The sequence below is a fragment of the Pedomonas sp. V897 genome, assembly GCF_051304405.1.
Lineage (GTDB): Bacteria > Pseudomonadota > Alphaproteobacteria > Sphingomonadales > Sphingomonadaceae > Pedomonas.
On sequence record NZ_JBPPGG010000002.1, the window covers coordinates 227,220 to 456,167 of the forward strand.

Annotated in this window: 201 protein-coding genes, 4 tRNA genes, 1 other RNA gene, 1 pseudogene and 2 riboswitches (2 of these 209 running past the window's edge); of the genes and pseudogenes, 120 read left to right on the forward strand and 87 right to left on the reverse strand. The window is 67.5% G+C overall.

What is annotated here, in order from left to right:
• Together ACSJJU_RS07090 and ACSJJU_RS07095 are read right to left on the reverse strand one after the other, a co-directional pair.
• Positions 1–864, reverse strand: the 5' portion of a protein-coding gene (locus ACSJJU_RS07090) for a M20/M25/M40 family metallo-hydrolase (RefSeq protein WP_435914623.1). The gene continues 588 nt to the left of window position 1, outside the view; the window shows 864 of its 1,452 coding nt (coding positions 1–864); the start codon lies at positions 862–864; its stop codon lies off the left edge, out of view.
• An 83-nt stretch (positions 865–947) separates the two neighbouring features.
• Positions 948–2,276 (reverse strand): diguanylate cyclase, encoded by a 1,329-nt coding sequence (locus tag ACSJJU_RS07095; protein ID WP_435914624.1) that lies wholly within the window; start codon positions 2,274–2,276, stop codon positions 948–950.
• Positions 2,277–2,688: 412 nt separating this feature from the next.
• Here ACSJJU_RS07095 and ACSJJU_RS07100 point away from each other — a divergent pair.
• Positions 2,689–2,790: pseudogene (locus ACSJJU_RS07100) on the forward strand (IS5/IS1182 family transposase); the annotation flags it as partial.
• 113 nt (positions 2,791–2,903) lie between these two features.
• The gene (locus ACSJJU_RS07105) at positions 2,904–3,371 is read left to right on the forward strand and encodes an IS5 family transposase (RefSeq protein ID WP_435914625.1); all 468 of its coding nucleotides are present in this window, start codon (positions 2,904–2,906) and stop codon (positions 3,369–3,371) included.
• Between the two features lie 12 nt (positions 3,372–3,383).
• Here ACSJJU_RS07105 and ACSJJU_RS07110 read toward each other — a convergent pair whose 3' ends face one another.
• Entirely contained in the window at positions 3,384–3,701 is a 318-nt protein-coding gene (locus ACSJJU_RS07110) for a hypothetical protein (RefSeq protein ID WP_435914626.1), read from the reverse strand.
• A 120-nt stretch (positions 3,702–3,821) separates the two neighbouring features.
• Between ACSJJU_RS07110 and ettA the strand changes: the two genes are divergently transcribed.
• Positions 3,822–5,498 (forward strand): energy-dependent translational throttle protein EttA, encoded by a 1,677-nt coding sequence (gene ettA, locus ACSJJU_RS07115; RefSeq protein ID WP_435914627.1) that lies wholly within the window; start codon positions 3,822–3,824, stop codon positions 5,496–5,498.
• A 137-nt stretch (positions 5,499–5,635) separates the two neighbouring features.
• Here the strand turns inward: ettA and ACSJJU_RS07120 are convergent, their stop codons facing one another.
• From ACSJJU_RS07120 to ACSJJU_RS07140, 5 genes are all read right to left on the reverse strand, one after another.
• The gene (locus ACSJJU_RS07120; RefSeq protein WP_435914628.1) at positions 5,636–6,283 is read right to left on the reverse strand and encodes a TadE/TadG family type IV pilus assembly protein; all 648 of its coding nucleotides are present in this window, start codon (positions 6,281–6,283) and stop codon (positions 5,636–5,638) included.
• Positions 6,284–6,300: 17 nt separating this feature from the next.
• The gene (locus ACSJJU_RS07125; protein WP_435914629.1) at positions 6,301–6,882 is read right to left on the reverse strand and encodes a TadE/TadG family type IV pilus assembly protein; all 582 of its coding nucleotides are present in this window, start codon (positions 6,880–6,882) and stop codon (positions 6,301–6,303) included.
• A gap of 12 nt (positions 6,883–6,894) precedes the next feature.
• Positions 6,895–8,721, reverse strand: a complete 1,827-nt coding sequence (locus ACSJJU_RS07130) for a pilus assembly protein TadG-related protein (RefSeq protein WP_435914630.1) — start codon at positions 8,719–8,721, stop codon at positions 6,895–6,897.
• Positions 8,722–8,969: 248 nt separating this feature from the next.
• The gene (locus ACSJJU_RS07135; protein ID WP_435914631.1) at positions 8,970–9,950 is read right to left on the reverse strand and encodes an MlaA family lipoprotein; all 981 of its coding nucleotides are present in this window, start codon (positions 9,948–9,950) and stop codon (positions 8,970–8,972) included.
• A gap of 125 nt (positions 9,951–10,075) precedes the next feature.
• Positions 10,076–10,372 carry a chorismate mutase gene (locus tag ACSJJU_RS07140; RefSeq protein ID WP_435914632.1) on the reverse strand — a complete coding sequence of 99 codons (297 nt, stop codon included), beginning with the start codon at positions 10,370–10,372 and terminating at the stop codon, positions 10,076–10,078.
• 362 nt (positions 10,373–10,734) lie between these two features.
• Between ACSJJU_RS07140 and ACSJJU_RS07145 the strand changes: the two genes are divergently transcribed.
• From ACSJJU_RS07145 to ACSJJU_RS07175, 7 genes are all read left to right on the forward strand, one after another.
• On the forward strand, positions 10,735–11,754 hold the full coding sequence (locus ACSJJU_RS07145; protein ID WP_435914633.1) for a polyprenyl synthetase family protein: 1,020 nt from the start codon (positions 10,735–10,737) through the stop codon (positions 11,752–11,754).
• Between the two features lie 9 nt (positions 11,755–11,763).
• On the forward strand, positions 11,764–14,247 hold the full coding sequence (gene hrpB / locus ACSJJU_RS07150; RefSeq protein ID WP_435914634.1) for an ATP-dependent helicase HrpB: 2,484 nt from the start codon (positions 11,764–11,766) through the stop codon (positions 14,245–14,247).
• Between the two features lie 127 nt (positions 14,248–14,374).
• Positions 14,375–14,827, forward strand: a complete 453-nt coding sequence (locus tag ACSJJU_RS07155; protein ID WP_435914635.1) for a MaoC family dehydratase — start codon at positions 14,375–14,377, stop codon at positions 14,825–14,827.
• A 55-nt stretch (positions 14,828–14,882) separates the two neighbouring features.
• Positions 14,883–16,973 (forward strand): 3-hydroxyacyl-CoA dehydrogenase NAD-binding domain-containing protein, encoded by a 2,091-nt coding sequence (locus ACSJJU_RS07160; RefSeq protein ID WP_435914636.1) that lies wholly within the window; start codon positions 14,883–14,885, stop codon positions 16,971–16,973.
• A gap of 96 nt (positions 16,974–17,069) precedes the next feature.
• Positions 17,070–18,248 (forward strand): acetyl-CoA C-acyltransferase, encoded by a 1,179-nt coding sequence (locus tag ACSJJU_RS07165; RefSeq protein ID WP_435914637.1) that lies wholly within the window; start codon positions 17,070–17,072, stop codon positions 18,246–18,248.
• Between the two features lie 286 nt (positions 18,249–18,534).
• Positions 18,535–19,911 (forward strand): L-serine ammonia-lyase, encoded by a 1,377-nt coding sequence (locus ACSJJU_RS07170; protein WP_435914638.1) that lies wholly within the window; start codon positions 18,535–18,537, stop codon positions 19,909–19,911.
• A gap of 156 nt (positions 19,912–20,067) precedes the next feature.
• Positions 20,068–20,403 carry a hypothetical protein gene (locus tag ACSJJU_RS07175; RefSeq protein ID WP_435914640.1) on the forward strand — a complete coding sequence of 112 codons (336 nt, stop codon included), beginning with the start codon at positions 20,068–20,070 and terminating at the stop codon, positions 20,401–20,403.
• Between the two features lie 42 nt (positions 20,404–20,445).
• On the opposite strand, the gene ACSJJU_RS07180 is transcribed toward ACSJJU_RS07175, so the two are convergent.
• Positions 20,446–20,874 carry an Lrp/AsnC family transcriptional regulator gene (locus tag ACSJJU_RS07180; RefSeq protein WP_435914641.1) on the reverse strand — a complete coding sequence of 143 codons (429 nt, stop codon included), beginning with the start codon at positions 20,872–20,874 and terminating at the stop codon, positions 20,446–20,448.
• Between the two features lie 126 nt (positions 20,875–21,000).
• Here ACSJJU_RS07180 and ACSJJU_RS07185 point away from each other — a divergent pair, with 126 nt between their 5' ends.
• Positions 21,001–22,122 carry a saccharopine dehydrogenase NADP-binding domain-containing protein gene (locus tag ACSJJU_RS07185; RefSeq protein WP_435914643.1) on the forward strand — a complete coding sequence of 374 codons (1,122 nt, stop codon included), beginning with the start codon at positions 21,001–21,003 and terminating at the stop codon, positions 22,120–22,122.
• 162 nt (positions 22,123–22,284) lie between these two features.
• Here the strand turns inward: ACSJJU_RS07185 and ACSJJU_RS07190 are convergent, their stop codons facing one another.
• The 7 genes from ACSJJU_RS07190 to ACSJJU_RS07220 form a co-directional block, all read right to left on the reverse strand.
• Complete coding sequence (locus tag ACSJJU_RS07190) at positions 22,285–23,460, reverse strand: vWA domain-containing protein (RefSeq protein WP_435914644.1); 1,176 nt, start codon at positions 23,458–23,460, stop codon at positions 22,285–22,287.
• Between the two features lie 130 nt (positions 23,461–23,590).
• Positions 23,591–24,475, reverse strand: coding sequence for an AAA family ATPase (locus tag ACSJJU_RS07195; protein ID WP_435914645.1), 885 nt, complete (start codon positions 24,473–24,475; stop codon positions 23,591–23,593).
• A gap of 104 nt (positions 24,476–24,579) precedes the next feature.
• Entirely contained in the window at positions 24,580–25,422 is an 843-nt protein-coding gene (locus ACSJJU_RS07200; protein ID WP_435914646.1) for an AAA family ATPase, read from the reverse strand.
• A 104-nt stretch (positions 25,423–25,526) separates the two neighbouring features.
• On the reverse strand, positions 25,527–26,243 hold the full coding sequence (locus tag ACSJJU_RS07205) for a DUF6975 family protein (protein WP_435914647.1): 717 nt from the start codon (positions 26,241–26,243) through the stop codon (positions 25,527–25,529).
• A gap of 254 nt (positions 26,244–26,497) precedes the next feature.
• Positions 26,498–28,516, reverse strand: coding sequence for an RNA polymerase sigma factor RpoD (gene rpoD, locus ACSJJU_RS07210; protein WP_435914648.1), 2,019 nt, complete (start codon positions 28,514–28,516; stop codon positions 26,498–26,500).
• Between the two features lie 5 nt (positions 28,517–28,521).
• Positions 28,522–30,399, reverse strand: coding sequence for a DNA primase (dnaG, locus tag ACSJJU_RS07215; protein ID WP_435914649.1), 1,878 nt, complete (start codon positions 30,397–30,399; stop codon positions 28,522–28,524).
• 241 nt (positions 30,400–30,640) lie between these two features.
• Positions 30,641–31,096 (reverse strand): GatB/YqeY domain-containing protein, encoded by a 456-nt coding sequence (locus ACSJJU_RS07220; RefSeq protein WP_435914650.1) that lies wholly within the window; start codon positions 31,094–31,096, stop codon positions 30,641–30,643.
• Between the two features lie 219 nt (positions 31,097–31,315).
• On the opposite strand from ACSJJU_RS07220, the gene carA reads away from it, so the two are divergent.
• The 6 genes from carA (at position 31,316) to ACSJJU_RS07250 (ending at position 39,926) form a co-directional block, all read left to right on the forward strand.
• Positions 31,316–32,485, forward strand: a complete 1,170-nt coding sequence (carA, locus tag ACSJJU_RS07225) for a glutamine-hydrolyzing carbamoyl-phosphate synthase small subunit (RefSeq protein ID WP_435914651.1) — start codon at positions 31,316–31,318, stop codon at positions 32,483–32,485.
• Between the two features lie 281 nt (positions 32,486–32,766).
• Positions 32,767–35,997, forward strand: coding sequence for a carbamoyl-phosphate synthase large subunit (carB, locus tag ACSJJU_RS07230; RefSeq protein WP_435914652.1), 3,231 nt, complete (start codon positions 32,767–32,769; stop codon positions 35,995–35,997).
• Between the two features lie 117 nt (positions 35,998–36,114).
• Complete coding sequence (gene greA, locus ACSJJU_RS07235) at positions 36,115–36,594, forward strand: transcription elongation factor GreA (RefSeq protein WP_435914653.1); 480 nt, start codon at positions 36,115–36,117, stop codon at positions 36,592–36,594.
• Positions 36,595–36,797: 203 nt separating this feature from the next.
• On the forward strand, positions 36,798–38,915 hold the full coding sequence (locus ACSJJU_RS07240) for a methyl-accepting chemotaxis protein (RefSeq protein ID WP_435914654.1): 2,118 nt from the start codon (positions 36,798–36,800) through the stop codon (positions 38,913–38,915).
• 113 nt (positions 38,916–39,028) lie between these two features.
• Complete coding sequence (locus ACSJJU_RS07245; protein WP_435914655.1) at positions 39,029–39,679, forward strand: rhomboid family intramembrane serine protease; 651 nt, start codon at positions 39,029–39,031, stop codon at positions 39,677–39,679.
• A gap of 67 nt (positions 39,680–39,746) precedes the next feature.
• Positions 39,747–39,926: a hypothetical protein gene (locus ACSJJU_RS07250; RefSeq protein WP_435914656.1), complete on the forward strand. Its 180-nt coding sequence runs from the start codon at positions 39,747–39,749 to the stop codon at positions 39,924–39,926.
• A 162-nt stretch (positions 39,927–40,088) separates the two neighbouring features.
• Here the strand turns inward: ACSJJU_RS07250 and ACSJJU_RS07255 are convergent, their stop codons facing one another.
• From ACSJJU_RS07255 to ACSJJU_RS07270, 4 genes are all read right to left on the reverse strand, one after another.
• Positions 40,089–40,322, reverse strand: a complete 234-nt coding sequence (locus ACSJJU_RS07255) for a DUF4170 domain-containing protein (protein ID WP_435914657.1) — start codon at positions 40,320–40,322, stop codon at positions 40,089–40,091.
• A 121-nt stretch (positions 40,323–40,443) separates the two neighbouring features.
• The gene (dgcA, locus tag ACSJJU_RS07260; RefSeq protein ID WP_435914658.1) at positions 40,444–41,424 is read right to left on the reverse strand and encodes an N-acetyl-D-Glu racemase DgcA; all 981 of its coding nucleotides are present in this window, start codon (positions 41,422–41,424) and stop codon (positions 40,444–40,446) included.
• Positions 41,411–42,004, reverse strand: coding sequence for a gamma carbonic anhydrase family protein (locus ACSJJU_RS07265; protein WP_435914659.1), 594 nt, complete (start codon positions 42,002–42,004; stop codon positions 41,411–41,413). Before ACSJJU_RS07265 ends, dgcA begins: the two co-directional genes overlap by 14 nt.
• Positions 42,001–42,663, reverse strand: a complete 663-nt coding sequence (locus ACSJJU_RS07270; protein ID WP_435914660.1) for an MlaC/ttg2D family ABC transporter substrate-binding protein — start codon at positions 42,661–42,663, stop codon at positions 42,001–42,003. The genes ACSJJU_RS07265 and ACSJJU_RS07270 overlap by 4 nt, the downstream gene beginning before the upstream one ends.
• A gap of 382 nt (positions 42,664–43,045) precedes the next feature.
• Between ACSJJU_RS07270 and aqpZ the strand changes: the two genes are divergently transcribed.
• Both aqpZ and ACSJJU_RS07280 read left to right on the forward strand, forming a co-directional pair.
• Positions 43,046–43,765, forward strand: a complete 720-nt coding sequence (gene aqpZ, locus ACSJJU_RS07275) for an aquaporin Z (protein WP_435914661.1) — start codon at positions 43,046–43,048, stop codon at positions 43,763–43,765.
• Between the two features lie 221 nt (positions 43,766–43,986).
• Positions 43,987–45,120: a DUF2336 domain-containing protein gene (locus ACSJJU_RS07280; protein ID WP_435914662.1), complete on the forward strand. Its 1,134-nt coding sequence runs from the start codon at positions 43,987–43,989 to the stop codon at positions 45,118–45,120.
• Between the two features lie 76 nt (positions 45,121–45,196).
• Here the strand turns inward: ACSJJU_RS07280 and ACSJJU_RS07285 are convergent, their stop codons facing one another.
• Positions 45,197–47,551 (reverse strand): hypothetical protein, encoded by a 2,355-nt coding sequence (locus ACSJJU_RS07285; protein WP_435914663.1) that lies wholly within the window; start codon positions 47,549–47,551, stop codon positions 45,197–45,199.
• Positions 47,552–48,027: 476 nt separating this feature from the next.
• On the opposite strand from ACSJJU_RS07285, the gene ACSJJU_RS07290 reads away from it, so the two are divergent.
• The 14 genes from ACSJJU_RS07290 to ACSJJU_RS07355 all read left to right on the forward strand — a co-directional run bounded on the left by ACSJJU_RS07290 (position 48,028) and on the right by ACSJJU_RS07355 (position 66,984).
• The gene (locus ACSJJU_RS07290; RefSeq protein WP_435914664.1) at positions 48,028–48,576 is read left to right on the forward strand and encodes a response regulator; all 549 of its coding nucleotides are present in this window, start codon (positions 48,028–48,030) and stop codon (positions 48,574–48,576) included.
• Positions 48,569–49,090, forward strand: a complete 522-nt coding sequence (locus ACSJJU_RS07295; RefSeq protein ID WP_435914665.1) for an Hpt domain-containing protein — start codon at positions 48,569–48,571, stop codon at positions 49,088–49,090. Before ACSJJU_RS07290 ends, ACSJJU_RS07295 begins: the two co-directional genes overlap by 8 nt.
• A 99-nt stretch (positions 49,091–49,189) precedes the next feature.
• Complete coding sequence (locus ACSJJU_RS07300; protein WP_435914666.1) at positions 49,190–50,605, forward strand: hypothetical protein; 1,416 nt, start codon at positions 49,190–49,192, stop codon at positions 50,603–50,605.
• Between the two features lie 79 nt (positions 50,606–50,684).
• Positions 50,685–52,160: a capsule assembly Wzi family protein gene (locus ACSJJU_RS07305; protein WP_435914667.1), complete on the forward strand. Its 1,476-nt coding sequence runs from the start codon at positions 50,685–50,687 to the stop codon at positions 52,158–52,160.
• Positions 52,161–52,360: 200 nt separating this feature from the next.
• Positions 52,361–54,481, forward strand: a complete 2,121-nt coding sequence (flgK, locus tag ACSJJU_RS07310) for a flagellar hook-associated protein FlgK (RefSeq protein WP_435914668.1) — start codon at positions 52,361–52,363, stop codon at positions 54,479–54,481.
• 18 nt (positions 54,482–54,499) lie between these two features.
• Positions 54,500–55,420 (forward strand): flagellin, encoded by a 921-nt coding sequence (locus ACSJJU_RS07315; protein WP_435914669.1) that lies wholly within the window; start codon positions 54,500–54,502, stop codon positions 55,418–55,420.
• A 149-nt stretch (positions 55,421–55,569) separates the two neighbouring features.
• Complete coding sequence (locus ACSJJU_RS07320) at positions 55,570–56,502, forward strand: homoserine O-succinyltransferase (protein ID WP_435914670.1); 933 nt, start codon at positions 55,570–55,572, stop codon at positions 56,500–56,502.
• A gap of 204 nt (positions 56,503–56,706) precedes the next feature.
• Positions 56,707–57,801: a DUF2336 domain-containing protein gene (locus ACSJJU_RS07325; protein ID WP_435914671.1), complete on the forward strand. Its 1,095-nt coding sequence runs from the start codon at positions 56,707–56,709 to the stop codon at positions 57,799–57,801.
• Positions 57,788–59,428: a PAS domain-containing sensor histidine kinase gene (locus tag ACSJJU_RS07330; RefSeq protein WP_435914672.1), complete on the forward strand. Its 1,641-nt coding sequence runs from the start codon at positions 57,788–57,790 to the stop codon at positions 59,426–59,428. Before ACSJJU_RS07325 ends, ACSJJU_RS07330 begins: the two co-directional genes overlap by 14 nt.
• Positions 59,429–59,600: 172 nt before the next feature.
• Complete coding sequence (locus ACSJJU_RS07335) at positions 59,601–60,530, forward strand: ArsR/SmtB family transcription factor (protein WP_435914673.1); 930 nt, start codon at positions 59,601–59,603, stop codon at positions 60,528–60,530.
• 5 nt (positions 60,531–60,535) lie between these two features.
• Entirely contained in the window at positions 60,536–61,459 is a 924-nt protein-coding gene (gene metF / locus ACSJJU_RS07340) for a methylenetetrahydrofolate reductase (protein ID WP_435914674.1), read from the forward strand.
• On the forward strand, positions 61,456–62,502 hold the full coding sequence (locus ACSJJU_RS07345; protein WP_435914675.1) for a homocysteine S-methyltransferase family protein: 1,047 nt from the start codon (positions 61,456–61,458) through the stop codon (positions 62,500–62,502). The genes metF and ACSJJU_RS07345 overlap by 4 nt, the downstream gene beginning before the upstream one ends.
• Positions 62,503–62,575: 73 nt before the next feature.
• On the forward strand, positions 62,576–65,200 hold the full coding sequence (gene metH, locus ACSJJU_RS07350) for a methionine synthase (RefSeq protein ID WP_435914677.1): 2,625 nt from the start codon (positions 62,576–62,578) through the stop codon (positions 65,198–65,200).
• 158 nt (positions 65,201–65,358) lie between these two features.
• Positions 65,359–66,984, forward strand: coding sequence for a chondroitinase-B domain-containing protein (locus tag ACSJJU_RS07355; RefSeq protein ID WP_435914678.1), 1,626 nt, complete (start codon positions 65,359–65,361; stop codon positions 66,982–66,984).
• Positions 66,985–66,996: 12 nt separating this feature from the next.
• Here the strand turns inward: ACSJJU_RS07355 and ACSJJU_RS07360 are convergent, their stop codons facing one another.
• The 3 genes from ACSJJU_RS07360 to ACSJJU_RS07370 form a co-directional block, all read right to left on the reverse strand.
• On the reverse strand, positions 66,997–67,806 hold the full coding sequence (locus ACSJJU_RS07360) for an arginyltransferase (protein WP_435914679.1): 810 nt from the start codon (positions 67,804–67,806) through the stop codon (positions 66,997–66,999).
• A gap of 185 nt (positions 67,807–67,991) precedes the next feature.
• Complete coding sequence (locus ACSJJU_RS07365) at positions 67,992–68,912, reverse strand: flagellar motor protein MotB (RefSeq protein WP_435914680.1); 921 nt, start codon at positions 68,910–68,912, stop codon at positions 67,992–67,994.
• 60 nt (positions 68,913–68,972) lie between these two features.
• Entirely contained in the window at positions 68,973–70,226 is a 1,254-nt protein-coding gene (locus tag ACSJJU_RS07370; RefSeq protein WP_435914681.1) for a threonine ammonia-lyase, read from the reverse strand.
• 236 nt (positions 70,227–70,462) lie between these two features.
• On the opposite strand from ACSJJU_RS07370, the gene ACSJJU_RS07375 reads away from it, so the two are divergent.
• Both ACSJJU_RS07375 and ACSJJU_RS07380 read left to right on the forward strand, forming a co-directional pair.
• On the forward strand, positions 70,463–71,329 hold the full coding sequence (locus ACSJJU_RS07375) for an NAD(P)-dependent oxidoreductase (protein ID WP_435914682.1): 867 nt from the start codon (positions 70,463–70,465) through the stop codon (positions 71,327–71,329).
• A 67-nt stretch (positions 71,330–71,396) separates the two neighbouring features.
• Positions 71,397–73,061 carry an amidohydrolase gene (locus tag ACSJJU_RS07380; RefSeq protein WP_435914683.1) on the forward strand — a complete coding sequence of 555 codons (1,665 nt, stop codon included), beginning with the start codon at positions 71,397–71,399 and terminating at the stop codon, positions 73,059–73,061.
• Between the two features lie 150 nt (positions 73,062–73,211).
• Here ACSJJU_RS07380 and hemB read toward each other — a convergent pair whose 3' ends face one another.
• Positions 73,212–74,219, reverse strand: coding sequence for a porphobilinogen synthase (gene hemB, locus ACSJJU_RS07385; protein ID WP_435914684.1), 1,008 nt, complete (start codon positions 74,217–74,219; stop codon positions 73,212–73,214).
• A 150-nt stretch (positions 74,220–74,369) separates the two neighbouring features.
• Between hemB and murI the strand changes: the two genes are divergently transcribed.
• The 15 genes from murI (at position 74,370) to ACSJJU_RS07460 (ending at position 88,694) form a co-directional block, all read left to right on the forward strand.
• Entirely contained in the window at positions 74,370–75,164 is a 795-nt protein-coding gene (murI, locus tag ACSJJU_RS07390) for a glutamate racemase (protein WP_435914685.1), read from the forward strand.
• Between the two features lie 87 nt (positions 75,165–75,251).
• A complete protein-coding gene (locus ACSJJU_RS07395) occupies positions 75,252–76,304 on the forward strand; it encodes an enoyl-CoA hydratase/isomerase family protein (protein ID WP_435914686.1) in 1,053 nt (350 codons plus the stop codon).
• A 159-nt stretch (positions 76,305–76,463) separates the two neighbouring features.
• Positions 76,464–77,681 carry a 5-aminolevulinate synthase gene (hemA, locus tag ACSJJU_RS07400; RefSeq protein WP_435914687.1) on the forward strand — a complete coding sequence of 406 codons (1,218 nt, stop codon included), beginning with the start codon at positions 76,464–76,466 and terminating at the stop codon, positions 77,679–77,681.
• A gap of 155 nt (positions 77,682–77,836) precedes the next feature.
• Positions 77,837–78,097 (forward strand): DUF6898 family protein, encoded by a 261-nt coding sequence (locus ACSJJU_RS07405; protein ID WP_435914688.1) that lies wholly within the window; start codon positions 77,837–77,839, stop codon positions 78,095–78,097.
• A 293-nt stretch (positions 78,098–78,390) separates the two neighbouring features.
• The gene (rpiB, locus tag ACSJJU_RS07410) at positions 78,391–78,849 is read left to right on the forward strand and encodes a ribose 5-phosphate isomerase B (RefSeq protein WP_435914689.1); all 459 of its coding nucleotides are present in this window, start codon (positions 78,391–78,393) and stop codon (positions 78,847–78,849) included.
• Positions 78,850–78,852: 3 nt separating this feature from the next.
• On the forward strand, positions 78,853–80,166 hold the full coding sequence (glyA, locus tag ACSJJU_RS07415) for a serine hydroxymethyltransferase (protein WP_435914690.1): 1,314 nt from the start codon (positions 78,853–78,855) through the stop codon (positions 80,164–80,166).
• Between the two features lie 321 nt (positions 80,167–80,487).
• On the forward strand, positions 80,488–80,979 hold the full coding sequence (nrdR, locus tag ACSJJU_RS07420) for a transcriptional regulator NrdR (protein ID WP_435914691.1): 492 nt from the start codon (positions 80,488–80,490) through the stop codon (positions 80,977–80,979).
• 39 nt (positions 80,980–81,018) lie between these two features.
• On the forward strand, positions 81,019–82,044 hold the full coding sequence (gene ribD / locus ACSJJU_RS07425) for a bifunctional diaminohydroxyphosphoribosylaminopyrimidine deaminase/5-amino-6-(5-phosphoribosylamino)uracil reductase RibD (protein WP_435914692.1): 1,026 nt from the start codon (positions 81,019–81,021) through the stop codon (positions 82,042–82,044).
• A 12-nt stretch (positions 82,045–82,056) separates the two neighbouring features.
• Complete coding sequence (locus tag ACSJJU_RS07430; RefSeq protein ID WP_435914693.1) at positions 82,057–82,662, forward strand: riboflavin synthase; 606 nt, start codon at positions 82,057–82,059, stop codon at positions 82,660–82,662.
• Positions 82,656–83,783: a 3,4-dihydroxy-2-butanone-4-phosphate synthase gene (gene ribB / locus ACSJJU_RS07435; protein ID WP_435914694.1), complete on the forward strand. Its 1,128-nt coding sequence runs from the start codon at positions 82,656–82,658 to the stop codon at positions 83,781–83,783. Before ACSJJU_RS07430 ends, ribB begins: the two co-directional genes overlap by 7 nt.
• 80 nt (positions 83,784–83,863) lie before the next feature.
• The gene (ribH, locus tag ACSJJU_RS07440) at positions 83,864–84,301 is read left to right on the forward strand and encodes a 6,7-dimethyl-8-ribityllumazine synthase (protein WP_435914695.1); all 438 of its coding nucleotides are present in this window, start codon (positions 83,864–83,866) and stop codon (positions 84,299–84,301) included.
• 6 nt (positions 84,302–84,307) lie between these two features.
• Entirely contained in the window at positions 84,308–84,796 is a 489-nt protein-coding gene (nusB, locus tag ACSJJU_RS07445) for a transcription antitermination factor NusB (protein WP_435914696.1), read from the forward strand.
• Entirely contained in the window at positions 84,793–85,803 is a 1,011-nt protein-coding gene (gene thiL, locus ACSJJU_RS07450) for a thiamine-phosphate kinase (RefSeq protein ID WP_435914697.1), read from the forward strand. Before nusB ends, thiL begins: the two co-directional genes overlap by 4 nt.
• Positions 85,775–86,284, forward strand: a complete 510-nt coding sequence (locus ACSJJU_RS07455) for a flagellar basal body-associated FliL family protein (RefSeq protein ID WP_435914698.1) — start codon at positions 85,775–85,777, stop codon at positions 86,282–86,284. Before thiL ends, ACSJJU_RS07455 begins: the two co-directional genes overlap by 29 nt.
• Positions 86,285–86,567: 283 nt before the next feature.
• Entirely contained in the window at positions 86,568–88,694 is a 2,127-nt protein-coding gene (locus ACSJJU_RS07460; protein WP_435914699.1) for a sodium-translocating pyrophosphatase, read from the forward strand.
• A gap of 320 nt (positions 88,695–89,014) precedes the next feature.
• Here the strand turns inward: ACSJJU_RS07460 and ACSJJU_RS07465 are convergent, their stop codons facing one another.
• Entirely contained in the window at positions 89,015–89,521 is a 507-nt protein-coding gene (locus tag ACSJJU_RS07465; protein WP_435914701.1) for an N-acetyltransferase family protein, read from the reverse strand.
• Between the two features lie 224 nt (positions 89,522–89,745).
• A complete protein-coding gene (locus ACSJJU_RS07470; protein WP_435914703.1) occupies positions 89,746–90,630 on the reverse strand; it encodes a branched-chain amino acid aminotransferase in 885 nt (294 codons plus the stop codon).
• Between the two features lie 85 nt (positions 90,631–90,715).
• Here ACSJJU_RS07470 and ACSJJU_RS07475 point away from each other — a divergent pair, with 85 nt between their 5' ends.
• On the forward strand, positions 90,716–91,204 hold the full coding sequence (locus tag ACSJJU_RS07475) for a MarR family winged helix-turn-helix transcriptional regulator (RefSeq protein WP_435914704.1): 489 nt from the start codon (positions 90,716–90,718) through the stop codon (positions 91,202–91,204).
• A gap of 33 nt (positions 91,205–91,237) precedes the next feature.
• Here the strand turns inward: ACSJJU_RS07475 and ACSJJU_RS07480 are convergent, their stop codons facing one another.
• From ACSJJU_RS07480 to ACSJJU_RS07505, 6 genes are all read right to left on the reverse strand, one after another.
• Complete coding sequence (locus ACSJJU_RS07480) at positions 91,238–91,891, reverse strand: hypothetical protein (RefSeq protein WP_435914705.1); 654 nt, start codon at positions 91,889–91,891, stop codon at positions 91,238–91,240.
• Positions 91,888–92,721 carry a pyrroline-5-carboxylate reductase gene (gene proC / locus ACSJJU_RS07485; protein ID WP_435914706.1) on the reverse strand — a complete coding sequence of 278 codons (834 nt, stop codon included), beginning with the start codon at positions 92,719–92,721 and terminating at the stop codon, positions 91,888–91,890. Before proC ends, ACSJJU_RS07480 begins: the two co-directional genes overlap by 4 nt.
• 34 nt (positions 92,722–92,755) lie before the next feature.
• Entirely contained in the window at positions 92,756–93,265 is a 510-nt protein-coding gene (locus ACSJJU_RS07490) for a YbjN domain-containing protein (protein WP_435914707.1), read from the reverse strand.
• A 127-nt stretch (positions 93,266–93,392) separates the two neighbouring features.
• The gene (locus ACSJJU_RS07495; protein ID WP_435914709.1) at positions 93,393–93,698 is read right to left on the reverse strand and encodes an accessory factor UbiK family protein; all 306 of its coding nucleotides are present in this window, start codon (positions 93,696–93,698) and stop codon (positions 93,393–93,395) included.
• Positions 93,699–93,932: 234 nt separating this feature from the next.
• Positions 93,933–97,043: an efflux RND transporter permease subunit gene (locus ACSJJU_RS07500; RefSeq protein WP_435914710.1), complete on the reverse strand. Its 3,111-nt coding sequence runs from the start codon at positions 97,041–97,043 to the stop codon at positions 93,933–93,935.
• A gap of 4 nt (positions 97,044–97,047) precedes the next feature.
• Positions 97,048–98,004: an efflux RND transporter periplasmic adaptor subunit gene (locus ACSJJU_RS07505; protein WP_435914711.1), complete on the reverse strand. Its 957-nt coding sequence runs from the start codon at positions 98,002–98,004 to the stop codon at positions 97,048–97,050.
• 541 nt (positions 98,005–98,545) lie between these two features.
• On the opposite strand from ACSJJU_RS07505, the gene ACSJJU_RS07510 reads away from it, so the two are divergent.
• The 3 genes from ACSJJU_RS07510 to ACSJJU_RS07520 all read left to right on the forward strand — a co-directional run bounded on the left by ACSJJU_RS07510 (position 98,546) and on the right by ACSJJU_RS07520 (position 104,245).
• Positions 98,546–102,016, forward strand: coding sequence for an indolepyruvate ferredoxin oxidoreductase family protein (locus tag ACSJJU_RS07510; RefSeq protein WP_435914712.1), 3,471 nt, complete (start codon positions 98,546–98,548; stop codon positions 102,014–102,016).
• A gap of 200 nt (positions 102,017–102,216) precedes the next feature.
• Complete coding sequence (locus ACSJJU_RS07515; RefSeq protein ID WP_435915072.1) at positions 102,217–102,987, forward strand: enoyl-CoA hydratase/isomerase family protein; 771 nt, start codon at positions 102,217–102,219, stop codon at positions 102,985–102,987.
• Positions 102,988–103,006: 19 nt separating this feature from the next.
• Positions 103,007–104,245, forward strand: coding sequence for a CaiB/BaiF CoA transferase family protein (locus ACSJJU_RS07520; RefSeq protein ID WP_435914713.1), 1,239 nt, complete (start codon positions 103,007–103,009; stop codon positions 104,243–104,245).
• A 202-nt stretch (positions 104,246–104,447) separates the two neighbouring features.
• Here ACSJJU_RS07520 and ACSJJU_RS07525 read toward each other — a convergent pair whose 3' ends face one another.
• From ACSJJU_RS07525 to ACSJJU_RS07560, 8 genes are read right to left on the reverse strand one after another with little or no spacing between them, the layout of a single operon-like run.
• The gene (locus ACSJJU_RS07525) at positions 104,448–105,419 is read right to left on the reverse strand and encodes a type II secretion system F family protein (protein ID WP_435914714.1); all 972 of its coding nucleotides are present in this window, start codon (positions 105,417–105,419) and stop codon (positions 104,448–104,450) included.
• 12 nt (positions 105,420–105,431) lie between these two features.
• Positions 105,432–106,415: a type II secretion system F family protein gene (locus ACSJJU_RS07530; RefSeq protein ID WP_435914715.1), complete on the reverse strand. Its 984-nt coding sequence runs from the start codon at positions 106,413–106,415 to the stop codon at positions 105,432–105,434.
• Between the two features lie 28 nt (positions 106,416–106,443).
• Positions 106,444–108,141 carry a CpaF family protein gene (locus ACSJJU_RS07535; RefSeq protein WP_435914716.1) on the reverse strand — a complete coding sequence of 566 codons (1,698 nt, stop codon included), beginning with the start codon at positions 108,139–108,141 and terminating at the stop codon, positions 106,444–106,446.
• A gap of 20 nt (positions 108,142–108,161) precedes the next feature.
• The gene (locus ACSJJU_RS07540; RefSeq protein ID WP_435914717.1) at positions 108,162–109,430 is read right to left on the reverse strand and encodes a pilus assembly protein CpaE; all 1,269 of its coding nucleotides are present in this window, start codon (positions 109,428–109,430) and stop codon (positions 108,162–108,164) included.
• Positions 109,431–109,455: 25 nt separating this feature from the next.
• Complete coding sequence (locus tag ACSJJU_RS07545) at positions 109,456–110,136, reverse strand: CpaD family pilus assembly lipoprotein (protein WP_435914718.1); 681 nt, start codon at positions 110,134–110,136, stop codon at positions 109,456–109,458.
• Entirely contained in the window at positions 110,133–111,677 is a 1,545-nt protein-coding gene (locus ACSJJU_RS07550) for a type II and III secretion system protein family protein (protein WP_435914720.1), read from the reverse strand. The genes ACSJJU_RS07545 and ACSJJU_RS07550 overlap by 4 nt, the downstream gene beginning before the upstream one ends.
• A 1-nt stretch (position 111,678) precedes the next feature.
• Positions 111,679–112,572 carry a Flp pilus assembly protein CpaB gene (gene cpaB / locus ACSJJU_RS07555; protein ID WP_435914721.1) on the reverse strand — a complete coding sequence of 298 codons (894 nt, stop codon included), beginning with the start codon at positions 112,570–112,572 and terminating at the stop codon, positions 111,679–111,681.
• Positions 112,573–112,604: 32 nt separating this feature from the next.
• On the reverse strand, positions 112,605–113,087 hold the full coding sequence (locus ACSJJU_RS07560) for an A24 family peptidase (RefSeq protein ID WP_435914722.1): 483 nt from the start codon (positions 113,085–113,087) through the stop codon (positions 112,605–112,607).
• A gap of 49 nt (positions 113,088–113,136) precedes the next feature.
• On the opposite strand from ACSJJU_RS07560, the gene ACSJJU_RS07565 reads away from it, so the two are divergent.
• On the forward strand, positions 113,137–114,096 hold the full coding sequence (locus tag ACSJJU_RS07565; protein ID WP_435914723.1) for an alpha/beta fold hydrolase: 960 nt from the start codon (positions 113,137–113,139) through the stop codon (positions 114,094–114,096).
• Entirely contained in the window at positions 114,089–115,213 is a 1,125-nt protein-coding gene (locus ACSJJU_RS07570) for an NAD(P)/FAD-dependent oxidoreductase (RefSeq protein ID WP_435914724.1), read from the forward strand. Before ACSJJU_RS07565 ends, ACSJJU_RS07570 begins: the two co-directional genes overlap by 8 nt.
• Before the next feature lie 146 nt (positions 115,214–115,359).
• Here ACSJJU_RS07570 and mscL read toward each other — a convergent pair whose 3' ends face one another.
• From mscL to ispH, 4 genes are all read right to left on the reverse strand, one after another.
• Positions 115,360–115,797: a large conductance mechanosensitive channel protein MscL gene (gene mscL, locus ACSJJU_RS07575; protein ID WP_435914725.1), complete on the reverse strand. Its 438-nt coding sequence runs from the start codon at positions 115,795–115,797 to the stop codon at positions 115,360–115,362.
• Positions 115,798–115,891: 94 nt separating this feature from the next.
• Complete coding sequence (gene rnhA, locus ACSJJU_RS07580) at positions 115,892–116,344, reverse strand: ribonuclease HI (RefSeq protein WP_435914726.1); 453 nt, start codon at positions 116,342–116,344, stop codon at positions 115,892–115,894.
• Positions 116,341–117,306, reverse strand: a complete 966-nt coding sequence (gene thrB / locus ACSJJU_RS07585) for a homoserine kinase (protein WP_435914727.1) — start codon at positions 117,304–117,306, stop codon at positions 116,341–116,343. Before thrB ends, rnhA begins: the two co-directional genes overlap by 4 nt.
• A 47-nt stretch (positions 117,307–117,353) precedes the next feature.
• Positions 117,354–118,295 (reverse strand): 4-hydroxy-3-methylbut-2-enyl diphosphate reductase, encoded by a 942-nt coding sequence (ispH, locus tag ACSJJU_RS07590; protein WP_435914728.1) that lies wholly within the window; start codon positions 118,293–118,295, stop codon positions 117,354–117,356.
• A gap of 293 nt (positions 118,296–118,588) precedes the next feature.
• On the opposite strand from ispH, the gene ACSJJU_RS07595 reads away from it, so the two are divergent.
• From ACSJJU_RS07595 to gcvPB, 6 genes are all read left to right on the forward strand, one after another.
• Complete coding sequence (locus ACSJJU_RS07595; protein ID WP_435914729.1) at positions 118,589–118,924, forward strand: energy transducer TonB family protein; 336 nt, start codon at positions 118,589–118,591, stop codon at positions 118,922–118,924.
• Between the two features lie 127 nt (positions 118,925–119,051).
• Positions 119,052–119,744 carry a hypothetical protein gene (locus tag ACSJJU_RS07600; protein WP_435914730.1) on the forward strand — a complete coding sequence of 231 codons (693 nt, stop codon included), beginning with the start codon at positions 119,052–119,054 and terminating at the stop codon, positions 119,742–119,744.
• Between the two features lie 84 nt (positions 119,745–119,828).
• A riboswitch (glycine riboswitch) is annotated at positions 119,829–119,923 on the forward strand.
• A 171-nt stretch (positions 119,924–120,094) separates the two neighbouring features.
• Positions 120,095–121,228: a glycine cleavage system aminomethyltransferase GcvT gene (gene gcvT, locus ACSJJU_RS07605; RefSeq protein WP_435914731.1), complete on the forward strand. Its 1,134-nt coding sequence runs from the start codon at positions 120,095–120,097 to the stop codon at positions 121,226–121,228.
• Positions 121,229–121,248: 20 nt separating this feature from the next.
• Complete coding sequence (gene gcvH, locus ACSJJU_RS07610) at positions 121,249–121,623, forward strand: glycine cleavage system protein GcvH (RefSeq protein ID WP_435914732.1); 375 nt, start codon at positions 121,249–121,251, stop codon at positions 121,621–121,623.
• A gap of 22 nt (positions 121,624–121,645) precedes the next feature.
• The gene (gene gcvPA / locus ACSJJU_RS07615) at positions 121,646–123,016 is read left to right on the forward strand and encodes an aminomethyl-transferring glycine dehydrogenase subunit GcvPA (RefSeq protein ID WP_435914733.1); all 1,371 of its coding nucleotides are present in this window, start codon (positions 121,646–121,648) and stop codon (positions 123,014–123,016) included.
• Positions 123,010–124,572, forward strand: coding sequence for an aminomethyl-transferring glycine dehydrogenase subunit GcvPB (gene gcvPB, locus ACSJJU_RS07620; protein ID WP_435914734.1), 1,563 nt, complete (start codon positions 123,010–123,012; stop codon positions 124,570–124,572). Before gcvPA ends, gcvPB begins: the two co-directional genes overlap by 7 nt.
• A gap of 256 nt (positions 124,573–124,828) precedes the next feature.
• Here gcvPB and ACSJJU_RS07625 read toward each other — a convergent pair whose 3' ends face one another.
• The 4 genes from ACSJJU_RS07625 to ACSJJU_RS07640 all read right to left on the reverse strand — a co-directional run bounded on the left by ACSJJU_RS07625 (position 124,829) and on the right by ACSJJU_RS07640 (position 129,013).
• Positions 124,829–126,490, reverse strand: coding sequence for an FAD-dependent oxidoreductase (locus tag ACSJJU_RS07625; protein WP_435914735.1), 1,662 nt, complete (start codon positions 126,488–126,490; stop codon positions 124,829–124,831).
• Between the two features lie 58 nt (positions 126,491–126,548).
• Entirely contained in the window at positions 126,549–127,376 is an 828-nt protein-coding gene (locus tag ACSJJU_RS07630; RefSeq protein WP_435914737.1) for an anti-sigma factor family protein, read from the reverse strand.
• Positions 127,363–127,929, reverse strand: coding sequence for a sigma-70 family RNA polymerase sigma factor (locus ACSJJU_RS07635; RefSeq protein ID WP_435914738.1), 567 nt, complete (start codon positions 127,927–127,929; stop codon positions 127,363–127,365). Before ACSJJU_RS07635 ends, ACSJJU_RS07630 begins: the two co-directional genes overlap by 14 nt.
• Before the next feature lie 202 nt (positions 127,930–128,131).
• Positions 128,132–129,013, reverse strand: a complete 882-nt coding sequence (locus ACSJJU_RS07640; RefSeq protein ID WP_435914739.1) for an inositol monophosphatase family protein — start codon at positions 129,011–129,013, stop codon at positions 128,132–128,134.
• Between the two features lie 137 nt (positions 129,014–129,150).
• Here ACSJJU_RS07640 and msrA point away from each other — a divergent pair, with 137 nt between their 5' ends.
• Positions 129,151–129,687 carry a peptide-methionine (S)-S-oxide reductase MsrA gene (msrA, locus tag ACSJJU_RS07645; RefSeq protein ID WP_435914740.1) on the forward strand — a complete coding sequence of 179 codons (537 nt, stop codon included), beginning with the start codon at positions 129,151–129,153 and terminating at the stop codon, positions 129,685–129,687.
• A 76-nt stretch (positions 129,688–129,763) separates the two neighbouring features.
• On the opposite strand, the gene ACSJJU_RS07650 is transcribed toward msrA, so the two are convergent.
• Positions 129,764–129,982, reverse strand: coding sequence for a hypothetical protein (locus ACSJJU_RS07650; protein WP_435914741.1), 219 nt, complete (start codon positions 129,980–129,982; stop codon positions 129,764–129,766).
• A gap of 138 nt (positions 129,983–130,120) precedes the next feature.
• A complete protein-coding gene (locus ACSJJU_RS07655; protein WP_435914742.1) occupies positions 130,121–131,260 on the reverse strand; it encodes a pyridoxal phosphate-dependent aminotransferase in 1,140 nt (379 codons plus the stop codon).
• Between the two features lie 435 nt (positions 131,261–131,695).
• Between ACSJJU_RS07655 and dnaE the strand changes: the two genes are divergently transcribed.
• The 12 genes from dnaE to fabZ all read left to right on the forward strand — a co-directional run bounded on the left by dnaE (position 131,696) and on the right by fabZ (position 147,513).
• Positions 131,696–135,253, forward strand: coding sequence for a DNA polymerase III subunit alpha (dnaE, locus tag ACSJJU_RS07660; RefSeq protein ID WP_435915074.1), 3,558 nt, complete (start codon positions 131,696–131,698; stop codon positions 135,251–135,253).
• 1,067 nt (positions 135,254–136,320) lie between these two features.
• Entirely contained in the window at positions 136,321–137,088 is a 768-nt protein-coding gene (gene rpsB / locus ACSJJU_RS07665; RefSeq protein ID WP_435914743.1) for a 30S ribosomal protein S2, read from the forward strand.
• Between the two features lie 313 nt (positions 137,089–137,401).
• On the forward strand, positions 137,402–138,334 hold the full coding sequence (gene tsf, locus ACSJJU_RS07670) for a translation elongation factor Ts (protein WP_435914744.1): 933 nt from the start codon (positions 137,402–137,404) through the stop codon (positions 138,332–138,334).
• Between the two features lie 143 nt (positions 138,335–138,477).
• Entirely contained in the window at positions 138,478–139,203 is a 726-nt protein-coding gene (gene pyrH / locus ACSJJU_RS07675) for a UMP kinase (RefSeq protein ID WP_435914745.1), read from the forward strand.
• 17 nt (positions 139,204–139,220) lie between these two features.
• Positions 139,221–139,778, forward strand: coding sequence for a ribosome recycling factor (gene frr, locus ACSJJU_RS07680; RefSeq protein WP_435914747.1), 558 nt, complete (start codon positions 139,221–139,223; stop codon positions 139,776–139,778).
• A 10-nt stretch (positions 139,779–139,788) separates the two neighbouring features.
• A complete protein-coding gene (locus ACSJJU_RS07685) occupies positions 139,789–140,520 on the forward strand; it encodes an isoprenyl transferase (RefSeq protein WP_435914748.1) in 732 nt (243 codons plus the stop codon).
• Positions 140,521–140,526: 6 nt separating this feature from the next.
• Entirely contained in the window at positions 140,527–141,354 is an 828-nt protein-coding gene (locus ACSJJU_RS07690) for a phosphatidate cytidylyltransferase (RefSeq protein ID WP_435914749.1), read from the forward strand.
• Positions 141,351–142,592 carry a 1-deoxy-D-xylulose-5-phosphate reductoisomerase gene (locus tag ACSJJU_RS07695; protein WP_435914750.1) on the forward strand — a complete coding sequence of 414 codons (1,242 nt, stop codon included), beginning with the start codon at positions 141,351–141,353 and terminating at the stop codon, positions 142,590–142,592. Before ACSJJU_RS07690 ends, ACSJJU_RS07695 begins: the two co-directional genes overlap by 4 nt.
• A 5-nt stretch (positions 142,593–142,597) precedes the next feature.
• Complete coding sequence (rseP, locus tag ACSJJU_RS07700; protein ID WP_435914751.1) at positions 142,598–143,743, forward strand: RIP metalloprotease RseP; 1,146 nt, start codon at positions 142,598–142,600, stop codon at positions 143,741–143,743.
• 51 nt (positions 143,744–143,794) lie between these two features.
• The gene (bamA, locus tag ACSJJU_RS07705) at positions 143,795–146,383 is read left to right on the forward strand and encodes an outer membrane protein assembly factor BamA (protein ID WP_435914752.1); all 2,589 of its coding nucleotides are present in this window, start codon (positions 143,795–143,797) and stop codon (positions 146,381–146,383) included.
• Positions 146,384–146,399: 16 nt separating this feature from the next.
• Positions 146,400–146,993 carry an OmpH family outer membrane protein gene (locus ACSJJU_RS07710; protein ID WP_435914754.1) on the forward strand — a complete coding sequence of 198 codons (594 nt, stop codon included), beginning with the start codon at positions 146,400–146,402 and terminating at the stop codon, positions 146,991–146,993.
• 64 nt (positions 146,994–147,057) lie between these two features.
• Positions 147,058–147,513 carry a 3-hydroxyacyl-ACP dehydratase FabZ gene (gene fabZ / locus ACSJJU_RS07715; protein ID WP_435914756.1) on the forward strand — a complete coding sequence of 152 codons (456 nt, stop codon included), beginning with the start codon at positions 147,058–147,060 and terminating at the stop codon, positions 147,511–147,513.
• A gap of 114 nt (positions 147,514–147,627) precedes the next feature.
• Here the strand turns inward: fabZ and ACSJJU_RS07720 are convergent, their stop codons facing one another.
• The 6 genes from ACSJJU_RS07720 to gltX form a co-directional block, all read right to left on the reverse strand.
• Positions 147,628–148,944: a hypothetical protein gene (locus ACSJJU_RS07720; protein ID WP_435914757.1), complete on the reverse strand. Its 1,317-nt coding sequence runs from the start codon at positions 148,942–148,944 to the stop codon at positions 147,628–147,630.
• Positions 148,944–149,315 (reverse strand): SMR family transporter, encoded by a 372-nt coding sequence (locus ACSJJU_RS07725; protein ID WP_435914758.1) that lies wholly within the window; start codon positions 149,313–149,315, stop codon positions 148,944–148,946. Before ACSJJU_RS07725 ends, ACSJJU_RS07720 begins: the two co-directional genes overlap by 1 nt.
• A gap of 4 nt (positions 149,316–149,319) precedes the next feature.
• A complete protein-coding gene (locus ACSJJU_RS07730; RefSeq protein WP_435914759.1) occupies positions 149,320–150,843 on the reverse strand; it encodes a UbiA family prenyltransferase in 1,524 nt (507 codons plus the stop codon).
• 332 nt (positions 150,844–151,175) lie between these two features.
• A complete protein-coding gene (locus ACSJJU_RS07735) occupies positions 151,176–151,796 on the reverse strand; it encodes a glutathione S-transferase family protein (RefSeq protein WP_435914760.1) in 621 nt (206 codons plus the stop codon).
• 274 nt (positions 151,797–152,070) lie between these two features.
• Complete coding sequence (locus tag ACSJJU_RS07740; RefSeq protein ID WP_435914761.1) at positions 152,071–153,357, reverse strand: citrate synthase; 1,287 nt, start codon at positions 153,355–153,357, stop codon at positions 152,071–152,073.
• A gap of 39 nt (positions 153,358–153,396) precedes the next feature.
• Positions 153,397–154,830: a glutamate--tRNA ligase gene (gene gltX, locus ACSJJU_RS07745; RefSeq protein ID WP_435914762.1), complete on the reverse strand. Its 1,434-nt coding sequence runs from the start codon at positions 154,828–154,830 to the stop codon at positions 153,397–153,399.
• Between the two features lie 61 nt (positions 154,831–154,891).
• On the opposite strand from gltX, the gene ACSJJU_RS07750 reads away from it, so the two are divergent.
• Positions 154,892–157,093, forward strand: a complete 2,202-nt coding sequence (locus ACSJJU_RS07750) for a ComEC/Rec2 family competence protein (RefSeq protein WP_435914763.1) — start codon at positions 154,892–154,894, stop codon at positions 157,091–157,093.
• Positions 157,094–157,549: 456 nt separating this feature from the next.
• Here ACSJJU_RS07750 and lexA read toward each other — a convergent pair whose 3' ends face one another.
• The 6 genes from lexA to ACSJJU_RS07780 are packed head-to-tail and all read right to left on the reverse strand — an operon-like array spanning position 157,550 to position 162,463.
• A complete protein-coding gene (lexA, locus tag ACSJJU_RS07755) occupies positions 157,550–158,272 on the reverse strand; it encodes a transcriptional repressor LexA (RefSeq protein ID WP_435914764.1) in 723 nt (240 codons plus the stop codon).
• A 55-nt stretch (positions 158,273–158,327) separates the two neighbouring features.
• Positions 158,328–159,533, reverse strand: coding sequence for a molybdopterin molybdotransferase MoeA (locus ACSJJU_RS07760; RefSeq protein WP_435914766.1), 1,206 nt, complete (start codon positions 159,531–159,533; stop codon positions 158,328–158,330).
• Position 159,534: 1 nt separating this feature from the next.
• Complete coding sequence (gene moaC / locus ACSJJU_RS07765; protein WP_435914768.1) at positions 159,535–160,041, reverse strand: cyclic pyranopterin monophosphate synthase MoaC; 507 nt, start codon at positions 160,039–160,041, stop codon at positions 159,535–159,537.
• Positions 160,042–160,044: 3 nt separating this feature from the next.
• Positions 160,045–160,845 carry an indole-3-glycerol phosphate synthase TrpC gene (gene trpC / locus ACSJJU_RS07770; RefSeq protein WP_435914769.1) on the reverse strand — a complete coding sequence of 267 codons (801 nt, stop codon included), beginning with the start codon at positions 160,843–160,845 and terminating at the stop codon, positions 160,045–160,047.
• Positions 160,845–161,873, reverse strand: a complete 1,029-nt coding sequence (gene trpD / locus ACSJJU_RS07775) for an anthranilate phosphoribosyltransferase (RefSeq protein ID WP_435914772.1) — start codon at positions 161,871–161,873, stop codon at positions 160,845–160,847. The genes trpC and trpD overlap by 1 nt, the downstream gene beginning before the upstream one ends.
• Positions 161,870–162,463 (reverse strand): anthranilate synthase component II, encoded by a 594-nt coding sequence (locus ACSJJU_RS07780; RefSeq protein WP_435914774.1) that lies wholly within the window; start codon positions 162,461–162,463, stop codon positions 161,870–161,872. Before ACSJJU_RS07780 ends, trpD begins: the two co-directional genes overlap by 4 nt.
• Positions 162,464–162,862: 399 nt before the next feature.
• Between ACSJJU_RS07780 and ACSJJU_RS07785 the strand changes: the two genes are divergently transcribed.
• Positions 162,863–163,747, forward strand: a complete 885-nt coding sequence (locus tag ACSJJU_RS07785) for a divergent polysaccharide deacetylase family protein (RefSeq protein ID WP_435914775.1) — start codon at positions 162,863–162,865, stop codon at positions 163,745–163,747.
• Positions 163,748–164,030: 283 nt separating this feature from the next.
• Here ACSJJU_RS07785 and trpE read toward each other — a convergent pair whose 3' ends face one another.
• Positions 164,031–165,476, reverse strand: coding sequence for an anthranilate synthase component I (gene trpE, locus ACSJJU_RS07790; protein WP_435915076.1), 1,446 nt, complete (start codon positions 165,474–165,476; stop codon positions 164,031–164,033).
• 75 nt (positions 165,477–165,551) lie between these two features.
• On the reverse strand, positions 165,552–167,474 hold the full coding sequence (locus tag ACSJJU_RS07795; RefSeq protein WP_435914776.1) for a peptidyl-prolyl cis-trans isomerase: 1,923 nt from the start codon (positions 167,472–167,474) through the stop codon (positions 165,552–165,554).
• Between the two features lie 176 nt (positions 167,475–167,650).
• Between ACSJJU_RS07795 and tpiA the strand changes: the two genes are divergently transcribed.
• The 3 genes from tpiA to ACSJJU_RS07810 all read left to right on the forward strand — a co-directional run bounded on the left by tpiA (position 167,651) and on the right by ACSJJU_RS07810 (position 170,666).
• The gene (gene tpiA / locus ACSJJU_RS07800; RefSeq protein ID WP_435914778.1) at positions 167,651–168,445 is read left to right on the forward strand and encodes a triose-phosphate isomerase; all 795 of its coding nucleotides are present in this window, start codon (positions 167,651–167,653) and stop codon (positions 168,443–168,445) included.
• 107 nt (positions 168,446–168,552) lie between these two features.
• Positions 168,553–168,954 carry a preprotein translocase subunit SecG gene (gene secG, locus ACSJJU_RS07805; RefSeq protein ID WP_435914779.1) on the forward strand — a complete coding sequence of 134 codons (402 nt, stop codon included), beginning with the start codon at positions 168,553–168,555 and terminating at the stop codon, positions 168,952–168,954.
• A gap of 80 nt (positions 168,955–169,034) precedes the next feature.
• Positions 169,035–170,666, forward strand: a complete 1,632-nt coding sequence (locus ACSJJU_RS07810; protein WP_435914781.1) for a CTP synthase — start codon at positions 169,035–169,037, stop codon at positions 170,664–170,666.
• Between the two features lie 87 nt (positions 170,667–170,753).
• On the opposite strand, the gene ACSJJU_RS07815 is transcribed toward ACSJJU_RS07810, so the two are convergent.
• From ACSJJU_RS07815 to ACSJJU_RS07830, 4 genes are all read right to left on the reverse strand, one after another.
• Positions 170,754–171,623 (reverse strand): THxN family PEP-CTERM protein, encoded by an 870-nt coding sequence (locus ACSJJU_RS07815; RefSeq protein ID WP_435914783.1) that lies wholly within the window; start codon positions 171,621–171,623, stop codon positions 170,754–170,756.
• A 426-nt stretch (positions 171,624–172,049) separates the two neighbouring features.
• Positions 172,050–172,943 carry a THxN family PEP-CTERM protein gene (locus ACSJJU_RS07820; RefSeq protein WP_435914784.1) on the reverse strand — a complete coding sequence of 298 codons (894 nt, stop codon included), beginning with the start codon at positions 172,941–172,943 and terminating at the stop codon, positions 172,050–172,052.
• A 239-nt stretch (positions 172,944–173,182) separates the two neighbouring features.
• A complete protein-coding gene (locus tag ACSJJU_RS07825; protein ID WP_435914786.1) occupies positions 173,183–174,052 on the reverse strand; it encodes a THxN family PEP-CTERM protein in 870 nt (289 codons plus the stop codon).
• 238 nt (positions 174,053–174,290) lie between these two features.
• Positions 174,291–175,151 (reverse strand): THxN family PEP-CTERM protein, encoded by an 861-nt coding sequence (locus ACSJJU_RS07830; protein ID WP_435914787.1) that lies wholly within the window; start codon positions 175,149–175,151, stop codon positions 174,291–174,293.
• A gap of 315 nt (positions 175,152–175,466) precedes the next feature.
• Positions 175,467–175,571, forward strand: a riboswitch (yybP-ykoY riboswitch).
• 88 nt (positions 175,572–175,659) lie between these two features.
• Here ACSJJU_RS07830 and ACSJJU_RS07835 point away from each other — a divergent pair.
• Complete coding sequence (locus ACSJJU_RS07835) at positions 175,660–176,229, forward strand: TMEM165/GDT1 family protein (protein ID WP_435914788.1); 570 nt, start codon at positions 175,660–175,662, stop codon at positions 176,227–176,229.
• Between the two features lie 98 nt (positions 176,230–176,327).
• On the opposite strand, the gene ACSJJU_RS07840 is transcribed toward ACSJJU_RS07835, so the two are convergent.
• Together ACSJJU_RS07840 and ACSJJU_RS07845 are read right to left on the reverse strand one after the other, a co-directional pair.
• A tRNA-Pro gene (locus ACSJJU_RS07840) sits at positions 176,328–176,404 on the reverse strand.
• Positions 176,405–176,451: 47 nt separating this feature from the next.
• A complete protein-coding gene (locus ACSJJU_RS07845; RefSeq protein WP_435914790.1) occupies positions 176,452–177,993 on the reverse strand; it encodes a hypothetical protein in 1,542 nt (513 codons plus the stop codon).
• Positions 177,994–178,216: 223 nt separating this feature from the next.
• Between ACSJJU_RS07845 and ACSJJU_RS07850 the strand changes: the two genes are divergently transcribed.
• Positions 178,217–178,293, forward strand: a tRNA-Asp gene (locus tag ACSJJU_RS07850).
• Positions 178,294–178,468: 175 nt separating this feature from the next.
• Positions 178,469–178,545, forward strand: a tRNA-Asp gene (locus ACSJJU_RS07855).
• Positions 178,546–178,751: 206 nt separating this feature from the next.
• Here the strand turns inward: ACSJJU_RS07855 and ACSJJU_RS07860 are convergent.
• The 7 genes from ACSJJU_RS07860 to ACSJJU_RS07890 all read right to left on the reverse strand — a co-directional run bounded on the left by ACSJJU_RS07860 (position 178,752) and on the right by ACSJJU_RS07890 (position 181,312).
• Positions 178,752–179,078, reverse strand: coding sequence for a chorismate mutase (locus ACSJJU_RS07860; protein WP_435914792.1), 327 nt, complete (start codon positions 179,076–179,078; stop codon positions 178,752–178,754).
• Positions 179,068–179,289, reverse strand: coding sequence for a DUF2842 domain-containing protein (locus ACSJJU_RS07865; protein WP_435914793.1), 222 nt, complete (start codon positions 179,287–179,289; stop codon positions 179,068–179,070). The genes ACSJJU_RS07860 and ACSJJU_RS07865 overlap by 11 nt, the downstream gene beginning before the upstream one ends.
• Positions 179,286–179,744 carry an NUDIX hydrolase gene (locus ACSJJU_RS07870; RefSeq protein WP_435914794.1) on the reverse strand — a complete coding sequence of 153 codons (459 nt, stop codon included), beginning with the start codon at positions 179,742–179,744 and terminating at the stop codon, positions 179,286–179,288. The genes ACSJJU_RS07865 and ACSJJU_RS07870 overlap by 4 nt, the downstream gene beginning before the upstream one ends.
• 54 nt (positions 179,745–179,798) lie before the next feature.
• Positions 179,799–180,404, reverse strand: coding sequence for a 5-formyltetrahydrofolate cyclo-ligase (locus tag ACSJJU_RS07875; RefSeq protein ID WP_435914795.1), 606 nt, complete (start codon positions 180,402–180,404; stop codon positions 179,799–179,801).
• A 12-nt stretch (positions 180,405–180,416) separates the two neighbouring features.
• A non-coding RNA gene (gene ssrS, locus ACSJJU_RS07880) (6S RNA) lies at positions 180,417–180,573 on the reverse strand.
• 12 nt (positions 180,574–180,585) lie between these two features.
• On the reverse strand, positions 180,586–180,939 hold the full coding sequence (locus ACSJJU_RS07885; RefSeq protein WP_435914797.1) for a cell division protein ZapA: 354 nt from the start codon (positions 180,937–180,939) through the stop codon (positions 180,586–180,588).
• Between the two features lie 19 nt (positions 180,940–180,958).
• On the reverse strand, positions 180,959–181,312 hold the full coding sequence (locus ACSJJU_RS07890) for a hypothetical protein (protein WP_435914798.1): 354 nt from the start codon (positions 181,310–181,312) through the stop codon (positions 180,959–180,961).
• Positions 181,313–181,470: 158 nt separating this feature from the next.
• On the opposite strand from ACSJJU_RS07890, the gene tkt reads away from it, so the two are divergent.
• From tkt to ACSJJU_RS08020, 26 genes are all read left to right on the forward strand, one after another.
• Entirely contained in the window at positions 181,471–183,441 is a 1,971-nt protein-coding gene (tkt, locus tag ACSJJU_RS07895) for a transketolase (RefSeq protein WP_435914799.1), read from the forward strand.
• Positions 183,442–183,495: 54 nt separating this feature from the next.
• On the forward strand, positions 183,496–184,506 hold the full coding sequence (gene gap / locus ACSJJU_RS07900) for a type I glyceraldehyde-3-phosphate dehydrogenase (RefSeq protein WP_435914800.1): 1,011 nt from the start codon (positions 183,496–183,498) through the stop codon (positions 184,504–184,506).
• A 76-nt stretch (positions 184,507–184,582) separates the two neighbouring features.
• On the forward strand, positions 184,583–185,779 hold the full coding sequence (locus ACSJJU_RS07905; protein ID WP_435914801.1) for a phosphoglycerate kinase: 1,197 nt from the start codon (positions 184,583–184,585) through the stop codon (positions 185,777–185,779).
• A 100-nt stretch (positions 185,780–185,879) separates the two neighbouring features.
• A complete protein-coding gene (locus tag ACSJJU_RS07910) occupies positions 185,880–186,800 on the forward strand; it encodes a class I fructose-bisphosphate aldolase (RefSeq protein WP_435914802.1) in 921 nt (306 codons plus the stop codon).
• Between the two features lie 222 nt (positions 186,801–187,022).
• On the forward strand, positions 187,023–187,709 hold the full coding sequence (gene thiE / locus ACSJJU_RS07915; protein ID WP_435914803.1) for a thiamine phosphate synthase: 687 nt from the start codon (positions 187,023–187,025) through the stop codon (positions 187,707–187,709).
• A gap of 135 nt (positions 187,710–187,844) precedes the next feature.
• Positions 187,845–188,408 carry an elongation factor P gene (gene efp, locus ACSJJU_RS07920; RefSeq protein WP_435914804.1) on the forward strand — a complete coding sequence of 188 codons (564 nt, stop codon included), beginning with the start codon at positions 187,845–187,847 and terminating at the stop codon, positions 188,406–188,408.
• A gap of 114 nt (positions 188,409–188,522) precedes the next feature.
• A complete protein-coding gene (locus tag ACSJJU_RS07925) occupies positions 188,523–189,335 on the forward strand; it encodes an inositol monophosphatase family protein (protein ID WP_435914805.1) in 813 nt (270 codons plus the stop codon).
• A gap of 373 nt (positions 189,336–189,708) precedes the next feature.
• On the forward strand, positions 189,709–190,086 hold the full coding sequence (locus ACSJJU_RS07930) for an NADH-quinone oxidoreductase subunit A (protein ID WP_435914806.1): 378 nt from the start codon (positions 189,709–189,711) through the stop codon (positions 190,084–190,086).
• 26 nt (positions 190,087–190,112) lie between these two features.
• Positions 190,113–190,655: a NuoB/complex I 20 kDa subunit family protein gene (locus ACSJJU_RS07935; protein ID WP_435915077.1), complete on the forward strand. Its 543-nt coding sequence runs from the start codon at positions 190,113–190,115 to the stop codon at positions 190,653–190,655.
• Positions 190,652–191,299: an NADH-quinone oxidoreductase subunit C gene (locus ACSJJU_RS07940; RefSeq protein WP_435914807.1), complete on the forward strand. Its 648-nt coding sequence runs from the start codon at positions 190,652–190,654 to the stop codon at positions 191,297–191,299. The genes ACSJJU_RS07935 and ACSJJU_RS07940 overlap by 4 nt, the downstream gene beginning before the upstream one ends.
• Positions 191,300–191,303: 4 nt before the next feature.
• Complete coding sequence (locus tag ACSJJU_RS07945) at positions 191,304–192,482, forward strand: NADH-quinone oxidoreductase subunit D (protein WP_435914808.1); 1,179 nt, start codon at positions 191,304–191,306, stop codon at positions 192,480–192,482.
• Positions 192,482–193,111, forward strand: a complete 630-nt coding sequence (gene nuoE / locus ACSJJU_RS07950; RefSeq protein WP_435914809.1) for an NADH-quinone oxidoreductase subunit NuoE — start codon at positions 192,482–192,484, stop codon at positions 193,109–193,111. The genes ACSJJU_RS07945 and nuoE overlap by 1 nt, the downstream gene beginning before the upstream one ends.
• Before the next feature lie 182 nt (positions 193,112–193,293).
• Positions 193,294–194,586, forward strand: coding sequence for an NADH-quinone oxidoreductase subunit NuoF (nuoF, locus tag ACSJJU_RS07955; protein ID WP_435914810.1), 1,293 nt, complete (start codon positions 193,294–193,296; stop codon positions 194,584–194,586).
• A gap of 11 nt (positions 194,587–194,597) precedes the next feature.
• Positions 194,598–196,649, forward strand: a complete 2,052-nt coding sequence (nuoG, locus tag ACSJJU_RS07960; protein WP_435914811.1) for an NADH-quinone oxidoreductase subunit NuoG — start codon at positions 194,598–194,600, stop codon at positions 196,647–196,649.
• The gene (gene nuoH, locus ACSJJU_RS07965; RefSeq protein ID WP_435914813.1) at positions 196,642–197,691 is read left to right on the forward strand and encodes an NADH-quinone oxidoreductase subunit NuoH; all 1,050 of its coding nucleotides are present in this window, start codon (positions 196,642–196,644) and stop codon (positions 197,689–197,691) included. Before nuoG ends, nuoH begins: the two co-directional genes overlap by 8 nt.
• A 14-nt stretch (positions 197,692–197,705) precedes the next feature.
• Positions 197,706–198,191 carry an NADH-quinone oxidoreductase subunit NuoI gene (gene nuoI / locus ACSJJU_RS07970; RefSeq protein ID WP_435914814.1) on the forward strand — a complete coding sequence of 162 codons (486 nt, stop codon included), beginning with the start codon at positions 197,706–197,708 and terminating at the stop codon, positions 198,189–198,191.
• 122 nt (positions 198,192–198,313) lie between these two features.
• The gene (locus ACSJJU_RS07975) at positions 198,314–198,922 is read left to right on the forward strand and encodes an NADH-quinone oxidoreductase subunit J (protein WP_435914815.1); all 609 of its coding nucleotides are present in this window, start codon (positions 198,314–198,316) and stop codon (positions 198,920–198,922) included.
• 14 nt (positions 198,923–198,936) lie between these two features.
• A complete protein-coding gene (nuoK, locus tag ACSJJU_RS07980; RefSeq protein WP_435914816.1) occupies positions 198,937–199,242 on the forward strand; it encodes an NADH-quinone oxidoreductase subunit NuoK in 306 nt (101 codons plus the stop codon).
• A gap of 14 nt (positions 199,243–199,256) precedes the next feature.
• Positions 199,257–201,338, forward strand: a complete 2,082-nt coding sequence (gene nuoL / locus ACSJJU_RS07985; RefSeq protein ID WP_435914817.1) for an NADH-quinone oxidoreductase subunit L — start codon at positions 199,257–199,259, stop codon at positions 201,336–201,338.
• Positions 201,339–201,344: 6 nt separating this feature from the next.
• Positions 201,345–202,940: an NADH-quinone oxidoreductase subunit M gene (locus ACSJJU_RS07990; RefSeq protein ID WP_435914818.1), complete on the forward strand. Its 1,596-nt coding sequence runs from the start codon at positions 201,345–201,347 to the stop codon at positions 202,938–202,940.
• Positions 202,941–202,947: 7 nt separating this feature from the next.
• Positions 202,948–204,399, forward strand: coding sequence for an NADH-quinone oxidoreductase subunit NuoN (nuoN, locus tag ACSJJU_RS07995; RefSeq protein ID WP_435914819.1), 1,452 nt, complete (start codon positions 202,948–202,950; stop codon positions 204,397–204,399).
• Positions 204,392–205,117 carry a biotin--[acetyl-CoA-carboxylase] ligase gene (locus ACSJJU_RS08000; protein WP_435914820.1) on the forward strand — a complete coding sequence of 242 codons (726 nt, stop codon included), beginning with the start codon at positions 204,392–204,394 and terminating at the stop codon, positions 205,115–205,117. Before nuoN ends, ACSJJU_RS08000 begins: the two co-directional genes overlap by 8 nt.
• 4 nt (positions 205,118–205,121) lie before the next feature.
• A complete protein-coding gene (locus ACSJJU_RS08005) occupies positions 205,122–205,904 on the forward strand; it encodes a type III pantothenate kinase (RefSeq protein WP_435914821.1) in 783 nt (260 codons plus the stop codon).
• 2 nt (positions 205,905–205,906) lie between these two features.
• Positions 205,907–207,553, forward strand: coding sequence for a ribonuclease J (locus tag ACSJJU_RS08010; protein ID WP_435914822.1), 1,647 nt, complete (start codon positions 205,907–205,909; stop codon positions 207,551–207,553).
• A gap of 36 nt (positions 207,554–207,589) precedes the next feature.
• Positions 207,590–207,883: a DUF1467 family protein gene (locus ACSJJU_RS08015; RefSeq protein WP_435914823.1), complete on the forward strand. Its 294-nt coding sequence runs from the start codon at positions 207,590–207,592 to the stop codon at positions 207,881–207,883.
• A 276-nt stretch (positions 207,884–208,159) separates the two neighbouring features.
• The gene (locus ACSJJU_RS08020) at positions 208,160–208,567 is read left to right on the forward strand and encodes a hypothetical protein (protein ID WP_435914824.1); all 408 of its coding nucleotides are present in this window, start codon (positions 208,160–208,162) and stop codon (positions 208,565–208,567) included.
• Here ACSJJU_RS08020 and ACSJJU_RS08025 read toward each other — a convergent pair.
• Positions 208,552–209,757 (reverse strand): MFS transporter, encoded by a 1,206-nt coding sequence (locus tag ACSJJU_RS08025; protein ID WP_435914825.1) that lies wholly within the window; start codon positions 209,755–209,757, stop codon positions 208,552–208,554. The genes ACSJJU_RS08020 and ACSJJU_RS08025 overlap by 16 nt on opposite strands.
• A gap of 249 nt (positions 209,758–210,006) precedes the next feature.
• Between ACSJJU_RS08025 and proS the strand changes: the two genes are divergently transcribed.
• The 4 genes from proS to ACSJJU_RS08045 are packed head-to-tail and all read left to right on the forward strand — an operon-like array spanning position 210,007 to position 213,859.
• A complete protein-coding gene (gene proS, locus ACSJJU_RS08030) occupies positions 210,007–211,317 on the forward strand; it encodes a proline--tRNA ligase (RefSeq protein WP_435914826.1) in 1,311 nt (436 codons plus the stop codon).
• 13 nt (positions 211,318–211,330) lie between these two features.
• On the forward strand, positions 211,331–212,578 hold the full coding sequence (locus tag ACSJJU_RS08035) for a lipoprotein-releasing ABC transporter permease subunit (RefSeq protein ID WP_435914827.1): 1,248 nt from the start codon (positions 211,331–211,333) through the stop codon (positions 212,576–212,578).
• The gene (locus tag ACSJJU_RS08040) at positions 212,571–213,278 is read left to right on the forward strand and encodes an ABC transporter ATP-binding protein (RefSeq protein ID WP_435914828.1); all 708 of its coding nucleotides are present in this window, start codon (positions 212,571–212,573) and stop codon (positions 213,276–213,278) included. Before ACSJJU_RS08035 ends, ACSJJU_RS08040 begins: the two co-directional genes overlap by 8 nt.
• Positions 213,279–213,319: 41 nt before the next feature.
• The gene (locus ACSJJU_RS08045) at positions 213,320–213,859 is read left to right on the forward strand and encodes a phosphatase PAP2 family protein (protein WP_435914829.1); all 540 of its coding nucleotides are present in this window, start codon (positions 213,320–213,322) and stop codon (positions 213,857–213,859) included.
• A 252-nt stretch (positions 213,860–214,111) separates the two neighbouring features.
• Here the strand turns inward: ACSJJU_RS08045 and ACSJJU_RS08050 are convergent, their stop codons facing one another.
• Positions 214,112–215,440 (reverse strand): hypothetical protein, encoded by a 1,329-nt coding sequence (locus ACSJJU_RS08050; RefSeq protein WP_435914830.1) that lies wholly within the window; start codon positions 215,438–215,440, stop codon positions 214,112–214,114.
• A gap of 261 nt (positions 215,441–215,701) precedes the next feature.
• Here ACSJJU_RS08050 and ACSJJU_RS08055 point away from each other — a divergent pair, with 261 nt between their 5' ends.
• On the forward strand, positions 215,702–215,839 hold the full coding sequence (locus tag ACSJJU_RS08055) for a hypothetical protein (protein WP_435914831.1): 138 nt from the start codon (positions 215,702–215,704) through the stop codon (positions 215,837–215,839).
• Positions 215,840–215,889: 50 nt separating this feature from the next.
• Here the strand turns inward: ACSJJU_RS08055 and ACSJJU_RS08060 are convergent.
• A tRNA-Ala gene (locus tag ACSJJU_RS08060) sits at positions 215,890–215,965 on the reverse strand.
• Between the two features lie 297 nt (positions 215,966–216,262).
• The gene (gene trmFO / locus ACSJJU_RS08065) at positions 216,263–217,633 is read right to left on the reverse strand and encodes a methylenetetrahydrofolate--tRNA-(uracil(54)-C(5))-methyltransferase (FADH(2)-oxidizing) TrmFO (protein WP_435914833.1); all 1,371 of its coding nucleotides are present in this window, start codon (positions 217,631–217,633) and stop codon (positions 216,263–216,265) included.
• Positions 217,634–217,866: 233 nt separating this feature from the next.
• On the opposite strand from trmFO, the gene gyrA reads away from it, so the two are divergent.
• The gene (gene gyrA, locus ACSJJU_RS08070) at positions 217,867–220,536 is read left to right on the forward strand and encodes a DNA gyrase subunit A (protein ID WP_435915079.1); all 2,670 of its coding nucleotides are present in this window, start codon (positions 217,867–217,869) and stop codon (positions 220,534–220,536) included.
• An 85-nt stretch (positions 220,537–220,621) separates the two neighbouring features.
• Positions 220,622–220,900, forward strand: coding sequence for an ETC complex I subunit (locus ACSJJU_RS08075; protein ID WP_435914834.1), 279 nt, complete (start codon positions 220,622–220,624; stop codon positions 220,898–220,900).
• A 364-nt stretch (positions 220,901–221,264) separates the two neighbouring features.
• Here the strand turns inward: ACSJJU_RS08075 and ACSJJU_RS08080 are convergent, their stop codons facing one another.
• Together ACSJJU_RS08080 and ACSJJU_RS08085 are read right to left on the reverse strand one after the other, a co-directional pair.
• Positions 221,265–222,260: an NAD(P)H-dependent flavin oxidoreductase gene (locus tag ACSJJU_RS08080; RefSeq protein ID WP_435914836.1), complete on the reverse strand. Its 996-nt coding sequence runs from the start codon at positions 222,258–222,260 to the stop codon at positions 221,265–221,267.
• A 227-nt stretch (positions 222,261–222,487) separates the two neighbouring features.
• Positions 222,488–222,946, reverse strand: coding sequence for a cold-shock protein (locus ACSJJU_RS08085; RefSeq protein ID WP_435914838.1), 459 nt, complete (start codon positions 222,944–222,946; stop codon positions 222,488–222,490).
• Positions 222,947–223,270: 324 nt separating this feature from the next.
• On the opposite strand from ACSJJU_RS08085, the gene ACSJJU_RS08090 reads away from it, so the two are divergent.
• Positions 223,271–223,624, forward strand: coding sequence for a phage holin family protein (locus ACSJJU_RS08090; RefSeq protein WP_435914839.1), 354 nt, complete (start codon positions 223,271–223,273; stop codon positions 223,622–223,624).
• 25 nt (positions 223,625–223,649) lie between these two features.
• Entirely contained in the window at positions 223,650–224,000 is a 351-nt protein-coding gene (locus ACSJJU_RS08095) for a hypothetical protein (RefSeq protein WP_435914840.1), read from the forward strand.
• Between the two features lie 4 nt (positions 224,001–224,004).
• Here ACSJJU_RS08095 and ACSJJU_RS08100 read toward each other — a convergent pair whose 3' ends face one another.
• Positions 224,005–224,463 (reverse strand): YaiI/YqxD family protein, encoded by a 459-nt coding sequence (locus tag ACSJJU_RS08100; RefSeq protein WP_435914841.1) that lies wholly within the window; start codon positions 224,461–224,463, stop codon positions 224,005–224,007.
• Between the two features lie 217 nt (positions 224,464–224,680).
• Between ACSJJU_RS08100 and ACSJJU_RS08105 the strand changes: the two genes are divergently transcribed.
• Positions 224,681–225,139 (forward strand): acyl-CoA thioesterase, encoded by a 459-nt coding sequence (locus ACSJJU_RS08105; RefSeq protein ID WP_435914842.1) that lies wholly within the window; start codon positions 224,681–224,683, stop codon positions 225,137–225,139.
• A 94-nt stretch (positions 225,140–225,233) separates the two neighbouring features.
• Here the strand turns inward: ACSJJU_RS08105 and ACSJJU_RS08110 are convergent, their stop codons facing one another.
• Both ACSJJU_RS08110 and uvrB read right to left on the reverse strand, forming a co-directional pair.
• Entirely contained in the window at positions 225,234–225,602 is a 369-nt protein-coding gene (locus ACSJJU_RS08110; RefSeq protein ID WP_435914843.1) for a VOC family protein, read from the reverse strand.
• Positions 225,603–225,697: 95 nt separating this feature from the next.
• Positions 225,698–227,905: an excinuclease ABC subunit UvrB gene (uvrB, locus tag ACSJJU_RS08115; RefSeq protein WP_435914844.1), complete on the reverse strand. Its 2,208-nt coding sequence runs from the start codon at positions 227,903–227,905 to the stop codon at positions 225,698–225,700.
• A 227-nt stretch (positions 227,906–228,132) separates the two neighbouring features.
• Here uvrB and ACSJJU_RS08120 point away from each other — a divergent pair, with 227 nt between their 5' ends.
• Positions 228,133–228,948, forward strand: partial view of an amidohydrolase gene (locus ACSJJU_RS08120; RefSeq protein WP_435914846.1) — the 5' portion only. Its footprint extends 519 nt past the window's final position; only the first 816 of its 1,335 coding nucleotides appear in the window; the start codon lies at positions 228,133–228,135; its stop codon lies off the right edge, out of view.

Sequence of the window (228,948 nt, forward strand, 5' to 3'; positions counted from 1 at the left end):
ATGCGCGCCGATGAGGATGATCTCGTCCGGCTTCTCGCGCCCCTTCACCTCGGCGATGATGTTCTGGCTGGTCACGGTGCCCGGATGGCTGGGGGTGAGCTTCAGCTTCACCTTGACGGTGTGGCCCCGGGCCACAAGGCGCTCGATCTGCTCCGCATCGGGCGGGGAGATGGCCGCTGCCGGAATCTTCGGCGCGCCTTCCGCGTACACCTGCGAGCCGGTGTGGGGGAAGCGGTGGTCATGGGTGCCGAGCGAGCGCAGCAGATAGGCGACCGCGCCGCGCTTGGCGGCTTCGGACGCGCCGGCGCGGCGGATGAGACCGGCGGCGCCGTAGCCGCTGCCGTCCTGCGCGCGCACGGTCTTTTCGGTGACGAGCGCGATCTTGCCCTCAAGCGAGCCCTCCGGCGCTGCCAGCAGGTCGGCATAGCGCTTGAAGACCACCACCTCCGCCTCGATGCCCTCCGGCGGGGTGGCGACGCTGGTGCCGAGCGCGGTCACCACCAGCGGCTGGGGGGCGGGCCCGGTGATCTCGGCCTTTTCCTCACCGCGCAGCCAGCCGGTGATGGTGAAGCTCTCCTGCCGCACGGAGTCGAAGCCGAGCGCCTTGAGACGGGCGACGGCCCAGTCGGCGGCGCGCTTCTCGGCTTCGGTGCCCGCAAGGCGCGGGCCGATCTCGGTGGTCAGGTCGGTGACGATCTGCATGGGCAGGTCGCTGGCCAGCGCCTTGGCGGCAAGATCCGCCGCAATCGCATCGGGAGACCGGGTGGTCGCGGCCGGTGCGGCCACCGCAAGGCCGGTCGCAGGCAGCATCGGGGCGGCGCTGAGCAGCAGCGCGCCAAGCACGGAAACAATCGGTGTTTTCATGGATATCCCTCCGTTGCGGCACACGTTAGTGGGGACGGTGCCCCCATCGCAACGGGGTGAGCAAGAAAAATTCAATCGCCGGGTCAGAGCGCTTCCGCCAGCCGGGAGCAGACCCGGTTCCGGCCCTCCGCCTTGGCGCGGTAGAGCGCGGCGTCGGCCATGCCGAGGGACTGGGAGAGGCCCTTGGCGGGGGGGCGGCGATGATGGGTCAGCCCGATGCTGATGGTGACGGCGAGCGGCGCATCCCTGTCGATGTCGATGCGGAGGTCCTCGACGGCGCGGCGCACCCGCTCGGCCAGCGCCTCGGCGGCCAGCGGATCGGTCGCGTCCAGGGTGACGGCGAATTCCTCGCCGCCGAGACGGCCGAACAGGTCCGCCTTGCGCAGCTCCCCGGCAATGGCGGCAGTGACGGCGCGGATGACGACGTCGCCCGCCTGATGGCCGTACCGGTCGTTGATCTGCTTGAAGTGGTCGATGTCGATCATCAGCAGGGCAAAGCCGTGGTCGCCGGACAGGCTGTCGAGCACGGCGCGGGAGCGCGACAGAAAGGCATGGCGGCCAAGGATGCCGGTCAGGCTGTCCAGCGTCGCGGCGCGCTCCAGCTTGTCGAACAGCACGCGCTGGAGGGTCATGATGTTGGTGACGGTCAGCGGCCCCAGCACCAGCACGGCGATGCCGACGCGGAAGGAGGCCGTGCCGTCGAGAAAATCATAATGGTCGGAGGTCACCATGAACCCCGAGCCCTGCGCCTGGAGCATCACCACGCTGAACGCCAGCATGATGACGCTCATGGGGAACAGGCGGTAGGTCATGGAGCACCACAGCAGCGCGGGCACGGAAAAGGCGATGGCCCCCGGGCCGCCGACGACGATGGCGGCGGCAACCGAGGCGCAGAGCGATGCCAGCGGCGCCAGATGGCGGACAACCTCCTTCCACGGCCGGCGCAGGGGATCGGGGAGACCGCGGATCGTCTCCAGGTCCATGGTCAGGAGAACCGGCAGGAGGATGGTGTAGTTGATCAGCTCCGCCGTGAACCAGTAGACAAGACCGGTGAGGACGGAGCGGTCCAAGAGGCCGGGGGCGAGGCCGCAGCCGATGAGGGCCGCGCCGGTGGCGGCGCTGACGCAGATCAGGAAGAACCGCAGCATGGACATGGGGCGGCGCAGGCGGCGGTCCTCCTCGTCGAGAAGCTGGAAGCCGAGCCAGGCGCACGCCACGCCGCCCAGATTGGCAGCGGTCAGCCAGAGGTTGGTGGCCAGCGGGTCGCCGCTCAGGTTCCCGGCGAGGAGATAGCCCAGAAGCGCGCTCAGCCAGCCGGAGCGGCGGGCGAGTTCGGGCCAGGTGACGAACAGGCCAAGGAGGATGGCGTTCGCCGGCCAGACGACGGCGAGAAACCCCAGGGGGCGCGTCATGATGCCGATGAAGGAAGCGGCAAAGACGGCAAATCCCACCAGAAATAGGCGGACCGGCAGGCTCGGAGTCCAACGGGCTAGGCGGTGCAGGGAGTCGTCAGGCCTTTGGTCGCTGAACTCACTCCCGGTTCCTGACATGCGTTCGGTCACTCTGCACTCCCGCTCCGTGCGGCCAATGGCGCAGGCCTATGCCGAATATCGCCGGCAAATACCAGCAAGTTGGTAGAGTTTCTGGCGGGATTTTTGCTGATTTGGTAACTAGGGTCCGGACCCATAAACAGGATTCACATGGTTGCCGCGATGTGATTCACCTGCCTTTGGCGAGGAGGCACCATCGATGGCGGATTTCTTCTGGTTTTCAGATGAGCAGTGGGCGCGGATCGAGCCGCTCTTGCCGACCGATACGCGCGGGATGCCGAGGGTCGACGATCGGCGTGTGCTTTCCGGGATCGTCCATGCGCTGAAGAGCGGCGGGCGCTGGGGTGACTGCCCGGAGCACGTCTATGGGCCGAAGAAGACGCTCTACAACCGCTTCCGGCGCTGGGCCGAGCGAGGCGTGTGGGAGCGCATCTTTGCCGACCTTGCCGGGATGGATGGCGTACCCTCCAGGCTGTTCATCGACAGCTCGTGCATCAAGGTCCACCGCACCGCCGGCGGCGCAAAAGGGGGGCCTTGGCTCATGGTATCGGCATCACCAAAGGCGGCAGGAACACCAAGCTCCATGCGGTCTGCGATGAAAAGGGCCGTCCCCACGTCCTGCTCCTGACACCCGGCAACACCCACGATGCCAAGGTCGCCATGCTGGCGATCGATGCCGTCCCGCCGTCAGATTACCTGGTCGCCGACAAGGGCTACGACAGCAACGCCCTGCGCTCATGGCTGATCGAGCGCGGCACCACGCCGGTCATCCCGTCAAAGTCCAACCGCAAGGTCCCAATCGACCACGACCGCCAAATCTACCGGCAGCGCAACGTCGTCGAGCGCATGTTCTGCCGCTTCAAGGACTGGCGCCGCGTCGCCACCCGCTTCGATCGAAGCATCAAAACCTTCATGGCAACCATCGCCATCGCCGCCTTCGTCACATGGTGGCTCTAATGAGTCCGGACCCTAGTGTTGCAGTTGTGACGAACGTGAACGCGCCCGCAGGGGTTGTAACGTGTGCGCATCGTTCCGGGCTGGCTGCGTCTGCCACAGAAGGGCAAGGCCGATCAGAACGCCAAACCCTGCGCCGACCAGACCGAACAGGCCCACCAGCGCGGCCAGCGTCCAGAAGCCGCCGCCCAGCACCGCGTAGCCGAGGTCGGCGATGTTCTTGGCAAGGCAGATCACAAGCACGCTCCCGCCGCCAAGCGCGCCGCAGAGACTGCACAGCCACGGGATGGCAAGGCGGGCGGGAAGGCGGAGAGAGGGTGGGGAGGAGCGCATGCCGGGGGGTCTCCTTGCGCTCAGGTGTCCGACGGCCCCATGCCGCAGCCTCTCGGGTTGTTAAGTGGGGCGACGTTCGCTATCTGAACCCGACAACTGCCGCCAGACATCAGGACATCCATGAGCTATCAATACGTTTACGTCATGAAAAACCTGTCCAAGACCTACCCGGGCGGGAAGCAGGTCTTGAACAACATAACGCTCAGCTTCTTGCCTGGTGCCAAGATTGCCATCATCGGCGTCAACGGCGCGGGCAAGTCCACGCTCATGAAGATCATGGGCGGGCTGGATACGGAATTCACCGGCGAGGCCTGGGCTGCCGAGGGCGCGCGCGTGGGCTATCTGCCGCAGGAGCCGGAGCTTGATCCCACCAAGGATGTCCGTGGCAACGTGATGGACGGGGTGCGCGACATCGCGAACCTCATCGACCGCTACAACGAGATCGCGGCCAAGATGGGCGACCCCGGCCCGGACGATGATTTCGACGCGCTCATGACCGAGATGGGCGAGCTGCAGGAAAAGATCGACGCGGTGGACGGCTGGACGCTCGACAACCAGCTGGAAATCGCCATGGACGCGCTGCGCTGCCCGCCGCCGGATGCGGACGTGACCAAGCTGTCGGGCGGCGAGAAGCGCCGCGTGGCGCTGTGCCGCCTGCTGCTGGAAAAGCCGGACCTGCTGCTGCTGGACGAGCCGACCAACCACCTGGACGCGGAGTCCGTCGCGTGGCTGGAAAAGCACCTTCAGGAATACAAGGGCACGGTCATTCTCGTCACCCACGACCGCTACTTCCTCGACAATGTGGTGTCGTGGGTGCTCGAACTCGATCGCGGCCGGGGCATTCCGTTCGAGGGCAACTATTCGGCCTGGCTTGAAGCCAAGCAGAAGCGCCTGGCGCAGGAAGAGCGCGAGGAGGAGGCACGCCAGAAGGCCATCGCCGACGAGCTGGAGTGGATCCGCTCCAACCCGAAGGCGCGTCAGGCCAAGTCCAAGGCGCGTATCAAGGCGTTCGACGAACTGGTGAAGGCGCAGAACGACCGCGCGCCGGGCCGGGCGCAGATTCTCATCCAGACGCCGCAGCGCCTCGGCGACACGGTGATCGAGGTGCAGAACCTCTCCAAGTCGTTCGGCGACCGCGTGCTCATCGACAACCTGTCGTTCAGCCTGCCGCCGGGCGGCATCGTCGGCGTGATCGGCCCCAACGGCGCGGGCAAGACCACGCTGTTCCGCATGCTGCTGGGCCTCGAAAAGCCGGACAGCGGCACCATCCGCATCGGCGAGACGGTGCAGCTGGGCTACGTGGACCAGAGCCGCGATGCCCTCGACCCCAACAAGACGGTGTGGGAAGAGGTCTCGGGCGGGGCCGACGTGTTCTACTTCGGCAAGCACCAGATCTCGACGCGCGCCTATGTGGGGGCGTTCAACTTCCGCGGCCCCGACCAGCAGAAGAAGGTGGGCCTGCTCTCGGGCGGTGAGCGCAACCGCGTGCACATGGCCAAGATGCTGGCGCGGGGCGGCAACGTGCTGTTCCTCGACGAGCCCACCAACGACCTGGACGTGGAAACCCTGCGCGCGCTGGAAGAGGCGCTGGAGAATTTCGCCGGCTGCGCCGTGGTCATCAGCCACGACCGCTTCTTCCTCGACCGTCTGGCGACGCACATTCTCGCCTTCGAGGGTGACAGCCACGTGGAATGGTTCGAGGGCAACTTCCAGGCCTACGAGGAGGACCGCATCCGCCGCCTCGGCGTGGAGGCGGCCCGTCCGCACCGCATCACCTACAAGAAGCTGACCCGCTGACCGGGACCAGCGCACAAGCAGAAAAAAAGAGGGTCCGGGGAGCTGGCGCTTCCCGGACCTTTTTTCATGAGGTGGCTGACCAGTTTTTTTTGAGGACAGAACCGGGCGGCCCTTGCCGCGTCATGGCGCGGCGCTGATCAGATCTTCTGGCCCTTGGCGTTGTACTGGGTCACGTCCGTGCCGCATTTGGACTTGGGCGGGGTGTCGTCATCGGTGATGACGCCGAAGCTGAGCGAGCGCGGCATGTAGACGGCGACGTGCGAAATGATCGGCTCGTCGGAAAACAGCGCGTCGAACAGCAGGGGCTTGTATTCCATGGTCGCCTGCGCGACGACGGTAATCGCTTCGTCGGGAAGCTGGATGTTGCGCGGCAGCAGCACGTTCTTGTTGTTGGACGAGCCGATCTCGCTCGGAAAATCCACCCGCTTGCCGTCGCACCGCTGCCACAGGATGGTGTTGCCCACGTTCGGCCCGCCGCCGCGCACGGCGGTGATGTAGACCCGGCCGTTCTCCATGATGTCCAGCGGCTTCATCACCATGTTGGCGGAGAGGAACAGGTCGGAGATCTGGCCCTCCAGCACGCCGACGGGGGACTGGGCGGTCAGGTCCGCCAGCATGGTGGCGACGCGCGTCACCTTCATCCGCGCCAGGATGTAGTTGGCCATTTCCAGCCCGCCCGTGAACACGAGAATGAGCACGGGCGCGGCGAATGCCAGCTCGACGAAGCTGATGCCGCGCTGATCGCGCCTCAACCGGCGAAGCAATGTGCGAAGGGCGATCCTCATGGCGTTCGGCTGGCCTCTCAGTCCTCGCACTTGTAGGGCTCGTTGCGCGCGACGGTGCTGGCGGTGAGGGTCATGAAATCCTTGCCGCCCAGCAGCGGCATGTTGAGGAACAGGGTCGGCGCCTTGACCTCGGCGGTGTAGACGACCACGTCGCCCGGCCCGCCCAGATCGCCCACCTTGCCCCGGTCCTCGGACCATTTTCCGTCGCCATTGATATCCAGGTAGGAGTCGCCCGGATCGTAGCGTCCGTTGTTGTTGACATCGAGGGTGAGGGGCTCGGGCTTGCCGACCGAGCCGAAGCCGTCCGCGTAGGAGCGGGCCTCCACCTTCAGGGTGCTGCCGTCGATGTTGTACGGGGCCATGACGCGGCGGATTTCCGCCTCGATCATCTCGGCGCGGTTTTCCGCGCAGCCCACCGACTTGGTGATGGCCATGCGGGCGGCATCCCGGATCGCGCCATTGAGGCTCGCCTGTTTCAGCGCCTGGTAGCCGATGTCGAAACCGCCCAGCAGCAGCGCGACGAGCACGGGAAAGCCGAACGCGAATTCGACCGTGTAGCCGCCCCGTTCATCCCGCAGGAGGGCGCGCAGGACCGTCATGCCCATCCCCCCTTACTCCACCAGATGGAGCTGCACGAGATCGACGGCGATGGAGCGGAACGCGCCCTGCAAGGCGGCCGGATCGGCGGTGTCGAAGAAATAGCGCGGGCTCGTGGCGCAGGTGCGGTAGATCTCGCGCGTCGCCTGGTCATTGGAGTCGATCTTGAAGGCGATGGTGTAGACGCGGATGCCGTCCTGCCGCGCCGCCTCGCACACCTTCAGCAGACGCAGGGCCATCTGGCTTTCCGCTTCCTGATCCCGGTCGGGGAGCTTGCTGCTCAGCGCCTTCTGGTAGGGCGTGCGGTAGGCGGTGTAGTAGCCGTGGCTGATGTAGAGATCCTTGCCCTGGCTGTCGGTGCGCTTGCGCTGGCTGGCGGTGAGGTCAAGGCTGTCGCTGGTGTTGATGTAGTCGATGTTGCCGTCCGTCATCAAGATGATGGCCTCGACCTCGGGCTTGTTGCGCGGATTGTCCGGCACGATGCCGTTGAACAGATGGGGCGCGCGCAACATGCGGTAGGCCCAGGCCATGCCGAGGTTCGAGTGGGTGCCGTAGCCCGGATTGACGGCGTAGTTGTTTTCGTCGATCCACTTCTTCAGGTCCTGCGGCTTCGCGCCCCATTTGGGGAGCAGGGCCTGGGCGGGGCAATCCGCGTTCGGCGAGGGGTAGGTGTCGGCGCCCGGAATCCACAGCTTCGGTTGGGGCCATTGCAGCGAGACCTGCCCCTTGGAATTCTTGGTGGCGTAGGCCTGCCAGCTGTCGCGGGAGCGGGTGCGCGCCCGGATCTTGGTGGGATCGATGTTCTTGCTGGTGTCGAGGATGCTCTGGCCCGCAAGGCCGGTGCTGCCGTCGTACCAGGTCTTCATGACATCCTTCCAGATGCCGGTGTTGAGCTTGGTGTCCAGGTTGTAGAGGTTGTACGGCAGCAGGGGCGGCGAAAGCTGGGGCATGAACAGCGGCACGCCGCTCTCGCCCGGCGTGCGGGCGTGGGTGTCGTGCGCGCCCGCATCCATGACGGTCGACGGCGTGGAGATGTCCTGAATGGTGTAGGCGCTCTCGATGCAGCCCGCCCAGCCCAGCTTGTTGGAGGAGGAGGGCGGCGCGTCGGTGAAGGGCGGCATCCAGTGGACATACTCCTTCTTCAGATGCCAGCCGACGTTCACGGTCGTGGTGTAGGGGATCATGCCGATGGCGATGGAATCGTGGGCTTCCGGATCGCCCGCGTAGACCGTGTCGACAAACGTCTTGGCCGCCTGGCGCAGCGCCTGGATGCGGGTCATGCCGCTGCCGGCGCTGTTCTTCATGGAGCCGGTGTTGTCGAGAACGAGGATCGCCTCCAGCGCGTTGAACTTCTTGCCCGTCGCCACCTCCGCCTCGGCGGAGAGGGTGAAATAGGCGAGACTGTCCCCGAAGATGCGCAGGAAATGGGTGGGCATGCGCACCTGCGCCTCAAGCCGCAGGTTGACCGAATCCGAGAAGGCAGGGTCCGGCGCTTCCTCCGGCGAGATCACGAACCGGGTCTGGGTGGTGCCCATGTAGCCATCCGGGAAGTTGGCCCGGAAGTAGCGCTCGATTTCCTCGTTGCGCTTCTGGGTGTCGCCGGTCACCGTGCCGCCCGCCAGCACCGCGGCGTCCACCGCCGCCCGCAGCTGGGACTTCACCAGATAGGCCGAGCCCACGTCGACAGCGGCGCCGACCGCCCCCAGCAGGGGGATGAGGCCCGCCGCGATCATCGGCAGGGTGGTGCCGTGGCTGTCCGCCAGCAATCGGCGCAGCCGCGCCCGCCGGCGCTTGCAGGAAGGGACGTGCGTCAATGATCTGTCCGCCAGTCTGACACTCATGGCGACTCCTCGGCAACGGTGGGGGACCAAGGGCAGCGCAGCGCATGCCTGTCCAGACCATGCCGATGTGTACGGGAATCTTGTTAACGGTCAGCAAACAGGCACCGTTAAGAGGAAAGTGCTAGTTGTTAACCGTAAACGGCGCCATGCCGGGCGCTGGCCCGGTGTCAGGGGCGGGCCGGGGACTGTGCGGGGTGGGGAAGGTGCGGGCGCCCGGCCAGGCGGGCACCCGCGCGGATGTGAGGCCTCTAGAGGCTTGCCACCGGCTGCGCCGCCAGGGCGATGAGATCAACAGGCGCGTTGCCCTCGGGCCCGGGTTCGGTGGTTGCCGGATCGGTGTTCGCCGGCTCGGCAGCCGCGGGTTCGGTGGTCGCCGGATCAGTGGTTGCAGGCTCGGCAGAATCAGGCTCGGTGGTCCGGGATTCGGCCGGGGCGGGCGCACCGGCGGCCCCGCTCTGGAGAACGTCCGACGGCAGGGCGTTGTCCGCATCCTCGCCGAAGATATCGTCCTCGTCGGACGGCGCCTGGATCTCGCCGTCGGAAATCGCGAAGGCCCGGTTCTGGCGATAGGCCGAGCGGATGAACACATAGGGGTCGTCCGCCGTCTTGAGCAGCGGGTCAACCGTGTCGATGGCGTTGGAGCGGGTGTCGATGGCCTTGGCGGCGAAGGTGCCGTAGTAGGCCTTCTTGCCCAGTTCCTTCTCGATGACGATGCTGGCCGGATCGCCCAGGAACTGCACCACGTCGCCGATGAAGTCGCGCGGGTTGGACGGGCCGAGGAAGGGGAGAACCAGATAGGGCCCCTCCGGGATGCCCCACACGGCGAGCGTCTGGCCGAAGTCCTCGCGCTGTTCCTTGACGCCGAGCTTGGTCGCGGGGTCCGTGAGGCCCGCGATGCCGATGGTGGTGTTGATGATGAAGCGCCCGAGCGCGTTGGCGGCGACGCCCGGCTTGGCCTGCAGCAGCGCGTTGATGAAGGTGAACGGCTCGCGCAGGTTGTTGAAGAAGTTGGTCACGCCCTTGCGGACCGGCTTGGGCGTGATGGCGCGATAGCCCTTGGCGACCGGCTTCAGCAACACCCGGTCCACACCCATGTTGAACTCATGGACGGAGCGGTTGGTCTGCTCGAAAGGGTCATCATCGGCCGCGTGCACGGGGCCTGTGAACGAAACCGACAACGCGATCAGCGCCGTCGCGCCCATAAGCTGCTTGCGCCCGAGTGACATCATGGGGTTACCCTTTCGATACCAGCATCAATCAAAACCCCCGAATGAAACCCGGACAACGCAAAAACACCCGACAGGCGCCTTGGTGCGGGCCCCGGGGAGGAGGGGGAAACGCCGCTCAGATAGGTTCACGATTCCGGCTGTGCAACGGCACCCTGCAATCTTTCGTGGTGGCGGATCACCTCGTCGATGATAAACCGCAGGAATTTCTCGGAAAATTCCGGGTCGAGATTTGCATCCTGGGCCAGCCGGCGCAGACGCGCCACCTGCTGCGCCTCCCGGTTGGGGTCGGCCGGTGGCAGCCCCGCCTTGGCCTTGTAGGCGCCGACCTTCTGCGTGACCTTGAAGCGCTCGGCCAGCAGATAGACAAGGGCAGCATCAATGTTGTCGATACTTTCGCGGTAGGCTGCCAGCGTGTCGTCCATTGTGTGTTCCCTCGTTCCAGGCCAAGCCATAGTATGTCCGTATTGGCAGATGATCCTGACCATAATCTGAGCGTTTGCGGCGAATCGTCGCCTGACCGCCGGTTGGCCCTGACCATCTCCCAAGTGCTGTTTAAGGCGTTGTATCCATAAGAACCAGCATTGCCAGAGGAGATTCCGCCGTCAACGCCCGGAAGACCCCGCCGGGGGGGTGGCGGAGCGGGCCGGTGGCGCCGGATGAATCGCTCCGGAAGGGCCGTATTCTGGTATTTTGGCGGGTGCTAAGGCGGTTGCGATGCGGTTGTCGCGTGACTTCGGCGAAAAGCATGGCTACACGCTGCAGCTAGGATCAATGGAGTGACGGTGTGACAGCAAGCATCCAACCTTTGCGGGCCGACTACGCCAAGGCGCCCAGTATTGACCGGCTGATGGCGCTGGTCGGGCAGGATCTGGAAGCCGTCAACCAGATCATTGTGGAGCGTATGCAGAGCCCGGTGGCGATGATCCCGCAACTGGCGGGGCATCTGATCGCCTCGGGCGGCAAGCGGCTGCGCCCGATGCTGCTGCTGGCGGCTGCCAAGCTGCTGGGTTACGAAGGCACGCGGCATCACAAGCTGGCCGCCAGCGTTGAGTTCATTCACACGGCGACGCTGCTGCACGATGATGTGGTGGACGGTTCCAACCTGCGCCGTGGCCGCAAGACCGCGAACATCATCTGGGGCAACCAGCCCAGCGTTCTGGTGGGCGATTTCCTCTTTGGCCGGTCGTTCGAGCTGATGGTGGAGGACGGCTCGCTGCGCGTCCTGCAGATCCTCAGCCGCGTCGCCGCCATCATGGCCCAGGGCGAGGTCGACCAGCTCACCACCGCCCGGGATGTGGAGACCACCGAGGAGCGCTATCTCGGCGTCATCACGGCCAAGACGGCCGTGCTGTTCGCTGCCTCCTGCCAGGTGGCAGCCGCCATCATGGACTCGGACGCAGCGACGGAAGCCGCCATGGAAGCCTATGGCCGCTATCTCGGCATCGCCTTCCAGCTGGTGGACGACGCGCTCGACTACGCCTCCGACGCGGCCGTGATGGGCAAGTCGGTGGGCGACGATTTCCGCGAGGGCAAGGTGACGCTGCCCATGATCCTCGCCTACCAGCGCGGCACCGAGGAGGAGCGCGAGTTCTGGCGCCGCACCGTCGGCCGCCTGAAACAGGAGCCCGAGGATCTGAACCGGGCCATCGCCATCCTCAACCGGCATGGCGCGATCCGCGAGACGCTGGAGCGCGCCCGCCACTATGGCGACATGGCCAAGGACGCCCTGGCCGGGCTGCCGGACGGCGAGGCCAAGGACTGCCTGCTGGAGACCGTGGACTTCGCCATCGCGCGGGCCTTCTGACGAAAGGCGATGGTCGTCGCGTCCCGTCCGCAAGCGCCGGCGCTGCCGATCGATGCGGTTCTTCCCCGGCTGACGGAAGCGTTGCGCGCCGGGCCCAATGCGGTGCTCGTCGCCCCGCCGGGCGCGGGCAAGACCACGCGCGTGCCGCTGGTGCTGATGGACGAGCCGTGGGCAGCGGGGGGCAAGATCCTCGTGCTCAGCCCGCGCCGGCTCGCCGCCCGGGCCGCCGCCGCCCGCATGGCCGAGACGCTGGGCGAGGCGGTGGGGGCGACCGTCGGCTACCGGGTGCGGCTGGAATCGAAGGTCAGCGCCCGCACGCGCATCGAGGTGGTGACCGAGGGCGTGTTCACCCGCCTGGTGCAGGATAACCCCGAGCTGCCGGGCATCGCCGCCGTTCTGTTCGACGAATTCCACGAACGCTCGCTGGATGCGGATCTGGGCCTCGCCCTGGCGCTGGAGGCGCAGGGCGTGCTGCGGCCGGACGTGCGGCTGCTGCCCATGTCGGCAACGCTCGACGGGGCGCGGATCGCCACGCTTCTCGGCGACGCGCCGGTCATCCAGTCCGAGGGGCGCAGCTTCCCGGTCGAGACCCGCTATCTGGGGCGGGACCCGGCGCTGACCATCGAGGCCGAGACCGTGCGGGCCATCCGCGCGGCGCTGCGGGAGGAGCGGGGCAGCATCCTGGTGTTTCTCCCCGGCGCGGCCGAGATCAACCGGGTGGCCGCCCTGCTGCGCGAGGAAGGGGTGCCGGGCGATACGGACGTGCAGACGCTCTACGGTGCCATGGAGGCGGGGGCGCAGCGGGCCGCCATCGCCCCGGCGGAGGGCGGGCGGCGCAAGGTGGTGCTCGCCACCTCCATCGCCGAGACCAGCCTCACCATCGAGGGCGTGCGGGTGGTGATCGACTCCGGGCTTGCCCGCAAGCCGAAGTACGAGCCGGGCACGGGCCTCACCCGCCTTGTCACCGAGCGGGCCAGCCAGGCGGCCGTCGAGCAGCGCCGGGGCCGCGCGGGCCGTCTGGAGCCGGGCGTGTGCTGGCGGCTGTGGGAGGAGGGGCAGACCCGCGCCCTGCCGCCGTTCGACCGGCCCGAGATTCTGGAAGCGGACCTCTCCGGCCTTGCGCTCGACCTCGCCCTGTGGGGCGTGAGCGACCCGAACCAGCTGACATGGCTCGACCCGCCCCCGGCCGCCGCCTACGCCGAGGCGCGGGAGCTGCTGCGCGCGCTGGACGCCATCGACGACGCGGGCAAGGTGACGCCCCACGGGGCACGGCTCGCCAAACTGCCGCTTGCGCCGCGCCTTGCCCACATGGTGGTGGCCGCCGCCGAACAGGGGCTGGGCCTCCTGGCGGCGGAGATCGCCGTGCTGCTGGGCGAGCAGGGGCTGGGCGGAAACGACGCGGATCTGCGCCATCGCCTGTCCCGCTGGCGGCGGGAGGGCGGCAAGCGGGCCGAGCAGGCCCGCGCCATGGCCCGCCGCTGGGCCCGGCTCGCGGGCGCGGACGAGGCGGAATCGGACCCTGAGGAGGCGGGCCGGGTGCTGGCGCTGGCCTACCCGGACCGGGTGGCGCTGGCGCGCCCCGGCCAGCGGGGCAGCTTCGTGCTCGCCAACGGGCGCGGCGGCCAGCTCGACCCGGCGGACTCGCTGGCGGGCGAGCCGGGGCTGGCGGTGGCGGTTCTGACCGGCGCGGCGGACCGGGCGCGCATTCTTCTGGCCGCGCCGCTCGATCCGGCGCTGCTGCCGGACCTGTTCCCCGGCCATGTGACCGAAAGCGCGGACGTGCGCTTCGATGCGGCCAGCGGCGCCTTGCGCGCCCGGCAGGTGCGCCGGTTCGGCCGGCTGGTGCTGGGGGAGACGCCGCTGCCCAAGCCGTCGCCCGAGGCGGTGATGGAGGCCTGGCGCGGCGTGCTCCGGCGCGAGGGGCTGGGCCGCCTGCCGTGGACGGCGGCGCAGACGCGGCTGCGCGAGCGGGTCGCCTTCATGCGCGCGGCGGACCCGGAGGGGTGGCCGGACCTCTCGGACGAGGCGCTGATGGCGCAGTTTGACGACGGGCTCGGCCCCATGCTGGCGGGCAAGATGCGCCTGTCCGACATCACCCCGGAGGATCTGGACGGGGTGATCGCCGCTTTCCTGCCGTGGGACGCGAAGCGGCGTCTTGAGGATCTGGTGCCGGACCGGATGACGACGCCCGCCGGGACCAGCCACGCCATCGACTATGCGGCCCCGGGCGGGCCCGCGGTCGAGGTGCGGGTGCAGGAGCTGTTCGGCCTCTCCCGGCACCCGTGCGTCGCCGGGGGGCGCGTGCCGCTGACGCTGGTGCTGCTCTCGCCCGCGCACCGGCCGATCCAGACCACCCGCGACCTGCCCGGCTTCTGGCAGGGCTCGTGGGCGCAGGTGAAGGCGGAAATGAAGGGCCGTTACCCCAAGCACCCCTGGCCGGACGACCCGGCCGCCGCGCCGCCCACCACCCGCGCCAAACCGCGCGGCACCTAGCCGTTCGGAGAGGGGCGCGACGGAAGGAGGGCCACCCATCGCCTTTGTGGACTAGAGTCCGCCGCGCGGTATGGTCTCTGCCGGGACCGAGCCGCAAACAGGGCCGACGGACAGGAGGAGAGGAAGCGTGGCGCTGAAGGTGGCCGAGTTCAAAGCTCTTGAGGGGCAGGTGCTGGGCGTGACGGACTGGTTCCCGATCGACCAGCCGCTGATTGACCGCTTTGCGGAGGTGACGCAGGACTTCCAGTTCATCCATGTGGATGAAGCGCGGGCGCGGGAGACGCCGCTGGGCGGCACCATCGCCCACGGGATGCTCACCCTCTCGCTGCTGCCCCGGATGGCGGAGACGGTGGTGCCGCTGCCCGAAGGCCTCAAGATGGGGTTCAATTACGGCTTCGACCGGGTACGGTTCCTCAATCCGGTCAGAAGCGGCAAGCGGGTGCGGGGACGGTTCGCGCTGCGGTCGGTTGACGACAGCGAGGCAGACCGCCTGAAGCTCGTGCTCGACGTGACGGTCGAGATCGAAGGCGAGGAGAAGCCGGCGCTGGTCGCCGAGTGGTTGGCGCTCCACATGGTGTGAGGCGCCGCGCCCGGTGCGCCGGGGCGGCGGGATCAAAAAGAAAGGATGAACGGCAATGTCGGGACGGTTCGAGAAGCGTGGGCACGTGGGTGTCATTCTGGTGGACAATCCGCCCGTCAACGCCATCAGCCTGGGCGTGCGCCTGAGCATCCTTGACGGGCTGAAGCAGGCGGCGGCCGATGCGGACGTGAAGGCCGTGGTCATCGCCTGCGCCGGCCGCACCTTCATGGCGGGCGCGGACATCGCCGAGTTCAAGACCGGCCCGAAGGAGCCCTTCCTGCCGGAGGTGGTGGCCGAGCTGGACCGCTTCGGCAAGCCGCTGGTGGCCGCCATCCACGGCACGGCCTTCGGCGGCGGGCTGGAGATCGCGCTCGGCTGCAACTACCGGGTGGCGACGCGCGACGCCAAGGTGGGCCTGCCGGAGGTGAAGCTCGGCATCCTGCCCGGCGCGGGCGGCACCCAGCGGCTGCCGCGCCTCATCGGCGTCGAGAAGGCGCTGCCGGTCATCCTCTCGGGCGACCCGATCCTGGCACCGAAGGCGGCGGAGCTGGGCATCATCGACCGGATCGTCGAGGGCGACCTCCTGGAGGAGGCCATCGCCTTCGCCAGCGAGAAGGCCGCCAGCGGTGCCAGCCACCCGCGCGTCAGCGAGAAGACCATCGACCGCGCGGCCCTGCCCGAGACCTACTTCGAGGACATGCGCAAGCAGGTGGCAAAGGAAAAGCGCAACCTGTTCGCGCCGCAGCGGATCGTTGACGCGGTGGAGGCGGCGGCGACCCTCCCGTTCGCGGACGGCATGGCGAGGGAGCGGCAGCTGTTCCTGGCCTGCGCCGCCAACCCGCAGGCGCGGGCGCTCCAGCATGTGTTCTTCGCCGAGCGGCAGGTGGCCAAGATCCCCAACCTGCCGGAGGGGGTGACGCCGCGCCCGGTCCGCTCCGTCGCCGTGATCGGCGCGGGCACCATGGGCGGCGGTATCGCCATGAATTTCGCCAACGTGGGCATTCCCGTCACCCTCCTTGAGGTGAGCCAGGAAGGGCTGGAGCGGGGCCTCGGCGTCATCCGCAGGAATTACGAGCGCTCCGCCGCGCGCGGCAAGCTGACAGCGGCGCAGGTGGAGGAGCGCATGGGGCTGTTGCGGCCCACGCTCTCCTACGATGACCTGAAGGACGCGGACCTCATCATCGAGGCGGTGTTCGAGACGCTGGAGGTGAAGAAGCAGGTGTTCACCCAGCTGGACCGGGTGGCGAAGCCGGGGGCGATCCTTGCCTCCAACACCTCGTACCTCTCCATCGACACCATCGCCTCCTACACCTCCCGGCCGCAGGATGTGCTGGGGATGCACTTCTTCTCCCCCGCCAACGTGATGAAGCTGCTGGAGATCGTGCGCGGCGAGAAGACGGCGCCGGACGTGCTGGCCACCGCGCTGGCGGTCGCCAGGACCATCAGGAAGGTGGGCGTGGTGGCGGGCAACTGCCACGGCTTTATCGGTAACCGCATGTTGCAGGGCTATGGCCGCGAGGCGGGCCTTCTGGTGCTGGAGGGCGCGTCGCCCCAGCAGGTGGACAAGGTGCTCTACGACTTCGGTATGCCCATGGGCGTTCTGCAGATGGGCGATCTGGCGGGGCTCGACATCGGCTACCGCTCGCGCAAGGACCAGTCGCCGGACGCCTACGAGCCGAAGGCCGTGCGCATCGCCGACCGGCTCGTCGAGATGGGCCGCTGCGGCCAGAAAACCAACGGCGGCTACTACGACTATGAGCCGGGCGACCGCACGCCCAGGCCCTCGGCGGTGACCCAACAGGTGATCGACGAGGTGCGGGCCGAATACGGCATCACCCCGCGCGAAATCTCCGATCAGGAGATCATCGAGCGCTGCTTCCTCGCCATGGTCAACATCGGCTGCGAGGTGCTGCGCGAGGGCATCGCCTACCGGGCGAGCGACATCGATATCGTCTACCTCTACGGCTACGGCTTCCCCGCCTATCGCGGCGGCCCCATGTTCTGGGCGGAAAACGAGATCGGCCTCGCCAACGCGCTGGAGAAGATCCGGGGCTATGCCGAGACGGTGAGCGCGCGCTGGTGGAAGCCGTCGCCGCTGCTGGAGCAGCTGGTGGCGGATGGCAAGGGCTTCGCCAGCCTCGGCTGAGGAGCCCGGGCGCCGCGCCCGGCAAGTACTGCGTAAGCCTGTTCACCACGGATGAGGGGAGGGCGGCAGACCCCTGCCGCCCCGGGGAGGAGGATCATGCGGGAAGCAGTTATCGTCTCGACGGCGCGCACGCCCATCGGCAAGGCCTATCGCGGTGCGTTCAATGCGACGCCAGCGCCCACGCTCGCCAGCCATGCCATCGCGGCGGCGGTGCAGCGCGCGGGCATCGACGGGGCCGAGGTGGAGGACGTGATCCTGGGATGCGCGCTCCAGCAGGGCAGCCAGACGCCCAACATCGCCCGGCTGGCGCTGCTCCGCGCCGGGCTGCCCACCTCCGTGCCGGGCATGAGCATCGATCGCCAATGCGCCAGCGGCCTGATGGCGATCGCAACGGCCGCCAAGCAGATCGTCCACGACGGTATGCAGATCGCCATCGGCGGCGGGGTCGAGTCCATCTCCACGGTGCAGAACGACCGGTACCGGATCGAGCCGGACAAGAGCCTGGTCGAGCGGGTGCCCGCCATCTACATGCCGATGATCGACACCGCCGAGGTGGTGGCGAAGCGCTACGGCATCTCCCGCGAGGCGCAGGATGAATATGCCCTGCAAAGCCAGCAGCGCACTGCGCAGGCACAGGCGGAGGGCCGGTTCGATGACGAGATCATCCCCGTCTCCGCCACCATGGCCGTGGTGAACAAGGAGACCAAGGAGGTCTCCTTCAAGGACGTGACGCTGGCGAAGGACGAGGGCAACCGGCCGGACACGACGCTGGAGGGGCTCTCCAGCCTGCAACCGGTGCGCGGGCCGGACGGCTTCATCACCGCCGGCAACGCCAGCCAGCTCTCCGATGGTGCCTCGGCCTCCGTGCTGATGGAAGCGCGGGAGGCGGAGCGGCGCGGCCTGGAGCCGCTCGGCATCTATCGCGGCATGGCGGTTGCGGGCACCGAGCCGGACGAGATGGGGATCGGGCCGGTCTACGCCGTGCCCAAGCTGCTCCGGCAGCACGGCCTGACCGTCGGCGACATCGGCCTGTGGGAGCTGAACGAGGCCTTCGCCGTGCAGGTGATCTACTGCCGCGACCGCCTCGGCATCCCCGACGACCGGCTCAATGTGAGCGGCGGCGGCATTTCCATCGGCCATCCCTACGGCATGTCCGGCGCGCGGCTGACGGGCCATGCGCTCATCGAGGGCAAGCGGCGCGGCGCGAAATACGTGGTCGTCACCATGTGCATCGGTGGCGGCATGGGCGCGGCGGGCCTGTTCGAGGTGGTGTAACGCGGCATTTTTTCGGGGGGGCTGTTGCGCGTGCGGGAGGGGCGATGGCGCTCTCGCACGCCCCTTTCGATTGCCGTCTGTGCTCCCTGCGCGCAAGGGAAACAGGCGAGTCTCATTTCCCGTAAGTTCGTGTAATCAGGGTAGATTTTTCTCCCGGATGCGAAGGGCGGCCGGTGGCTGGAGGCCTCGGCGGCCCTTTTTAATTGCTGGTCGCGGCCCTACCTTGGGGCGGAGTCGCGCCGGGCAGAAAAACTCAGACGCCCGGCCCCGGGGAGAAAGCAGAGTTATGTTCCTGAGCCTGTTCGATGTGTTCAAGGTGGGCGTCGGGCCTTCCAGCTCCCACACGGTTGGCCCGATGCTGGCGGCGGCGCGCTTTGTCACCGGCTTCCGGGAGAGGGGCCTTCTGAACGCGGTCGAGCGGGTGCAGGTGGAACTGTTCGGGTCGCTGGCGCTCACCGGCCTCGGCCACGCCACGGACCGCGCCGTGCTGCTGGGGCTCGAGGGCAACCTGCCGCACGTGATCGACCCGGAGATCATCGAACCGGCGGTGGCGCGTATCCGCGCGGAGCAGCGGCTCCGGCTGGCGGGCGAGAAGCCCGTTCCCTTCGACCCCCGGGCGGATCTGGTGCTCGAATGCGAGGTGCGTCTGCCCTACCACGTCAACGGTATGCGCTTCACCGCATATGGCGCCGGAGGCCGCGAGGCGGCGCGGGAGATCTTCTATTCGGTGGGCGGCGGCTTCGTCGTCAGCGAGGAGGAGGCGGGGCGCAACGCGCTGATCGAGGACAGCGTGGCGGTGCCCTACCAGTTCGACACCGCCGCCGAACTTCTGGCGCTGGGCGAGCAGCACAACCTGGCCATTGCCGACCTGGTGATGGCCAACGAGATGGTCACGCGTTCCCGCGCCGAGGTGGAGGCGGGGATCGACGCCCTGTGGGCGACGATGGACGCCTGCATCTCCCGCGGCTGCCGGGAGGAGGGCGTGCTGCCGGGCGGGCTGAAGGTGCCGCGCCGCGCGCCCGCGCTGTACCGCAAGCTGCTGGAGCGGCAGGAGCGCTCGCTGCGCGATCCGATGACCGTGATGGACTGGGTGAACCTGTGGGCCATGGCGGTCAACGAGGAGAACGCGGCGGGCGGCCGGGTGGTGACCGCGCCGACCAATGGCGCGGCGGGCATCATCCCGGCGGTGCTGCGCTACTACGACCGGTTCTGCAACAGCACGCCGGAGGGCATCCGCATCTTCCTGCTGACGGCGGCGGCCATTGCGGCGCTGTTCAAGCGCAACGCCTCCATCTCCGGCGCGGAGGTGGGCTGCCAGGGGGAGGTGGGCGTTGCCTGCTCCATGGCGGCGGCGGGCCTGACGGCGGCGCTGGGCGGTACCAACGCCCAGATCGAAAACGCGGCCGAGATCGGCATGGAGCACAACCTCGGCCTTACCTGCGATCCGGTGGGCGGGCTGGTGCAGATCCCCTGCATCGAGCGCAACGCCATGGGCGCGATCAAGGCCATCGACGCCTCGCGCCTTGCCCTGCTGGGCGACGGCTCGCACGTGGTGCCGCTGGACAAGGTGATCGAGACAATGCGCCAGACCGGGCTCGACATGTCCGCCAAGTACAAGGAGACCTCCCAGGGCGGGCTTGCCGTCAACATGGCGGAGTGCTGAGGCCGGAACGGTTCACGGCGGCGGGCCGAAGCGTGGCGGGAGCGGGACGGACTCCCGGCCGGGCGGCACGCGCCGCCTCCGCGCCATGCTAGACTTCCCCCGGTGTTAGTTGCTTGCCCAAAGCCGGTGTCTCGACGGCCGGCGGGAGGAACCCTCATGGCGGACCGGAAGAACCGGCTTGTCTATTCCATCTGGTCCGAGGACGACCAGCAGATCAGCTTCGCATTCCCGCTTCACCCGCATACGGTCGCCCCGGAGCATGTGGGCGAGGTGCTGGACGTGCTGCTGGACACGCTCGATTGCGAGGTGGCGGAAATCGGCGCGACCAACGGCGACGTGCTTCAGGCCCTCGCCATGGCGCTGGCCTGCCGGGCCGCGGTGATGGAAGGATCGGTGGATACCAACACCGCCCTGGCGGACGATCTGGCGCAGGAAGCGCTCGCCGCCGCCCGCGCCAGCTTTGCCGCCGACAATCTGGACCGCAAGGGCTGAGCAACGGTTGAGAGGTGCAGGGCGGCGGCGGGCAGGGGCCCGTCAGCCGCGCTCGAACTTCCGGCTGAGAATGATGGACGACATGGTCTCGCGCACGCCTTCGAGCAGGCGGATCTGGTCGAGGGCCATGTCGAGGTCGTGCGTTGTCGGACCCGCCACAATGGCGATCAGATCGTAGGGGCCGCTGACCGAGAGCAGGCTGACCACGGCGCTGATGCGCTTCAGCCCGGCCTCGACGGCGGCCTGCTGTTGCGGCGCCACGCCGATCAGCACATGGGCGCGCACCCGCGTGTCCGCCGCGCCCAGCCGCGCCGAATATCCGGTGATGACGCCCGTCGCCTCCAGGCGGTCGATGCGGGCCTGAACCGTCGAGCGCGCAACCCCCAGCTTGCGCGCCAGCACCGCCGTCGGCAGGCGCGCGTTCTGCATCAAGAGCTCGATCAAGCGAGCGTCGAGTGAGTCTTCAGCCATAATGACGGGTATTTGAACAATCTGCCGACAAATGTCGAGCGTATTGTGCAGAGCGGCGCTCCACTTCGACTGTGCAGGGGCGTACCCTGCGCTATATTACGGGCAAAGAGAAGGGGTGGATATTCAATGCGTGATATACTGGTGATTGGCGCCGGCAACATTGGCGAGATGATCGCAGCCCTGTTGCTGCCGACGGGCGACTACCGCGTGACGGTGGCCGACCGCTCCGAACAGGCCCTGGCGCGGGTTGCGGACATGAACGGCCTGAACCGGATGGTGCTGGACGCCACCGACGATCAGGCGCTGGCCGATGCGCTGAAACACCGGTTCGCGGTGATCTCCGCCGCCCCGTACAACATTACCGCCCGGATCGCCCGCGCCGCCCATGCGGCGGGCGTGCACTATCTCGACCCGACCGAGGACGTGGCGTCCACCAAGCTGGTCAAGGAGATGAGCCGCTCCGCCGAGGCGGCGCTCATCCCCCAGTGCGGTCTGGCACCGGGCTTCATCGCCATCGTCGGCAAGCATCTGGCCGACACCTTCGACGAGCTGGACACCCTGCGCCTGCGCGTCGGTGCGCTGCCGCGTTTCCCGACCAACAGCCTGACCTACAACCTCACCTGGTCGACCGAGGGGGTCATCAACGAATATCTGGAGCCGTGCGAGGCCATCGTGAACGGCCGGCCGACGCTGCTCCCGGCGCTGGAGAACGTGGAGCAGTTCGTGCTCGACGGCGTGACCTTCGAGGCGTTCAACACCTCCGGCGGCCTTGGCACCCTGGGCGAGACCCTCGCGGGCAAGGTGCAGAACCTCAGCTACCAGACCATCCGCTACCCCGGCCACCGGGACATCATGCGGACCCTGATTCACGACCTGCGACTCGGCCAGCAGCGGGAGCTGTTCAAGCAGGTGCTGGAGAACGCCCTGCCGGCGACGGAGCAGGACATGGTGGTGGTGTTCGCGACCGCCACCGGCAAGCGCAACGGCCGCCTGATGCAGGAAAGCTACGCCAACCGCATCTATCCGCGCGAGATCGGCGGCAAGCAGTGGGCCGCCATTCAGGTGACGACGGCCAGCGCCATCTGCGCCGTGCTGGACATGCTGGCGGCGGGCGAGCTGCCGCAGAAGGGCTTCGTGCGGCAGGAGGACATTCCGCTGCCGGCGTTCCTGGCCAACCGCTTCGGGCGGGCCTACGCCATGGATCAGTCCCTGGAGCTGCGCAAAGCGCCGAGCCTGACGGCGGCCTGAGGGCACGCCGGGCAGGCCCGGTGATCCTCGGTGACTTCGTGAAGGCGGCTGGCCCTTGTGCCGGCCGCCTTTGTTTTTGATGCGGGAACTTAATAAAGGAAGGAGGTGCTGGGGACCGGGTCCCCTGCAACGCAGAGTCTTTCCCCGATCAAACCGCGTGGGTCAGCGCGTCAGCTCGCGCATGGCGCGGTCCAGCCCGTCGAGGGTGAGGGGGTACATGCGGTTCTCGAACAGGGTGCGGATCATGGTGGTGGACTGGCTGTAGTGCCAGTGCTTCTCCGGCGTCGGGTTGAGCCAGACCGTGTGCGGGTAGACGTTCAGCACCCGCTGGAGCCAGACCTGGCCCGCTTCCTCGTTCCAGTGCTCCACCGAGCCGCCGGGAATGGCGATCTCGTAGGGGCTCATGGCGGCGTCGCCCACGAAGATCACCTTGTAGTCGCTGGGGTATTTGTGGAGCACCTCCCAGGTGGGCGTGCGCTCGGCCCAGCGGCGGCGGTTGTCCTTCCACACGCCCTCGTAGAGGCAGTTGTGGAAGTAGAAGAATTCCAGGTGCTTGAACTCGGAGGTGGCGGCGGAGAACAGTTCCTCCATCACCTTGATGTAGGGGTCCATGGAGCCGCCCACGTCGAGGAACAGCAGCACCTTCACCGCGTTGTGCCGCTCCGGCCGCATCTTGAGGTCGAGGAAGCCGCGCTTGGCGGTGGCCTTGATGGTGCCGTCCAGATCCAGCTCGTCGGCCGCGCCTTCACGGGCGAAGCGGCGCAGGCGGCGCAGCGCCACCTTGATGTTGCGGGTACCCAGCTCCACCGAGGAGTCCAGGTTCCGGAACTCCCGCTTGTCCCACACCTTGATCGCCCGATTGTGGCGGTTGCGGTCCTGCCCGATGCGGACGCCCTCGGGATTGTAGCCGTAGGCGCCGAAGGGGGAGGTGCCGCCGGTGCCGATCCACTTGCTGCCGCCCTGATGCCGCTCCTTCTGCTCCTCGAGGCGCTTCTTCAGCGTCTCCATGATCTCCTCCCAGGAGCCGAGGGACTTGATCTTCTCCATCTCCTCGGGGCTGAGATAAAGCTCGGAGAGGGCGCGCAGCCATTCCTCGGGGATCTCCGCCGTGCCGGTGTCGATCACCGTCTCGATGCCGTTGAAGACCTTGCCGAAGACCTGATCGAAGCGGTCGAGCAGGGTCTCGTCCTTCACGTAGGTGGCGCGGGCCAGATAATAGAATTCCTCGACGCGCGGGCTGATGACGCCCGCCTTCAGCGCCTCCAGCAGCAACAGATGCTCCTTGAGGGAGGCCGGAATCCGGGCGTCGCGCAAGGCCGTGAGAAAATCGAGAAACATCTGCCGTCTCTTCCCCCAGTCGGGCCCGCCGCCGCGAGGCGCGGGCGCCTCCCTTCCATACGCCAGAAACGGCCGGGGCAGAACCCATGAGGAGAGGCAGGTTGCGCGCGCCCCGGGGCGGGCGCGCCGGTCAGGCGGGCGGGGGCCCGGCCAGTGCCGCCAGCGCCCGCTCCAGCACCTCCTCGGGCGTGCCGCTTGCGTCCAGCCGCTGCCAGAGGATGCGCCCGCGCACGTCCTCCGCCTGAAGGGCGACGATCGCGGCGGTGGCATCGGATGCATCCGGGGTTTCGACGGCCTGCGCCCGACGGTCGGCCCGCGCCATCATCACCTCGACCGGGGCGTCCAACCACAGGCCATGGAAGGGCACGCCCGCGGTCTCGGCGAGGCGCTGCATGGCGTTGCGCGAGGCCCGGCGCACGAAGGTGGCCTCGGTAATCACCACCAGCCCCTGTTTCAGGAGGGTCCGGGTGGTGCGCACCAGCCGCCGGTACACGGCGCGGCTGACGGCGGGCCGGTAGCCTTCCTCCCCCAGCCGCACCTCCGGCGGCAACCCGAACAGGCGCTTGCGGATACCGTCCGTGCGCAGCCAGACGCCGCCCGGCGGCGGCGCGAGGCGGACCGCAAGGGCGCGGGCGAGGGTGGACTTGCCTGCGCCCGAGACGCCGCCGATGGCGATCAGCCGGGGCGCGGGCGGCCGGTCGAGGATCTGCCGGGCGAGGCGCAGCGCGTCTTCCCTGGCCGGGTCTTCCGCGAACAGGCTCAGTGCCCGCAGCGCCACATGGAAGGGGATCAGCGAGGCGTTGTCATACGCCTGCCGGGATTCGAGCGCCCGGCTGAACACGGCACTGGCCAGATCCGGCCGGCCCGCCAGCAGGAGGTCGCACAGCCGGGCCGCGAGCTGGGCGTCCGGCCCGTCCGCCAGCGCGTCGGCGAGCCGGTTCGCGTCCGCCAGTGTGGTCACGGCGAGCGTGGTTGCGGCCGATGTGCCTGCGGCGGGCGAGGTGTCTGCAGCCATGGCGAGGCCTCCCGGCTGGGTCCTCAGGGAAGGCTGGTATCGCGGGGCCGCAAGGTCAAGGGCTCGCCCGGGGGGAGACGGTACAAATACCCCGGTCTGCCGCCCTATTCGCCGCGCCGCGCCATGAAGGCCAGCCGCTCGAACAGCATCACGTCCTGCTCGTTCTTGAGCAGCGCGCCATGCAGTGGCGGAATGAGCTTCTTGGTGTCGCGGCTGCGCAGCACGTCGGCGGGCAGATCCTCGTGCATCAGCAGCTTCAGCCAGTCCAGCAGCTCGGAGGTGGAGGGCTTCTTCTTCAGGCCCGGCATCTCGCGGATCTCGTAGAAGATGTTCAGCGCCTCGCGCACCAGATCCCGGCGGATGTCGGGGAAGTGCACGTCGATGATCGACTGCATGGTCTCCGGGTCGGGGAACTTGATGTAGTGGAAGAAGCAGCGGCGCAGGAAGGCGTCCGGCAACTCCTTCTCGTTGTTCGAGGTGATGATGACGATGGGGCGGTTGACCGCCTTCACCGTCTCGCCGGTCTCGTAGACGTGGAACTCCATCCGGTCGAGCTCCTGCAACAGGTCGTTGGGGAACTCGATGTCCGCCTTGTCGATTTCATCGATCAGCAGCACCGGGGTCTCGGGGGAGGTGAAGGCCTCCCACAGCTTGCCCTTGCGGATGTAGTTGGAAATGTCGTGCACCTTGGGGTCGCCGAGCTGGGAGTCGCGCAGGCGGCTGACCGCGTCGTACTCGTAGAGACCCTGCTGGGCCTTGGTGGTGGACTTCACGTGCCATTCGATGAGCGGCGCGTTGAACGCCTTGGCCACCTCGATGGCCAGGACCGTCTTGCCCGTGCCGGGCTCGCCCTTCACCAGCAGCGGGCGGCGCAGGGTGGCGGCGGCGTTGACGGCAACCTTCAGGTCGTCGGTGGCGACATAGTTCGACGTGCCGGTAAAGCGCATGGCTGCTGTCTTCCCCTTCCAGAAAACCACAAGTCAAAACCACAGGTCATCGGGCACCCTAATCGGCTCCCGGGGGATCGGCAATCTGGCGGAATGGCAGGGGACTAGATCTTCCGGCGCGACAGGCAACGCGCCCGCTCGGCCAGCATGGACCAGAAGGTGGCCTGAAGCGTGAGCGCCTGGCCGATGCCGAACAGCAGGCCGCGCCGCGCCGAGGGGTCTTCGGCGATGGTCGCCAGATACTCGGTCAGTGCCGGTGTGGGGGCGGGAGGCTGGTGCGCCATGATCTCCAGCCCCGGAATGGTGATGGCGGGCTGGCCGGACGGCGCGTTCTGGAGGACATGGCTGATGAGCCGCGTGACGCGCATCCACGACAGGCTGATGGCCGTGCCGGTGCCGAAGGCGCAGCCGTTGCGCTCGGAGGTGAGCAGGATTTCGAGGCGCCGGCGGTGAGTGAGGGCGTTCGCCTCCGACGTGGTGAGCCCGGCCCGCAGGCGGGTGGGGCCGACCGCCACCGCAAGCTGGCGGATGCAGTCCGCATGGAGAATGGAGTCACCGAACAGGGCGACGGCCAGGTCGGGCGCCGGCAGGTCCACCGGCAGGGTTTCCTGCAAGGCGCCGGCCACCTGCGTGGCCATGATCGGCCAGCCGTGGCTGGCGATGGCGAACAGGTGGGCAAAGTCGGCGAGGATGGCCGTCGCAAGCTCCCAGGGCACATCGCTCAGCTCGGCGAGATAGGCGGGGGACAGGGCGGGCTCGCGCTTCAGGCCCTCGAGCAGGTTGGCGGCGAAATCCGGGCCCGAGGCAGACTGCTGGGCCATGACGTTCCAATGGCTCTCGCTCCGGCGCGGATCGGCGCCGGCCGGCTGCAACGCGGCAGCGCTTGGTTCTTTCAGATCGTAGGCCATGTCGGCTGGGAAACTATCAGCCGAACATTAAGAGTCGTTTAACGACTGCCCGGAAACCAAGCAGAGTTCCGTTCCGGTAAAGTCACCAGTCAATTTCAAAGGTTAAAACGAAAGCGCCCCGGACACGGGGTCCGGGGCGCCTGGAACAGCCGGTTGGCGGCGTCCGCTCAGGTGTCGAGGAAGCTGCGCATCTTGCGCGAGCGCGACGGGTGCTTGAGCTTCCGCAGCGCCTTGGCCTCGATCTGACGGATACGCTCGCGGGTCACCGAGAACTGCTGGCCCACTTCCTCCAGCGTGTGATCGGTGTTCATGCCGATGCCGAAGCGCATGCGCAGCACGCGCTCCTCGCGGGGCGTGAGCGAGGCCAGCACGCGGGTCACGGTTTCCTTCAGGTTGCCGTGGATGGCGGCGTCCAGCGGAATGACCGCGTTCTTGTCCTCGATGAAATCGCCCAGGTGCGAATCCTCCTCGTCGCCGATCGGGGTTTCGAGCGAGATCGGCTCCTTGGCGATCTTCATCACCTTGCGCACCTTCTCCAGCGGCATGGAGAGACGCTCGGCCAGTTCCTCCGGCGTCGGCTCGCGGCCGATTTCGTGGAGAATCTGGCGGCTGGTGCGGACCAGCTTGTTGATCGTCTCGATCATGTGCACCGGGATGCGGATGGTGCGGGCCTGGTCCGCGATGGAGCGGGTGATGGCCTGCCGGATCCACCAGGTGGCGTAGGTGGAGAACTTGTAGCCGCGCCGGTACTCGAACTTGTCCACCGCCTTCATCAGGCCGATGTTGCCTTCCTGGATGAGGTCGAGGAACTGAAGGCCGCGGTTGGTGTACTTCTTGGCGATGGAGATGACGAGGCGCAGGTTGGCCTCCACCATCTCCTTCTTGGCGATGCGGGCTTCGCGCTCGCCCTTCTGCACCATGGTGACGATGCGGCGGAATTCCTCGATGTCCACGCCGGCGGCGTTGGCGATCTCGGCCACCTGCGCGCGCAGGTTCTCGATATTGGCGCGCTCGGCGGTGATGAAGTTGTCCCAGTTCTTGCCGAGCTTGGCGACGCGGTCGAGCCAGCCTTCCTCCAGCTCCTTGCCCAGATATTCGTCCAGGAAGGCCTGACGCGGAATGCGGTAGCGCTCGGCAAGGCGCAGCGCCTGACCGCCCAGCACCATCAGCCGCTTGTTGAGGGCATAAAGCTGCTCGACCAGCTGCTCGATCTTGCTGTTGTTGAACTGCACGCTCTCGACGAGCGCGGTCAGCTCCTCGCGCAGCTTCTGGTACTTCTTCTCGTTGGCCTGGCCGAAGTCCTCACCGCGGTGAATGGCCTCCAGCCGCTGCTCCTGCAGCTTGGCGAACTTCTTGTGGGCCGCGGTGATCTGGGCGAACTTCTCCAGCGCCTGGGGCTTGAGCACCTCTTCCATCGCGGCAAGCGACAGGGTGTTGTCCTCCTCCTCTTCCTCGAAGGAGGGGCGCTTGGCGCGGCGCTCGGTGAACTCGTCGTCGTCGGAGGATTCCTCCACGACATCGTCGTCGTCTTCCTTGTAGGCGACGGTCGGCAGGTCGGAGTCGCTGTCGGCGCCCTCAACCTGCGCCTCGCTCGGCCCCTTGGACAGCATGGCGTCGAGATCGAGGATCTCGCGCAGCAGCATCTGGCCGTTGTTCAGGGCCTCGGACCACTCGATGATCGCCTTGAAGGTGAGGGGGCTCTCGCACAGCCCGGCGATCATGGTGTCGCGGCCCGCCTCGATGCGCTTGGCGATGGCGATTTCGCCCTCGCGCGACAGCAGCTCGACCGCGCCCATTTCGCGCAGGTACATGCGCACCGGATCGTCCGTGCGGTCCAGCGCGGTTTCCTTCTTGGTGACGGCAGGCGCGTCGAGGGTGTCGTCGTCGCAATCGGCGACAGCGTCGATCTCCTGAACGGCGGGCTCCGCTTCCACGTCCTCGGGGTCATCGCCCTCGATGACGTTGATGCCCATCTCGTTCAGCATGGCCATGATGTCCTCGATCTGCTCGGAGGACATCTGTTCCTGCGGCAAGTTGGCGTTCAACTCATCGTAGGTAATGTAACCGCGCTCCTTGGCGCGCGCGATCATGCGCTTCACCGACGCTTCGTTCACGTCGATAAGCGGGGCATCACCGGTCTCTTCAGCAGTATCTTCGGTTGTTTCCGCTTCCTGGCGTTTCACCATGTTACTCAAGTCCTTAGTGCCGGCCCGCTGGCTGCCAGATCTAACAGCTCACGTTCGATTGTTGCACGTTCCTGCGCGATTCGCATCGGGCGGAGAAGGGTCTCGTTGTCATCCAGCTGAATGGCCGCATTCGCTTCAGCCAATTCCGCATCCAGCGCATAAAGTCGTGTTACGGCATGCAAGACATGGACGAAATCCGCTTCCGCCTGTTCCGGGTTCGTTTCCCCGCGTGAGAATGAATACTGTTTTTTCCGTGTCCGGAGTCCTGCAAGCACCCGCCCAAACCCATCTGCGGTTAATGTGTGGTCGAGTCGGGTCTTGTCAAGGTCAGGCACGCGAATCGATGCCTCGAGCATGTGCCCGACGAGCCGTGCCATTTCGGGGTCCACATAGGGGAACCGCTCGATTTCCTCGTGGTAACGATCGAGCCACTCGGGGTGTTCCAGCAAACCGAGAACGATTTCGTGTTCGGTGGAGGGGGGAATCTTGGGATTGCGGATCTGCTGGAGGCTGACCCGAGTCTCCTGCCGGACCGGCGGCGGGCCTGGCTGGAACCGGCCGCGGCCGCGCCAGCCGGCGGTGTTCTCCTGCGGGCGCTCGCGCCAGGTCTGCTGGGCGCCGCGTCCTGTTAACGTGTCGAAACGATTGAGGAATTCCCGACGGTAGAGGTCCTGCACGGTGCGGTCCGCAATGGCGGCGGCGCGGCCGAGTAGGCTCTGGCGCAGGGCGGCCCGGCCCTCGGGCGTGGTCAGCTGCGCCGTCTCCACTTCCGAGCGCCACAGCAGATCAACGAGCGGCTCGGCCTTGCCGGCGAGGGCGGTCAGCGCACCGGCCCCGCCGCCGCGCACCAGGTCGTCCGGGTCCTGTCCTTCGGGCAGGGTGACGAAGCGCAGGCTCCGGCCCGCCTCCAGGAGGGGCAGGGCGCGGTGGGCCGCGCGAATCGCCGCGCGTTGACCGGCCGAATCACCATCGAAGCAGAGAATCGGCTCGGGGGTGATTCGCCACAGGCGGCGCAGGTGCTCCTCGGTGAGGGCAGTGCCGAGCGGCGCGACCGCCGCGTCCAGCCCCGCCTGGGCGAGGGTGATGACGTCCATGTACCCCTCGACCACGAACAGGCTGCCCGTCTTGCGCGCGGGCGGCGCGGCGAGGTCGAGGTTGTAGAGGGTGCGGCCCTTGTCGAAGAGGGGCGTGTCGGGCGAGTTGAGGTACTTGGGCTGGCCCTCGCCGAGGATGCGCCCGCCAAAGGCGATGATTCGCCCGCGGCCATCGCGAATCGGGAATATCAGCCGGTTGCGGAACCGGTCGTAGGAGGCGCGCTCCTCGACGGCGATGAGGAGCCCGGCCTCGACCAGCAGGGCCTCGCTTGCCCCCTTGGCCAGCAGCGCGGTCTTGAGCGCGTCGCGCTTGTCCGGCGCGAAGCCGAGGCCGAAGCGGCGGACGGTCTCGGGCAGAAGGCCGCGCCGCTGGAGGTACTGCCGCGCCTCCGCCCCGGCGATGCCGTGCAGCTGCTCGGCAAACCACGCCTGCGCCGCCGCCATCACGTCCACCAGGCCCTTCAGCCGCTCCTGCTGGGCGCGGCTGGCCTGGGTCTCGCGCGGCATGGGCAGGCCCGCTTCGCCCGCCAGCTGCTCCACCGCCTCGGGAAAGGTGCGCCCCTCCGCCTCGCAGAGGAAGCGGATCACGTCCCCGTGCGCGCCGCAGCCGAAGCAGTGATAGAAGGCCTTCTCGTCATTGACGTAGAAGCTGGGCGTCTTTTCGTTGTGGAAGGGGCAGCACCCTTTCCACTCGCGGCCGGCGCGCTGCAGCTTCACCTTGCGCCCAACGACCGCGCTCACCGGAACCCGGGCGCGGATTTCATCGAGGAAGGCGGGCGAGATGGTCATGGAGCCACGATCCTAGAGCGGAACACGACCCAAGGGAAACGGTTCAACTCTCTCAATATTCACGGTCGATACCGGAATTCACGGTCGATGCCGGATTTGCGGCCGGCACCGGCCGAACCTTGGCGCCCGAAGGCGTCCGGCCCGGGGGAGGCCGCACGCCTGCCGCATCCCCGCCTGGCAGCATCTTCTCCTGAATGTGGGGAGAAGGGGTCATGCCGCAAGGGAAGGGGACGCCGACGGTTCAGCCCGCGAGGGCGGCCTTCACCATCGGTCCGGCCTTGCCCATGTCGATCTGACCGGCGTAACGTTCCTTGAGAGCGCCCATCACGCGCCCCATATCTTTCGGAGAGGAGGCGCCGAGTTCGGCGACCAGGGCACTGATTACCTTTTGGGCTTCTTCATCGGACATGGCCCGGGGCAGGAATCGCTCCAGAACGGCGATTTCACCCCGCTCCGCTTCGGCCAGTTCGGCCCGCCCGCCCTTTTCGTACATCTCCACCGACTCGCGGCGCTGCTTGACCATCTTGGTCAGAACGTCGATGACCAGAGCATCGTCGTTGGCGGGCGCCTCGCCGGTGCGCAGCTCGATATCCCGGTTCTTGATGGCGGCCTGCGCCATGCGGAGAGTGGCAACGGTCTGGGTATCCTTGGCCTTCATGGCCTCAACGAGCGCTTGCTTGATGGCATCGCGGATCATGCGAGCGGAGTCCTGACAATGTTGGGAAAAGCAGAGCATAGCGATGGTTGACCCGGTTTTCAACCAAAAACTTTTGGCTAAGCCTTTGATTATAAAGGGCAATTTTTATTTGTCCTTTTCCTTGACACAGGGGCTCCAGGTCAATAGAGACGCCGCAATTTGCCCGGACCCGGACGGTCGGGCGAACCCTGACAACGCTTTGAGTATGAGAGGTGCCCGGTGACTGTTCCTGCCGCTGCCAAACCCACCGACGCGCCCATTGGAGCCACTGCCGTTCTCGCCCTTGCCGATGGCACCCTGTTCTGGGGCCAGGGTTTCGGCGCGTCTGGCGAAAAGGTGGGCGAGGTATGCTTCAATACGGCGATGACCGGCTATCAGGAGATCATGACCGATCCCTCCTACGCCGGGCAGATCATCACCTTTACCTTCCCGCATATTGGTAACGTGGGTGCGAACCAGGAGGACGTGGAGGCGATCACGCCCTTCGCCCTTGGTTGCGTCATGCGCGAGCCGATCACGCCGGAGGCCAACTTCCGGGCCGAGCGCACCTTCGATGACTGGCTCAAGTCCTACGGCCTCATCGGCATCGCCGGCGTCGATACCCGGCGCCTGACCCGCTACATCCGCATCCACGGCGCGCCGAACGGCGTCATTGCCCACAACCCCGAGGGCAGGTTCGACGTGGAGGCGCTGATCGCCAAGGCCAGGGCCTGGCCGGGCCTCAAGGGCATGGATCTGGCCAAGGAAGTCTGGGCGCGCCAGACCTACCAGGCCGACGAGACCCTGTGGCAGCTCGGCAAGGGCTACGGCCGGCAGACCGCGCCGCGCAAGCACGTGGTTGCCATCGACTACGGCATCAAGCGCAACATCCTGCGCAACCTGGCGTCCACGGGCGCGAAGATCACGGTGGTGCCGGGCGACGCCACGTTCGAGGAGATCATGTCGCACAACCCGGACGGCGTGTTCCTCTCCAACGGTCCGGGCGACCCGGCGGCGACCGGCGAATACGCGGTGCCGGTGATCCGCAAGCTGCTGGAGACGGGCAAGCCCATGTTCGGCATCTGCCTCGGCCACCAGCTGCTGGGCATTGCCGCGGGCGGCGAGACCTTCAAGATGCACCAGGGCCATCGCGGCGCGAACCACCCGGTGAAGGATCTGGAGACCGGCAAGGTCGAGATCACGGTGATGAACCACGGTTTCGCGGTCGATCCCAAGTCGCTGCCGGAGAACGTGAAGCCGACGCACATCTCGCTGTTCGACGGCACGCTGTGCGGCCTGCGCTACCTGGACAAGCCGGTCTTCTCCGTGCAGCACCATCCCGAGGCTTCCCCCGGTCCGCAGGACAGCTTCTATCTGTTCCAGCGGTTCATGGACCTGATGGATCGCTGACGATGGACCGCGGCGGGACGTCCGGGAAGACCTTGCGGCGACGCGGGCAGGCGGCTGACGCCTGGTCGCGCGGCCGTGGGTCGGACATGGCCATGCCGGACCCCGCCGGACGGCGCCTCTGCCTTTTCAGCTACTACGCCGGGCTGCTCGGCGAGCACGCCACGCCTCAGCTCAGCCCCTCCCTTTCGCTGCAACCCGCGGCTACCCCCTCTCTGCGGCTGGTCCACAGCCGGCCGGAGGCGGGGGTGGACGGCGGCACCCAAGCAGGATCATAAACGGTTATGCCAAAACGTACCGACATCTCCTCCATCATGATCATCGGCGCCGGCCCCATCGTGATCGGCCAGGCGTGCGAATTCGACTACTCCGGCACGCAGGCGTGCAAGGCGCTGAAGGAGGAGGGGTATCGCATCATTCTGGTCAACTCCAACCCGGCGACGATCATGACCGACCCGGAGCTGGCGGACGCGACCTACATCGAGCCGATCACCCCCGAGATCGTGGCCCGCATCATCGAGAAGGAGCGCCCGGACGCGGTGCTGCCCACCATGGGCGGCCAGACCGCGCTCAACACGGCGCTGGCGCTCGCCCGCGACGGCACGCTGGAGAAGTTCGGCGTCGAGCTGATCGGCGCGGACGCGGAGGCGATCGACAAGGCGGAGGACCGCCAGAAGTTCCGCGACGCCATGGACAAGATCGGGCTGGAATCGGCGCGCTCGCGCATCGCGCACAGCCTTGAGGAAGCGCTGGAAGCCCTTGAATATGTTGGCCTTCCGGCCATCATCCGCCCGTCGTTCACCCTGGGCGGCACCGGCGGCGGCGTCGCCTACAACAAGGACGAGTTCATCCAGATCGTCACCGGCGGCCTTGAGGCCTCGCCCACCACCGAGGTGCTGATCGAGGAGTCGCTGCTCGGCTGGAAAGAATACGAGATGGAAGTCGTGCGCGACCGCAACGACAACGCCATCATCATCTGCTCCATCGAGAACATCGACCCGATGGGCATCCACACCGGTGACTCCATCACCGTCGCGCCGGCGCTGACGCTGACCGACAAGGAATACCAGATCATGCGCAACGCCTCGATCGCGGTGCTGCGCGAGATCGGCGTCGAGACCGGCGGCTCCAACGTGCAGTTCGCGGTCAACCCGCAGAACGGCCGCCTGGTGGTCATCGAGATGAACCCGCGCGTGTCGCGCTCCTCGGCGCTGGCGTCCAAGGCCACCGGCTTCCCCATCGCCAAGGTGGCGGCCAAGCTGGCCGTGGGCTACACGCTCGACGAGATCATGAACGACATCACCGGCGTGACCCCGGCGTCTTTCGAGCCGACCATCGACTACGTGGTCACCAAGATCCCGCGCTTCGCCTTCGAGAAGTTCAAGGGCACCGAGCCGCTGCTCACCACCGCCATGAAGTCGGTGGGCGAGGTGATGGCCATCGGCCGCTGCTTCAAGGAGTCGGTGCAGAAGGCCCTGCGCGGCCTCGAGACCGGCCTTGACGGCTTCAACGAGGTGGACATCGACGGCAACAGCCGCGAGGCGCTGGAGACGGCGCTGGCCCGCCCGACGCCCGATCGCCTGCTGGTGATCGCCCAGGCGCTGCGCGAGGGCTTCACCGTCGAGCAGATCAACGCCATTACCCACTACGAGCCCTGGTTCCTGCGCCAGATTGCCGAGATCGTCGAGGCGGAAGCCGAGGTGAAGGCGAAGGGCCTGCCGCAGGACCCGCAAGCCCTGCGCCGGCTGAAGGCCATGGGCTTCTCCGACCGCCGCCTCGCCAGGCTGACGGGCAGGACGGAGAGCGAAGTGGCCGCGCTGCGCCGCGCCCAGGGCGTGACCCCGGTGTTCAAGCGCATCGACACCTGCGCCGCCGAGTTCGAGGCCCAGACCCCGTACATGTACTCCACCTACGAGGCACCCGTGTTCGGGGAGCCGGAGTGCGAGGCCAACCCGACCGAGGCGCAGAAGATCGCCATTCTGGGCGGCGGCCCGAACCGCATCGGCCAGGGCATCGAGTTCGACTACTGCTGCTGCCACGCCTGCTTCGCGCTGACCGACGCCGGCTACGAGACCATCATGGTCAACTGCAACCCGGAGACGGTCTCCACCGACTACGACACCTCCGACCGCCTCTACTTCGAGCCGCTGACGCAGGAGGACGTGATCGAGCTGCTGCGGGTGGAGCAGAAGAAGGGCACCCTCAAGGGCGTGATCGTGCAGTTCGGCGGCCAGACGCCGCTCAAGCTCGCCCAAGCGCTGGAGGACGCGGGCATCCCCATTCTCGGCACCTCGCCGGACGCAATCGACCTGGCCGAGGACCGCGAGCGCTTCGCCGCCCTCGTCGAGGAGCTGGGTCTGCGCCAGCCGGCCAACGGCATCGCCCGCTCGCGTGAGGAGGCGATCCAGGTCGCCGAGCGCATCGGCTACCCGGTGCTGATCCGCCCGTCCTACGTGCTGGGCGGCCGCGCCATGGAGATCGTGGACTCGACGGCCCAGCTGGAGACCTACATCCGCGAGGCGGTGCAGGTGTCGGGCGACTCCCCGGTCCTGATCGACCAGTACCTGCGCGACGCCATCGAGGTGGACGTGGACGCGCTGGCCGACGGCACCGACGTGTTCGTGGCGGGCGTGATGCAGCACATCGAGGAGGCAGGCGTCCACTCGGGCGACTCGGCCTGCTCGCTGCCGCCCTACAGCCTGCCGCAGGAGATCGTGGCCGAGCTGAAGGAAGAGACCCGCAAGCTGGCCCTGGCCCTCAAGGTGCGCGGCCTGATGAACGTGCAGTATGCGGTGAAGGACGGCGTGATCTACCTCATCGAGGTGAACCCGCGCGCCTCGCGCACCGTGCCGTTCGTCGCCAAGACCATCGGCATGCCGATCGCCAAGATCGCGGCGCGCATCATGGCGGGCGAGAGCCTTGCGTCCTTCAACCTCCAGGACAAGCCGCTGAAGCACATCGCGGTGAAGGAAGCGGTGTTCCCGTTCACCCGCTTCCCCGGCGTCGACCCGGTGCTCGGCCCGGAGATGAAGTCGACGGGCGAGGTCATGGGCCTCGATACGGACTTCGGCCAGGCCTTTGCCAAGAGCCAGCTGGGCGCGGGCGTCAAGCTGCCGCTGGAGGGCACGGTGTTCGTGTCGGTGAAGGACCGCGACAAGCCCGCCATGGTGGAGCCGGTGCGCCAGCTTCTGGAGATGGGCTTCAAGGTCATCGCCACGGGTGGCACGGCCGCCTACCTGAAGGAACAGGGGCTCGACGTGGGCTACGTGAACAAGGTGGCCCAGGGCCGTCCGCACATCGTGGACGCGCTGAAGGACGGCAAGGTGCAGCTGGTGTTCAACACCACCGAAGGCGCGCAGGCGCTGAAGGACAGCCACTCCATCCGCACCACCACGCTCTACAGCAAGGTCCCGTATTTCACCACCGCAGCGGCCTCCGCCGCCGCCGTGAAATCAATCCAGGCTTTGCGTCAGCGTACCCTTGATGTGCAATCCCTCCAGTCCTACTATTCATAAGGACCGAAAGGGGGACCGGACGAGCCGGTCTTGAGGATTCGAGCGACGCCGCGGGCGGTGGGGATATGCCGCCCGCAGGTGTCTTTTTCTTTGTGTGAGCCATGAGGAGCGTGAAGGATGGCCACCCTTGAGAAATTCCCCATGCTGGCGGAAGGGTTTGAGGCGTTGCAGGCGGAACTGCATCGCCTGAAGACCGTGGAGCGACCGGCGATTGTCGAGGCGATCGAGGAAGCGCGCGCACACGGCGACCTTTCGGAAAACGCCGAATACCATGCGGCCAAGGAGCGGCAGGGTCAGGTTGAGGCCCACATCGCCGAACTCGAGGATCGCCTGAGCCGCGCTCAGGTGATCGATCCCACCCGCCTGTCCGGCGACAAGGTGGTGTTCGGCGCGACCGTTACGCTTCTGGACGAGGACGACAAGGAAGTGGTCTACCAGATCGTCGGCCCCTACGAGGCCGATATCAAGCTGGGCCGCATCTCCTATTCGTCGCCGCTGGGCAAGGCGCTGATCGGCCGCAAGGTCGGTGACGAGGTGGAAGTGGTCACGCCGTCGGGCGAGAAGTACTACGAGATTTCCAAGCTCGAATTCAAATGATCCGGCGTCGGAGGGGGCTGCGGCGCCCTCCCGGCATCAGGTGATACAGACGGGTCGCATCCCTCGCGGTGCGGCCCGTTTTTTTTGCGCGGAATGGCTAATGGGCCTTTCATAAATTATAAACCGGTCGCTACTAGATCATTGTTCCCCAGACAAAAGGCGGGGGTCAGGGGGACATGACTAGATCAAATGATCAAGTCGAAATGCGTGGACGCGGACTGAGCGCGGCCGTTGCCTGGCTGCGGGATCTGAGCGTCCCGCGCAAACTGTTCCTCACCTACAGCGTCATCGTCGCCGTGATCATCTGCCTTGCCGGCTTCACGGCCTACGCGAGTTTCTCCACCCGCCGGAACGTCGAGGAACTGGCAGGCCTGTCGGCCCGGACCGTCAAGCTCGGCACGGCGGAGCTGGAGGCGCTGATGGCGCTGGACCGCATCAAGCAATACGTCATCAGCCCGGATGCGGAGACCGCCGAGGAGGTGAGGGGCAAGCTGGAGCGCGCGCAGGCGGAGCTTCAGAACGTGGCCGAGACCCTCGCCCAGCTGGGGCAGGAGGAGCGGCTGCGCCAGACCGGGGAGCATCTGGCCGCCTTCCACGACGCCTTCGGCCGGATCGCCGCCAGCCAGGCGCAGATCCAGCAGGAAAGTCAGGCCAGCATCCAGACGCTGGGGCCGGCGATCGCGGACTCCCTGCGCACCATCATGACGGCCTCCTACCGCAGCGGCGACACCCGCGCCGCCTACTTCGCCGGCCGGGCGCTCGACCTCTACATGCAGATGCGCATCGACGTGAACCGCTTCCTCTCCGAGGGGCGGCGGGAGGATGCGGAGGCGGCGAAGCAGGACCTCCTCAACCTCGAGGATGCGCTCAACCAGCTGTTCGGCGTGCTGTCGTCCCGCTCGCTGGTGGCGCAGGCGGATCAGGTGATTGCCAACCTCGTCACCTACGACAAGAGCTTCGACGCGCTGGTGCGCCTGGTCGAGGCACGCAATGCGGATGTGAACAGGATCCTGACCGAGACCGGCCCGGCGTTCGAGCAGAGCACGGACGCCCTCCGCAACGCGCTGGTGGCGCGGCAGGAGGAGGCCGCGCAATCCACCATCGACCGGGTGGTGCTGATGCTGACCCAGTCCGCCCTCGCCAGCGTGGCGGGGATCGGCCTTGCAATTCTGGCGGCGCTGCTGGCGCTCAATTTCATCGTCAATCCCATCCGCGCCATGGCCGAGGCCATGCGGCGTCTGGCCAAGGGCGACCGCGCCATTGAACTGGGCGCCCTCAACCGCGGCGACGAGATCGGCGAGATGGCGCAGGCGGTGCAGGTGTTCAAGGACAACGCCATCGCCATGGAGCAGTTGCGGGCCGAGCAGGAAGCTCGCGAGGCAGCCCGGCGCGAGGCCGAAGAGCGGGAGCGGGCGGTGGAGGAAGAGCGCCGCCGGCAGCGGGAGCAGGAGCGGCTGGAGGCCGAGGCGGAGAAGCGGCGCGTGCTGGCCGAGATGGCGGACCACTTCGAGACCAGCGTGAAGCGGGTGGTGGAGGTGGTCTTCCAGACGGCGCGGCGCATCGAGGATGGGGCGCGGCTCGCCTCCGAGGCGGCGCAGAACAGCGTGATGGTTGCGGCCAACGTGGCGGCGACCTCGGAGCAGGCGAGCCAGAACGTGGCGACGGTGGCCGCCGCGACCGAGGAAATGTCCCTCTCGATCAACGAGGTCTCGTCGCAGATGGCCTCGTCCACCGCCATTGCCAAGCGGGCGGTGGAGCGGGCCCAGCGCACGGACGAGATCGTCGCGGGCCTCGCGGGCGACGCCCGCCGCATCGGCGAGGTGGTCGGGATCATTCAGAGCATTGCCGAGCAGACCAACCTGCTGGCTCTCAACGCCACCATCGAGGCGGCGCGCGCCGGCGAGGCCGGGCGCGGCTTTGCCGTCGTGGCGTCGGAGGTGAAGGCGCTGGCCAACCAGACCGCCCAGGCGACCGAGGAGATCGACCAGCAGATCCGCTCGATCCAGTCGGTGACCGGTGAGGCGGTGGACGCCATCCGCGAGATTCAGGACATCATCCGCGAGGTGAGCACCCTGTCCGCGAGCGTGGCCGGGGCGGTGGAGCAGCAGGCGGCGACCACCCTCGAGATCTCCCGCAACACCCAGCAGGCGGCTCTGGGCACGCAGGAGGTGGTGAGCAGCATCCTCCAGGTGCGCGAGGGCGTCGATTCGACCGGCGCGGCGGCGCAGGAGTCCCTCAAGGCAGCGGCCGATCTCAACCAGCAGGCCGCCATGCTGCGGGACGAGGTGGAGCGCTTCCTCGACCGCGTCCGCGCCGCCTGACCCGGCATTTCCCTGTTTCAGGCAGCCTCGGGGCCGGCGGGAAGGATATCCCGGAGACGGGGGATCCATCGGCCGGTCTTGAAGCGAGACGTGTACGGACATAGCTATAGGGGGTGACACCCGTTTCGACCTCGCTTCCCGCCGCGCCGGCAATCCGGTTTCTCATCCTGGCCTGCGTGATGATCGAATTGCTCCTCATCCTGATGCCGTCCGGCGTCAGCGAGGGGTTGATCGTCGCGCTGTCGCTGATCCCCGCCCGCCTGACGCTGACGCCGGGCGCGGGGGCGATCACGCTGGTCACCTCCCAGTTCCTCCACGCCGGGCTCGTCCACCTGCTGGCCAACATGATCTTTCTCTGGGCCATCGGCCGCCCGGTGGAGTGGGTCATCGGCACAGGGCGGGTGGTCGTGCTCTATCTGGTGACGGGCGTGGCCGGGGGGCTTGTCCAGACGCTGGCGGACCCCATGTCCACCATTCCCGTGGTCGGCGCGAGCGGGGCCATCTCTGGCCTCCTTGCCGTCTATGCCCTGCTGTTTTCCCGCAGCCGGGTCGCAACCCGCATGCTGGCGGGCTTCCGGGTGCCGGGGCAGGTGCTGCGCGTGCTGTGGTTCGCTGTCGCCTGGATCGGCATCCAGCTGATGGTGGCGATGGTGTTCAACACCGGCTCCCCCGGCGGCGTGGCCGTCTGGGCGCACATCGGCGGTTTTCTGGCCGGGCTGGTGCTGGCGGCGCCGTTCACGCGCCGCAGGCGGCCGGAGAGCTGAGGGGGTGTCAAACGCCTGTCACGGGATGCAGGCAGAATGTCCAACAACAAGAAAAGGGAGACTGGACATGAAGACAAACCGTTCGATCGATCAGGCTGGGCTGGGGCGCGTCGCCCGCCAGCTGCTCAAGACCATTCCGGCCCGCAGCCGCGACGAGGCGCGGCGGATTCTGGTGGGGCACATCGGCCCCTACGGCCCGTCGCCGAGGGTTGTCGAGATGGCGCTGGACCGCCATTTCGCACAGTGACGAGGCGGCCGGGAGAAGCGCTGACGGCATCAGCGCCGCGGCGTGCCGGTGCGTGAACCGGCCCGGAGCTTGCGAAGATCTGCCCGAGGCGGATCGACGCAAGCTCTTTTTGTTGGGCGCCGGTGCGCCCGGAGATTGTTCAGGCGCCGGTGCGCCCGGGTGTCACCCTTGGCTGGCCGGGACGTCCGGTTGCAGCAGCCGGTGCAGGTGGACAATCACGTACTTCATCTGGGCGTCGTCCACGGTGCGCTGGGCCGCGCCGCGCCAGGCCTTCTCGGCCGAGGCGTAGTCCGGGAAGATGCCGACGAAATCAACGGCGTTCAGGTCCTCGAATTCCAGGCCCTGCGGGTCTTTCACCCGCCCGCCAAACACCAGGTGCATCAGGTTCTTTGTCATTTACTCTGCTCCGTAGGTCTCGAGAACCGCCTGTTCTTTTGCAATCGGAGCGGCGTTCCGAGACTCAGGTTCCCGCATTTCAGGAAGCGCAATGTTGGCCCCGCTCGGGGCGCAAGGCGCTTCAACCCCAAAGACCGGTCCGGTCCGGGATGATCTGGCCGCGCTGATAGCACAATGAAGGGGTGCGGTCTGCATCCAGCAGCAACGGTCCGTCGAGATCCACGAACGTTGCATAGGGTGTGAGCAGCACCGCAGGCGCCATGGCCAGCGACGAGCCCACCATGCACCCCACCATGATGGTCATGTCATGGCTCCGGGCCCGCTCGAGGGTGTGGAGGGCCTCGGTCAGGCCGCCGGTCTTGTCCAGCTTGATGTTCACCGCGTCGTAGCGGTCGGCGAGCCGGTCGATGTCGGCGGCGGTGTGGCAGGACTCGTCGGCGCAGATGCTCACCGGATAGCGGCCGCGGGTCAGCACCTGATCGGCGGTCGCGGGCAGGGGCTGCTCGATCAGCACCACCCCCAGCTCGGCGCAGCGGGGCGCGAGCCGCTCCAGCGTGTCGAAGTCCCACCCCTCGTTGGCATCGACGATCAGCCGGGCGTGGGGCGCGGCCTCGCGCACGGCGCGCAGCCGGTTCAGATCCTGCTCGCCGCCCAGCTTGAGCTTGAGAAGGTCGGTGCCCGGGGCACGCCGGGCCGCCTCGGCCATGGCCTCGGGGGTGCCGAGGCTGAGGGTGTAGGCGGTGGTGACCGGCCGGGGTTCCTGCAGCCCCGCCAGCTCCCACACGGGCACGCCGTTCTGGCGGGCCTCCAGATCCCACAGGGCGCAGTCCACCGCGTTGCGGGCGGCACCGGCGGGCAGCAGGCGGCCGACTTCGGCGCGGGTGCAGCCGGCCTCCAGCCGGGGGCGGATGGCCTCGATCTGGGCGGCGACGCTCTCCAGCGTCTCGCCATAGCGGCCATAGGGCACGCTCTCGGCCCAGCCGGTTGCGGCCCCTTCAGTCAGGCGGACGGTGATGACCTCCGCCTTCGTCTTGCTGCCGCGCGAAATGGTGAAGGCGCCCCGGATGGGGAAGGTGTCCACCTGAACCTCAAGCCGGCGCATGGCTGCCCCGCTCCTGTTCCTCGAACTCCCGGTGAAGCCGCTCCAGCGTCTCCTCGACGAACCGCTCGAAGTCCGGCCCGTCCCAGGCGCGGTGCTCGCCCCGGGCGTAGGCAAGGGCGTTGCGGTGGTAGAGAAGGGCATTGAGCCGATTGGAAATCCAGCTGTTCTGCGTGCGGATCACCCGGGCGGGGGAGCCGACGACGATCGAATTGTCCGGGATGACCGTGCCGTCCTTCACGTAGCTGTGCTGGCCGATGATGCAGTTGTTGCCCACCCGGGCGCCGTCATAGACGGTGGCGTTGATGCCGATGAGGCAGTTGTCGCCAATGCGGCAGCCATGGAGCGTCGCATGGTGGGTGACGGAGCAGAAAGCCCCAACCTCCACGGGGAGATTGGGGCTGGTGTGGATCATCACGAAGTCCTGGATGTTCGTGTAGCGGCCGATGCGGATGTGCGCGGTCTCGGAGCGCATCACCACATAGGGCCAGACGGACGCGCCTTCGTCCAACGTCACGCGCCCGTAAAGCTGGGCGGTCGGGTGGACGAAGGCGGCATCCGCCAGATCGACCCGGCTGCTCATTTCTTCGTGCTGGCGGCGGCCGCCGGCGCGGGCGCGCCGGTCGTGCCCTTCATCTCGGCGATCAGGCCATCGAGGCCGCGCGCCTGGATCTTGGCGTTGAACTCGTCCCGCTGGGTGACGGCCATGCTGACGCCCTCAAGCGACAGGTCGATCACCTTGAGGCCGCGCCCCTCCACGTTGCGGACACGCCAGTCGGCATGGATCGGCTGCTGGACCTTGGGGCCGGTCACCACGGTGCGGACATAGATGTCGCCGCGCGGGGCCGGGGCGGTGCCGGTCACCTTGAGGGTGGAGTTGCCGTACTCGGTCAGCCGCGAGGAGTAGATGCGGATCACGTAGTCCGGGAACACGGCGTGGAAGGACTTGAGCTGCTCGGGCGTGGCGGTGCGGCGGGCAGCGCCCAGCACGCCGTTGCCGATGATGTCGAGGGCGAACCCTTTCTGAAGAAGCTGGCGGAACTGCTGGTCCCGCTGCGCCTGGGTCAGCGACTCGTTCCGCAGCACCGCGAACGCCTCGTCCGCAAGGGTCTGGATGAAGCTGGTGGCGGCACTGGCGCTCACCGCTTCCTGCGCCTGGGCTGCCGGGGCGATGACGCCGGTTCCGACGACCGAACCCAGGGCGAGGGCAGTGGCGAGGAACGCATGAAAACGAAGACGCATGGGTGCTCCTTTCCTCCTTCAGCGTCTGACGGGCGGACGGCCAGTCCTTACGCAGGCTGAAGCGACTAGTTAGTGCCTGGCCTCAGATCTGCCAAGCCTCAGGGGGGCACAATTGAGCACAGTCGCTTAATCCGGCCTGAACCGGTCAAAGTTCTGCCTGTTGGTTTTTCAAGGACTTTTCAGGCCCGGCCTGGTCGCGCGCCTGTCCGCAAGCCCGGTTTTCTTGTACCAGAGGGGTTGCTGACGGGGAGGAAAACAGTCCTGACAAGGTGATGAAACCATGTAATAGTCAGGCTGTTGCAGGCATGGCCTGCATGATGTTTCGGTCGTGTAGCTTCTGATTTCAACTTGAACATAAGGTGGTCTTGATAAGGGGGGGATCATGATTCCATTGCCCAAACGACTTATCGCCGAACTTCTGGGAACCTTCTGGCTTGTGCTTGGCGGCTGCGGCAGCGCCGTTTTTGCGGCCGCCGTGCCGGATCTCGGCATCGGCTATGCCGGTGTGGCTCTGGCCTTCGGTCTGACCGTCCTCACCATGGCCTATGGTCTTGGCCATATCTCCGGCGCGCACTTCAATCCGGCGGTCACGGTCGGCGTCTGGGTCGGCGGGCGGTTTCCGGCGGGGGAGATCATTCCCTACATCATCGCCCAGGTCATCGGCGCGGTGCTCGCTGCGCTGCTCATCTACTGGATCGCCAGCGGCCAGCCGGGGTACAGCCTGGCGCCCAACGGGCTGGCGGTGAACGGCTTCGGCGAGCTGTCCCCGCACGGCTACGGCCTTGGCTCCGCCCTGGTGACGGAGATCGTGATGACCTTCGGGTTCCTGATCGTCATCCTCGGGGTGACGGATGAACGCGCTCCGGCGCGCTTCGCCCCGCTTGCCATCGGCCTGGCACTCACCCTCATTCACCTCATCAGCATTCCGATCACCAACACCTCGGTCAATCCGGCCCGCAGCACGGGGCCGGCGTTGGTCGTGGGCGGTCTGGCGCTGCAGCAGGTGTGGCTGTTCTGGGTGGCGCCGATAGTTGGCGCCGCGCTGGCCGGGGTGGTCTATCGCCTTGCTTTCAGCGCGTCCGCACCGCGCAGCGAGGGCTGATCCGACGGACCGTGCGACGGGCGGTCAGGGGCCATCCGCTCCCTGGCCGCCCTTGATGTATGGCCTTGATGCACGGCCTTGATGCAGGGCCTTGGTACATGGACTTCCAAGGAGATGGAGAGGGCGCGCTTAACTCCCACTTAACCAGTAGTGCCTAACGATGAGGGTTGGAATGGGCGTTATGGCCAGTCCAAAGGGCTGGAACGTTCGGAGGTGAGATCTTGAGTGCCGGACATCAGCTTTCCGTGGAAGACGTTAGGAATCTCCTGTCGGACCCTTCCACCGAGAACCGGGCTCTGACCGCGAGCAAGGTTGCGACCGCGTTTTCCAGCGGGGGACTGAGCGAGCGGGAGCGGGAACTGGCGGAGGAAATCTTCCGCATCATGGCCCGGGACGTGGAGCAGAAGGTGCGGGCGGCGTTGTCCCAGAGCATCCGCCTCAGCCCCGACCTGCCCCATGACGTGGCGGTCACGCTCGCAAACGACATTGCCGCGGTGGCGCTGCCGATCATCGAGGCCAGCTCCGTGCTGACCGATGACGACCTGCTGTCCATCATCGAGTCCAAGCCTGCCGAGTACCAGGTGGCGGTGGCGGGCCGGGCCGTGGTCTCCGAGCGGGTGTCCGACGCGCTCGTCGATACCCGGAACGAGGACGTGGTCGCCCGCCTGGTGGCCAACAACGGCGCCCAGCTCAAGGAAGAGACGATGAACCGGGTGCTCGATGACTTCGGGCACATCAAGCGCATCTCCAATCCCATGGCCGAGCGCGCCGTGCTGCCGATGAAGGTGGCGGAGCGGCTGGTGACGCTGGTCTCCGAGAAGATCCGCGACCATCTGGTGACCCACCATGACCTGTCGCCGGACGTGGCGATGGACCTGCTGCTGGACAGCCGGGAGCGGGCGACGCTCAACCTTCTGGGCGGGGAAGCCGACACGCCGGACGTGTTCGAGCTGGTGGACCAGCTCCACGCCAACGGACGCCTCACCCCCACCATCATCATGCGCGCGCTGTGCATGGGCGACCTCTCCTTCTTCGAGGTGGCCATGGCCAAGCGGGCGGACATTCCGGTCGCCAACGCGCACCGGCTGATTCACGACCGGGGCGGCATGGGTCTGGCGCGCCTGTTCGAGCGCTGCGGCCTGCCGGCCCAGTCCCTGCCGGTGGCCAAGACGGCGCTGGCGGCCATCGAGGAGCTGACCCAGAATGCGGATGGCGACCGCCAGATGATCCGGGAAATGACCATCGAGCGGGTACTGACCCAGTTCGAGGAAAACATCGACCCGGAGAACCTGGACTATTTCATCGCCAAGATCGCCGGGCGCGGCGAGGGCGCGGCGGCCTCACGGCCCCACTGAGACGCGCGTTTCCGATGCAAAAGAAAAAGCCGGGCGCTGAGGGCCCGGCTTTTTTTTGGCGTGCGCGTGGTGCCGCTCAGCCGGTGAGGCGGTTGATGGACTGCGCCAGCATCACGTAGAGCTTGCCGAGGTCCGACGACAGCAGGGTGACGCTGAGGGCCTGCCCGTCGCGCTCGGCCATGGTGCGGCCGATCAGCTTCTCGAAATCCCGGATGTAGCGGCGCACCTGTTCGCGGAATTCCATGTCGCTGTCGAACAGGCGGGAGATCTGCGCCCGCTCGCTGCGGTCCGCCAGCTTGACCGCCCGGCGCACGAAGATGCTGCGGTCGCCCTTGAGGTAGGCCTGCCATTCGGTGTCCGAGACGTCCGTGCCCAGCATCTTGGCGATGTCGATGGCGGCGGAGTTCAGGCTCTCGATCAGGTGAGCCGCGGCGCGGGAGAGATCCTGCTCGGACATCTGGCCGAGGTAGGCGTCGGTCTCGGCAACCCGCTTCTCGATGGCCGACGCCAGCTCGTTGAGGCGCGTGACCTCGCTGTGCAGGTGGCCAACGGCGACCCGCGTCGCCTCGACACCGCGCCGGCTGGCGGCTTCCACCTCGGTCATGGTTTCGCGCAGGGGCTCGACCAGATCGTTGCGCACCGACTCGACGCTCATGCGCCGCAGGGTGGACTGGGCGGTCTGCACGATCTCGTCCGCCGCCGACTTGAGCGCCTCGCTGGCCTGAGCGGTCATGGCGCGGATGCGGCCGAGGGCCTCGACCAGCTGGGTCGAGCTCTGGATCGCGGTGGCCTGGGTGGCCTCCCGCGCGGCCGAGAGGGCGGGGGTCATGTCGGCGAGCGCCTTCGTCATGCTGTTCTGGAGCGCTTCCAGCTCCTCGCGCTGGCGGTCGAGCGTCGCGGACACATCGGCGAGGGTGTTCGACAGCGCCGCCGCGCCGCTGGAGACCGCCTGCATACCCCCGGCCACGGTGTTCGACTGTTCGGCCGCCTGGGCCACCGTGTTGCGGGCTTCGGACGCCTGTTCGATGGTGGCCGCCAGCGCCTGGGTGAGGCGGGCCGCCTCGCGCTGGGTCTCGACCAGAGCGTGCTGCATCTGGTCGGTCGCCGCCATGCCGTCGGAGAGGGCCTGGGGCAGCGTGCGGGCGTCGTCACCAAGGGCACGCAGCCGCTGCTGGAGACCGGAGACGCTTTCCTCCTGCGCGGTGAGGCCGGCTGCGATCTGACTCTCCACCTCGCTCCAGGCTTCGTGCAGCCGGGCGACATCCTCGGCGGCGCTCTGGCGCTGGGTGGCGAACTGGCTGAGCAGCTGGTTGATGCTGGCGCTGACGTGCTGGGTCTGGTGGGCCAGATCGTTCATGGCCTCGGCGGCAACGCCGCTGAGGCGGGAGCGCAGCGATTGCAGCGTGGCCTCCAGCGCCTCGGCCTGCTCTCCGGCCATGGTGCGGGTGGCCTCCGCAAGGTCATTCAGGCGGGTGGAGAGCGCATCCATGCTGGCGGCCACCTCGTCGCGGCTCGCGCTCAGCTGCTCGGAAATGGCGCGGCCCCGCGCGTCGAGCGTTTCGGCCTGGGTACCCAGCGCTTCGGTCGCGGACTGGATGCGCGGCAGGAATTCGGTGACGGCGGTCTCCGTGACCCGCAGGTTGGCTTGCAGGTCGCGCTGGCGCAGCAGCAGCTGGTTGACCGCGCGCGAGAGCGTCTCGGCCTGATCGTGGGTGGCCGCGCCCGTGGTCTGGAGCTTCTCCGCCAGCCCCTCGATGCGGCCCGCCAGCGGGTCGAGAACGGCGGGCAGGCCGGAGACCTGCTCGCTGGCCTTCTCGACGGACCCGGCGACGCGGCTGCTGGCGGCATCCAGCGCCTCGCTCGACGTGCCGAGCGCGGCGGCGCTGGCGGCGAGGCGCGTTTGCGCCGAGTCCGCAAGGGCGCTCAGGCGCTCGGCGGCGCCCATCAGGCGGCCGATCTGCTGTTCGATGCCCGAGGAGAGCCCGTCCGCCCGCTGCTCGGCAACGGCCAGCGCCCCGTCAAAAGCGGAAAAGCTCTCGTTGACGCGCTCCGCCGCCCGGCGCAGCCGCCGCTCGGCCGCAATGGCGTCGTGCAGCTGGACCCGCGAGGCCGGGGCCTGGGCGCGCACCACGAAGAACCCGGCCACCAGCCAGATGACCGAGAGCGGAGCGGTCGCGCCGGCGGCAAGGATCGCCAGCTCAAGGAGGCTCGGCTGGGCGCCGCCCCGGGTCTGGTACAGCAGGAGGACGGACGCGGCGACGCCGGCGAGCCAGACAATCGAAAGGACAAGCGCAATCCAGAGCGGTGCGCGGGGGCGCGCGCCGCCGTCCGCTTCGGCTTCGACGTCGGTCTCGGACATGAGGAATTCCATCTGATCGGCGTGGGTCGAAGGCTCGTCGGGAGCGGTCTGGCCGGCGGTCTCCGTCGCCATGGCCTCGCCATCCCCTTCTGCGTCAGCCGACGGCGGGATGGCGGTCTCGGATGCGGAATGGTTTCCGGCGACTCTGGGGCCAGACGCAGATTGGCGCACGAGCGGGTCACTCCCAAGGGTTGGCGTAGCGTTAGCGATTCACACGGCAGCGTCAATCGCCGGCCATGTGGTTTGTCACAGACCGACGGCCTTATCCAACACATCGGCCCATCTGCAAACAAGGTTTAAACCACACCGGTTTCACGACCAAGCCGGGATCCGGCGAGAGAACGCGCAAACGGCCGGTGGAACGCCGGTCTCCGGCGGGGCCGGGGCGAATGATCGTGGCAAAAAATCCGGTTTGAGGGCATGGAAAGCAAACGAACTGTTGGAATCGTTTAACAGGCTTTTTACGTTGCCAGACGGAATATTCCCGGGAAGCCCGGGGAGATGACGGTACGGAACAGGGAGCGGCGCCGCGCGCCGGTAAGTACAGGATGCCTTTGGACCTTCAGCGCTTGAGTGTCCTCGTCGTGGAGGACAGCCCGTTCATTCGGTCGCTGCTGATACAGTCGCTCAAGGTTCTGGGGGTCGGGCAGGTGCTGTGGGCGGAGCATGGCGGCAAGGCCATCGAGCTGATCCAGCAGGTCTACAGCGATCCGGTGCGGGCCGGAGCCATGAGCATCGACCTGATCCTCTCCAACTGGCAGATGTCACCCGTGGACGGGGCCATGCTGCTGCGCTGGGTACGCCGCCACAAGGACTCGCCGGACCGCTTCGTGCCGTTCCTGATGATCACCGCCTATTCGGACCGCGCCCGGGTGGAGGAAGCCCGCGATCTCGGCGCGCACGATGTGCTGACCAAGCCGTTTACCATCCGGACGCTGGGCGACAAGCTGACCAACCTCATCAACCGGAATCGCCAGTTCGTCCACACCAAGGACTATTTCGGCCCGGACCGACGCCGGCAGAACCTGCCGTTCGACGGCCCCGAGCGGCGTGTTCTCACCGACAAGAGCCCCGAGGTGGAGGTGATCCATGGCTGAGATGCGGGTATCGAACAAGCCGACGGTCAAGGTGCGCTTCTACCGGCTCCGCAACCGCCTCAAGGAGAAGGCGGTGGGACTGGGGCCGGGGGCGGACGAGGTCTATTACCTCGACGAGCAGGCGCTGGAGGCCGCCCAGCGCATTTTCGAGCAGATGGCCGAAGACTATCCGGACTGGGTGAACGGCCAGCTCAACACGCTCTACGAGCTGCACCGGCGCTGCGTCGACAGCCCGGAGCAGCGGCGCGCCCTGTTCGAGCAGATCACCGCGCTCGCCCACGACCTCAAGGGGCAGGGCGGCACCTTCGGCTATCCGCTGGTCACCGCCTTCGCCACCTCCCTCAACCGGTTCTCGGCGATCCGGCAGGACATCACCGACAACCACGTGGAGATCATCAAGGCCCACATCGACGCCATGCGCGCCGTAATCCGCGATCGCATCAAGGGCGACGGCGGCAAGATCGGCACGGCGCTGCAGCGGGGGCTGGAGCAGGTCATCGAGAAATACCGCTAGGGCGGTGCCGCCGGGCCTCTGGCGGCTGGTGCTGGCCGGAGAATGGCCGTAGAGAAGGCCGAGTCTCGAGATGATCGGCATCTCCAAATGAGGAGCGTCATGGCGCTTATCGGGCTGTTTTGCGCAAACCATCCCAATGCCGATGGCAACGGCGAACCCGCGGCCCTGCTGCGGGTGGGCGGCATCACGCTGCTGGAGCGGAACATCCGCCTCGCGCTGCGGGCGGGTGCGGTTCGCGTTGTCGTTCTGGCCGATGTGATGGGGCCGCAGCTCTCCGCCGAACTGGCGATGCTGCGCCGCCGCTATCCCATGCTGGATGTGGTGGGCGAGGCCGAGCATCTGGCGAGCCGGGTCGAGAACGCCGACCGGGTGCTGATGATCGAGGAGGGCTTCGTCGTTGACCCGCGCCTGGTGGCCGAGGCTGTCGCCTGCAGCGGCCGGGAGAGCGCGGCGGATGAGGCCGGAGCGAACACGCCCGACGCCGGAGCCGCGAGCGACCGTGGGCCGGAGGCCGTGATCTCGGTGTGGCTGGCCGGCCCTTCGGTGCCGGACCAGGCGGTGCGGCTGACCGCGCAGTATTTCTCCGCCGCCGTCAGCGTGCTGCCGGGGCAGATCGTGCGCCGGGTCGCCAAGGGGCTGGGGGATTGGGATTTCGAGCAGACGGTGCTGCGCGCGGCGATGGTGGACCTGCCGGTCCTCTATCTGGATGCGGCGCGCTGCGGCGGGTTCGACCCCTCGCTCGGGCGCGACCTGCCGCTGGTCTGGCATGCGGTGACGCGGCAGGAGATGGCGGCGAAGGTGGACATGAGCCTCGCGGGCCTCGCGGATGCCAGCCGGGCCGATGCGCCGACTCGCTGGATCTATGCGCCGCTTGCCCGCCTGGCCCTGCTGCACGGCGACCGGCTGCGCCTCGGCGCTGTTCCGGTGGCCTGGGGTGGGGCCGTGCTGGGGCTGCTGGCTGTCTGCGCCTTCGCGCTGGGCTGGCTGTGGGCCGGTGTCGCCTGCGCGATTCTCATGGGGTTCGCCTTCGAGATGGCGCACCGCATCGAGAAGCTCCGGCTCGACCCGGCCGTGCCGCGCCGGGTGCGCCAGATCACGCCGCGCCTCGCGGAGGCGGGCTGGTACGCGGGGCTGTGCGCCGCCTTCGTGGGCACGGAGGGGATGGCCGCCGTTGCCGTTGCCCTGTTGATGCTGGTGTGCCGCCTCTCCGCCGATCTGCACCGCCACTACTTCCGGCGGCTGTTCCAGTCCTCGCTGGAGGAGGGGGCCGGGCTGCCGCGCCTCATCGGGCTCGCGGGAAGCGGGCCGCAGACCAACATGTGGCTGCTGCTGCTGTGCGGCGTCGCCGGGGCGTGGTACGGCGGCTTCTGGGCGCTGGCGGGGTACAGCGCCGTCACCTATGCGCTCGTTCTTGCCGTTTTCATCCTGCGCCTGAAGCAACTGGTGCGGGGCCAGACGCCGCTCGGGAGCGGGCAGGAGGAGGGCGGGTCGTCCTCCGTCGGCAACAGCGGATAGACACAATCTGAATTTACTATATTTAGCCTGCTGCGAACCGAAGCGGGACTCGGGCGTCCTTGTCATGGGGGAGTGGAATATGCGTGTTTTGTTGACGACTCTGGCGCTTTCCGTGGTCAGCGCATCGGTACAGGCTTCCCCCTGGGCGGAAGCGGGCGACCGCCGCCTGCGGCAGGACGTCGAGCTGCTGGCCGATGCGGGCCTGCTGGGCGGCCCGATCAACAGCTGGCCGCTGCCCTGGGCGCAGATCCACGATGCCCTCTCCACCCTGAACAAGGACGAGCTGCCCCCGCATCTGGCCGCCGCCGCCGACCGGCTGGAGATCTACCTCGACCTCTCGCAGCACCGCACCGTCTACACCTTCGATGCCAGTGTGGCGAACGACCCCTCGCTGGTGCGCGACTTCGGCGATTCCGCCCGCGAGGATGCGGATGTGTCGGTGAAGGTGTCCCACGAGCTGGGCGGCACCACCATCAACTACGGCATCGGCTGGCGCCCCAGCCAGGTGGGCAAGGACTATCACTTCGAGAACGTCTACGTCGCCCAGCGCTTCGGCAACTGGGCGGGCTACATCGGCTATGTGGAGACCTGGTGGGGGCCGGGGCAGGAGAGCGGCCTCATCATGTCCAACAGCGCCCGGCCGTTCCCCAAGATCGGCCTGAAGCGCCTCTCGCCCGAGCCGTTCAAGCTGCCGGTGCTCAACCTGCTCGGCCCCTGGCGGTTCGAGACCTTCCTCGGCCGCCTGGAGAAGAACCGGGGCGACTACGAGCACCCGCTGCTCATGGCCATGCGCTTCTCGTTCAAGCCGGTGCAGGCGGTGGAGATCGGCTTCAACCGCACCATGCAGCTGTGCGGCCGGGACCGGCCCTGCGGCTTCGGCATCTGGAAGGACGCCATCTTTGCCATCGGCACCAACGACAACACCGGCACGCTGAACGAGCCAGGCAACCAGATCGCGGGCGCGGACATCCGCATCAGCGGGCGGCTGGGCTCGGTGACCGCCTCGGCCTACGGCGAGGTGATCGGCGAGGACGGCGACGGCGCGCTCATGATCGAGCAGCTGTCCTACACCGCCGGCGGCACGCTGACCGGCGGCCTGTCCAACGGCTCCATCTGGCGCGTGGGCGTCGAGTACAGCGATACCTATGCCACCTTCCTGACGGAAAAGCCGTCCGGGTGGGTTGGCAAGCACGCGCCGGGCTCCACCTACAACCACTTCATCTACCGCGACGGCTACACCTACTACGACCGTCCCATCGGCATGAGCCTTGATGGCGACACCCGCCTGTTCTCCGTGACCGGCTCGCTCACCGACAAGCGGAACCGCCGGTTCTACGGCGCGGTGCGCCGGGCCAACATCAACCTGACCGACACGCCCAAGTACCGCATCAGCCAGAACAACGAGAAGATGTGGATCGGCGAGGCGGGCGTCGAGTGGCCGACGCCCTGGGGCGATATCCGGGTGGAGGGCCGCCTCCAGACCGACGCGCCGAATACGCCGGGCCGCTCGCCCATGAAGGGCCAGATCGAGCTGGGCCTGCGCTCGCGGTTCTGATTTTTCGCCAGCCTGCCCGGAGTTGGCATCGCTTTTGCTCATTCCCTCCTGCAACTGTGAGGGAATGAGCGCAGCGCGATGTTCAGTCTGGCTGAAATCCTGAGATTTTCGGATACGGCAGGGTCTTGCGCGGCCTGCTCCCGGATCGGTCCGTCCCGGCAAAAGTTGCCGGTCGGCAAGGTTGAAGGGGGCATTGCCGCATGTCGCTGAGCAATATTCTGCAGGTGGCCTATTCAGGCATTTCCGCTTCGCAGGCGGCGCTGCGGTCTGTCACGAACAACATCGCCAACGTCAACACGCCGGGCTACAGCCGCCAGCAGGTGGTGATGGAAACCCACGCCTACGGCGGCGAGGTCGCGGGCGTGAAGATCGGCCAGATCCGCCGGGTGACGGACCAGTTCCTCGAAAAGGCGGTCTATTCGGCCAGCGGCGATACCGGCCGGTATTCGGTCATGCAGCAGTTCCATGACCGCCTTCAGGGCTTTATCGGCTCCTCCGATTCCAAGACCGGCATCGGCGCCCGGCTCGATTCCATCTTCGCGGCCATGGCCACGCTGGCGGGCGACGCGGCGGACACGGTCCGCCGTCAGGGCGCCATCGACAGCATCGCCCGCTTCACGGAGGAGGTGCAGTCCCTCTCCGGGCAGATCCAGGCGCTGCGGACCGACGCCAGCAACCAGGCGATGGACACGGTCAACACCATCAACGACCTGCTGGCGCGCATCCATGACCTGAACCCGCGCATCGTGCAGCTCAAGGTGACCAACGGCGATGCCAGCGCCCTGGAGGAGCAGCGGGCGCAGGCGCTGGCGGAGCTGTCCTCGCTGATCGACATCCGCACGGTCGATGCGGGGAACGGCGCGATCCATCTGGTCACCGCCAATGGCACGACGCTGCTGGACGACACGCTCTACAAGCTGGACTACCCGTCGCCCGGCGTGGTCTCGATCGAGACCAACTTCCCGCAGATCCGCCTTCTCGCGGTGCCCAAGGGCGGCGGCGCGCCCAAGGATACGGGCATGGTGCTGGACGGCAACCTGTCCTCGGGCCGTCTGAAGGGCCTTCTCGACCTGCGGGACAAGGAGCTGCCCGCCATCGCCGCCACGCTCGGCGAAATGGCGCGCGCCTTCGCCGACGAGATGAACGCCATTCACAACGCCCATTCGGCCGTGCCGGCGCCGCAGGTGCTGAGCGGGCGCCAGACAGGGCTCCTCGGCACCGATCCGCACGGGTTCACGGGCGTCTCCACCTTCGCGGTTGTGAACGAAAACGGCGTGGTGGTGGCGTCCCAGACCATCAACTTTGATACCCTGCCGGCCAATGCCACGATCAACGACGTGGTGGCGCTCATCAACGCCGGTCTTGGCGGGCAGGGCACGGCGACCTTCGTCAACGGCCAGCTCTCCATCAAATCGAACGTGGCGGGCGGGGGCGTGGTTGTGGCCGACGATCCGGCAAATCCCGCCAGCCGCGGCGGGCGCGGGTTCTCGCACTTCTTCGGCCTCAATGATCTGCTCGTCTCCGGGCAGAGCACCAATCCGGCAACCGGCGTGAAGGGCACCGATGCCCACGGCTTCGCGCCGGGCGGCTCGATGTACCTGGAGGTGCGCGACGCGAACAACCGGATCATCGGCAGCTATACGCTGAACGTGACCGGCACGTCGTTCGACGACCTGCTGGCGCAGCTCAACAGCCCGGCGGGCCTCGGCAACTACATGACCTTCTCGCTCGACGCGCAGGGGCAGCTGGTCTCCGCCCCCAAGCCGGGGTTTGCGGGTGCCGAGATCCACCTGGTGTCCGACACCACGTCGCGGGGCGGCACCGGCGTGTCGTTCAGCGCGTTCTTCGGCCTCGGCCACGCCAAGCAGGCGGCGTTCGCCAGCGATCTTGCCGTCCGCCCGGACATCCAGAGCAATCCCTCCCGTCTGGCGTTGGCCCGGTTCAATCCGGCGGCGGCCCCCGGCACCCCCGCGCTGGGCGAGGGGGACAATCACGGCGCCAACGCGCTGTTCGACCTCGGCAGCCGGAAGGTGGGCTTCGGCAAGGCGGGGGATCTCACCCCGGTTTCGACGACCCTGTCCCAGTACATGGGCTTCCTCCTGGGCGACGCGGCCCTGAAGGCCCAGCGCGCCGACGCCGGCACCGCCGACAGCACCGCGCTGCTGACGACGGTGGTGCAGCGGCGCGACGACTTCTCCGGCGTCAATCTGGACGAGGAGCTGAACAACATGATCGTGTTCCAGAACAGCTACAACGCGGCAGCGCGGCTGATGACGACGGCGAAGGAGATGTTCGACACGCTCCTTGCCATTCCGCAATAAACCTGACGGGAGCCTAGGATGACCCGGGTTGCAAGCTACTCCCACAACCAGTCCCTGTTGCAGGGGCTCCTGCGCAATCAGTCCGAGCTCTACAAGGTTCAGCAGCAGATCAACACCGGCAAGAAGGCCCAGGACTACCGGGGCCTTGCCTCGGAATCCTCGACCGTGGTCGCGGCCCGCGCGGCCTTCGCCCGCACCCAGGCCTACCAGAGCACGGCCAAGGAGGTGGGGCAGACCCTCGCCGTCGTCGATCTCCAGATCGGCTCGATGCTGGACAGCGCCCAGTCCGTGAAGGATGCCATTCTCGGCGCGCTGGCCCTGGGGGACGGGCAGGGCTTCATGAACAAGATCGAGGCCAGCTTCGGGATGATCGCCGCGTCGCTGAACACCAAGGTCGGCAACACCTACCTGTTTGCCGGGGCGCAGACCGACGCCAAGCCGTTTGTGGCGGGCAGCCTTGATGATCTGGTGGCCATGGCCTCGGCCGCGGATGCCTTCGCCAATGACCAGACCCGGACCTCGGCCCGGATCAGCGATACCCTCAACATGCAATACGGCGTGCTCGCCGATGAGGTGGCCGGGCCGATCATGGAGATCCTGCGGGCGATCAAGGAGTTCGACAACACCTTCGGACCGATCGATGGCCCGCTCACCCCCGACCAGGTGACCTTCCTCGAAAACCAGATCTCCGCGCTCGACGACGCGACCAAGACCATGCGCGGGGTGCAGGTGAGCAACGGCCTGCGTCAGGCGCAGGTGAAGGACGTGGCCACCAAGCTGGAGAAGCAGGAGCTCTACTTCGAGAGCTTCATCTCCGACATCGAGGACGTGGACATGGCCGAGGCCATCACCCGCTTCACCAACGATCAGGCGGCGCTGGAGGCCAGCTATCAGGTCATCAGCATGATCAGCCAGCTGAACCTGTCCAAGTTCCTGTAACGGCGGGTGGGCGGCCCGCCGCCGCCCCCGTCCGTCGTGGTAGAGGCAAGGGGATTCGCCGCACGGAAGGGTTGTGATTTCGGCCCGGCTCGCATAACGGTACTGCGTCTCTTCGGACAGTCGATGCGTCAGTAACTCTGGTTCGAGCCATGCCAATCAAGATTCCCGACGGCTCCCCCGCGGAAGCCGTTCTGCGCAGTGAAGGAGTGGAACTGATCCCGGAAGGCGTCGCCCTCCGGCAGGACATCCGCCCGTTGCGGATCTTGTTGCTCAACCTCATGCCCACCAAGATCGCAACCGAGGTGCAGATCGCGCGCCTGCTCAGCCACACGCCGCTCCAGGTGGAGCTGTCGCTGCTGACAACGGCCAGCTACACCCCGCGCAACACGCCGATCGAGCATTTGCAGGCCTTCTACCGCACGCTCGATGAAGTTCGGGCGGAGCGCTACGACGGCATGATCATCACCGGCGCGCCGGTCGAGACCATGGCCTACCCGGATGTGGCCTACTGGCCCGAGTTCCTCGACATCTTCGAGTGGTCCCGCACCAACGTGTTTCGCCGCTTCAGCATCTGCTGGGGCGCGCTGGCGGCGCTCTATGCGGGCTACGGCGTGGACAAGGAGCACTTCACCTGCAAGCTGTCCGGCGTCTACCCGCAGACCGTGCGGGCGCCGGAGGCGCGGCTGCTGCGCGGCTTCCCGGATGTCTTCCCGGCACCGGTGTCGCGCTGGAGCGGCGTGCGCCACGAGGACATCGCCGGCCACCCGTCGCTGCGCATTCTGGCGGATTCGCCCGTCACCGGCGCCTGCCTCGTGGAGGACGAGGGCAACGGCGACCTGTTCATGTTCAACCACCTCGAATACGACACGGATACGCTGAAGGGCGAGTATCTGCGCGATCTGGCGACGGACCCGAATACGCCGGTGCCCCACGGCTACTTCCCCGACGACGATCCGCAGCGTGAACCGGTGAACCAGTGGCGGCCCTTCGCCCACATGCTGTTCTGGAACTGGATCACGTGCCTCTACCGCGACACGCCGTTCGATCTCAGCGTGCTCAGCGAAGGCGCTGAACGGGCCTGACCCATTGCTACAGGCATGTCATGCGCCGCGCCGCAGGCAGGGTTGCCGCGGCGCAACGCTGAACCTTTGTCTGCTTAAAGCACTGGAATGATGCATTATATTTAGGCATGGTAATCTGGTATTAATTCTCGCCACGCTAACCAGTAGCGCATGGAGAGGAAAGCTGGCCAGCAAAGCATGACCGAGGAAGACGTCGAGAGGCTGTTGAGCTTGGCCGCGGATCGATCGAACGAGGCGCGCAAAGAGCTCTTCCATGCGATTGTCGACTTCTTCCTGCCGGAGAAGTATCGACTGACGGAGCATCAGCGGGCGCTGATGTCCGATGTGCTGGCCAAGCTGGTCAAGACCATCGAGATGGACGTGCGGCGCAACCTCGCCGAGATGCTGCTGCGCTCCGAAATCGATCTCCCCGAACTGGAGCGGATGCTGGCCAACGACGAGATCGAGGTGGCCCGTCCGCTGCTCGAGAACAGCAAGGTTCTGCGCGACGCCGACCTGATCGAGATCGTCAAGACCCGCAGCGACCAGCACCGCCTTGCCATCGCCATGCGCGATCATCTGAGCGAGACGGTGACCGACGCCCTCATCGCCCATGGCTCGACCGATGTCATCGAGGCCTTGATTCGCAACGAGGATGCGGTCCTCTCGCGCCGGGCGATGGAATATCTGGTGGCCGAGAGCCGCCGGCTTGACCGGTTCCAGGAGCCGCTGCTGTCGCGCTCGGACCTGCTGCCGGAGCTGGCCCACCGCATGTACTGGTGGGTGTCGGCCGCCCTCCGCCGCCGCATCCTTCTGGAATTCGACATCAGCGAGGAGATCCTCGACGCCGCCCTGCAATCGGCGACCCGTCAGGCGGTGGTCGAGGTGGACGAGAACCAGAGCCTCCAGTCGCGCGCGCACAAGCTGGCCCGACGCCTGAACGAGCTGGGCGAGCTGACCGACAACTTCCTCCTCCAGGTGTTGCGCCAGCAGCGCATCGCCGTGTTCCTCGCGGGCATCTGCGAGCGGGCGCAGATCGACAACCGGATGGGCTGGCACATCATCTCCGGCAAGAATCTGGAGAGCTTCATCGTGCTGGCGCGGGCCATCGACATGTCGCGGGACGTGATGGCCCACATCGTGCTCCTGCTGGGGAAGGTGAACAACCCGATGGCCATGCAGCGGCCGGAGGTCCTGACCACCATTCTCAAGCTCTACGACGAGCTGGAGCCCGCACGGGCGCAGCGGGTGCTGAAGCTGTGGCAGCGGGATGCCTCCTACGTGATGGCGATCGATGGGGTGCAGAATGGGGCGGTTTGAGCCCGGCCCCGGCGATGGGCCGCCCATCCTGGTCGTGCCGCCGCTGCGCTCGGCGCGACGGAACGCGGCGTCGAAAGGGGAGCAGCCGCGGACGTCGCCGCAGCCGGACGCGGCGGAAGACGCCGCGCCTGCCCTTGGTGACGCCGTGGTGTCGCTGCTGTTCCGGACCGACCAGAGCGGCCGGCTGATCGAGAGCAACGAGGCCTTCCGCCGCCTGAACGAGCAGTGCGGCGGCAGTGACGAGGCGGTGGCGATCCCCGGGTTTCAGGCGGCCGTCGAGACGGCGCTCATCTGGGGGAAGCCGGTCTCGCGGTCGCTGTCGGCGACGGTGGGCGGCGCGACCCGCCACTACTGGGCCAGTTTCGTGCCCCAGCGGAACGGCAGCGGGGCCGTCAACGGCATTGCCGGGGCGATGCAGGATGCAACGGAGCAGGTGAGCCGGGTGCAGGCGGCGGCCATGAACCAGGCCCGCTTCCGGGATTTTGCCCGCGCCTCCTCCGACTGGTTCTGGGAAATCGACGAGGACCAGCGCATCACGGCGCTCTCCGACCGGCTGACGGCGCTGATCGGCAAGCCGGTTGCCATGCTGGTCGGCAAGCCGTTCCAGTCGCTGGGCCGGCTGGAGGCCAACCTGGCGGGCGACATGCCCTTCGAGAAGGCGCAGACAACCCACGTGCCCTTCCGCAACCAGCTGATGGTGATGGAAGACGCCTCGGGCGACGCGGTGCTGTTCCACCTGGCGGGCGTGCCGGTGTTCGACGACGAGGGGTGCTTCCGGGGCTATCGCGGCGTCGGCATGGACGTGACGCGCACCTACCTCATGGAGGAGCAGACCCGCAGCGCCCATCGCAATCTTCAGGACGCGCTGGCGGAGCTGACCCGCAAGAACATGGCGCTGGACGTGGCCTCGGAGCAGGCCCGGGCGGCGCTGGAGGCCAAGAACGAATTCCTCGCCTCCATGAGCCACGAGCTGCGCACGCCGCTCAACGCCATCATCGGTTTTGCCGAGGCCATGCAGATGCAGGTGTTCGGCGAGCTTCAGCCGCACTACATCGCCTACGCCAACGATATCGTCACCGCAGGCTACCACCTGCTGGGGCTCATCAACGACGTGCTGGACGTGAGCGTCATCGAAAGCGGGGAGGTCACCCTCACGCAGGAGGAGATCAGCCTCGCCCCGCTTGTCGATCAGGCGCGCAGCCTCATCGTGCTGCGCGCCGAGGCCAAGTCCATCGATCTCAGCGCCGTCCGCTGCGACCCGTCGGTGCGCGTGGTGGCCGACGAGCGGCGCACCTTGCAGATTCTGGTCAACCTGCTCACCAACGCGGTCAAGTTCACGCCCGAGGGCGGGCGTATCGGGCTGGAAGTCAGCATCAGGCCCGGCGCAAAGCCCATGGTGGCCTTCACGGTCTGGGACACCGGCACGGGCATCGCGCCCGAGAACCACGAGCGGGTGTTCGAGAAATTCCAGCAATGTGCCGGGGGCGCCTACACCGGCAAGCCGGAGGGGACGGGGCTGGGGCTCCACATCTCCCGCCGTCTCGCCCGGCTCATGGGCGGCGACATCCTGCTGGACAGCGCCCTGGGCGAGGGGGCCCGCTTCACCGTACTGCTGCCCGCCGCCTGACGGTCCGGCCCCCGGTCGGACCCGGCAGGCCGGGGCCGGTATAATTTTATTCCAACATCGCTTTTGATTTGCGATCCTTCTTGCAAAGGATCATGCCTCTGGCGCGATTTCGTGTCCCGAGACGGTGATCTGTCTATTGACGATACATAAAGATATCTTTATGTCCGTATGCATGGATAACGCACTGACAGTTCTGAAGGCTTCCGCCGACCCCAGCCGCCTGCGCATTCTGGCGCTGCTGCACTATGGCGAGCTGGCGGTCAGCGATCTGACCCGAATCCTGCGGCAGAGCCAGCCGCGGGTGTCGCGCCATCTGAAGATCCTCGTCGATGCGGGGCTGGTGGAGCGGCACAAGGAAGGGGCGTGGGTGTTCTTCCGCCTCGCCGAGGGCGAGCTGGCCGATATCCTGCGCCGCATGCTCGACGTGCTGGTGCCCGCTGACGACCCGACGCTGTGCGGCGACCTGGCCCGGCTGAAGGACGTGCAGGCGGAGCGGGTGAGCCGCGCAAATGCCTATTTCGCCGATCATGCGCAGGAGTGGGACCAGGTGCGCTCCCTCTACATTTCCGAGCGGGAGGTGGAGGAGGCGATCATCCGTCACCTGCTGGCGCGGCCGGTGGAGAATCTGCTCGACATCGGCACCGGCACCGGCCGCATCCTTGAGGTGCTGGGGCCGCATGTGGTGCGCGCGGTCGGCATCGATACCAGCCAGGAAATGCTCAAGATCGCCCGCACGCGGCTGGAAGCGGCGGAGCTGCGCAACGTGCAGGTGCGCATGGGCGACATGTATGCGCTGAACGGTGCATCCATCTACGACGCGGTGGTGATCCACCAGGTGCTGCACTACGCGGAGGAGCCGCAGGCGGCGATTGCCGAAGCCGCGCGGGTGCTCCGCCCCGAAGGGCGGCTGCTGGTGGCGGACTTCGCCCCGCACGACAAGGAATTTCTGCGCGAGGAGCACGCCCACCGCCGCCTCGGTTTTTCCGACCGTCAGGTGATCGAGTGGATGGAGGCGGCCGGTCTCAGCGCGCGCGTCGTCGAGCATTTGCAGGGCAGCGAACTGACCGTGACGCTGTGGCTCGGCGAGAAGAACAAGGATTGAGGACCATGAACCCGCTGACCCCGAGCTTCCGCCCGCTGTTCGCCGATGTGCCCGGCGACATCGGAGTCTCCTTCGAATTCTTCCCGCCCAAGACGGAGAAGATGGAGGAGACGCTGTGGAACTCCATCAAGGCGCTGGAGCCGCTCGGGCCGCGCTTCGTCTCTGTCACCTATGGCGCGGGCGGCTCGACGCGCGAGCGCACCCACAACACCGTCACGCGCATCCTCAAGGAGACCTCGCTGACGCCCGCCGCGCACCTGACGTGCGTGGCCGCCAGCCGCGAGGAGGTGGACGCGGTGGCGCGCAGCTACTGGGAAAGCGGCGTGCGCCACATCGTGGCGCTGCGCGGCGACATGCCGACGGGCATCAGCACGCCCTTCGAGCCGCATCCGCAAGGCTACACCTGCGCGGCCGATCTGGTGGCGGGGCTGAAGAAAATCGCGCCCTTCGAGATCAGCGTGGGCGCGTACCCCGAGTGCCACCCGGATTCTCCCTCGCGCATCGCGGACATCGAAAACCTCAAGCGCAAGGTGGATGCGGGCGCGACCCGCTGCATCACCCAGTTCTTCTTCGATCCCGACACCTACCTGCGGTTTGTCGATCTGGCGCAGGCGGCGGGCATCACCGTGCCGGTGGTGCCGGGCATCCTGCCGGTCACCAATTTCGCCCAGCTGAAGCGCATGGCCGAGATGTGCGGCGCGAGCGTGCCGGACTGGATGGGCCGCCTGTTCGAGGGGCTGGATGACCGGCCGCAGACGCGCCAGCTGGTCGCCGCCACCATCGCGGCGGAATTGTGCGCGCGCCTTTATCAGCGCGGCGTGCGGAATTTTCACTTTTACACGTTGAACCGGGCTGAACTGACCGCCGCCATCTGTCACCTGCTGGGGGTGCGGCCAGGCTCAAGGCCGGATGTGGAGGTTGCGGCATGAACAGGGCGGAAAAAGCGGAACAGTTCCGGGAGGCGGCGCGCCGCCGCATCCTGGTGAAGGACGGGCCCTACGGCACGGCCATCCAGCGGCTGAAGCTGTCGGAAGCCGATTTTCGCGGCGGCCGTGATTTCGCGCGCGACCAGAAGGGCAACAACGATCTGCTGAACCTGACGCGCCCGGAGGACATCGCGGGCATCTGCCGCCAGTATCTGGAGGCGGGGGCGGATGTGCTCGCCACCAACACCTTCAACGCCAACCGCATCAGCCAGGCGGACTACGGGACGCAGGACCTGACCTACGATATCAACGTGGCGGCGGCGCGGCTCACCCGCGCGCTGGCGGACAGCCATGCAACGCCCGACAAGCCCCGTTTCGTGGCGGGCGCCATCGGCCCCACCAACAAGACCCTGTCCGTCTCGCCGGACGTGAACAATCCCGGCCACCGGGACGTGAGCTTCGACGAGATGAAGGACGTCTACCGCCAGCAGATCGAGGGGCTGCTCGACGGCGGCGTCGATTTCATCCTCGTCGAGACGGTGTTCGACACGCTCAACGCCAAGGCGGCGCTGGTGGCGGTTGACGAGGCGGCGGAAGCGCGCGGCGAGGCGGTGCCGGTCATGATCTCCATGACGCTGACGGATCTCTCCGGCCGCAATCTCTCCGGCCAGACCGTCGAGGCGTTCTGGCACGCGGTGCAGCACGCCCGGCCGCTGTCGATGGGCCTCAACTGCTCGTTCGGCGCGACCGAGCTGCGCCCCTATGTGACCGCGCTTTCGCGTATCGTCGATACGCTGCTGTGCGTCTATCCGAACGCCGGCCTGCCCAATGAAATGGGGGAGTACGACGAGCGGCCGGAGACCACCGGCACCCTGATCCGGGAGTGGGCCGAACATGGCCTCATCAATGTGGTGGGCGGCTGCTGCGGCACCACGCCCGCCCACATCGCCCGGATCGCGGAGGTGGTGGCGGCGCTGCCGCCGCGGCCGATCCCGCACCCGGAGCCGAAGCTGCGGCTCTCCGGCCTCGAGGCGTTCGCGGCCTGACGCGCGCCCTCGGGCGCGGCAGGGTGGTCCCGCCGCGCCATGACGTCCTCCCCAGTCTTGCGTGAATGACAACATGACAAACCAAGCCACTGCCACCTTCATCAACGTTGGCGAGCGGACCAACGTGACCGGCTCCGCCAGGTTCAAAAAGCTGATCATGGCGGGCGACTACACCGCCGCGCTCGACGTGGCGCGCCAGCAGGTGGAAGCGGGCGCGCAGATCATCGACATCAACATGGACGAGGGTCTGCTCGACGCCGAAAAGGCGATGGAGACCTTCCTCAAGCTGATCGCCGCCGAGCCGGATATCGCGCGCGTGCCGATCATGATCGACAGCTCCAAGTGGAGCGTCATCGAGACCGGTCTCAAGTGCGTCTCGGGCAAGGCGATCGTCAATTCCATCAGCCTCAAGGAAGGCGAGGAAGCGTTCCTGCGTCAGGCCCGGCTGGTGCGCCGCTACGGCGCGGCCATGGTGGTGATGGCGTTCGACGAGCAGGGGCAGGCGGACACCTGCGCGCGCAAGGTGGAAATCTGCGAGCGCGCCTACAGGCTGCTCACCGAAAAGGCGGGCGTGCCGCCCGAGGACATCATTTTCGACCCGAATATCTTCGCGGTCGCCACGGGCATCGAGGAGCACAACAACTACGCCGTCGATTTCATCGAGGCGTGCCGCCAGATCAAGGCCCGCTGCCCGCATGTGAAAATCTCGGGCGGCGTGTCGAATATTTCCTTCAGCTTCCGGGGCAACGAGCCGGTGCGCCGGGCGATGCACTCGGTGTTCCTCTACCACGCCATTCAGGCCGGCATGGACATGGGCATCGTCAACGCGGGCCAGCTCGACGTGTACGACGAAATTCCCGGGGAGCTGCGCGAGCGGGTGGAGGACGTGATCCTCAACCGCCGGCCGGACGCGACCGAGCGGCTTCTGGAAATCGCAGACAAATATCGCGAGAGCGGCGCGCAGGCGGAAACGCAGGAAGCGGAGTGGCGTTCGTGGCCGGTCGCCAAGCGGCTGGAATATGCGCTGGTCAAGGGCATCGACCAGTATGTGATCGACGATACGGAAGAAGCCCGCAAGCAGTTCGCCCGGCCGATCGAGGTGATCGAGGGTCCGCTGATGGCGGGCATGAACGTGGTGGGCGACCTGTTCGGCGCGGGCAAGATGTTTCTGCCGCAGGTGGTCAAGTCCGCCCGCGTGATGAAAAAGGCGGTGGCGCACCTCATTCCCTATATCGAGGCGGAGAAGTCCGAAGGCCAGCAGGCCAAGGGCCGCATCGTCATGGCGACGGTGAAGGGCGACGTGCACGATATCGGCAAGAACATCGTGGGCGTCGTGCTCCAGTGCAACAACTTCGAGGTCATCGACCTCGGCGTCATGGTGCCGTTCCAGACCATCCTGAAGGCGGCGAAGGAGCACAAGGCGGATATCATCGGCCTCTCCGGCCTCATCACCCCGTCGCTGGACGAGATGTGCACGGTGGCGGAGGAGCTGACGCGCGAGGGCATGACCCTGCCGCTGCTCATCGGCGGCGCGACCACCTCCAAGGTGCATACGGCGCTGAAAATCGCGCCGCGCTACGAGACCGGCCCGACCATCCATGTGCTGGACGCCAGCCGCTCCGTCGGCGTGGCAACAGCGCTGGTCTCGGACACCGGGCGCGAGGCCTTCCTCGCCGAAATCGCGGCGGAGTACGAAGAGATCCGTCGCAAGCGCGCGCGCAATCAGGAGTCCGAGCTGATCTCCATCGAGGCGGCGCGGGCGAACGGCGTGAAGATCGACTGGGAGGGCTATGTGCCGCCCCGGCCGTCGTTCATCGGCACCCGGGCGTTCGAGGACTATCCGCTCGAGGATCTGGTGGAGCGCATCGACTGGACGCCGTTCTTCCGCTCATGGGAGCTGGCGGGCACGTACCCGGCCATTCTCGACGACGCGGTGGTGGGCGAGAGCGCGCGCCAGCTTTTTGCCGACGCGCAGAAAATGCTGGAGCGGATCATCAGGGAGAAGTGGCTCACCGCCAAGGCGGTGATCGGCTTCTGGCCCGCCGCGCGCGATGGCGACGACGTGATCCTCTACGAGGACGAAAGCCGCACGAAGGAGCTGTCCCGCGTGCACTTCCTGCGCCAGCAGATCGCCAAGCGGGAAGGGCGGCCCAACATGTGCCTGGCCGATTTCGTCTCGCCCGGCGCGGACTATCTCGGCGGCTTCGCGGTGACGGCAGGTCACGGCATCGAGGAACATCTCGCCCGCTTCAAGGCCGCGCACGACGACTATTCGGATATTCTCCTCAAGGCGCTGGCGGACCGGCTCGCCGAGGCGCTGGCCGAGCGGATGCACGAGCGGGTGCGCCGCGAGTTCTGGGGATATGCGCCGGATGAAAACCTCAGCAACGAGGACATCATCCGCGAGAAATACCAGGGCATCCGCCCGGCGCCCGGCTATCCGGCCTGCCCGGACCACTCGGAGAAGCCCGAGCTGTTCCGCCTGCTGAACGCGGGGCAGCACGCGGGGATTCAGCTCACCGAGAGCTTCGCCATGGTGCCGACCGCGGCCGTCTCCGGCTACTACTTCTCCCACCCGCAGGCGCAGTACTTCGGCGTGGCGCGCGTCGGGCGCGATCAGGTGGAGGATTATGCCCGGCGGCGGGGCGTGTCTGTCGAGCAGGCGGAGCGCTGGCTGCGGCCCAGCCTTGGCTACTGATTGGCCCAAGGGCCTCGGCTACTGATTGGCCCAAGGGATTGACTGGGCCCGGCGAATGGCTGGGCCCGGCTATTGACAAGGCGCGGCGTCCTGCCCGTAACTTCTGCGGTGGCCGCAGGGCCTCGGCGAGCGGTTGTGGGGTGGGGGACCGAATGGGCATGACCGGACGAAAGGACGTCGCCTGGGGACGGCGTCTCGTGCGCTTGGCCGCCATCCTGACGGCGGTGATGGCGGCCGCGATCGGCGCGCTGGCGCTGTGGACGCAGTACCGGTTTCAGGAGCCGTTCCTGCGCACCTGGAGCCGCGCGCTCGGCCCCGAGCTGGAATGGCAGCGGGCCAAGTATCCCTCCATCGACTGGGCCTTTGCCGCGCCCGCCGCGCTGATGGGGCAGAGCGACAGCCGCCGCGTGTTCGAAATCCTCGCCCCGGCCGACGAACAGCCGCCGCTGGTCCTGTCCAGGGTGGTGGGGCCCCGGCTTCTCGATGAACCGCTGCCGGCGCGCTACACGGCGGAGGGTGTGCCCCTGCCGGCGATGGGCCCGGCGGATGTCAGCGACCCGTCCTCCGGCATCATCGAGCGCTGGCCCGCGCCGACGCCCGTTGTGGTCTCGACGACGCGGGAGCTGGGCGAGGCCATTCGCAACGCCCGCCCGGGCGATCACATCCTGTTGCAGCCGGGCAGCTACCTCTTCCGGGGCGGCGGCTTCGAGGTGCGCGCCAGCGGCACCCCCGACAAACCGATTTTCCTGCGCGCGGCGCGGCTGGGCGACGTGACCCTGCGGATCGGCACGACGCAGGGGTTCACCGTCTACGGCGGCTACTGGGTGTTCGAGAATCTGCTGTTCCAGGGCGTCTGCAACCAGGACGAAGACTGCGAGCACGCCCTGCACGTGGTGGCCAACGCCAGGGGCACGATCATCCGCAACAACGTGATGCGGAACTTCAACGCCGCCATCAAGGTGAACCTCGGGCGCAAGCGCACCCAGGCCCCGGACTTCGGCCTGATCGAGGGCAACCGCTTCAACAACGACCATCCCCGCAAGACCTACAGGCCGGTCACCCTGATCGACGTGGTGGGCGCGGACGGCTGGCGGATCACCTCCAACATCATCGCCGACTACGCCAAGGGCGTTGGCGACAACGTGAGCTATGCCGCCTTCATCAAGGGCGCCAGCCACGGCGGCGTGTTCGAGCGCAATCTGGTGATGTGCGAATGGCGGCACCGGGGCGGCATCCGCCTCGGCCTGTCGCTGGGCGGCGGCGGGACGGACACCTACGCCTGCCGCGACGGCCAGTGCGCGTTCGAGAACGATGGCGGGGTCATCCGCAACAACGTCATCCTCAACTGTCCCAACGATGTGGGCATCTACCTGAACAAGGCGGCCAACGCGGTCATCCACAACAATCTGGTGGCGGGCACCACGGGCATCGACGTGCGCTATCCGCAGTCGGACGCGCTCATCTTCAACAACATCATCGACGGCCGGGTGAAGGAGCGGAACGGCGGCAAGGCGACGCTGGAGAAGAACGTCGTGTCCGGCTTGCAGGCGGCGGTACTCGGCCGGACCAGCAGCAGCCTGCTGCGTGCGCCGTTGCGGGGCGACTTTTCCGTGGCCAACAAGGGGGCGCTGGCCGGCAAGGGCCGCGCGCTGGCCGCAGGCCGGGTGGACTTCTGCGGCCGGCTCCATGACGCCGCCAAGCCGGACATCGGCCCGTTCAGCCTGTCAAAGGGCACGCCGTGCGCGGAGCCGTGGATTGGCGGCGGCACGACGGCCAGCCGCTGAGCGGGCAGCCGCTCAGGCCTTCTCGGGGGAGCGGATCGGATAATAGCCCATGGAGGGCATGGACGGCCGGGAGCCCTGCTGGTCGGCCTGCAGCGTGTCTATCGACACCCAGCCGTCGGCGGTCAGCACGTCGAGCGGCTTGTACTGGACCTTGTACGACATCTGCCGGCAGTTCGGGATCCAGTAGCCCAGATACACATAGGGCAGGGCCATTTCGACCGTGCGGCGGATGTGGTCGAGGATGATGAAGGTGCCGAGGCTCCGGCGCGGCCCGTCCGGCTCGAAGAAGCTGTAGACCATCGACAGGCCGTCCGAGTGGTGGTCCGTGAGGCAAACGCCGACCAGGCGGCCGCCGCCCTCGGGGCCGGGCTCGCGGTATTCATACACCACCGTATCGACCGGCGTGCGCTCGATCATGTCGGTGTAGTCGTCCGCATCCATCTGGGTCATGCCGCCATCGGGATGGCGGGCATGGAGGTAGCGTTGCAGCAGCTCGAACTGCTCGGACGTGGCCCACGGCTCGCAGGCGTTGATGACCAGATCGCTGTGGCGGCGCAGCACCTTCCGCATGGTGGTGTTGGGCCGGAACTCGGCCGCCCGCACCCGGACAGACTGGCAGGCCCAGCAGCGGTCGCAGGCGGGCCGGTAGGCGACGTTCTGGCTGCGCCGGAAGCCCATGCGCCCGAGGGATTCGTTGAAGGAGGCGGCGTCGAGCCCGCGCAGTTCGGTGAAAACCTTGCGCTCCACCCGGCCGTGAAGATAGGGGCACGGGCCGGGCGCTGTCAGGAAGAACCGCGGGAACTGAAGCACCTGGTCGTTCATTCTCACCCGCTGAACAGTCAATCACCTTCCGGTGAAACGCCTTCTGGTGAAACGCCTACAGGAGAAACGCGCGGGACTGGTGTCCGACTGCGTTTCAGCCGCACATCCAGTATAGGCGGGCCGCTGCGGCGGAAAAGGGGAAAACCCGGCTTTCTTCGCGAAATTGGCGGAATGCGCAGCCCGGCTCAGTTCCCGCCGGCAAAGGCGGGCGCAAGCGCCGGGGCCTCGCGCAGCAGCAGGATCGCGACGCGGCGGTTCTCGGGCCGGTTAGGCGCGTCGGGGTAGAGCGGCTGGGTGGCGGCGCGGCCGGTCACTTCGGCCATGCGGTCGGGCCGCACGCCCGCGTCGCGCAGGACGCGGCGGGTGGCGTTGGCGCGATCGGCGGAGAGCTCCCAGTTGCCGTACTGGCCCTCGTTGGCATAGACCGCCCCGTCCGTATGGCCGGTGATGGAGATGCGGTTGGGCATGGCCTTCACCACGTCCGCCACCGTTTGCAGGATACGGACGTAGAAGGGATAGGGCGTGGCCGTGCCCGGGCGGAACATGGGCCGCTCGTCGCGGTCGATCAGCTGGATGCGCAGCCCCTCGGGCGTCTGCTCCAGCAGGATCTGGTCCCGGTACTTGGCCAGATCCGGCGTTTCCTGAATGGCGGTCTTGAGGTCGTCCTCGGCCTTCAGCAGCCTGGCGTCCGGCGTCGGCGGCAGCTTCATCTCGTAGGTGGGCGCCTGGTCTTCCTGCCGGCTCTGGTTGCGGGCGTCCTCGCTGTCCTTCGAGTCCTTGCTGGGGGAGGAGCTGGGCGTCGCCGTGAGGTTCGAGCCGCTGGCCTTGGCGCCTTCCGACTCCAGCGCCGTGCCTGCCAGGATGCCGCCCGCGCCCGAAGCGTTGGACATGGTGGCGTTGGAAGGCGTGAAGTAGTCGGCGATGCCCTGGAGCGTCACCTTGTCCGAGATGGTGAGCAGCCACAGCAGCATGAAGAACGCCATCATGGCCGTCACGAAGTCGGCATAGGCCACCTTCCACGCGCCGCCATGCCGGCCGTGGGCAGTCTTCTTCACCTTCTTGATGATGATCGGGCGCGCAGCGTTGTCGCCCTTGCCTTTGGCCATGACCAGACGTTCCGCCTCCAGTGGGGACCGCAACTATGGGCCGAAGCGGTTAAGAGGTGGTTAGCCCGCCTCGATCATGCGCACGTCATAGCCGCGCGAGCGCAGGGTGGTGACGAGCTGGTCCAGATGCTCGCGGTCGCGGGTTTCCACCTCGATATCGGCGTAGGTGCCCTTGGCCGGCAGCTTGGTGAACACCCGCTGGTGGCTCACGTCGATGATGTTCACCTGATGCTCGTGGAAGATCCGGGTGACATGGAACAGCTCGCCCGGCCGGTCCTTGAGGCGGATGCGCAGGCGCGCCAGCCGCCCCTCGCGGGCAAGCTCGCGCAGCAGCACGTTGGCGAGCAGGCGGGTGTCGATATTGCCGCCGCTGATGATGAGGCCCAGCTTCTTGCCCCGGTAGGGCGAGGCCTGCGCCACCAGCGCGGCAAGACCCGCCGCGCCCGCGCCCTCGGCCACCGTCTTCTCGATGGTGAGCAGCAGGGAGACGGCGCGCTCCAGCTCCGCCTCGGAGACCAGCACGATATCGTCCACCAGCGCCTTGACCATCTGGTAGGTCAGCTCGCCCGGGTATTTGACCGCGATGCCCTCGGCCAGCGAGTCGCCGTCGCAGATGGCCTCGAAGCCCTTCACCTTGGCCGCCATGGAGGGATAAAGCTCGGCCTGCACGCCGATGATCTGCATGTTCGGCTTCAGCCCGCGCGCCGCGGCGGCAACGCCCGAGATCAGACCGCCGCCGCCGATGGGGACGATCAGGCAGTCCAGATCCGGCACGGCCTCCAGCATTTCAAGGGCGATGGTGCCCTGGCCCGCCATCACCAGCGGGTCGTCGAACGGGTGGACGAACACCAGACTCTCGTCCTCGGCCATTTTCCGGGCAAGGGCGGTGGCTTCCTCCAGCTTCTCGCCGTGGAGGATGACGCGCGCGCCGTGGCCCGCCGTCTGCTGCACCTTCACCGTCGGGGTGCCCTTGGGCATGACGATGGTGGCCGGAATGCCGAGGCGGCTGGCGTGGTAGGCGACGCCCTGCGCGTGGTTGCCGGCCGACATGGCGATGACGCCCGCCTTGCGCTGGCCCTCGCTCAGGTGCAGCAGGCGGTTGAGCGCGCCGCGCTCCTTGAACGAGGCGGTGAACTGGAGGTTCTCGAACTTGAGCCAGATCTCCGCGCCGAAAATCTCGCTGAGGGTGCGGCTCTTGAGGCAGGGCGTGTTGATGATCGCGTTCTGAATGGCGGAGCGTGCACGCCGCACGTCCTCAAGGGTTACGGGCAGGTCGGCGGATGCGCCGGAGGGCTGGGATTGTGCCACGCTCATGGTTCGATGCGCCTGTTCAGTTCGCTTGTTGAATTCGTCGGTGAGGCCGCTCCAGGCGATCGAGGAATACCGCATGGGGCCGGTGTCTGTGGCAGGGAATACACTTCGCAGCCCCCGTCAGCAACATTCAGTACGGCTCGCGTCCGGTTCGGGCAGCAATGCTGTTGCGTTGCGGCCTCGCCGGACGCGCTCCGGCTGTGCTAGGAGGCAGGCGGTGCCAACGGAGGATTTGTGAAATGGCCAAGATTGCGTTTCTGGGGCTTGGAGTGATGGGCGCACCGATGGCGCGGCATCTGGCGAAGGCCGGTCATGAGGTGCGGGTCTACAATCGCACCACGGCCAAGGCCGAGCGCTGGGTGGCCGAACATGGCGGCGCCTGGGCGCCGACCCCGGCGCAGGCCGCCGAGGGGTGCGCGTTCGTCTTCTCCTGCGTCGGGGCCGATGACGACCTGCGGCAGGTGACGATCGGCGCGGGCGGGGCCTTCGAGTCCATGGCGGCGGGCAGCCTGTTCATCGATCATACGACGGTCTCCGCGCAGGTCTCGCGGGAACTGGCGCAGGCGGCAAAGGCGAAGGGCATCGGCTTTCTCGACGCGCCGGTCTCGGGCGGACAGGCCGGGGCGGAGAACGGCAAGCTTACCATCATGGTCGGCGGCGAGGAGGCGGATTTCCGCCGCGCCGAGCCGGTCATGCAGGCCTACGCCCAGCGCATCGGCCTGATGGGGCCGGTCGGCTCCGGCCAGCTCACCAAGATGGTCAACCAGATCTGCATCGCCGGTGTGGTGCAGGGCCTCGCCGAGGCGCTCAACTTCGCCATGGAGGCGGGACTCGACGCCCGCGCGGCGGTGGAGGTGATCTCCAAGGGCGCGGCGCAGAGCTGGCAGATGGACAACCGCTCCGCCACCATGATCGACGGCCAGTTCGACTTCGGCTTCGCGGTGGACTGGATGCGCAAGGATCTGGGCCTCGTGCTGGACGAAGCCAAACGCCTCGGCGTCTCGCTGCCGCTGACCGCGCTCGTCGACCAGTTCTACGCCGACGTGCAGAGGATGGGCGGCGGCCGGCAGGATACCTCGTCGCTCATTCGCCGTTTCCGGGGGTAGGGGATTGATTTAATCATGGCAGGAGGGCCCGCGACCCTTTTGCTTGATTGAAACCGGGGGATCATCCATGCGTCTTGCCACGGCTTTCCTGCTCGCAACCTGCCTGGCGGGGGGCGCTCATGCCGCCACCTATGTGCACAACGTGAAGGGATACACCTTCGATGCGCTGGGGCGGCTGCAATCCTTCGAGGCGGCGCTGATCGGGGACGATGGACGGGTCGAAGCCGTCGGCCCGGAAGGGGTGCTCAGGCAGCGCGCCGAAGGGGCGGATGCCGTCGATGGCAAGGGCGCGGTGATGCTGCCGGGCCTCATCGACGCCCACGGCCATGTGATGGGCCTCGGGCAGAACGCCCTGACGGTGGACCTGTCGGACACCCGCTCGCTGGAGGACGCCCTCGACAAGGTGAAGGCCTACGCCGCCGCCGACCCGGACGCCCGGTGGATTCGCGGGCGTGGCTGGAATCAGGAATCCTGGGGACTCGGCCGCTTCCCGACCCGCGAGGAACTGGACCGCGCCGTCGCCGACCGCCCGGTGTGGCTGGAGCGGGTGGACGGCCACGCGGGCTGGGCCAACAGCAAGGCGCTCGAGGTCGCCGGCGTGACGGGCGCGGCCAAGGCGCCCCAAGGCGGCGAGATCATCCGCGACGACGCAGGCACGCCCACGGGCGTGTTCGTCGATGCGGCCATGGACCTCATCACCCGCCACATCCCGGCGCCGACGGACGCGGAGCTGGAAGCCGCCCTTGAGGCGGCGCTCAAGATCATGGCCTCCGTCGGCCTCACCGGCGTGCACGACGCCGGGATCGACGCCCGTACCTGGGCGCTCTACCGCCGCTTCGGCGCGGAGGGGAAGCTGACGGCGCGGATCTACGCCATGATCGGCGGCGTCGGGCCGGACTTCGATGAACTCTCGAAGGAGGGGCCGCAGGACGGGCTCCACGGCGACCGGCTGTCGCTGCGCGCGGTCAAGCTCTACGCCGACGGCGCGCTCGGCTCGCGCGGGGCGGCGCTGCTCGCGCCCTATGCGGACGCGCCCGAGAGCAAGGGACTGCCCTTCCAGAGCGATGCGGCGCTCGCCAACATGATCTCCAGGGCCATTGCCAAGGGCTATCAGGTGAACGTCCACGCCATTGGCGATGGCGCCAACCGGCAGGTGCTGGACTCCTTCGGCCTGATCCTGCGCCACACCGGGCAGGGGCTGCGCCACCGCGTCGAGCACGCACAGGTGCTGGCGCCCGAGGACATCAAGCGGCTGGCGGAACTGGGGCTGATCGCCTCCATGCAGCCGACCCAGGCCACCTCCGACTGGCAGATGGCCGAAAAACGCCTCGGCCCGGACCGGCTGGAAGGCGCCTACGCCTGGCGCACCGTGCTGAACACGGGCGGCAAGCTGGCGCTGGGCTCCGACTTCCCGGTCGAGTCGGCCAATCCCTTCTACGGCCTCTACGCCGCCGTCACCCGCCAGACCCGCGAAGGCGAACCGCCGGGCGGCTGGCTGCCGGAGCAGAAACTCAGCATGGTGGAGGCCTTCCACGGCTTCACGCTGGGCGCCGCCTACGCCGGGCATCAGGAAAGCAAGGTCGGCAGCCTTGAAGCAGGCAAATGGGCCGACTTCATCCTCATCGACCGGGACATCTTCAAGGCCCCGCCCGCCGAGGTGTGGCAGACACAGGTGCTCGAGACCTGGGTTGCCGGAAAACGCGTCTACTGCGCGGAGGAGCGGTGTTCGTGACGCTGGGTTAAGGGTGAAAGGGGGTCTTGGACCCCCTTTCGATCCCCCTTGCGTTTGTCGGGCCGTGTTTCTGGAGCGCGCTGGAAACGCGTCCCCGTAAATGAAGGGAGGTGCAGGAGGGACCGAGTCCCTCCTGCGAAAAATCAGAAATCACTTCCCGTTCAGCAGCCTGGCCGCTTCCAGGGCGAAGTAGGTCAGCACGCCGTCCGCGCCCGCGCGTTTGAAGGCCATGAGGCTTTCGAGGATGGTGCGGTCGCGGTCGAGCCAGCCGTTCTGGATGGCGCCTGCGATCATGGCGTATTCGCCGGAGACCTGGTAGGCGAAGGTGGGCACGGCGAAGGTGTCCTTCACCCGGCGCACCACGTCGAGGTAGGGCAGGCCCGGCTTCACCATGACGGTATCGGCGCCTTCGGCCAGGTCCAGCGCCACTTCGCGCAGGGCTTCGTCCGAGTTGGCCGGGTCCATCTGGTAGGTTTTCTTGTCGCCCTTGAGGCGCGCGCCGGAGCCGACCGCGTCGCGGAACGGGCCGTAGAAGGCCGAGGCGTATTTGGCGGCGTAGGACATGATCTGGACGTTGGTGAAGCCTTCCGCCTCCAGCGCGGTGCGGATGGCCCGGATGCGGCCGTCCATCATGTCGGAGGGGGCGATGATGTCCGCGCCTGCCCGGGCCTGATTGAGCGCCTGCTGCACCAGCTTCTCGATGGTCTCGTCGTTGAGGATCTCGCCGGAGTCGGAGACCAGCCCGTCATGGCCGTGGGTGGTGTAGGGGTCCAGCGCCACGTCCGAGAGGATGCCGATGTCGGGCACGGCGTCCTTGATGGCACGGGTGGCGCGGCACATCAGGTTGTCCGGGTTGGCGGACTCGCGGCCGTCGTCGGTGCGCAGGTCGGCGGGCGTGTTGGGGAACAGGGCGAGGCAGGGGATGCCGAGGCTCTTCGCCTCCCGGGCCGCCGCGACCGCCAGATCGACGGACAGGCGTTCGACGCCCGGCATGGAGGCGACGGTGGTGCGCTCGCCGGTGCCTTCGATGATGAACAGGGGCCAGATGAGGTCCGCCGGGGTGAGCACGTTCTCGGCCACCATGGCGCGGGACCAGGCGGTCATGCGGGTGCGCCGGAGGCGGGCGGCGGGGTAGGGCGCGAGAGGAAATTGGGTCACGATCAGAACCTCGACTGGGTGGACGGCGGACCGGCCAGCGGTTCGGGCCGTCTGCCGCATTTTGCATCAGTCCGCCTGTTTCCAAGCGGGATGGAAATGCACTAGACACGTCTCCTGTTCACTTTCAACCGGGTGGATTGTCACAAGTTGGTGAAAACGCGAAAACCGTTGCTGGTGTTCGACTCCGGGGTCGGCGGCCTGTCGGTCCTGCGGGAGATCCGGCGCCTGCTCCCGGCGGCCCCCGTGGTCTATTGCGCCGACAACGGCGGCTTCCCCTACGGCACCAAGACCGAGGCGGAGCTGGGCGCCCGCGTGCCGGCTCTTCTCGGCCGCCTTGTCGAGCGGTTCGACCCGCAACTGGTGGTCATCGCCTGCAACACGGCGAGCACCATCTCGCTCGCCCAGGTGCGGGCGGTGCTGAACGTTCAGGTGGTGGGCACCGTGCCGGCGGTGAAGCCGGCGGCGCTCATCAGCAGGACGCGGGTGTTCGGCGTGCTCGGCACGCCCGCCACGGTGCGGCAGGCCTATGTGGACAATCTGGTGCGCGAGTTCGCCAGCGACTGCCTGGTGCTGCGCCACGGCTCGGCCGAGCTGGTGGCGATGGCCGAGCGCAAGCTGCGCGGCCTGCCGACGCCGCTGCCGGAGTTCCGCGCCGTGCTCGACGGGCTGCTGAGCCAGCCGGGCGGCGAGCGGCTGGACACGATCGTGCTGGCCTGCACCCACTTTCCGCTGGTGAAGGAGGAGCTGATGGCGGTTGCGCCGCGCCCCTTCCAGTGGGTGGACAGCGGGGAGGGCATCGCCCGCCGGGTCGCCTATCTGTGCCAGGGCGTGGAGTGGGAAGGGCCGCCCTCCGGCCTTGCCGTCTTCACCCGCGCGGACGAGGACGTGCATTTTCTCACAACGGCTCTTCGTTCTTTCGGGCTGGACAGGATCGTCACCCTTTAGGACTGTGGCCACGGCGCGGCGTGTGGCGCCGCATGACGTGTGTCCTGATTTCAAACGGTTTTTGAAGACTTTAGGCGGGGGATGACCATGAACGACGCTGTTCTTGCGAACGAGGACGTGCTTTTCGAGATTCAGGGCCGTGCGGGCATCATCACCCTCAATCGCCCCAAGGCGCTCAATGCCCTGACGCGCGCCATGTGCGTCGCCATCCATGATCAGCTGAAGGCGTGGGAGGCCGATCCCACCGTGAAACTCGTCATCATCCGCGGCGCGGGCGACCGCGCCTTCTGCGCGGGCGGTGACGTGGTGAGCATGCACCGGGCCGGCCGCGCGGGCAGCGACGAGTACGAGGGCTTTTTCTTCGACGAATACCGCGCCGACTACCTGACCAGCACCTTCTCCAAGCCGTATGTGGCGCTGGTGGACGGCATCGTGATGGGCGGCGGCGTCGGCCTGTCGGTGCACGGGCCGTACCGGGTGGCGACGGAGAAGACCCTGTTCGCCATGCCGGAGACCGGCATCGGCCTGATCCCGGACGTGGGCGGCACCTACCTGCTGGGCCACATGCCGGGCCAGCTGGGCGTCTACCTCGGCCTGCTGGGCGAGCGGCTGAAGGCGGCGGACTGCCTCTATGCGGGCATCGTCACCCATTATGTGCCCTCGGAGCAGATCGAGGCGCTGACCCGGGCGCTCGTCGAGGAGGACGCCGCGGTCGAGGACGTTCTCGCCCGCTTCCACACCGACCCGGGCGCGGCGCCGCTGGCCAGCGTGCGCGCGCAGATCGACCGGCACTTTGCGGGCGACACGGTCGAGGAGATCGTGGAGTCGCTCGGGTCGGGGGACGACTGGGCCGTTGGCGTGAAGGACCGCCTGCTGGCGCTCTCGCCCACCTCGCTCAAGCTGACCCTGCGCGCGGTGCGGGCCGGTGCGTCGCTCGACCTGGCGGGCTGCCTGCGGCAGGAGTACCGCATCGTCTGCCAGATCAAGCAGGGCCACGACTTCTACGAGGGCGTGCGCGCCCAGCTGATCGACAAGGACCGCAATCCCAAGTGGAATCCCGCCACGCTCGCCGAGGTGACCCCCGCCATGCTCGATCCGCATTTCGAGGAACCGAAGGGCGGCGACGTGCGTCTCGACTAGTACAACCATCGGGGTTAGGCTGGACCGGACCGGGCGGCGGGCGCGACGCCGCCCGCACAGTCGGGCCGCAAAGGTGGGGTTGCGACAAATTCGGCTATTGCGGGCGGGCATTCGGATACATAGGTTTGCGCCAAATGTAACGGTCCAGGATATGCGGCCATGAATTACGAGCGCGTTTTCCAGGAGGCGATCGATCGCCTGCACCAAGAAGGCCGCTATCGCGTCTTCATCGACATCCTTCGCAATCGTGGCGCATATCCCAATGCCCGCTGCTTTGCCGGCCACAACGGCCAGCGGCCCATCGTCATGTGGTGCTCCAACGACTACCTGTGCATGGGCCAGCACCCCAAGGTGATCGAGGCCATGGAGACCGCGCTGCACGACGTGGGCGCAGGCTCGGGCGGCACCCGCAACATCAGCGGCAACACTCACTACCACCTGGATCTGGAAGCCGAGCTGGCGGACCTGCACGGCAAGGAAGCCGCACTCACCTTCACCTCCGGCTACGTCTCCAACGAGGCGACGCTCTCCACCATCGCCAAGCTGCTGCCCGGCTGCGTGATCTTCTCGGACGAGCTGAACCACGCCTCCATGATCGCGGGCATCCGCAACTCGGGATGCGAGAAGCACGTCTTCCGCCACAACGACCTCCAGCATCTGGAGGAGCTGCTCCAGCAGTATCCGCTGGAGACGCCCAAACTGATCGCCTTCGAGTCGGTCTACTCGATGGACGGGGACATCGCGCCCATCGCCGCCATCTGCGACCTGGCGGACAAGTACAACGCCATCACCTACCTCGATGAGGTGCACGCGGTCGGCATGTACGGCGCGCGCGGCGGCGGCATCTCGGAGCGGGACGGCGTCGCCCACCGCCTCACCATCATCGAGGGCACGCTGGGCAAGGCCTTCGGCGTGATGGGCGGCTACATCGCGGCCTCCCGGACCATCATCGACGTGGTGCGTTCCTACGCGCCGGGCTTCATCTTCTCCACCTCGCTGGCCCCGGTGCTGGTGGCCGGCGCGCTGGCGAGCATCCGCCACCTGAAGGAGAGCAACGCCGAGCGGGAGCGCCATCAGGAGCGGGCCCAGTTCCTCAAGGACCTGCTGCGCGACGCCGGGCTGCCGGTGATGCCCTCGGTCAGCCACATCGTCCCGGTGAAGGTGGGCGATCCGGTGCGCTGCAAGAAGATCTCCGACATCCTGCTGCTGGAGTATGGAATCTACGTCCAGCCCATCAACTATCCGACCGTGCCGCGCGGCACGGAGCGGCTGCGCTTCACGCCGACGCCGCACCATGACGACTCCATGATGTACGCCCTGCGCGACGCGCTGCTGGAGATCTGGGACCGTCTGGAGCTGACCCGGCAGGCGGCCTGACGGCGGTTTTCTGCACGTCTTGATGGGTTGGCAGGAGGGGTGTGCCCCTCCTGCGACCTCCCGTTCGTTTCCGGCGGACGCGCCCCCGCGACACGTCGAAATACATCCCGGCCTTGCGGTGCTGTATAAGGGGGCGGGAGAGGGGGGAACGGCCTATGGCGGATGTTTTGGACGACGATTACAGCGGCTTCCTGATCGAGTTCACGCCGGTTGGCAGCAGCGTCAAGGTGTGCGCGGTGGACCCGCTCACCGGGCTGGAAGCGGTTGTGGTCGGCTCCAGCCTGACGCCGAGCCAGGTGCTCGCCATCATGGCGGTGCGCAAGCTCAAGACCCTGCTGGGGATGGAGGACGCGCCCGCGCCGGAGGAGCCGGCCCCGAAAGCGCCGCCGCCGCCCCGTCGCGGCCTGATCGTCTGAGCGGGGGCAGGGCGCCCCCTCTCGGGCCCCCCTTGCATGGTGAGTGCCCTTGCATGGTGAGTACCCTTGCATGGTGAGCATGGGAGCCATGCCCGGGCAGTGGCGCAGGCGGTGCCCCAGGGAAAACCGGGGCGTTTCCGGTACCTTTCCCCCTTGACTTTGTACCTTGCGGTCGCCCTTGCCCCTAGCCCTTGACGGTGCGCTGTGCTACGAGCCCCCTCGACGCGGGCCCTCGTCACGGGACAGGCCTGGGGGCCGGGCCCGTCGCCCTTGTTTTCGAGTCGAGAGAGTGCATGACCAAGACTGTCGCGATTGGTTCGGATCATGCGGGCGTCAAGCTCAAGCAGATCCTGATGGACGACTTGCACGAGGCCGGGTTCAACGTTCTGGATCTGGGCACCTGCGGGTCGGAGTCGGTTGACTACCCGGACTTCGGCTACGCGGTGGCCACGGCGGTGGCCGAAGGCAAGGCCGAGCGCGGCGTTGTCATCTGCGGCTCGGGCATCGGCATTTCCATTGCCGCAAACCGCATCCCGGCCGTTCGCGCCGCGCTGTGCACCAACGGGCTGATGGCGCGTCTCGCCCGCCAGCACAACGACGCCAACGTGCTTGCCATCGGCGAGCGCCTCACCGGCGTCGACATGGCCCGCGACATCCTCAAGGAATTCCTGGCGACCCCCTTCGACGGCGGCCGTCACCAGCGGCGGATCGACAAGCTCTCCAATCCGCCCGTTCGTACCCAAGGAGAATAAGCGATGACTTCCGCCGCTCTTAAGTCCGATGCCGAGGGCCGCGCCCCCGATTTCTTCACCGCCGGCCTCGAACAGGCCGACCCCAAGCTGGCCGCCGCCATCAAGGGCGAGCTGAGCCGCCAGCAGGACCAGATCGAGCTGATCGCCTCCGAGAACATCGTCTCCAAGGCGGTGCTGGAAGCGCAAGGCTCGGTGCTGACCAACAAGTACGCCGAGGGCTACCCGGGCAAGCGCTACTACCAGGGCTGCCACCATGTGGACATCGCCGAGCAGCTGGCGATTGACCGCGCCAAGGCCCTGTTCGGCGCCGAGTTCGTCAACGTCCAGCCGCACTCCGGCGCGCAGGCCAACGGCGCCGTCATGCTGGCGCTGGTGAAGCCGGGCGAGACCGTGATGGGCCTGTCGCTGGCCGCGGGCGGCCACCTGACCCACGGCGCGCCGCCGGCCATGTCGGGCAAGTGGTTCAACGCCGTGCAGTATGGCGTGGACCGCGAAACCCACCTCATCGACTTCGACGAGGTGGAGCGCCTCGCCAGGGAGCACAAGCCGCGCCTCATCATCGCGGGCGGTTCGGCCTATCCGCGCATCCTCGACTTCAAGCGCTTCCGCGAGATCGCCGACTCGGTCGGCGCGCTGCTGATGGTGGACATGGCGCACTTCGCCGGCCTGGTGGCGGGCGGCGCCCACCCGAACCCGCTGCCCTACGCGGACGTGGTGACCACCACCACCCACAAGACCCTGCGCGGCCCGCGCGGCGGCATGATCCTCACCAACAACGAGGACATCGCCAAGAAGATCAACTCGGCCGTGTTCCCGGGCCTCCAGGGCGGCCCGCTGATGCACGTCATCGCCGCCAAGGCGGTTGCCTTCCGCGAGGCGCTTCAGCCGGAGTTCAAGGTCTACGCGAAGAAGGTCATCGAGAACGCCCAGGTTCTCGCCCAGCGCCTGAAGGAGCGCGGCTGCGACATCGTCGCGGGCGGCACCGACACCCACCTGGCGCTGATCGACCTGCGCCCGAAGGGCCTCACCGGCAAGGACGCCGACGAGGCGCTGGAGCGCGCGGGCATCACCTGCAACAAGAACGGCGTGCCGTTTGACCCGCTTCCGCCGACCAAGACCTCGGGCATCCGCGTGGGCTCGCCCGCCGGCACCACCCGCGGCTTCGGCGTCGAGGAGTTCAAGGAAATCGGCGACATGATCGCCGACGTGCTGGACGGCCTGGTCGCCAACGGCCCCGAGAACAACGGCAAGGTGGAAGCCGAAATCCGCGCCCGCGTCTCGGCGCTGTGCAAGCGCTTCCCGATCTATCAGGGCTAAGCGGGATGTGACGGCTTGCAGGAGGGGCTTGCCCCTCCTGGCAACCTCCCGATCGTTTTGAAGGGCCGTGCCTGTGAGACCGGGTGCGGCCCTTTCTCATTCTTCCGAACGGGACGCGCCCTTCGATCACGGGCGCGCCCCGAAACGAAAGGGGGTGCAGGGGGTCCGCGACCCCCTGCATTTCAAGTCCCTTCCAATTTCTTTTCGCTGTCCTCCTGCGGCAGCAAATCTATCTTGAGGCAGCCTGCAGAGTGGACACCATATCTGGTGTAGACTACTGTCCGGCCATGCTCGCCAACGAGATGGAAGGCGGATGCGCCGATGCGTTGTCCATTTTGCAGTCACGAAGATACGCAGGTGAAGGATAGCCGGCCGACCGAGGACAACTCGGCCATTCGGCGGCGGCGGCAGTGCCCGGCCTGCGGGGCGCGGTTCACCACGTTCGAGCGGGTGCAGCTGCGCGAGCTGGTGGTGGTCAAGAAATCGGGCAAGCGCGAGGCCTTCGAGCGCGACAAGCTGGAGCGCTCCATTCGCATCGCCCTGCGCAAGCGGCCGGTGGAGCCGGAGCGGATCGACCGGCTGGTCACGGGCATCGTGCGCCAGCTCGAGTCGATGGGCGAGAACGAGATTCCCGCCCACCAGATCGGCGAGCTGGTGATGGAGCGGCTTGAGGCGCTGGACCCGGTTGCCTATGTCCGGTTCGCGTCGGTCTACAAGAATTTCCGCGAGGCCAAGGACTTCGAGACCTTTGTGGGCCAGCTGGGCGGAAAGCTGGAAGACACGCGCGAACTGGACGTCTGGAAGAGCGAATAGCGGCCGCACCCGCGCGGCCGCCGCACGAAAGCGGGCGGAATGAAGCACGATTACCGATGGATGCGCGCGGCGCTGGCGCTGGCCGAGCGCGGACTGGGGCGGACCCAGCCCAATCCGTCGGTGGGCTGCGTCATCGTGAAGGACGGCGTTGTCCTCGGCCGGGGCTGGACCCAGCCGGGCGGGCGCCCCCACGCGGAGGCCATGGCATTGGCTCAGGCGGGGGCACTGGCTCAGGCGGGGGAGGCCGCCCGCGATGCGACGGTCTACGTAACCCTTGAGCCCTGCGCCCACGAGAGCCCGCGCGGGCCTTCCTGCACCAGTCTCCTGCTCGCGGCGCGGCCCGCCCGCGTGGTGATCGCGGCGCTCGACCCCGACCCCCGCACCAGCGGCCACGGCGCGCTCGCCCTGCAGCGGGCGGGGATCGAGGTTGTGAGCGGCGTTCTGGAAGCGGAGGCGGTGCGCCAGCAGCGGGGCTTCCGCCTGCGCCTGGCCGAGGGGCGGCCGGAGGTGACGCTGAAGCTGGCGACCTCGCTCGACGGGCGCATCGCGCTGCCCAACGGGGAGAGCCGCTGGATCACCGGCCCCGAGGCGCGCCGGCACGCCCATCTGGAGCGGGCGCGCCATGATGTGATCCTCATCGGCCGGCGCACGCTGGAGACGGACGATCCCATGCTCGACGTGCGCCTGCCCGGGCTGGAGGACCGCTCGCCCCGGCCGGTGGTGGCGAGCCGGACGCTGGAGCGGATTGCGCCGTCGCTCAAGCTTGCGGGCCGGGCGGAGGTGCTCTCGGGCGCGTCCCTGCCGGAGATGCTGGCCGGTCTGGCGGCGGGCGGGGCGCTCCGTGTTCTGGCGGAAGGCGGAGCGGGGCTTGCAGCTTCGCTGCTCCGACACGATCTAGTGGACCGTCTGCTGTGGTACACGGCCCCGATCGTGCTTGGCGACGGGCGCAGCGGGGTCGAGGATCTGGGCCTTGCGCGTCTCGCCGAGGCGCACGGGCGCTGGCGCACGGTGGACAGTTTGGCGCTGGGCGAAGTTCGGCTGGCGGTTTTCGAGCGTATCCGTTAACGGGAAGCTGTTATGTTTACAGGCATCATTACAGACATCGGCACCGTCCGTTCCATCGAGCCGCGCGGCGACACCCGCATTGTGCTTGGCACCGCCTTCGACCTCTCGACGGTGGAGATCGGTGCGTCCATTGCCTGCTCGGGCGTCTGCCTGACGGTGGTGGACAAGGGGAGCGACTGGTTTGCCGTCGATGCCTCGGGCGAGACGCTGTCCCGCTCGGCGCTGGGAAGCTGGCAGGTGGGCACCCCGGTCAACCTGGAGCGGGCGCTGAAGGTGGGCGACGAGCTGGGCGGCCACATCGTCACCGGCCATGTGGACGCGGTGGGCCGCATCACCGACATCGTGCCGGACGGCGCCTCCCGCCGCATCCGCTTCGAGGCGCCCAAGGGCCTCGCGCCCTACATCGCGCCCAAGGGCTCCATCACCATCGACGGCATTTCCCTCACCGTGAACGCGGTCGAGGACGGGCCGGACGGCGTGCTGTTCGAGGTGAATGTCATTCCGCACACCCAGAGCTGCACGACCCTCGGCCGGGCCAAGGTGGGCGATCCCGTCAATATCGAGATAGACGTGCTGGCGCGTTACGTCGCGCGGCTCAAGGAGGTAGCGTCATGCTGAAGACGGCTCAATCCGAAGCCCATATGGCCCTGTCGCCCATCGAGGAAATCATCGAGGACGCCCGCAACGGCCGGATGTTCATCCTGGTGGACGACGAGGACCGGGAGAACGAGGGCGACCTCATCATTCCCGCCCAGATGGCCACCCCCGACGCCATCAACTTCATGGCCAAGTATGGCCGCGGCCTCATCTGCCTGTCGCTGACCGCCGAGCGGGTGCGCCAGCTTGAGCTGCCGCTGATGAGCCAGAACAACGGCACCCGGCACGAGACCGCCTTCACCGTCTCCATCGAGGCCAAGGAGGGCGTCACCACCGGCATCTCCGCCGCCGACCGCGCCCGCACCATCGCCGTGGCGATCGACCCCACCAAGGGCAAGGAGCACATCGTCACCCCCGGTCACGTCTTCCCGCTGATGGCGCGCGAGGGCGGCGTGCTGGTCCGCGCCGGCCACACGGAAGCGGCGGTGGACATCGCCCGCCTCGCCGGGCTGATGCCCGCGGGCGTGATCTGCGAGATCATGAACGACGACGGCACCATGGCCCGCCTGCCGGACCTGATCGCCTTCGCCCAGTTGCACGGCCTGAAGGTGGGCACCATCGCCGACCTGATCGCCTACCGCCGCCGCTATGACAATCTGGTGGAGTGCATCGCCGAAGGCGAGATGGAGAGCGAGTACGGCGGCACCTGGAAGCTCAAGACCTACGCCAACAAGGCGGAGTATGCGGAGCATCTGGTGCTCATCAAGGGCGATATCGACCCCGCCAGGCCGACGCTCGTGCGGATGCATGCCCTCTCCATCTTCAACGACATGCTGGGCGAGGTGAGCGAGCGCACCGGCCAGCTTCAGGCCGCCATGCGGACCATCGGCAAGCATGGCTCGGGCGTGATCGTCATCATCCGCGACACCCGGCCGGACCGGCTGTCCCAGATCATGAATGCCCGCGCGTCCGAATCCCGCGAGGAACATGTGCTGCGCGACTACGGCATCGGCGCGCAGATCCTGGTGGATCTGGGCGTCAGGGATCTGGTCCTGCTGACCCGCTCGGCGCGCCACAACATCATCGGCCTTGAGGGCTACGGCCTTCAGGTGGTCGACGAGATCGAGCTGTCGGACGACTGAGGCGGGGGCGGGGCCGCCGCCAGGGCGGCCCTCCCGCGCCGGTTCCGGCCCGTTTTTCACTGAGTTTGCTAGGTAAGTTCATGACCGCACCGCATATCCTGATTGTCGAGGCCCGGTTCTACGAGGATGTGGCCGACGAACTGGTGGTCGGCGCCATCCAGACCCTCGAGGCCGCCGGCGCAACGTGGGATCGGATCGCCGTGCCGGGCGCTTTCGAGATTCCGGGCGCGATCGCCATGGCCGCCAGAAGCGGCAAGTACGACGGCTACGTGGCGCTGGGCCTCGTCGTGCGGGGCGAGACCACCCACTACGACTACGTGTGCGAGGAAAGCGCCCGGGGCCTGATGGATCTGGCGGTGCGCGAGCGCCTCGCCATCGGTTACGGCATCCTGACGACGGAGAACTTCCGTCAGGCGTGGGAGCGGGCCCGGGTGGGTCAGGGCAACAAGGGCCGCGCCGCCGCCGAGGCCGCCCTGACGATGGTGGGCTACCGCCGCCGCTTTGGCGCGGAAGGGTGATGAGCCGTGGCTGACCAGACGCTGAAACCCAAGACCCGTCCCGGCACGCCGCGCAGCGCGGCGCGTCTCGCCGCCGTGCAGGCGCTGTACCAGATCGAGATGGCGAGCGACTCCGTCCCCCGCGTGATCAAGGAATTCCACGATCACCGGCTCGGCAGCGAGATCGAGGGCGACACCTACATCCGCGCCGACCGCAACCTGTTCGACGACATCGTCGCGGGCGCGTGGGCCCGCCGCGAGGAGCTGGACGGGCTGATCGCCCGCCACCTGGCCGAGGGCTGGACGCTGGAACGGCTCGACCGCCCGATGCGCCAGATCCTGCGCGCCGGTGCCTACGAGCTGGTCGCCCGGCCGGACGTGCCGACGGCGGTGGTCATCACCGAGTATGTGGACGTGGCCCACGCCTTCTACGAGCCGCGCGAGGCGGCGTTCGTGAACGGCCTTCTCGACCGGGTGGGCGAGGCGGCCGGCCGCAAGGGCAACGGCGCCAAGTGAGGGAGTTCGAGCTGATCGGCCGCCTGCTCGCGCCGATCGCTCGCGCGCCCGAGGCCCGCGGCCTCAAGGATGACGTGGCCGTGTGGTCCGCGCCGGCGGGCTGCGAGGTGGTGCTGACCAAGGACATGGCAGCCGAGGGCGTGCATTTCCTCGCCGACGATCCGCCCGAGGCCATCGCCGCCAAGCTGCTGCGGGTGAACCTTTCCGACCTTGCCTCCAAGGGGGCGGTGCCCCGGGGCGTGCTGCTGGGGCTCGGCCTGACGCCCGCGCAGGACGAACCCTGGCTGCGCCGCTTCACCGAGGGGCTGGCGGCGGATCTGGCACGCCATGACGTCCAGCTCTGGGGCGGCGACACCATCCGGGCGGGCGAGCGGCTGGTGCTCAGCCTCACCGCCATCGGCACCGCACCCCATGGCGCGGCGCTCAGCCGGGCGCACGCGCGGGCGGGGGACGATGTCTATGTGACCGGCACGATCGGCGATGCCTGGCTCGGCCTTCAGGTGCTCACCGGCGCGCTCGACCTGCCGCCCGCCCACCGGGCGGCGGTGGTGCAGCGCTACCGCTGGCCCGAGCCGCGCGTGGCGCTGGGCCCGGCGCTGCCCGGCATCGCCCGCGCCTCGGCGGACGTGTCGGACGGCCTCTTGGCGGATGCCCGCCACATCGCGGCGGCCTCCGGCGTGCGGGTGGTGCTGGAGGCGGCGCGCCTGCCGCTGTCGGACGCCGCAGCGGCGTGGGTGGACGCAGACGCGGGTGTGGGCGCGGCGGACAGCCTTTCCCGGCGCGTGCAGCTGGCCTCGGGGGGCGACGACTACGAGATCGTCTTTACCGCCAGCCCCCGGGACCGGGAGACGGTGTTGGGGCTTTGTCAACGATTTGGGATTAGGATTTCCCGAATCGGACGGGTCGAGGCGGGCGAGGGGCTGATGCTCCTCGGACCGGACGGCACGGCCCTTGCGCTGACCAAGCTGGGGTATGAGCATGGCGGGAGCAGACGGGGACAGGACTGAGGCCGACGCCGGCGCAGCGTCCCGCAAACGATCCAGACTCATCGCGCTCACGCTGCTGGCGGCCGGGCTGATCGCCGGAGGCGGCGGCGCGAGCGCCTACTTCCTGCTGACCGGCGGTGCGGGCGCCGCGGCGGCGCTGGCGCCGGAAGCGTCCGAGACGCCGCAGGCTCCGCCCGCGTTCGTCTCCCTCAACCGCCTGACGGTGCCGCTGGTTGCGCCCGGCGGCGCCCTCAGCGGCTATGTGAACCTCGACCTCCAGCTGGAGGTGGGGGAGCAGGACGCGGACTTCGTCAAGGCGCGGATGCCGCTGGTGCGCCACGCCATCAACCACAGGCTCTCCACCACGTCGGTTGCCGATGCCCGCAACCCGCTGCTGCTGGATTACGACGCCGCCGAGACGGTGCTGCGCGACGCCGCCAACGAATCGCTCGGCAAGCCGGTGGTGCGCACGGTGCAGATCACCACGGTCCTGCCGCTCTGAGCCTGCCGCCCCGGGGCGGTGCGTTTCGGCAGCGTAACTGCCATTTTCCCTGCTGTTTTCCCCGCAATCCGGTCTCCGCCGCGAGATCGCTTGCATGGCCCTTGTGCATTTGCAACGATCCGCCGCAGTTGCGACGTACAGTCCGTAGCGTCGGGAGCCGGTTGCGGTCCCTTGGGCGAGCCACCGCTCCAACCTGTTGATTCCATGCTTTTACCCAAACGAGGGCCGGGTTTCCGGCCCCGGCGAACATCGTTTCGTTGCGATGCGTTCGTGCACAAAAGCCATGCGAACCAAGGGGGAATCGCTCGTGGACATACTTTACGTGTCAATCGGGTGCGGGATCGTCGCGCTGCTTTACGGCGTGCTGGCGGCCCGCTCGGTGCTGGGAGCCTCGGCGGGCTCCGAGACGATGCAGCAGATTGCCGCCGCCATTCAGGAAGGGGCGAGGGCGTACCTGAACCGCCAGTACAGCACCATCGCGGTGGTGGGCGTGATCGTGGCGGCGATCATCTTCTTCACGCTCGGCCTCTATCCGGCCGTGGGCTTTGCCATCGGCGCCATCTGCTCGGGGCTGGCCGGGTTCATCGGCATGAACGTCTCGGTCCGGGCCAATGTGCGCACGGCGGAGGCGGCGCGGCAGGGGTTGCAGCAGGGGCTGACCCTCTCGTTCCGCGCCGGGGCCATCACCGGCCTGCTGGTGGCGGGCCTCGCGCTGCTGGCGATTGCGGTCTACTTCTTCGTGCTGACCCGGGTGCTGGACCATGCGGCGAGCGACCGGGTGGTCATCGACGCGCTGGTGGCGCTGGGCTTTGGCGCCTCGCTCATTTCCATCTTCGCGCGCCTTGGCGGGGGCATCTTCACCAAGGCGGCGGACGTGGGCGCGGACCTGGTCGGCAAGGTGGAGGCGGGCATTCCCGAGGATGACCCGCGCAACCCGGCCGTGATCGCCGACAACGTGGGCGACAACGTGGGCGACTGCGCCGGCATGGCCGCCGACCTGTTCGAGACCTACGTGGTCACCATCGGCGCGACCATGGTGCTCTCGGCCTTGCTGTTCGGCGCGGACCAGGACGCGGCCCTGCTCGGCAACCTCATGGTGCTGCCGCTGGCCATCGGCGGCCTGTGCATCCTCACCTCCATCATCGGCACCTTCTTCGTGCGGCTGGGCAAGTCGCAGAACATCATGGGGGCGCTCTACAAGGGCTTCTGGGTGACGGCGGTGCTCTCGGCCATCGGCTTCTGGTTCCTCATCCCCTATGTGGTGGGGCCGGGCGGCGCGGCGATCACCGCCGGCGGCATGACCTTCAGCGCCCAGAGCCTGTTCATCTGCAGCCTCGTCGGGCTGGCGGTGACGGCGCTGCTCGTCTGGATCACCGAATACTACACCGGCACCAACTTCCGCCCGGTGCGCTCCATCGCCCTGGCGTCGGTGACGGGCCACGGCACCAACATCATCCAGGGGCTGGCGGTGAGCCTGGAGGCGACGGCGCTGCCGACCATCGTCATCTGCGCGGGCATGATCTTCACCTACAGCCTGGCGGGCGTGATGGGCATTGCCTTTGCCGCCACGGCCATGCTGGCGCTGGCGGGCATGGTGGTGGCGCTGGACGCCTACGGGCCGGTCACCGACAACGCGGGCGGCATCGCCGAAATGGCGGGGCTGGATGCCAGCGTGCGCAAGAACACGGACGCGCTGGACGCGGTGGGCAACACCACCAAGGCGGTCACCAAGGGCTATGCCATCGGCTCGGCGGGGCTGGCCGCGCTGGTGCTGTTCGGCGCCTACGCGGCGGACCTCAACACCTTCTTCGGCGAGCTGACCATCGACTTCTCGCTGGCCAACCCCTACGTGGTGGTCGGCCTGCTGCTGGGCGCGCTGCTGCCCTACCTGTTCGGCGCGCTCGGCATGACCGCGGTGGGCCGCGCGGCGGGCTCGGTGGTCGAGGAGGTGCGGGGCCAGTTCCGCGACAACCCGGGCATCATGGCGGGCACGTCCAAGCCCGACTATGCGCGCACGGTCGATCTGGTCACCAAGGCGGCGATCCGGGAGATGATCATCCCCAGCCTGCTGCCGGTGCTGGCGCCGCTCGTCGTCTACTTCGTCATCAGCGCGGTGGCGGGGCAGGCGCAAGGGTTCGCCGCGCTCGGGGCGCTGCTGCTGGGCGTGATCGTCGGCGGGCTGTTCGTCGCCATCTCCATGACCTCGGGCGGCGGTGCGTGGGACAACGCCAAGAAGTACATCGAGGATGGCAACCACGGCGGCAAGGGCTCGGACGCCCACAAGGCGGCCGTGACCGGCGACACGGTGGGCGACCCTTACAAGGACACCGCCGGTCCCGCCGTGAACCCCATGATCAAGATCACCAACATCGTGGCCCTGCTGCTGCTGGCGGCGCTGGCGCACGGGTAATCGGGGGCGGCAGGAGGCGCACGTCCGCCTCCTGCACCCTCCATCCGGTTTCAGGGGCCGTGCCGGTCAGCCCGGGCACGGCCCTTTTTCTTTCCGGGACCGGGGGAGGGCGGCGCGGAAAACGAAGGGGTGCAGGGGACGAGTCCCCTGCAAAAGCCCCTGTTTCCTTAACATAACGCGAAATCGACGCTACGGGGGTTTAAACGCCCGTAGAGAGGTTTTTGCCTATCCACGCTGGGGTGGTGGCGGGCGGGTCTGTTTCGGCGCTGCAAGGGGCCTCTACGGGCGATTACGGGGCATGTAGGTTGCTGGAGGTCCGCTTATGCGGTCTCGCCGCTGCCGGGCCGGGTCAGGTCCTGATAGAACACCAGGGCATCGACGAAGCCGAAGCGCGGGTGCTCGAACGCGCCGGGCAGGCGGCCGACGATCTGGAAGCCCAGCGCCTGCCACAGGCGCACCGCGCCCTCGTTGGTGGAGATGACGAAGTTGAACTGCATTCCCCGGTAGCCAAGCTGGCGGGCGAGGTCCAGCGAGTGGCGGCACATGCGGCTGGCGACGCCGCGTCCGCGCGCCTGCTCGTGGGTCATGTAGCCGCAATTGCAGACGTGGCGGCCGCCGCCCTGCTGGTTGGTGCGCAGGTAGTAGGTGCCGAGGATCTGGCCGTCTTCCTCCAGCACGTGGACGTGGTGGTTGGGGGAGAGCCAGTAGGCGAGCGCTGCTTCGCGGCTCATGTCCCGGTCCAGCGTGTAGGTCTCGCCCGCCCGGATGACGGGCTCGAGAATGGCCCAGATGGCGTCCTGATCCTCGGGGCGGGCGGGTCTGATCATGGTGGAACCTCCTCAAAGCAACCGCTGCCGAGCACAGAATAATTCAACCGCATCGTCAAGGTGGATGTGTCTGTGCTGGCTCGCTTTTTCGGGTCTGATGCGTGATCCGGCCGACGTGCGGCCAGAGGATGAGAAATCCTCCGCAAGATGTTGGTTCCTAAAAGAAACACCCCCGGACGGCCGGGCCATCCGGGGGTGTTTCGGATCTTGCGCTGCGGCGCCGGTCAGGCGTTCAGGCGGCCCCAGACCAGATTGTCGTAATCGGTCATCAGGCGCTTGCAGACGTCGCCCGGGGTGAAGCGCCACGGGCCGATCTCGGCGACCGGGGACACCTCGGCGGCGGTGCCGGTGAGGAAGCACTCGTCAAAGTCCGACAGCTCCTCCGGCCAGATGGCGCGCACGTGGACCGGGATGCCCGCCCGCTCGGCCAGCTGGATCACGGTCTGCCGGGTGATGCCGTTGAGGAAGCAGTCGGGCTCCGGCGTGTGGATCTCGCCGTTCTTCACGAAGAAGATGTTGGCGCTGGTGGCCTCGGCCACGCGGCCGCGGTAGTCCAGCATCATGGCGTCGGCGCAGCCCTTGTCTTCCGCCGCGTGCTTGGAGACGGTGCAGATCATGTAGAGGCCGGCGGCCTTGGCGGCGCTCGGCGCGGTGTAGGGGGCCGGGCGGCGGTAGCGGGCGATGTCCAGCTTGAGGCCCTTCAGCCGCTCTTCCATCGAATAGTAGGACGGCCACTCCCAGCAGGCGATGGCCACGTGGATCTTCGTCTTCTTCGCCGAGATGCCCATCTGCTCGGAGCCGCGCCAGGCGACCGGGCGCATGTAGCAGTTGGTGAAGCCGTTGGCCTTCATCACCTCGTAGCAGGCGGCGTTGATCTCGTCGTCGCTGAAGGGAAGGTCGAAACCGAGCAGGTTGGCCGAGGTCCGCAGCCGGGCGGTGTGCTCCGCCAGCTTGAAGATGGTGCCGTCGTAGGCCCGCTGACCCTCGAAGACCGACGAGCCGTAATGCATGGCGTGAGTGAGGACATGCACCTTGGCGTCGCGATGCGGAACAAGCTCGCCGTCGAACCAGATGAAACCGTCGCGGTCGTGGAAGGGGCGGTCGGACATGGAACCTCTCTCGGTAACGTTGAATTCTAATATTCTTGTCGGTAGGGGGTTGCGTTGGGTAACATTCTAAGCGATATAAGTCAACATGGCTGACGCAAATTCTCTTGCTTCCCCCCTGTTCCTCCGCGAGGCGGAAATCCGTCGCGGCATCGAACTGCTGTACTTCGGCTATCGGGATTTCACCAAGGGGCCCGATGCCCTGCTGGAGAAGCACGGGTTCGGCCGGGCGCACCACCGGGCGCTCTATTTCATCGGCCGCAAGCCGGGCCTTTCGGTCTCGGAACTGCTGAAGCTGCTGCGGATCACCAAGCAGAGCCTGAGCCGGGTGCTCTCGGACCTTCAGAAGCAGGGCTATGTGGTGGCCTCCGTCGGCCCCTACGACAAGCGCCAGCGTCTGCTCTACCTCACCGACAAGGGCGTGGATCTGGAGCGGCAGGCCTTTGCCGCCATCCGTGACCGCATGGCGCAGGCCTACGGCCAGGCCGGGCCGCAGGCCGTGGCCGGGTTCTGGTCCGTGCTGCTCGGCCTCATCGACCCGGATCAGCAATCCGCCATCAAGGACCTGATGCGCTAGGGCTCAGGCCGCCAAAGCGCCCGCAGGCAAGGCTCAGGCAGGCTGCGTGCCGCCGGGCGTGCTGCTTGCATCCGGCGCGGCGGAGGGGCCCGACGCGGCAGACTGGCGAGCGCGCCAGCTGAAGCGGTCGCACCAGCGCTCGGCCCGGCCCAGGGCCTGATCCAGCGCTGCCATGGTGCGGGCCATGTCCGGCGTGTCGTCGCGCAGCCAGGTGCGGGTGACGGAGAGGTAGAGGCAGGTCAGCCCCTGAACCTTCGCCATGCCCGACAGGCCGGTGACGTTGACGCCCGCCGCGTCCGCCAGCACGCGCATGGAGCGCGGCAGGTGGCAGGCGAAGAAGGCGGCCAGCCCCGGGTCGGTGCAGGCGGCGTCCGCCAGCTTGCGGATTGCGCCCTTGTAGGGCTGGTGCGCGTCGAGCCGCGCCATGATGAGGTCAAACAGGCGGTCGCGGGTGCTGAGGCTCGCGTCGCCGCCGTCGAGGGAGCGCAGGGCGGCAATATCGGCGCGGCGTCCGAACTTCGCCAGCATGTCGAAGCGGCTGCCCGCCGAAAGCACAAGCTGCCACACCGGGAGTCCCGCTGCGGCAGCAATGCTCTGTAACGTCGTGTTTTGCCAACCCTGCCGTTCGATCACCGCCATGAGCGCGTCAAGGCAGCGGTCGAGATCAGCCGTGGGTGCAGAGGTCATGAGTCCTGTCCGAGCTCCCGGCTGCGGTTGGCCGCAGCCGTCAAGGTTGCCTCGATCAGGGGAGCCAGCCCGTGCTCGCTCATCAATACACTGAGGCCCGCGGCGGTGGTGCCGTTGGGGCTGGTGACCTGGGCACGCAAGGTCGAGGGGTCTTCCTGCGAGCGTTTTGCCAGCTCTCCCGCACCCGCGACCGTATCACGGGCCAGGTCCAGTGCCAATGCCGGGGGCAGGCCAAGCTTCGCGCCCGCCGCCGCCATGCACTCGATGAGGTAGAACACATAGGCCGGCCCGGAGCCCGACAGGGCGGTGACCAGGTCGATAAGCGCTTCGTCCTCAACCGCATAGGCATTGCCCACGGCGGAGAGCAGGGTGAGGGTGAGGGCGCGCTCGTCCGCGCTCACCTCGGGCGTCGCCACCGCAACGGTTGCGCCGCGGCCGATGGCGGCCGGGGTGTTGGGCATGGCCCGGATGAGTCGCTTGTGCCCGCAGGTCAGCTCGCCGAGCCGCCGGAAGGTGGTGCCCGCCGCGATGGAGATGACGAGCGTATCCTCGGCGATGAGCGGCAGGAGGGTGGGCAGCACCTTGGCCATCATCTGCGGCTTGACCGCCACCACCATGGCGCGCGGCTTGACGCCGTCCGCCGGCACGTCGGTGAACACCAGCTCCGCCTTCGCGCCCGCCTCGACTGCGCGGGCCGCACCCGCCGGTTCGAGAACGCGAATGGCTTCGGGGGCGATGCCGCCCGCGATCCAGCCCCGCAGCAGGGCCGAGCCCATGTTACCACACCCGACCAGAAGCAGCGGCCGGTCCGACGTCAACGCAACAGTCATGATGAACCTCTGAACGCCTGAGCCCTGAAGTGCCTTACGCCTCGCCCTGCGGATCGAGCAGCGCGGCCTCCATCGCCTCGGCCGGGCGCTTGCCCGCCCACAGCACGAACTGGAACACCGGATAGTAGCGCTCGCATTCGCCCACGATGGACTCGAGGATGGTGTGGGCCTGGGAGGAGGACAGGTTGCTGCCGTCGTCGTCCATCACGATGGCGTGGCGGAACAGCACGCTGCCGTCCTGCGCCCACATCTCGAAGTGGCCCATCCACAGCCGCTCGTTGATGAGGCCGAGGGTTTCGTAAATGGCAGCGCGCTTGGTATCCGGCACGCGGATGTCCAGCATGCACGCCAGCTGGATCACCTGATCTTCCCGATGCCAGAAGGCGCGAAGCTGATAGGCATTCCAGCTCCCCGGCGCGGCGACGATCAACTCGTCGTTGTTGTCGCGCTCATAGGCCCAGTCCCGCTCCGAGCAGCAGAATTCGAGCACCGACAGCGGATCGGCGTAAGACGCACCGACATCGTCCAACTCGAGCGCAGTCATGGTCTCTCCTGACATCCAATCAGTGGGAGCACACGCTCCCGGTTTCCGGAAATAGTCTCATGCCCCACCGCGAACCGCAAGGCGCGGCAGGTCGCCAGACCGCAGAATCTTGTGGACAAATCTGGGGTTAATTGGTCCCGGCAGGCGATTCGGGGCCGGAGGCGGTGTCCTGCGGCGCGGCCGATGCCCCGGAAAGGGCGGCTTCCAGCGCCGCGACGCGCGCCTTCAGCGCCTCGTTTTCCTCGCGGGCGCGCTCGGCCATGGCCCGCGTCGCCTCGAATTCGTCGCGGCTGACCAGATCGAGCCCGCCGATCACGCGCTCGACCCGCTGGCGCACCAGCGCCTCGATCTCGCGCTTCATGCCCGCCAGCGCTCCAACGGCGCCGGTGGCAACGCGGGAGAGGTCATCGAACAGGCGATTGTCAGTCTGCATTTGGGTTCCTCATTCTGCCGTCAGGGCCGGGCTGCCGTGTCGGTGGCGCCGTGGCGTGGCAGCGCCGGCCGTGCGTCCTTGCACCCTGAGGTAGAGCCCCGAGGCGGCGGGCACAAGAGCTGGACGATCGAAAAGTCATGAAACCGGCCCGGCCGCCCGTGCGGGGCAATGCAAAAGCCGCTGCGGACCGGCGGGTCGGCAGCGGCTTTGCGGGATGGTGTGGGGCAGCCCGGCCTATTCGGCGAGGGCGGTCTGGCGGGCCATCTGGTCCTCCAGATCCCGGGTCACGGCCTCGGGCGAGCGGGTGTAGCGCGCCAGACGGTTGTAGAACACCGGAATGACATAGAGGCTGAGCAGGGTGGACAGCGACACGCCGAACACGATCACCGTGCCGATGGCCTGGCGCGAGGCCGCGCCCGCGCCGCCCATCACCACCAGTGGCACCGCGCCCGCCACCGTCGCGATGGAGGTCATCAGGATCGGGCGCAGGCGGCGCTCCGAGGCGCGCAGGATGGCCTCGCGCACGGTGTGGCCCTCGTCGCGCAGCTGGTTGGCGAACTCCACGATGAGAATGCCGTTCTTGGTGGCAAGGCCCACCAGCATGACGATGCCCACCTGGCTGAAGATGTTCAGCGTGTTGCCGAGGAGATGCAGGCCAAGGGCCGCGCCGCCCACCGCCAGCGGCACCGTCAGGATGATGACGATGGGATGGATGAAGCTCTCGAACTGCGCCGCCAGCACCAGATAGATGACCAGAATGGCGAAGACGAGCGCAAAGAGCAGGGCCGAGCCCGCCTCCTTGTACTCGCGCGATTCGCCCTTGTAGCCGACGGCGACCACTTCCGGGTGCTTGAGCGCCTCGTTCTCGAGGAACGCCAGCGCCTCGCCCAGCGAGTAGCCCGGACCCACGTCGCCTTCGAGGGTGATCGCCCGCAGCTTGTTGAAGCGGCCGAGGGTGCCGGCGTCGGCGAACTCCTCGAGCGTGACCAGATTGGACAGCGGGATCAGCTGCTGGGTCGTGCGCGAGCGGACATACATGTTCTGAAGGTCCGCCGGCGAGAGCCGGTTGTCCCGCTGGGCCTGGAGCACCACGTAATATTCCTCGCCGCGGTCGATGAAGGTGGTGACGCGCTTGGAGCCCATCATGGTCTCCAGCGTCGAGCCGATCTCCGTGACCGAGACGCCCAGATCCGCCGCGCGGGTGGTGTCGATCTTCACCTGCATCTGCGGCTTGGTCTCCTTGTAGTCGGAGTCCAGGCCCTGGATGCCGGGGTAGTTGGCCGCCGCCGCCATGATGGCGTCGCGGGCGCGGGCCAGCTCCTGGAAGGAGGAGCCGCTGATGACGAAGCGGATCGCACGGCCGCCGCCGCCCAGCGAGTTGTCCTGGTTCAGGAACACGCGCAGGTTGGGCAGGTCTTCCAGCTCCCGGCGGAGCTGGCGGATCACGTCATCGGTGGAGACGTTGCGCTGGGACCAGTCCTTGAGGATGAGCGTGCCCGCCGAGCTGGTGAAATCGTCGCCGGCGCCGAAGCGGCCGGGCGCGCGCAGCACCACACGCTCGATCGGATGGTCTCCGCCCACGCTTTCGAGAATCCGCTTCTCCAAGTCGAGCGTTGCCTGGATGAGCGCGTCGAAGCCCATGCCTTCGGGGCCGGAGGTGTTGATGCGGGCCAGACCCGTATCCTCCTGCGGCGCCAGCTCGCTCTGGAGCGTGGCGAGGCCGAAGACGGTGAGGCCCAGCACCGCGACGCACACGCCCGCCGTCGCCACCCAGCGCTCCACCACCCCCTCGAGCGAGCGGCGGTAGGCGGCGCCGAGGCGGGCGAGCAGCTCGTCCATCTTCTGGTTGAAGCGGCTCGGCTTGACGTTGGCCTTCAGCATCTTGGAGCACATCATCGGCGTCAGCGTCAGCGAGACGATGAGCGAGACGCCCACCGCGCCGATCATGGCCGCCGCCAGCTCGCGGAACAGGCGGCCGGTGTTGCCGCCCAGGAACAGCACCGGCACGAACACCGCCATCACCACGACGGTGGAGGCGATGACCGCGAAGCTGACCTGCCCCGCGCCGTTGTAGGCGGCGAGCAGGGGCGGCTCGCCCTTCTCGATGCGGTGGTAGACGTTCTCCAGCACCACGATGGCGTCATCGACCACCAGGCCGATGGCCAGCACCAGCGCCAGCAGCGTCAGCAGGTTGAGCGAGTAACCCAGCGCCGCCAGCAGGATGAACGCGCCGGTGAGGCTGATCGGCACGGCCACCGCCGGCATCAGGGTGGCGCGCAGCGAGCCGAGGAACAGGAAGATCACCACCACCACCAGAACGGCCGCTTCGGCGAGGGTGTGGTAGACCTTCTTGATGGACTCGCTGATGAAGATCGAGGTGTCGTAGTTGACAAACAGCGTCATGCCCTCGGGCAGGGTGCGGTTGATCTCCGGCACCTGCTCCCGGATGAGCCGCGCCACCTCGACGGTGTTGGCGTTGGACTGGCGCACGATGCCCAGGCCCACGCCCGGCGTGCCGGTGTTGCGGTACATGGTGTAGGGGTTCTCGGACCCCAGCTCCACCTCGGCGATGTCGCCCATGCGCACCAGGTGGCCGTTCGCGCCGCGCCCGATGATGAGCTGGCGGAAGTCCTCCGGGTTCAGATAGGGGCGGTTGATCCGCAGCGTCAGGTTCTGGTCGCTGGATTCGATGCGGCCCGCCGGAAGCTCCACGTTCTGGGTGCGCAGGGCCTGCTCCACGTCCGCCGTGGTCAGCTGGTAGGCGGCCAGCCGCTCGCGGTTGAGCCAGACGCGCATGGCCGGGCGGCTGCTGCCGTAGATCTGCACGCGGGCCACGCCGCTGGTGGCGCTGAGACGGTCCACCAGATAGCGGTCGGCATAGTCCGCCAGTTCCAGAAGGCTGTGCTGCTTGCTGGTGAGGTTGAGGAACATGATGGGGCGGGCGTCCGCGTCCACCTTGTTGATCTCGGGCGGATCGGCCTCCTCCGGCAGGTTGTCGACCACGCGCGAGACGCGGTCGCGCACGTCGTTGGCGGCGTCGTCGATGTCGCGGGAGATGTCGAACTCGATGGAGATGTCCGAGCGGCCGTCGCGGCTCGACGAGGTGATGGACTTCACCCCCTCGATGCCGGAGATCTGCCCCTCGATGAGCTGGGTGATGCGGCTCTCGATCACCTCGGCGGCGGCGCCGCGATAGGTGGTCTCCACCGACACCACGGGGATGTCGATGTTGGGATACTCGCGCAGCGGCAACTGCGAGAACGAGATGATGCCGAAAGCCGTGATGAGCAGGCTCAGCACCGCCGCAAGCACAGGGCGGCGGACCGCGATATCCGAGACGCGCATGACCTTAGCTCCTGGTGGTGCCGCGCTCGGCCACCCGGGCCTCGGTGCCGGCGGCCTGGAGGAGCTTGATCGGCGCGCCGTCCCGCAGCTTCACCACGCCCTCGGAGACGACAAGGTCGCCCGGCTGGAGCCCGGCGGTCACCTCCACATAGCCCGGCTGGCGCTCGCCGGTGAGGATGCGGGTGCGGGTGACGGACTTGCCGTCCTCGTTGACCACAAAGACATACTTCTCCCGGCCCTCGGCGATCACCGCCAGCTCCGGCACCGCCAGCGCCTCGCGCTGCTCGCGGATGATGCCGACGGTCATCAACATGCCGGGGCGCAGCTTCAGGTTCGGGTTGTCGATGAGCGCGCGCACCCGGGCGGAGCGGGTGACGGGGTCGACCTGCGGATCGATGGCGGTGATGCGGCCGGTGAACAGCTCGTTGTTGAAGGCGGACACCCGGGCCTGCACTTCCTGGCCCACGTCCACCTGGCTGAGGTAGGCCTCGGGGATGGTGAAGTCGAGCTTGATGGTGGAGATGTCGCTGATCTCCACCAGCGGCGTGCCCGCCGTCACGATGAGACCCGGCGACACATTGCGCAGGCCGGCAATGCCGGTGAAGGGCGCGCGGATGATGCGATCCTCGATGCGGGCCTGGATGCTCTCGACGGTTGCGCGGGCGGCGTCGCGCTCGGCGATGCGCTGGTCGAGGCTGGCGCGGGTGGCATAGCCCCGGTCGGCCAGCTGGCGGACGCGCTCCAGCTGAAGCTCCGCTTCCTTGAGGCGGGCGCGGGCCTGGGCCAGATCCGCCGTCTCTTCGGAGAGGGCCAGCTCGGCCAGCACCTGCCCCTGCTGCACCGTCTGCCCGTCGCGGAAATGCAGCGCCTTCACCCGCTCGGTGACGTTGGCCGAGATCACCACCGATTCCCGGGCGTAGCCGGTGCCGACCGCCTCGATCTTGTCAACGAAACGGCGCATGGCCGCCGGCTCTGCGATCACCGACGCGGCGCGCTCGCTCCCCCGGCCGCCGGACCCGGCCTGGGGCTCACCGCCCCCACTGCCGCAGGCGGAGGTTGCAAGTGCCAGAGAAAGAACAGCTATCGCTCGGCGCCACATAGAACTCGATCCGTCACTGAGGGGGAAACCCTGTTTTCGCAGATATTATACAATTCATGTTACGTTCATCTACGTCAAAGCCCTTCGCGAATTTTTTTTACAAATTTTTCCGCGTCCGGCCCGTCTTTAACGCTTTGTTGCGAGACCGGGGCCCGGGGGCAGGGACGGCCTTGCTGCGATGCAGCGCGGGAACTTTTCATTTATTTCAATTCTTGCCGCGGTGCGTGAAGGTTTGATGCAGTCACACCCGTAACGATCAACGCGAGCGTTCGCGCGGGTTTGCGAGACGGTCCAGAGGCGCCGGACGGCGCCGGGTCATGCTGCAGTGCGAGATAACCCCCTTTTCATTTGTTTCAACATAGGTCAGTATCACTGACGAATATGGGGATGGAGGAGATGAGGCATGGCCCTCTTGGACCCTCGCATCACGCTCGAAGACAAATATACCAAAGAGCGTGGCCGAGTTTTTATCAGCGGATTGCAGGCGCTGGTGCGTCTGCCACTGGTTCAGGCCGCCCGCGACCGCGCGGCGGGTCTGAACACGGGCGGATTCATCTCCGGCTACCGGGGATCGCCGCTCGGCAACTACGACCAGGAGTTGTGGCGCGCGAAGAAGCTGCTGGATGAGCGGAACATCGTGTTCCAGTCCGGCATCAACGAGGACCTGGCGGCCACCGCCGTCTGGGGCAGCCAGCAGGTGGGCCTGCGGCCGGGCGCGAAGGTGGATGGTGTTTTCGGCATCTGGTACGGCAAGGGCCCGGGCCTCGACCGCTCGATGGACGTGCTGAAGCACGCCAACGCCGCGGGCACCAGCCCGCACGGCGGCGTGCTGTGCGTGGTGGGCGATGACCACGGCGCCAAGTCGTCCACGCTGCCGCACCAGTCGGACCACAACTTCCAGGCGGCGTTCATGCCGTTCCTGTATCCGGCCAGCGTCCACGAGTATGTGGAGTACGGCCTGCTCGGCCTCGCCATGTCCCGCTTCTCGGGCTGCTGGGTCGGCTTCAAGGCGACGGCGGACACGGTGGAGACCGCCGCCACGGTCGAACTGGACAACGAATGGCGCGAGATCGTCATCCCGCAGGACTTCGAGATGCCCGAGGGCGGCCTGCACATCCGCCTCGGCGACATCTGGCGCGAGGAGGACTCCCGCCTCCAGCTCTACAAGGGCTTTGCCGCCCAGGCCTTCGCCAGGGCCAACCGGATCGACCGGGTGATCTGGGACAGCCCGCGTCCCCGGCTCGGCATCGTCTCGGCCGGCAAGGCCTACGCCGATACCCTCCAGGCGCTGGAGGAGCTGGGCATCGATGAAGCGGTCGCCGCCGAGATCGGCATCCGGCTCTACAAGGTCGGCATGCCCTGGCCGCTGGAGCCGCACGGCATCCGCCAGTTCTGCGAGGGGCTGGAGGAAGTGCTGGTCATCGAGGAGAAGCGCGAGTTCCTCGAACACCAGATCAAGTGGCAGCTCTACAACTGGGACGAGAAGGTCCGCCCGCGCGTCGTCGGCAAGTACGACGAGAACGGCCAGTGGCTGCTCCACCCGGACAACGAGCTGACGCTGGGCGAGATCGCCCACGTGATCGCCTCCCGCATCGCCCGGTTCCACACCACGGACCGGATCCGCGCCAAGCTGGAGATGTTCGCGGCCCGCGCGGCGGCCAAGCGCAGCTACGCCGCGCCCATCGCCCGCAAGCCCTATTTCTGCTCGGGCTGCCCGCACAACACCTCGACAAAGGTGCCGGAGAACAGCCGCGCCCTGGCGGGCATCGGCTGCCACATCATGGCGCTGTGGATGGACCGCAACACCGAGACTTTCACCCAGATGGGCGGCGAGGGCGTCACCTGGGTGGGCGAGGCGCCGTTCACCACCGAGAAGCACGTCTTCTGCAACCTGGGCGACGGCACCTACTTCCACTCTGGCATCCTGGCGATCCGCCAGTCGGTGGCGGCCGGGGTCAACATCACCTACAAGCTGCTCTACAACGACGCGGTGGCCATGACCGGCGGCCAGCACGTGGACGGCGAGCTGACCATCCCCGAGCTGGTGCAGCAGCTGCTCGGCGAGAACGTGCGCAAGATCGTCGTCCTCACCGAGGACATGAGCCGCTACGAGACCATCAAGCTGCCGGGCGGCGTCCCGGTGCTGCCGCGCGCGGAGCTGGACCGCATCCAGAAGGAATTCCGCGAGACGCCAGGCTGCACGGTCATCGTCTATGACCAGACCTGCGCCGCCGAGAAGCGCCGCCGCCGCAAGAAGGGCCAGTTCCCGGACCCGGACAAGCGGGTGATGATCAACGCCGCCGTCTGCGAGGGCTGCGGCGACTGCTCGGTCCAGTCCAACTGCGTGTCGGTGGAGCCGCTGGAGACCGAGTTCGGGCGCAAGCGCACCATCAACCAGTCCAGCTGCAACAAGGACTTCTCCTGCCTCAAGGGCTTCTGCCCGTCGTTCGTGACGGTGGAGGGCGGGAAGATCGCCACCCCCGCGCTGCCGAAGCAGACCGACTTCGCGGCGGACGTGCCCATGCCGAGCGTCGGCCTGCTGACGGAGGACTACAACGTCATCGTCACCGGCATCGGCGGCACGGGCGTGCTCACCATCTCGGCCATCCTCGGCATGGCGGCCCACATCGAAGGCAAGGCCTCGACCACCGCCGACATGGCGGGCCTCGCCCAGAAGGGCGGCGCGGTCTACGCCCAGGTGCGGCTGGGCGCCAGCAACGACCACCTGCTCAGCCCGCGCATCATCACCGGCGGCGCCGACCTGCTGCTGGCCTGCGACGCGGTGGTGGCTGCAAGCGCGGTCATTCAGGACCTGATGACCCCGGAGCGCACGACGGCCGTGGTGAACAGCGCCATCCAGCCGATCGCCGACTTCGTGCGCAACCGGGACTTCGACTTCCGCCACGCCCAGGTGGAGCGCGCCATCCGCAACGTGACGAAGCCGGACGCCAGCGACTTCATCCCGGCGGAGAAGATCGCCACCGCCATCATGGGCGACGCCATCGCCACCAACATGATGATGCTGGGCTACGCCTGGCAGAAGGGCCGGGTGCCGCTGATGCTGGACAGCATCGCCGGCGCGATCAAGCTCAACGGCGTGGCGGTGGACTTCAACCTGCGGGCGTTCGCGCTCGGCCGGCTGCTGGCGCACGATCCGGCCAAAGTGCAGGCGCTGGTGGAAGCCGCGCGCGGCCCCATCGCCGAACCGCTCGCAAGGACGCTGGACGAGGTGGTGGCAAAGCGCGTCGCGGACCTGACCGCCTACCAGGACGCGGCCTACGCGGAGCGCTACCGGAACCTGGTCCGGAAGGTGCAGGCGGCCGAAAGCCGGGTCGCGCCCGGCTCGGACAAGCTGGCGCTGGCGGTCGCCCGCAACGCCTACAAGCTGATGGCCTACAAGGACGAGTACGAGGTCGCGCGCCTCTACACCGACGGCCGGTTCGAGCAGGCGCTGAAGGCCCAGTTCGGCAGCCACAAGGCGCTGAAGGTCCACCTGTCGCCGCCGCTGCTGGCCCGCCACGACCCGGCCACCGGCCGCCCGAAGAAAATGGTGTTCGGCGGCTGGATGTTCGGTGCGTTCAAGCTGCTGGCCAGACTGAAGGGCCTGCGCGGCACCGCGCTCGACATCTTCGGCTACACCGAGGAACGCCGCATGGAGCGCCAGCTGGTGGAGGACTACTTCGCCACGGTCGAGAAACTGCTGGCGGGCCTCGCGCCGGAACGGCTGGAGCTGGCCGTCGCCATCGCCGCCGTGCCCGACCAGATCCGCGGCTTCGGCCCGGTGAAGGCCGCCAGCGTGCCGCTCGCCCGCAAGCGCGAGGCGGAGCTGTGGACGGCGTGGGACGGCAAGACGTCCGACCGGAAGGCCGCCTGAGGTGACTTCCTGCGGGAGGGACTCGATCCCTCCCGCACCTCCCATTCCCTTGACGGGCCGTGCGCGTGATGACGGGTGCGGCCCTTTTCCTGTGATGAAGACATCAAAGGGCCCGCGACCCTTCTCGCAATCTGAATCCAAAATGGTCTAAACCCGGCTATGCCATGCAGACCGCAGTCGTTGGGGGCGCCATGGGTGTGATGAACCTGAGTGTCGAGGATGACATTGCCTGGCTGGTGCTGAACCGGCCGGAGAAGAAGAACGCGCTCAATCATGCAATGTGGGAGGCGCTGCCCGGCCTGCTGCGGCAGGTGGAGGCGGACCGGCGGGCCAAGGTGCTGATTCTGGCGTCCGCAACGCCGGAGGCGTTCTGCGCGGGGGCGGACATCGAGGAGTTCGCGGTGCGGGCCTCGGACGTGGACTGGCGGCGGCGCAATCAGGCAGCGATCCGCGAGACACAGGCGACGCTGGCGCGGCTGGAGAAGCCGGCGATCGCGGCGATCGACGGGGTGTGCGTCGGCGGCGGCTGCGGGCTGGCGATTGCGTGCGACCTGCGGGTGGCGGCGGACACGGCACGGCTGGGGATCACGCCCGCGAAGCTGGGGCTGGTCTACAGCCTGCACGACACCAAGCTGCTGGTTGATCTGGTGGGGCCGAGTCGGGCGCGGCACATTCTCTACACCGGCGCGCTGTTCGGCGCGGAGACGGCGCGGGACATGGGCCTGGTGGACGTGCTGACCACGCGGGACCGTCTGCGGGAGGACGCGCTGGCGCTGGCGCGGGAGATCGCGGCCAATTCCCAGCACTCGGTGCGGGCGACCAAGAAGATCGTGCGGCGGATTCTCGACGGCGCGGCGGACGATGACGCGGAGTCGATTGCGCAGTTCTTCGACGCCTTCGACGGGCCGGATTTGCAGGAAGGCGTGCGCGCCTTCACCGAAAAACGGCGGCCGGTCTTTCCGGTCCGCTGAACCACAACACATCGCAGCGATGGGGAGAGGAAACGTGGCGGGAGCGTTGGCGGGCATCAGGGTGCTGGATTTGTCGCGCGTGCTGGCCGGGCCGTGGGCGGGGCAAATTTTCGCCGACCTCGGGGCGGACGTGATCAAGGTGGAGCGCCCGGGGGCAGGGGACGACACCCGGGGCTGGGGGCCGCCGTTCCTCAAGGACAAGGACGGCAACCCCACCCGGGAGAGCGCCTATTACCTCTGCGCCAACCGGGGCAAGCGCTCGCTGGCGCTGGACATCACCCGGCCCGAGGGGCAGGAGATCGTCCGCAGGCTCGCCGCCCGGAGCGACGTGGTGCTGGAGAATTTCAAGACCGGCGGGCTGGCGAAATACGGCCTCGACTACGAAAGCCTCCGGACGATCAATCCGCGCCTCATCTACTGCTCCATCACCGGTTTCGGGCAGACCGGACCCAACGCCGGCCGCCCGGGCTATGACTTTCTCATTCAGGGCATGGCCGGGCTGATGAGCGTGACCGGCACGCCGGAGTCCGGCCCCACCAAGGTGGGCGTGGCGGTGACGGACCTGACGACGGGGCTCTATTCGGTCATCGCCATTCTGGCCGCGCTTCAGGCGCGCCACCGCACGGGCGAGGGGCAGCATATCGACATGGCGCTGTTCGATGTGCAGCTCGGGTGGATGGCCAATCAGGCGACCAACTATCTGGTGGGCGGCATCGTCCCCGGGCTGATGGGCAACGCGCACCCCAACATCGTGCCCTATCAGGATTTCCCGACGCAGGACGGGCGGATCATCGTCGCCGTCGGCAACGACGAGCAGTTCCGCCGCTTTGCCGCGATCCTCGGCCGGAGCGAGTGGGGGCAGGACGAGCGCTTTGCGGACAACCGCGCCCGCGTCGCCAACCGCGCGGAGCTGGTGGCGCTCATCGAGGCGGAGCTGCGGCGCGCGCCCTCCGCCCACTGGCTCGCCGCGCTGGACAAGGCGGGCATCCCCTGCGGCGCGGTCCAGTCGGTCGCGCAGGCGTTCGAGAGCGAACAGGCGCGCGCCCGGGGCCTGACGGTCGCGCTGGAGCATCCGCTCGCGGGCACGGTCAAGACCGTCGCCAACCCGATCAAGCTCTCCGGCACGCCCATCGAATACGGCAGCGCGCCGCCCATGGTCGGCCAGCACAGCCGCGCGGTGCTGACGGAACTGGGGCTGGGCGAGGACGACATCCGCGCGCTGGCGGAAGCAGGTGTTGTGGGTGGCGTGGAAGGCTAGGAGATTTTTCGCAGGAGGGTCTCGGACCCTCCTGGCAACCTCCCATTTTTTTATCGGGCCGTGCGCGTGATGACGGGAGCGGCCCTTTGGACTCTTCGTCAAGGAAAAGGGCCGTGCGCGTGATGACGGGTGCGGCCCATAAAACGAACAGGGGGTGCAGGGGGATCAAGATCCCCCTGCAATCCACCTCTCTTTTTTGCCCTTACTTCCCCATCGAATCCGCGATGGAGCAGGCGGCCGGGCCCATGATGACGACGAACAGGGTCGGCAGGATGAACAGGATCAGCGGCACGGTCATGATGGCGGGCAGGCGCGCTGCCTTTTCCTCGGCGCGCATCATGCGCTCGTTGCGGAATTCGGCGGAGAGCACGCGCAGGGACGAGGCCAGCGGCGTGCCGTAGCGTTCGGTCTGCACCAGCGTGGTGACGACGCCGCGCATGGACTGGAGGTCAACGCGCCTGGAGAGGTTTTCCAGCGCCTGCCGCCGCTCCGGCAGGAAGCCGAGTTCGATGGAGGTGAGGCTGAACTCGTCCGCCAGTTCCGGGTAGGCCATGCCCAGCTCGCGCGAGACGCGGGAGAAGGCGGCGTCCAGCGTCAGGCCCGCCTCGGCGCAGATGACGAGCAGGTCGAGCGCGTCGGGCAGGGCGAGGCGGATGGCCTCGGTGCGCTTCTGGATGGCGTTGGTGACGATCAGGTCCGGCAGCTTGTAGCCCGCCAGCACCACGCCGATGAGGGCCATCAGCTTGGTGTTGGTGGATTTGTCGGCCATCATGCCGAGGCCGTAGAGCAGGAACAGGGCAACGAGCGCCGCGAGGATCGGGGCGACGAGGCGCGCGAACTGGTAGACGATGACCGCTTCCCGGGTGCGCCAGCCCGCCTGCGCCAGCCGCTCCGCCGCCTGGCGGGTCTGCTCGTCCTGGAGTACCTTCAGGCGGTTGAGGATCTGGCCCATGGTGGCCGTGGCGTCCGCCTTGCTGATGAGCGCGCTGCGCCGGCGCGGCGCGGCCAGCCCCGCGCGCAACTGGGCCCGGCGCTCCTGAAGCGACTTGATGCGCTCGCGCATGGGGTCGCGCACGGTGGTGGCGGCCCAGATGGCAAGCAGCACCATGAAGGCGGCCACACCGGCGAGGATGGTGGCAAGGTCGAGCGGATCAAGGCCGAAGGGAAGGGTCACGGCTGCCGGTTCCTAAACCTTGAAGTTGACCATCTTGTACATGATGAAGCCGCCGATGCTCATCCACAGGAGGCCGCCGATGCCGGCGGCGATGAGGCGCGGATCGCTGAAGAAGCCGGCGAGATACGTGCTGTTGACCAGCCAGATCAGGCCGAACACGGCAAAGGGCAGGGCGCCGACGATGTAGGCGCTGGCCTTGGCCTCGGACGACATGGCCTTGATCTTGAGCTTCATCTGCTGGCGCTTGCGGAGCACGTCGGAGAGGTTGTCGAGCGTCTCGGCCAGGTTGCCGCCGGTCTCCCGCTGGATGGCGAGGGTGATGACGAAGAACTGGAACTCGGGCGTGGGCACGCGCCGGGCGATGTCGCCCAGCGCCTGATCCATGGTCTGGCCGATCTTGATCTTGTCGGCGACGGTGCGGAACTCGACGCCGACGGGATCGGGAATTTCCCGGCCCGCGATGGCGAGCGCCTCGGTGATGGGCAGGCCCGAGCGCAGGCTGCGCACCATGAGATCGATCGCCTCGGGAAAGACGGCGACGAATTTCTGGATGCGGCGGCCGATGAGAAACCCGATGGTGGCGTGGGGCAGGCCGAGGCCGACGAGGATGCCGAGCAGGATGCTGAGAAGCAGCGGGAAGCCCAGCGCCAGCCCCACGAGGGTGAAGCCGATCATGAGGCCGCCGCACAGCGCGCCGTACTGGCCGAGGCTGATGTCGCGCCCGGTGCGGCTGAGGCGCGCGCGCAGCTCCGCCGGGCGCGGGATGATGCTGCGCACCATCTGGTCGAACGCCGTCTCCTGCTTCATCGCGTGGATGCGCCGCATCTGCGCCTTGGCCGCGCCCTCGCGGCTGCCGGCGAAGCGGTCCCGGATCTGGTTCAGGCGCCTGGCCGCCTTCTTCTGCGGATTGGGCGCGGTGAAGAAGGCCAGCGCCAGCAGGGCCAGCACGAGGACGCCGCTCACGAGCAGGAGAAGGAGCAACGCGGGCGAATTCATCGGGAATGTCCTGTTGCGGGCGCGAGGGTCATAGGCAGTCCATCAGCGCGCGGCCGAGGCCGTAGTATTCGGCGCGTTCGTAGAAGGCGGGGCGCAGGCCGGAGGAGATGAACTCGCCCTTGAGGCGGCCGGTCTCGTCCTCGCCGGTGAACTGGAAGGTGTAGAGGTCCTGCGTGGTGATGACATCACCCTCCATGCCCACCACCTCGGTGATGTGGGTGACGCGGCGGATGCCGTCGCGCATGCGGCTCACCTGGATGATGAGATTGACGGCGCTGGCGATCTGCTCGCGGATGGCCTTGGGCGGCAGGTTGAGGCCCGCCATGTTGACCATGTTCTCAAGGCGGGTGAGGGCCTCGCGCGGGCGGTTGGCGTGGAGGGTGCCGAGGGAGCCGTCGTGGCCGGTGTTCATGGCCTGCAACAGGTCGATGGCCTCGCCGCCGCGCACCTCGCCGAGGATGATGCGGTCAGGGCGCATACGCAGCGCGTTTTTCACGAGGCCGCGCATGGTGACCTCGCCCTTGCCTTCCAGGTTGGGCGGCCGGGTTTCGAGCCGCACCACGTGGGGCTGCTGGAGCTGAAGCTCCGCCGCGTCCTCGATGGTGACGATGCGCTCGCCGGGGTCGATGTTGCGGGAGACGGCGTTGAGCATGGTCGTCTTGCCCGAACCGGTGCCGCCCGAGATAATGATGTTGAGGCGGCAGCGCCCGGCGATCTTGAGCAGCTGGCACATCTTCGGGCTGATGTTGCCCTGCGCCGCCATCATGTCGAGCGTGATCTTCTTCTTCGAGAACTTGCGGATCGAGATGGAGGTGCCGTCAATGGCGAGCGGCGGGATGATGACGTTGACGCGGCTGCCATCGGCCAGGCGCGCGTCGCAGATCGGGCTGCTCTCGTCCACGCGCCGGCCCACCGCCGCCACGATGCGCTGGGCGACGTTGAGCAGGTGCTGCTCGTCGCGGAACTTGACGTCCGTCAGCTCCAGCTTGCCCTTGCGCTCGACGTAGATCTGGTTGGGGCCGTTCACCATGATGTCGGTGACGGACTCGTCCGCCAGCAGCGGCTCGAGCGGGCCCAGGCCGAACATGTCGTTCAGCATGAGGGTGACGAGCTCGCGCTGCTCGGTCTTGTTCAGGTTGATGCGCTGCTGGAGCAGGAGCTCGGTGACGATGTCCGAGACCTGATCGGCGACCGCGTCGCGGGGCAGCTCGTTGATGGCGCTGGCGTCGATGTGCTCCATCAGGAGCGGGTGGATCTTCTCCTTGGCGGCGGCGACCGTGTTCTGGCTGCGGCCGTTGCCGCGCTGGCTGTCGGCGCTGTCCAGCGCCTTGTAGGCATAGACCAGCTCGTTCAGGAGCACGGTGACCGCGTCGCGCGCTTCCATCTCGGACAGGTCGATGCCGTGGACGCGGGCGGTCTCCTGCACCCGGTCGTGAATCGCCATCACCAGTTCGGTGCGCGCGCGGTCCTTGTATTCGGGCGCCGGGAACAGGTTCAGGAGGTTGGGCGAGATGATCTCGAACAGCTGGTCCACCACCTCGCCCCGCGCCACCGTTGCCGAAGGCGAAGGCGTCAGTGCCGGGGAGAGGGCCGGGGACGGCACAGGCGACAGGGCCGGCTGTGCCGCCGGCGTCTCCGCGCCAGCCACGGGCGGGCGGCGCGCGGCAAGCCCGTGCGCGGAATCGGCCTTTTGTGCCGAACGTCGTCCGAAGCCTACCTGTCTCATGCGCGTGTCCTAACCGTTCGTCAGCGCGACTTGGCCGGGATCAGGGATTTGAGGTTGGAGAGCCAGGCGAGCGGGCCGGTCTCCCGCCGCGAGTCCTCGTCCTCGGCGGTGACCACCAGCGTGCGGGCCAGATCGATCAGCGCGGCGGCGGTCTTGCTGCCCCGGCCCACCTCGGCCAGGCTCTTGCCCTGCTGGGCGGCGGCGATGGCCAGCTTGGGCTCCAGCGGCAGCACCGTGCCGATGGCGCTCTCGACGGAGGCCTCGAAATCCTTGCGGCTGACCTCGGTCTGCCCCTGCGCGGGCACCTTGTTGGCGATCAGATGAACCTTCGCGCCGGGCGCGTGGGCGCTGAGGAAGCCCAGCAGCCGCAGCGTGTCGCGGGCGGCGGCCAGCGTCAGGTCCGTGACGATGACCACGTGCTTCGCCTCGGCCACCAGCAGCGGGTTCTGCACGGCAAAGAGGCGCGGCAGATCCATGATGATGGTGCCGTAGGTCTGGCCCACCTGCGCGTGCAGGTGCAGGAGCGCCGCGCCGTCGGTGAGGAGCGGCGCGGTGATCGGCGCCTCGGCCGAGAGCACGGCCAGGTTCTCCGACGCCTTCACGATCGCCCGCTCGATGAACAGGCTGTCGATGCGGGCCGGATTTTCCAGGGCGTCGGTGAGGCCCCGGCCGGGCTCCAGATCGAAGGAGAGGGCGCCGACGCCGAAGTGGATGTCGAAGTCGAGGAGGGCCGTGCGGCGGCCCACCTCCTCGGCGCTCGCCCAGGCGAGCGAGGCGGCGACCGTCGAGGCGCCAACGCCGCCGCGCGCGCCAATCACCGCAACGGTGGTGGTGGTGCCCTCCGCCTCCGCCGGCTGCTCGGTCTTGGGGGCGTGCAGCGCCGCCTGGGCGCTGTGCAGCGCCTCGTGCATCACCGACGCGGCGACGGGCTTCAGGAGATAGTCATGGATGCCGGAGGCGATCAGCTCCCGATACAGCCGCACATCGTTCACCCGGCCGATGGCAACGACGATGGTGCCCGGCTCGCAGACTTCCGCCAGCGCGTTGATGTCGCCGAGCGGGTCCGCGCTGTCCGACAGGTCCACCAGCAGGATCTGCGGCGAGGCGGAGACGGACAGGGTCTGGACCGCATTGTTGAGCCCGCCCTTGTAGATGCGCTCGGGCGCCCAGCCCAATTCGAGAACACTGTTCCGCAGCGACTCGGCCGTCTCGTCGTCGCAGACGAAGGCCGAGAAAATCTCGCGCGGAGCGTCGGCAAACCGTTGGGTCGATGACCAGGGGGCATTCATAGCTTGTATCCCGCTTCCCGTGCGATCAGTTCCCGCCACCACCGCCGCCGGTGCGGATGCTGTTGGTGGTGGAGGCCTTCTCCAGAGGCTTGTTGAAGCCGCTCGGCACGCGCTGGCGCTGGTAGTCCTGATCCCGGGCGATGTCCGCCCCGGACGGGCCGTTGTAGACGCGGCCCTGCTCCAGATCGCCCGGATCGGCCGCCATGGCCGCCAGGTTGCTGTTGACCGCGCAGCCGTAGTTGCTGTGGGTGCTGGCGTTCATGTTGCCGAGGGGAGAGTCGGACCAGTCGGGACACACGGGCAGGGTTGCCTGCGCCCGCTCGATCCACAGCCGCGCGGTGCCCGCGGGCATCCCGGAGCGCCGGGGCGGGGCGCTCTGAGCGAGCGCGGCGCCATGCTCGGCAAGGACAGCCGAGACCGCCGCCCAGCGCAGCGGCGCGCCGTCCGCGCCGTTGTCCTCCAGCGTCACGCGGGTGCCGTAGCCCAGCTCCAGGCGGTCGAGGAAGGCGTGCAGCGCGCCGACCTGCTCGGGCAGGATCTGATGGTCCGGCCCGAAGACGATGTCGTGGTGGACGGTCTGGACGGTGACGGCCGGCGTCTTCAGCGACGAGACCCCGGGGTTGTGGCCGCAGCCGGAGAGGGCCGCCGCCACGCCGAGCAGCGATCCGGCCAGCAGAATGGACTTGAGGGCAGGCGCAAGGCTCATTGTGCGTTCCCCTGATCTGAGAGGCCGGGCGCGGGCGCGGCGGTTTCCGTGACGGTCTCGGTGACGGCTTCCGCCAGGGCCTCGGGTGCGGAGGCGGGCTCCGGTGCGGAGGCGGGCTCCGGTGCGGGGGCGATCTCCGGTGCCGGCAGGGGCGCGGCGGGCCGCGCCGGGGCGGGCGCACGCTCCAGGGTCGGGGAGAAGTTGGCCCCGACGAGCCAGCGCTCCAGATCGCTCGGCGCCCGGTAGCCGTCGGTCGGCAGGCGGATGTCCCGGGCGTTGACCGGCTTGACCAGATAGGGCGTAACGATGATCACCAGCTCGGTCTCGTTGCGGCGGAACCGGTCGGAGCGGAACAGGGTGCCGAGGATGGGCAGATCGCCCAGCACCGGGATCTTGTTGAGGTCCTGCCCGGTGGTGTTGCGCAGGAGGCCTGCGATCATGAAGCTCTGGCCCGAGCCCAGCTCCACGGTGGTCTCCGCCCGCCGGGTGGTGAGGCCCGGCACGCTGATGCCGTTGACCGAAATCGCACCGGCCTGGGACAGCTCGCTGACCTCCGGGCGCACCCGGAGGGTGATGCGGTTGTCGCTCATCACCGTCGGCGTGAAGGCAAGGCCCACACCGTACTGCTTGTATTCGATGAGCACCCGGCCATTTTCGGCGGGCATGGGAATGGCGAACTCGCCGCCCGCCAGGAAGCTGGCCATCTCGCCGGACAGGGCGGTGAGGTTGGGCTCGGCCAGAATGGTGACCAGGCCTTCCTCCGCCAGCGCGTCGATGGCCGCCGCCGCGTCGAGGCCGAACAGCTTGCCCGCAAGGCCGATGGTGTTGGTGCCTTCGGGCACCAGGAACTCGTAGCCCTTGTCGGTGATCTCCACCGCGCTGCGGCCGCGCCAGACGCCGAACAGGAAGCCGCCGGTGGCATCGCGGGTGGCGAGGTTGAAGCCCACCTCCTTCAGCAGCGTGCGGCTGACCTCGGCGATCTTGACCTGAAGGTTCACCTGCACGGGTGTTGCCGCCCGCAGCCGGTTGACCACCACCTGCTTCTCGCCCAGCAGCTGCTTGACCAGATGCTCGGCCTCGCCCACCGCCTCGGGGGAGGGCACCTGGCCGGAGAGCATCACCATGCCGTTGAAGGGCTCGACGGTGATGCTGGCCTCGGGCAGCGCCGCCCGCAGGAGGCTGCGGATCTGGTCGATGTTGTTGGAGACATGGACGCTGGCCGAATAGATCACCTGATCCCGGTCATCCATGGCGTAGAAGCTGGTCTCGCCCGGCCCGACGCCGAGCACGTAGATGAGATGCGGCGAGCGCACCTGCACGTCGGCGATCTTGGGGTCGGCGATGAACACGCTCGAGGCGGGCTGGTTGAGGCGCACGAGCGTGCCCTTGCTCACGGACAGGCTGAGCGACTCCTGCGGGTGCTGCACGGTGACGGACTGCGCGAAGGCCGCCGACGGCGCGCCTGCGCTGAGGCCGGCCGCAAGGCCGCCCCAGGCAAGGGCAGCAAGGAATCCGGCTGGGACGAAACGGCTGGGACGCATGTTATTTTGCTCCAGTCTCGGCCATGGAAGCCTGGTTGCCCCGCACGACCACAACCCCGCGGGTGCGGGGCGGGGAGGCCTTGGCGCCGCCGCCGCCCGATGACGACCGGGCGTTGACGAAGCGGGTCACTTCCGATGCGGTGGTAAAGGACGGGGCGTGGTCGCTCGGCAGGGCCGGGCGCACCCGGCCGTCGGCATCCACCGTGTCCTCGGTGTCGGCGAGGGGACGCAGGCTGAGCGACAGATTGCCCAGCTGCTCCATGATGTTGATCTTCTCCACCTGCTTGGGCGTCACCTCCAGCGTGGCGGTGCCGCCCGGCTTGGGCTTGTTGTCCTCGTTGGTGGTGTTCTGGTCGATGGCCAGCACCCGCACATTGCGGATGACGGTTTCGGACACATCGAGCCGGGGACCATCGCCCCGCTCCACCTCGTGGGTGACGACCAGATCCACCCGGTCGCCGGGGAAGATGAAGCCCGCAACGCCCGAGGTCTGGGAGATGGAGACGGTGATCGCCCGCATGCCGGGCGTCAGGACGGCGGCGAGGAAGCCGCGATCGTTCGGCCCCACCACCGCATCGCGGGTGATCGGCTGGCCGGCCAGAAACGCGCTGCGCAGAACCTTGCCGGTCATCTCGCCAAGCGGCGTGCCGTCCCGCACGTAGGAGTCGTCAATCGCCGACTCCGGCCAGGGCTGCCACTTCAGATCCTCGGTCTGGAGAATGCGCCCGGCCGGCAGGGTGCGGGCCGCCACCAGCACTTTCGTCTCGGCGACCTCGCGGGACGCAGTGGCAGGCGGGGTCTCATCGTTGCCCGACATCAGGGCCCGCGCCATCAGCGCGGTCACCACGGCAATGATCAGGGCTGCGACCGCTAGTATGAGACTGCGAAGGTTCATGCCGTCCTCTCTCGCGTCCGAACTGCGGGCAGTTATACGGAGGAAAGTTTAATGATTTCTTCGAGCAACAGAGCGCACCCCCCGAGGGCAATGGCGACCCCGTAGGGAACGGCGCGGCTGGATTGCCCGCGCAGGCGGCGCACGACAACCAGAACAAGCGCCTCCAGCCCGCCGAACAGCGCGATGAGAAATACCAGCTCCAGGGTCTGCGCCGCCGGAACCCACAGCGCCAGCGCCGCCGCCAGTTTGACATCGCCGCCGCCCATGGCCCCGAGGGCGAAGAGCGCGGCGAACCCGGCAAAGACCAGCGCGGCCACCCCGATCTGGTAGACAAGCAGAGGCAACAGGTCCGCGCCGCCCGCAAGGCTGGTGGCGATCCAGTAGGGCAGGGCGAGCCCCGCCACCACGAGGCACAGCCGGTTGGAGATGCGATACCGGCGCACATCGCCCACTGCGGCGATGACCAGCAGGGCAAGCAGCGCTATGAGAAGGACAAGCCGGATGAGTTCCCACATGCGGCAAGGTTCACATGCAAAGCTGAAGAAAGTGGAAATCTCCCCTCCCATGCAGACCCCCTCCGCCTCGGCCCGGCGTGCCTTCCCTCCGCAGACGGAAATCCGGGACTGGCGCGCCGCCGACGGCTGGCCCATGCGCACCCTGCGCTGCCTGCCGGAGGGCGCAGCGCGCGGCACCATCGTCTTTCTCAATGGCCGGGCGGATTTTCTGGAGAAGTATCTGGAGAGCTACGCCGCCTTTCTTGATTGGGGCTACGCGGTGGCCTCGCTCGACTGGCGGGGGCAGGGGATGTCGGGACGCCTGGCCGACCACCCCCACAAGGGGCATCAGGAGAGCTTCGACACCCTGGTCGGCGACCTGGCGGGCTGGGTCGAGGACCTGCGGCGGGACATGCCGGGGCCCCTTCATCTGGTGGCCCACTCCATGGGCGGGCATATCGGCCTGCGCTACCTCGCCGAACATCCGGGCGCGATTCGGCGGGCGGTGCTGCTGGCGCCCATGCTGGGCATTCGCACCGGGGGCATCCCGATCCCGGTCGCCCGGCAACTGGCGCGCTGGATGACCGGGCGCGGGCGGGGCGGCGACTTCGCCCTGACCCAGAAGCCCCACGGCGCGCAGGCCCTGTCTCCCGTCCGGCAGGCGGCGCTGACCGGTGACAACGAGCGGTTTGCCGACGAGATCTGGTGGGTGGAACGGAACCCGGCGCTGGCGCTGGGCGGCGTGACCTGGGGCTGGCTGGATGCCGCCTTCCAGTCCCTTGATCGGCTGGCCGCGCCCGGCTACCTGCAACGGGTGGAGACGCCCGTTCTCATGTTGATGCCGGAAAACGAGCAGGTGGTGGACCCGGCGGCCGCACGGCGTGCGGCGGCGCGTCTGCCGCACTGCCTGCTCAAGGTGGTGCCGGGCGGGCGGCACGAGCTGCTGCGGGATGTGGACGCGGTGCGGAACGCGGCGCTGGCGGAGATCCGCGCGGCGCTGGACGGGACGGAAGGTCAGGCGCGTGGCTGAGGCGTATGACGTGATCGTGGTGGGCGGCGGCATTGCCGGCGCGTCCCTGGCCGGGAGCCTCGGGCCCGATCTCAGGGTGCTGCTGCTGGAGGGCGAGGACTTCCCCGGCTACCACACCACCGGCCGCTCTGCCGCCTTCTATAGCGAAACCTACGGCGGCCCCCGGGTGCAGCCGCTCACCACCGCGTCGCTGCCGTTTTTTCTCGACCCGCCCGAGGCGTTCGGCGCGCCGCTGGTGAAGGCGCCGCGCGGGGCGCTGTATGTGGGCCGGGCGGAGCAGCGCGGCGCGGTCGAGGCCATGTACGCCCTGTACCCCGGCCTCGGGCTGGCGATCGTCGGGCCGGAGGATATCGCCGCCCGCGCCCCGGCGCTGCGGCCGGAGTGGCGCGCGGCGGCGGTGTGGGAGCCGGGCGTGCGCGACATCCAGACCAGCGCCCTGCACGAGGGGTTTCTGCGCCAGCTGCGCCGCAACGGCGGCACGGTGCTGACCGGCCGGCGGGTGACGGCGCTGGCGCGGGAGGGCGGGCTCTGGCGCGTCCATTGCGGGGCGGAGGTGCACGCTGCGCCCACGGTCGTCAACGCCGCTGGCGCCTGGGCGGACGAGGTGGCGCGGCTGGCGGGCGTCGCGCCCGTTGGCCTGACGCCGATGCGCCGGACCATGGTGGTGCTGCGGGTGCCGCCCGGGGAGTTTCGCCCCGAGATGCCGCTGGTGCTGGATGTGGACGGCAGCTTCTACTTCAAGCCGGACGCGGGCACCTACTGGCTCTCTCCCCATGACGAGACTCCGACCGTGCCGTGCGATGCCCAGCCGGAGGAGCTGGACGTGGCGGTGGCGCTCGACCGGCTGGAGAAGGCGACGACGCTGACCATCGGCCGCCCCGAGCGGGTGTGGGCAGGCCTCAGGACCTTCGCGCCGGACCGGGTGCCGGTCTACGGCTTCGAGCCGGACGTGCCGGGCTTCTTCTGGTGCGCGGGGCAGGGCGGCTTCGGTATGCAGACCGCGCCCGCCGCCGGGGCGCTGTGCGCCAGCCTCCTCAAGGGCGAGCCCGTGCCCGAAGCCCTGAGGGCAGCGGGCGTGGACCCGGCGGCCTACAGCCCGGCGCGCTTCCGCAGATAGAATCCGCAAACAGAAAAGGGCGTGCCCGTCTCTCTCGCGCACGCCCCGATCCCGGTTAAGGGATGTGCAGGAGGGGCAAGCCCCTCCTGCCATTTCTTCTTTTGGATCTTTTTCTTCTGGTGTTGCCTCTGCTGCCGTGCCGGGCCTTACGACTTCGCCTTCAGCACGTCGCGGATTTCGCGCAGCAGCTGCACGTCCTCGGGCGTCGGCGGCGGCGCGGCCGGAGCCTCTTCCTTGGCCGGACGGCGCAGCATGTTCGCGCCCTTGACGATCCAGAAGACGACGAACGCCAGCAGGATGAAGTTCAGCGCCACGGTGATGAACTGGCCGTAGCCCAGCACGGGCACGCCCGCCGCCACCAGCGACTGGTAGGTCTCCGGCCCTTCGAAGTTGGCCGGGACCTCCCCGAGCTTGAGGTAGAGGTTGCTGAAATCCGGCGTGCCGACAATGGCCGAGACCAGCGGCATGATGAGGTCGTTGACGACCGAATCGATGATCTTGTTGAACGCCGCGCCGATGATGACACCGACCGCCAGGTCGAGCACATTGCCGCGCAGGGCGAATTCTCTGAATTCCTTGAGCATTCCAGGTGCCCCCGAAGATGAATGACGGCGCGGATGATAGCCTTGGGGCGGCCGGGTCGGCCAGCATTCTTAAATTGCTGGCAGCAAGTTTGACTCAGGCGCCCCGGCGGATTTCCGCGATGCCGAGGCGGGCCAGTTCGTCGGCGCGCTCGTTCTCCGGGTGGCCGGAGTGGCCCTTGATCCAGCGCCACTCGATCTTGTGCGGGCGGGCCGCCTCGGCCAGCGCCTGCCACAGCTCGGCGTTCTTGACCGGCTTCTTGTCCGCCGTCTTCCAGCCGTTGCGCTGCCAGTTGAACATCCACTTGGTAATGCCGTCGCGCACGTAGACGCTGTCCGTGGTCAGCACCACATGGCAGGGCCGCTTGAGCGCGCGCAGCGCCTCGATGGCCGCCATCAGCTCCATGCGGTTGTTGGTGGTGTGGGGCTCGCCGCCGTGGATTTCCTTGACGTGCTCGCCCGCGCGCAGGATCGCGCCCCAGCCGCCCGGGCCCGGATTGCCGGAGCAGGCGCCATCGGTGAAGATTTCGACCGTCGCCCGCTCGCTCATGATGCCACCGCGAACAGGCGGGCGGCCTGCTCCCGGAAGAAGGTGAGTCGGCGGGCGTAGGCCAGCGGGTCCTTGCGGGTGACGATGGCATCGGCGGGGGTGTTCACCCAGTCGTAGGCGCGGGTGAGCAGGAAGCGCAGCGCCGCGCCCTGGCAGAGGAGGGGCAGGGCGGCGCGCTCGGCCCGCTCCAGCGGACGCACGCTCTCGTAGCCCGCGAGGAACGCGTCGGTCAGCGGCTGGTGATAGGTGTGGCCGTCGCTGCTGAAGCACCAGGCGTTGAGGCACACGGCCACGTCATAGGCCCAGGCGTCGTTTGCGGCGAAGTAGAAGTCGATGAGGCCGGTGACCGCCGCCCCGTGCACCAGCACGTTGTCCGGGAACAGGTCGGCATGGATGGGGCCGGAGGGCAGCCCCTGGGGCCAGGCCGCGCCGATTTCGGCGAGGGCGGTGTCGATGAGCCCGCGCAGGCCCGGCGCGATGCCGTCCGCCTCGGCGCGGATGCTGGAGGCCAGCCGCCGCCAGCCCTCGACCGACAGGTCATTGGGCCGGGTGAGGGGGAAGTCCGCCGCCGCCAGGTGCAGGCGCGCCAGCGCCGCGCCCACGTTGCGGCACTGCTCGGCCGTCGGCTCGGTCACCGAGACGCCGGAGAGAAACTCGATGAGGCAGGCGGGGCGGCCCGCCAGCCGGTGCAGGGTCTCGCCCGCCCGGTTGGGAATGGGGCGCGGCACCGGCAGGTGGCGGTCCGCCAGATGACCGGTGAGCCCCAGGAAGTAGGGGAGGTCCTCCACCCGCACCCGCTTCTCGTAGAGGGTGAGGATGAAGCGGCCCTGCTCGGTCTCGATCAGGTAGTTGCTGTTCTCGACGCCCTCGGCGATGCCCTTGGCGCTGAGTAGGCCGCCGATGTCGAAGTCCGCCAGAAACGCTTCCAGCGCCTCGGTCGATACATGGGTGTAGACTGCCACGCGGCCCCCCTCGCTTCCTTCCTTCGGTCGTCGACAAGTATCCGGTATCAGGCGGTCAAGGCGCGCGGCAGCTTGAACTCGATATCCTCGGTGGTGGTGGTGACGTGCTCGATGGCGAGCGTGAACCGCGTGCCGAGCGCACCGATCACTTCCTCCACCAGCACCTCGGGCGCGGACGCCCCGGCGGTGATGCCGACGCAGGCGACACCCTCGAACCACGACCAGTCGATATCGCCCGCCCGCTGAACGAGCCGGGCCCGCGCGCCGCAGCGCTCCGCCACTTCCACCAGCCGGAGCGAGTTGGAGGAGTTGGGCGCGCCGATGACCAGCACCAGCTGGGCACGGTCGGCAATGGCCTTCACCGCATCCTGCCGGTTGGTGGTGGCGTAGCAGATGTCCTCCTTCTTCGGGCCTTCGAGCGCGGGGAAGCGCTCCTGAAGAATGGAGACGATCTCGGCCGTGTCGTCCACCGACAGGGTGGTCTGGGTGATGTAGGCGAGGTTTTCCGGGTTCTCGACCTCGATGGTGCGGGCGTCCTCGGCGGTCTCGATGAGCGAGATGGCGCCTTCCTCCAGCTGCCCCATGGTGCCGATCACCTCCGGGTGGCCGGCGTGGCCGATCATCAGGATGTGCCGCCCCTGCGCCGAATGGCGCTCCGCCTCCCGGTGCACCTTGCTCACCAGCGGGCAGGTGGCGTCCACATAGAGCATCCGGCGGCGCTCCGCCTCGGCCGGAACCGACTTGGGCACGCCGTGGGCGGAGAAGATCACCGGCACACCTTCCGGCACCTCGTCCAGCTCGTCGACGAACACCGCGCCCTTGGCCTGGAGCGTCTCCACGACGAAGCGGTTGTGCACGATTTCGTGCCGGACATAAACCGGAGCGCCGAACCGCTCGATGGCCAGCTCGACGATCTTGATGGCGCGATCCACACCCGCGCAGAACCCGCGCGGATTGGCGACCAGTACGGAAAGGGAAGGCAGGGTCATGGGCCGGTCTATAGCCGGATTGGCCGCCAAAACAAACGCCGGAATTGTCTCAGGCGGCGGTTCCCGCCGGCCGGCTGCGTCATTTCATTGCCGGTTGGCGGTGGGTGCTAGGGGCGATCGTTGCTCGAATAAAGATACATCATTACGTCAACTGATCATTTACCTTTTTGATCTAGGTCAAGAATGGTGATCGGGGCGTTACGCGCAACTAACGATGCCGTCCGCAACCGTTTTGAGTCACCGAGGATCGAGAAAGGCAGAAGAAGAAGATGTTCGGGAAGTTTGCTCGCACGATGGCTCTCGCGGCGACTGCCGCAGCGGCCGTAACCGGCGCCGTCTCTCCGGCCCACGCGCAGGACGCGGCCTGGCAGAAGAAGGTTGCCCAGCTGATCGCTGACAACTTCAGCTATCCCCGCTCGGCGCAGGTGCGCGGCGAGGAAGGCACGGCCAAGGTCAAGGTGACGATGGATGCGAGCGGCCGAATCACCGGCGTCGAGCTGGTGGAGGCCACCTCCTCGGATATTCTCAACCGCGAGGCCGAGAAGATCATGACCAAGATCGGCAGCTTCCCGCCGCCGCCGGCCGGCGTGACCAGCCTGGTGGTGCCGATCAGCTGGAAGCTCAGCTAATCTCCGCATCGGCCCGGGGGCCGAAGGTTTCGCGAGCCGTTCGACGCAAGGCGTCGAGCGGCTCGCTTGCGTCTGGAGCGAAGCCTGCCTACTGTGCGGGCCGCAATTGTCGGCGGGAGAGGTATGCATGGCCACTGGAATGATGCCAGCCAAGGGAATTGACGCTCTGACGAACCTGCGCCGTCTGGCGGGCAGGGGCGGTTTCTGGGGCAAGGCTGGCCTCGTGGCGGTGACGGCCTCGGCGCTGCTGGCCGGGTGCGCGAGCAACCCGCTGGAGGTGCGGCGCACCCTGTGCCCGGCAACCGCCGTGCCCCAGCACGCGGGCTCGCTCACCTTCTTCTCGCCGCCCTCCAGCCGCACGGCGGACGCGGTGGTGGCGAGCGCCACCATCTTCGGCCTGGAAAACCACTGCGTGGAAAGCGCGCCCAGGGTGACGAACAACCTGCGCTTCACCATCGGCGCGCAGCGTCCCAATGCGGCGGCGGCCCAGACCATCACCGTGCCCTACTTCGTGGCGGTGGTGAAGGAGGGCAATCAGATCGTCTCCAAGCAGGTCTACGAGGCCACGCTCACCTTCGAGCCGGGCAGTGTGCGCACCGAGGCGGTGCAGACCGTGCAGGCGGCGATCGACCGGGCCGAAGCACTCAAGCTGGCCGGGCCCGACCACGATCAGGACAAAAAGAAGAAGAAGCGCAAGCGCGGCGAGCCGGTGCAGCCGGAGGACCTGTTCTTCGACGCCAAGCCCAAGGCCAGCGGCTTTGAAATTCTGGTGGGCTTCCAGCTCACCGATGCGCAGGTTTACTACAACATCGCCCACTAGCACCGTGAATCGCGCAGGCTTCATCTGACAAACAGTTGACTTGGCGTGCGCGACTCATAGGGTGTGCGGGCTGCGGAGCAATCCGACACCAGCGCGGGAGAGGCCGGCGGGCACCACCGTCCGGCGCCGAAGGAGCAACCGCCCCGGAATCTCTCAGGCAAAAGAACCGCGCCGGTGAACAGCACTCTGGAAAGCATTCGCGGGGGCGTCCCTTCCCGAGGGACCCTTGCGAATCACCGAAGGGGTAAGCGGCTGCCGGTCCAACGGCGGCTCGCGAAAGCTCTCAGGTTCCGTGACAGAGGGGGCAAACTCGTCCGACAAGGGACGGCTTTTGTCACGGAGAAGACCCTATGGCCGACGCGCCCGCAGAAAACCTCGCCCGCACGCCGCTCTATGACCTTCATGTGTCGCTGGGCGCCCGCATGGTGCCGTTCGCCGGCTACGCCATGCCGGTGCAGTACCCGACCGGCATCATGGCCGAGCACCGCTGGACCCGCGACAGCGCGGGGCTGTTCGACGTCTCCCACATGGGGCAGGTGCTGCTGAGCGGCGACAACGCGGACGCCGCGCTCGAGACCCTCGTACCGGGCGAGATCCGCGCCCTGCAACCGGGCCGGATGCGCTACTCGCTGCTGCTGAACGAGACGGGCGGCACGCTTGATGATCTGATGATCACCCGCCGGGAGCAGGACCTCTATGTGGTCGTCAACGGCGCGTGCAAGCACGACGACATCGCCCACATGCGCCGCCACCTGGAGCCGAAGGGCGTGACGGTGACCTACCGGGACGACCTGGCGCTGCTGGCGCTCCAGGGCCCGAAGGCGGTGGAGGCCCTGTCGCGCCTGGTGCCGGGCGTCGTCAACCTGACCTTCATGACCGCCGGCCGGTTCAACTGGGAGGGGACTCCGCTGTGGGTGTCCCGCTCCGGCTACACCGGCGAGGACGGCTTCGAGATTTCGCTGCCCGCAAGCATTGCAACCGATTTCGCCCGCGCGCTGCTGGACCAGCCGGAGGTGAAGCCCATCGGCCTTGGCGCGCGCGACTCCCTGCGGCTGGAGGCGGGCCTGCCGCTCTACGGCCATGACCTTTCCACCGAGATCACGCCGGTCGAGGCCGGCCTCGGTTTCGCCATTTCCAAGCGGCGCAAGATCGAGGGCGGCTTCCTCGGCGCGGAGGTGGTGCTGAACCAGATCCTGAACGGCACCGCCCGCAAGCGCGTCGGGCTGAAGCTGGAGGGCCGCCAGCCCGCCCGCGAGGGCGCGAACGTGCTGGCCGGGGACGGCCAGGTCATCGGCGTTGTCACCAGCGGCGGCTTCGGGCCGACGGTGGACGCGCCGATCGCCATGGCGTTTGTCGATGCCGCCCATGCCGCCGACGGCACCCGGCTTCTCATCGATGTGCGCGGCCGCCAGCTGCCGGCGACCGTGGTGCCGATGCCGTTCGTGCCGCATCGTTACGTTCGTTTTTCCAGCCAACAGGCGTAAGGCCAAAAGGGGTAAGGTTCATGACCGTCTATTTCACCAAGGATCATGAGTGGGTGCGGGTCGAGGGCGACACCGGCACCGTGGGCATCACCGACTACGCGCAGGGCCAGCTGGGCGACGTGGTGTATGTGGAGCTGCCGGAGATCGGCCGCACCGTCTCCCAGGGCGATGAACTCGCCGTGGTGGAGTCGGTGAAGGCGGCTTCGGAAGTCTATGCGCCGGTCTCGGGCGAGGTGGTCGAGGTGAACGATGCCCTCAACGGCGAGCCGGGCCTCGTGAACTCCGGCGCCGAGGGCGAGGGCTGGTTTGCCCGCGTCCGCCTGTCCGACGCTGCCGAACTGGACGCGCTCATGACCGAGGCGGCCTACAAGGACTACGTGGCGAGCCTCGCCTAACTTCTGTTCTCGAGGAACCGGGATGCGTTACCTGCCCCACATGGATGCCGACCGCCAGGCAATGCTGGCGGAGATCGGCGTCAAGCACATCGACGAACTGTTCCGGGATGTGCCCGCGTCGGCCCTGCTGAAGGAGCCCGTCAAGACGCTGCCCAACCACGCCAGCGAGCTTGAGGTCGAGCGCACGCTCTCGCGTATGGCCGGCCGCAACACGGCGGCAAGCCAGGTGCCGTTCTTCATCGGCTGCGGCGCGTACAAGCACCATGTGCCGGCAAGCGTGGACCACCTGATCCAGCGCGGCGAGTTCCTGACCAGCTACACGCCGTACCAGCCGGAAATCGCGCAGGGCACGCTCCAGTATCTGTTCGAGTTCCAGACCCAGGTGGCGCGGCTGACCGGCATGGAGGTGGCCAACGCCTCCATGTACGACGGCTCGACCGCCACCACCGAGGCCATCTTCATGGCCCGCCGCATCACCCGCCGGAAAAAGGCGCTGATCTCGGCGGGCGTCCACCCGCACTACGTGGACGTGGCCAGGGCGCTGGCCAAGGTGACGGGCGACGAGCTGGTCGTCGGCACGCCTGCGCTCACCGAGGGCAAGCCTGGCGGCGACTACGAGCAGCTGCTCGCCCGGATCGACAAGGAGACCTCCTGCGTCGTCGTGCAGAACCCGAACCTGTTCGGCCACGTGGCGGACCTCTCCGAACTGGCGGAGGCCTGCCACGCCAACGGCGCGCTGCTGGTGGTGGTGGTGACGGAAGTCGTCTCGCTCGGCCTCATGAAGTCGCCGGGCGAGATGGGCGCGGACATCGTGGTGGGTGAGGGCCAGTCCATCGGCAACGGCCTCAACTTCGGCGGTCCGTACCTGGGCCTGTTCGCCTGCCGCGAGAAGTTCGTGCGCCAGATGCCGGGCCGCCTGTGCGGCGAGACCGTCGATGCGGACGGCCGCCGGGGCTATGTGCTGACGCTCTCCACCCGCGAGCAGCACATCCGCCGCGAGAAGGCGACCTCCAACATCTGCACCAACTCGGGGCTGTGCGCGCTGGCGTTCACCATTCACCTGAGCCTGCTCGGCGAAGCCGGCCTGCGGAGGCTCGCCGAATTCAACCACGCCCGCGCGGTGCAGACCGCCGAGCGGCTGGCGAAGGTGCCGGGCGTCACCGTGGTGAACGACACCTTCTTCAACGAATTCACCATCCGCCTGAGCAAGCCCTCCCGCGACGTGGTGCGCGAGCTGGGCAACCGGGGCATCCTGGCGGGCGTGGCGCTGAGCCGCCTCTACCCGACCGAGACGGCCCTGCACGACGGCGTCGTGCTGGCCGTGACCGAAACCGTTACCGAATCCGACATCGAGGCCCTGGCCAAGGGTCTTGAGGAGGTGCTGTCATGCTGAACCGCCAGGGACGTCCCACGGGCGCCGGCGACGCCGCGTCGGGTGAAGGCTTTGCCACCTTCACCGGCCACAAGGGCCTCGACCTCAACGAACCGCTGATCTTCGAGATCGGCCGCATCGACCGCACCGGCGTCGATGTGCCGGAGGCGCCGAAGGTGGCCTCGCGCCTCGGCGGGCTGGAGCGCAAGGCGGCCATCGGCCTGCCGGGCCTCTCCGAGCCGGAGGCAGTGCGTCACTACACCCGCCTCAGCCGCAAGAACTACGCCATCGACATGGGCCTGTTCCCGCTGGGTTCCTGCACCATGAAGCACAACCCGCGCCTCAACGAGAAGATGGCGCGGCTGCCGGGCTTTGCGGACATTCACCCGCTCCAGCCGCAGGACACGGTGCAGGGTGCGCTGGAGCTGATCGATACGGTCGCCCACTGGCTGCTGGAGCTGACCGGCATGGCGGGCGTTGCCATGTCGCCCAAGGCGGGCGCCCACGGCGAGCTGTGCGGCCTGCTCACCATCCGCGCCGCGCTCGAAGCCCGGGGCGATGTCCGCCAGGTGGTGCTGGTGCCGGAATCGGCCCACGGCACCAACCCGGCGACGGCGGCCTTCTGCGGCTATCGCGTCGAGGAGATTCCGGCGGGCCCCAACGGCCGGGTGGATCTGGAGGCGCTGAAGGCGCGGCTGGGCCCGGATGTGGCGGCGATCATGCTGACCAATCCGAACACCTGCGGCCTGTTCGAGCCGGACATCATCAAGATCGCCGAGGCCGTGCACGCGGCCGGCGCGTTCTTCTACTGCGACGGCGCGAACTTCAACGCCATCATGGGCAAGGTGCGCCCGGGTGACCTGGGCATCGACGCCATGCACATCAACCTGCACAAGACCTTCTCCACGCCGCACGGCGGCGGCGGTCCTGGTGCGGGTCCGGTGGTGTTCTCCGAGGCGCTGGCCCCGTTCGCACCGCTGCCGTATGTCCGCAAGACGGCGGAGCGGTTCGAGCTGGTGGAGCACCTGGGCGAGGGCGGCGACAGGAGCTTCGGCCGCATGGTCGCCTTCCACGGCCAGATGGGCATGTTCGTGCGCGCGGCCAGCTACATGCTGAGCCACGGCGCGGACGGCCTGCGTCAGGCCGCCGAGGATGCGGTGCTCAATGCCAACTACATCATGGCCCGGCTGAAGGATGTGATGACCCCGGCGTTCGAGGGTCCGTGCATGCATGAGGCCCTGTTCGACGACCGCTTCCTCAAGGACACGGGCGTGACCACCCTCGACTTCGCCAAGGCGATGATCGACGAGGGTTACCACCCCATGACCATGTACTTCCCGCTGGTGGTCCACGGCGCCATGCTGATCGAGCCGACGGAAACCGAAAGCCGCGCCGCGCTCGACGAGTTCATTGGTGCGCTGCGCGCGCTGGCGGAAGCGGCGAAGAACGGTGACAAGGAGCGCTTCACGGCCGCGCCGCACTTCGCGCCGGTCAAGCGGCTCGACGAAACCCGCGCCGCCCGCCAGCCGGTGCTGACGTACAAGGCTCCGGCAGAGGTGAAAGCCGCCGCGGAGTAGGGCTTTCCGGGAGAGTTTCCTGCAGGAGGGGCTTGCCCCTCCTGCACCTCCCGTTCGCTTGCAGGGACGCAGCCTTTGGGGCCGCGTCCCTTTTTTTGTCTCTCCGGCACGCAGGGAAACGCGGCCCGAAAAAATGAAGGGAGGTGCGGAGGGTCCGCGACCCTCCGCGAAAAAAAACAGTCCCGATTGCGGGAAGAAAAAAGGCCGGAGCGGGAGGCTCCGGCCAGGCAGGTAGGTGATCAGCTACCGAAGGGTCTCAGCGCGCCGCAACCTTCTGCGGGGCCGAATAGATGGTCTGCGGGACGAAAACGTCCTCCCGCTCCTTGCGGACGGCCAGGTGCTCACCCAGCCGCACGGCCAGGGCCGCGATGGTGAGGGTGGGGTTGGCCCAGCCGGAGGTGGGGAAGACGGAGCTGCCCGCCACGTAGAGGTTGTCGATGCCGTGGACCCGGCAATCCGCGTCGACGACGCCGGTACGCGGGCTGGCCGACATGCGGGTCGTGCCCATGTGGTGATAGCCGCCGAACGAGTGGGAGCTGATGAGCGGATCGGTCTGCCACAGCGGGCCGTCCTCGTTCAGCCAGTCCTGCGTCTCGACCCGGCCCAGCCCGGTGCGCTGGAGCATGGCGTCGAAATGGCGGTTGATCACCTGGAGGGTGCGCTTGTCGATGTCGGCGAAGCGCCAGTCCAGCTCCACCCGGGGGATGCCGAAGGCGTCGCGCCGGTTGCCGAGGCGGACCCGGCTCGACGGGTTGGGCGCCTGCTCGGCCCGCACCACAATGGCCAGCTCGCGCCGCCCGGACTTCAGCAGCAGCCAGGGGCGCAGCGGGTCGATGTGCTCGTGCAGCCAGACCGCGCTCTGCTTGGTGAACATCCACAGCCGCCGCCCGGCCTCGGTCGGCGGCAGGCGGTGCTTGAGCGTGTTATAGAGCTTGAGCGGCAGGAACATGGACGCATCCGCCGACTGGCGCGCGCCCAGGGTGAAGGCGGTGTTGAGAATGCCCTCGCGCTCCTGGAGTGCCCGGCTCGGGCGCAGGAGCGCGGCGAGGCGGGTGCCCCGGTGCCGGTGGGAGCGGGCCAGCACCTTGAGCAGCGGCCAGCTGCGCTCGGTGACAACCCGTCCGCCCCGCGCGTGGGGGTGTTCCATGAAGTAGCGGCCCACCTGATCGTAGGCATTGCCGAGACCGTTCTTCCACACATCGTTGGAGGCCAGCAGCAGGCGGGCATTCTCGATGCCGCCCGCCGCCAGCACATAGCGCTGGGCGCGAACAATGGCCTTGTGTCCGGCCATGTCGCGGGCAACCACGTGGTCGATGCGGCTGCCGTCCTCCGTCGCCTGGATGCGGGTGACGGTGGCATGCAGCCAGACCTGCGCCCGCGGATGGCCGGTCACGTCCTCGATGTTGCGGTGGGTGAAGCGGTTGAAGCGGGTGTCGAACCGCCAGTAGCCCACCTCAAGGGCGGAATCGGACGCCTGCGCCAGACGCTTCGCCTCGGCATCCAGCCAGCCCGGCACCTCGGCCTCGGCGGGCATGTCGAAGGTCTTCCACGCGGCCCGGTAGTGTTCCGCGAGGTCGTCCTTGGAAATGGGCCAGCCGCTGTGCGGCACCCACGGCTTGGCCTCGAAATCCTCGGGGTCCAGCTCCGCCAGACGGCCGCCCCAGATGGCGGTGGTGCCGCCGAGCAGACGCAGCCGGGATTCCTGAAGCTCGTAGTAAGGGAAGCCGGTGTTGTCGCCATCCCCGAGACGGTGGATGGGGTCCTCGTGATCGCGTCCGCCGCTTTCCAGCAGGCAGACGTGAACGCCGCGGGCCAGCAGCGTGCGGGCAAGGGTCAGTCCGGCAACGCCGCTACCGATGATGCAGACGTCCGTGTTGATGGTCAGGCTGGAGGGGGCCTCGTGCAAATCAGCAAGCATGGGGGAACAATCCAGAACAGAACAGTGACAGGGGATGCAGACGCAACGGGTTGGACGGTCAGTGGGCGGGGGGATGAGCCGCGGCGCTTCTGCCGGCGGCCATGTCGTTCAGGCTCGCCAGCAATTGTGTGGCTGCGGCTTGCAGATCAGCCTCGGGCGCCTTGCCCACGAGGGCGTAGGCGAGGTCGCCGGATTGCCAGAAGGCCGCCGTTCCCTCGCCAACCGTCGTGACATGAAATTCGGAAGTCAGGTCGGACGGGCGCGGGGCGACGAACAGGGTGACGACGCCGAGCGAGCCCGCATCGGCCGTGACGCCGATGCTGTAGCCTTCATCCCAGGGGTAGACCTGCACGTCGTGCACGGTCCAGGTCGACGGCAGCTCGGGCAGGGCCAGTCTGGTCTCCGTCCACAGCTCGACCGGATCGTAGTTGACCGCCTCGATCTGCGAGACCATGCGCTGGCGCAGGTTGAGTGCCCGCTGGGCATCCAGCGCGTCGTCCACAAAGGCCAGCGTTGCGGCCTCGCTGCGCTGGTTGGCGCTGCCGAACGGCTGGATGGCGCTGACGACGATCCAGCCGACGGTGATGGCCGCCGCCAGCCCGGTGAGCCGGAGCGCATGGCGGCGCCACGACTGGCGCTTCAGCCCCTGCTGGAGCCGGACGGCGTCCTCCAGAAGGCGGCCGGAGGGCGCATCCTGACTCTGGGCGAACAGGCGCAGGGCATCGGTGGTGCGCAGGGCGGCCATCAGGTCCGCCGCCGCCTCCGGGTGACGGGACAGATAGTCCTCCACCTCGATGCGCCGGGCATCATCCAGTTGCCCGTCCATGTAGGCCTGCAAGTCGAACTCGGTGATCGAGGACGGTTGGGGGAAATCATTTCTCGCCATTGGAACCCCTAACCAGTTTGAGCGGAACGGAAGAGGACGGAGCCGGCCTCGACGCGGGCGCGGCCGCGAGGTCGAACTCCCTCAGGCTCGCGCGCGCCCGGGACAGGCGGGACATGAGGGTGCCGACCGGAATGCCGAGCGCCTCGGCGGCTTCCTGGTAGGACAGCCCCTCGACCGCCACCAGGTGGAGCGCGGCGCGCTGGGCCTCGGGCAGGCGGGTGAACGCCTGATGGATCTGGCAGAGCTGCACCCGGGTGTCGGCATCGACCGGAAGCGGGGCAGGCGCGGCCGCCATGGTCTCGGCTGCCATGGTCTCGACCGCCTTCTCCTCCATCTGGCGGCGGCGGTGGCCGTCGACAAACTGGTTGTGCAGGATGGAGAACAGCCAGGGGCGCAGCGCCCGGCGGTCGTCATAGGAGCCCCGGCGCTCGTAGGCCCGCACCAGGGTCTCGTGGACCAGCTCCTCCGCGTCGGCCGGCTCGCGGACGAGCGCGCGCGCATAGCGCAGCAGCGCCGGCAGCAAACCAACCACGTCGAAGGATTTGTCCGTCATGCCCCATGTACGGACCAGGGCGGTCATTTATTCCGTCTGGTCCCCAAAAAATTTTCGCGGGGCAGATGGCCCATGGTCGTGACAAAAAAATGGCGGCCTGCCCGATCGCAGACCGCCCGAGTTCATTACAGGCTGCCACTCCCGTAGCTAACGCGACAGGGCTGGAGAAGTTCGCCGCCTGTCGGCGAGCTGAGGCAGATTGTCAGGCTGGCCAGGCTGGCCCGCCCCGTAAGCGGTCGTCGGCTCGGCGGTGAGCAGCGGTGCCGGGCACCAGCGACAGGTCCGGGTAGGAGGCGCGGCAGGCTTCGTCCCAGACATCCGGGTGGGCGGCGATGAGCCCGAGGCGCGGGGCGCAGTAGGGGCGGTAGAGGCTGCCGTCCGGGTGGGCGATCCGCGCCCCCGCTTCCAGCGCGATGAGGGCCGGGGCGGCATGGTCCCAGGGCAGGAGGCGCCAGTAGGAGGCGGCATCGATCCCGCCCGCGACGAGGCGCAGATATTCGTGGCCGGCGCACATCATGGGCTCGACCTGCTCGATGGTGTCCAGCCGGGCGGCGGCCGTGATCTCGGGCGGCCAGAACCGCACCGAGACGGAAACCCGCACCGGGCCGGGTCGACGCGCCGGCAGGCGGACCCGCGCGCCGTTGATGTAGGCACCGCCGCCGGGGCGGGCTTCGGCCATGCGGTCGCCCCGCGGGTCGTAGACGAAGGCGGCGCGGGTTTCGTTGCCCTGCACCAGCGCCACCATCACGGCGAACCGGGGATCGCCGCTGGCGAAGTTGGCGGTGCCGTCGATGGGGTCGATCACCCACACCGGCTCGGCGGCGGCCAGCCGGTGAATGACCTCCGGCGCAGCGGCGACCGCTTCCTCGCCCACCACCAGCGCACCGGGGAGGAGTTTGAGGAGGCCTTCGGTCAGCAGCGCCTCGGCCTCCTCGTCGGCGATGGTGACGAGATCATCCGCGCCGGATTTCTCCCGGATCTCGTGGCTGGCAAGCGCCTGGAAGCGGGGGAGGATCACCCGCTCGGCGGTCTCCCGCAGCAGGGCGGGAACCTCGCCGAGGGCACGCTCGATCTGTGGGGTCATGACGGCGTCTCTTTCCATTCCGGGCCGGGCGGGTCTATAGTCCGGCGGCAGCGCGCGCGGTCATCCGGGACATCCGGCCTTGTTTCATGCGTTCCCGCTGCTTCTACACATTTTTCTGGCAAGCGTGAGATCGAGTTATGGCGCAAACCGAAACGGCCATTCTGGCAGCCGGGTGCTTCTGGTGCGTGGAGGCGGTGTTCGACGACCTGGTCGGGGTCCACTCGGTGGAATCCGGCTACATCGGCGGGCACGTGGACAACCCCACCTACCGCCAGGTGTGCGACGAGGACACGGGCCACGCCGAAGCGGTGCGGATCACGTTCGACCCGGCGCAGATCAGCTACGACGAGCTGCTGGACGTGTTCTTCCACATCCACGATCCGACCACGCTGAACCGCCAGGGCAACGACGTGGGCGAGCAGTACCGCTCCGCCATCTTCTACCTGAACGACGCCCAGAAGGTGGCCGCCGAAAAGGCGATCGCGGCGGCGCAGGCCGAATGGGACGACCCGATCGTGACCCAGGTGACGCCCGCCACCACCTTCTGGCAGGCGGAGGACTACCACCAGGAGTATTTCGCCAACAATCCGAACCAGCCCTACTGCGCCGCCGTGGTGGGGCCGAAGGTGCGCAAGTTCCGCGAGAAATACGCCCATCGCCTGAAGTACCGCTGAGACGCCGGCACCTGGCGAAACGTGAAAACGGCGGCCCCGAGGCCGCCGTTTCCGTGTCTGCCAGAGCGTCGGGCAGTCAGCGCTTGTTCGTACCGCCGCCCTGCTGGCCTTGCTGGCCGCCGCCGCTGCTGCTGCCGCCGCCGCGCCCGCCCGTCTGGGAGTGCTGGCCGCCCTTGCGCCCGATCTCGGCCATGTGCTCGCGATCCTGGCTCACGGTCTCGCCGCCCTTGCGGCCGGCTTCCTCGCGGCTCATCTTGCCGCCCTGGCCGCCGCCCTGGTTCTTGTTCTGTGCCATCGATGCCTCCTCTGGTTGGTCGATGCTCCGGCTAGAAGGCCGGGCGGGAGGCAATGTTCCGCAATGCGGGGCGAACCGAGGAGCGGAAGGGGCAGGTCGTTGCCGAAGAGTCCCCGGGCAGGGGCAGCCGGGCCGGCCTCAGCGCGGCAGCCAGGCGTCCAGCCGGCGCAGCGCTTCCTCCACCTCCGGGGTCGAAACGGCAAAGGAGAAGCGCAGGAACCGCTGGCCCTCGACGGGGTCGAAGTCGATGCCCGGGGCGAGCGCCACCCCGGTCTCCCGCACGAGGCGGCGGCAGAAATCCAGGCTGTCGTTGGTGAGGTGGCCGATGTCGGCATAGACGTAGAAGGCGCCGTCGGGCGGGGCGATCCTGCCGATGCCCATGGCAGGCAGCCGCTCAAGCAGCAGCGCGCGGTTGGCGCGATAGACCTCCAGATGGCCGCGCAGCTCGTCATCCGCCCCGAGCGCGGCCAGCGCCGCGTGCTGGGCAAGGCTGGGCGGCGTCAGGAACATGTTGCCCGAAATGGTGGAGACGGCCTCGGCCTCGCTCTCGGGCACCACCAGCCAGCCCAGCCGCCAGCCCGCCATCGAGAAATACTTGGAGAAGCTGTTGACGACGATGACATCGTCCGAGAAGGCGAGCGCCGTCGCGGGCGCGTGGGCATAGCACAGGCCGTGGTAGATCTCGTCGGAGATCAGCCGGATGCCGCGCCGCCGGCACACCTCGGCAATGGCGGCCAGCTCGTCCGCCGTCAGCATGGTGCCGGTGGGGTTGGCGGGGCTTGCCACGATCACGCCGGCCGGCGCGGGGTTGAGCGCTTCGATGTGCGCGGCGGTGATCTGGTAGCGGCTCTCGGGCCCGCAGGGGATCTCCACCGGCTCCAGATGCATGGCGGTCAGCGTGTTGCGGTAGGCCGGATAGCCGGGCCGGGCCAGGGCCACCCGGTCGCCGGGGCGGAACAGGGCGGTGAAGGCCAGCACCAGCGCGCCGCTCGCGCCGAAGGTGGGGATGATGCGGTGGGGCGCGACCTCGACGCCGTATTCGGCGCGGTAGCGCGCCGCAAGCGCCTGCTTGAGCGGCACGCTCTCCCAGTAGCCCATCGGGTCGGCGTCCAGCACCGCGTGGGCGCGGGCGATGGCCGGCTGCGGCGCGCCGGTGGAGGGCTGGCCGAACTCCATGTGGATGATGGACCGCCCCTGCACCTTCAGCTCGTGGGCGAGGCGGGAGATGCCGATGGCGTGAAACGGCTCAACCTTCGGGCGGGGGCGGAACTGGGTCATGACGGCGCAACGCACTCCGGGGGAAAAAAGAAGACCCGGTTGTAACCGCCGGGGCGGTGAAGAGCAATCGGCCGGGAGCAGGGGGGACGGGCAGGGCGCGGGCAGGTTTATGGTCGTAGGTTGCCTGTTTGTTCTTGTGAGGGATCGTCCGAACGGCGTATTCTTCGCGGCATGACGCTGCTCCTTGCCCTCCTGCTGCTGTTCGGCCTCGGCCTTGCCGGGGTGGGCGGGGATCGCCTGGACGGCGTGCGGTTTGCAGGGCCTGCCCTCTTGCGGCGGGTGGGGCGCGGCTGGCGCTACCCAACGGCGGCGGGAGGCGCTACACAGGGCGTAACGGAGGGAGTCGCCGCCTCGCGCGCGGATCGCGCAGATGTGGCGCGGCACGGCGGCGCCTTCGCCATCCTGCCAACGGTTTCCAGCGGTTCCGACGCGAGCATGAGCACCAGCACGTCCACCCGGTTCGTCCACCTGAGGGTGCAGTCCGCCTATTCCTTGCTGGAAGGGTCGATGCACCCGAAGGACATCGCCAAGCTGTGCGTCAAGCACCATATGCCGGCGGCGGCGCTGACGGACCGCAACGTGCTGTTCGGGGCCATGGAGTTCTCCGACTACCTGATGGACTCCGGCGTCCAGCCCATCATCGGCTGCCTGCTCGGCGTGAAGCGCCCGGCGGTCGAGGGCGCCCAGACCAACAGCTTCACCGGCCCCAGGGCCACCTACGACAGCCTGGTGCTGCTGGCGCAGAACGAGACCGGCTACGCCAACCTCATCAAGCTGGTGTCGCGCGCCCACCTCGAAGGCACGGAAGGGGGCGAGCCGCCCCATGTGACGCTGGAGGCGTTCGAGGGGAAATCGGACGGGCTGATCGCGCTGACGGCGGGCTACGAGGGCGCGGTCGCGCGGCTGCTGGAAGCCGACCAGTGCCAGGCCGCCGAGGACTATCTCACCCGGCTGGAGGGGCTGTTCCCCGGCCGGCTCTATGTGGAGCTGACCCGCATCGGCGACGCGGCGGAGGCGAAGGTGGAGCCGCAGCTCATCGCGCTGGCCCACAAGCGGGGCGTGCCGCTGGTGGCCACCAACCCGGTGCTCTACGAGGCGCAGGATTTCCACGCGGCGCACGATGCCATGCTGTGCATCGCCGACAGCAGCTACGTGGACGAGCCGAACCGCCGCCGCTCCAACCCGGAGACGTGGTTCAAGTCGCCCCGGCAGATGGAAAAGCTGTTCCAGGACGTGCCGGAGGCGCTGGCCAATACGGTGGTCATCGCCCAGCGCTGCGCCGTCGCCGCGCCGGTGCGCAAGCCGATCCTGCCCAACTACGCCCCCGGCATGTCGGAGGCGGAGGTGGTGTCGGAGCGGGCGCGCCAGGGCCTGCAGGCGCGGCTGGAGAAGCACGTCTTCAAGCCGGAGGACGACGAGGCGACGCGGGAGGAGAAGGCGAAGGCCTACCGCGAGCGGCTGGAGTACGAGCTGGGCATCATCAACCAGATGGGCTTTCCCGGCTACTTCCTCATCGTGTCCGACTTCATCCAGTGGGCCAAGGACAACGGGATTCCGGTGGGGCCGGGGCGCGGCTCGGGCGCGGGCTCGCTGGTGGCGTGGGCCCTGGCGATCACCGACCTCGATCCGCTGCGCCTCGGCCTGCTGTTCGAGCGCTTCCTCAACCCGGAACGCGTCTCGATGCCGGACTTCGATATCGACTTCTGCGAAACCCGGCGCGGCGAGGTGATCCGCTACGTGCAGGAGAAGTACGGCCGCGACCAGGTGGCCCAGATCATCACCTTCGGTAAGCTGAAGGCCCGCGCGGTGGTGAAGGACGTGGGCCGCGTGCTCCAGATGTCCTACGGCCAGGTGGACTCCATCTCCAAGCTGATCCCCAACAATCCGGCCGACCCCAAGACGCTGGTGCAGGCGCTCGACGAGGTGCCCGAACTGCGCAAGAAGCGCTACCAGGAGAAGGGCGCGGACCGGCTGTTCGACATCGCCCTCAAGCTGGAGGGCATGTACCGCCACACCTCCACCCACGCGGCAGGCGTGGTGATCGGCGACCGGCCGCTGGACGAGCTGGTGCCGCTCTACCGCGACCCGCGCTCCGACATGCCGGTCACCCAGTTCGACATGAAGTGGGTGGAGAAGGCGGGTCTGGTGAAGTTCGACTTCCTCGGCCTCAAGACCCTGTCCGTGCTGCAGAAGGCGGTGGACTTCCTCAAGCAGCGCGGCATCGACCTCGATCTCTCGCGCATTCCGTGGGACGACCCGGCGGCGTTCGGCCTCCTGGCGCGCGGCGACACGGTCGGCGTGTTCCAGCTCGAATCCGAGGGTATGCGCCGCACCCTGGCCATGGTGAAGCCGGACAAGTTCGAGGACATCATCGCGCTCGTGGCGCTCTACCGCCCGGGCCCGATGGACAACATCCCCACCTACGCCAACCGCAAGCACGGGCTGGAGGAGCCCGACTACCTGCACCCCTGGCTGGAGCCGGTGCTGGCCGAGACCTACGGCGTCATCATCTACCAGGAACAGGTGATGCAGATCGCCCAGATCCTGGCGGGCTACAGCCTGGGCGAGGCGGACCTGCTGCGCCGCGCCATGGGCAAGAAGAAAAAGGAGGAGATGGACGCCCAGAAGGCCCGTTTCCTCGAAGGCGCCAAGGAAAAGGGCGTGGATGTGGCGACCGCCGACCACATCTTCGAACTGGTGGCCAAGTTCGCGGGCTACGGCTTCAACAAGTCCCACGCGGCGGCCTATGCGCTGGTGGCCTACCAGACCGCCTACCTCAAGGCCAACTACCCGGTGGAATTCTTCGCGGCGTCAATGTGTTACGACATGCACTTGACGGACAAGCTGAGCATTTTCGTCGAGGACATGAAGCGGCTCCAGCTGCCGCTGCTGCCGCCCGACGTGAACCGCTCCGAGGCCGAGTTCTCCGTCGAGACGCTGCCCGAGCCAACCCCCTCCGGCCAGACCCTCGCCGTGCGCTACGCCCTCGCGGCCCTCAAGGGCGTGGGCGAGAAGGCCATGGAAGGGGTGGTCGAGGAACGCAAGGCCAACGGCCCGTTCAAATCGCTGGCCGACTTCGCCGAACGCATCGACCCGCGCCTCGTCAACAAGAAGCAGCTGGAAGGCCTGGCCGCAGGCGGCGCCTTCGACTCGCTGGAGCCGAACCGGGCGGCGGTGCACGCCGGGCTGGAAGCCATCCTGAACTACGCCTCCTCCGCCGCCGAGGCACGGGCCAGCGCCCAGGTGAGCCTGTTCGGCGAGGCGACCGGCGTCGAGGCGCAGGCGCTGCAACTGCCCCGCGCCGAGCCCTGGCCGCTGACAACGCTGATGGACAAGGAACGAGAAGCCTTCGGCTTCTACTTCTCCGCCCATCCGCTCGACGCCTACACCCACGTGCTCAGGGCGCACAACGTCATCACCTACGCCCAGGCGATCAACTCCGAACCGCCCGCAACCGGCAACCGCATGCCCGTCACGCTGGCCGGCATGATCGAATCCGCCCGCTGGCGCCAGCCGCCGCCGCGCGACGGCAAGCAGGGCAACCGCTACCTGATGGTCGATATCAGCGACCAGTCCGGCCAGTACATGAGCATGTGCTTCGACGAGGAAGCTCAGGGGGGCATCGAACGGGCCGCCGCCGCAGGCGAGCTGGTCCTCATCGCCGGCGAACTCCTGTGGCGGGACGGGGACGAAGCCCCCCGCGTCACCATCCGCGGCGTCACCCCGCTCGAACAACTCGCCGACCGCACCCAGGCCGAGGTCACCGTGTTCATCCACTCCCGCGACCCGTTCCCGCAAATGGCCGGGCTGCTGGACCGCTGCAAGGGCGGGCGCGGACGGGTCAAGCTCCACCTGCGCCTCGACGCCGGACGTATGGCGGAAGTCATGCTCCCCGAACGCTACCGGGTCGACCCCAACCTGTGCGCCGCCCTCCGCTCCCTGCCAGGCATCGACGACGCCCGGCTGGTGATGGGCGGGCAGCCGCTGGGGTGAGGGGACTCCGGGGTAAGGCGGAACGTTCGTTGTTTTCTGCTTCGCATTGATTTGATTTGTTTTTTTGCAGAGGGTCTTGGACCCTCTGCACTCCCGTTCGTTTTTCGGGCCGCGTTTCCGGCGCCCTCTTGGCCGACGCCTCAGGAATGGGGGAATAACAGCAAGGGGGGAATAAAGGGGCCGCGCCCGTGTTCCAGCGCGTGGTGCCGGTTCGACCGGGGGCGGTCCGTGCAATCGGAGCGCGTCCGGGCATGATTGGGCCGCGCCCTTGTTTCAGCGCGTGGTGCCGGTTCGGCGAGGTGCGACCCGTGCAATCGGAGCGCGTCCGGGCATGATTGGGCCGCGCCCTTGTTCCAGTGCGTGGTGCCGGTTCGGCGGGGTGCGGTCCGTGCAATCGGAACGCGTCCGGGCATGATTGGGCCGTGCCCGTGTTCCAGCGCGTGGTGGCGGTTCGACCGGGTGCGGTCTGTGCAATCGGAGCGCGCTCGGGCATGATTGGGCCGCGCCCGTGTTCCAGCGCGTGGTGCCGGTTCGACCGGGGGCGGTCCGTGCAATCGGAGCGCGTCCGGGTATGATTGGGCCGCGCCCTTGTTCCAGTGTGTGGCGCCGGTTCGGCGGGGTGCGGTCCGTGCGATTGGAGCGCGCTCGGGCATGATTGGGCCGTACCCTTGTTCCAGCGCGTGGTGCCGGTTTGACCGGGTGCGGTCCGTGCAATCGGAGCGCGCTTGGGCATGATTGGGCCGCGCCCTTGTTCCAGAGTGCTGTGCCGGTCAGGCCGGGTGCGGTGCGTTGAAACGAATGGGGGATGCAAGGGGGTCCGAGACCCCCTTGCGAAGACTTCAGGGGTCCGAGACCCCTTGTGAAGAATTGAAAGGCCCCCCTGTGAAGGGGTGGAGCTTCCAGGTCCTGTCCCGCTTCGTTTCTCCTGTTTTCCGGGAACGGATGGCTTGATTTCCGGGGCGGGCTGGGGTAATGCCGCCGCCATCTCACACGCGGGGGCGAGCCTTCCCGGTGGGCCGAAAGGCCGAAACCCCCGCGGCGGATACAACTGGAGAAGGAGAGAACGTATGGCGGTTCCCGTCGTTACGATGCAGCAGCTGCTGGAAGCTGGTGCGCACTTTGGTCACCAAACCCACCGCTGGAACCCGCGCATGGCGCCGTACATTTTCGGCGAGCGCAATGGTGTCCACATCATCGACCTGTCGCAGACCGTGCCGCTCTTTGCGCGTGCGCTGCAGTTCATCCGTGATGTGACTGCTGCCGGCGGCAAGATTCTGTTTGTCGGCACCAAGCGTCAGGCTCAGGATCCGGTGGCCGAGGCTGCTGCCCGCTGCGGCCAGTACTATGTGAACCACCGCTGGCTCGGCGGCATGCTGACCAACTGGCGCACCATCAGCCAGTCGATCCGCCGTCTGAAGCAGATCGAGGAGCGTCTGTCGGGTTCGACCCAGGGCCTCACCAAGAAGGAAATTCTGAAGATGACCCGCGACCGCGACAAGCTCGCCCAGTCGCTGGGCGGCATCCGCGACATGGGCGGTCTGCCGGATGTCATCTTCATCATCGACACCAACAAGGAAAACATCGCGATCCACGAGGCCAACACCCTTGGCATCCCCGTGGTCGCCATCCTTGACACCAACTGCAAGCCGGACGGCATTGCGTTCCCGATCCCGGGCAACGACGACGCCAGCCGCGCGATCAAGCTGTACTGCGATGCCATCGCCGACGCCGTTCTCGACGGCAAGGTGAACGAGCAGGTTCGCAGGGGTCAGGACATCGGCGCTCTCGAGCAGCCGGTGGAGCCGGCCCTGGCCGACGCTCCGGCCGCTCAGTAAGACCAAACCGGGCGACCCGGGGCGTGCGGTTGCGCGCTCCGGGTCGATCCCGATCCGCCCGGGCCCGTTCCCGGGTGCGCTCGCAAGAGCCCGGATTACCGCTCGACAAGAGCATGGACGCATTGACGTGTTGCTTCCGCATCTGCGGGACGCCATCGCGGTATCAAACGTATTCCCCCGTGTTCGCGGAGTGATGCTTCGGCCCGGCCGGGGCAGCCGTTGACGAAAAAGGCGTCGGCGCGCCGCCCGCGAGGGGTATCCGCGGCGGCGGCACGTTGCGAGAACGATTGCGATCAGACCGAAGGGATGAGACATGGCTGAGATTTCTGCGAGCCTGGTGAAGGAACTGCGCGAGAAGACCGGCGCCGGCATGATGGACTGCAAGAAGGCGCTGAACGAGACCGGTGGCGACCTGGAAGCGGCCGTCGACTGGCTGCGGACCAAGGGTCTGGCCGCTGCCGCCAAGAAGGCGGGCCGCGTGGCCGCCGAGGGTCTGATCGGCGTTGCCGTTGCCGGCAACAAGGGCGCGGTCGTCGAGGTGAACTCCGAGACCGACTTCGTCGCCAAGAACGAGATTTTCCAGAACTTCGTCCGCGTGGTCACCGAGATCGCGCTGGAGAAGGGCACCTCCGACATCAACGAAGTCGCCAACGCGGCCTACCCGGGCGGCACCGGCACCGTGGCCGAGCAGCTGACCCAGAACATCGCCAACATCGGCGAGAATCAGTCGCTGCGCCGCGCCGGCACCCTTGAGGTGTCGCAGGGCGTGGTCGCCGGTTACGTGCACGGCGCGATTGCCCCGGGCATCGGCAAGATCGGCGTGCTCGTCGCGCTCGAATCGGCTGGTGACGCGGCGAAGCTGGAGGCGCTGGGCAAGCAGATCGCCATGCACGTGGCGGCCGCCAGCCCGCTGGCGCTGGACGAGACCGGCCTCGACCCGCAGACCCTGGAGCGCGAGCGCGCCATTGCCGCCGAGAAGGCCGCTGCTTCCGGCAAGCCCGCCGAGATCGTCAACAAGATGGTCGAAGGCGCGCTGCGCAAGTTCAAGGAAGAGGTGGTGCTGCTGAACCAGGTCTTCGTCATCGACGGCAAGACCAAGGTGGCGGACGTGGTTGCCCAGGCCGGCAAGGACGTGGGCGCGCCGGTGACCCTCAAGGGCTACCTGCGCTTCCAGCTGGGCGAGGGCATCGAGAAGCAGACCAGCGACTTCGCGGCTGAAGTTGCGGCTGCCGCCGGCTCGAACTAAACCGAAGTGTTGGCAGGACCGGTCAGCGCCTTTAAGGTGCTGGCCGGTTTTGCGTGTCTGGGAGGCGCGCCCGGCAATTCGGCCCGGAGCGCGCCAGACAACAAAGATCTGGGCAAGAGAGATCAGGGAGAGGGATGGGGACTATGACGGCGCGGCGGCGATTTAACCGGGTCCTCCTCAAACTCTCCGGCGAATCCCTGATGGGCACCGGGCAGTACGGCATCGACCCGGCCACGGTGGAGCGGATTGCGGTGGAAGTGAAGCTGGCGCGGGACGCCGGTTTCCAGATCTGCCTGGTGGTGGGCGGCGGAAACATCTTCCGCGGTCTGGCCGCGGCCGCGAAGGGTTTCGACCGGGCCTCGGCCGACTACATGGGCATGCTCGCCACCGTCATGAACGCGCTGGCGGTACAGAACGCGCTTGAGCACATGGGCGTCGAGACGCGGGTGCAGAGCGCGATCCCGATGGCCAGCGTGTGCGAGCCTTACATCCGCCGCCGTGCGGTGCGGCACATGGAGAAGGGCCGGATCGTCATCTTCGCGGCGGGCACCGGCAACCCGTTCTTCACCACCGATACGGCCGCGGCGCTGCGCGCAGCGGAGATGGGCTGCGACGCCCTGCTCAAGGGCACGCAGGTGGACGGCGTCTACACCGCCGATCCCAAGAAGGACCCGACCGCCCGCCGCTACGAGACCTTGAGCTTCAACAAGGTTCTGGCCGACAATCTTCAGGTTCTGGATGCGTCTGCGGTCGCGCTTTGCCGTGACAACCGCATTCCGATTGTGGTCTTTTCCATTCACGAACACGGGAACCTTGCCCGGGTGCTTGAAGGCACCGGCACGGCAACCATTATCAGCAACGACGCCTGACAACGGGGCACGACATCATGAGCAGCTACGACAAAGCCGATCTTGAGCGCCGCATGCGCGGCGCGCTGGAAACCCTGAAGCACGACCTGGCCGGCCTGCGCACCGGCCGGGCCTCGACCTCGCTTCTCGATCCGATCGTGGTGGAAGTCTATGGCGCCAACATGCCGCTGAACCAGGTGGCCACCGTCACTGCCCCCGAGCCGCGCATGCTCTCCGTGCAGGTGTGGGACCGCGCCAACGCCCATGCGGTGGAGAAGGCGCTGCGCTCGTCGGGCCTCGGCCTCAACCCGATCGCCGAGGGCCAGGTCATCCGCCTGCCGATCCCCGAGCTGACCGAGGAGCGCCGCAAGGAGCTGGCCAAGCTGTCCAACCAGTATGCGGAGAAGGCCCGCATCGCCGTGCGCAACGTGCGCCGGGACGGCATGGACGCCCTCAAGAAGGCGGAGAAGGACGGCGAGATCGGCCAGGACGAGCACAAGCGCCGCGCCGACGAGATCCAGAAGCTCACCGACAAGATCATCGGCGAGATCGACGCCGCTGCGGCGGCCAAGGAAAAAGAGATCCTCGGGAAGTGATAGGCCGACTTTGACCGCGACCGCACCCTCGCGCGTGGCGGCGCCTCCGCCGCCGCGGCACATCGCCATCATCATGGACGGCAATGGCCGCTGGGCCAAACGGCGGCTTCTGCCGCGCGCCCTCGGCCACCGTCAGGGGGCGGAGGCTGTGCGGCGCACGGTCTCGGCCTGCGGCGAAATGGGCGTGAGCTACCTCACGCTCTACGCCTTCTCGTCGGAGAACTGGAAGCGTCCGCCCGAGGAGGTGGACGACCTGATGAGCCTCCTGCGCCATTACCTGCGCAACGAGGTGGCGGAGCTCAACGCCCGCAACGTGCGGCTGAGGGTGATCGGCGACCGCACGCGCCTGTCGGACGACGTGGTGGCGCTGGTCAACGAATCCGAGGCGCTGACGGCGAACAACACCGGCCTGACGCTGGTGCTGGCGCTGAACTACGGCGCGCAGGCGGAAATCACCGCCGCCGTGCGGGAGATTGCCCGCAAGGCCAAGGCCGGGCTCATCGATCCCGAGGCGGTGACCGAGGCGACCGTCGCCGAGCATCTGCTGACCCGCGACATCCCCGACCCGGACCTGATCATCCGCACCTCGGGCGAGCAGCGGCTGTCCAACTTCCTGCTGTGGCAGGCGGCCTACGCCGAGCTGGTGTTCGTGCCGTGCCTGTGGCCCGACTTCGACCGTGACGCGCTGGAAGCCGCCCTGGCGGATTACCAGCAGCGCGAGCGGCGCTTCGGCGGACGGTAGGCAGCCGTGGCGGGGGGGAACGCTCAGGCCACATCCGACCTCAAGACCCGCGCCGTCGCCGGCGTGGCGATGGCGGCCGTCGCGACGGGGCTGCTGTGGCTGGGCGGCATGGTCTTTCTCGCGCTGGCGCTGGTCGTCAGCGCGCTGGTGCTGCGGGAGTGGTGCACCATCACCCGGGCGGCCAGCCCGCGCGTCCTCTATCTGATCGCTCTCACCGTGCTGGCGGCCAGCTTCGGCCTCGCCAGCGGCGGCCGCTGGGCGGTCGCCGCCGCTCTGGCGCCGGGGGTGGGGGCGGTTCTGGCGCTGGTGGGCGTGGTGGCCAGGGTGCGTGCGGCCCGCTGGGTTGGCGCGGGACTGGTCTACGCCACCGTGCCCGGGCTGGCGCTGGTGTGGCTGCGCAGCCAGCCGGAGGGCTTCCGGCTGGTGCTGTGGCTGATGCTGGCGGTGGTGCTCACCGACACCTGCGCCTACTTCGCCGGGCGGCGCTTTGGCGGCCCGAAGCTGGCGCCGCGCCTCTCCCCCAAGAAGACCTGGTCCGGCCTCATCGGCGGCATGGCCGGGGCGGCGCTGGGGAGCTGGGTGCTGGGCGCGGCGTTTGGCCTGACGCTGGAGGCCTCCGGCCTGCTGGCGGGTGCGGCCGCGGCGCTCGCGGTGGTGGCGCAGGCGGGGGATCTGGGTGAATCCGCGCTCAAGCGCGCGTTCGACGTGAAAGATTCCGGCAGCATTCTCCCCGGACATGGAGGTATCATGGACCGGGTGGATGGTCTGATCGCAGCGGCCGCCGTCGTGGCGCTGGCCGAACTGCTCGGGCTGGGAATAGGAGCCATTCTGTGAGTGCACGGCCCATCACGATCCTTGGCGCGACCGGCTCGATCGGCCGCTCGACGCTCGATCTGATCGGGCGCAACCCGGAGAAATACCGGTGTGTCGCGCTCACTGCCAACAGCAATGTGGTGGAGCTGGCGGCGGCGGCCCGGACGTTCCGGCCCGAGGTGGCCGTGGTGGCCGACGAGAAGGCCTATGGCGCGCTGAAGGAGGCCCTCAGCGGCACCAACATCGAGGTGGCGGCCGGGGCGCAGGCGGTGGTGGAAGCGGCCGAGCGCCCGGCGGAGTGGGTGATGTCGGCGATCGTCGGCGCGGCGGGCCTGCAACCGACCCTGAAGGCCGCCGAGCGGGGCGCGACCGTCGCGCTCGCCAACAAGGAATCGCTGGTGTGCGCGGGCGACCTGGTGACGCGCGCTGCCAACGACAGCGGCGGGCGGCTGCTGCCGGTGGATTCCGAACACAACGCCATCCATCAGGTGTTCGACTACCAGCGCCCCGAGCGGGTGGCGCGGGTGATCCTGACCGCCTCGGGTGGGCCGTTCCGCTGCATGAGCCGGGAGGACATGGCGCAGGTGACGCGGGAGCAGGCGCTGAGCCACCCGGTCTGGTCCATGGGCGCCAAGATCTCCATCGATTCGGCGACGCTCATGAACAAGGGGCTGGAGCTGATCGAGGCGCACCACCTGTTCCCGGTCTCGGTTGATCAGCTGGATGTGCTGGTGCATCCCCAGTCGGTGGTGCACTCGATGGTCGAGTATGTGGACGGCTCGGTGCTCGCCCAGCTGGGCACGCCGGACATGCGCACGCCCATCGCCTATACGCTCGCCTGGCCGGATCGAATCGAGACTCCCAGCAAACGCCTGGACCTGGCGGCGATTGGCCAGCTCACCTTCGAGCGGCCGGACCCGGAACGCTTTCCGGCGCTGAATCTGGCCTGGTCGGCGCTTCGCGCTGGCGAGGGGGCCCCGGCCGTGCTCAACGCTGCCAATGAAGTGGCCGTCCAGGCGTTTCTGGACGGTCGTATCGGGTTTCTTGATATTGCCGCAATCGTTGCGGAAGTTCTGAACAGGCTGGGCGCGCCGAAGATCGGAAGCCTGGCCGACGTGATGACTGTAGACGCCGAGGCGCGTCGTGCCGCACAATCCGTGGTCGAGGCGCGCGGCAGCGCCCCGGTGTTGGTTCGGGCAAACACCGCCGCTTCGGCGGCAGGATCAAGGGACGCCGCCTCCGCGGCTGGAAGAAGGTAACACGGATGGTTGAACTGCCGCAGCCCGGTCTCTTCTTTACCATCGTGATCTTCCTCGTCGTTCTGGGGATCCTGGTCTTCATCCACGAGTGGGGCCACTACATCGCCGGGCGGATCTTCAAGACCCGCATCGACAGCTTCTCCATCGGCTTCGGCCGCGAAATCCTGGGCTGGACCGACAAGGCCGGCACCCGCTGGCGGCTCTCGGTGCTGCCTTTCGGCGGTTACGTGAAGTTCGCGGGCGACCAGAACGGCGCCAGCCTGCCGAGCCCGGAGGCCATCGCCGCCATGACGCCGGAGGAGCGGGCGGGCACGTTCGCGCTGAAGCCGGTGTGGCAGCGGGCCATCATCGTGGCGGCGGGTCCGCTGGTGAACTTCCTGTTCGCCATCGTCATCTTCGCCGGCTTCTTCATGACCATCGGCCAGCAGTTCACCCCGGCGCGGGTGACCGAGGTGATGCCGGACAGCCCGGCAGCGGAAGCGGGCTTCGAGCCGGGGGATCTCATCCTCTCCGTCAACGGGGCGCGGATCGATTCCTTCGAGGAGGTGCGCGACCGCGTGCGCCTCTACTCGGGGCAGGGCGTGCTGCGCATGGAGGTGGAGCGCAACGGCGTCGTGCGCGAGCTGACCGTGCAACCGCAGCGCATCGAGGACCGGGACCCGTTCGGCAACGTCTATGTGCGCGGGCAGGTGGGGCTGCTCGGGGGTATGCCGGAGCTGGTGCGCCGCGGGCCGATCGAGGCCTTCTACTACGCGACCGAGGCCACCATCGACCTGACCGTGATGATGGCCAAGGGGCTGAAGGAAATCGTCACCGGAGACCGCTCGGTCAAGGAGCTGGGCGGGCCGGTGAAGATCGCCCAGGTGTCGGGACAACATGCCTCGCTCGGCCTTCTGGCGCTCATCAGCTTCATGGCGCTCATCTCGCTCAACCTGGGCTTCGTCAACTTGCTGCCCGTGCCCATGCTTGACGGTGGGCATTTGTTTCTCTACGCGATCGAGGCTGTTCGAGGCCGTCCGGTCAGCCAGAAGGTGCAGGAATGGGCGTTTCTTGCCGGATTTACTCTGGTGGTGTCCTTGATGGTGTTTCTCACCTGGAACGACCTAGCGTCCTTCGGGCTGTGGGACCACATCTCGGGCCTGCTCGGTTGATCGCGTTCTTCTTTCATTAAATTTGGCATCAGCGGGACAGGGGCAACACGCGTGAGTTCTAGGGGTAATTTCCGGTCTTCGGCATCAACGCTGGCCGCTCTGCTGACGGTGACGACGGCGCTCACGCCGATTGTCGCCAGCGCCCAGCAGGCGGGACCGGCCGCGCCGGCAGGGCCCGCCGCACCGGCCCAGACGCAGGAGCAGGCGCCGGGGCAGGCCGCCGCGCCGGCCGAGGCAGGGCAGGGGCAGCAGGCCGCCGCGCCGGCCACTGCGGAACAGCGCACGATCCGCGCCATCGCCATCGAGGGCAACCAGCGCCTCGAACCGGAGACGGTGCGCTCGTACATGAACCTGAGCGTGGGCGACCCTTATGACCGGGACGTGCTGGACCAGGCACTGAAGCGCCTGTTCTCCACCGAGTTCTTCGCGGACGTGCAGATTCGCGACAACGACGGCATCATCACCGTGGTGGTGCGCGAGAACCCCATCATCAACCGCATCGTCTTCGAGGGGAACAAGAGCCTCAAGGAAGACAAGCTGCGCCCGGAAGTGAAGCTGGCCCCGCGCCAGATCTTCACCCGCTCCAAGGTGCGGGCGGACGTGGCGCGCATCCTGGAGCTGGCCCGCCGCTCCGGCCGCTTCGCCGCCTCGGTCAACCCGGTGGCGATCCAGCTGCCGCAGAACCGCATCGACCTGGTGTTCGAGATCACCGAGGGGCCCAAGTCCAAGGTCCGCCAGATCAACATCATCGGCAACGCGAAGTTCTCGGACGGCGATCTGCGCGGCGAGATGGCGACCCGCCAGTCCCGCTGGTGGCGCTTCCTCACCTCCAACGACACCTATGACCCGGACCGCACCGCCTACGACCGCGAGAAGCTGCGTCAGTTCTACCTGACGGAAGGCTATGCGGACTTCCGCGTGGTCTCGGTGGCCTCGGAGCTGGCGCCCAACCGCCGCGACTTCATCCAGACCTACGTGGTGGAGGAAGGCGAGCGCTACAAGTTCGGCAAGATCGATGTGGAAAGCCGCATCCGCGACCTGAAGCCCGAGCTGCTGCGTGGGCTCATCCAGATCAAGGAAGGCAGCTGGTACAACGCCAAGCAGATCGAAACCACCATCGAGAGCCTGACCGAGACGGCCGGCCTGTTCGGTTACGCATTTGCGGATATCCGTCCGCAGATCAACCGCAACAAGGAAGACCTGACGATGGACGTGACGTTCGTCGTCAACGAGGCGCCGCGCGTCTACGTGGAGCGCATCGACATCAACGGCAACGTGCGCACGCTGGACAAGGTGGTGCGCCGCGAGTTCCGTCTGGCCGAGGGCGATCCGTTCAACAGCTTCAAGGTGCGCCGCTCCCGCGACCGTATCCAGTCGCTCGGCTTCTTCCAGGAAAAGCTGGAGATCGAGCAGAAGCCGGGCTCGTCGCCCGACCGGGTGGTGCTGGAAGTCAACGTCGAAGAAAAGTCCACCGGCGAGTTGCAGGTGGGCGCGGGCTTCTCCTCGATCGAGAGCTTCATCGCCGACGTGTCGATCACCGAGCGCAACCTGCTCGGCAAGGGCCAGGAAGCGCGGCTGGGCTTCACCCTGTCCAGCTACCGCAACGAAATCGACTTCTCGTTCACCGAGCCCTACTTCATGGACCGGAACCTGGCGGCAGGTCTCGACATCTACCGGCGCGACCTCAACAGCTTCCGCTTCAACAACGTGGGCAACGACGACCGCCAGACCACCTACGAGGAGGTCACCACCGGTTTCCGTCTGCGCTCGGGCTTCCCGATCACGGAATTCTGGTCGCTGGGTCTGCGCTACGGCCTGTCGCAGGCGGAAGTGTCGCTGGACAAGAGCGTCTACTTCACCAACGGCAAGTGTAACCTGTTCACCGCCGGCAGCTACCTCTGCGACCTGGTCGGCCCGACCGGCAAGTCCAACCGCACCACCTCGTCGCTCGGCTACACGCTGGTGTTCGACAACCGCGACAACGCCATCCGCCCGAGCCGGGGCCAGCGCTTCACCTTCAGCCAGGACGTCGCCGGTGTCGGCGGCGGCGTGAAGTACGTGAACAGCCGCATCGACTACGACCGTTACTGGCGCCTGTTCGGCAGCAACTGGGTGCTGCGCACCGGCGCCGAAGGCGGTGCGGTGTTCGGCTGGGGCGGCCAGAACGTGCGCATCAACGACCGCTACTTCCTCGGCGGCCCGCGCATCCGCGGCTTCGAGATCCGCGGTATCGGTCCGCGCTCGGTGCGTACCTGCACCAAGGAAGGCGTGACCGCCAAGAGCTGCACGTCCGAAGGGCTGTCCTACGACGACCCGCTGGGCGGCGAGTTCTACTACCTCGGCAGCATGGAGCTGGAGGTGCCTCTGGGCGCAGCCGCCAGCGAAATGGGTCTGCGGACCTCCGCCTACGTGGACGTGGGCAGCCTCTGGAAAATCAGCAAGGCATCCGCCGTCGGCACCACCCCGGGCATCACCGAGGAGCTGTTGGGCGATACGCCGAGCCCGCGCGTATCCGTCGGCATCGGCGTCTCGTGGAACTCTCCGTTCGGCCCGTTCCGCATTGACCTTGCCAAAGCACTGGTCAAGGAGGAAGGTGACGACACCGAAGTCTTCCAGTTCAACATAGGGACGAATTTTTAAGATGAAGAAAATTCTTTTGACCGCAGCGGTTTCCGCAGGCCTGGGCTTCGCCATGATCAGCCCGGTGATGGCGCAGCAGGCTGCCGCGCCGGCCGCTGCCGCGCAATCGCCGTACCTGGTGATCGACCTGAACCGCGTTGTTCTGGAATCGGCCGCGCTGAAGGCCGCCCAGCCGACCCTGGACGCCAAGAAGAATGCCTTCGAGAGCAAGCTGAAGACCTATCAGGATCAGCTCTCCGCCGATGCCAAGGCCCTGCAGCAGCAGGCCGAATCCGGCATCGCCGCGCCGGACGTGCTCCAGGCCAAGCAGCGCGAGCTTCAGGAAAAGGCCCAGAAGGCCGACCAGGAAGTGCAGCAGCTGCGCAACGACTTCGCCCGCACCACGGCCTTCGTCGAGAACCAGATCCTGAACGGCTCCAAGCCGGTCATTGACCAGCTCATCAAGGAGCGCGGCGCGACCCTCGTGCTGAACCGCGACGCGGTGGTGTTCGCCAGCCCGAGCATCGACATCACCGGTGACGTGATCGCCCGGATGCAGCAGACCCTGCCGACCGTGTCCACCACGCCGCCGGCGCCGCAGCAGTCCGCCGCTCCGGCCGACAAGAAGTAAGCACGACGCGACGTTCAACCGATTGCAGACGTAACGATCACAGCCGTACAGGGGGTATGCGTTCATGAGCGGGACCGCTGAAACCGTAACGATTGATCTCAAGCGGATCATGGAGATGATCCCGCATCGCTACCCCATGTTGCTGGTGGATCGGGTTGAGCAGGTGGAAGAAGGCTCGGCGGTGGGCATCAAGGCCGTCACCATGAACGAGCCCTTCTTCCAGGGGCACTTCCCGGGGCATCCGGTGATGCCCGGCGTGCTGATCATCGAGGCCATGGCGCAGACGGCGGCCGTGCACGCCGTGCACACCATGGGCGCGGACGCCGAGGGCAAGCTCGTGTTCTTCATGAGCATCGACAACGCCAAGTTCCGCAAGCCGGTGGAGCCGGGCGTTCTCCTGCAACTGCGCGTGACGCAGACGCAGGTGCGCGGCCCGGTCCGCAAGTATCGGGGTGAAGCCTATGTGGGCGACACCAAGATGGCCGAGGCCGACTTCGCCGCGATGATCGCCAACGGGTAAGGGGACCCCATCCGCTCGCACACGCGACCGGACTGGAAGAACTTGCAGGGGGAAAGGCCGGGGTTCGCGCCCCGGCCTTTTTCTTTTGGCCGGGCGAATCCGCGCCCGGCGGGCTCAGGGCGTGAGCGGCCGGGCGGGCGGACTGTAGGCCGCCAGTTCCCCGGCCATGCCCGCGAGGACTGCCCAATCGCCGGCGGCAAGGCCGAGGATCACCGCGCCCAGCGCGATCCGGCCGGGCCAGGACTCGCTCCACGGGGACGCGAGGCAAGCGGCCACCAGCACCATGGCGGGCGTGTGCCAGTACACCGAGTAGAGGAAGGTGTTCGTGCCGAACGCGCTGAACAGCAGGGCATAGCTCAGGAGGGAGGCAAGGGCCCCCATGCCGAACACGCGCCACTGGCCGCCGCGCCGCCAGGCGATGGTGGCCCCCAGCCCGCAGAGGGTGAGGCCGCCGAGCCAGAGGAGGGCTGCCGCAGGGGTGAAGGGCAGGCCGTTGTAGGTGGCCATGATCGGGATCGGACCGCTCAGGCTGGCGAGCGTGTCGGGCCGGAAAAGGGGCATGGTCGGGACGACGCCCCGCGCAAGGCGCTCGGGAAAGCGGGCGATGTTCTCCAGCGCGCGCTCGGGCGTCGCGAAATGGCGCTGGAAGAAGCCGGCCTGATGGCTCACCGGGTCATGGCCGGGGCGGGGCGTGAGGGTGCCCGTCGCCCCGGCGATGGCGTAGCCAAGGCCGCAGGCGACCACCAGCAGCACCGCGCCGCTGGCGACGCTGCGCAGAAAGGCCGGCCGCAGGCGCAGGCCCCGCAGGTGCTGCCAGCAGAGGCCGAACCAGCCGACGTGGATGACGTTGGAAACGGTGACGCCGACCGCGCACAGGCCGGCGAGCCACCAGCCGCGCGCCAGCCAGCGCGCCGCGCCCGAGGCCAGCCGCAGGGCCAGCCACAGGATCAGCGCCATGAGCGTCGCCGAGAGGGCGTAACTGTCCGGCACCGCGCCGAACACCACCGGGGCGAAGGAGAGGGAGCCGATCAGCGTGGCGGCCGAGGCCTGCCAGACCGACAGGTCCAGAATGCGGAACGACAGGAAGAAGAACAGGGCTCTGGCGGCAGCGAAGGCGCCGAGTAGCCAGGGCAGCGTGGACTGCCGCCATGCTTCATCGTTCGCAACCAGCCCGGCGGCGGCGAGGGCCTTGCTCAGTGCCTTGAGCGGCAGGCCGGTGAGGGCGTTGAGCAGCGGGTGATTGAAGGTGAAGGTGGCCCAGGCATGGGCGATGGCACCCGCGCTGTTATTGGGGTCCGTATCGAAGATCACGTTGTACTGGGAGAACAGGCCGAGCCCGGCCCAGTGGCGGGCGAGCCCGCTCTCCCCGGCAAAGGCCAGCAGGCAGAGGAGCGCCACCGGCCAGACGCTGCTCAGGGATGCCCGCTGCATCAGCTGCTCCGCGCGACCAGCACCGCGCCGACGGCGATGATGACCGTCCCCGCAAGACGGGCGGCATTGATCTGCTCGCCGAGGAACAGGGCGCTGACGGCCATGGTGAGCACGAAGCCCAGCCCCACGAAGGGATAGGCGAAGGAGAGCTCCACCTTCGACAGCACCAGGATCCAGACGATCGCCGACAGCCCGTAGAGGATGAGCCCCGCCACGATCAGGGGCGACATCAGGAGGGCGAGGAGGCGGGCGCCCATGCCGCCCGCGACGGCGGCCGCCGCCGGGGAACCGGCACCCAGTTTCAGCACCACCTGCGCCAGCGAGGACAGGCTGATGCTCGTGACCAGAAGGAGAATGACCTGAAGGTTCATGGGATCAGGAGTGAAATGCGGCAAGGAGACGGGAGGGTTTCTGGCTGGCGGCGAGCACCACCAGGCTGCACGCGAGGATGACGACGCGGGAGACCCGGTCGCGCAGCGCAAAGACGATGGGATCGTCCGTCAGGAAGCCGCGCTGCGCCGCCAGCCACATGCGGCTGATCCAGTAGAGCAGCAGGGGGCAGACCGCCCACAGCAGAACCGGTGTGGCATAGACGCCGGTCTCGGCGGTCGCGTTGATGTAGAGGGCCATCACCACCACGGCGGCGTAGCCGGACGACACGCCGAAGGTGGCCAGCACCGGCTCGTCGATGAGCTGGTAGCCTCGGCCGGAGAGGGTCCGGGTGCCCCGGCGGCTGGCATCGGACACCTCGGCGTAGCGCTTGGCGAAAGCGAGGCTGGTGAACAGCAGCATGGAGAAGCCCAGCAGCCAGAAGCTGGGCACGATCTGGCACGCCGCCGCGCCCGCGAGGACCCGCAGCGTGTAGAGCCCGGCCAGCAGCATCACGTCCACCAGCGGCGTCTGTTTCAGCCGCGCCGAGTAGGCGGTTGTCACCGCCACATAGAGCAGCAGCAGCCCGAGAAACGCCGGGGAGACGGAATAGGCGACAAGGATGGAGCCGAGCGCCAGGGTGGCGGCGGTCAGCATTCCGTGGAGGATATTCGCCTCGCCAGAGGCAAACGGCCGGTTCTTCTTGCGCGGGTGGCGGCGGTCATGCTCCAGGTCGAGCAGGTCGTTCACCAGATAGACCGCCGACGCCATGGCCGAGAAACAGCAGAAGGCGACCAGAACCCGCGCCCAGACGGCCGCCGCGAAGGTCTGGCTGGCGACCAGCGGCACGAACAGCAGCAGGTTCTTCACCCACTGGTAGGGGCGCATGGCCCGCAGCAGCGGCAGCCAGGGCGCGCGGCGGCGGGAGAGCACCACCGGCGCCGGGTGGGTCCGCGCAAGCCGCCGCACCACCGCGGAGGGTGCATTGGCCGCCAGCGCGCGCCGGGCCTGCGCCCATACCGGCAGATCCGCCGCGCTATTGCCGATGTAGTCGAAGCCGCCCGCGCCGTAGCGGTCGACCAGCGCCTCCGCCTTGCGCGCGCCGCCCAGATTGACCGCGCCGCGGGTGGCCAGCACCTCGTCGAACAACCCCAGGTGATCGCTCACCCGGTCCGCGATGCGCTGATCGGCGGCCGTCGCCAGCACGGTGCGGCACCCGGCGTTGCGGGCAGCCTCTACCGCGTCGATCACCCGCGGGTCATAGGGCAGCAGGGCAGGATCGAGCCCGAGCCGGTCCTCGATGCGCTGCTTGACGGCGGCGCGGCCGGCCGGAAGCCAGAAGGGCAGGCGCAACAGCGCCGACGGCGTTTTCCGCGCCAGAGCGATGATGCTTTCATGCAGGGTGTCGCTCTTGATGAGAGTGCCGTCCAGATCCACCACCAGCGGCACGTTTGGCGACAGGCCCCCGGGTTCCGGGCCGGCCGGCCCGCCCTGCACCGATACTGACGACTCTGCCCCGTAGTCGCGCATCGATTACGTCCCCTCAATGAAATTGAGATTAAAAAGGCTTTGGGAACTATCAACGATCAATTCGGAGTTTGATTTTGGAGGAAATAAAAAATCGCCCGGATGTCCTGACCAGGCCTTAAACGCATCCCGCGTCCCCTGTATCCGGGAAGACGTGCGCCAAATTCATCCAGTCAAACCGCTTGTCTAGAGTTACTGGAGTTCAAGGAAAGTGGCGGGGTTTCGGCTTTTGTCTGTTGATAACCTTAGTCCATCGGCACACCGCCGTTCCGGCACAGGTTCCCCGTGCCGGCCGGAGCGCCGCCGGTCTGGTTGGGGGTGATCTGCCGGTGATCTCAGGAGAGCGGCTGTCCCACGACCTTGGCGTAGGCGGGGCGGGCGCGCAGCCGGTCATACCAGCGGGCGAGGTTGGGCAGGTCGCGCCGCTCGATGGGCAGGGTGAACCAGGCGTGGATCAGGGTGCCGAGGGGAATGTCGCCCATGCCGAGCGCCGCGCCGGAGAGATAGGGCTGGCGGGCGAGCTGGTCGTCCACAATGGCGAGGAGCTTGCCGGCGCGCTCGACGGCGGCGCGAATGGCGTCCATGTCCCGCTGCGCCTCGGGCGTGCGGACCAGCCCCCAGAAGATGACGGAGTAGGACGGCACGAAGTTGAGGCTGGTCCAGTCCATCCAGCGGTCGGCCAGCGCCCGCTCCGCCGGATCGTCGGCGTAGAGCGTGCCCGGCGCATAACGGGCGCACAGGTACCGCACGATGGCGTTGGACTCCCACAGCACCAGGTTGCCGTCCTCCACCACCGGGATCTGCTGGTTGGGGTTGAGCGCGGCGAATTCCGGGGTGTCGAGCTGGCCGAAGGCACCGCCCACGTCCACCCGGGTGTAGGGGACACCCACTTCCTCCACACACCACTGCACCTTCCTGACATTGTTGGAATTGGCCCGGCCCCAGATCTTCAGCATGACGCGCCTCCTGCGATTGGCCTTGTGCGGCTGTCGGATGTGATAGCCTGGCAGAGAGCGGAAACGCCCCGCGGGAGTCAAGACGGCCCACTGCAAGGCAGGCATCACACGGCGGCATAGCGCCTTGAAGGGGCAAGGAAAAAGCGCGCAACACCAAAGGGCCCAGAGGACAAGGGCGCAAAGGAAAAGGGCGCAGGTTCGAGTGAACCCGCGCCCCGTTCCGGTTCGGCAAGTGCCGCCAGCGCTTAGCGCTGGTTGATGTCGCTGCCAGCGCTTAGCGCTGGTTGATGTCCACGTAGTCGCGCTGGGTGGCGCCGACGTAGAGCTGGCGCGGACGGCCGATCTTCTGCGAGGGATCCTCGATCATCTCGTTCCACTGGGCGACCCAGCCCACGGTGCGGGCGAGGGCGAACAGCACGGTGAACATGGTGGTCGGGAAGCCGATCGCGTTCAGGATGATGCCCGAGTAGAAGTCCACGTTCGGGTAGAGCTTCTTCTCGATGAAGTAATCGTCGTTGAGCGCGATGTGCTCCAGCTCGCGGGCCACGTCGAAGATCGGGTCCTTGACGTTCAGGCGCTCCAGCACTTCCTTGGCGGTCTGCTGCATCACCTTGGCGCGCGGGTCGTAGTTCTTGTAGACGCGGTGGCCGAAGCCCATCAGACGGAACGGATCGTTCTTGTCCTTGGCGCGGGCGATGTATTCCTTGATCCGCGACGGCGTGCCGATCTCGCGCAGCATGTTGAGCGCGGCCTCGTTCGCGCCGCCGTGGGCCGGACCCCACAGGCAGGCGATGCCCGCCGCGATGCAGGCGAACGGATTGGCGCCCGACGAACCGGCCAGACGCACCGTGGAGGTGGAGGCGTTCTGCTCGTGGTCGGCGTGGAGGATGAAGATGCGGTCCAGCGCGCGCTCGACGACCGGGTCCACCTCATAGGGCTCGGCCGGCACGGCGAAGGTCATCTTCAGGAAGTTGCCGGTGTAGGACAGGGAGTTGTCCGGGTACTGGAAGGGCTGGCCGACCGAGTACTTGTAGGCCATCGCGGCGATCGTGGGGATCTTGGCGATCATCCGGTGGCTGGCGATCTTGCGCTGCTCGGGGTCGTTGATGTCGGTGGAGTCGTGGTAGAAGGCCGACAGCGCGCCCACCACGCCGCACATGATCGCCATCGGGTGCGCGTCGCGACGGAAGCCGCGGTAGAAGTTGGCCAGCTGCTCGTGCACCATCGTGTGACGGGTGATGGTGTAGCGGAACTGCTCGTACTGCTCCTTGGTCGGCAGCTCGCCGTGCAGCAGGAGGTAGGCCACTTCCATGAAGTTGGACTTCTCGGCCAGCTGCTCGATGGGATAGCCGCGGTGGAGGAGAATGCCCTTGTCGCCGTCAATGTAGGTGATCTTGGACTCGCAGCTCGCGGTGGAGGTAAAGCCAGGATCGTAGGTGAACATGCCGGTCCCGCCGTAGAGCTTGCGGACATCAATGACATCCGGCCCGACAGTGCCGCTCAGAATGGGAAGGTCGATCGTACCATTCCCGGTGTTTAACGTAGCCGACTTGTTCGTCATATCTTGTCCTTACCTATCCCCTAACGCGAGTCTGTGTCGTTACTTTCCCGACGCTGCTGCCGAAATCGCATCTTCAATGCGGCCGAGGCTCTCCTCCCTACCAAGCCCCGACAGCACGTCGAAAATGCCGGGCGAAGTGGTCGAACCGGTCAGCGCTGCCCGCAGGGGCTGTGCCACCTTGCCCAATCCCACTCCCAGACGTTCCGCCAGGGCGCGAACCGTTGCCTCCAGGGCATCCGTTCGCCACTCGGCGGTGTCCGCCAGCGCCTTATAGGCTTCCCGAAGCACTTCGGGTGCTGGCGGTTGTAGCAGCTTTATTGCGCCCGCGTCGAGCGGAATTGGGCGGGTGCGAAAGAAGAAAAGCGCGCTCTGTGCCAATTCAACCAAGGTTTTCGCGCGAACTTTCAACTCCTTGATATTGCTTTGCAGCATGGCGCGCTCCGCGTCCGACAGCTGCCGCTCCAGCAGGGACTCGATGCGCGGGACCACCAGCGCGGTCAGACGGGCGTCGTCGGCCTCCCGCATATAATGACCGTTGAGGTGTTCGAGTTTCTTCATGTCGAAGCGCGAGGGCGAACGGCCCACCGCTTCGATGGAGAACCACTCGATGGCCTGCTGGCGGGAAATGATCTCCTCGTCGCCATAGCCCCAGCCCAGACGCAGGAGATAGTTCTCCACCGCCTCCGGCAGGAAGCCCATCTCGCGGTATTCGGTCACGCCCAGCGCGCCGTGCCGCTTGGAGAGCTTGGCGCCGTCCGCGCCGTGAATCAGCGGGATGTGGGCATAGACCGGCTCCGGCCAGCCCAGCGCCCGGATGAGGGCGAGCTGGCGGAAGGCGTTGTTGAGGTGGTCGTCACCGCGAATGACGTGGGTGACGCCCATGTCATGGTCGTCCACCACCACGGCCAGCATGTAGGTGGGGGTGCCGTCCGCCCGCAGCAGGACCATGTCGTCCAGCTGCTCGTGGGAGACGGTAACCTCGCCCTGCACCAGATCGCGGATGGTGGTCTCGCCGGTTTGCGGCGCCTTGAGGCGGATGACCGGCTTCACGCCCGCAGGCGCTTCGGACGGGTCGCGGTCGCGCCAGCGGCCGTCGTATTTCATCGGGCGGCCCTCGGCGCGGGCCTTGGCGCGCATCTCCTCCAGCTCCTCGGGCGTGGCGTAGCAGTAGTAGGCCTTGCCCTCCGCCAGAAGCTGGCGGGCCACCTCCGCATGGCGCTCGGCGCGGGCGAACTGGTAGGTGATCTCGCCATCCCACTCCAGATTGAGCCACTTCATGCCATCGATGATGGCGTCAATGGCTGCCTGGGTGGAGCGTTCGCGGTCCGTGTCCTCGATGCGGAGCAGGAACTTGCCGCCGAAGTGGCGGGCGAACAGGTAGTTGAACAACGCGGTGCGGGCACCGCCGATGTGGAGGAAACCGGTCGGAGATGGCGCAAAGCGCGTGACCACCGGGGTTGGACTTGAACCCATCGTACACCTGACCGAAACTGGTGGTTAAAATCGTTGGGGCGGCTCTAGCACAGCGGGGCAAGTGGTTCAAACGTCGCATGCCGAAACAGGGGCGGAAATCCGTCCGGACGGCCGGCCGGACCGGGGAATCGCCGGGCCTGCCGGTGTTGCTGCCGTTGCCGGTGCTGTCGCTGCGCGCCTTGACGGCCTGCTGCTGGCCGAGCGGGAGCAATGGCCGCTGTGGCTCCCCGTGGCGCTGGGCGGCGGCATCGCCGCGTGGTTCGCCCTGCCGGGGCCGCAACACTGGCTGGCAGCCATGGCCGCCTTGCCGGGGCTGGCGCTGCTGTGCTGGCGCGGCGGCGTTGCCGGGCGACTCCTCGCCCGGGCGGCGGTGCTGGCGGCGCTGGGCCTCGCGCTCGCCTGGGCGCGGGCGGAGATGGTGCGCGCGCCGGTGTTCCCGCTGGCGGGCGCGGCGCGGGAGCTGACGGGGACGATCGAGTCGCGGGAGGCGCTGGCGGACGGGCGTACGCGGCTGCTGATCCGGGTGGCCGCCATCGAACGGCTCGCCCCGGAAGAGACGCCCGCACGCGTCCGCCTGACCAGCCGTCAGGCTCCGGGCGCGGCGGTCACACGCGGCGCGCGGGTGCGGCTGAAGGCCTGGCTCCAGCCGCCGCCCGGCCCGGCGATCCCCGGCGGCTACGATTTCGGCCAGCGCGCCTGGTTCGACGGCGTGGGGGCGGTCGGCGCGGTGCTGGGCGCGGTGACGGTCGAACGGCCCGCTGGTCACGGGGCGGGCCTCCCGGACGCGGTGGAGACGGCGCGGGAGCGGCTGAGCGCCCGGCTCAAGGCCCGCATTGGCGGCGAGGAGGGGGGCATGGCCGCCGCGCTGGTGACGGGGGACCGCTCGGGCCTGCCCGAGGAGGTGAGCACGGCCATGCGCAACAGCGGCCTTGCCCACCTCATCTCCATCTCCGGCCTCCATATCGGCCTGGTGACGGCGCTGGTCATGCTGCTCGTCCGCCGCCTGCTGGCACTCTCCCCCTGGCTGGCGCTGCGCGTGCCGGTCAAGACCATCGCCGCCCTCGCGGCCGCGCTGGCAGCGGTGGCCTACACGCTCATCGCAGGCGGCAGCCTGCCGACGGTCAGAAGCTGCATTGCCGCCCTCATCGTGCTGGCGGGGCTTCTCCTCGGCCGCCAGGCCATCAGCCTGCGGCTGGTGGCGGCAGGTGCGGGGGTGATCCTCCTCGTCCGGCCCGAGGCGGTGCTGAACCCCAGCTTCCAGCTCTCCTTCGCGGCCGTGACCGGGCTGGTGGCGCTCTACCAGTCGCGCCTTGCCGACCGCTGGCTGCGCCGCCAGCAGGGCGACGGCCCCCTCGCGCGGGCGCTGCGCTGGGGCGGGGCGCTCATCCTCAGCAGCCTGGTGGCGGAGGCCATGATCGCCCCCATCGCCATCGCCCACTTCAACCAGACCGGGGTCTATGGCGTCGTCGCCAACTTCATCGCCATCCCGCTGACGAGCGTGGTCGTGATGCCGGGGCTGATGGCGGCGGTGCTCGCCGAGAGCGTGGGCGGACTCGATTGGGTAACCGCCTGGGTGCGCGGCGGTATCGCGCTCATCCTCGCCCTGGCGCGGGAGGTCTCAAGTTGGGACGGGGCGGTCGTTCATTGGCGGACGCTGGATACGGCGGCCTTCGCCCTCCTCATGTTCGGCCTGCTCTGGATCTGCCTGTGGCGCACACGCCTGCGCCTCGCCGGAGCGGCAGCCGTTGCCGCCGGGCTGGCGCTGGCCGCGACCACCCCCGCGCCCGACCTGTTCGTCAGCCGGGACGGCGCCCTCATCGCGGCGCGGCTTGACGACGGACGCCTGGCCTTCTCCAGCCTGCGCCGGGGTGGCTTCACGCGGGAGATGTGGCTGGAGGAAAGCGGGCTGGACGCCTCCGCCGCCACCTCGCTCACCGACGCGGCGGACGCGCATCTGCTGCCGGACTGCCACGAAACGGTGTGCCGGGCCGCCCTGTGGCGGGCCGGGCGCTGGTGGACCGTCACGCTTGTGCGCGGCTGGCTCGACGCCCCCGCCTTGCGCCAGCTCTGCACCGGGAGCGACATCGTCGTCGCGCCCCGCCGCCTGCCGCGCTGGTGCGCGCCCCGTCTTCTGAAACTGGACGCCCCCGCGCGCGACCGCCTCGGCGCGGTCACCCTGCGCGTCCGCCCTGACGGCCGGATCGCCATCGAGGGTGCCGAAATCCGCCGTGGCCGCCACCCTTGGGCCGCTGCCGGGCAGTGAGATGGGGTAGGGTGAGGCGAGGGGGAAGGGATGTTTGCAGGGGTCTCGGACCCCTGCACCCCGTCGTTTTCAGGGACGTGCCCGGTCAGACGGCGGTGCAAATGCCGGTTCTGTGGCGGCGCCTGACAGGGCAGGGCAAGGGGCCGGATCAACCGGACAGCCCGAACAAGAAAACAGCAACACGAGGGGGAAAAACAAGAGGAGGGAGAACAGGAGGGGGAAGAACAAGAGGAGGGGGAAGAACAAGAGGAGGGGGAAGAACAAGAGGGGAAGAACAAGGGAGATCGCGGGAAGGGTCGGCAGGAGGGCCTCACACCCTCCTGCGATAGGCACGCAATACCCCGCGATCGATACGTTCCGTGGATACGTTCCGTGATCGATGCGCCCCGCGATCGATGTGTCCCATGATCGACGCGCCCTGCAAGCACGCCCCGGACAGCCGGGGAGTCGCCGGGCTCAGTACCGGCGCATCAGGCCGACGAGCTTGCCCTGGATGCGGACACGCTTGGGGTCGTACACCTGCGTCTTGTAGGCGGCGTTGGCCGGTTCAAGCCGCACCTTGCCTTCCTTGCGGCGCAGGCGCTTCAGCGTGGCCTCGCCATCGTCCACCAGCGCGACGATGATGTCGCCGTCCAGCGCATGGTCGGCCTTGCGGATAATGGCATAGTCGCCGTCCAGAATGCCCGCCTCCACCATGGAGTCGCCGGAGACCTCCAGCGCAAAGTGCTGGCCCGGGCCAAGCAGGGCCGGAGGCACGGCCAGCAGACGGTCGCTCTCCAGCGCCTCGATGGGAACACCGGCCGCGATGCGGCCATGCAGCGGAATTTCCACAAAGGCCGAGTTCGATGCCGCAGGCGATTCCTTCGGCTTGCCGAAGCTGCCGCGCACCACGTTGCCAGCGGCCGCAATCGCCGCATCCCGGTCGCTCGCCAGCTGCGGCTTGGCGCCCCGGGCGGGAGCCGCCGCTTCCGGCAGACGCAACACCTCCAGCGCGCGCGCCCGGTTGGGCAGGCGGCGGATGAAGTTGCGCTCCACCAGAGCATTGATGAGCCGGTGCACGCCGGACTTCGATTTGAGACCGAGCGCGTCCTTCATTTCCTCGAACGACGGGGAGATGCCGGTCGTCTCGAGGCGCTGATGGATGAAGATCAGCAGATCATGTTGCTTGCGGGTGAGCATGCCCAAGTCCTTGTGGAACAGACTATGAACGTTCTATGAAAGTTCCACACGGGCGTCAATCGTTGTTGAGGGGGAGAAACGCGACATTAGACCCTTTTTCCGCGGCCGGCGCGTTGGCGGGGCGGATGAGCAGGGCATTTGCCGCCTCGAGGCGGGAGAGCATGGCGCTGTCCTGCACCGGGAAGGGGGTGATCTCCCAGCCGCCGGGTCCGGCCGTCACCGCCGCCCGCTGGTAGTTGGCGCGCGGCCCGTTGGCCGGCAGACCCACCGTCAGCCGGGCCTCGAGCGGCGCGGGGAAGGGCGCCGCCGCCCCGAGGAGATGGCGTACCAGCGGCAGCAGGAAGAGCTGGGCACACACATAGGCCGAGACCGGATTGCCCGGCAGGCCGATGGCAACCGCGTCGCCCAGGCGGCCCAGCATCATGGGCTTGCCCGGACGCATGGCGATCTTCCAGAAATCGATGGTGGCGCCCGCATCGACCAGCGCCGCCTGCACATAGTCATGGTCGCCCACCGACGCGCCGCCGACGGTGACCAGAATGTCCGCCTCGGCCGCAGCCTTGGCGAGGGCGTCGCGGATCACGTCGTGCCGGTCCGGCAGGATGCCCAGATCCCGCACCTCCGCGCCCGCCGCCCGGGCAAGGCACGACAGCATGACGCCGTTGGAATTGATGATCTGGTCCCGGCCCGGCGTCTCGCCCGGCGGCACCAGCTCGTCGCCGGTCGAGACGATCACAACACGCGGCCGGGCGTAAACCGGGGCAGTCCCATGCCCCGCTGCCGCCATGAGGGCAATGGCCCGCGCGGTGAGCTTCGCGCCCGCCTGCAACAGCACGGCCCCCGCCGCGAAATCCTGCCCCGCCTTGCGGACGTGGCGGCCGGGAGCAGCGGGCAGATCCTCCATGATGCGGATGGCCCCGTCCTCGTAGGCCACATCCTCTTGCAGGATGACCGTATCCGTGCCCTCGGGGATCGGCGCGCCGGTCAGCACCCGCACGGCTGTGCCCGCCTCGACCGTGCCATCGAATGCCTTGCCCGCAATGGCCTCGCCGATGACCGGCAGGATCATGCCGGGGGCAATGTCCCGGAAGCAGACGGCATAGCCATCCATCGCGGAGGCATGGAACGGCGGCTGGGAGAGGAGGGCGGTCACATCCTCGGCGAGATAGCGGCCATGCGCCTCGGCCAGAGGGACGGCCTCACGCCGGCGCGCGCCCGCCGCAGCCAGAACACGGGACTGCGCCTCCGCCACGCTCAGCATATCACGCCTCCGCCTGATCAGCCTTGTAGGTGCCCGACTTGCCGCCCGTCTTTTCCAGAAGGCGGACGCCCTCGATCCGCATGGATTTGTCCACCGCCTTGGCCATGTCATAGATCGTGAGCAGGGCAACGCTTGCGGCCGTCAGCGCTTCCATCTCGACGCCTGTCTGGCCGGTCGTCTTCACCATGGCGGAAACGGTTATGGCCGGCGTCTGCTCCTCCAGCGCGAAATCCACCGCCACCTTCTGGAGGGGCAGGGGATGGCACAGCGGAATGAGGTCCGAGGTGCGCTTGGCCGCCATGATGCCCGCAATCCGGGCGACAGAGAGCACGTCGCCCTTGGCAATGGCGTTGTCCCGAATGGCAACGAAGGCCTCCCGCGACATGACGATCCGCCCGGTCGCCACCGCCCGGCGCTCCGTGGCGGCCTTGCCCGAGACATCGACCATGTGGGCTTCGCCCCCCGCGCCGATGTGGGTGAGGCCGGTGTGGGACGGGTTGCCCGACACAGGCTACTCCGCCGCCAGCCCGAGCAGGGACCGGGTGGCCGCCGTCACGTCGGCCTGCGCCATGAGGGACTCGCCTACCAGGAAGGTGGTGACGCCGTGGCTGGCCAGCAGATCCAGATCCGCCTTGGTCCTGAGGCCGCTCTCGCCGACGATGAGATACCCCTGCGGCAGCATGGCCGCAAGCTCAACCGTCGTGTTAATATCAACCGTCATCGTCTTGAGATTGCGGTTATTTATGCCAAGCATACGGGAGTTGAGCCGGGTGGCGCGCTCCAGTTCCTCGGCGTTGTGAACCTCGACCAGAACGTCCATGCCAAGGCTTTCGGCCGCTGCTTCCAGCTCGGCCGCCTGACTGTCCTCAAGGCCCGCCATGATCAGCAGGATGCAGTCCGCCCCGATGGCCCGGGCCTCGACCACCTGATAGGGGTCGATCATGAAGTCCTTGCGCAGCACCGGCAGGGGCACCGCCCGGCGCGCAGCCCGCAGATAGGCGTTGCTGCCCTGGAAATAGGGCTCGTCGGTGAGGATCGACAGGCAGGTCGCACCGCCCGCCAGATAGGCTTCCGCCAGCGCGGGCGGGTCGAAGTCCGCCCGGATCAGGCCCTTGGACGGGCTCGCCTTCTTGATCTCGGCGATCAGGCCATAGCGCTTCTCCCGCCGCGCCTTCTCCAGCGCGTCGAGAAACCCGCGCGGACGCTCCTGCGCCCGGGCGTCGGCCTCCAGGGCGGAAAGCGGCCGGGCCAGCTTGCACTGGGCCACATGCTCGCGCTTGGTATCCAGAATTCGTTGCAGAGTGTCGGTCATCAGTCGCGCTTCGTCATCTCAATCCAGCGATCCAGCAGCCCGGCCGCCCGGCCGGTGTCGATGGCGTCCGCCGCCTGGGCAATACCCTCGGCGAGGGTGGCGGCCTTGTCGCCCACCACCAGCGCCGCCGCCGCGTTCAGCACCACGGTGTCGCGGTAGGCACCCTTTTCGCCCGCCAGCATGCGGCGGAGCGCAGCGGCATTGTGCTCCGCATCACCGCCCCGGATCGCCTCGATGGGGGCAGGGGTCAGCCCCAGCTCCTCCGGCGTGACGGTGAAGCGGCTGACATGACCGTTGCGGGTCTCGGCCACCATCGAGGGGCCAACCAGCGACAGCTCGTCCATGCCGCCCGCGCCGAAGATCACCCACGCGCGCTCGGCCCCCAGCCGGCCCAGGGCTTCCGCCATGGGCGTCACCCACTTTTCCGAATAAACGCCAATGACTTGCCGAGTGACGTTCGCAGGGTTGGTCAGCGGGCCAACCAGGTTGAAGATGGTCGGAATCCGAAGGGTGCGGCGCACGTCCGCCACGGCCTTCATCGCCGGGTGGTGGGCGCTGGCGAGGATGAAGGTGATGCCCAGCTCGGCAAGGCAGCGCTCCACATGGGCCGGCTCGTGGCCGATGACGACGCCAAGCGCCTCCAGCACCCCCGCCGAGGAGGACTTGGACGTGGCCGAGCGGTTGCCATGCTTGGCCACCGGCACGCCGCACGCCGCCGCCACGATGGCGGCCGCCGTCGAGACGTTGAGGGTGAACAGGCCATCGCCGCCGGTGCCGCAGGTGTCGATCGCACCCGCAGGCGCCGCCACCGGAATGGCGCGGCGGCGCATGGCACTGGCCGCCGCCACCAGGTCGGACGCGGACTCGCCCAGCATCTTGAGGCCCATGAAGAAGGCCGCAATCACCGCATCGGGCACATCGCCGCCCATGATGGCATCGAACGCGGCCGCCGCCTGCTGCTCGGTCAGACGCTGACCGGACGCCAGGGTGTTGAGAAGGGCGGCGAAATCAACCAGAGGGCCGCTCATGCCGCCACCTTCCGCGCCGGCAGGCCGCACAGGGCAAGGAAATTGCCGAGAAGGTCGTGTCCCGCTTCCGTGGCGATGCTTTCCGGGTGGAACTGCACGCCATGGATCGGAAGCTGCCGGTGCTGAAGGCCCATGATGATGCCGTCTTCCGTTTCTGCCGTGATTTCAAGACATTCGGGCAAAGTCTCGCGCTCGACGATGAGCGAGTGATAGCGGGTCGCCTGGAAGGGGTTGGGCAGCCCGGCAAAGACGCCCTTGTCCGTATGACGCACGGCAGACCGCTTGCCATGCATCACCTGCGGCGCGCGAATGACACGGCCGCCGAACGCCTGACCGATCGACTGATGCCCGAGGCAGACGCCGAGAAGGGGGACAACGCCCGCAGCCCGCGCGATCAGGTCGAGGCAGATGCCGGCCTCGTTGGGCGTGCAGGGGCCGGGGGACAGCAGCAGCCCCGCCGGGCGCAGGGCCAGCACCTCGTCCACAGTGGCCTGATCGTTGCGGATGACGGTGGTTTCAGCACCAAGCTCGCCCAGATAATGGACAAGGTTGTATGTGAAACTATCATAGTTATCGATAACAACGATCATGGCGTCTAACCAAAATTCACATGGACAGATCGGGGGCATGGGCCGACACTGGAGGCCTTATCAAGGATTTTGCGCCAATTTGCCATAATTTTCGTGCTCGAACCCCGGGGACCCAAGTTACAAAACATCATGACCGAGCGTACTTCCACAGAACCGGGCACAGGGCCGAACAGCGGATCGGGCACGAAGGAACCAGCAGGGAAAATCCGGGACTCTGTCGATCCAGCCAGGCCCGCATCCAGCCCGGACGATGCCACCACTGACGATCACCGGACCGCGTGGTCCGGGTCGGCCTGGACCCGCCGCGCGGTGGCGGGCGGGCTCTTGGCTGCCGTCGCCGGGGGCGCCGTGTTCGCCTTGCGGCCCGGGGCCCTTCCCAGGACGCGCGATGGCGGAACCGTGCCCCTGGCCCCGCCACAGCCGGAACCGGCGGAGGCACTGCCGGACGCGTTGCCGGACGCGTTGCCAGCCGAGCCGCTTCCCGATGAGATGGCGCGCGTCGTGCCGGAGGCAAGCGTCGCCGGGCAACCCGCGCCCCAGCCCCCCGCCGTGGCAGAGCAGCCGGACGGGCGGCCGCAGATCGCCATCGTGATCGATGACCTCGGCCTGAAGCAGGCGGAGACCCGCCGCGCCATCGCTCTGCCGGGCCCGCTGACGCTGGCGTTCCTGCCCTATGGCGAGGCCCTGTCCAGCCACACGCACGGCGCACGGGCGCGGGGGCACGAGGTGATCGTCCACCTGCCGATGGATCCGGGCGCACGGGCCAACCCGGGCCCGCAAGCCCTGCGGCTGGGCCTCGACCCGGCCGAGATGGAGCGGCGCCTCGCCTGGAACCTGGCGCAGGTGCCAGGGCACGCAGGCGTCAACAACCACATGGGCAGCGCGCTCACCGAGAACGCAGCGGCCATGTCGCTGGTGCTGGAACGGCTGAAACAGGACGGCGGCTATTTCCTCGACTCCCGCACCACCGCACGCTCCGCCGCCCGGGAGATCGCCGCCCGGATCGGACTGCCCTACGCGGAGCGGGACGTGTTCCTCGACAACGATCTGGCTGCCACCGCCATCGAAAGACAACTGGCGGAAACAGAAACACTGGCACGCCGCTACGGCACCGCCATCGCCATCGGCCACCCGCACGCACAAACCCTCTCCGTGCTCGAAACCTGGCTGCAACAGGCAGACGCAAAGGGCTTCGACGTGGTCCCGGTCAGCACCATCATCGCCACGCGCGGCTCACCCCTGTGGCGGCTGGCCCGCGACCGCAAGGGCCGGGCGGGGAGTTAGAGATTATCTCTTTGGTTTTGAATCTCTTTGGTTTTTAGGGTTTTTGCAGGAGGGTCGCGGACCCTCCTGCACCTCCCATTCGTTTCAGGGGCGTGCGCCTGATGAAGGGCGCGGCCCTTTTCTTTGACAGATTCATTGGGACGTGCGTGTGGTGACGGGCGCGGCCCAGTTCTTTGCTGAATTCATTGGGACGCGCGGGTGATGACGGGCGCGGTCCGATAAACGAAAAGGGGGTGCAGGGGGATTATAGATCCCCCTGCGAAAAAGACAGAAACTCAAACGATCAGGGCTGGTTGCCCTGGGCCTCGCGGGCGAGCCGCACCGCTTCGCGGGCTGCGGCGAACAGGGCGCCGGCCTTGGCTTCGCATTCGCGTTGTTCGTAGGCCGGGTTGCTGTCGGCGACGATGCCCGCGCCGGACTGCACGTGCATCACGCCGTCCTTGACGATGGCGGTGCGCAGTACGATGCAGCTGTCCATGGAGCCGTCCGCCGAGAAGTAGCCGACGCCGCCTGCGTAGGCGCCGCGGGCTTCCGGTTCCAGTTCGTTGATGATCTCCATGGCGCGGATCTTGGGCGCGCCGCTGACCGTGCCGGCCGGGAACCCTGCCATGAGGGCATCGACCGCGTCATAGCGGGCGTCGAGGCGGCCGCGCACGTTGGAGACGATGTGCATGACGTGGCTGTACATCTCGACGAAGAAGCGGTCCGTCACCTTCACCGTGCCGGGGGTGGAGACGCGGCCCACGTCGTTGCGGCCGAGGTCCAGCAGCATGAGGTGTTCGGAGAGTTCCTTCGGATCGGCCAGCAGGCTTTCGCGGTTGGATTCGTCCTCCTCGGCGGTGCGGCCGCGGGGGCGGGTTCCGGCGATGGGGCGGATGGTCACGTCGCCGTCGCGCACCCGCACCAGGATCTCCGGGCTGGAGCCGATGACCGAGAAGCCGGGCAGGTTGAGGAAATAGAGGAACGGCGAGGGGTTGATGCGCCGCAGCGCCCGGTACAGCTCGAACGGGGGCAGGGTGAAGGGCGAGGAGAACCGCTGCGCCAGCACCACCTGGAAGATGTCGCCCGCCGCGATGTACTCCTTCGCCTTCAGCACCATGTCCTGATAGGTGCCGGGGGCGAGATGGGGCGTGATGGTGATGTCGGGAATGTCCTCGTCCCGCCGCGCCGTCTCGGGCAGGGGCCTGGCCAGCCGGGCGGCCACGGCCATCAGGCGCTCGACGGCCTGATCGTAAGCGGTGCGGGCATCGAGCGCGCCCGGGTAGACCGGGGCGATGAAGAACAGGTCGTCCTTCAGGCGGTCAAAGACCAGCAGCACCGTCGGGCGCAGGAAGAACAGGTCCGGCAGGCCGAGGGGGCTGTCCTTGGGCTCGGGCAGGCGCTCGACGAGGCGCGTGGTCTCGTAGCTCATGTAGCCGACAAGGACGGAGAGGGCCTTCGGCAGGGCGTCCGGCACATCCATGCGGCAGGAGGCGATGAGCGCGCGCAGCTCGGCGAGGGCATCGCCCGCGCAGGGCTCGAAGCGATCGGGCGCGTTCAGCGCATCGCGGGCGATCTCCGCGCGATTTCCCCGGGCCCGCCACAGCACGTCCGGCTGCAGGCCGATCATCGAATAGCGGCCGCGCACCGCGCCGCCTTCGACCGATTCCAGCAGGAAGGACGCCTGATCGTCCAGCCCCACCTTGAGCATGGCGGAAACGGGCGTCTCCATATCCGCCACCCGCCGCATCCAGACGCACTGGGGGTGGCCCGCCTCGTAACGGGAGGCGAAGCCGGAAAACTCGGGGAAGATGTCCACGAACAGTTACTCCGCGCTACCCGAGAGCAGCTGGCTGCGCACCTGGCGCAGCGCCGCCTCGTTGATCTTGACGCCCACTTCCGAGCGGATGGCCTGCGCAAAGGCGGAGGCCAGCTCCATCTCCGCCGAGCCCTGGATTTCCTGCTGGGTGGCGACCTTCAGCATGATCGCGTCCGCGCCCGGCCGGGTTTCGATGTTTTCCACCTTCACGAGGAAGAAGCCCTGACCGCCCGGCGCGGGAACCGCCTCCACCTCGCCGAGGCGCACGGAGAACATGGCGCGCACCGGCGGCGGCAGCTGATCGCCGCGCTGCATGGCGTCGATGCGGCGCACGGTGAGCGGGCGGGCCGGCTCCAGCCCCTGCTTGCGGACCGCCTCATCCAGTGACTGGCCCTTCTTGACCGCCGCGATGATGGCCTCGGCCTCGGCCTTGGCCTTCTTCAGCATCTGGTCCGCGCGCCAGTTGGCCGTCACCTGATCCTTGATCTCGGCGAGCGGACGCGGGGTCGGCGGGGTGATGCTCTCGATCTGCGCGACGTAGTAGACGTCCTTCTCCAGCTCGTGGATCATCGGGTCTTCGTCCTGGCGCATGTCGAACACCTGGCCCAGCATCGCCTTGACCTGCGGCGCCAGCGCGACCGGCTGGCCGTTCTTGTCCTGCCCGAAGCGGGTAACGCTGGGCACGGTGACGAGCGGCAGGTTGTACGTCTTGCTGATCACGGCGAAATCGTCGCCGTTCGCCAGCGCGTCCTCGATCTCGCGGCTGAGCTCGTAGAGGCGGTCAATGGCCCGCTCGCGGCGCAGGTTGCGGGTGATCTCGTCCTTCACGGCCTCAAACGGGCGGCCTTCCACGCGGGTGATGCCGGTGGTGCGGAACAGGTGCCAGCCGAGTTCGGACTCGACCGGGCTGGTGACCGTGCCCTGCGGCATACCGAAGGCGGCGGAGGCGGCGGCCTCCGAAGTGTCCTTGGCCAGCTGCTCGCGGGTCAGCTCGCCCAGGCTCAGGTCGCTCTCCTCGAAGCCGCCCACATCGGCGGCGACCTTGGCGAAGTCCTCGCCCTTCTGGATGCGGTTGTAGGCGGCGCGGGCCGTCGCTTCGTCCGCCAGCAGCAGCTGCTGGATGGCGCGCTTCTCCGCACCGGCATAGAGGTCCGCGTGGGCGTCGTAATACTGCTTGAGATCAGCCTCGGTCAGCTTGATCGAGGGCTCGATCGCCTCCGGGTTCAGCAGCAGGTAGCGGAAGCTGCGCATCTCCGGCACGGTGTAGGCGGCGATGTTCTCCTTGTAGAAGGCCTCGAGCGTCTTGTCGTCCGGCGTGCCGATGCTGGCGGCGAACTTCTGGGCCGGCACCACGGCAATGGATGCGGTGCGGGCTTCCTGGAGCAGGCGCACATAGGTGTCCACCAGCTTCTCGGGCGCAACCGGGGCGAAGCTCGCCGTCTTGACGAAGTGGTCGCGGGTCAGCTCCGCCGCCAGCAGACGCTGGTACTCCTGCCGGGTGATGTTGTTCTGCTGGAGGACGCCCTCATAGGTGGGCTGGTCGAACTGGCCGGCGATCTGGAACGCGGGGTTGGAGCGGATGGCGTTGGTCAGGTTGCGCGGACCGGCGGCCACATTCACTTTCTCGGCGAAGGCCTCGAAGGCCGACGCGGTGATCAGCAGAGACAGCACCTGACGGTCCGCCCCGGCCTGGATCACGTCCGCGCGGGTCAGCTCCGGCCGCTCGCGCTGCTCCAGACGGAAGATCCTCTCGAACTGCTGGGTGAAATCCTGAGCGGAAATGGTTTTGTCGCCCACCTTCGCAAGCCGCGCGCCGCCGCCGAGCGAGAAGGGGTCCTGCACGCTGGTCAGCACAAAGGCCGCCACGAGCAGGGCCAGAAGGCCGACGACGACCCAGGAGGAAAGCGCTTTGCGGATGGATGCGAGCATGGGTTGCCTGCCACATTAGAAGAGGATCTGAAACGGCCGCGGATCATAGGTATGCGGCGAGGGCACGGCAAGCTTCCTTGAGTCGGTCCGGGTGAAGAAATGTCGAACGCGCCGCGGGATGCGATGAGCTTTGCCATTCCGGGGGCGCATCTGCTATTCAGCCGCCGGTTTCCGGGATGGTTCCCGGTTTGACAAGAATTGATGGAGGGCTGGACGTGGTGACGCGGCGACCGCTGATCGCAGGCAACTGGAAAATGAACGGGCTCACCGCCTCTGTGGCGGAGCTGGACGCCATGATTGCGGGCGTCGCGGGCGCGCCGGAGCGAATCGAGACGGCCATCTGCCCGCCGTTCACCCTGATTTCCGCCTTCGCCGCCCGGGCCGCGGGCAGCCGCATCCGCATCGGCGGGCAGGATTGCCACGCCAAGGTCAGCGGCGCGCACACCGGCGACATCTCCGCCGAGATGCTGGCGGATGCCGGGGCCCAGCTGGTGATCGTGGGCCACTCCGAGCGCCGCGCCGATCACGGCGAGAGCGACGCGGTCGTCAATGCCAAGGCCCAGGCGGCCTGGCGGGCCGGTCTCGTCGCCATCATCTGCGTCGGCGAGACGGAAGCCCAGCGCGACGCAGGCCAGACCCTCCAGGTGGTGGGCAGCCAGATCGCCGGCTCGGTGCCGGAGGGAGCAACGGCGGAGAACACCGTGATCGCCTACGAGCCGGTGTGGGCCATCGGCACCGGCCGCACGCCGACCACCGCCGAGGTGGCCGAGGTGCACGCCGCCATCCGCCGCCAGCTGGTGGAGCGCTTCGGCGCGGCGGGCGAGGGCATGCGCATTCTCTATGGCGGCTCGGTGAAGCCGTCCAACGCCGCCGAGCTGCTGGCGGTGGAGGACGTTGACGGCGCCCTGGTGGGGGGTGCCAGCCTCAAGGCGCAGGATTTCCTCGGCATCGTTGCCGGGGCGAAGGCCTGATCCCGGGTCCGTGGTGACGCGCCGGGTTGCAAATCCGGCGCGTACGGGTTAACAGCCGTCCGGCACGATGGAGGCGCCGCAATGGGCGCCCGGTGGAGTCTTTCCCGATGATGACCTTTTTGCTCGTCGTCCACAGTCTGATTGCGGTTGCGCTGGTGACCGTCATTCTGCTTCAGCGTTCCGAGGGTGGTGCCCTCGGGATCGGTGGCGGCGGAGGCGGCCTGGTGTCCGCCCGTGGTGCGGCCAACCTGCTGACCCGTTCCACGGCGATTCTGGCAACCCTGTTCATTCTGACCTCGATTGCCCTGGCGTTCCTCGCCAAGATCGAGCGGGGAGGTCCGTCGGAGATCGACCGTCTCTTGCAGCAGGATACGGCGGCAGTCGCGCCGGCGGCTCCGGCCACGCCGGCGGATGCTCCGGCGGCTGCGGCTTCTTCGGAAACCCCGGCGGCGACGGACGACCCGGCCCAGTCCTTGCCCAGCCTTCCGTCCGTTCCGGTCGGGGACTGACGCTTACCCCCGGAATTCGAGCGCGCCACCTAAAAGATTGGGTGGCGCGAATGGTTTTAATTTGTCTATAGTGTAGGCCCATGGCGCGGTTCATATTCATCACCGGCGGCGTGGTATCGTCCCTCGGCAAAGGCCTGATGGCCGCATCGCTTGCAGCCCTGTTGCAAGCGCGCGGTTACAAGGTCCGTCTTCGCAAGTTCGATCCATACCTCAACGTCGATCCAGGGACGATGAGTCCCTACCAGCACGGCGAAGTGTATGTGACCGACGATGGCGCCGAGACGGACCTCGACCTCGGGCATTACGAGCGGTTTACCGGCGTGCCGTCACGCCGGACGGACAACATCACGTCCGGCCGGATCTATTCGGACATTCTGGCCAAGGAGCGCCGCGGCGGCTTCCTCGGCGGTACGGTGCAGGTCATCCCCCACGTGACCGACGCGATCAAGGAGTTCGCGCTCAACGACGTGGAAGACCTGGACTTCGTGCTGTGCGAGATCGGCGGCACCGTGGGCGACATCGAGAGCCTGCCGTTCATGGAGGCCATCCGCCAGCTCGGCAACGAGCTGGGCCGGGGCCAGGCGATCTTCGTGCACCTGACCCTGGTGCCCTACATCGCGGCGGCCGGCGAGCTGAAGACCAAGCCGACCCAGCACTCGGTGAAGGAGCTGCGCGGCATCGGCATCCAGCCGGACGTGCTGGTGTGCCGCTGCGAGCAGCCGCTGCCGGAGAGCGAGCGGGCCAAGATCGCCCTGTTCTGCAACGTGCGGCCGTCGGCGGTCATTCCGGCGCTCGATGCGTCCAGCATCTATGAAGTGCCGCTCCAGTACCACGAGGCCGGGCTCGACACCGAAGTGCTGGCGGCGTTCGGCATCACCGACGCGCCCCAGCCGGACCTGACCAAGTGGCAGGACATCGTCCACCGCATCCATTATCCCGAGGGTGAGGTCACCATCGGCATCGTCGGCAAGTACACGGGCTTCAAGGACGCCTACAAGTCGCTGTCCGAAGCGCTGGTGCATGGCGGCATCGCCAACCGGGTGCGGGTCAACATCGAGTGGATCGACGCCGAGCTGTTCGAGAAGGGCGAGGACGTGGTCCTCAGCCTCGAGCCGCTGCACGGCATCCTCGTGCCGGGCGGCTTCGGCCAGCGCGGCTCCGAGGGCAAGATCGCGGCCGCCCGCTTCGCCCGGGAGCGCAAGGTGCCGTACTTCGGCATCTGCTTCGGCATGCAGATGGCGGTGATCGAGGGCGCGCGCAATCTGGCCGGGCTTACGGAGGCCTCGTCCACCGAGTTCGGGCCGTGCAAGGACCCGATTGTCGGCCTGCTGACCGAGTGGGTGCGCGACGGCAAGGTGGAAACCCGCGAGGAGGGCGGCGACCTGGGCGGCACCATGCGGCTCGGCGCCTATCCGGCCAAGCTGGCGGAGGGCTCCCGCATCGCCGAATGCTACGGCACGACGACGATCAGCGAGCGGCATCGCCACCGCTACGAGGTGAACGTGGCCTATCGCGAGCGGCTGGAGGCCTGCGGTATGCGCTTTGCCGGCATGTCGCCGGACGGCACCCTGCCGGAGACCATCGAATATCCTGACCATCCGTGGTTCATCGGCGTGCAGTATCACCCGGAATACAAGTCCAAGCCGTTTGAGCCGCATCCGCTGTTCTCCAGCTTCATCGCGGCGGCGGTGCGGCAGAGCCGGCTGGTGTAACCGGCGCGGCGGAACGGTCGAGAAAGGAAAAGGGCGCCTGCACGGCGCCCTTTTTCGTTGGCGGAAGCGATCGGGGGAGGTGGCGGCTCAGGACCGCCGGCGGCGCAGGCCAAGGCCCATGGCGGCAAGGCCCGCCCCCAGCAGGGCAACGGCACCCGGCTCCGGTACCGCGCGGGCGGTGACCGTGACGAGCGTTCCGATGCGGCTCAGCACGCCTTCGCCGGTCCAGATGGTGGCGAGGTCACCGTCGACGCTGATGCCGACGATGTTTTCGAGCGTGGACAGGTCGAACGAGACCACGAAATCGTAGACGTATCCGTCGATAATGCCGGTGGTGAAGCGCAGGGCGGAGGTGTTGAGGGTCAGCCTGTCCGGGCAGGCGCCGGTGGCGCCGCTGTCGCCCCAGGTCTCATAGCCCGGGCATTCCTCGATGGGCACGTTCTGGTTGAGACGGGCATTGAGCGTTTCGGTGAAATCGATGTCGAACGTCCGGTGCAGGGTGGCTTCCGTGCCGACAGGGGTCACGGAGGAAATCATGATGTCCGAGACAAGCCGGGTGGACTTGAGCTGCGCTTCGTTGCCCGCGCCGGTGCGGACCGAATAGTTGCCGTGATAGAAGCTGGCGCCGGTCGCCGCGGGGCCGTTGGTGAGGACGCTGGACTGGGTCAGATTGGTGTCCGCCCCAAGGAAGCTGCGGTTGCCGCCCGTCTGCTCAGGGGTTCCCCAGCGCACAAAGGCGTAATCACCGGCCGGGTCCTGCCCGTCCGGGAGGGTGGTGCCGGTACCGAAGGCGTTGGATGGCGTCGAACCGGTGGAATTCCACACCGTGCCGCCCGGGTCCCAGCTGTTGACGATCGTAAACGACCATTCGCTGATCGGCGCGGCCAGCGCCGGACCCGCAAGGGACGCCGAGACGAGAACAGCCAGTACGGGGACGAGAGATGTGACTCTGTGCATGCTACCACCCTTGATGTTGTGATCGGATCCGGGGGCCCGGCGGGTATCCCCGGGGTTGTCCAACGGATATCCTTGCACAGGCCGTGCCAGTTTTCCTTTGGGCAGTAATGCCAGAGGGTTATGAAAGTTACGGAGCCGATGTGTTTGAGTAAATGTAAAATAAATCGACAATATTGCCTATAAAACGAAATAAGGTTTCGGATACGTCAAGAGAACAATATCGTAATATTGGAGGAATTATAAAGGATCATGGCGGAAATATAGTTGTTATTAGAAACGATTTATTTTTATTGGATGCTGCCCTGTCGAGATGTGTTTTTTCAAGACAAAAAAAGAGCGGCTTTTCAGCCGCTCGATAGAAGGGGCGATGACCGCCCGAATGCTTGTTGCGCCAGTCTTTCGCTGCGCCAGTCTTTCTTTGCGGTGTCAGGCGGCCTTGCGACGACGCAGGGCCAGGCCACCGGCGATCAGGCCGCAACCGAACAGCGCCAGCGCGGCCGGCTCGGGGACACGGGCCGTCACGGTCACGCGGGTGCCGAGGACGCTAAGCACCTGTTCGTTGGTCCAGATGCTCACCGTGCCGTCCGGGTTCGGCGTGATGCCGGCGATGTTCTGGAAGGTGGTGGGGTCGAAGCTCACGACGAAGTCATAGATGTAGCCATCGATGACGCCCGTGCTGAACTTCAGATCCTCGATGTTGATGGTCAGGCGATCCGGGCAGGTCGTGATACCCGAGCCATCACCACCCCACGGATAGCCGGGGCACTCCTCAAGCGGCACCTCGTTGAAGGTCTCGGTGAACTTGATGGTGTAGGTGCGGTTGATGTGGATCGTCTCGCCGCCCGGAACGACCGAGAAGATGTCGATCTCTGCCACCAGCTTGGTGCCGGTCAGCACCTTTTCGCGGGTGTTTGATGGCGGGAACTGCAGGTAGTTGCCGTGATAGTAGTTGGAGCCAGACACGCCGAGCGGGTCATTGGTGTACAGGCCCGTGCGGCTGATGGTGCCATCCGCACCCAGGAAGCTCCGGCTGCCACCCGGCGTCGTCGGAGAACCCCACTGGATGTAAGAGTAGGAGCCAGCATCGCCAGGGGTGTTGCCATCCGGCAGGGTCGCGCCCGACCCGAAGGGCGACGCCGGATTGACGCCAACCGAGCTCCACGTGGTCGAAGCTTCATCCCAGTGGTTGGTCAGGTTGAAGCCCCATTCCACAATCGGGGCAGCCTGCACAGTCCCGGTCGACAGGCCCACGGATGCCAGTAACGCTACGCCAGGGAAGAACAATTTCAGTTTCTTCATCGTACCACCTATCCAATCCATCGTCCGGGTGCCGAGCTTCCCGAGCGCAAGGACTCAGGACGGCGACCGAAAGCGAGACGATCCTAAGCACTTTTCGTGCCAAGTCGGAAAAGTGGCGGATTTCCAATGATTTGTTGTGGTCCTGAAATATTGCGGAAGCGTTTTTGTAAAAAAGACCGACACTTGCGCGCCCCATGGCCGTCCGGCAGGCCGCGCCCGGGAGTTGCCCCTCCCTCCCGGGCGGGTGAAGCCTCCGGCCGTCAGGCGCGCCGGGTCCGGCGGGCGACCGCCAGCAGGGCGAGCCCCGCAAGGGCAATGCCCAGCGTGCCCGGCTCCGGGATCGGGGCAGGGGCACCGGCCGCACGGATCAGCAGGCGCGTTGCCAGGCGGCTGCGCACGCCCTCATTGGTCCAGGCGGTGGAGGAGTCTTCATTCTGGTCCAGCCGCGTCAGGTTGAGCGAGTTGGCCGGGTCGAACGCGAACGAGAGGACGTAGGACACACCGTCGAACACGAACGGGAAGTTGGCTGCTTCGTCGAGAATGGTGAGGCTGTCCGGGCAGGGGGTGATGCCGCTGGCCCACGGTGCACCCGCGCAGCTCTGGATCGAGGACGTATTGCGCGTCTCCCGGAAGTCGATCGGAATGCTGTGCTCGAAGGTTCTGGCGCTGGACTCCGCGCCCTCGGGCGTCAGGGCGATGCGCACGTTGAGGGTGGCGTTGTCGAGCCAGCGCTCGGGCGGGCTGCCGTTGGTGGTCGCGGACTGGCGGTAGTTGCCGTGATAGAAGTTGACGCCCGGTACGCCCAGGGAATCGCCCGTGGTCAGGCCGCCAAAGGTGGCCATATCGTCAACGGCAAGAAAGCTGCGGCCCTCCTCCGTGAGCGGCGTTCCCCAGCTAATGATGTCGTAGGTCAGGTTGCGGGGGTTGGAGCCGTCCGGCAGGGTATCGGCCATGCTGAAGGGGTTGGCCGGGGCCACCGTGTTCGGGCCGCCGATGAAGGTGACGTCCGACCAGTCGTTGGTGAGAGTGACCACCCAGCGATCGATGGGGGCAGCCTGTGAGGAGAGGGCGCCGGCCATCGCCGCAAGTCCGATTGCCGGGCCCAGAAGGGCGGACCGTATTCGCTTCATGATGGCACCTCCCAAAACACAACCAGTTTAAAGAAAAGGTCTGTGCCCCTCGGCATCACAAACAGCCGAGAATTGCGGGAGGTCCCGAAGAAAATCATTGGTAGCAATAAAAATCGCCCGCCCCGCACGGCTGGCCGCAAGGGGCTGTCTGCGCGGCGCCGGAACGGATCAGGGGGAGCCGCAGCCCCGCGCTCCCCCTGTCCGAAGCCAGGCCATAAGGGCGAGACGGCGCGTCCCGTCAGGCGGCCTCGGCCCTCGGCTTGCGGCGGGAAGCCCATCCCAGCGCCGCCAGCGCCGGGATCAGGAGGGCAAGGGAGCCCGGTTCGGGGATGCGCTGCGAGGTCACGAAGATGCGGGTGACAAGGGTGCTGCGCACATCCTCCTCGGTCCACACCGTTGCGGTGCCATTGTCCAGGGTCAGCCGCGCGATGTTGCTGGAGGCGGCCAGGTCCAGAACCAGACTGAACGTGTAACGGTAGTCATCCAGGACAAACGAGAAGGAGGCGTTGGAGAGGTCCACGCTGAAATAGTCCGGGCAGGGCGCGATACCCTCCGGCCAGGGGCCGCCCTCGCAGATCTCGGTGTTGGGCGTATCCCGGGTTTCGGTGAAGTCGAGGGCGAACGTCTGCTGGATCGGCCCCAGCGGCGCGCCCGAGGGGTCGAGCGGCGTCAGAATGATGTTGGCGGCGACAACGGTGCTGGCCAGCCAGGCCTGACCGGAGGAGCTCTGCTGGTAATTGCCGTGATAGACCGTGGCACCGGGTATGCCGATGCCGTCGTCGGTGAACAGGGTGTCGGCGCTGTGCTGGCTGTCCACGGCGAGGAAGCTGCGGGACGGGCTGCCGGAGACCGGCGTGCCCCACTGGATGATCTGGAAGGTGTTTCCCGCCCCGTTGGGGTCGCTGCCATCCGGCAGGGTGTCTGATTCAAGGAAATTGTTGGTGGGCGGCTGGCCGGTGCCGGTGAAACTGGTGTTCAGCCAAACGTTGGTGGCTTCGAAGCGCCACTGGGTGATGCGTTCCGCCCGGGCGGCGGTGGACAGGCAAAGACAGGCCGCAGCCGTCGCCAGGACTGCGGCAAAGGTCCTTCGTTTGGTCATTCTGTTACCTCTGCGTTTCAGCTGTTGAACCCCCGGCTTTCGTGGCTTGATTGTGATTTTTGGGGTTCGGCCGGCGCCGGTGTGCCGGGGGGCTTGGCAGGCAGGAGACACGCAGTTTTTATGCCAAGCTTTTTTGGCCGGACATTTCAGAGCCTTATCGATACGGAGACGTTACGCAGACGTTTCTGTGTCAAGAATTTCGACATCAAGTGATTGATTCTAAAGTAAAACGAATGATCTGGGCCGGTGTTGTCACCGATGCGGTCAGGACACGCTTCACGGTCAGGCTTGCTTTCCTGCGCCGCCTCGATTAGGCAGGCCCGGTCACTGGGGAGTAGCCAGCCGTCCGCGAGGGACGGGCTTTCGCGTCAACATGCTTGGTCGAGAGGCCATGGCGCGAGAGGAGGGGGCAAACCGCTCGGGCGAGACCAATGGCGCTGTGCTTCCGTTCATGCCGGGCGGGAGGCGCGGTGCTGTTGGCGAAAGTCTGCCCGGCTGCGGATCTGTCATGGAAGCATTTCTGACCTCCACCGCTGTCGTGTCGCTGGCAGAGATCGGCGACAAGACCCAGCTTCTCGCCATCGTGCTGGCGACGCGCTTCAAGCGCCCCTGGGCCATCGTGGCCGGGATTTTCCTGGCGACCATCGCCAACCATTTTCTCGCCGCGCTGGTGGGTACGGAAGCGGCCTTCCTGCTGGACAGCCTGTGGTTCCGCTATCTGGTGGCGGCCTTGTTCATCGGCATGGCCGTGTGGACTCTGGTGCCGGACAAGCTGGACGATGTGAATCAGGCACCGGCCCGCTTCGGCGCGTTCCTGACCACGGTGGTGGCGTTCTTTCTGGTGGAGATGGGGGACAAGACCCAGATCGCGACAGTGGCGCTCGGCGCCCGGTTTCAGGCGCTGGGGCTGGTGACGGCCGGCACCACCCTCGGCATGATGATCGCCAACGTGCCGGCGGTGTTTCTCGGCAACGGGCTGATCAGGCGCGTGCCGGTGGACGTTGTGCACAAGATCGCCGCGCTGCTGTTCTTCATCATCGGCCTGTGGCTGCTGCTGGAGACGGCCGGGGTGGTCTGAGCCTCGCCGCAAGCCGACGCTCACGAGACGCCGGGCATCACGCGGTGCCCGGCCACGGTGGCTTCAGGTATGGGGGACAACAGCAACTCACGGAGAAATGGTCGGGGAGACAGGATTCGAACCTGCGACCCTCTGCTCCCAAAGCAGATGCGCTACCAGGCTGCGCTACTCCCCGACGCCGCGGATTCGTGCCGGGTGTTGTGCGGGGAAGTTGCGGGCCAGTCAAGCATTGATGAGCCCGGGCCTGCCTGTACGGGTTGGCCGGATGTCCTCCAGCGTGTTGCAGGCCGTAAGGTCGTTGAGCAGGCGGATGATCCCGGCAAGGCTCGGACCGTTGCGCGCGCCGATGGCGACGCGCAGGAAACAGGGGGCGTCGGGCTGGTCCGGGAGGATCGCATCGAACCGGTGGCCGCGAAAGCCGAAGCTGCCGCCCGGGTCGAAGGCCAGGTTGCGGGCGCGCGCCTCGGCCTCGATGAGGCGGGCGAGCCGCCGGTAGTTCTCCGGTGATGGCTCGTTGAGGAGGAGGGTGCAGAAGGGTGCCTCCGCCCATGGCTCGTCGCTGCCCGCCAGGGCGGGGTGGGACAGACCCGCGAACAGGCCGCCCTTGGGGGCGAACCGGAGCGCAAGCTGCCGGTTGTTGGCCAGGATCGCATCGCAGTAGCGGGCCCTGTAGAGGGGGTCGAGGAACCAGGGGGCCTCCAGCGCCGCCATGTCCTGAAGACCGAGGCTGGAGCCGGTGAGCCTGCGAATGCGCCGGAGGGTCTCGGGCAAGGCGGCGGCAGCAGCCCCCGCGCCCTTGGGCACGTAGATCGAGCACAGGCCCGCATTGGCCAGCTCCAGCCCGGCCTGGTCCAGCTTGAGGGCGGAGCGCAGGCAGAGCACGGCGGGCGCGGAGGGTCCCGCCATGAGGCCGAGCAGCCGCTCCAGCGGGAAGCGGGGTCCGGACAGGGTCGTGTCAAAGACCACGAGCGACGGCCGGGCCGGGCTGTTGCGCCAGGCGCGGGCGAAGGCAGCCAGATCCAGCACCTTGAGCGCGCCCTCGCAATAGACCACCTCCGCCAGCAGCACGTCGCACGCGCCAAGGCGGCCCAGCGCTGCATCGGGGCCGTCCGCGCCGATGCCGGTGTGAACCACTTGGCTGACCTCGAACAGTTCCAGCAGCGCCCGCGTCTCGAAATAGCTGCCAAGGTGGAGGAGGCGGAGCGGCGCGCTGTGCCCGGCCGGGTGCGATTGGGCGTGCATCTGGAGGCTGGCCTGAATCGCCGCCGTCAGGGTGGCCTGACCGCTCGAGAAAAGGAGATGAGTCGCCGCCCACCCGGGCACCGATTCGTCCGCGCCGGCGCAGCGGGCCTCAAGGGCCGTCGGTTCCAGTTCGCGCTCGTAGCCATAGGTCATGCAGGTGCCCGCGCCGGTGACGGCCGGCTGCTGGCTGGCGGTCGGGCTGCGCAGATAGCCGTCCGCCGCGCCTTGGGCATAGCGCAGCCACAGGGTCCGCAGGTCGCGCGCCAGCCGGTCGAGCGCATGTTCGCTGCCGAGCGCGCCGAACGTGGCCCGGGAGAGGAGGGCGGTGACCTGCGCCTTCCAGTCGTCAAGGCCGGGCACGGGGCGGATGGCGCAGGCCTCGATCCGCTCCGCGAGGAACAGGAGGTCGTTGGCTTCGGAGGCGAGGGCCTGATGGCTCCAGCGGGCGGACCCTGGCCTTGGGCACGCGGCCTGCCGCGCGCCGGGCCGGGCGTTGCGGGTGGAGGTGCGGAATGTGGTCATCGGCCTCGCGGTGTGCCCCCGGTTGCAGGTGCTGGTTGCAGGGTCTCTGAATCCAGACGCGGCGGCGGCCGCCGGGGTTCCCTGGGCGCGGCAAGATGGGCGGGCCGGGGCGCGAGACCGCCCGGCGCGGAGGCCTGTGCCGCGCGCGAAATTTTCCTGCCGCAAAGTGACGGAGTTCGCTTGACAGGGGCGGGCTGAGCCCCTAGGAAGCCGCTCACACCACGCGGGTGTAGCTCAGTCGGTTAGAGCGCCGGCCTGTCACGCCGGAGGTCGCGGGTTCGAGCCCCGTCACTCGCGCCACTCTCTCCTCGGGAGAGCAGGAAAAGAAGCCGCCTTCGGGCGGCTTTTTCCGTTTTGGGCCACCGCCTTTTTCGGCCCGGCCGCCGGTTGGTATTTGTTTGGCCAAATTGAAAGAATGCTTCCAAGATTGCTTGACAGGGCCGGGCGGAACCCCTAGTTAGCCGCGACACGCTGCGCGGGTGTAGCTCAGTCGGTTAGAGCGCCGGCCTGTCACGCCGGAGGTCGCGGGTTCGAGCCCCGTCACTCGCGCCACTCTCTCCTCGGGAGAGGCCAGGAAAAGAAGCCGTCTTCGGGCGGCTTTTTTGTTTTGAAGCAAAGGCTTACGGGCGTTTCCTCAAGCGCTGCATTGGCCATGTTGACCATCCGGCCCGGAAAAATCCGGCACAAAAAACACAAAAAAAGACGCCGGGCAGCGACCCGGCGCCGAATGTGATCCCGCCTGGCTGCTGGCTGGCGGATCAGCCGTTTGCGCCTCCCCGCAGTTCATCGAAGCGGACGAACTCGTGGGCGATGCTGTACTCGATCAGCAGTTCGTAGAGCTGTTCGGCCAGGTCTTCCGGCAGGCCGATTCGACGGCTCTCGGCCTTCACCTTGGCGATGACATCGGCCTTGCGGGCTTCGTCCCGCACCGTGTCGCGGCTCTGCTTGATGCGGGCGGCGGCCTCGATGAAGTCCAGGCGCTGGCGCAGCAGGCCGACGATCGCCCGGTCCAGCGCATCGATATTGGCGCGCACCTCCGTCATGGTTGTGACGGACTTGGGGTCAGAAAGAGTTTCAACGGTCACGACGCACCCACCAGGAACCGGTTTCCATCCACACCAGCACGGCGCGCATCGGGAAGATCCAGGCGATGCCGAAGAACGTGTAGAGGAGAACCTCAAGGATGATGTTGAGGCGAGGCAGGGCAGAGAGCAGCCCCGCGACGATCAGGCAATAAAGGGTCAGTCCGCCCACGACAAGGAAGACGCCCATCAGTTTGCGTTGTCTCTGAGTCATGCGCCTCTCGTACCAGCCGCGCGCGAGAATGCCAGTGCGATGATTTCGCGCGTTTTCTCCCACAGGGGCAGGGCGTCGAGTTGGGCGCGGGTGAACCAGCGGGCGTCCATGGCGTCGTCGCCGGCGCGGGGCTCGCCCTCGGGCGCGACGCCCCAGTAGTCGATCAGCGTGTAGTGGCGGCTCGTCCGGCCGGCGGAATCGGTCTCGATCAGGTCGACCACGTCGAGAAGGCCGCGGATCTGGACCATGAGGCCGGTCTCCTCCAGCGCCTCGCGGGCGACCGCCGCCTGCACGGTCTCGCCCAGCTGCTGCATGCCGCCGGGCAGGCTCCACTGGCCCTGGCGGGGCGGCTTGCCGCGCTGGATGAGCAGCACCCGGTCCTCCCGCAGGATGACGATGCCGACGCCGACGAGCGGCGCGGCGGTGTAGGTGCGGGAGTCGGATGAGGCGGTCATGCGGCGGCTCGCTTTTCCGGGAGGGGCGTGACGGCCCCATGCTAGCACAACGGTTCAGGAGGACGGTACGGCGCTGAACTCCAGCCACCGGGTCGGCGTGGCGAGGGCGTCCAGACGCTGGTCGTGCGGCTCGGCGGGCAGGGTATCCACCACCTGCACGTCGAACGCGAGGCCGATGGCGCGCACCGGGCCGGTTGCCCGCAGCGCTTCCAGCGTGCGGTCGTAGTGGCCGCCGCCCTGGCCCATGCGCACGCCGCGCCGGTCCGCCGCCACCAGCGGCACGAGGATCACATCCGGCACCACCACCGGCGCGGAGGACGGCGGCTCGTGGATGCCGTGGAGCCCCGGCGTGATGACGGTGTTCCGGTCGATGGCGTGAAAGGTGAGGGGCGCGTTGGGCTGCGTGCGGGGCAGGGCGACCGTGACGCCCGCCGCCAGCAGCGCCGCCTCGATCGCGCCGGGGTCGATCTCCCACGGTGTGGGCCGGTAACCGGCGACCACCCGCGCGCCCGCCAGACGGGGCAGCACCTGCGCCGCGAGGCTCTCGGCGATGTGCCGCTCCGCCGCCGCGCCCTCGGCGCGCAGGGACAGCACGAACGCCCGCCGGGCCTGCCGGAGGCTGGCGCGCAAATCCGTCTTGGAGGGGGAAGGGTGTGTCATGGGAAGATCAGTGGCGGGACCGCTCGGGCCGTTGGCTGGAGTATCCTCTGACGCCAGTAACGTCAGGTGGGAGCCATGTGGACCAGACCAGGATCTGACCAGGGACAGCCCCCTAGGATGTTGGTATCGCCTCAGGGATAGTCGCTACGCTCGCACCCAGCAGTGCCCGCCGACCTGCAATTTAGGAGTTCTCGGCCGCCGGCTCAAGGCTGAATGCCAAAGATTCCAGCCGTTCGGCGAGGCGGGTGAGCTTCTGCTCGGCCTCCCGCGTGTCGGGGGCAGGCGCGCCGGAGCCCGCGCTCGCGCCGCCGCTCTGGGCCGCGGCCAGCTGGGCCTTGAGGTCCATCAGTTCGTCGGTGATGAGGAGGGACGCCATCAGCAGGAGGCGCGGCTCGCTCAGGCGGCCGAGGGAGGCCGAGAGCGTCTCCGCCTTCTCGTCCACATAGGCGGCCAGGCGCTGGAGCTGGGGTTCCTCCCCGTCGCCACAAACCAGGGAATAGTGGCGACCGCCAACAGCAATGGTGACCTGACCCACGGGAAGGCTCCTTAGGTTCTCAAGAGTCCACGGTTTCGGAATCGAGCGCGGCGATGAGGCGATCGACCCGCGCCAGCGCCTCGTTGGCCGCCTGCTCGAGGGCGGCATGCTGGCGCTCCAGGTCGTGATGGCGCTGGAGCAGGGCGTCGTGCGCCGTCGCCATGGCCTCTATCTCGGCCTGAAGGGCGGCGTTGGCGGCCTCCAGGTCCGGGCGCGCGGAGGCGGCCGCCTCGAGCAGTTGCGCCTGAAGGGCGTCGCGTTCCTGCCGGAGCGCGGCGTTTTCCGCCAGCAGCGCCCGAATGCGCGCCTCGACTCTGCCTTCAAGCAACTGGACGGCGGCGTCGAGCCGCTCCGTGGCACTCTGCAACGTCATTTCAGCCCTGATTCCGTCAAAATTTTCGCAGAAAGCATAGGGCCGTGGCCATGAATGCGTCAACTCGCCGTGCGTCCTACGCTTCGGCGGAGTTGACGTGGCCGCGCCCGCGCCTATTGTGCGCCCAATTTTTTCAGCGTCCAATCGCAGCGAGTGCCATGACTGTCTCACATAAAGATATGGCCAATGCCATCCGTGCCCTCAGCATGGATGCGGTCGAGAAAGCCAAATCGGGTCACCCCGGCATGCCGATGGGCATGGCCGATGTGGCGACCGTCCTGTTCACCCGGGTGATGAAGTACGACCCGAGCGACTCCCACTGGGCTGACCGCGACCGCTTCATCCTCTCGGCCGGCCACGGCTCGATGCTGATCTACTCGCTGCTGTATCTCACCGGCTACGAGCGGCCGACGATCGAGGACATCAAGAACTTCCGCCAGCTGCACAGCCCGTGCGCCGGCCACCCGGAATACGGCGAGCTGCCGGGCGTGGAGATGACCACCGGCCCGCTGGGGCAGGGCCTGGCCACCTCCGTGGGCTTTGCGCTTGCCGAGCGTCACCTGAACGCCCAGTTCGGCGATGACCTCGTCAACCACTACACCTACGTGATCGCGGGCGACGGCTGCCTCATGGAAGGCGTCAGCCAGGAGGCGATCTCGCTGGCGGGTCACCTGGGCCTTGGCCGCCTGATCGTGCTGTGGGACGACAACAACATCTCCATCGACGGCCCGATCTCGCTGGCCTCGTCCGAGGACATGGCGAAACGCTTCGAGGCCGCCGGCTGGCATGTCCAGTCCGTTGACGGCCATGACCCGGAGGCGGTCGAGAAAGCGATCCGCGCCGCCCAGCTTGATCCGCGCCCGTCGCTGATCGGCTGCAAGACCGTCATCGGCTACGGCGCGCCCAACAAGCAGGGCACCTCGGCCACCCACGGCTCGCCGCTGGGTGCGAGCGAAGTCGCTGCCGCCCGCGAGGCCCTGGGCTGGAGCCACGCGCCGTTCGAGATTCCGGCCGACGTGCTGAACGCCTGGCGCGAGGCCGGCAAGCGCGGCGCGGCCGATCGCGCCGCCTGGGCCGAGCGGCTGGCCAAGGCCCCGGCCGACGTGCGCGCCGAGTTCGAGCGCCGCATGCGCGGCGAGCTGCCCGCCAACTTCCGCGAGGCGATCAAGGCCTACATCGACGGCCTCATCGCCAACCCGCAGAAGGTGGCGACCCGCAAGGCCTCGGAGATGGCGCTGGAGGCGATCAACGCGGCCCTGCCGGAGACCGTGGGCGGCTCGGCGGACCTGACCGGCTCCAACAACACCAAGACCAAGGGCCAGGCGATCCTCGACAAGGGCAACTACGGCGGCCGCTACATCCACTACGGCATCCGCGAGTTCGGCATGGCGGCGGCCATGAACGGCCTTGCGCTGCACGGCGGCGTCATTCCCTACGGCGGCACGTTCCTCGTGTTCACCGACTACTGCCGCCCGGCGATCCGTCTGTCGGCCATCCAGCACCAGCGGGTGGTCTACGTGATGACCCACGATTCCATCGGCCTCGGCGAGGACGGTCCGACCCACCAGCCGATCGAGCATCTGGCGTCGTTCCGCGCCATGCCGAACGTGAAGGTGTTCCGCCCGGCCGACGCGGTGGAGACCGCCGAGTGCTGGCAGCTGGCGCTGGAGAACGCGCACGGCCCCTCGATCCTGGCGTTGACCCGTCAGAATGTGCCGCAGGTGCGCAGTGACGCCGCCGAGAACCGCTCGGCCCGCGGCGCCTACCGCCTGCGCGACGCGGCAAATGCCCGCGTGACCCTTATCGCGACGGGGTCGGAGGTCCATATTGCCCTTCAGGCGGCGGATATCCTGGCGGAGAAGGGCGTTGCGGCCGACGTGGTCTCCATGCCCTCGTGGGAGCTGTTCGACGCCCAGCCGGCCGAGTATCGCCGCGACGTTCTGAAGCCGGGCACGCTCAAGGTGGCGGTGGAAGCCGCTTCCCCGTTCGGCTGGGAGAAATATGTGGGTGCTGACGGCCTTGTTCTCGGCATCGATCGCTTCGGCGCCAGCGCCCCGGCCGAGGACCTCTATGATTTCTTCGGCTTGACGGCGAACAAGATTGCGGAAGCGGTAACGGCTGCGTTATAGGCGCGCCAGATTCGTCCTGATTCGTGGCGCGTGAAACTCTAGGGAGAAGCGGAAATGACCGTGCGGGTGGCAATTAATGGCTTTGGGCGTATCGGCCGCAATGTTCTGCGGGCGATTTTCGAGTCGGGTCGCACCGACGTTCAGGTGGTGGCGATCAACGACCTGGCCTCGACCGAGGACAATGCCCACCTGCTGAAGTACGACTCCGTGCACGGCATCTTCCCCGGCACCGTCGAGGTGAAGGGCAACAAGATCGTCGTCAACGGTCAGGAGATCGTGGTCACCGCCGAGCGGGACCCGTCCAAGCTGCCGCACAAGGATCTGGGCGTGGACATCGCCTTCGAGTGCACCGGCCTCTTCACCGATGCGGACAAGGCGAAGGCTCACCTGGATGCGGGCGCGAAGAAGGTTCTGATCTCCGCGCCGGCCAAGGGTGAGGACATCACGGTGGTTTACGGCGTGAACCACCAGAACCTGAAGCCGGAGCACAAGATCGTCTCCAACGCGTCCTGCACCACCAACTGCCTGGCGCCGGTCGCCAAGGTGCTGCACGAGACCGTGGGCATCGAGCGCGGCTACATGACCACCATCCATGCCTACACCAATGACCAGCGCATTCTGGATCAGGTGCACAAGGATCGCCGCCGCGCCCGCGCGGCCGCCCTGTCGATGATCCCGACCTCCACCGGCGCTGCCAAGGCCCTGGGCCTGGTGCTGCCGGAGCTGAAGGGCAAGCTGGACGGCACCTCGATCCGCGTGCCGACCCCGAACGTGTCGGTGGTGGACCTGACCTTCGACGCCGGTCGCGACGTGACCGCCGAGGAGATCAACGAGGCCATCCGCGCCGCCGCGGCCGAGGGTCCGCTCAAGGGCGTGCTGGGCTACGTGACCGAGGACCTGGTGTCCATCGACTTCAACCACAGCCCGTTCTCGTCCAACTTCGATGCGACGCAGACCCAGGTCATCGACAAGCGCTTCGTCCGCATCCTCACCTGGTACGACAACGAGTGGGGCTTCTCCAACCGGATGAGCGACACGGCCGTGGCCATGGCCAACGTCGGCTAAGCGAACCACATCGGCTGGGAAATAAAGGGACCCCCGCTTCGGCGGGGGTCTGTTCTGTTCGTAAGGGGCAATTCCAATGGCAAGCTTCGCGACCCTCGACGATCTGGGCGACCTGACGGGCAAGAAGGTTCTCCTGCGGTCGGACCTCAACGTGCCGGTGCAGGACGGCCGTGTCACCGACACCACCCGCCTGGCGGCCACCGCGCCGACCATCCGGGACCTGCTGGCCAAGGGGGCCACGGTTCTGGTCCTCAGCCACTTCGACCGTCCCAAGGGCAAGCGCGTCCCCGAGATGTCGCTGAAGCCGATCGCGGCGGCGCTGGGTGAGGTGCTGGGCCGCGAGGTTGCCTTCATCGATGACTGCGTGGGTGCCGAGGCGGAAGCGGCGGTTGCCGCGCTCCCGGCCGGCGCGGTCGCCGTGCTGGAGAACACCCGCTTCCACGCGGGCGAGGAAAAGAACGACCCCGATCTGGCCAAGGGCATGGCGAAACTCGGCGACATCTACGTCAACGACGCCTTCTCGGCCGCGCACCGCGCCCATGCCTCGACCGAGGGCCTGGCGCACCTGCTGCCGGCCTATGCGGGCCGCTCCATGGAGAAGGAGCTGAACGCGCTGGAGAACGGCCTTGGCAACCCGGAGCGTCCGGTGGCGGCCGTGGTCGGCGGCGCGAAGGTCTCCTCCAAGCTGGACGTGCTGACCAACCTGGTCGGCAAGGTGGATCACCTCATCATCGGCGGGGGCATGGCCAACACCTTCCTCGCCGCGCGCGGCGTCAAGGTGGGCAAGTCGCTGTGCGAGCACGACCTAGCCGAGACGGCGCTCGCCATCCTCGCCAGGGCGGAGGAGGCGGGCTGCACCGTCCACCTGCCGTATGACGTGGTGGTGGCCAAGGAGTTCAAGGCCAATGCGGAGAACCGCGTCGTCAACGTGCACGAGGTGGCCGACGACGAGATGATCCTCGACGTGGGCCCGGCCGCCGTCGAGGCGCTGGGTGACGTGCTCAAGGTGTGCAAGACCCTGGTGTGGAACGGCCCGCTGGGCGCGTTCGAGACCACGCCGTTCGACAAGGCAACGGTGGCGCTGGCCCGCACGGCCGCGGCCCTGACCCAGGGCGGCGGGCTCCTGTCGGTGGCGGGCGGCGGCGACACGGTTGCGGCGCTCAACCACGCGGGCGTGGCGCAGGACTTCAGCTTTGTCTCGACCGCGGGCGGCGCCTTCCTCGAATGGATGGAAGGCAAGGAGCTGCCGGGCGTCGAGGCCCTGAAGCGGTAAGGCTGGGGCTCTTCGCCCTTTTTGAGTTTCCGTAACCGGGCCTGTCCTGTAAGCAGGCCGCGAGCAGTGAACAGAAAAACATTCGACGAGGGATTCCACTATGAAGGTGACGAAGCGCGTTAAGGAAATTCTGTCGTGGTACGAGAGCGACAACGCCGGCACCAAGGCGAACCTGGCCCGCATTCTCGGCACGGGCAAGCTGGGCGGCACGGGCAAGATGGTGATCCTGCCGGTCGACCAGGGCTTCGAGCACGGCCCGGCCCGTTCGTTCGCGCCGAACCCGCCGGCCTATGATCCGTTCTACCACCCGCAGCTCGCCATCGACGCCGGCCTCAATGCCTACGCCACGCCGCTGGGCATGATGGAGGCGGTGGCTGACCGCGTCGCCGGCCAGATCCCGCTCATCCTCAAGATGAACTCGGCCAACTCGCTGTCGCGCCTGAAGGACCAGGCCGTGACCGCCACGGTCAACGACGCGCTGAAGCTGGGCTGCTCGGCCATCGGCTTCACCATCTATCCGGGCTCGGATGACTGCTACAACATGATGGAAGAGTTCCGCGACCTGGCCGAGGAGGCCAAGTCGGTGGGTCTGGCCGTGGTGCTGTGGTCGTATCCGCGCGGCGGCGACCTCTCCAAGGACGGCGAGACCGCCATGGACGTGTGCGCCTATGCCGCCCACATGGCCGCGCTGATGGGCGCCCACATCATCAAGGTGAAGCTGCCGTCCGACTACCTGGAGCAGCCGGAAGCCAAGAAGGTCTACGAGAAGCACAAGATCGACCTGTCCTCGCAGGCCAAGCGCGTCGAGCACGTCATGCAGGCGGCGTTCAACGGCCGCCGTCTGGTGGTGTTCTCGGGCGGCGCGACCAAGGGCGCTGACTCGGTGTACGAGGACGCCCGCGCCATCCGCGACGGCGGCGGCAACGGCTCGATCATCGGCCGCAACGTGTTCCAGCGTCCGCGCGAGGAAGCGCTGGCCATGCTGAACAAGATCGTCAACATCTACCTGGGCAAGGAATAGCCTGGAGAGACGCTGCCCGCGGTACTGGGCAGGGCATTTTGCTTCGCAGGAGGGGTTTGCCCCTCCTGCGCCTCCCTTGAGTTCGGGGCCGAGCCCGCCCGTTGCCGATCAGCCTGACGACAGGCAGGATGAGGCTGCGGGAACCCGGCCCGGTCATCGAACGGGAGGTGCAGGAGGGACCGGGCCCCTCCTGCAATCATGTTAAAGCGAGTGGAGGCAGGCATGACGGATTGGGACGACGCAGACGGCATCGACATCACCGAGATCGGCCGCGATGACCCGCGCCCGCCGTGCCAGCTCTATCTTGTCACCCCGCCGAAGATCGTGGTGCCGGACTTCGTGAAGGTCTTCCGCCAGGCGCTGGAGGGCGGGCCGGTCGCGGCCCTGCAACTGCGCCTCAAGGACGTGCCGGACGACGAGGTCCTGCGGGCGGCCGAGGCGCTCCTGCCGGTGTGCGAGGAGGCGGAGGTGGCGCTCATCATCAACGACCGGGCGGATCTGGCGAAGAAGGCGGGCGCGGAAGGCGTGCACCTGGGCCAGTCCGACGGCTCGGTGGCCGAGGCCCGCAAGCTGCTGGGGGCGGACCGGACCATCGGCGTGACCTGCCACAACAGCCGCCATCTGGCGATGGAGGCGGGCGAGGCGGGGGCCGACTATGTGGCCTTCGGCGCCTTCTATCCGACCGAGACCAAGACGCCGGACTATTTCGTCGAACCCGAGATCCTGACCTGGTGGGTGGCGCTGTCCGAGCTGCCGTGCGTCGCCATCGGCGGCATCACGACGGAAAACGCCGAGCCGCTGGTGGTGGCGGGGGCGGATTTCCTTGCGGTCTCCGCCGGTGTCTGGTCCCATCCGGAGGGCCCGGCGGCGGCCGTTGCCGCCTTCAACCGCCTGTTCGACGAGAACTAGACGGGGCAGGGCGGCCGGGCAGGGGAACCAGTCCGACGCGGGCCGGATCGATGCGGGGTCGATTGCGCTGAGGGCGCCGACCTGCTAGAAGCCGCGCCAACTTTCGATCGCTCAGCTACATCAGGGTACAACCACATGAAGATCAGCGGCGTTGATATTCGCCCCGGCAACATCATCGAATTCGAGGGCTCGCACTGGCGCGCCGTCAAGATTCAGCACACCCAGCCCGGCAAGGGCGGCGCCTACATGCAGGTGGAGCTGAAGAACGTCTATGACGGCCGCAAGAGCAACAACCGCTTCCGCTCCTCCGAGACCGTGGAGCGCGTGCGCCTCGACCCGAAGGACTACCAGTTCCTGTTCCGGGACGGCGACCAGCTGACCTTCATGGACACCGCGACCTTCGACCAGATCGTCATTCCGGCCGACATCATGGACGAGGAAATCGACTTCCTCGCCGACGGCATGCAGGTGGTGATCGAGTTCATCGAGGAGCGCCCGGTGACCGTGCGCCTGCCGGAGCAGGTGACCCTGGAAGTGGCCGAGGCCGACCCGGTGGTGAAGGGCCAGACTGCCGCCTCCTCCTACAAGCCGGCCAAGCTGGAGAATGGCGTGCGCGTGATGGTGCCGCCGTTCATCGAGACGGGCGAGAAGATCGTCGTCAACGTTTACGAGCGGGAATACGTCCGCCGCGCGGACTGATCGTCCCCGCGCGTGTAACATGGTGTACAGCCCTCTCCCTTGAGCCTTGCCGCACCCGGCGTATCTGGTGCGGGGAGGACACGGGGAGAGGGCTTTTGGTTTGAAGGACTACGCATGCCGATACGATCTGCCCTGATTACCGTCATTGAACGCGCCGTCCGCAAGGCCGGCAGCAGCCTTCGGCGTGACTTCGGCGAGGTGGAACAGCTTCAGGTCAGCCGGAAAGGCCCGGCCGACTTCGTGAGCGCGGCCGACCAGAAGGCGGAGCGCGTTCTGAAGGAAGAGTTGAAGCGCGCCCGGCCGGACTTCGGCTTCCTGATGGAAGAATCGGGCGAGGAGGCGGGCAGCACGCCAGACATGCCGCGCTGGATCGTCGATCCGCTGGACGGCACCACCAACTTCCTCCACGGCATCCCGCACTACGGCATCTCGGTTGCGCTCGAAGAGCACGGGGAGATCGTGGCGGGTGTGGTCTACAACCCGCTGACCGACGAGACCTTCTGGGCCGAGAAGGGCAAGGGCGCGTGGCTGGGCGAGCGGCGCCTGCGCGTCTCGGGCCGCCAGGACCTGCGGCAGGCGGTGGTGGCGACCGGCATTCCCTACCACGGCCACGGTGACCACGAGCGCTTCAACGCCATCCTGTCGGCGGTGATGAAGGAAGTGGCGGGCGTGCGCCGGTTCGGCGCGGCCAGCCTTGACCTCGCCTATGTGGCGGCCGGCCGGTTCGATGCCTTCTGGGAGGACAACCTCATGCCGTGGGACATGGCGGCGGGCATCCTCCTGATCCGCGAGGCGGGCGGCTTCGTCTCCGACTTCCGCGGCGGCGAGCAGATGCTGGCGACGGGCGATATCGTGGCGGGCAACACCCACCTGCAGTCGCGCCTGCACAAGCTGGTGGCCCAGGCGATCAAGGCGCAGCGGGGCTGAGACCGCGCCCGGACAGCCATTACGGACGGGAAAGCAGGGCTGGGCCGCAGGGTCCCGCCCTGTTCGTTTTTGGCGCTTTTTACGCGCGGGGAGGGGCGGTTTCCGGCGGGTGTTTCGAGCCGTGCCTTTTCGAGGCCGAAAGAGGCGCTATGTGGTCCGGGCAGGGTTGCCATGCCGGGGGCGACTCCCGATCTATACGGGGGCCAGCACCGCGTTCCCGGGGCCGTTGGAGCGCCGTAACAGTTCCTGAGAATGAATTGCATCCGTTTTGGCCCCGGAAATAGGGCCGAACTGAACCTTTTTGGCCGCGCCCCCTTGCGCGAATGGCGGTGGGTGCTAAAGGGTGCCGCCAAGAGCGGAGGTAACGAGTCTCATGCCTGAGGTCGCGCAGTCATATTTGCCGATTCTGATCTTCCTCGGAATCGCAGTCGTCTTTTCTGGAATCTTCGTCGCCTTGCCCGTCATCATCAGCTCGCTGGGCGGCACGCAGAATCCTGACCCGGAAAAACTGGCCGCCTACGAATGCGGATTCGAGGCGTTCGATGACGCCCGTCGCAAGTTCGACGTGCGGTTCTATCTGGTCTCGATCCTGTTCATCATCTTCGACCTGGAAATCGCCTTCCTGTTCCCGTGGGCGGTCAGCCTCGGCACCATCGGCGTTTTCGGGTTCTGGTCGATGATCTGCTTCCTCGGGGTGCTGACCATCGGGTTTGTCTATGAGTGGAAGAAGGGGGCGTTGGAATGGGAGTAAATCAACCCATGGCAAGCGCTACCGCGATGCAGTCGTCGGGCTCGGCGTCGGGCATGGCCCTGACCCCTGCGCAGAACGATCAGTTCTTTAACGACCTGAACAAGGAACTGACCGACAAGGGTTTCCTGGTCACCAAGGCGGAAGACCTCATCCAGTGGGCGCGCACGGGCTCGCTCTGGTGGATGTCGTTCGGCCTCGCCTGTTGCGCCGTGGAAATGATGCACACCAACATGCCGCGCTACGACCTGGAGCGCTTCGGCGTCGCCCCGCGCGCCTCGCCGCGTCAGTCGGACGTGATGATCGTGGCCGGCACGCTGACCAACAAGATGGCCCCGGCGCTGCGCCGTCTCTACGACCAGATGCCGGAGCCGCGTTACGTCATCTCCATGGGCTCGTGCGCCAACGGCGGGGGCTACTACCACTACAGCTATTCCGTGGTGCGCGGCTGCGACCGGATCGTTCCGGTGGACATCTACGTGCCGGGCTGCCCGCCGACGGCGGAAGCGCTGCTGTACGGCATCCTGCTGCTCCAGAAGAAGATTCGGCGGGAAGGGACGATTGAACGATGATCGCTTTGACCTCCTGGTTACCGACCGAAGAGCGGATCGGGACGCTGGTGCAGGCCTGCACCGAGAAGCTCGGCGATGCGCTGATCGAGGCGACGGTCGCCTATGGCGAAGTCACGCTGCTGGTGAAGCGCGAGGCCATCCTCGACGTGCTCACCACCCTGCGGGATGATCCGGCGCTGATGTTCAAGTCGCTGATGGACGTGTGCGGGGCGGACTACCCCGACCGGCCGGAGCGGTTCGACGTTCTCTACCACCTGCTGTCCTACAAGCATAACCTGCGCCTGCGGGTGCGGGTAATGACGGACGAGGCCACCCCGGTCGCCTCCGCCACCTCCGTGTTCCCCTCGGCCAACTGGTTCGAGCGCGAGGTGTGGGACATGTTCGGCGTGCTGTTCGAGGGCCACCCGGACCTGCGCCGTATCCTGACGGACTACGGCTTCCAGGGCTTCCCGCTGCGCAAGGACTTCCCGCTGACCGGCTATGTGGAAGTCCGGTTCTCGGAGGAGCAGAAGCGCGTGATCTACGAACCGGTGGATCTGCGCCAGGACTTCCGCAACTTCGACTTCCTCAGCCCCTGGGAAGGCGCTCAGTACATTCTGCCCGGCGACGAAAAGGCCGCCGAGGCTGGACAGAAGCAGGGCTAGGCCCATGGCAGAAATCGATATCCAGAACTACAGCCTCAACTTCGGTCCGCAGCACCCGGCGGCCCACGGCGTGCTCCGCATGGTGCTGGAGCTCGACGGCGAGGTGATCGAGCGGGTGGACCCGCACATCGGCCTTCTGCACCGCGGCACCGAGAAGCTGGCGGAGTACAAGACCTACCTTCAGGCGCTGCCGTACATGGACCGGCTCGACTACGTGTCGCCCATGTGCCAGGAGCACGCCTACGTGCTGGCGGTGGAGCGCCTGCTGGGTCTGGAGGTGCCGCTGCGCGCCCAGTACATGCGCGTGCTGTGGTCCGAGATCACCCGCATCCTCAACCACCTGATGAACGTCTGCACCCACGCCATGGACGTGGGCGCGCTGACGCCGATCCTGTGGGGCTTCGAGGAGCGCGAGAAGCTCATGGTGTTCTATGAGCGCGTGTCGGGCGCCCGCATGCACGCGGCCTACTTCCGCCCGGGCGGTGTCCACCAGGACATGACGCCGGAGCTGGCCAAGGACATCTGGGACTGGACGGAGACCTTCCCGCAGGTGCTCTCCGACCTCGAGACCCTGCTGCTCGACAACCGCATCTTCAAGCAGCGCAACGTGGACATCGGCGTGATCTCCGCCGAGGACGCCATGGCGTGGGGCTTCTCCGGCCCGATGCTGCGCGGCTCGGGCATCCCCTGGGATCTGCGCAAGGCCCAGCCCTACGACGTCTATGACCGCATGGACTTCGACGTGGTGGTGGGCAAGAACGGCGACTGCTACGACCGCTACGTGCTCCGCTTCGAGGAAATGAAGCAGAGCCTCAAGATCATCCGGCAGTGCCTCAACGAGATGCCCTCCGGGCCGGTGCTGTCGGTGGACCGCAAGGTCGCCCCGCCGCGCCGTGGCGAGATGAAGCGCTCGATGGAAGCGCTGATCCACCACTTCAAGCTGTACACCGAGGGCTTCCACGTTCCGGCGGGCGAGGTCTACCAGGCGGTGGAAGCGCCGAAGGGCGAGTTCGGCATCTATCTGGTGTCGGACGGCACCAACAAGCCGTACCGCTGCCACATCCGCGCCTCGGGCTTCGCGCACCTGTCCGCCATGGACTTCCTGTGCCGGGGCCACATGCTGGCGGATGCTCCGGCGGTGCTCGGCTCTCTCGATATCGTGTTTGGTGAGGTGGATCGCTGATGGCTGACGCAGCACCCGTTTCGGTCGATCCGAATTTCGGCCGTGATTTCAAGTGGACCCCGGAGAACGAAGCGTTCGCCAGGGAGGTGATCGCCCGTTACCCGGCCGGTCGCCAGCAGTCGGCGGTGATGCGTCTGCTCGACCTGGCCCAGCGCCAGGTGGCCCAGCAGTACGGCGGCGGCGCCTGGCTGCCGGTTCCGGTGATCGAGTACGTCGCCAACTACCTCGACATGCCCTACATCCGGGTCTACGAGGTGGCGTCGTTCTACACGATGTACAACCTGAACCCGGTGGGCAAGCACCACGTCCAGGTGTGCGGCACCACCCCGTGCTGGCTGCGCGGCTCGGACGACGTGTTCCGCGCCTGCAAGGACATGGGGCTGGAGAAGGGCAAGATCACCAACGACGGCCTGTTCACGCTGTCGGAGGTGGAGTGCCTCGGCGCCTGCGTGAACGCGCCGATGATGCAGATCAACGACGAGTATTACGAGGATCTGACCTACGAGAGCACCAAGGCCATTCTCGAGGCCCTGGCGCGCGGCGAGACGCCGAAGCCGGGCCCGCAGGTGGACCGCCAGTTCTCGGCTCCCGTCGGCGGCCCGACGACGTTGAAGGACAGGGTGGCGTGAGCGGTCGCGCGTCCCGGAGCGGGGGTCTGACCCGGGAACTGGCCAGGGGCCGGTTCCGGACGGAAACCCGGGGATGCGCGGACAGATTGCCTCGGATGCAGGCTTGCCGGTCATCCGCCATGCGGCGCCTCCTGGGCCGCACGGCGGAGGCCGGTTGAGGAATCAAGGGTAAGTGGCGGAACATGCTGCAGGATAAAGACCGCATCTTCACCAACCTCTACGGCTATGAGGGCTGGGACATCGACTCCGCGATGAAGCGCGGCGACTGGGACAACACCAAGGCGATCCTTGAGCGTGGCCCGGACGCGATCATCCAGGAGATCAAGGATTCCGGCCTGCGCGGCCGTGGCGGCGCGGGCTTCCCGACCGGCCTGAAGTGGAGCTTCATGCCGAAGGAGAGCAAGGATGGCCGCCCGAGCTATCTGGTCATCAACGCGGACGAGTCCGAGCCCGGCACCTGCAAGGACCGCGAGATCATCCGCCACGACCCGCAGAAGCTGATCGAGGGCGCGCTGATCGCCGGCTTCGCCATGCGGGCGCGCGCGGCCTACATCTACATCCGCGGCGAGTTCATCCAGGAAGCCAACCGGCTGGATGCGGCGATCCAGCAGGCCTACGACAAGGGCTTCATCGGCAAGAACGCCTGCGGCTCGGGCTATGACTTCGATGTCTACCTGCACCGGGGCGCGGGCGCCTACATCTGCGGCGAGGAGACGGCGCTCATCGAGTCCATCGAGGGCAAGAAGGGCCAGCCGCGCCTCAAGCCGCCGTTCCCGGCCAACGTCGGCCTGTTCGGCTGCCCGACCACGGTGAACAACGTGGAGTCGATCGCGGTGACGCCGACCATCCTGCGGCGCGGCGCCAGCTGGTTCACCTCGTTCGGCCGCCCGAACAACCACGGCACCAAGCTGTTCTGCATCTCCGGCCACGTGAACAAGCCGTGCACGGTGGAGGAGAGCATGTCGATCCCGTTCCGCGAGCTGATCGAGAAGCACTGCGGCGGCATCCGCGGCGGCTGGGACAATCTGCTGGCGGTGATCCCGGGCGGCTCGTCGGTGCCGGCGCTGCCGGCCGAGCAGATCATCGACACGCCGATGGACTTCGACTCCCTGCGCGAGCTGCGCTCGGGCCTCGGCACGGCGGCGGTGATCGTGATGGACAAGTCCACCGACCTCATCAAGGCCATCAGCCGCATAAGCTACTTCTACAAGCACGAGAGCTGCGGCCAGTGCACCCCGTGCCGCGAGGGTACCGGCTGGATGTGGCGGGTGATGGAGCGCCTGGTGAAGGGCGACGCCGACCCGGCCGAGATCGACATGCTGTACGAAGTTTCGACCCAGGTCGAAGGCCACACCATCTGCGCGCTCGGCGACGCGGCGGCCTGGCCGGTCCAGGGTCTTATTCGCAACTTCCGGCCCATTATCGAAGAGCGCATCGCCAGCCGGCGCAAGGCGGCTCTGCAGGCGGCGGAGTAACGGAGTAAGCCATGCCCAAACTGACTGTTGACGGCATTGAAGTCGAGGTTCCCGCCGGCGCGACCGTGCTGCAGGCCTGCGAGGCCGCGGGCAAGGAAATTCCTCGCTTCTGCTACCACGAACGCCTGTCGATCGCCGGCAGCTGCCGCATGTGCCTTGTCGAGCAGGAAAAGGCGCCCAAGCCGATCGCGTCCTGCGCGATGCCGGCGGCGGACGGCATGGTGATCCACACCAACACGCCGAAGGTGAAGAAGGCGCGGGAAGGGGTGATGGAGTTCCTCCTCATCAACCACCCGCTGGACTGCCCGATCTGCGACCAGGGCGGCGAGTGCGACCTGCAGGACGAGGCCATGGCCTACGGCCGCGGTTTCAGCCGCTTCGCCGAGAACAAGCGCGCCGTGACCGAGAAGTACATGGGCCCGCTGATCAAGACGCAGATGACCCGGTGCATCCACTGCACCCGCTGCGTCCGCTTCGCCGAGGAAGTGGCGGGCGTCGAGGAGATCGGCGCCATCTACCGCGGCGAGAATATGCAGATCACCTCCTACCTCGAGAAGGCGGTGACCTCCGAGCTGTCGGCCAACGTGATCGACCTCTGCCCGGTCGGCGCGCTGACCTCCAAGCCCTATGCCTTCTCGGCGCGTCCGTGGGAGCTGTCCAAGACCGAATCCATCGACGTGATGGACGCGGTCGGCTCCAACATCCGGGTCGATGCCCGCGCCAACGAGGTGATGCGCGTGCTGCCGCGCCTCAACGAGGAGGTCAACGAGGAGTGGATCTCCGACAAGACCCGCTATGTGGTGGACGGGCTGACCCGCCGCCGCCTCGACCGCCCGTGGGTGCGCGTGGACGGCAAGCTGGTGGAGGCCACCTGGCAGGACGCGTTCGCGGCGATCAAGACCGGCCTTGCGGGCCTCTCCGGCGAACAGATCGCGGGCCTGGCCGGTGATCTGGCGGACCTGGAATCGCTGGTGGCGCTGAAGGACCTGCTGAACCGCCTCGGCTCGGCCAACCACGAGTGCCGTCTCGACGGCGCGATGGTCGACCCGAAGGTGCGGGCGTCCTACCTGTTCAACACCACCATTGCGGGTGCGGAAACCGCCGACTTCATTCTGCTGATCGGCACCAACCCGCGCGTCGAGGCCCCGCTCATCAACACCCGCCTGCGCAAGGCGGTCCGCAAGGGCCGGGCGCGCGCGGTCAACATCGGCCCGGCGGCGGAGCTGGGGTATCCGGTCGAGCAGCTGGGCGAGGATCTGGCGATCCTCAAGAGCATCGCCTCGGGCGCGCACCCGCTGGCCGAAGCGTTCAAGAACGCGCAGCGGCCGATGCTGGTGCTGGGCATGGGCGCGCTGGCCCGCGCCGACGGCGCGGCGGTGCTGGCGGCGGCCCGCTCGATCGCGGACAAGTTCGGCCTGGTGAAGGACGGCTGGAACGGCTTCAACGTCCTGCACACGGCGGCGGCCCGCGTCGGTGCGCTTGACATCGGCTTCACCACCGAAGGCGGCATCGAGGCGATCCGCGCCAAGGTGGGCGAGGGCGCGATCAAGGCGGTGTTCCTGGCGGGCGTCGACGAGATCGACACCAGCTTCCTCAAGGACACCTTCACCATCTACATCGGCACCCACGGCGACGAGGGCGTCCGCCATGCGGACGTGATCCTGCCGGGCGCGGCCTATACCGAGAAGTCCGGCACCTGGGTCAACACCGAGGGCCGGGTGCAGCGCGGCATCCGCGCCGTGTTCCCGCCGGGCGACGCCCGCGAGGACTGGACCATTCTGCGCGCCCTCTCGGACGTGCTCGGCCAGCGGCTGCCCTATGACAGCCTGGCCCAGCTGCGCGACCGCATGGCGGAGATCGCGCCGCATCTGGGCCAGCCGGGCTTGCAGCCGGCGCCCTGGGGCGAGTTCGGCGTGGCCGGCGGCATCACCGCCACCCCGGTTGCGCTGCCGATCACCAACTTCTATCAAACGAACCCGATCGCTCGGGCCAGCCAGACCATGGCAGCCTGTGTGAGCGAGATTCTGGGCGAACAAACGCAGGCGACGGGCACCCATGGTTGAGGCGTTTCAGGGATTTTTGGGACCGGTGGTCGGCACTCTTGCCGCCTACGTGGCCCTGATTTTGGCGATCGTTCTGCCGCTGCTGCTGATCGTGGCCATGGCGGTCTATGCGGACCGCAAGATCTGGGCGGCGATGCAGCTGCGCAAGGGCCCCAACGTGGTGGGTCCGTTCGGCCTCCTTCAGTCCTTCGCGGACGGCCTCAAGGTCACGCTGAAGGAGACCATCATTCCGACCGGCGCGAACAAGGGCATCTTCCTGCTCGCGCCGATGCTCACGTTCACGCTGGCGCTGGTGGCCTGGGCGGTCATTCCGTTCTCGGCCGAGATGGTGCTGGCGGACATCAACGTGGGCATTCTCTACCTGCTCGCCATCTCGTCGATGGGCGTTTACGGCATCATCATGTCGGGCTGGGCGTCCAACTCCAAGTATCCGTTCCTGGGCGGCCTGCGCTCGGCGGCGCAGATGGTGTCCTACGAGGTCTCCATCGGTCTCGTCATCGTGTGCGTGCTGCTGATGGTGGGCTCGCTCAACCTCAACGACGTGGTCAAGGCGCAGCAGGGCGCGTCGCTGTTCGGCTTCGGCAACATGTTCGTGCTGCACCCGCTGCTGCTGCCGATGGCGGTGGTGTTCTACATCTCGGCGCTGGCCGAGACGAACCGCCCGCCGTTCGACCTGCCGGAGGCGGAATCCGAACTGGTGGCCGGCTATCAGTCCGAGTATTCGTCCATGGCGTTCGCCCTGTTCTGGCTGGGTGAGTACACCAACATCCTGTTGATGTGCGTCATGACCTCGGTGCTGTTCTTCGGCGGCTGGCTGCCGCCGGTGAACTGGGCGCCGCTCTACGCCGTGCCGGGCATCATCTGGCTGCTGGCCAAGGCCTTCTTCTTCTTCTTCGTCTTCGCGTGGGTGAAAGCCACTGTGCCGAGGTACCGCTACGATCAGCTGATGCGTCTGGGCTGGAAGGTGTTCCTGCCGCTCAGCCTGGTGTGGGTCGTGGTGGTGAGCGGCTGGCTGGTGTTCACCGACAGCCTGCCGAAGTGACGGGAGTTACAACGATGTCACTTGCATCCGCTGCCAAGTCGCTGCTCCTCAAGGAGTTCGTCAAGGGCATGGGCTTGACCTTCAAGTACATGTTCAAGGAGAAGGCGACGATCAACTATCCCTTCGAGAAGGGTCCGCTCAGCCCGCGCTTCCGCGGCGAGCACGCCCTGCGCCGGTATCCCAACGGCGAGGAACGCTGCATCGCGTGCAAGCTGTGCGAGGCGATCTGCCCGGCGCAGGCGATCACCATCGAGGCCGAACCGCGCGAGGACGGCTCCCGCCGCACCACGCGCTACGACATCGACATGACCAAGTGCATCTACTGCGGCTTCTGCCAGGAAGCCTGCCCGGTGGACGCCATTGTCGAGGGTCCGAACTTCGAGTTCTCGACCGAAACCCGCGAAGAGCTGTTCTACACCAAGGAAAAGCTGCTCGCGAACGGTGAGCGTTGGGAGCGGGAGATCGCCCAGAACCTTGCTCTGGACGCGCCCTACCGTTAACAGGGCGCTACGAGATTTCGCTGGTCCGCCCCAAGAGCCTGTCCCGGGGCGGACAGAACCGGAAACAGAGTCCGTGGTTCGGCAGGCTCACCACGGACCGAAGTAGAGGGGGCCTCAGGCTCGTGGCTCACGCGCTGGCCTTTTATCTGTTCTCTGCCATCGTGGTCGTATCCGGCCTGATGGTGATCACGGCCAAGAACCCGGTGCACTCCGTGCTCTGGCTCATCTTGGCATTCTTCAACGCGGCGGGGCTGTTCGTGCTCCTCGGCGCCGAGTTCCTGGCGATGATCCTGGTGATCGTCTACGTGGGCGCGGTCGCCGTGCTGTTCCTCTTCGTGGTCATGATGCTCGACATCAACTTCGAGGAACTGAGGAAGGGCTTTGCAGCCTATCTGCCCATCGGCCTTCTGGTGGCAGCCGTGCTGCTGACCGAGCTGATCCTTGTGGGCGGCGCCTGGTCCATGGCCGACGGCGCCGAGCTGGCGCGGCGGGCTCCGGCCCCCGAGGGCGTGGCCAACACCCAGGCCCTGGGCGCGCTGATCTACACCGATTACGTCTACATCTTCCAGGCGGCCGGCATTGTTCTGCTGGTGGCCATGATCGGTGCGATCCTGCTCACCCACCGTCAGCGTTCGGGCGTCCGCAAGCAGGACATCAGCCGCCAGAATGCACGCCGTCCCCAGGATGCCGTCGTGCTGGTCAAGCGCCAGCCCGGTCAGGGCATCGAGTAGGCGAGGAACCCAAAATGATCGGATTAGGCCATTACCTGATCGTTGCGGCGATGCTGTTCGTCGTTGGCGTCCTGGGCATCTTCGTGAACCGCAAGAACGTCATCATCATTCTGATGTCGATCGAACTCATCCTGCTGTCGGTCAACATCAACCTTGTCGCCTTCTCCAGCTTCCTCGGCGACATGGTGGGGCAGGTCTTCACCATGTTCGTGCTGACGGTGGCTGCGGCGGAGGCGGCGATCGGTCTTGCCATTCTCGTTGCCTATTTCCGCAACCGCGGCTCCATCGCGGTTGAAGATATCAACATGATGAAGGGCTGAGCCGGGGTTCCGCAATGTATCAGGCAATTGTATTTCTGCCGCTTCTGGCGGCTGTTGTTGCCGGACTGTTCGGCCGCGTGATCGGTCTGCGCCCGTCGCAGATCGTCACCACCGGCGCGGTCGCGGTCTCCTGCGCCCTGTCGTGGGTGGCGTTTTTCGACGTGGCGCTGGGCGGCAACGCAACCACCGTCACCGTGCTGCCGTGGGTGCAGTCCGGCGCGCTCCAGTTCGACTGGGCGCTGCGCGTGGACACCCTGACGGCGGTGATGCTGGTGGTGGTGACCTCGGTCTCCGCCCTGGTGCACCTCTACTCCTGGGGCTACATGGCGGAGGATCCGCACCAGCCGCGGTTCTTCGCGTACCTGTCGCTGTTCACCTTCGCGATGCTCATGCTCGTGACGGCGGACAACCTGGTGCAGATGTTCTTCGGCTGGGAAGGCGTGGGTCTGGCCTCCTACCTGCTGATCGGCTTCTGGTTCCAGAAGCCCTCCGCCAACGCTGCGGCGATGAAGGCGTTCGTCGTCAACCGCGTGGGTGACTTCGGCTTCATGCTCGGCATGTTCGCCACCTTCATGGTGTTCGGCGCGATCGACTTCGACACGATCTTCGCCGCGGCGCCGGGGCAGGCGGGGCAGACCTTCGAGTTCCTCGGCTACAACGTCGATGTGATGACCACCATCTGCCTGCTGCTGTTCGTGGGCGCGATGGGCAAGTCGGCCCAGCTCGGCCTGCACACCTGGCTTCCGGACGCGATGGAAGGTCCGACCCCGGTGTCGGCGCTCATCCACGCGGCGACCATGGTGACCGCCGGCGTGTTCATGGTGGCCCGCTGCTCGCCGCTGTTCGAGCAGGCGCCGATGGCCCTGACGGTCGTGACCGTGGTAGGCGCCTCGACCGCCCTGTTCGCGGCCACCATCGGCACCACCCAGAACGACATCAAGCGCGTGATCGCCTACTCGACCTGCTCGCAGCTGGGCTACATGTTCTTCGCGCTGGGCGTGGGCGCTTATGGCGCGGCCATGTTCCACCTGTTCACGCACGCCTTCTTCAAGGCGCTGCTGTTCCTGGGCGCGGGCTCGGTCATCCATGCGATGCACCACGAGCAGGACATGCGCTACTACGGCGGCCTCTACAAGGCGATCCCGTTCACCTGGGTGATGATGCTGATCGGCACCCTGGCGCTGACCGGCTTCCCGTACTTCGCCGGCTACTTCTCGAAGGACGCCATCCTCGAGGCGGCCTACGCCTCCGGCTCGTCCGTCGGCATGTACGCCTTTGTCTGCGGCATCATCGCCGCGACGCTGACCAGCTTCTACTCCTGGCGTCTGGCGTTCCTCACCTTCCACGGCAAGCCGCGGTGGGCGGGTTCGGAGCACATCCAGCACGCCGTCCATGGCGATCACGGCCATGACGTGCATGACAACCACGGCCACGTGGCCGAGACCGACCACCCGGTCGAGTCCGAGCGCGAGGCGGGTCATGGCGATCACGGCCACGAGGTGACCGGCACCGCCGGCTACACCCCGCACGAGAGCCCGCTTGTCATGCTGGTGCCGCTGGCGGTGCTGGCGGTGGGCGCGGTGGCCTCCGGCTACCTGTTCAAGGAGTACTTCATCGGCCACGAGCACGACGCCTTCTGGAACGGCGCGATCAAGCTGGTCGGCGACAACATCCTGCACCACATGCACGAGCCGGGCGTTCTGCCGGCCTGGGTGCCCTGGGCTCCGTTCGTGGCCATGGTGGTCGGCTTCCTGGTGGCGCTGAACAGCTACATCATCAACACGCACATTCCGGCGGCGTTCGCGGGCACCTTCCGCGGCCTGTACACCTTCCTCTACCGGAAGTGGTACTTCGACGAGCTCTATGACCTGGTGTTCGTGCGCCCGGCGCAGTGGCTCGGCCGCGTGTTCTGGAAGAAGGGCGACGGCGCGATCATCGACGGCCTGGGGCCGGACGGCCTGTCCGCGGCCGTGGCGACGGTCGCCGTCAAGTCCCGCCGTATCCAGACCGGTTATGTGTTCACCTATGCGTTCGCCATGCTGATCGGCGTCGCGGCGGCAGTGTCCTGGTTCCTGCCCAAACTGTTTGCGGAGTGAGGGGGCATGGTCGGCTTTCCTATCCTATCGGCTATGATGCTGGTGCCGCTTGTCGGCGCCGCATGGATCCTGCTCGCTCCGGGCGGGGATGAAGCGGCGCGGGCGCGCAACGCCCGCATGACCGCCCTGATCACCACGCTGGTGGCCTTCGCGCTGTCGGTGGTGCTCTGGCTGAACTTCGACAGCTCGACGGCGGACTTCCAGTTCGTCGAGAACGTGCCGCTGCTCGGCGCCTACTTCTCCTACCACCTGGGCGTGGACGGCATTTCCATGCTGCTGGTGGTGCTCTCGGCCTTCCTGATGCCGCTGTGCATCCTGGCCAGCTGGGAGGCGATCGAGAAGCGGGTGGTGGAGTACATGGCCGCGTTCCTGCTCATGGAAACGCTGATGTTCGGCGTGTTCATGAGCCTGGACATGTTCCTGTTCTACATCTTCTTCGAAGGCGGCCTGATCCCGATGTACCTCATCATCGGCGTGTGGGGCGGCAAGCGGCGCATCTACGCCAGCTTCAAGTTCTTCCTCTACACGCTGCTGGGCTCGCTCTTCATGCTGCTGGCCATGCTGTACATGGCGGGGCAGGCGGGCACGACCTCGATCCCGGCGCTGATGGAGTACGGCTTCGACCCGAACATCCAGACCTGGCTGTGGCTGGCCTTCTTCGCCTCGTTCGCGGTGAAGATGCCGATGTGGCCGGTCCACACCTGGCTGCCGGACGCGCACGTGGAAGCGCCGACGGCGGGCTCGGTCATCCTGGCGGGCGTGCTCCTCAAGATGGGCGGCTACGGCTTCCTGCGCTTCTCGCTGCCCATGTTCCCGGAGGCGAGCCACGCGCTGGCCTGGCTGGTGTTCGCGCTGAGCGTCATCGCCATCGTCTACACCTCGCTGGTCGCCATCGTGCAGGAGGACATGAAGAAGCTGATCGCCTACTCGTCGGTCGCCCACATGGGCTTCGTGACGGTCGGCCTGTTCGCCTTCAACCAGCAGGGCCTGGAAGGCTCCATCTTCCAGATGCTCTCCCACGGTATCGTCTCGGGCGCGCTGTTCCTCTGCGTCGGCGTGGTCTATGACCGCATGCATACCCGCGAGATCGCGGCCTACGGCGGCCTCGTGAACCGCATGCCGCTCTATGCCCTCGTGTTCCTGGTGTTCACCATGGCCTCGATCGGCCTGCCGGGCACCAGCGGCTTCGTCGGCGAGTTCCTGATCATGACCGGCGCGTACCAGGCCAGCACCCTGGTGGCGTTCATCACCGCCACCGGCGTGATCCTGGGCGCGGCCTACATGCTGCTGCTGTACCGCCGCGTGGTCTATGGCGAGCTGACCAAGGAAAGCCTCAAGAACATCCTCGACCTGAACGTGCGCGAGGTGGCAACCTTCGCCCCGCTCATCGCCGTGGTGTTCTGGATGGGCGTCTACCCCAACAGCTTCCTTGCGCCGCTGCATGCGCCGGTGGAGAAGCTGCTCGCCCAGACCACGATCAAGACTGAAACTGCGGCCCCGGCTCAGCCGGCTGCCCCGGTCGCGGCCGAGGCCGCGCCGGAGGCCGCCCCGGCGGAGGCCGCACCGGAAGCAGCGCCTGCCGCTGCCGAGCCGACGGAGTAATAGACCCATGAGTCTTTCTGCCAGTCTGTCCCTTGCACTGCCGGAGCTGGTGCTCGCGCTTGGCGCGATGGCCATGCTCATGGCGGGCGTGTTCTCCGGGGATCGTAGCCTGAAGCTGCTCACCTGGGGCAGCGTGGGTCTGTTCATCGTTGCGATCGCACTGGTGCTGCAAGGCCCGGTCGAGCGCACGGTGGCCTTCAACGGCCTGTTCGTGGTGGATGCCTTCGGCGCGTTCCTGAAGGTGCTGGTGCTGATCGGCGCGGCGGCCTCCGCCGTGCTGGCGGTGCCGTACCTGGAGCAGAACCGGATCGCCAAGTTCGAGTACCCGGTGCTCATCACCCTGGCGACCCTCGGCATGCTGATGATGCTGTCGGCCAACGACCTCCTGTCGCTGTACGTGGGCCTCGAGCTCCAGTCGCTCAGCCTCTACGTGCTGGCGGCGTTCCATCGCGGCAACGCGCGCTCGTCGGAATCGGGCCTCAAGTACTTCGTGCTCGGCTCGCTCGCCTCGGGCCTGCTGCTGTACGGCGTCTCGCTGGTCTACGGCTTCGCCGGCACCACCAACTTCGTCGGCGTCTCCGGCGTGCTGGCGGGCGCGGCGGGTGAGGCCCTGCACATCGGCCTGCTGTTCGGCCTCGTCTTCGTGATCGCGGGTCTGGCCTTCAAGGTCTCGGCCGTGCCGTTCCACATGTGGACGCCGGACGTCTACGAAGGCGCGCCGACCCCGGTGACCGCCTTCTTCGCCGCCGCGCCCAAGGTGGCGGCCATGGGCCTGTTCGTGCGCGTGATGATGGAGGCCTTCCCGGCCATCAGCGAGCAGTGGCAGCTGATCATCCAGGTCATCTCCATCGGCTCCATGATCCTCGGCGCCTTCGCCGCGATCGTGCAGACCAACATCAAGCGCCTGATGGCCTACTCGTCCATCGGCCACGTGGGCTATGCGCTCATGGGCCTGGCCGCCGGCACCCAGGCTGGCGTGCAGGGCGTGCTGGTCTACCTGGCGATCTACCTGCTGATGACGCTCGGCTCGTTCCTGTGCGTGCTCTCCATGCAGCGCGGCGACGAGCAGATCGAGGACATCTACGAGCTGGCGGGCCTGTCCCAGACCCAGCCGCGTCTGGCGGCGTGCTTCGCCATCCTGATGTTCTCGCTGGCCGGTATTCCGCTGCTGGCGGGCTTCTTCGGCAAGCTGTACATCTTCCAGGCCACCATCGAGGCCGAGCTGTACACGCTCGCCATCATCGGCATCCTCACCAGCGTGGTGTCGGCCTACTACTATCTGCGCGTCGTCAAGATCTGCTACTTCGACGCGCCGAAGGCTCCGTTCACCCGCTACGGCAACGTGGCGACGGCCTCCATCCTGGGTGCCAGCGCCATCCTGTGCTCGCCGGTGAGCTTCCTCTACATCGGCCCGCTGCTGCAGACGGCGGCCAACGCCGCCAAGTCGCTCATTGGCTGAGCTGCTTCACTACCCGGCGGTTGATTCCACCAATGACGAGGTGATCCGTCTGGCGCAAAACGGTGCGCCAGACGGCACCTGGGTGGTGGCGGACGAACAGACCGCGGGCCGCGGCCGGCGCGGCCGCCCCTGGCAGAGCACCCGGGGCAATCTGTTCTGCACCGGGCTCCTCCGGCTGGACGCCGGGGAGGGGCCCGCTTCCCAGCTTTCCTTCCTGATCGCGCTGGCGCTCTACGACACGCTTGCCCAGTGGGTGGCGCCCGAGCGGCTGCGGCTCAAGTGGCCGAACGACCTGCTGCTGGATGGCCGCAAGGTCTCCGGCATCCTGCTGGAATCGGCGGGCAGCGGCCAGCCGGGGGACCGGTGGGTGGCGGCCGGCATCGGCGTCAATCTGGCGGTGCATCCCGAGGACGTGGAGCGCCCGGCCATTTCGCTGGCCGGGGCCGGGGTGACGCCTCCGCCGCCCATGGCCGTGGCGGAGCGGCTGGCGACGGCCGTCGAGCACTGGCGGCGGGAATGGCGCGCCGGCGGCTTTGCCGCGCTGCGCGCCGCCTGGCTCGCCCGTGCCACCGGCCTTGGCAAGCGCATCGAGGTGCGGATGCCCGACGGCACGCTGTTCGGCACCTTCGCGGACCTCGCGGCCGACGGCGCCCTGCTGTTGCAGCTTGACAGCGGAATGGTGAAGGCCATTCATGCCGGCGACGTTTTCGGGATATGAGCCCATGCTGCTAGCGATCGATGTCGGCAACACCAACACCGTTTTCGCCGTAATCCGGGAAGGCAGGGAGATCCTGCACCGGTGGCGCATCTCCACCCAGACGCACCGCACGGCGGACGAATACATGGTCTGGCTGAACCAGCTGTTCGCCATCGAGGGATACGACCGGCAGGCGGTGACCGGTGCGATCATCTCGACCGTGGTGCCGCCGACCCTGTTCAACCTCCAGCTGCTGTGCCGCCGCTATTTCGGGCTGGAGGCGGTGGTGGTGAGCAAGGACCTGGACCTTGGCATCGCCATCGAATACCCCAACCCCCAGGAAGTGGGGGCGGACCGGCTGGTCAATGCGGTGGCGGCCCACGCGGAGCTGGGAAACCAGCACCTGATCGTGATAGACTTCGGTACCGCCACCACCTTCGATGTGGTAAGCGATACCGGTGCCTACCGGGGCGGCATCATCGCCCCGGGCATCAACCTTTCGGTCGAGGCGCTGGTGATGGCATCGGCAAAGCTGCCGAAAATCGCCGTCCAGCCGCCGGAGACGGGGCGGGTGGTCGGCCAGTCCACCGTGGAAGCCATGCAGTCCGGCATTTTCTGGGGCTACGTGGGCTTGATCGAGGGCTTGGTCGGCCGAATTAAAAAGGAGACCGGGCACCCGATGCGTGTCATCGCAACGGGCGGCCTCGGCGTTTTATTCGAGCGACATACGGACGTGATCGAAGCGGTCGATGTGGACCTGACGGTCAAGGGCCTGTCGCTCATCTATCAACGTAATTGCAGGACATAGGCGTGAAACCAGGTGAAGAACTGCTGTTCCTGCCCTTGGGCGGGTCCGGCGAGATTGGCATGAACGTCAATCTCTACGGCTGCCGGGGCAAGTGGGTGATGGTCGATCTCGGCATGACCTTCGCGGACCCGAGCACTCCGGGCGTGGAGCTGGTGCTGCCGGATCTGACCTTCATCGAGGAGCGGCGGGAGGACCTGCTGGGCATCGTGCTCACCCATGGCCACGAGGATCATATCGGCGCGGTGCCGTACCTCGCGGCGGAGCTGGGCGTGCCGCTCTATGCGACGCCGTTCACCGCCGGGCTGCTGCGCCACAAGCTGGCGGAGGAGGGGCTCCTGGGCGAGGTGAAGGTCAAGACCATCCCGCTCCAGGGCAGCTTCGAGCTGGGGCCGTTCAAGTTCCGCTACCTGCACCTGTGCCACTCCATCCCGGAGGGCAACGCGGTGCTGATCGACACCCCCTTCGGCCGGGTGTTCCACACCGGCGACTGGAAGCTGGATGACGACCCGATCATCGGCAACCCCTCCAGCCCCGAGCTGCTCACCGCCATCGGCGACGAGGGCGTGCTGGCGCTGGTGGGCGATTCCACCAACGTGTTCAACACCGAGGCCTCCGGCTCGGAGGGCGGGGTGCGGGATTCGCTGATGCGCCTGTGCCAGGGCCGCCCGGGGCGGATTCTGGTCTCCACCTTCGCCTCCAACGTCGCCCGGCTCGACACGCTGGGGAAGGTGGCCAACGCCACCGGGCGCAACGTGGTGCTGGTGGGCCGCTCGCTCGACCGGATGGTGAAGAACGCCAAGGAAAACGGCTACCTCAAGGACTTCCCCCAGCCGGTCAGCCTGGAAGTGGCGGAACAGGCCGATCCCTCGAGCCTGCTCATCATCGCCACCGGCTGCCAGGGCGAGCACCAGGCGGCGCTGTCGCGCATCGCCCGGCGCGAGCACAGCCACATCAAGCTGGCGGAAGGCGATCTGGTCATCTTCTCGTCCAAGAGCATTCCGGGCAACGAGCTTTCGATCGGCCTGGTGATGAACCAGCTTGCGGCGCAGAACGTCTCCATCATCACGGAGAAGGACGCGCATGTGCACGTCTCCGGCCATCCGGGCCAGCCGGAGCTGAAGCGCATGTACGGCTGGATTCGCCCCAAGATCGCGGTGCCGGTCCATGGCGAGCTGCGCCACATGAAGGCGCACGCCCAGCTTGCCCTGCGCTACGGCGCGGAACAGACCATCGTGCCGACCAACGGCGCGGTGATCCGCCTGGCCCCGGGCGAGGCCAGGATCATCGGCCACGAGAAGGTGGGCCGCTGGGTGCTGGACGGCGACGTGATCGTGCCGAGTGACGGCATGACCATGGTGCAGCGCCGCCGCCTGTCCTACAACGGCTACCTCTCGGCCACGCTTGTGCTGGGCAAGGGCGGACGATTGGCCGCGGACCCGCATATTGTGGTGCAGGGCGTTCCGGTGGAAAATGAGCTGGACGAGTTCGTGGAGGACTGCGCCAACGCCGTGCGGGCGACCGTGGCGCAGGTGGGCACCGCCAACGAGGCGCGGCTGACCGAGCAGGTCCGCATCGCCATCCGCCGTCTGGCCCGGGACTACACGGCCAAGCGGCCGGTGGCGGAGGTGCATGTCCTGCGCGTCGACTGAGCCCGGGTGCAGCAGGGAAGAAAAGGCAGCGAGGCGATGAGCTTGATCTACGGTTTCGCGGTTTACTTCGTCATGTGGTGGATCGTGTGGATCGCCGTGCTGCCGTGGGGCGTGCGCACGGCCCACGAAACCGGCGAGGAGACCGTGCCGGGGCAGGCGCACAGCGCGCCCCAGAACCCCATGCTGCGCCGGAAGGTGCTGTGGACCACCGCCGTGACCACCGTGCTGTTCCTGCTGTTCTGGGCCAACACCCACTACCGCTGGCTGACCATCGACGACCTGCCCCTGCCGTCTGCGGGCCCGGTGCCGGTGACCAGCCCCACGAGCTAAGGGCTGGCGAGCCAAGGGCTGGGAAACCCTCCACATTCAACAGGTTCCAGAACGACAGAAGGGCCCGGACCAGTGGTCCGAGCCCTTCTGCGTCGTGACGAGACTTTTTATAGGTCTTTGAATCTTTTTGTGAATTCGAGCCGATTTTTCGGCTTTCAATTCCCCTGAACCCTGGTCACCATGTAACCCGAGTACGCAGAGGCTACTCAAGGTGTTCTCCATTGTCAGGTGGGGAAACGGCAAACGGGGCCCCCCTCAGCTGGAAAGTGGAACCGTGTGACCTCGCTGCAACATCTGTTCCTCGCTGTCGTGATCGGATCACAGGCCCCCTCGGGTCTGCTTTCCGGTTCAACGGACGCTGACGTTTGTGCCGATGTGGCGCACCGGCCCGCCGCCGATGTGGCTCACGAGCCCGGGCTTGGTGTGGAGACGGAGGCACACCCCGCCATCGATCCCCCCGCCATCGATCCCGGCGCCATCGCCGTGCCGGTGGTGGTGGATGTGCTGCGCGGGCGGAGCGGCCCCCGGCCCCTGCAAGGGGAGACCTGGCTCGGCATGGCAACAACCGACGGGGAGTCGGTGACGCTCGAAGGGCCCGCCTTCAACGGCGGCGCGCCGGTGCGGCTGGGGCCCGACTGCCGCCCGCTGGAGGTGCAGGCCCGCCCGCCTCAGCGGGAGCGGTAGGAGGCGGGGGAGAGGCGCAGGGTCATCCCCATCAGCAGGAGGACGCCCGCGCCCATGGCGACCCAGGCCTGGGTGAGGTCATCGAACCGGTCCCGCAGCATTCCCGCCAGCACCGGCATCAGGCTGGCGATGATGTAACCGCCGCCCTGCACGGCCGCCGCCAGCGCGCCCGCCTCGGCCGGGTCGGAGCGGTGGTCGATGGTGACGATGAGGGTCAGCGGAAACAGCGAGCCGACGCCCACGCCCAGCAGGACGCAGATGAGGGCCGGGGCCACCTCGGGCGCGAGGACGAGCCAGGCGAGCCCGGCCAGCAGGCTGACGAGCACGAGGAAGAGCGGCCCGCGCCGGTCCGGGAACCGGCCGATCCAGGCGGAAATGGCGAGCCCCGCGCACACTTCGGTCAGCGTGATGCCGCCCAGCATGAACCCGGCGGCGGCCGGGCTCCAGCCAAGCGCGGTGTAGTAGGGCGGCAGCCAGGCGAGAAGGAGCGTGAACGCGCCGGTGCCAACGCCGAAGTAGACGATCAGCTCCCACGTCCGCAGCTCGCGCCACAACCGGCGGCGACGGGGCGCGGGCGCACCGGCCGCCGGAAGGCTCCGGCGCGGCTGGGCCCGGCTGGTACGGTGGCTGCGGGCTGCCCGTTGCCATACCAGCAGGGCACCCAGCGCGGGCAGCGCCCAGAAGCCGAGCGCCATGTCCCAGCGCCACCAGCCCGCCAGCAGCGGGGAGGCCGCCGCGCCCACCGCCGCCCCGGCCATGATGGCGGTAACGTAGAGCGCGGTGATCCGGCCCGGGTCCTCCGGGAAGGTGCGCTTGACGAAATAGGGCAGGAGCGCCTGCACCGTCGCGATGCCGAAGCCCGCCAGCACCGAGGTGGCGATGAGCGTGCTTGCGCCCGGCATGTTGAAGCGCAGGGCGCAGGCGGCCGCCACCGCCGCGATGCCGAGGGCGATGCCCCAGCGCTCGCCCAGCCGGTTGTTGAGGGTCTCGCCCAGCAGCGCGCCCAGCCCCATGGCGAGGATGGGCAGGGTGGTGAGCAGCCCGGCCACGGTGCCGTTGATGCCCGTGGCGTCCTGAAGGATATCGAGCAGCGGGCTGATGCCCGAGAGAACCGGGCGCAGGTTGAGCCCGAGCAGCAGAACGGCGCAGACCGCCGCCGTGCGTCCCTGAATGGTGGACAAAAACGACATGACACTCCTACCGGCCGTTACGGGGCCACGCTCTCCCCCATAGGCGGCGCGGGCGGGGGATGCAATACAGCAAATGAGAGGCGTTCGCAAAAACTTGCGTGCAGGGGAAACCCGGTGGGGCAGGGAGGGGACGCGGGAGCCGGCAGCGGCGCCGGGGCCGGTTCCGGGCCCTCCCTCCCGTGCTGGCAGTTGCATGCCATGGCGGGGGCGGGTAAGACCGCAGAACTGTTTGCCACGGAAGACACATCGATGCGCCTCTCACGCTATTTCCTGCCCGTTCTGAAAGAAGATCCCTCCGAGGCCCAGATCGTCTCGCACAAGCTGATGCTGCGCGCCGGCATGATCCGCCAGCAGTCCGCCGGCATCTACGTGTGGCTGCCGCTGGGTCTGAAGGTGCTGCGGAACATCGAGCGGATCGTGCGGGAGGAGCAGAACCGCGCCGGGGCGATCGAGCTGCTGATGCCGACCATCCAGTCGGCGGACCTGTGGCGCGAATCCGGCCGCTATGACGCCTACGGCCCGGAGATGCTGCGCTTCCGTGACCGGCACGACCGGGAAATCCTCTACGGCCCGACCAACGAGGAGATGATCACGGCGGTGTTCCGCGACAACGCCAAGAGCTACCGCGACCTGCCGAAGATCTTCTACCACATCCAGTGGAAGTTCCGGGACGAGGTGCGCCCCCGCTTCGGCGTGATGCGCGGCCGCGAGTTCCTGATGAAGGACGCCTACTCGTTCGATCTGGACCCGGCGGGCGCGAAGCGCTCCTACGACGCCATGTTCGTTGCGTACCTGCGCACCTTCGCCCGCCTCGGCATGGTGGCGGTGCCGGTGCGCGCGCCGACGGGCCCGATCGGCGGCAACCTCTCCCACGAGTTCCACATCCTGGCGGACACGGGCGAAAGCGAGCTGTTCTACGACGCGGCGGTCGAGGAGATCACGCTGAACGAACTGGCGGGCGCGACCCCGGGCTCGGAGATCGTCGAGCGGCTCCAGTCCATCTACGCCATGGAGAGCGAGGAACACGAGAAGGTGGCCGACTGCCCGGTGCCCGCCGACAAGCTGCGCCGCCGCCGGGGCATCGAGGTGGGCCACATCTTCTACTTCGGCCCCAAGTACTCCGCCGCCATGGGCTGCACCGTGCAGGGGCCGGACGGCACGCCGGTGCATCCGGAGATGGGCTCCTACGGCATCGGCGTCTCGCGCCTCGTGGGCGGCATCATCGAGGCCAGCCACGACGAGAACGGCATCATCTGGCCGGAGGAAGTGGCACCCTACAAGGTGGGCCTCATCAACATGCGCGTCGATGACGCCCGCTGCGCCGCGGCCGCGGACGACCTCTACGAGAAGCTGGCCCATGCGGGCGTCGAGGTGCTCTACGACGACCGCGACGAGCGCGGCGGCGCCAAGTTCGCCACCATGGATCTGATCGGCATCCCGACCCAGGTGATCGTCGGCCCCAAGGGGCTGGAGAAGGGCGTCGTCGAGGTGAAGGACCGCAAGACCGGCGCGCGCGAGGAACTGACCATCGAGGCAGCGCTCAACCGGCTGACGGCCTGAAGGGACCGCCTCCATGCTCTCCAGCTATGAGCGGATGATCGCGGCGCGATACCTGCGTCCCATCAAGGGCGAGGGGTTCATCTTCATCGTCTCGATGATCTCGCTGATCGGCATCGCCATCGGCGTCGCCGCGCTCATCGCCGTGATGTCGGTGATGAACGGCTTTCGCGGTGAACTGCTCGACCGCATCCTCGGCGTCAACGGCCACATGCTGGTGCAGGGCTATGACGGGCGGCTCGATGACTGGGAGCGTCTGCGCAAGGAAGTGGAGCGGGCCGTCGGCGTGAAGCAGGTGACGCCGCTCATCCAGCAGCAGCTCATGGCCTCGCGCCGCAACCTGGCCGCCGGCGTCATCGTGCGCGGCCAGACCCCGGCGGACGTGCGCGGCCACTCCCTGGTGGCGCAGAACATCGTCGAGGGCTCGCTCAAGGACTTTCAGGACGGCGAGCCGGTCATCGCCATCGGCTCCAAGCTGGCGGGCCAGTTGCTGGCGCGGGTGGGGGACAGCATCTCGCTGATCTCCCCCGAGGGGCAGGTGACGCCCTTTGGCGTGACGCCGCGCATCGCCAGCTACCGGGTGGTCGCCATCTTCGAGGTGGGCATCTTCGACTACGACAACGCCTTCGTGCTCATGCCCATGGAGACCGCCCAGAACTACTTCCGCATGGGAGAGTCGGTCAGTGGCCTGGAAGTGGTGGTGAACAACCCGGACCGCATCGACGCCACCATCCAGGCGCTCACGCCCGTGGTGCAGCAGCAGGGCGTGATTGTGGACTGGCGCTCCCTCAACCGCTCGCTGTTCGAGGCGCTGGAGGTGGAGCGGGTGGTGATGTTCTGGATTCTCTCCATCATCATCGTGGTGGCGGTGTTCAACATCGTCTCCAGCCTCATCATGCTGGTGCGGGCCAAGAGCAAGGACATCGCCATCCTGCGGACCATGGGCGCCAGCCGCGCCTCGGTGATGCGGGTGTTCATGCTGGCAGGCACCTCCATCGGCGTGCTCGGCACGCTGGCGGGGCTGGCCCTCGGCTTCCTGCTGCTGGAATTCCGCACCGAGATCGTCCACGGCGCCAGCAGCCTGTTCGGCATCGCCCTGTGGAACCCGGAGGTGCGGTTCCTCTCCGAAATGCCGTCCAAGGTGGACCCGCTGGAAGTGGCGGCAACCGTGGGCATCGCCCTCGCGCTGACGGTGCTGGCCACCATCTACCCGTCCTGGCGCGCCGCCAATACGGACCCGGTGCAGGTGCTACGCTATGAGTGATCCGGTCAGCGACGCCGTTCTCAGCGTCCGCCACCTCTCCCGCAGCTTCCGGCAGGGGGAGGCCACCATCCAGGTGCTGAAGGACGTGAACCTCGATGTGCGCCCCGGCGAGATCGTGGCGCTGCTGGGCGCCTCCGGCGCGGGCAAGTCCACACTGCTGCAGGCGGTCGGCCTGCTGGAAGGCGGCTTTCAGGGCAGCATCCGCATCGCCGGTACCGAATGCGCCAGCCTCAAGAGCGGACAGCGCACCCAGTTCCGCCGCGAAAAGCTGGGCTTCGTCTATCAGTTCCACCACCTGCTGCCGGACTTCACGGCGCTGGAGAACGTGGTGCTGCCCCAGCTGATCTACGGCCGCAGCCGCCGGGAGGCGGAGGCGCGGGCCAGCGAGCTGCTGACCGAGCTGGGGCTGGGCCAGCGGCTCACCCACCAGCCCGCCCAGCTTTCGGGCGGCGAGCAGCAGCGCGTGGCGGTCGCCCGCGCGCTCGCCAACGAGCCGGTGCTGGTGCTGGCCGACGAGCCGACCGGCAATCTGGACGAGGAAACGGGCCTGACGGTGCTGGACACCTTCCTCCACCTGGTGCGGGCGCGGGGGTCTTCGGCGCTCATCGCCACCCACAACCGGGACCTCGCCCGGCGCATGGACCGGGTGGTGCTGCTGCACAACGGCATGATCGAGCCGGTCAGCCTCCCGTCAGGGTGACCGGCCAGAAGTCTGAACAGATCAACAGGGAGCAATTCTACATGGCACGCGGCAAAACCCTTACCTGCGCCCTGGCGCTTTCCACCGTGCTCGCCGCCCAGCCGGCGCTGGCCGGAGGCTGGAAGACGGTGGCGGAGGTGGGCCGGGCCGGTCTGGTCGCGGCGGCCTTCGGTGGCGCAGCGGTGCAGGAGGACTGGAACGGCGTTCTCCAGGCGGCCTACAGCGTCGGCATCACGGCGGGCGCCACCTACGGGCTGAAGGAACTCTTCCCCGAGGACCGTCCGAACGGGCGCGGGGACGACAGCTTCCCCTCGGGCCACGCCAGCATCTCCTTCGCCTCGGCGGCCTTCCTCCACCAGCGCTATGGCTGGCAGTACGGCCTGCCGGCCTACGTGGTGGCAACGACCGTGGGTGTCGCCCGCGTCGAGAGCGACCACCACCACTGGTACGACGTGGTGGCAGGCGCGGCGCTTGGCACCGCAACCGCCTTCCTGTTCTCGACCAAATACGACGACAAGGTGCAGCTGTTCCCCTGGGGCGATACCAAGGGCGGCGGCCTCGCCATGAACGTGAAGTTCTGAGATTTTCGACGTTTTCAAGGGGGTCTCGGACCCCCTTGAGATCCCCCATTCCTATTATCGGGCCGCGTTTCCGGAGTGCCCGAATCTCCACATGGCTTTTAATCGGCTTTAAACGCTTATACAGAGGCTTTTGCTTATCTCCGCCAGGGAAAGCGGGCAGGGCTGTTTTGGCGCTGCAAGGGGCCTTCACGGGCGATTACGGGGCATGTCCGATGGCGACCTTGCCCCGTTTCGCTTTCTGCCCGGATGCGATCAGCTTGCGGACGCGGGCGTCAGGTCGGCGGGGAGGGTGGGCTCGGAGAGCACCTGCTCCATGCGCGACCAGCGCTCGGCCGGGTCGGCGGCCTGATTGACGTAGGCTTCCACCATCTGCCTGCCGAGACCGTAGTTGATGACGTAACTGCGGTAGGCGTCGATGAACTTCACCGCCCGTTCGGCCAGGCCCCGGGTCATGAGCTGGTAGCGCTGGGTGAGGTCAACCGCCTGCTCGCGGCTGATGCGCCCGGCAAGATAGTCGGACGCGATGGCATAGCGGGCCGGTTGCAGCGCGTCGGTCAGTTCCTGGAGCTTGGCCAGCGCCGGGGCGGATTTGGGATCAAGCCCGGCGAGGGGATAGAGCACCTCCTGCTCGAACGTCAGCCGCTCCGCGCCCGGGAAGGCGAGTTCGATGCCGAAGTTGGCGCTGCCTTCCGCGATGAACGACTGCGGGCTGTAGAGCGGGTAGACGCTGAACTCCTGCCAGCCGCGCTGTTTGGTCAGCTTTTCCTCCAGCAGCATGTTGTAGACGTGGTGGCCGGGGTAGCCCTCGTGGCAGCCGAGATCGACCGCGCGGTCGATGAACACGGGCAGATCCACGTTCACCTCGATGTGGCTGGTGGCGTTGCCCTTGTACCAGTTGTAGCCGCTCCACGGCTTGTCGGTGACGAAGGCGAGGGTGAAGGTCTCGCCCTCGGGCAGGGCGATGTGCTCCACCGTCCGGCGGCGGCACTCGGCGGTGGCGGCGCGCATCACCGCGTCCAGCTTGTCCTTCGAGACGATGTAGCGGTTGCGGAAGGCCTCGACCCGCTCATGCAGCGGGCCCTTGCCCGGCACCAGCCTGTCGATGTCCGCCAGGATGGGGTCGAAGTCGCTGAGGGGCTGCACCGTCGGCCGCACGGCAAACAGGCTGTTCGCCTCGTCCTCGAAGGGCAGGCGCGTGCCCTCGATCATGTCCAGCCGGGTGCGCACGGCCACCAGCTGCGCCTCCAGAAACCGCGCGCGGCGGGTAACCAGCGGGTCCGCGCCCGCGCCGCCCGCCTCACCGGCGGCAAGCGCCTCGCGCACGGCGGCGATCAGCCGGTCGGCCTCCGTTTTGAGCGCGGCGACCGGGCGGGGGTTGGCCTTGGCCGCCTCGGCCAGATCCGCCGGGCCGTAGTAGGCGTCCACATAGCCGGGTTCGTGCTCGCCCACCTCCAGCACCAGCCGGACGTAATCAGCGGCCACGCCGTCGAGAGTCGCCGCCGGGTCCACAGCCGCGGGCTGCCCGCAGCCATACAATGCCAACAGCGCCGCGCCAGCGAGCAAACCCTGAACCGGTTTCATCCGCGCCCCTTTCCGATAGGTTTCGATGTTGCGATGTGTCCGTGATGCGCGCGAGTGCGCCGGGGCATCCTTGCCGCAGCGCCCGGCCAATGCAACGAGGAAAACGGGTGGACGTAAGGAAATGTCCGCCCGCCATATGGAAAATATACCGAAATATCAGAGGGATATTGACGCTTCTTCACCCGATGCGCGCTAAACTGGGCACCCTGCTTGAAAAGGGTGTGCGCAAAAAAGGCGTGCACAAGAAGGGGAGGCGCAACCATGGAGCCGTCCGCCGCCATCGCCTCGGGCCGGATCAGCAACGGCAACGGCGACGATATCGCCCAAGGCCTTGCCGACTGCGTGCCGGGCCCGCCCGGACGGCCAACGCCGCACGCAAAACCGCCCATCGCCCTGTAATCTCAAAGGCTTAACCGGCTGTGCTGTTCTGGTTTGTCATCGGGGGAGAATGGTGGAGCCGAGGGGAGTCGAACCCCTGACCTCAGCAGTGCGATTGCTGCGCTCTCCCAACTGAGCTACGGCCCCACACCATCGTCAGATCCCGCGGCGGAGAAGTTCGCGCCGAAGGCTTGGCGCATATACGCTGCCCAAAGGCGATATGCAACTGTCTCGATGATGTTTTTGTATCTTTTTTGCAGGGGTCTTGGCCCCCTGCGACCCCGTTCGTTTGTCGCGCCGTGTTTCGCTGCGCGCTGGAAACACGGCCCGATAACAAAGTCTTGAAAGGGCCGTGCGGGGTCTCTCAGGTGCGCCCCAAAAACGAATGGGAGGTGCAGGAGGGGCAAGCCCCTCCTGCGTAAACAAACACCCGAAAACCCGCCCTTACTCGGCAGCCTTCGTTTCGGGCGGGGTGCGGCCGAGCCAGGCGTCCACGTCCCTGAGGGCGCGGGCGGAGAGCTGGGCCTTGCGTTCGTTCTTGCGGACCTTGCCTTCCAGCGGCGGGAACAGGCCGAAGTTGACGTTCATGGGCTGGAAGCTTTCGGCGTCGGCTCCGCCGGTGATGTGGGCGAGGAGGGCGCCGAAGGCGGTGGTGGTGGGCGGCGGCACGACGGGTTCGCCCTTGCGTTCGGCGGCGGCGAAGCGGCCGGCGAGGAGGCCGATGGCGGCGCTTTCCACGTAGCCCTCGACGCCGGTCACCTGTCCGGCGAAGCGCAGGCGCGGGTCGGCCTTGAGGCGCAGGATGCCGTCCAGCACCTTGGGCGACTTGATGAAGGTGTTGCGGTGGAGGCCGCCGAGGCGGGCGAACTGGGCGTTCTCCAGCCCGGGGATGGTGCGGAAGATGCGGGTTTGCTCGCCGTGCTTCAGTTTGGTCTGAAAGCCGACCATGTTGTAGAGCGTGCCCAGCGCATTGTCCTGCCGGAGCTGGACCACGGCATAGGGCCGCTTGCCGGTGCGCGGGTCAACGAGGCCGACCGGCTTCATCGGGCCGAAGGCGAGGGTGTCGCGGCCGCGTTCGGCCATGACCTCGATGGGCATGCAGCCCTCGAAGTAGGGGGTGTTGGCCTCCCACTCCTTGAAGCTGGTTTTCTCTCCCGCCAGCAGGGCATCGACAAAGGCGTAGTACTGGTCCTTGTCCAGCGGGCAGTTGATGTAGTCCTTGCCCTCGCTGCCGGGGCCGGAGGCCTTGTCGTAGCGGCTCTGGAACCAGGCGATGTCGAAGTTGATGCTGTCCTTGTAGACGATGGGGGCGATGGCATCGAAGAAGGCCAGCTCGTCCTCCCCGGTGAGGCCCTTGATGGCCTCGGCCAGCGCGGCGGAGGTGAGGGGGCCGGTGGCGATGACCACGCTCGACCAGTCGGCCGGGGGCAGGCCCGCCACTTCCTCGCGGCGAATCTCGATGAGCGGGTGGTTCGCCAGCGTCTCGGTGACCTGGCGCGAGAAGGCCTCGCGGTCCACGGCCAGCGCGCTGCCCGCCGGCACCCGGGCGGCGTCGCCCGCCTTCAGGATGAGCGAGTCGGCGCGGCGCATCTCCTCGTGGAGGAGGCCGACCGCGTTGGCGGCGGCGTCGTCCGAGCGGAACGAGTTGGAGCAGACCAGCTCGGCAAAGCCTTCGGTCTGGTGCGCATCGGTCATGCGGACGGGGCGCATCTCGTGGAGGATGACGGGCACGCCCGCCCGGGCGATCTGCCATGCGGCCTCGGAGCCGGCCAGGCCGCCGCCGATGACATGAATGGGTTCGTAGCTCTTGGTCATGGCCGCCTATATGCGCTGGCGGCGAGGGCGGGTCCAGTCCCTGCGGCGAGACGGGCCCGCGCGACGACCTGCGACAGGCGTCCTGTGCTAAAAACTGGCAATCTGGCGCGCACTTGTCTACAAGGTGGACCACACCTCTTATGGCTCTATATTCCAGGATTTGAGCGTTGGATTTGACTGAACCGAATTCCTCGGACCCGTCCGATATCCGCCCAATCTCCATCGTCGATGAGATGCGGACATCGTACCTCGATTACGCCATGAGCGTGATCGTGTCGCGTGCGCTGCCCGATGTGCGCGACGGCCTGAAGCCGGTGCATCGCCGCATCCTGTTCTCGTGCCACGAGAACAGCTACGACCACACCAAGCCCTACCGCAAATCGGCCCGTATCGTCGGTGACGTGATCGGTAAGTATCACCCGCACGGCGACTCCCCGATCTACGAAGCCCTCGTGCGCATGGCGCAGGACTTCTCCATGCGCGTGCCGCTGATCGACGGCCAGGGCAACTTCGGCTCGATGGACGGCGACCCGGCGGCGGCCATGCGTTACACCGAGGCCCGCCTCGCCAAGGTGACGCACAACCTGCTGAGCGACTTGGAAAAGGACACGGTCGACTTCCAGCCCAACTACGACGGGCAGGAGAAGGAGCCGGTGGTTCTGCCGGCGCGGTTCCCGAATCTGCTGGTGAACGGCGCGGGCGGCATTGCCGTCGGCATGGCGACCAACGTGCCGCCGCACAACCTGGGCGAAGTGATCGAGGCCTGCCGCGCCTACATCGACAACCCGGAGATCACCGCCGAACAGCTGATGGAGATCGTGCCGGGGCCGGACTTCCCGACCGGCGGCATCGTCATGGGCCGGGGCGGCATCCTCCAGGCCTACCGGACCGGGCGCGGCTCCATCCTGATGCGCTCGCGCACCCACATCGAGCAGTGGGGCAAGGACCGCGAGGCCATCATCATCACCGAGATTCCCTACCAGGTGAACAAGTCCACCCTGGTGGAGCGGATCGCGGAGGCGGTGAAGGACAAGCGGATCGAGGGCGTCTCGGAGATCCGCGACGAATCCAACCGCGAGGGCGTGCGCATCGTCATCGAGCTGAAGCGCGACGCCACCGCCGACGTGGTGCTGAACCAGATCTTCCGCTACACCCCGGCGCAGGCCACCTTCGCCATCAACATGCTGGCGCTGAACAGCGGCCGCCCGCAGCAGATGGGTCTGAAGGACATCATCTCGGCCTTCGTCCAGTTCCGCGAAGAGGTCATCACCCGCCGCACCAAGTTCGAGCTGAAGAAGGCGCGGGACCGGGCCCACATCTTGCTGGGCCTCGTGATCGCCGTGACCAACCTCGACGAGGTGGTGCGGATCATCCGCGCCTCGGCCTCGCCCGCGGAAGCGCGCGAGGCGCTGCTGGCCCGCGCCTGGCCGGTGGGCGAGATCATGCCCTACCTCGAGCTGATCGAGGCGGTGACGCCGGAGAGCCACGGCACCACCTACCACCTCTCGGAAGACCAGGTGAAGGCCATCCTCGACCTGCGCCTGCACCGCCTGACCGCGCTCGGCCGGGACGAGATCGGCGAGGAGCTGCGGCAGCTGGCGGTCAAGATCGAGGAGTTCCTCCACATCCTGCGCGACCGCAACCGCCTCTACGAGGTGATGCGCGAGGAGTTCGACGCCATCGCCGCCGAGTTCTCCACCCCGCGCCGCACCGAGATCCTGGAAGGCGCGATCGAGGACATCGACGACGAGGACCTCATCAAGCGCGAGGACATGGTGGTGACCGTCACCCTGTCCGGCTACATCAAGCGCGTGCCGCTCTCCACCTACCGGGCGCAGCGGCGCGGCGGCCGGGGCCGCTCGGCCATGTCCACCAAGGACGAGGACGTGCTGACCCAGGTGTTCGTGGCCTCCACCCACACGCCGGTGCTGTTCTTCTCCACCAAGGGGCTGGTCTACCGCCTCAAGGTGTGGAAGCTGCCCGAAGGCACGCCGCAGTCGCGCGGCAAGGCGCTGGTCAACCTGCTGCCGCTCTCGGAAGGCGAGACCATCTCCACCATCCTGCCGCTGCCGGAGGACGAGAACGAGTGGGCGAACCTGCACGTCATGTTCGCCACCGCCAAGGGCGACGTGCGCCGCAACAGCATGGACGCGTTCACCAACATCCCGACCAACGGCAAGTTCGCCATGCGCTTCGAGGATGAAACGGCGGACGACCGGCTCATCGGCGTTGCCCTCTGCAACGAGGACGACGACGTGCTGCTGGCCACGCGCGGCGGCAAGTCCATCCGCTTCCCGGTGGACGCGGTGCGCGTGTTCCAGAGCCGCACCTCCACCGGCGTGCGCGGCATGACCCTGGCGGACGGCGACGAGGTGATCTCGCTCACCATCCTCAACGGCGGCCGCGACGTGTCGCAGGAAGAGCGCGAGCAGTACCTGCGCGCCGCGCCGTGGAAGGCCGAACCCGGCGAGACCACCCTGTCGCCCGAGCGCATGGCCGAACTGGCGGCGCGGGAGCAGTTCATCCTGACCGTGACCAGCAACGGCTACGGCAAGCGGACCAGCTCCTACGAGTATCGCACCATGGGCCGCGGCAACCAGGGCGTGACCGCCATCGAAACCTCGGAGCGCAACGGCCCCGTGGTCGCCAGCTTCCCGGTGGACCCGGATGACCAGGTGCTGCTGGTCACCGACCAGGCCCAGATGATCCGCATCGGCGTCGCCGATGTGCGCATCGCCGGCCGCGCGACGCAGGGCGTCACCCTGTTCCGCGTCTCCAACGGGGAGAAGGTGGTCTCGGTCGCCAAGGTGCGCGACGAAAACGGCACCGACGGGGACGAGGCGGACGGCGATATGGCCGCCGAAGCCGATGCCGGAACGGGCGAGGCCCCGGCCGAAGTCTGAGCGTTGACGGGAGGGGCTTGACCTGACGCGCGCCACGCGGCAGGACGGCCCCGAAAAGATCCCCGTATGGGAGGGTTGTGAGAAAATGACGGCGCGTATCTACAAGCCAAGCAAGCATGCCATGCAATCGGGCCAGGCCAAGTACCAGCATTGGGTGCTGGAGTTCGAGCCCTCGGACAAGAAGCGTCCCGATGCACTCATGGGCTGGGCTGGATCGCACGACACCCAAAGCCAGGTGCGCCTGCGCTTCCAGACGCAGGAAGCCGCCATCGCCTATGCCAAGCGCTACGGCATCGATTACGTCGTCATGCCGGAACAGCCGCGCAACCTGAAAATCCAGGCCTACGCGGACAACTTCCGCTGAGACCCGACTTCAGGTCTTCCCTGCAAGGGGTTGAAACAAAACAAAAAAGCCGTCCCGTCCGGGGCGGCTTTTTTTGTTCGGGGATGTCTTGTCAAAGGGGGTCTCGGACCCCCTTTGGATCCCCCATTCGTTTTTCGGGCCGCGTTTCCAGAGGCCAGCCGGAGAGGGGGATAGTCATCGGGCCGCGTTTCAGGTGCGACCCTCGAGAGGCGGCACGGAAACACGGCCCACTCAAACCCTCCAGCACGCACGAATCTGTCCGTTCGCACGTCCCGTCAAACGAAAGGGAGGTGCAGGAGGGACTTTGATCGTATGTGCGCCTCCGCGCACGGGGCCCCTCCTGCAGGAAAATCCAAACCTGACCTTACTCCGCCGCCAAAGCGTCGCGTGTTCCGAGCAGGGCGGCCCTGGCGGCGTTGTATTCCCGTTCCATGCGGTCGATGACGGCGGCGACGGGTTCGACCTTGTCGACGACGCCGATGCCCTGGCCGCAGCCCCAGATGTCGCGCCAGGCCTTGGCGTCCTGATTGCCGCCCGAGCCGAAGTTCATCTTGCTGGGGTCGGACTGGGGCAGGTTGGCGGGGTCGAGGCCCGCGGCCTCGATCGACTGGCGCAGGTAGTTGCCGTGGATGCCGGTGAAGAGGTTGGTGTAGATGATGTCCTCGGCGCGGGCCTCGGTGATGCACCGTTTGTAGCCTTCGGAGGCGTTGGCCTCTTCGGTGGCGATGAAGACGGAGCCGGCGTAGGCGAAATCCGCGCCCATGGCCTCGGCGGCGAGCACGGCGCGGCCGGTGGCGATGCTGCCGGAGAGGAGCAGGGGCCCATCGAAGAACTGGCGGATTTCCTGCACCAGGGCGAAGGGGGAGAGGGTGCCGGCGTGGCCGCCCGCGCCCGCGCACACGGCGATGAGGCCGTCCGCGCCCTTTTCGATGGCCTTGCGGGCGTGCTGGATGTTGATCACGTCATGGAAGACGATGCCGCCGTAGCTGTGGATGGCCTCGTTCACCTCCGGGCGCGCCCCGAGCGAGGTGATGACGATGGGCACCTTGTGTTTCACGCATAGGGCGAGGTCGTGTTCCAGCCGGTCGTTGGAGCGGTGGACGATCTGGTTGACGGCGAACGGTGCGGCCGGCCGCTCGGGGTGGCGGGCGGTGTGCTCCGCCAGGGTTTCCTTGATCTCGCTGAGCCAGTCGTCGAGCAGTTCCTTGGGGCGGGCGTTGAGCGCGGGGAAGGAGCCGATGATGCCTGCCTTGCACTGGGCGATCACCAGCTTGGGGTTGGAGATGATGAACATCGGCGAGCCGATGATGGGCAGCCGCAGCTTTGCCTTGAGGGATTGTGCAATGGTCGGTCCGGTCATGGCATTCCCCTTGCCCGCAGTGATGTTTGTGGGTGCAGGGATTAGTTGAACCGGGAAGGCTTCCCGTGACAAGCGCGATGCTGCTCCCTCCCCGAAAACGCCATTGATCCTGACCGCAGTGCCAGGGCCAGGTCCCGAACGCGGGCCCCAGAACGCTGGCCCCGAAACGAACACGGCCGCCCGAAGGGGCGGCCGTGTCTGTGTTTCCAGTTAAGCTGGATCGAAGCTTAGCTGAAGCGGCGCGGACCACGCGGACCGCGGGGACGGTCGCCGAAGCCACCTTCGCGCTCGCCGCCGAAGCCGCCACCATTGCGGAAGCCGCCGCCGGAGCGCTCACCGAAGCCGCCACCGAAACCGCCGGAGCGCTCGCCGAAGCCGCCGCCCGAACGCGGACCGCTGCGGAAGCCGCCGCCCGGACGATCACCGAAATCACGGCGCGGACGCGGCGCCATGGCTTCTGCTTCTTCCGGCGACGGGCCGCCGATGACCTTCAGGTCCTGCGCGGCCGGCTTGCCCTGACGGGACATGCCGAGTTCGTATTCCACCTGCTGGCCCTCGACGAGGACGCGCATACCGGAACGCTCAACCGCGGAAATATGCACAAAGGCGTCTGCGCCGCCATCATCCGGCTGAATGAAGCCGTAACCCTTTTCAACATTGAACCACTTAACGGTTCCCGTAGGCATCTGTCTTTCCTTCATTTGGTAGTGCCCGATCTTTCGGGCAGTATTTCCGAATGAAAGAAAGCCCTAGATCCGGCGACTCATTTAGCAGACTTTCATGAAACGCACCATAGGCCATGGAGTTACATGGCGGCCGGACGGAGGGCTGTTTTTTATGGTGGAGGCTGGCTCCGTTCGCTACGCTCGGGGCAGACCGGTGGGCCACCGCAGGGCGCACCAGCCTGAAAACGCGGAGAAATCCGCCAGAATAGGCGGCGGGGATCCCCGTCTTCCGCCCCTGCCGGGCGGGGCCTGCGGGGGGGCAAGTGCGGCAAGAAGGAGACAGCCATGCGAGAATTTCTCATCCGGGTGCTCTGCGTGATCGCAGGGCTTTGGGTGGCAACCCACCTGATCCCGGGAATTCATATCGAGGGCACCTCGACCTTCATTCTGGCCGCGGTGCTGCTCATCGTCGTCAATGCGCTGATCCGGCCGGTGGCCATTCTGCTCACCCTGCCGCTGACCCTGCTCACCCTGGGGCTGTTCATCTTTGTCATCAATGCCGCCATGTTCGGGCTGGTGGCGGCGCTGCTGGACGGCATGACCGTCAGCGGCTTCTTCTCTGCCCTGTTCGGGGCCATCGTCGTCGGGCTGGTGAGCCTGGCCGGCATGTCCCTTCTGGGAGCAGACGAGCGCCGGTAACGGCAGTTTGAGACGGGAGCGGCGTGTGATGAGGCATCCGGGCACGGTGAGAGGTCTTGCGGGTCTGGTTCTGGTGCTCGGGCTGGGCCTGGGCGGCTGCGCGACGCCAAGACAGCAGGTGGCGAGCGGCCTTCAGTCCCTGGGGCTGGGCGCGCGCCAGGCCGCGTGCATGGCCGAGTCTCTCGATGACCGGCTGAGCGACGCGCAGATGCGCCGGGTCGCCAAACTGGTGGGCGGGGCCAGCCGCGCCGATCAGGTGGAGGCGAACGAGCGCAACCTGCGGCGGGCGGTCGATCTGGTGTTCGGGGTGGCGGAGCCGGAGATCGCCTCGGCGGCCTCCCGCGCGCTGCTGGCCTGCACGATTCTCGGCGGTTAGGCGCTCAGGCGGGCGCGCCGCGCTGCGCCTGCCGAATCAGGCGCTCCAGCTCGTTGAGGAAGCGGGAGCGGTCGGCCGGGGTGAAGCTCCGGTTGTAGCCGCTGACCGTGCCCATGGCGCGCAAGTCCGCCATCACGTCGCGCATGGCGAGCGCCATGCCGATGTTCTGCCGGCTGAACGGCTTGCCGGTGGGCCCCAGCACGGCCGCGCCCTTGTCGAGACAGCGGGAGGCGAGGGGAATGTCGGCGGTGATGGCAATATCGCCGGGGCCGATCCGCTCGACGATCCAGTCGTCCGCCGCATCGAACGCGCCGGGCACGGTGACCTCCCGCACCAGCGGGTGGCCGGTGGGCCGGAGCCCGCCGTTGGAGACGAGAAACACCTCCAGCCCGTGGCGTTCGGCGACGCGAATGGCCTCCGCCTTCACCGGGCAGGCGTCTGCATCCACATAGAGGCTGGTCATGGGGTCGGTCTCCTTGCGCGCGGGGAACAGAGGTGACAGAGCCCCGGCCCCCACGCAAGCCCGCCACGCAACCCCGCCACGCAACCCCGCCGCCCGCCTCGCGGCAGCCCTTCCTGTCTCACATTGACATTTGTCATAGCTCCCTGCCGGACGGGTCGACGTTGCGGACGCGGGCGGCTAGACCGTTTGCAGGACGCAATGTGGAGGACGGACGCTTATGGGGCAGGACCGGTTCGCCCAGGTGGAGGCGCTGCTGCGGGACAAGGCCAGTTTCCGGCATTTCACACAGGAGCGGGTCCGTTTCTCGGACACGGACATGGTGGGGCACGTCAACAACACCGCCTATGCGGTCTACTGCGAGTCCGGCCGGGTGGACTTCGCCAGCGGCCTCGGGGACCGGCTAAAGGGGCGCGGCATCGTGATGGCCCGAATCGCCATCAACATGCTGGCGGAGACCTTCTTTCCGGGAACGGTGGAGGTCGGCACGGGCGTGCTCCGGGTGGGCCGCACTTCCTACACCCTGGGGCAGGGGCTGTTCGTGGGGGATACGTGCGTCGCCACCGCCGAAGGGGTGGTGGTGGTCATCGACAAGGAGAGCCGCAAGCCGGTGCCGGTGCCGGACGAGGTGCGGGCCTTCCTCGCCAGCTACCGGTTGCCCGGCTGCACGGACGATTGAGGCCGGGGATTGAGGCCGGGGATCGGGGCCGGGCGCGCGGCCCGGCCCCGGATCAGGTTAAGCTGATCAGAATGTCCGGATCAGACCGGCCTGCTCAGCGCGGCCAGTGGAAGACGCAGAGCTTGTTTCCGTCCAGATCGCGGAAGTAGGCGCCGTAGAAGGTGCCGCCCCGGTTGCCGGGGGCGCCTTCGTCCTGCGCGCCGTTGGCCAGCGCCGTGGCGTGCACCTTGTTCACCTGCTCCTGCGAGGCGGCCTCCAGCGCCACCATGGTGCCGTTGCCCACCGTCGCCGGGTTGCCGTCGAACGGGCGGGTGACGATGATGGCCGGGCCGCTGCCATTGCTCCACAGGATGCCGCGGTCCAGCTGCATCGCCCGCGTGGCGCCGAATTCGGCAAGGACAGCATCATAGAAGGGGGCGGTACGCTCCAGATCGTTGGTGCCGAGGGTGACATAACCGATCATCGTAAGGTCCTCTGCGGTACGCGTTGCACGTGCACACGGAAACCATGCACTGCGCCGCAAGGAACGTTACGCGGCCGATGCCGTCAAGCCCCGTCTCAGGAGGGTGCCCGCGTCCGGGACCGCTTGCCGTATTTCTGCTGCTTGCTGTGCTTCGTGGTGCGGGTGCCGGGGCGGCCGCCGGTGGCCCGGCCCTGCGGGGAGAGGGCCTTCACCTCCACCGGAATGCCCAGCTCGCTCGCCTCCAGCCGCTTGATCTCGTCGCGCAGACGGGCGGCTTCCTCGAACTCGAGGTTGGCGGCGGCCTCCTTCATGCGGTTTTCCAGATCGGCGATATAGGCCTTGAGGTTGTGGCCAACCAGGTGGGTGGTCTCCGCGTCGCCGGTGTCCACGGTCACATAGTCGTGCTGGGACACGTCCTCCAGCAGGTCGGCGATCTGGCGCTTGATGGTCTGGGGCGTGATGCCGTGCGCCTCGTTGTAGGCGATCTGCTTGGCGCGGCGGCGGTCGGTCTCGGCCAGCGCCCGCTCCATCGAGCCGGTGATGCGGTCGGCGTAGAGAATCACGCGGCCCTCGGCGTTGCGGGCCGCGCGGCCGATGGTCTGGACCAGCGAGGTCTCGGAGCGGAGGAAGCCTTCCTTGTCCGCATCGAGAATCGCCACAAGGCCGCACTCGGGGATGTCGAGGCCCTCGCGCAGCAGGTTGATGCCCACCAGCACGTCGAACACGCCGAGGCGCAGGTCGCGGATGATCTCGATGCGCTCCAGCGTCTCCACGTCCGAGTGCATGTAGCGCACCTTGAGCCCGGCCTCGTGCAGGTATTCGGTCAGGTCCTCGGCCATGCGCTTGGTGAGGGTGGTGACGAGCGTGCGGTAGCCCTTGGCGGCGGTCGCCTTGGCCTCGGCGATCACGTCGTCCACCTGATGCTCGACCGGGCGGATCTCGTAGGCGGGGTCGACAAGGCCGGTCGGGCGGATCACCTGCTCGACGAAGACGCCGCCGGTCTGCTCCAGCTCCCACGCGCCGGGGGTGGCGGAGACGAAGATGGTCTGCGGCCGCATGGCGTTCCACTCGGAGAACTTGAGCGGCCGGTTGTCGATGCACGAAGGCAGGCGGAAGCCGTATTCGGCCAGCGTCACCTTGCGGCGGCGGTCGCCCCGCTCCATCGCCCCGATCTGGCCGACCGTCACGTGGCTTTCGTCAACAAACAGCAGTGCGTTGTCCGGCAGGTATTCGAACAGGGTGGGCGGCGGCTCGCCCGGCAGGCGGCCGGTCAGGAACCGGGAGTAGTTCTCGATGCCCGAGCAGGAGCCGGTGGCCGCGATCATCTCCAGATCGAAGGTGGTGCGCTGCTCCAGCCGCTGCGCCTCGAGAAGGCGGCCCTCGGCGTGCAGCTCCTTCAGCCGCTCGGCCAGCTCGTGCTTGATGGCCTCCACCGCCTGCTTCATCGTCGGCCCGGGCGTGACATAGTGGCTGTTCGCATAGATGCGGATGTGGTCCATCGAGGCGACCTTCTTGCCGGTGAGCGGGTCGAACTCGACGATCTCCTCCACCTCGTCGCCGAAGAACTGGATGCGCCAGGCCGCGTCCTCGTAGTGGGCCGGGAACAGCTCCAGCGTGTCGCCGCGCACGCGGAAGGTGCCGCGCTGGAAGGCCTGGTGGTTGCGCTTGTATTGCAGGGCGACCAGCTTGCGGATCAGCTCGCGCTGGTCGATGGTCTCGCCCTTCGATACCGTGACGATCATGGCCGAGTAGGTCTCGACCGAGCCGATGCCGTAGATGCACGACACGGACGCCACGATGATCACGTCGTCCCGCTCGAGGAGCGCGCGGGTCGCCGCGTGGCGCATCCGGTCGATCTGCTCGTTGATGGACGATTCCTTCTCGATGTACAGGTCCGTCCGCGGGACGTAGGCCTCCGGCTGGTAGTAGTCGTAGTAGGAGACGAAGTACTCCACCGCGTTCTCGGGGAAGAAGGACTTGAACTCCCCGTAGAGCTGGGCCGCCAGGGTCTTGTTGTGCGCCATGATGAGGGCCGGGCGCTGCAACTCCTCGATCACCTTGGCCATGGTGAAGGTCTTGCCCGAGCCGGTGACGCCCAGCAGCACCTGATTCTGCTCCCCCGCCCGCAGGTTCGCCACCAGTTCGGCAATGGCCTGCGGCTGGTCGCCGGCGGGCTGGAACTCCGAGGCCAGCTTGAAGCGGCGGCCGCCCTCCGCCTTGGGCGGGCGCTGCGCCTTGTGCGGCACGAAGGTGCCGCTGGTGTCGATGTCCTCAAGGGTTCTGCGGATGACAAGACTGCTCATGGCTGCACTATGCCCCGCGCGGCTGCCCGCGCCAAGTTCCTATTTTGTTCGTAACGCCTCCGGCCGGTCAACGGGTGCCCGGACGCCGCCGGGGGTCATATATCCGCACGCGGGCGCGTTAAACCGCTTTTCCTTCCCGCACGGACACGCTTTAGTAACGGTGATTTAATTTGGTGACGCGCCCCGGTCTGCCGGGGCGTCTCGCGAAAGAAGGGGGACCAGCAGTCATGAAATCATTTCTGGCCTGTGCCGCGGCGGTCGTGGCGTTGATGGGGGCGGCGCCGGTCGCCGTGGCGGCAGACACCCAGCTGCGCGCCGACATCGCCAGGGACTACGACCAGCGCCTCAAGGACCTGTTCATCGACTTCCACAAGAACCCGGAGCTTTCGTTCCGCGAGACCCGCACCGCCGCCCGCATCGCCAAGGAGCTGAAGGCGCTGGGCATCCAGGTGACCGAAGGGGTGGGCCGCACCGGCGTCGTCGGCGTGCTGCGCAACGGGGAGGGGCCGACCGTCCTGATTCGCGCCGACATGGACGGCCTGCCGGTGGAGGAGAAGTCGGGCCTGCCCTATGCCTCGACCGTGCGGCAGGTGGACATGAACGGCAAGGAAATGCCGGTGATGCACGCCTGCGGCCATGACGTGCACATCACGGCGCTGCTGGGCACGGCCAAGCAGCTGGTGGCGCGCAAGAACCAGTGGAAGGGCACGGTGGTGTTTGTCGCCCAGCCCGCCGAGGAGGTGATCTCGGGCGCGCGGGAGATGCTGGAGGATGGCCTCTACACCCGCTTCCCGCGCCCGAACTACGCCATCGGTTTCCACGTCTCCTCCGACCTGCCCGCCGGCAAGGTGATGGTGGAGCCGGGCCTGACCTATTCGTCTTCCGACAGCGTGGACATCATCGTCCACGGCGTTGGCGCGCATGGCGCCTCGCCGCACCGGGGCAAGGACCCGATCGTCATCGGCTCCCAGATCGTGCTGGCGCTGCAAACCCTCGTCAGCCGGGAGATCTCTCCGCTGCAACCGGGCGTGGTGACGGTGGGC

Coding starts and splice junctions, on each gene's coding strand:
- secG (WP_435914779.1), top strand. CDS start 168,553: ATGATGACCTTTTTGCTCGTCGTCCACAGTCTGATTGCGGTTGCGCTG.
- ACSJJU_RS07330 (WP_435914672.1), top strand. CDS start 57,788: ATGGGGCGGTTTGAGCCCGGCCCCGGCGATGGGCCGCCCATCCTGGTC.
- ACSJJU_RS07565 (WP_435914723.1), top strand. CDS start 113,137: ATGCAGACCCCCTCCGCCTCGGCCCGGCGTGCCTTCCCTCCGCAGACG.
- ACSJJU_RS07910 (WP_435914802.1), top strand. CDS start 185,880: ATGAAGGTGACGAAGCGCGTTAAGGAAATTCTGTCGTGGTACGAGAGC.
- ACSJJU_RS08080 (WP_435914836.1), bottom strand. CDS start 222,260: ATGACCGGACCGACCATTGCACAATCCCTCAAGGCAAAGCTGCGGCTG.
- glyA (WP_435914690.1), top strand. CDS start 78,853: ATGACTTCCGCCGCTCTTAAGTCCGATGCCGAGGGCCGCGCCCCCGAT.
- ACSJJU_RS07270 (WP_435914660.1), bottom strand. CDS start 42,663: ATGCGTCTTCGTTTTCATGCGTTCCTCGCCACTGCCCTCGCCCTGGGT.
- frr (WP_435914747.1), top strand. CDS start 139,221: ATGAGCAGCTACGACAAAGCCGATCTTGAGCGCCGCATGCGCGGCGCG.
- ACSJJU_RS07395 (WP_435914686.1), top strand. CDS start 75,252: ATGAACGACGCTGTTCTTGCGAACGAGGACGTGCTTTTCGAGATTCAG.
- lexA (WP_435914764.1), bottom strand. CDS start 158,272: ATGCTCACCCGCAAGCAACATGATCTGCTGATCTTCATCCATCAGCGC.
- nuoN (WP_435914819.1), top strand. CDS start 202,948: ATGAGTCTTTCTGCCAGTCTGTCCCTTGCACTGCCGGAGCTGGTGCTC.
- gltX (WP_435914762.1), bottom strand. CDS start 154,830: ATGGGTTCAAGTCCAACCCCGGTGGTCACGCGCTTTGCGCCATCTCCG.
- msrA (WP_435914740.1), top strand. CDS start 129,151: ATGGCGCAAACCGAAACGGCCATTCTGGCAGCCGGGTGCTTCTGGTGC.
- ACSJJU_RS07495 (WP_435914709.1), bottom strand. CDS start 93,698: ATGCAGACTGACAATCGCCTGTTCGATGACCTCTCCCGCGTTGCCACC.
- ribH (WP_435914695.1), top strand. CDS start 83,864: ATGACCGCACCGCATATCCTGATTGTCGAGGCCCGGTTCTACGAGGAT.
- ACSJJU_RS07865 (WP_435914793.1), bottom strand. CDS start 179,289: ATGACTCAGAGACAACGCAAACTGATGGGCGTCTTCCTTGTCGTGGGC.
- ACSJJU_RS07830 (WP_435914787.1), bottom strand. CDS start 175,151: ATGACCAAACGAAGGACCTTTGCCGCAGTCCTGGCGACGGCTGCGGCC.
- ACSJJU_RS07285 (WP_435914663.1), bottom strand. CDS start 47,551: ATGGCGACGGAGACCGCCGGCCAGACCGCTCCCGACGAGCCTTCGACC.
- rnhA (WP_435914726.1), bottom strand. CDS start 116,344: ATGAGCGAGCGGGCGACGGTCGAAATCTTCACCGATGGCGCCTGCTCC.
- ispH (WP_435914728.1), bottom strand. CDS start 118,295: ATGACCCTGCCTTCCCTTTCCGTACTGGTCGCCAATCCGCGCGGGTTC.
- gcvH (WP_435914732.1), top strand. CDS start 121,249: ATGACCGTCTATTTCACCAAGGATCATGAGTGGGTGCGGGTCGAGGGC.
- ACSJJU_RS07650 (WP_435914741.1), bottom strand. CDS start 129,982: ATGGCACAGAACAAGAACCAGGGCGGCGGCCAGGGCGGCAAGATGAGC.
- fabZ (WP_435914756.1), top strand. CDS start 147,058: ATGAGCGGGACCGCTGAAACCGTAACGATTGATCTCAAGCGGATCATG.
- ACSJJU_RS07490 (WP_435914707.1), bottom strand. CDS start 93,265: ATGACTGCGCTCGAGTTGGACGATGTCGGTGCGTCTTACGCCGATCCG.
- ACSJJU_RS07825 (WP_435914786.1), bottom strand. CDS start 174,052: ATGAAGCGAATACGGTCCGCCCTTCTGGGCCCGGCAATCGGACTTGCG.
- nuoG (WP_435914811.1), top strand. CDS start 194,598: ATGCCCAAACTGACTGTTGACGGCATTGAAGTCGAGGTTCCCGCCGGC.
- ACSJJU_RS07475 (WP_435914704.1), top strand. CDS start 90,716: ATGGCTGACGCAAATTCTCTTGCTTCCCCCCTGTTCCTCCGCGAGGCG.
- ACSJJU_RS07655 (WP_435914742.1), bottom strand. CDS start 131,260: ATGACCCAGTTCCGCCCCCGCCCGAAGGTTGAGCCGTTTCACGCCATC.
- ACSJJU_RS07240 (WP_435914654.1), top strand. CDS start 36,798: ATGCGTGGACGCGGACTGAGCGCGGCCGTTGCCTGGCTGCGGGATCTG.
- ACSJJU_RS07375 (WP_435914682.1), top strand. CDS start 70,463: ATGGCCAAGATTGCGTTTCTGGGGCTTGGAGTGATGGGCGCACCGATG.
- ACSJJU_RS07130 (WP_435914630.1), bottom strand. CDS start 8,721: ATGAGTGTCAGACTGGCGGACAGATCATTGACGCACGTCCCTTCCTGC.
- trpC (WP_435914769.1), bottom strand. CDS start 160,845: ATGACCGACACTCTGCAACGAATTCTGGATACCAAGCGCGAGCATGTG.
- ACSJJU_RS07095 (WP_435914624.1), bottom strand. CDS start 2,276: ATGACGCGCCCCCTGGGGTTTCTCGCCGTCGTCTGGCCGGCGAACGCC.
- ACSJJU_RS07945 (WP_435914808.1), top strand. CDS start 191,304: ATGGCAGAAATCGATATCCAGAACTACAGCCTCAACTTCGGTCCGCAG.
- ACSJJU_RS07480 (WP_435914705.1), bottom strand. CDS start 91,891: ATGACCTCTGCACCCACGGCTGATCTCGACCGCTGCCTTGACGCGCTC.
- ACSJJU_RS07265 (WP_435914659.1), bottom strand. CDS start 42,004: ATGAGCAGCCGGGTCGATCTGGCGGATGCCGCCTTCGTCCACCCGACC.
- dnaG (WP_435914649.1), bottom strand. CDS start 30,399: ATGACCATCTCGCCCGCCTTCCTCGATGAAATCCGCGCCCGGGTTCCG.
- ACSJJU_RS07140 (WP_435914632.1), bottom strand. CDS start 10,372: ATGGACGACACGCTGGCAGCCTACCGCGAAAGTATCGACAACATTGAT.
- aqpZ (WP_435914661.1), top strand. CDS start 43,046: ATGATTCCATTGCCCAAACGACTTATCGCCGAACTTCTGGGAACCTTC.
- dgcA (WP_435914658.1), bottom strand. CDS start 41,424: ATGCGCCGGCTTGAGGTTCAGGTGGACACCTTCCCCATCCGGGGCGCC.
- dnaE (WP_435915074.1), top strand. CDS start 131,696: ATGAGCACCAGCACGTCCACCCGGTTCGTCCACCTGAGGGTGCAGTCC.
- gcvPB (WP_435914734.1), top strand. CDS start 123,010: ATGCTGAACCGCCAGGGACGTCCCACGGGCGCCGGCGACGCCGCGTCG.
- rpiB (WP_435914689.1), top strand. CDS start 78,391: ATGACCAAGACTGTCGCGATTGGTTCGGATCATGCGGGCGTCAAGCTC.
- ACSJJU_RS07940 (WP_435914807.1), top strand. CDS start 190,652: ATGATCGCTTTGACCTCCTGGTTACCGACCGAAGAGCGGATCGGGACG.
- ribD (WP_435914692.1), top strand. CDS start 81,019: ATGAAGCACGATTACCGATGGATGCGCGCGGCGCTGGCGCTGGCCGAG.
- metH (WP_435914677.1), top strand. CDS start 62,576: ATGACAAACCAAGCCACTGCCACCTTCATCAACGTTGGCGAGCGGACC.
- nuoE (WP_435914809.1), top strand. CDS start 192,482: ATGGCTGACGCAGCACCCGTTTCGGTCGATCCGAATTTCGGCCGTGAT.
- ACSJJU_RS07835 (WP_435914788.1), top strand. CDS start 175,660: ATGGAAGCATTTCTGACCTCCACCGCTGTCGTGTCGCTGGCAGAGATC.
- ACSJJU_RS08085 (WP_435914838.1), bottom strand. CDS start 222,946: ATGCCTACGGGAACCGTTAAGTGGTTCAATGTTGAAAAGGGTTACGGC.
- ACSJJU_RS07195 (WP_435914645.1), bottom strand. CDS start 24,475: ATGGCTGCAGACACCTCGCCCGCCGCAGGCACATCGGCCGCAACCACG.
- ACSJJU_RS07875 (WP_435914795.1), bottom strand. CDS start 180,404: ATGACACACCCTTCCCCCTCCAAGACGGATTTGCGCGCCAGCCTCCGG.
- pyrH (WP_435914745.1), top strand. CDS start 138,478: ATGACGGCGCGGCGGCGATTTAACCGGGTCCTCCTCAAACTCTCCGGC.
- ACSJJU_RS07815 (WP_435914783.1), bottom strand. CDS start 171,623: ATGCACAGAGTCACATCTCTCGTCCCCGTACTGGCTGTTCTCGTCTCG.
- ACSJJU_RS07635 (WP_435914738.1), bottom strand. CDS start 127,929: ATGACGGACAAATCCTTCGACGTGGTTGGTTTGCTGCCGGCGCTGCTG.
- ACSJJU_RS07170 (WP_435914638.1), top strand. CDS start 18,535: ATGTTCCTGAGCCTGTTCGATGTGTTCAAGGTGGGCGTCGGGCCTTCC.
- ACSJJU_RS07380 (WP_435914683.1), top strand. CDS start 71,397: ATGCGTCTTGCCACGGCTTTCCTGCTCGCAACCTGCCTGGCGGGGGGC.
- ACSJJU_RS07515 (WP_435915072.1), top strand. CDS start 102,217: ATGAACCTGAGTGTCGAGGATGACATTGCCTGGCTGGTGCTGAACCGG.
- ACSJJU_RS07730 (WP_435914759.1), bottom strand. CDS start 150,843: ATGCGCGACTACGGGGCAGAGTCGTCAGTATCGGTGCAGGGCGGGCCG.
- ACSJJU_RS07175 (WP_435914640.1), top strand. CDS start 20,068: ATGGCGGACCGGAAGAACCGGCTTGTCTATTCCATCTGGTCCGAGGAC.
- proC (WP_435914706.1), bottom strand. CDS start 92,721: ATGACTGTTGCGTTGACGTCGGACCGGCCGCTGCTTCTGGTCGGGTGT.
- ACSJJU_RS08040 (WP_435914828.1), top strand. CDS start 212,571: ATGAGTGATCCGGTCAGCGACGCCGTTCTCAGCGTCCGCCACCTCTCC.
- ACSJJU_RS07640 (WP_435914739.1), bottom strand. CDS start 129,013: ATGACCCCACAGATCGAGCGTGCCCTCGGCGAGGTTCCCGCCCTGCTG.
- ACSJJU_RS07300 (WP_435914666.1), top strand. CDS start 49,190: ATGGCGCTTATCGGGCTGTTTTGCGCAAACCATCCCAATGCCGATGGC.
- ACSJJU_RS07320 (WP_435914670.1), top strand. CDS start 55,570: ATGCCAATCAAGATTCCCGACGGCTCCCCCGCGGAAGCCGTTCTGCGC.
- tkt (WP_435914799.1), top strand. CDS start 181,471: ATGACTGTCTCACATAAAGATATGGCCAATGCCATCCGTGCCCTCAGC.
- tpiA (WP_435914778.1), top strand. CDS start 167,651: ATGGTTCCCGGTTTGACAAGAATTGATGGAGGGCTGGACGTGGTGACG.
- gcvT (WP_435914731.1), top strand. CDS start 120,095: ATGGCCGACGCGCCCGCAGAAAACCTCGCCCGCACGCCGCTCTATGAC.
- ACSJJU_RS07110 (WP_435914626.1), bottom strand. CDS start 3,701: ATGCGCTCCTCCCCACCCTCTCTCCGCCTTCCCGCCCGCCTTGCCATC.
- ACSJJU_RS07795 (WP_435914776.1), bottom strand. CDS start 167,474: ATGCTCGCATCCATCCGCAAAGCGCTTTCCTCCTGGGTCGTCGTCGGC.
- ACSJJU_RS07220 (WP_435914650.1), bottom strand. CDS start 31,096: ATGATCCGCGATGCCATCAAGCAAGCGCTCGTTGAGGCCATGAAGGCC.
- ACSJJU_RS07360 (WP_435914679.1), bottom strand. CDS start 67,806: ATGAACGACCAGGTGCTTCAGTTCCCGCGGTTCTTCCTGACAGCGCCC.
- ACSJJU_RS08110 (WP_435914843.1), bottom strand. CDS start 225,602: ATGATCGGTTATGTCACCCTCGGCACCAACGATCTGGAGCGTACCGCC.
- ACSJJU_RS07290 (WP_435914664.1), top strand. CDS start 48,028: ATGCCTTTGGACCTTCAGCGCTTGAGTGTCCTCGTCGTGGAGGACAGC.
- rpoD (WP_435914648.1), bottom strand. CDS start 28,516: ATGGTGAAACGCCAGGAAGCGGAAACAACCGAAGATACTGCTGAAGAG.
- ACSJJU_RS07625 (WP_435914735.1), bottom strand. CDS start 126,490: ATGCTTGCTGATTTGCACGAGGCCCCCTCCAGCCTGACCATCAACACG.
- ACSJJU_RS07250 (WP_435914656.1), top strand. CDS start 39,747: ATGAAGACAAACCGTTCGATCGATCAGGCTGGGCTGGGGCGCGTCGCC.
- thiE (WP_435914803.1), top strand. CDS start 187,023: ATGACGGATTGGGACGACGCAGACGGCATCGACATCACCGAGATCGGC.
- cpaB (WP_435914721.1), bottom strand. CDS start 112,572: ATGAACCTTCGCAGTCTCATACTAGCGGTCGCAGCCCTGATCATTGCC.
- ACSJJU_RS07465 (WP_435914701.1), bottom strand. CDS start 89,521: ATGATCAGACCCGCCCGCCCCGAGGATCAGGACGCCATCTGGGCCATT.
- ACSJJU_RS07720 (WP_435914757.1), bottom strand. CDS start 148,944: ATGCAGCGGGCATCCCTGAGCAGCGTCTGGCCGGTGGCGCTCCTCTGC.
- ACSJJU_RS08105 (WP_435914842.1), top strand. CDS start 224,681: ATGGGGCAGGACCGGTTCGCCCAGGTGGAGGCGCTGCTGCGGGACAAG.
- ACSJJU_RS07630 (WP_435914737.1), bottom strand. CDS start 127,376: ATGGCGAGAAATGATTTCCCCCAACCGTCCTCGATCACCGAGTTCGAC.
- ACSJJU_RS07845 (WP_435914790.1), bottom strand. CDS start 177,993: ATGACCACATTCCGCACCTCCACCCGCAACGCCCGGCCCGGCGCGCGG.
- ACSJJU_RS07405 (WP_435914688.1), top strand. CDS start 77,837: ATGGCGGATGTTTTGGACGACGATTACAGCGGCTTCCTGATCGAGTTC.
- ACSJJU_RS07760 (WP_435914766.1), bottom strand. CDS start 159,533: ATGCTGAGCGTGGCGGAGGCGCAGTCCCGTGTTCTGGCTGCGGCGGGC.
- ACSJJU_RS07255 (WP_435914657.1), bottom strand. CDS start 40,322: ATGACAAAGAACCTGATGCACCTGGTGTTTGGCGGGCGGGTGAAAGAC.
- ACSJJU_RS07905 (WP_435914801.1), top strand. CDS start 184,583: ATGGCAAGCTTCGCGACCCTCGACGATCTGGGCGACCTGACGGGCAAG.
- rseP (WP_435914751.1), top strand. CDS start 142,598: ATGGTTGAACTGCCGCAGCCCGGTCTCTTCTTTACCATCGTGATCTTC.
- hrpB (WP_435914634.1), top strand. CDS start 11,764: ATGGTCGTCGCGTCCCGTCCGCAAGCGCCGGCGCTGCCGATCGATGCG.
- ACSJJU_RS07430 (WP_435914693.1), top strand. CDS start 82,057: ATGTTTACAGGCATCATTACAGACATCGGCACCGTCCGTTCCATCGAG.
- ACSJJU_RS07505 (WP_435914711.1), bottom strand. CDS start 98,004: ATGCGCCGTTTCGTTGACAAGATCGAGGCGGTCGGCACCGGCTACGCC.
- ACSJJU_RS07160 (WP_435914636.1), top strand. CDS start 14,883: ATGTCGGGACGGTTCGAGAAGCGTGGGCACGTGGGTGTCATTCTGGTG.
- nuoH (WP_435914813.1), top strand. CDS start 196,642: ATGGTTGAGGCGTTTCAGGGATTTTTGGGACCGGTGGTCGGCACTCTT.
- tsf (WP_435914744.1), top strand. CDS start 137,402: ATGGCTGAGATTTCTGCGAGCCTGGTGAAGGAACTGCGCGAGAAGACC.
- ACSJJU_RS07190 (WP_435914644.1), bottom strand. CDS start 23,460: ATGTTTCTCGATTTTCTCACGGCCTTGCGCGACGCCCGGATTCCGGCC.
- ACSJJU_RS07205 (WP_435914647.1), bottom strand. CDS start 26,243: ATGGCCCAGCAGTCTGCCTCGGGCCCGGATTTCGCCGCCAACCTGCTC.
- nuoI (WP_435914814.1), top strand. CDS start 197,706: ATGTCACTTGCATCCGCTGCCAAGTCGCTGCTCCTCAAGGAGTTCGTC.
- nrdR (WP_435914691.1), top strand. CDS start 80,488: ATGCGTTGTCCATTTTGCAGTCACGAAGATACGCAGGTGAAGGATAGC.
- ACSJJU_RS07370 (WP_435914681.1), bottom strand. CDS start 70,226: ATGAGCGTGGCACAATCCCAGCCCTCCGGCGCATCCGCCGACCTGCCC.
- ACSJJU_RS07180 (WP_435914641.1), bottom strand. CDS start 20,874: ATGGCTGAAGACTCACTCGACGCTCGCTTGATCGAGCTCTTGATGCAG.
- ACSJJU_RS07200 (WP_435914646.1), bottom strand. CDS start 25,422: ATGCGCTTTACCGGCACGTCGAACTATGTCGCCACCGACGACCTGAAG.
- gyrA (WP_435915079.1), top strand. CDS start 217,867: ATGCGGACATCGTACCTCGATTACGCCATGAGCGTGATCGTGTCGCGT.
- ACSJJU_RS07365 (WP_435914680.1), bottom strand. CDS start 68,912: ATGGCCAAAGGCAAGGGCGACAACGCTGCGCGCCCGATCATCATCAAG.
- proS (WP_435914826.1), top strand. CDS start 210,007: ATGCGCCTCTCACGCTATTTCCTGCCCGTTCTGAAAGAAGATCCCTCC.
- ACSJJU_RS07930 (WP_435914806.1), top strand. CDS start 189,709: ATGCCTGAGGTCGCGCAGTCATATTTGCCGATTCTGATCTTCCTCGGA.
- ACSJJU_RS08100 (WP_435914841.1), bottom strand. CDS start 224,463: ATGACCAGCCTCTATGTGGATGCAGACGCCTGCCCGGTGAAGGCGGAG.
- ACSJJU_RS07735 (WP_435914760.1), bottom strand. CDS start 151,796: ATGCTGAAGATCTGGGGCCGGGCCAATTCCAACAATGTCAGGAAGGTG.
- trmFO (WP_435914833.1), bottom strand. CDS start 217,633: ATGACCAAGAGCTACGAACCCATTCATGTCATCGGCGGCGGCCTGGCC.
- ACSJJU_RS07530 (WP_435914715.1), bottom strand. CDS start 106,415: ATGAATTCGCCCGCGTTGCTCCTTCTCCTGCTCGTGAGCGGCGTCCTC.
- gap (WP_435914800.1), top strand. CDS start 183,496: ATGACCGTGCGGGTGGCAATTAATGGCTTTGGGCGTATCGGCCGCAAT.
- hemA (WP_435914687.1), top strand. CDS start 76,464: ATGAATTACGAGCGCGTTTTCCAGGAGGCGATCGATCGCCTGCACCAA.
- ACSJJU_RS08055 (WP_435914831.1), top strand. CDS start 215,702: ATGGAGCCGTCCGCCGCCATCGCCTCGGGCCGGATCAGCAACGGCAAC.
- ACSJJU_RS07315 (WP_435914669.1), top strand. CDS start 54,500: ATGACCCGGGTTGCAAGCTACTCCCACAACCAGTCCCTGTTGCAGGGG.
- ACSJJU_RS07810 (WP_435914781.1), top strand. CDS start 169,035: ATGGCGCGGTTCATATTCATCACCGGCGGCGTGGTATCGTCCCTCGGC.
- ACSJJU_RS07550 (WP_435914720.1), bottom strand. CDS start 111,677: ATGCGTCCCAGCCGTTTCGTCCCAGCCGGATTCCTTGCTGCCCTTGCC.
- nuoL (WP_435914817.1), top strand. CDS start 199,257: ATGTATCAGGCAATTGTATTTCTGCCGCTTCTGGCGGCTGTTGTTGCC.
- nuoF (WP_435914810.1), top strand. CDS start 193,294: ATGCTGCAGGATAAAGACCGCATCTTCACCAACCTCTACGGCTATGAG.
- ACSJJU_RS07545 (WP_435914718.1), bottom strand. CDS start 110,136: ATGAGCCTTGCGCCTGCCCTCAAGTCCATTCTGCTGGCCGGATCGCTG.
- metF (WP_435914674.1), top strand. CDS start 60,536: ATGAACCCGCTGACCCCGAGCTTCCGCCCGCTGTTCGCCGATGTGCCC.
- efp (WP_435914804.1), top strand. CDS start 187,845: ATGAAGATCAGCGGCGTTGATATTCGCCCCGGCAACATCATCGAATTC.
- ACSJJU_RS08090 (WP_435914839.1), top strand. CDS start 223,271: ATGCGAGAATTTCTCATCCGGGTGCTCTGCGTGATCGCAGGGCTTTGG.
- ACSJJU_RS07520 (WP_435914713.1), top strand. CDS start 103,007: ATGGGGAGAGGAAACGTGGCGGGAGCGTTGGCGGGCATCAGGGTGCTG.
- ACSJJU_RS07540 (WP_435914717.1), bottom strand. CDS start 109,430: ATGAATGCCCCCTGGTCATCGACCCAACGGTTTGCCGACGCTCCGCGC.
- ACSJJU_RS07500 (WP_435914710.1), bottom strand. CDS start 97,043: ATGCGCGTCTCGGATATCGCGGTCCGCCGCCCTGTGCTTGCGGCGGTG.
- flgK (WP_435914668.1), top strand. CDS start 52,361: ATGTCGCTGAGCAATATTCTGCAGGTGGCCTATTCAGGCATTTCCGCT.
- ACSJJU_RS08035 (WP_435914827.1), top strand. CDS start 211,331: ATGCTCTCCAGCTATGAGCGGATGATCGCGGCGCGATACCTGCGTCCC.
- ettA (WP_435914627.1), top strand. CDS start 3,822: ATGAGCTATCAATACGTTTACGTCATGAAAAACCTGTCCAAGACCTAC.
- ACSJJU_RS08045 (WP_435914829.1), top strand. CDS start 213,320: ATGGCACGCGGCAAAACCCTTACCTGCGCCCTGGCGCTTTCCACCGTG.
- ACSJJU_RS07295 (WP_435914665.1), top strand. CDS start 48,569: ATGGCTGAGATGCGGGTATCGAACAAGCCGACGGTCAAGGTGCGCTTC.
- ACSJJU_RS07305 (WP_435914667.1), top strand. CDS start 50,685: ATGCGTGTTTTGTTGACGACTCTGGCGCTTTCCGTGGTCAGCGCATCG.
- ACSJJU_RS07820 (WP_435914784.1), bottom strand. CDS start 172,943: ATGGATTGGATAGGTGGTACGATGAAGAAACTGAAATTGTTCTTCCCT.
- ACSJJU_RS07725 (WP_435914758.1), bottom strand. CDS start 149,315: ATGAACCTTCAGGTCATTCTCCTTCTGGTCACGAGCATCAGCCTGTCC.
- ACSJJU_RS07560 (WP_435914722.1), bottom strand. CDS start 113,087: ATGTGGGAACTCATCCGGCTTGTCCTTCTCATAGCGCTGCTTGCCCTG.
- carB (WP_435914652.1), top strand. CDS start 32,767: ATGCCAAAACGTACCGACATCTCCTCCATCATGATCATCGGCGCCGGC.
- ACSJJU_RS07120 (WP_435914628.1), bottom strand. CDS start 6,283: ATGAGGATCGCCCTTCGCACATTGCTTCGCCGGTTGAGGCGCGATCAG.
- ACSJJU_RS07125 (WP_435914629.1), bottom strand. CDS start 6,882: ATGACGGTCCTGCGCGCCCTCCTGCGGGATGAACGGGGCGGCTACACG.
- ACSJJU_RS08075 (WP_435914834.1), top strand. CDS start 220,622: ATGACGGCGCGTATCTACAAGCCAAGCAAGCATGCCATGCAATCGGGC.
- ACSJJU_RS08050 (WP_435914830.1), bottom strand. CDS start 215,440: ATGAAACCGGTTCAGGGTTTGCTCGCTGGCGCGGCGCTGTTGGCATTG.
- ACSJJU_RS07355 (WP_435914678.1), top strand. CDS start 65,359: ATGACCGGACGAAAGGACGTCGCCTGGGGACGGCGTCTCGTGCGCTTG.
- ACSJJU_RS07780 (WP_435914774.1), bottom strand. CDS start 162,463: ATGATCGTTGTTATCGATAACTATGATAGTTTCACATACAACCTTGTC.
- trpE (WP_435915076.1), bottom strand. CDS start 165,476: ATGCGGCGGGTGGCGGATATGGAGACGCCCGTTTCCGCCATGCTCAAG.
- ACSJJU_RS07455 (WP_435914698.1), top strand. CDS start 85,775: ATGGCGGGAGCAGACGGGGACAGGACTGAGGCCGACGCCGGCGCAGCG.
- ACSJJU_RS07135 (WP_435914631.1), bottom strand. CDS start 9,950: ATGATGTCACTCGGGCGCAAGCAGCTTATGGGCGCGACGGCGCTGATC.
- ACSJJU_RS08025 (WP_435914825.1), bottom strand. CDS start 209,757: ATGTCGTTTTTGTCCACCATTCAGGGACGCACGGCGGCGGTCTGCGCC.
- ACSJJU_RS07925 (WP_435914805.1), top strand. CDS start 188,523: ATGCCGATACGATCTGCCCTGATTACCGTCATTGAACGCGCCGTCCGC.
- ribB (WP_435914694.1), top strand. CDS start 82,656: ATGCTGAAGACGGCTCAATCCGAAGCCCATATGGCCCTGTCGCCCATC.
- gcvPA (WP_435914733.1), top strand. CDS start 121,646: ATGCGTTACCTGCCCCACATGGATGCCGACCGCCAGGCAATGCTGGCG.
- ACSJJU_RS07935 (WP_435915077.1), top strand. CDS start 190,113: ATGCAGTCGTCGGGCTCGGCGTCGGGCATGGCCCTGACCCCTGCGCAG.
- ACSJJU_RS07740 (WP_435914761.1), bottom strand. CDS start 153,357: ATGACGAACAAGTCGGCTACGTTAAACACCGGGAATGGTACGATCGAC.
- greA (WP_435914653.1), top strand. CDS start 36,115: ATGGCCACCCTTGAGAAATTCCCCATGCTGGCGGAAGGGTTTGAGGCG.
- ACSJJU_RS07165 (WP_435914637.1), top strand. CDS start 17,070: ATGCGGGAAGCAGTTATCGTCTCGACGGCGCGCACGCCCATCGGCAAG.
- ACSJJU_RS07185 (WP_435914643.1), top strand. CDS start 21,001: ATGCGTGATATACTGGTGATTGGCGCCGGCAACATTGGCGAGATGATC.
- ACSJJU_RS07990 (WP_435914818.1), top strand. CDS start 201,345: ATGGTCGGCTTTCCTATCCTATCGGCTATGATGCTGGTGCCGCTTGTC.
- mscL (WP_435914725.1), bottom strand. CDS start 115,797: ATGCTCAAGGAATTCAGAGAATTCGCCCTGCGCGGCAATGTGCTCGAC.
- ACSJJU_RS08015 (WP_435914823.1), top strand. CDS start 207,590: ATGAGCTTGATCTACGGTTTCGCGGTTTACTTCGTCATGTGGTGGATC.
- rpsB (WP_435914743.1), top strand. CDS start 136,321: ATGGCGGTTCCCGTCGTTACGATGCAGCAGCTGCTGGAAGCTGGTGCG.
- ACSJJU_RS07510 (WP_435914712.1), top strand. CDS start 98,546: ATGGCCCTCTTGGACCCTCGCATCACGCTCGAAGACAAATATACCAAA.
- ACSJJU_RS07345 (WP_435914675.1), top strand. CDS start 61,456: ATGAACAGGGCGGAAAAAGCGGAACAGTTCCGGGAGGCGGCGCGCCGC.
- ACSJJU_RS07470 (WP_435914703.1), bottom strand. CDS start 90,630: ATGTCCGACCGCCCCTTCCACGACCGCGACGGTTTCATCTGGTTCGAC.
- trpD (WP_435914772.1), bottom strand. CDS start 161,873: ATGAGCGGCCCTCTGGTTGATTTCGCCGCCCTTCTCAACACCCTGGCG.
- ACSJJU_RS07600 (WP_435914730.1), top strand. CDS start 119,052: ATGGCCACTGGAATGATGCCAGCCAAGGGAATTGACGCTCTGACGAAC.
- ACSJJU_RS07335 (WP_435914673.1), top strand. CDS start 59,601: ATGGATAACGCACTGACAGTTCTGAAGGCTTCCGCCGACCCCAGCCGC.
- ACSJJU_RS08005 (WP_435914821.1), top strand. CDS start 205,122: ATGCTGCTAGCGATCGATGTCGGCAACACCAACACCGTTTTCGCCGTA.
- ACSJJU_RS07890 (WP_435914798.1), bottom strand. CDS start 181,312: ATGACGTTGCAGAGTGCCACGGAGCGGCTCGACGCCGCCGTCCAGTTG.
- nuoK (WP_435914816.1), top strand. CDS start 198,937: ATGATCGGATTAGGCCATTACCTGATCGTTGCGGCGATGCTGTTCGTC.
- ACSJJU_RS07595 (WP_435914729.1), top strand. CDS start 118,589: ATGGCTCTCGCGGCGACTGCCGCAGCGGCCGTAACCGGCGCCGTCTCT.
- ACSJJU_RS07460 (WP_435914699.1), top strand. CDS start 86,568: ATGCGAACCAAGGGGGAATCGCTCGTGGACATACTTTACGTGTCAATC.
- ACSJJU_RS07535 (WP_435914716.1), bottom strand. CDS start 108,141: ATGAGACAGGTAGGCTTCGGACGACGTTCGGCACAAAAGGCCGATTCC.
- ACSJJU_RS07870 (WP_435914794.1), bottom strand. CDS start 179,744: ATGACCGCCTCATCCGACTCCCGCACCTACACCGCCGCGCCGCTCGTC.
- uvrB (WP_435914844.1), bottom strand. CDS start 227,905: ATGAGCAGTCTTGTCATCCGCAGAACCCTTGAGGACATCGACACCAGC.